This is a genomic window from Nocardioides deserti, assembly GCF_014266025.1.
Lineage (GTDB): Bacteria > Actinomycetota > Actinomycetes > Propionibacteriales > Nocardioidaceae > Nocardioides > Nocardioides deserti.
The window spans coordinates 1-226,010 of sequence record NZ_JACMYC010000001.1 but is presented as its reverse complement, the minus strand read 5'-3'; the positions used below and the strand labels follow the sequence as shown (position 1 = coordinate 226,010).

216 protein-coding genes, 1 tRNA gene, 2 pseudogenes and 1 riboswitch (1 of these 220 running past the window's edge) are annotated in these 226,010 nt (G+C 73.4%); of the genes and pseudogenes, 81 read left to right on the top strand and 138 right to left on the bottom strand.

Annotated elements, in window-relative coordinates; all coding sequences use genetic code 11:
- Positions 1–598, bottom strand: the 5' portion of a protein-coding gene (locus tag H7344_RS01090; RefSeq protein ID WP_222130071.1) for a glycoside hydrolase family 3 protein. It extends 1,097 nt beyond the left edge of the window; the window shows 598 of its 1,695 coding nt (coding positions 1–598); its start codon is at positions 596–598; the stop codon falls past the left edge of the window.
- 57 nt (positions 599–655) lie between these two features.
- Positions 656–1,231, bottom strand: a complete 576-nt coding sequence (locus H7344_RS01085; protein ID WP_186344172.1) for a TetR/AcrR family transcriptional regulator — start codon at positions 1,229–1,231, stop codon at positions 656–658.
- A 78-nt stretch (positions 1,232–1,309) separates the two neighbouring features.
- On the opposite strand from H7344_RS01085, the gene H7344_RS01080 reads away from it, so the two are divergent.
- Entirely contained in the window at positions 1,310–1,951 is a 642-nt protein-coding gene (locus tag H7344_RS01080) for an NAD(P)H-dependent oxidoreductase (protein WP_186344171.1), read from the top strand.
- A gap of 141 nt (positions 1,952–2,092) precedes the next feature.
- On the opposite strand, the gene H7344_RS01075 is transcribed toward H7344_RS01080, so the two are convergent.
- Both H7344_RS01075 and H7344_RS01070 read right to left on the bottom strand, forming a co-directional pair.
- Positions 2,093–2,317 (bottom strand): hypothetical protein, encoded by a 225-nt coding sequence (locus tag H7344_RS01075; protein ID WP_186344170.1) that lies wholly within the window; start codon positions 2,315–2,317, stop codon positions 2,093–2,095.
- Positions 2,318–2,362: 45 nt separating this feature from the next.
- Positions 2,363–4,480, bottom strand: a complete 2,118-nt coding sequence (locus H7344_RS01070; RefSeq protein WP_222130142.1) for a DNA gyrase/topoisomerase IV subunit B — start codon at positions 4,478–4,480, stop codon at positions 2,363–2,365.
- Positions 4,481–4,901: 421 nt separating this feature from the next.
- Here H7344_RS01070 and H7344_RS01065 point away from each other — a divergent pair, with 421 nt between their 5' ends.
- The 3 genes from H7344_RS01065 (at position 4,902) to H7344_RS01055 (ending at position 6,563) form a co-directional block, all read left to right on the top strand.
- Positions 4,902–5,129 carry a DUF7455 domain-containing protein gene (locus H7344_RS01065; RefSeq protein ID WP_166196134.1) on the top strand — a complete coding sequence of 76 codons (228 nt, stop codon included), beginning with the start codon at positions 4,902–4,904 and terminating at the stop codon, positions 5,127–5,129.
- A gap of 112 nt (positions 5,130–5,241) precedes the next feature.
- Positions 5,242–5,718 (top strand): DUF456 domain-containing protein, encoded by a 477-nt coding sequence (locus tag H7344_RS01060; protein ID WP_186344169.1) that lies wholly within the window; start codon positions 5,242–5,244, stop codon positions 5,716–5,718.
- Positions 5,718–6,563: a DMT family transporter gene (locus H7344_RS01055; RefSeq protein ID WP_186344168.1), complete on the top strand. Its 846-nt coding sequence runs from the start codon at positions 5,718–5,720 to the stop codon at positions 6,561–6,563. Before H7344_RS01060 ends, H7344_RS01055 begins: the two co-directional genes overlap by 1 nt.
- A 150-nt stretch (positions 6,564–6,713) precedes the next feature.
- On the opposite strand, the gene H7344_RS01050 is transcribed toward H7344_RS01055, so the two are convergent.
- On the bottom strand, positions 6,714–8,018 hold the full coding sequence (locus H7344_RS01050; RefSeq protein ID WP_373286511.1) for an RNA polymerase sigma factor: 1,305 nt from the start codon (positions 8,016–8,018) through the stop codon (positions 6,714–6,716).
- Between the two features lie 561 nt (positions 8,019–8,579).
- Between H7344_RS01050 and H7344_RS01045 the strand changes: the two genes are divergently transcribed.
- On the top strand, positions 8,580–8,867 hold the full coding sequence (locus H7344_RS01045; RefSeq protein ID WP_186344167.1) for a hypothetical protein: 288 nt from the start codon (positions 8,580–8,582) through the stop codon (positions 8,865–8,867).
- A 512-nt stretch (positions 8,868–9,379) separates the two neighbouring features.
- Entirely contained in the window at positions 9,380–9,643 is a 264-nt protein-coding gene (locus H7344_RS01040; protein ID WP_186344166.1) for a hypothetical protein, read from the top strand.
- On the opposite strand, the gene H7344_RS01035 is transcribed toward H7344_RS01040, so the two are convergent.
- Complete coding sequence (locus H7344_RS01035; protein WP_186344165.1) at positions 9,640–10,236, bottom strand: response regulator transcription factor; 597 nt, start codon at positions 10,234–10,236, stop codon at positions 9,640–9,642. The genes H7344_RS01040 and H7344_RS01035 overlap by 4 nt on opposite strands.
- Before the next feature lie 457 nt (positions 10,237–10,693).
- Complete coding sequence (locus tag H7344_RS01030) at positions 10,694–10,888, bottom strand: hypothetical protein (RefSeq protein ID WP_186344164.1); 195 nt, start codon at positions 10,886–10,888, stop codon at positions 10,694–10,696.
- Positions 10,889–11,693: 805 nt separating this feature from the next.
- On the opposite strand from H7344_RS01030, the gene H7344_RS21000 reads away from it, so the two are divergent.
- Positions 11,694–12,842, top strand: a complete 1,149-nt coding sequence (locus tag H7344_RS21000) for a collagen-like domain-containing protein (RefSeq protein ID WP_186344163.1) — start codon at positions 11,694–11,696, stop codon at positions 12,840–12,842.
- 419 nt (positions 12,843–13,261) lie between these two features.
- On the opposite strand, the gene H7344_RS01020 is transcribed toward H7344_RS21000, so the two are convergent.
- From H7344_RS01020 to H7344_RS01010, 3 genes are read right to left on the bottom strand one after another with little or no spacing between them, the layout of a single operon-like run.
- Positions 13,262–13,843, bottom strand: coding sequence for an HhH-GPD-type base excision DNA repair protein (locus tag H7344_RS01020; protein WP_186344162.1), 582 nt, complete (start codon positions 13,841–13,843; stop codon positions 13,262–13,264).
- A 22-nt stretch (positions 13,844–13,865) separates the two neighbouring features.
- A complete protein-coding gene (locus H7344_RS01015; RefSeq protein WP_229706820.1) occupies positions 13,866–14,219 on the bottom strand; it encodes a cupin domain-containing protein in 354 nt (117 codons plus the stop codon).
- Complete coding sequence (locus tag H7344_RS01010) at positions 14,212–14,616, bottom strand: universal stress protein (RefSeq protein WP_186344161.1); 405 nt, start codon at positions 14,614–14,616, stop codon at positions 14,212–14,214. Before H7344_RS01010 ends, H7344_RS01015 begins: the two co-directional genes overlap by 8 nt.
- 80 nt (positions 14,617–14,696) lie before the next feature.
- On the opposite strand from H7344_RS01010, the gene H7344_RS01005 reads away from it, so the two are divergent.
- The gene (locus tag H7344_RS01005; RefSeq protein WP_229706821.1) at positions 14,697–15,134 is read left to right on the top strand and encodes a hypothetical protein; all 438 of its coding nucleotides are present in this window, start codon (positions 14,697–14,699) and stop codon (positions 15,132–15,134) included.
- 10 nt (positions 15,135–15,144) lie between these two features.
- Here H7344_RS01005 and H7344_RS01000 read toward each other — a convergent pair whose 3' ends face one another.
- A complete protein-coding gene (locus H7344_RS01000) occupies positions 15,145–16,608 on the bottom strand; it encodes a glutamate--cysteine ligase family protein (RefSeq protein WP_186344160.1) in 1,464 nt (487 codons plus the stop codon).
- An 81-nt stretch (positions 16,609–16,689) separates the two neighbouring features.
- A complete protein-coding gene (locus tag H7344_RS00995) occupies positions 16,690–17,652 on the bottom strand; it encodes a DUF4192 domain-containing protein (protein WP_186344159.1) in 963 nt (320 codons plus the stop codon).
- Between the two features lie 141 nt (positions 17,653–17,793).
- On the opposite strand from H7344_RS00995, the gene H7344_RS00990 reads away from it, so the two are divergent.
- Complete coding sequence (locus H7344_RS00990; RefSeq protein WP_186344158.1) at positions 17,794–19,113, top strand: DNA polymerase IV; 1,320 nt, start codon at positions 17,794–17,796, stop codon at positions 19,111–19,113.
- Here the strand turns inward: H7344_RS00990 and H7344_RS00985 are convergent.
- Genes H7344_RS00985 through H7344_RS00970 form a run of 4 tightly spaced genes read right to left on the bottom strand, consistent with a single transcriptional unit; the run spans position 19,070 to position 21,756 of the window.
- Entirely contained in the window at positions 19,070–19,942 is an 873-nt protein-coding gene (locus H7344_RS00985) for a 5-oxoprolinase subunit C family protein (RefSeq protein WP_186344157.1), read from the bottom strand. The genes H7344_RS00990 and H7344_RS00985 overlap by 44 nt on opposite strands.
- Positions 19,939–20,529 (bottom strand): 5-oxoprolinase subunit B family protein, encoded by a 591-nt coding sequence (locus H7344_RS00980; protein ID WP_186344156.1) that lies wholly within the window; start codon positions 20,527–20,529, stop codon positions 19,939–19,941. The genes H7344_RS00985 and H7344_RS00980 overlap by 4 nt, the downstream gene beginning before the upstream one ends.
- 3 nt (positions 20,530–20,532) lie before the next feature.
- The gene (locus tag H7344_RS00975; RefSeq protein WP_186344155.1) at positions 20,533–21,045 is read right to left on the bottom strand and encodes a hypothetical protein; all 513 of its coding nucleotides are present in this window, start codon (positions 21,043–21,045) and stop codon (positions 20,533–20,535) included.
- Positions 21,046–21,063: 18 nt separating this feature from the next.
- On the bottom strand, positions 21,064–21,756 hold the full coding sequence (locus H7344_RS00970) for a 5-oxoprolinase subunit PxpA (RefSeq protein ID WP_186344154.1): 693 nt from the start codon (positions 21,754–21,756) through the stop codon (positions 21,064–21,066).
- Between the two features lie 24 nt (positions 21,757–21,780).
- Between H7344_RS00970 and H7344_RS00965 the strand changes: the two genes are divergently transcribed.
- Entirely contained in the window at positions 21,781–23,928 is a 2,148-nt protein-coding gene (locus tag H7344_RS00965) for a S9 family peptidase (protein WP_186344153.1), read from the top strand.
- Between the two features lie 266 nt (positions 23,929–24,194).
- Positions 24,195–25,151 (top strand): sigma-70 family RNA polymerase sigma factor, encoded by a 957-nt coding sequence (locus tag H7344_RS00960; RefSeq protein ID WP_166196162.1) that lies wholly within the window; start codon positions 24,195–24,197, stop codon positions 25,149–25,151.
- 35 nt (positions 25,152–25,186) lie between these two features.
- On the opposite strand, the gene H7344_RS00955 is transcribed toward H7344_RS00960, so the two are convergent.
- On the bottom strand, positions 25,187–26,479 hold the full coding sequence (locus H7344_RS00955; protein WP_186344152.1) for a glycoside hydrolase family 3 protein: 1,293 nt from the start codon (positions 26,477–26,479) through the stop codon (positions 25,187–25,189).
- Entirely contained in the window at positions 26,476–27,069 is a 594-nt protein-coding gene (gene coaE / locus H7344_RS00950; RefSeq protein ID WP_186344151.1) for a dephospho-CoA kinase, read from the bottom strand. Before coaE ends, H7344_RS00955 begins: the two co-directional genes overlap by 4 nt.
- Positions 27,070–27,156: 87 nt before the next feature.
- Here coaE and H7344_RS00945 point away from each other — a divergent pair, with 87 nt between their 5' ends.
- Positions 27,157–28,287 (top strand): DNA glycosylase AlkZ-like family protein, encoded by a 1,131-nt coding sequence (locus tag H7344_RS00945; protein WP_186344150.1) that lies wholly within the window; start codon positions 27,157–27,159, stop codon positions 28,285–28,287.
- A gap of 24 nt (positions 28,288–28,311) precedes the next feature.
- Here H7344_RS00945 and H7344_RS00940 read toward each other — a convergent pair whose 3' ends face one another.
- Positions 28,312–28,992 (bottom strand): DICT sensory domain-containing protein, encoded by a 681-nt coding sequence (locus H7344_RS00940; protein ID WP_186344149.1) that lies wholly within the window; start codon positions 28,990–28,992, stop codon positions 28,312–28,314.
- 93 nt (positions 28,993–29,085) lie between these two features.
- Here H7344_RS00940 and H7344_RS00935 point away from each other — a divergent pair, with 93 nt between their 5' ends.
- The gene (locus tag H7344_RS00935) at positions 29,086–30,333 is read left to right on the top strand and encodes a class I adenylate-forming enzyme family protein (protein WP_186344148.1); all 1,248 of its coding nucleotides are present in this window, start codon (positions 29,086–29,088) and stop codon (positions 30,331–30,333) included.
- 57 nt (positions 30,334–30,390) lie between these two features.
- On the opposite strand, the gene H7344_RS00930 is transcribed toward H7344_RS00935, so the two are convergent.
- On the bottom strand, positions 30,391–31,335 hold the full coding sequence (locus H7344_RS00930) for a GlxA family transcriptional regulator (RefSeq protein WP_186344147.1): 945 nt from the start codon (positions 31,333–31,335) through the stop codon (positions 30,391–30,393).
- 94 nt (positions 31,336–31,429) lie between these two features.
- Here H7344_RS00930 and H7344_RS00925 point away from each other — a divergent pair, with 94 nt between their 5' ends.
- Positions 31,430–31,576 (top strand): hypothetical protein, encoded by a 147-nt coding sequence (locus H7344_RS00925; protein WP_186344146.1) that lies wholly within the window; start codon positions 31,430–31,432, stop codon positions 31,574–31,576.
- Positions 31,577–31,710: 134 nt separating this feature from the next.
- Here the strand turns inward: H7344_RS00925 and rpsA are convergent, their stop codons facing one another.
- Positions 31,711–33,213, bottom strand: a complete 1,503-nt coding sequence (rpsA, locus tag H7344_RS00920; RefSeq protein ID WP_186344145.1) for a 30S ribosomal protein S1 — start codon at positions 33,211–33,213, stop codon at positions 31,711–31,713.
- Between the two features lie 420 nt (positions 33,214–33,633).
- On the opposite strand from rpsA, the gene H7344_RS00915 reads away from it, so the two are divergent.
- The 3 genes from H7344_RS00915 (at position 33,634) to H7344_RS00905 (ending at position 38,403) form a co-directional block, all read left to right on the top strand.
- On the top strand, positions 33,634–36,618 hold the full coding sequence (locus H7344_RS00915; RefSeq protein WP_186344144.1) for a hypothetical protein: 2,985 nt from the start codon (positions 33,634–33,636) through the stop codon (positions 36,616–36,618).
- 127 nt (positions 36,619–36,745) lie between these two features.
- A complete protein-coding gene (locus H7344_RS00910) occupies positions 36,746–37,495 on the top strand; it encodes an ABC transporter (RefSeq protein ID WP_186344143.1) in 750 nt (249 codons plus the stop codon).
- Positions 37,492–38,403 (top strand): class I SAM-dependent methyltransferase, encoded by a 912-nt coding sequence (locus tag H7344_RS00905; RefSeq protein ID WP_229706822.1) that lies wholly within the window; start codon positions 37,492–37,494, stop codon positions 38,401–38,403. The genes H7344_RS00910 and H7344_RS00905 overlap by 4 nt, the downstream gene beginning before the upstream one ends.
- A gap of 54 nt (positions 38,404–38,457) precedes the next feature.
- Here the strand turns inward: H7344_RS00905 and H7344_RS00900 are convergent, their stop codons facing one another.
- Positions 38,458–39,354, bottom strand: coding sequence for a DUF3068 domain-containing protein (locus tag H7344_RS00900; RefSeq protein WP_186344142.1), 897 nt, complete (start codon positions 39,352–39,354; stop codon positions 38,458–38,460).
- Positions 39,355–39,478: 124 nt separating this feature from the next.
- Between H7344_RS00900 and H7344_RS00895 the strand changes: the two genes are divergently transcribed.
- Positions 39,479–41,326, top strand: coding sequence for a hypothetical protein (locus H7344_RS00895; protein ID WP_186344141.1), 1,848 nt, complete (start codon positions 39,479–39,481; stop codon positions 41,324–41,326).
- Positions 41,323–42,543 carry an acyltransferase family protein gene (locus tag H7344_RS00890; protein WP_186344140.1) on the top strand — a complete coding sequence of 407 codons (1,221 nt, stop codon included), beginning with the start codon at positions 41,323–41,325 and terminating at the stop codon, positions 42,541–42,543. Before H7344_RS00895 ends, H7344_RS00890 begins: the two co-directional genes overlap by 4 nt.
- Here H7344_RS00890 and H7344_RS00885 read toward each other — a convergent pair.
- Together H7344_RS00885 and H7344_RS00880 are read right to left on the bottom strand one after the other, a co-directional pair.
- Positions 42,435–46,568, bottom strand: a complete 4,134-nt coding sequence (locus H7344_RS00885) for an alpha-(1->3)-arabinofuranosyltransferase domain-containing protein (RefSeq protein WP_186344139.1) — start codon at positions 46,566–46,568, stop codon at positions 42,435–42,437. The genes H7344_RS00890 and H7344_RS00885 overlap by 109 nt on opposite strands.
- Complete coding sequence (locus H7344_RS00880; protein WP_229706823.1) at positions 46,565–47,338, bottom strand: class I SAM-dependent methyltransferase; 774 nt, start codon at positions 47,336–47,338, stop codon at positions 46,565–46,567. The genes H7344_RS00885 and H7344_RS00880 overlap by 4 nt, the downstream gene beginning before the upstream one ends.
- Before the next feature lie 33 nt (positions 47,339–47,371).
- Between H7344_RS00880 and H7344_RS00875 the strand changes: the two genes are divergently transcribed.
- Entirely contained in the window at positions 47,372–48,634 is a 1,263-nt protein-coding gene (locus H7344_RS00875; RefSeq protein WP_229706824.1) for a glycosyltransferase family 4 protein, read from the top strand.
- 33 nt (positions 48,635–48,667) lie between these two features.
- Here H7344_RS00875 and H7344_RS00870 read toward each other — a convergent pair whose 3' ends face one another.
- Positions 48,668–48,823: a hypothetical protein gene (locus H7344_RS00870; protein WP_166190635.1), complete on the bottom strand. Its 156-nt coding sequence runs from the start codon at positions 48,821–48,823 to the stop codon at positions 48,668–48,670.
- A gap of 75 nt (positions 48,824–48,898) precedes the next feature.
- Positions 48,899–50,596, bottom strand: coding sequence for a hypothetical protein (locus H7344_RS00865; RefSeq protein ID WP_186344138.1), 1,698 nt, complete (start codon positions 50,594–50,596; stop codon positions 48,899–48,901).
- A 57-nt stretch (positions 50,597–50,653) separates the two neighbouring features.
- On the opposite strand from H7344_RS00865, the gene H7344_RS00860 reads away from it, so the two are divergent.
- Entirely contained in the window at positions 50,654–51,916 is a 1,263-nt protein-coding gene (locus H7344_RS00860) for a lipopolysaccharide biosynthesis protein (RefSeq protein ID WP_186344137.1), read from the top strand.
- A 52-nt stretch (positions 51,917–51,968) separates the two neighbouring features.
- On the opposite strand, the gene H7344_RS00855 is transcribed toward H7344_RS00860, so the two are convergent.
- A complete protein-coding gene (locus H7344_RS00855; protein ID WP_186344136.1) occupies positions 51,969–54,071 on the bottom strand; it encodes a SpoIIE family protein phosphatase in 2,103 nt (700 codons plus the stop codon).
- A gap of 191 nt (positions 54,072–54,262) precedes the next feature.
- Positions 54,263–56,965, bottom strand: a complete 2,703-nt coding sequence (polA, locus tag H7344_RS00850) for a DNA polymerase I (RefSeq protein WP_186344135.1) — start codon at positions 56,963–56,965, stop codon at positions 54,263–54,265.
- 55 nt (positions 56,966–57,020) lie between these two features.
- Here polA and H7344_RS00845 point away from each other — a divergent pair, with 55 nt between their 5' ends.
- Positions 57,021–57,440, top strand: coding sequence for a hotdog fold thioesterase (locus tag H7344_RS00845; protein WP_229706825.1), 420 nt, complete (start codon positions 57,021–57,023; stop codon positions 57,438–57,440).
- Between the two features lie 31 nt (positions 57,441–57,471).
- Here H7344_RS00845 and H7344_RS00840 read toward each other — a convergent pair whose 3' ends face one another.
- The gene (locus tag H7344_RS00840) at positions 57,472–58,038 is read right to left on the bottom strand and encodes a GNAT family N-acetyltransferase (RefSeq protein WP_186344133.1); all 567 of its coding nucleotides are present in this window, start codon (positions 58,036–58,038) and stop codon (positions 57,472–57,474) included.
- Positions 58,039–58,196: 158 nt separating this feature from the next.
- On the opposite strand from H7344_RS00840, the gene H7344_RS00835 reads away from it, so the two are divergent.
- Together H7344_RS00835 and H7344_RS00830 are read left to right on the top strand one after the other, a co-directional pair.
- Positions 58,197–58,943, top strand: coding sequence for a DUF554 domain-containing protein (locus tag H7344_RS00835; protein ID WP_186344132.1), 747 nt, complete (start codon positions 58,197–58,199; stop codon positions 58,941–58,943).
- A 155-nt stretch (positions 58,944–59,098) separates the two neighbouring features.
- Positions 59,099–60,457 carry an ABC transporter substrate-binding protein gene (locus tag H7344_RS00830; protein ID WP_222130069.1) on the top strand — a complete coding sequence of 453 codons (1,359 nt, stop codon included), beginning with the start codon at positions 59,099–59,101 and terminating at the stop codon, positions 60,455–60,457.
- 247 nt (positions 60,458–60,704) lie between these two features.
- Here H7344_RS00830 and H7344_RS00825 read toward each other — a convergent pair whose 3' ends face one another.
- The 5 genes from H7344_RS00825 to H7344_RS00805 form a co-directional block, all read right to left on the bottom strand.
- Positions 60,705–61,496 carry an ABC transporter ATP-binding protein gene (locus H7344_RS00825; RefSeq protein WP_186344131.1) on the bottom strand — a complete coding sequence of 264 codons (792 nt, stop codon included), beginning with the start codon at positions 61,494–61,496 and terminating at the stop codon, positions 60,705–60,707.
- Positions 61,493–62,494, bottom strand: coding sequence for an ABC transporter ATP-binding protein (locus H7344_RS00820; protein WP_186344130.1), 1,002 nt, complete (start codon positions 62,492–62,494; stop codon positions 61,493–61,495). The genes H7344_RS00825 and H7344_RS00820 overlap by 4 nt, the downstream gene beginning before the upstream one ends.
- The gene (locus tag H7344_RS00815; RefSeq protein WP_186344129.1) at positions 62,487–63,698 is read right to left on the bottom strand and encodes a branched-chain amino acid ABC transporter permease; all 1,212 of its coding nucleotides are present in this window, start codon (positions 63,696–63,698) and stop codon (positions 62,487–62,489) included. Before H7344_RS00815 ends, H7344_RS00820 begins: the two co-directional genes overlap by 8 nt.
- A gap of 20 nt (positions 63,699–63,718) precedes the next feature.
- Positions 63,719–65,083, bottom strand: a complete 1,365-nt coding sequence (locus H7344_RS00810) for an ABC transporter permease subunit (RefSeq protein ID WP_222130068.1) — start codon at positions 65,081–65,083, stop codon at positions 63,719–63,721.
- Between the two features lie 171 nt (positions 65,084–65,254).
- Positions 65,255–65,869, bottom strand: a complete 615-nt coding sequence (locus tag H7344_RS00805) for an ANTAR domain-containing response regulator (protein WP_186344128.1) — start codon at positions 65,867–65,869, stop codon at positions 65,255–65,257.
- Positions 65,870–65,908: 39 nt separating this feature from the next.
- On the opposite strand from H7344_RS00805, the gene H7344_RS00800 reads away from it, so the two are divergent.
- The 3 genes and pseudogenes from H7344_RS00800 (at position 65,909) to H7344_RS00795 (ending at position 66,760) form a co-directional block, all read left to right on the top strand.
- Positions 65,909–65,981, top strand: a tRNA-Leu gene (locus H7344_RS00800).
- A 35-nt stretch (positions 65,982–66,016) separates the two neighbouring features.
- Positions 66,017–66,121 (top strand): annotated as a pseudogene (locus H7344_RS21345) (helix-turn-helix domain-containing protein); the annotation flags it as partial.
- A 63-nt stretch (positions 66,122–66,184) separates the two neighbouring features.
- The gene (locus tag H7344_RS00795; RefSeq protein WP_229706826.1) at positions 66,185–66,760 is read left to right on the top strand and encodes a transcriptional regulator; all 576 of its coding nucleotides are present in this window, start codon (positions 66,185–66,187) and stop codon (positions 66,758–66,760) included.
- Between the two features lie 129 nt (positions 66,761–66,889).
- Here the strand turns inward: H7344_RS00795 and pyk are convergent, their stop codons facing one another.
- The 24 genes and pseudogenes from pyk to hisD all read right to left on the bottom strand — a co-directional run bounded on the left by pyk (position 66,890) and on the right by hisD (position 96,943).
- A complete protein-coding gene (gene pyk / locus H7344_RS00790; protein WP_186344126.1) occupies positions 66,890–68,353 on the bottom strand; it encodes a pyruvate kinase in 1,464 nt (487 codons plus the stop codon).
- Positions 68,346–69,411: pseudogene (locus tag H7344_RS00785) on the bottom strand (glycerate kinase). The gene pyk and the pseudogene H7344_RS00785 overlap by 8 nt, the downstream one beginning before the upstream one ends.
- 116 nt (positions 69,412–69,527) lie before the next feature.
- Complete coding sequence (locus H7344_RS00780) at positions 69,528–70,895, bottom strand: GntP family permease (protein ID WP_186344125.1); 1,368 nt, start codon at positions 70,893–70,895, stop codon at positions 69,528–69,530.
- A 122-nt stretch (positions 70,896–71,017) separates the two neighbouring features.
- Entirely contained in the window at positions 71,018–72,487 is a 1,470-nt protein-coding gene (locus H7344_RS00775; protein WP_186344124.1) for a glutamate synthase subunit beta, read from the bottom strand.
- Complete coding sequence (gene gltB, locus H7344_RS00770; RefSeq protein WP_229706827.1) at positions 72,480–77,024, bottom strand: glutamate synthase large subunit; 4,545 nt, start codon at positions 77,022–77,024, stop codon at positions 72,480–72,482. The genes H7344_RS00775 and gltB overlap by 8 nt, the downstream gene beginning before the upstream one ends.
- Before the next feature lie 192 nt (positions 77,025–77,216).
- Positions 77,217–78,110: a prolipoprotein diacylglyceryl transferase gene (gene lgt / locus H7344_RS00765; RefSeq protein ID WP_229706828.1), complete on the bottom strand. Its 894-nt coding sequence runs from the start codon at positions 78,108–78,110 to the stop codon at positions 77,217–77,219.
- Positions 78,107–78,754, bottom strand: coding sequence for an SCO family protein (locus H7344_RS00760; protein ID WP_186344122.1), 648 nt, complete (start codon positions 78,752–78,754; stop codon positions 78,107–78,109). Before H7344_RS00760 ends, lgt begins: the two co-directional genes overlap by 4 nt.
- Positions 78,747–79,565 (bottom strand): tryptophan synthase subunit alpha, encoded by an 819-nt coding sequence (trpA, locus tag H7344_RS00755; protein WP_186344121.1) that lies wholly within the window; start codon positions 79,563–79,565, stop codon positions 78,747–78,749. The genes H7344_RS00760 and trpA overlap by 8 nt, the downstream gene beginning before the upstream one ends.
- A complete protein-coding gene (gene trpB / locus H7344_RS00750; protein WP_186344120.1) occupies positions 79,562–80,845 on the bottom strand; it encodes a tryptophan synthase subunit beta in 1,284 nt (427 codons plus the stop codon). Before trpB ends, trpA begins: the two co-directional genes overlap by 4 nt.
- Positions 80,842–81,624 (bottom strand): indole-3-glycerol phosphate synthase TrpC, encoded by a 783-nt coding sequence (gene trpC, locus H7344_RS00745; protein WP_186344119.1) that lies wholly within the window; start codon positions 81,622–81,624, stop codon positions 80,842–80,844. Before trpC ends, trpB begins: the two co-directional genes overlap by 4 nt.
- Before the next feature lie 91 nt (positions 81,625–81,715).
- A complete protein-coding gene (locus H7344_RS00740) occupies positions 81,716–81,910 on the bottom strand; it encodes an HGxxPAAW family protein (RefSeq protein ID WP_186344118.1) in 195 nt (64 codons plus the stop codon).
- Between the two features lie 62 nt (positions 81,911–81,972).
- A complete protein-coding gene (locus H7344_RS00735) occupies positions 81,973–82,563 on the bottom strand; it encodes a Trp biosynthesis-associated membrane protein (protein ID WP_186344117.1) in 591 nt (196 codons plus the stop codon).
- The gene (gene hisI / locus H7344_RS00730) at positions 82,556–82,903 is read right to left on the bottom strand and encodes a phosphoribosyl-AMP cyclohydrolase (RefSeq protein ID WP_186344116.1); all 348 of its coding nucleotides are present in this window, start codon (positions 82,901–82,903) and stop codon (positions 82,556–82,558) included. Before hisI ends, H7344_RS00735 begins: the two co-directional genes overlap by 8 nt.
- 66 nt (positions 82,904–82,969) lie before the next feature.
- The gene (locus H7344_RS00725) at positions 82,970–86,278 is read right to left on the bottom strand and encodes a carboxypeptidase regulatory-like domain-containing protein (RefSeq protein ID WP_186344115.1); all 3,309 of its coding nucleotides are present in this window, start codon (positions 86,276–86,278) and stop codon (positions 82,970–82,972) included.
- Between the two features lie 154 nt (positions 86,279–86,432).
- On the bottom strand, positions 86,433–88,229 hold the full coding sequence (locus H7344_RS00720) for an ABC transporter ATP-binding protein (protein ID WP_186344114.1): 1,797 nt from the start codon (positions 88,227–88,229) through the stop codon (positions 86,433–86,435).
- Entirely contained in the window at positions 88,226–90,043 is a 1,818-nt protein-coding gene (locus H7344_RS00715; RefSeq protein ID WP_186344113.1) for an ABC transporter ATP-binding protein, read from the bottom strand. The genes H7344_RS00720 and H7344_RS00715 overlap by 4 nt, the downstream gene beginning before the upstream one ends.
- 141 nt (positions 90,044–90,184) lie before the next feature.
- A complete protein-coding gene (locus H7344_RS00710; protein ID WP_186344112.1) occupies positions 90,185–90,829 on the bottom strand; it encodes a TasA family protein in 645 nt (214 codons plus the stop codon).
- A gap of 259 nt (positions 90,830–91,088) precedes the next feature.
- On the bottom strand, positions 91,089–91,526 hold the full coding sequence (locus H7344_RS00705; protein ID WP_186344111.1) for an MOSC domain-containing protein: 438 nt from the start codon (positions 91,524–91,526) through the stop codon (positions 91,089–91,091).
- Positions 91,527–91,729: 203 nt separating this feature from the next.
- Complete coding sequence (gene hisF, locus H7344_RS00700; protein ID WP_186344110.1) at positions 91,730–92,491, bottom strand: imidazole glycerol phosphate synthase subunit HisF; 762 nt, start codon at positions 92,489–92,491, stop codon at positions 91,730–91,732.
- Positions 92,488–93,222, bottom strand: a complete 735-nt coding sequence (gene priA / locus H7344_RS00695) for a bifunctional 1-(5-phosphoribosyl)-5-((5-phosphoribosylamino)methylideneamino)imidazole-4-carboxamide isomerase/phosphoribosylanthranilate isomerase PriA (RefSeq protein WP_186344109.1) — start codon at positions 93,220–93,222, stop codon at positions 92,488–92,490. Before priA ends, hisF begins: the two co-directional genes overlap by 4 nt.
- A gap of 59 nt (positions 93,223–93,281) precedes the next feature.
- On the bottom strand, positions 93,282–93,917 hold the full coding sequence (gene hisH / locus H7344_RS00690) for an imidazole glycerol phosphate synthase subunit HisH (RefSeq protein ID WP_186344108.1): 636 nt from the start codon (positions 93,915–93,917) through the stop codon (positions 93,282–93,284).
- The gene (gene hisB / locus H7344_RS00685; protein WP_166190694.1) at positions 93,914–94,522 is read right to left on the bottom strand and encodes an imidazoleglycerol-phosphate dehydratase HisB; all 609 of its coding nucleotides are present in this window, start codon (positions 94,520–94,522) and stop codon (positions 93,914–93,916) included. The genes hisH and hisB overlap by 4 nt, the downstream gene beginning before the upstream one ends.
- Entirely contained in the window at positions 94,519–95,634 is a 1,116-nt protein-coding gene (locus H7344_RS00680; protein ID WP_186344107.1) for a histidinol-phosphate transaminase, read from the bottom strand. The genes hisB and H7344_RS00680 overlap by 4 nt, the downstream gene beginning before the upstream one ends.
- Positions 95,635–95,644: 10 nt before the next feature.
- On the bottom strand, positions 95,645–96,943 hold the full coding sequence (hisD, locus tag H7344_RS00675) for a histidinol dehydrogenase (protein WP_186344106.1): 1,299 nt from the start codon (positions 96,941–96,943) through the stop codon (positions 95,645–95,647).
- A gap of 88 nt (positions 96,944–97,031) precedes the next feature.
- Between hisD and H7344_RS00670 the strand changes: the two genes are divergently transcribed.
- Together H7344_RS00670 and ybaK are read left to right on the top strand one after the other, a co-directional pair.
- Entirely contained in the window at positions 97,032–97,697 is a 666-nt protein-coding gene (locus tag H7344_RS00670; RefSeq protein WP_186344105.1) for an LON peptidase substrate-binding domain-containing protein, read from the top strand.
- Between the two features lie 23 nt (positions 97,698–97,720).
- Positions 97,721–98,215, top strand: coding sequence for a Cys-tRNA(Pro) deacylase (gene ybaK, locus H7344_RS00665; protein WP_186344104.1), 495 nt, complete (start codon positions 97,721–97,723; stop codon positions 98,213–98,215).
- 42 nt (positions 98,216–98,257) lie between these two features.
- On the opposite strand, the gene H7344_RS00660 is transcribed toward ybaK, so the two are convergent.
- From H7344_RS00660 to mraZ, 27 genes are all read right to left on the bottom strand, one after another.
- Entirely contained in the window at positions 98,258–99,154 is an 897-nt protein-coding gene (locus tag H7344_RS00660) for a hypothetical protein (protein ID WP_186344103.1), read from the bottom strand.
- Positions 99,151–99,780, bottom strand: coding sequence for a SigE family RNA polymerase sigma factor (locus tag H7344_RS00655; RefSeq protein ID WP_229706955.1), 630 nt, complete (start codon positions 99,778–99,780; stop codon positions 99,151–99,153). The genes H7344_RS00660 and H7344_RS00655 overlap by 4 nt, the downstream gene beginning before the upstream one ends.
- A gap of 490 nt (positions 99,781–100,270) precedes the next feature.
- On the bottom strand, positions 100,271–100,834 hold the full coding sequence (locus H7344_RS00650; protein WP_186344102.1) for a hypothetical protein: 564 nt from the start codon (positions 100,832–100,834) through the stop codon (positions 100,271–100,273).
- On the bottom strand, positions 100,819–104,373 hold the full coding sequence (dnaE, locus tag H7344_RS00645) for a DNA polymerase III subunit alpha (protein ID WP_186344101.1): 3,555 nt from the start codon (positions 104,371–104,373) through the stop codon (positions 100,819–100,821). Before dnaE ends, H7344_RS00650 begins: the two co-directional genes overlap by 16 nt.
- A gap of 162 nt (positions 104,374–104,535) precedes the next feature.
- Positions 104,536–105,267 (bottom strand): GNAT family N-acetyltransferase, encoded by a 732-nt coding sequence (locus H7344_RS00640; RefSeq protein WP_186344100.1) that lies wholly within the window; start codon positions 105,265–105,267, stop codon positions 104,536–104,538.
- Entirely contained in the window at positions 105,254–106,189 is a 936-nt protein-coding gene (locus tag H7344_RS00635) for an RluA family pseudouridine synthase (protein WP_186344099.1), read from the bottom strand. Before H7344_RS00635 ends, H7344_RS00640 begins: the two co-directional genes overlap by 14 nt.
- Complete coding sequence (locus tag H7344_RS00630) at positions 106,186–106,746, bottom strand: signal peptidase II (RefSeq protein ID WP_186344098.1); 561 nt, start codon at positions 106,744–106,746, stop codon at positions 106,186–106,188. The genes H7344_RS00635 and H7344_RS00630 overlap by 4 nt, the downstream gene beginning before the upstream one ends.
- Positions 106,719–107,198 carry a TraR/DksA family transcriptional regulator gene (locus H7344_RS00625; RefSeq protein WP_186344097.1) on the bottom strand — a complete coding sequence of 160 codons (480 nt, stop codon included), beginning with the start codon at positions 107,196–107,198 and terminating at the stop codon, positions 106,719–106,721. The genes H7344_RS00630 and H7344_RS00625 overlap by 28 nt, the downstream gene beginning before the upstream one ends.
- A gap of 199 nt (positions 107,199–107,397) precedes the next feature.
- Positions 107,398–108,147, bottom strand: coding sequence for a DivIVA domain-containing protein (locus H7344_RS00620; RefSeq protein WP_229706829.1), 750 nt, complete (start codon positions 108,145–108,147; stop codon positions 107,398–107,400).
- Between the two features lie 160 nt (positions 108,148–108,307).
- Positions 108,308–108,598 (bottom strand): YggT family protein, encoded by a 291-nt coding sequence (locus H7344_RS00615; protein ID WP_186344095.1) that lies wholly within the window; start codon positions 108,596–108,598, stop codon positions 108,308–108,310.
- Positions 108,599–108,605: 7 nt separating this feature from the next.
- A complete protein-coding gene (locus H7344_RS00610) occupies positions 108,606–109,121 on the bottom strand; it encodes a cell division protein SepF (protein WP_186344094.1) in 516 nt (171 codons plus the stop codon).
- A 58-nt stretch (positions 109,122–109,179) separates the two neighbouring features.
- The gene (locus H7344_RS00605; RefSeq protein ID WP_229706830.1) at positions 109,180–109,875 is read right to left on the bottom strand and encodes a YggS family pyridoxal phosphate-dependent enzyme; all 696 of its coding nucleotides are present in this window, start codon (positions 109,873–109,875) and stop codon (positions 109,180–109,182) included.
- Positions 109,872–110,591 (bottom strand): polyphenol oxidase family protein, encoded by a 720-nt coding sequence (locus tag H7344_RS00600; protein ID WP_186344093.1) that lies wholly within the window; start codon positions 110,589–110,591, stop codon positions 109,872–109,874. The genes H7344_RS00605 and H7344_RS00600 overlap by 4 nt, the downstream gene beginning before the upstream one ends.
- A gap of 5 nt (positions 110,592–110,596) precedes the next feature.
- The gene (gene ftsZ, locus H7344_RS00595; RefSeq protein ID WP_186344092.1) at positions 110,597–111,832 is read right to left on the bottom strand and encodes a cell division protein FtsZ; all 1,236 of its coding nucleotides are present in this window, start codon (positions 111,830–111,832) and stop codon (positions 110,597–110,599) included.
- 254 nt (positions 111,833–112,086) lie between these two features.
- Entirely contained in the window at positions 112,087–112,854 is a 768-nt protein-coding gene (locus H7344_RS00590) for a cell division protein FtsQ/DivIB (protein ID WP_186344091.1), read from the bottom strand.
- On the bottom strand, positions 112,847–114,214 hold the full coding sequence (murC, locus tag H7344_RS00585; RefSeq protein WP_186344090.1) for a UDP-N-acetylmuramate--L-alanine ligase: 1,368 nt from the start codon (positions 114,212–114,214) through the stop codon (positions 112,847–112,849). Before murC ends, H7344_RS00590 begins: the two co-directional genes overlap by 8 nt.
- Positions 114,211–115,290 carry an undecaprenyldiphospho-muramoylpentapeptide beta-N-acetylglucosaminyltransferase gene (gene murG / locus H7344_RS00580; RefSeq protein WP_186344089.1) on the bottom strand — a complete coding sequence of 360 codons (1,080 nt, stop codon included), beginning with the start codon at positions 115,288–115,290 and terminating at the stop codon, positions 114,211–114,213. Before murG ends, murC begins: the two co-directional genes overlap by 4 nt.
- 6 nt (positions 115,291–115,296) lie before the next feature.
- Positions 115,297–116,559 (bottom strand): putative lipid II flippase FtsW, encoded by a 1,263-nt coding sequence (ftsW, locus tag H7344_RS00575; protein WP_186344088.1) that lies wholly within the window; start codon positions 116,557–116,559, stop codon positions 115,297–115,299.
- Between the two features lie 26 nt (positions 116,560–116,585).
- Positions 116,586–118,070 (bottom strand): UDP-N-acetylmuramoyl-L-alanine--D-glutamate ligase, encoded by a 1,485-nt coding sequence (gene murD / locus H7344_RS00570; RefSeq protein WP_186344087.1) that lies wholly within the window; start codon positions 118,068–118,070, stop codon positions 116,586–116,588.
- Positions 118,067–119,137, bottom strand: coding sequence for a phospho-N-acetylmuramoyl-pentapeptide-transferase (mraY, locus tag H7344_RS00565; RefSeq protein ID WP_186344086.1), 1,071 nt, complete (start codon positions 119,135–119,137; stop codon positions 118,067–118,069). The genes murD and mraY overlap by 4 nt, the downstream gene beginning before the upstream one ends.
- Positions 119,134–120,504: a UDP-N-acetylmuramoyl-tripeptide--D-alanyl-D-alanine ligase gene (locus H7344_RS00560; RefSeq protein WP_222130121.1), complete on the bottom strand. Its 1,371-nt coding sequence runs from the start codon at positions 120,502–120,504 to the stop codon at positions 119,134–119,136. Before H7344_RS00560 ends, mraY begins: the two co-directional genes overlap by 4 nt.
- Positions 120,505–120,509: 5 nt before the next feature.
- Positions 120,510–122,027, bottom strand: coding sequence for a UDP-N-acetylmuramoyl-L-alanyl-D-glutamate--2,6-diaminopimelate ligase (locus H7344_RS00555; RefSeq protein WP_186344084.1), 1,518 nt, complete (start codon positions 122,025–122,027; stop codon positions 120,510–120,512).
- A 25-nt stretch (positions 122,028–122,052) separates the two neighbouring features.
- Positions 122,053–123,831, bottom strand: a complete 1,779-nt coding sequence (locus tag H7344_RS00550) for a peptidoglycan D,D-transpeptidase FtsI family protein (protein WP_229706831.1) — start codon at positions 123,829–123,831, stop codon at positions 122,053–122,055.
- A 54-nt stretch (positions 123,832–123,885) separates the two neighbouring features.
- Entirely contained in the window at positions 123,886–124,557 is a 672-nt protein-coding gene (locus H7344_RS00545; RefSeq protein ID WP_186344083.1) for a hypothetical protein, read from the bottom strand.
- Positions 124,554–125,519 (bottom strand): 16S rRNA (cytosine(1402)-N(4))-methyltransferase RsmH, encoded by a 966-nt coding sequence (gene rsmH, locus H7344_RS00540; protein WP_186344082.1) that lies wholly within the window; start codon positions 125,517–125,519, stop codon positions 124,554–124,556. Before rsmH ends, H7344_RS00545 begins: the two co-directional genes overlap by 4 nt.
- A gap of 7 nt (positions 125,520–125,526) precedes the next feature.
- Complete coding sequence (locus H7344_RS00535) at positions 125,527–125,685, bottom strand: hypothetical protein (protein ID WP_166196967.1); 159 nt, start codon at positions 125,683–125,685, stop codon at positions 125,527–125,529.
- Between the two features lie 270 nt (positions 125,686–125,955).
- The gene (gene mraZ, locus H7344_RS00530) at positions 125,956–126,372 is read right to left on the bottom strand and encodes a division/cell wall cluster transcriptional repressor MraZ (protein ID WP_308423306.1); all 417 of its coding nucleotides are present in this window, start codon (positions 126,370–126,372) and stop codon (positions 125,956–125,958) included.
- Between the two features lie 395 nt (positions 126,373–126,767).
- Here mraZ and H7344_RS00525 point away from each other — a divergent pair, with 395 nt between their 5' ends.
- From H7344_RS00525 to H7344_RS00515, 3 genes are read left to right on the top strand one after another with little or no spacing between them, the layout of a single operon-like run.
- Entirely contained in the window at positions 126,768–127,745 is a 978-nt protein-coding gene (locus H7344_RS00525) for an AAA family ATPase (RefSeq protein ID WP_186344080.1), read from the top strand.
- Between the two features lie 51 nt (positions 127,746–127,796).
- The gene (locus H7344_RS00520) at positions 127,797–129,059 is read left to right on the top strand and encodes a DUF58 domain-containing protein (protein WP_186344079.1); all 1,263 of its coding nucleotides are present in this window, start codon (positions 127,797–127,799) and stop codon (positions 129,057–129,059) included.
- Positions 129,056–131,422, top strand: a complete 2,367-nt coding sequence (locus tag H7344_RS00515) for a transglutaminaseTgpA domain-containing protein (RefSeq protein ID WP_186344078.1) — start codon at positions 129,056–129,058, stop codon at positions 131,420–131,422. Before H7344_RS00520 ends, H7344_RS00515 begins: the two co-directional genes overlap by 4 nt.
- A gap of 674 nt (positions 131,423–132,096) precedes the next feature.
- Here H7344_RS00515 and H7344_RS00510 read toward each other — a convergent pair.
- From H7344_RS00510 to H7344_RS00485, 6 genes are all read right to left on the bottom strand, one after another.
- Complete coding sequence (locus tag H7344_RS00510; RefSeq protein ID WP_186344077.1) at positions 132,097–132,549, bottom strand: DUF3040 domain-containing protein; 453 nt, start codon at positions 132,547–132,549, stop codon at positions 132,097–132,099.
- Positions 132,550–132,637: 88 nt separating this feature from the next.
- Positions 132,638–134,002, bottom strand: a complete 1,365-nt coding sequence (gene dinB, locus H7344_RS00505; RefSeq protein ID WP_229706832.1) for a DNA polymerase IV — start codon at positions 134,000–134,002, stop codon at positions 132,638–132,640.
- Between the two features lie 51 nt (positions 134,003–134,053).
- Positions 134,054–134,818, bottom strand: a complete 765-nt coding sequence (locus H7344_RS00500; RefSeq protein ID WP_186344076.1) for a methyltransferase domain-containing protein — start codon at positions 134,816–134,818, stop codon at positions 134,054–134,056.
- Positions 134,819–134,860: 42 nt separating this feature from the next.
- Positions 134,861–135,319 carry an SAV_6107 family HEPN domain-containing protein gene (locus tag H7344_RS00495; RefSeq protein WP_186344075.1) on the bottom strand — a complete coding sequence of 153 codons (459 nt, stop codon included), beginning with the start codon at positions 135,317–135,319 and terminating at the stop codon, positions 134,861–134,863.
- Complete coding sequence (locus H7344_RS20995; protein WP_186344074.1) at positions 135,316–135,594, bottom strand: DUF6504 family protein; 279 nt, start codon at positions 135,592–135,594, stop codon at positions 135,316–135,318. Before H7344_RS20995 ends, H7344_RS00495 begins: the two co-directional genes overlap by 4 nt.
- 198 nt (positions 135,595–135,792) lie before the next feature.
- Entirely contained in the window at positions 135,793–136,272 is a 480-nt protein-coding gene (locus H7344_RS00485; RefSeq protein WP_186344073.1) for a hypothetical protein, read from the bottom strand.
- A gap of 81 nt (positions 136,273–136,353) precedes the next feature.
- Between H7344_RS00485 and H7344_RS00480 the strand changes: the two genes are divergently transcribed.
- The 4 genes from H7344_RS00480 to H7344_RS00465 are packed head-to-tail and all read left to right on the top strand — an operon-like array spanning position 136,354 to position 139,128.
- A complete protein-coding gene (locus H7344_RS00480; RefSeq protein ID WP_186344072.1) occupies positions 136,354–136,827 on the top strand; it encodes a YbaK/EbsC family protein in 474 nt (157 codons plus the stop codon).
- 5 nt (positions 136,828–136,832) lie between these two features.
- The gene (locus tag H7344_RS00475) at positions 136,833–137,192 is read left to right on the top strand and encodes an ArsC/Spx/MgsR family protein (protein ID WP_229706833.1); all 360 of its coding nucleotides are present in this window, start codon (positions 136,833–136,835) and stop codon (positions 137,190–137,192) included.
- 13 nt (positions 137,193–137,205) lie between these two features.
- The gene (locus H7344_RS00470) at positions 137,206–137,820 is read left to right on the top strand and encodes a DUF4126 domain-containing protein (protein ID WP_186344071.1); all 615 of its coding nucleotides are present in this window, start codon (positions 137,206–137,208) and stop codon (positions 137,818–137,820) included.
- 9 nt (positions 137,821–137,829) lie between these two features.
- A complete protein-coding gene (locus H7344_RS00465) occupies positions 137,830–139,128 on the top strand; it encodes a phytoene desaturase family protein (RefSeq protein ID WP_186344070.1) in 1,299 nt (432 codons plus the stop codon).
- A 28-nt stretch (positions 139,129–139,156) separates the two neighbouring features.
- On the opposite strand, the gene metF is transcribed toward H7344_RS00465, so the two are convergent.
- Entirely contained in the window at positions 139,157–140,047 is an 891-nt protein-coding gene (gene metF / locus H7344_RS00460) for a methylenetetrahydrofolate reductase [NAD(P)H] (RefSeq protein ID WP_186344069.1), read from the bottom strand.
- Positions 140,048–140,121: 74 nt separating this feature from the next.
- Between metF and H7344_RS00455 the strand changes: the two genes are divergently transcribed.
- On the top strand, positions 140,122–141,198 hold the full coding sequence (locus tag H7344_RS00455; RefSeq protein ID WP_186344068.1) for a polyprenyl synthetase family protein: 1,077 nt from the start codon (positions 140,122–140,124) through the stop codon (positions 141,196–141,198).
- A 4-nt stretch (positions 141,199–141,202) separates the two neighbouring features.
- Here the strand turns inward: H7344_RS00455 and H7344_RS00450 are convergent, their stop codons facing one another.
- The 3 genes from H7344_RS00450 to H7344_RS00440 are packed head-to-tail and all read right to left on the bottom strand — an operon-like array spanning position 141,203 to position 142,408.
- Positions 141,203–141,628, bottom strand: a complete 426-nt coding sequence (locus H7344_RS00450; protein ID WP_186344067.1) for a barstar family protein — start codon at positions 141,626–141,628, stop codon at positions 141,203–141,205.
- A complete protein-coding gene (locus H7344_RS00445; protein ID WP_186344066.1) occupies positions 141,625–142,026 on the bottom strand; it encodes a ribonuclease domain-containing protein in 402 nt (133 codons plus the stop codon). Before H7344_RS00445 ends, H7344_RS00450 begins: the two co-directional genes overlap by 4 nt.
- A gap of 7 nt (positions 142,027–142,033) precedes the next feature.
- Entirely contained in the window at positions 142,034–142,408 is a 375-nt protein-coding gene (locus tag H7344_RS00440) for an Rv2175c family DNA-binding protein (protein ID WP_186344065.1), read from the bottom strand.
- Positions 142,409–142,539: 131 nt separating this feature from the next.
- On the opposite strand from H7344_RS00440, the gene pknB reads away from it, so the two are divergent.
- From pknB to H7344_RS00415, 5 genes are all read left to right on the top strand, one after another.
- A complete protein-coding gene (gene pknB / locus H7344_RS00435; RefSeq protein WP_229706834.1) occupies positions 142,540–144,657 on the top strand; it encodes a Stk1 family PASTA domain-containing Ser/Thr kinase in 2,118 nt (705 codons plus the stop codon).
- A gap of 17 nt (positions 144,658–144,674) precedes the next feature.
- Positions 144,675–145,577 carry a deoxyribonuclease IV gene (locus H7344_RS00430; RefSeq protein WP_186344064.1) on the top strand — a complete coding sequence of 301 codons (903 nt, stop codon included), beginning with the start codon at positions 144,675–144,677 and terminating at the stop codon, positions 145,575–145,577.
- Complete coding sequence (locus H7344_RS00425) at positions 145,574–146,500, top strand: DMT family transporter (RefSeq protein WP_229706835.1); 927 nt, start codon at positions 145,574–145,576, stop codon at positions 146,498–146,500. The genes H7344_RS00430 and H7344_RS00425 overlap by 4 nt, the downstream gene beginning before the upstream one ends.
- 241 nt (positions 146,501–146,741) lie before the next feature.
- On the top strand, positions 146,742–147,779 hold the full coding sequence (gene aroF, locus H7344_RS00420) for a 3-deoxy-7-phosphoheptulonate synthase (protein ID WP_229706836.1): 1,038 nt from the start codon (positions 146,742–146,744) through the stop codon (positions 147,777–147,779).
- A gap of 30 nt (positions 147,780–147,809) precedes the next feature.
- Entirely contained in the window at positions 147,810–148,730 is a 921-nt protein-coding gene (locus H7344_RS00415) for an NADase-type glycan-binding domain-containing protein (RefSeq protein ID WP_186344062.1), read from the top strand.
- Positions 148,731–148,885: 155 nt separating this feature from the next.
- Here H7344_RS00415 and H7344_RS00410 read toward each other — a convergent pair whose 3' ends face one another.
- The 4 genes from H7344_RS00410 to H7344_RS00395 all read right to left on the bottom strand — a co-directional run bounded on the left by H7344_RS00410 (position 148,886) and on the right by H7344_RS00395 (position 153,420).
- On the bottom strand, positions 148,886–149,878 hold the full coding sequence (locus H7344_RS00410) for a threonine aldolase family protein (protein WP_186344061.1): 993 nt from the start codon (positions 149,876–149,878) through the stop codon (positions 148,886–148,888).
- A gap of 8 nt (positions 149,879–149,886) precedes the next feature.
- Positions 149,887–151,221 (bottom strand): class II 3-deoxy-7-phosphoheptulonate synthase, encoded by a 1,335-nt coding sequence (locus H7344_RS00405; protein ID WP_186344060.1) that lies wholly within the window; start codon positions 151,219–151,221, stop codon positions 149,887–149,889.
- An 84-nt stretch (positions 151,222–151,305) separates the two neighbouring features.
- The gene (locus H7344_RS00400) at positions 151,306–152,766 is read right to left on the bottom strand and encodes an APC family permease (protein ID WP_186344059.1); all 1,461 of its coding nucleotides are present in this window, start codon (positions 152,764–152,766) and stop codon (positions 151,306–151,308) included.
- A 75-nt stretch (positions 152,767–152,841) separates the two neighbouring features.
- Positions 152,842–153,420: a nucleotidyltransferase family protein gene (locus H7344_RS00395; protein ID WP_229706837.1), complete on the bottom strand. Its 579-nt coding sequence runs from the start codon at positions 153,418–153,420 to the stop codon at positions 152,842–152,844.
- A 45-nt stretch (positions 153,421–153,465) separates the two neighbouring features.
- Here H7344_RS00395 and H7344_RS00390 point away from each other — a divergent pair, with 45 nt between their 5' ends.
- Positions 153,466–154,227, top strand: coding sequence for an endonuclease/exonuclease/phosphatase family protein (locus H7344_RS00390; RefSeq protein ID WP_186344058.1), 762 nt, complete (start codon positions 153,466–153,468; stop codon positions 154,225–154,227).
- Here the strand turns inward: H7344_RS00390 and H7344_RS00385 are convergent, their stop codons facing one another.
- The gene (locus H7344_RS00385) at positions 154,228–155,256 is read right to left on the bottom strand and encodes a 6-phosphofructokinase (RefSeq protein WP_186344057.1); all 1,029 of its coding nucleotides are present in this window, start codon (positions 155,254–155,256) and stop codon (positions 154,228–154,230) included.
- Between the two features lie 282 nt (positions 155,257–155,538).
- Between H7344_RS00385 and H7344_RS00380 the strand changes: the two genes are divergently transcribed.
- On the top strand, positions 155,539–156,357 hold the full coding sequence (locus H7344_RS00380; RefSeq protein ID WP_186344056.1) for a DUF1028 domain-containing protein: 819 nt from the start codon (positions 155,539–155,541) through the stop codon (positions 156,355–156,357).
- Entirely contained in the window at positions 156,354–157,829 is a 1,476-nt protein-coding gene (gene glpK, locus H7344_RS00375) for a glycerol kinase GlpK (RefSeq protein ID WP_186344055.1), read from the top strand. The genes H7344_RS00380 and glpK overlap by 4 nt, the downstream gene beginning before the upstream one ends.
- A gap of 159 nt (positions 157,830–157,988) precedes the next feature.
- Here the strand turns inward: glpK and H7344_RS00370 are convergent, their stop codons facing one another.
- Both H7344_RS00370 and H7344_RS00365 read right to left on the bottom strand, forming a co-directional pair.
- Positions 157,989–158,900: a hypothetical protein gene (locus tag H7344_RS00370; RefSeq protein ID WP_186344054.1), complete on the bottom strand. Its 912-nt coding sequence runs from the start codon at positions 158,898–158,900 to the stop codon at positions 157,989–157,991.
- A gap of 50 nt (positions 158,901–158,950) precedes the next feature.
- Positions 158,951–159,556 (bottom strand): TetR/AcrR family transcriptional regulator, encoded by a 606-nt coding sequence (locus H7344_RS00365; RefSeq protein WP_186344053.1) that lies wholly within the window; start codon positions 159,554–159,556, stop codon positions 158,951–158,953.
- Between the two features lie 73 nt (positions 159,557–159,629).
- Here H7344_RS00365 and H7344_RS00360 point away from each other — a divergent pair, with 73 nt between their 5' ends.
- Entirely contained in the window at positions 159,630–160,844 is a 1,215-nt protein-coding gene (locus H7344_RS00360; RefSeq protein WP_186344052.1) for an oxygenase MpaB family protein, read from the top strand.
- A 112-nt stretch (positions 160,845–160,956) separates the two neighbouring features.
- Here H7344_RS00360 and H7344_RS00355 read toward each other — a convergent pair whose 3' ends face one another.
- The 4 genes from H7344_RS00355 to H7344_RS00340 are packed head-to-tail and all read right to left on the bottom strand — an operon-like array spanning position 160,957 to position 164,064.
- Positions 160,957–161,628, bottom strand: coding sequence for a response regulator (locus H7344_RS00355; protein ID WP_186344051.1), 672 nt, complete (start codon positions 161,626–161,628; stop codon positions 160,957–160,959).
- Positions 161,625–162,155 (bottom strand): flavin reductase family protein, encoded by a 531-nt coding sequence (locus H7344_RS00350; protein ID WP_186344050.1) that lies wholly within the window; start codon positions 162,153–162,155, stop codon positions 161,625–161,627. Before H7344_RS00350 ends, H7344_RS00355 begins: the two co-directional genes overlap by 4 nt.
- 11 nt (positions 162,156–162,166) lie before the next feature.
- Complete coding sequence (gene macS, locus H7344_RS00345; RefSeq protein WP_186344579.1) at positions 162,167–163,285, bottom strand: MacS family sensor histidine kinase; 1,119 nt, start codon at positions 163,283–163,285, stop codon at positions 162,167–162,169.
- 41 nt (positions 163,286–163,326) lie between these two features.
- Complete coding sequence (locus tag H7344_RS00340) at positions 163,327–164,064, bottom strand: lysophospholipid acyltransferase family protein (protein ID WP_186344049.1); 738 nt, start codon at positions 164,062–164,064, stop codon at positions 163,327–163,329.
- A gap of 58 nt (positions 164,065–164,122) precedes the next feature.
- Between H7344_RS00340 and H7344_RS00335 the strand changes: the two genes are divergently transcribed.
- Together H7344_RS00335 and H7344_RS00330 are read left to right on the top strand one after the other, a co-directional pair.
- Positions 164,123–164,893, top strand: a complete 771-nt coding sequence (locus tag H7344_RS00335; protein WP_186344048.1) for an alpha/beta hydrolase — start codon at positions 164,123–164,125, stop codon at positions 164,891–164,893.
- A 10-nt stretch (positions 164,894–164,903) separates the two neighbouring features.
- Entirely contained in the window at positions 164,904–165,338 is a 435-nt protein-coding gene (locus tag H7344_RS00330) for a hypothetical protein (RefSeq protein WP_186344047.1), read from the top strand.
- A 9-nt stretch (positions 165,339–165,347) separates the two neighbouring features.
- On the opposite strand, the gene H7344_RS00325 is transcribed toward H7344_RS00330, so the two are convergent.
- Genes H7344_RS00325 through H7344_RS00305 form a run of 5 tightly spaced genes read right to left on the bottom strand, consistent with a single transcriptional unit; the run spans position 165,348 to position 169,374 of the window.
- Entirely contained in the window at positions 165,348–166,295 is a 948-nt protein-coding gene (locus tag H7344_RS00325) for an ROK family protein (RefSeq protein WP_186344046.1), read from the bottom strand.
- 16 nt (positions 166,296–166,311) lie between these two features.
- Positions 166,312–167,253: an ROK family glucokinase gene (locus tag H7344_RS00320; RefSeq protein ID WP_186344045.1), complete on the bottom strand. Its 942-nt coding sequence runs from the start codon at positions 167,251–167,253 to the stop codon at positions 166,312–166,314.
- Positions 167,250–167,741: a hypothetical protein gene (locus H7344_RS00315; protein ID WP_186344044.1), complete on the bottom strand. Its 492-nt coding sequence runs from the start codon at positions 167,739–167,741 to the stop codon at positions 167,250–167,252. Before H7344_RS00315 ends, H7344_RS00320 begins: the two co-directional genes overlap by 4 nt.
- Complete coding sequence (locus H7344_RS00310; RefSeq protein WP_186344043.1) at positions 167,738–168,931, bottom strand: ArsA family ATPase; 1,194 nt, start codon at positions 168,929–168,931, stop codon at positions 167,738–167,740. The genes H7344_RS00315 and H7344_RS00310 overlap by 4 nt, the downstream gene beginning before the upstream one ends.
- Before the next feature lie 8 nt (positions 168,932–168,939).
- Positions 168,940–169,374 carry an SRPBCC family protein gene (locus H7344_RS00305; RefSeq protein ID WP_166189816.1) on the bottom strand — a complete coding sequence of 145 codons (435 nt, stop codon included), beginning with the start codon at positions 169,372–169,374 and terminating at the stop codon, positions 168,940–168,942.
- Positions 169,375–169,538: 164 nt separating this feature from the next.
- On the opposite strand from H7344_RS00305, the gene H7344_RS00300 reads away from it, so the two are divergent.
- The 9 genes from H7344_RS00300 to H7344_RS00260 all read left to right on the top strand — a co-directional run bounded on the left by H7344_RS00300 (position 169,539) and on the right by H7344_RS00260 (position 180,525).
- Positions 169,539–171,329 (top strand): AMP-dependent synthetase/ligase, encoded by a 1,791-nt coding sequence (locus tag H7344_RS00300; RefSeq protein WP_186344042.1) that lies wholly within the window; start codon positions 169,539–169,541, stop codon positions 171,327–171,329.
- Positions 171,330–171,630: 301 nt separating this feature from the next.
- Positions 171,631–172,371, top strand: a complete 741-nt coding sequence (gene cpaB, locus H7344_RS00295) for a Flp pilus assembly protein CpaB (protein ID WP_186344041.1) — start codon at positions 171,631–171,633, stop codon at positions 172,369–172,371.
- 4 nt (positions 172,372–172,375) lie between these two features.
- Positions 172,376–173,572, top strand: coding sequence for an AAA family ATPase (locus H7344_RS00290; protein WP_186344040.1), 1,197 nt, complete (start codon positions 172,376–172,378; stop codon positions 173,570–173,572).
- 4 nt (positions 173,573–173,576) lie between these two features.
- Positions 173,577–175,079 carry a CpaF family protein gene (locus H7344_RS00285; protein WP_229706839.1) on the top strand — a complete coding sequence of 501 codons (1,503 nt, stop codon included), beginning with the start codon at positions 173,577–173,579 and terminating at the stop codon, positions 175,077–175,079.
- Complete coding sequence (locus H7344_RS00280) at positions 175,079–176,980, top strand: type II secretion system F family protein (RefSeq protein WP_186344039.1); 1,902 nt, start codon at positions 175,079–175,081, stop codon at positions 176,978–176,980. Before H7344_RS00285 ends, H7344_RS00280 begins: the two co-directional genes overlap by 1 nt.
- Position 176,981: 1 nt before the next feature.
- Positions 176,982–177,908 carry a type II secretion system F family protein gene (locus tag H7344_RS00275; RefSeq protein ID WP_186344038.1) on the top strand — a complete coding sequence of 309 codons (927 nt, stop codon included), beginning with the start codon at positions 176,982–176,984 and terminating at the stop codon, positions 177,906–177,908.
- Complete coding sequence (locus tag H7344_RS00270) at positions 177,905–179,479, top strand: sensor histidine kinase (protein WP_186344037.1); 1,575 nt, start codon at positions 177,905–177,907, stop codon at positions 179,477–179,479. Before H7344_RS00275 ends, H7344_RS00270 begins: the two co-directional genes overlap by 4 nt.
- Positions 179,476–180,129 (top strand): response regulator transcription factor, encoded by a 654-nt coding sequence (locus H7344_RS00265; RefSeq protein ID WP_186344036.1) that lies wholly within the window; start codon positions 179,476–179,478, stop codon positions 180,127–180,129. The genes H7344_RS00270 and H7344_RS00265 overlap by 4 nt, the downstream gene beginning before the upstream one ends.
- A gap of 183 nt (positions 180,130–180,312) precedes the next feature.
- The gene (locus tag H7344_RS00260; RefSeq protein ID WP_186344035.1) at positions 180,313–180,525 is read left to right on the top strand and encodes a Flp family type IVb pilin; all 213 of its coding nucleotides are present in this window, start codon (positions 180,313–180,315) and stop codon (positions 180,523–180,525) included.
- A 26-nt stretch (positions 180,526–180,551) separates the two neighbouring features.
- Here H7344_RS00260 and H7344_RS00255 read toward each other — a convergent pair whose 3' ends face one another.
- From H7344_RS00255 to H7344_RS00240, 4 genes are all read right to left on the bottom strand, one after another.
- A complete protein-coding gene (locus tag H7344_RS00255) occupies positions 180,552–181,787 on the bottom strand; it encodes a M48 family metallopeptidase (RefSeq protein ID WP_186344034.1) in 1,236 nt (411 codons plus the stop codon).
- A gap of 4 nt (positions 181,788–181,791) precedes the next feature.
- Positions 181,792–182,967, bottom strand: coding sequence for a hypothetical protein (locus H7344_RS00250; protein ID WP_186344033.1), 1,176 nt, complete (start codon positions 182,965–182,967; stop codon positions 181,792–181,794).
- 40 nt (positions 182,968–183,007) lie between these two features.
- A complete protein-coding gene (locus H7344_RS20990; protein WP_186344032.1) occupies positions 183,008–183,991 on the bottom strand; it encodes a C40 family peptidase in 984 nt (327 codons plus the stop codon).
- A gap of 11 nt (positions 183,992–184,002) precedes the next feature.
- Positions 184,003–184,173, bottom strand: a riboswitch (cyclic di-AMP (ydaO/yuaA leader).
- Positions 184,174–184,359: 186 nt separating this feature from the next.
- On the bottom strand, positions 184,360–184,566 hold the full coding sequence (locus H7344_RS00240) for a hypothetical protein (RefSeq protein WP_186344031.1): 207 nt from the start codon (positions 184,564–184,566) through the stop codon (positions 184,360–184,362).
- Positions 184,567–184,689: 123 nt separating this feature from the next.
- On the opposite strand from H7344_RS00240, the gene H7344_RS00235 reads away from it, so the two are divergent.
- Positions 184,690–186,066, top strand: a complete 1,377-nt coding sequence (locus H7344_RS00235; protein WP_186344030.1) for a hypothetical protein — start codon at positions 184,690–184,692, stop codon at positions 186,064–186,066.
- On the opposite strand, the gene H7344_RS00230 is transcribed toward H7344_RS00235, so the two are convergent.
- Entirely contained in the window at positions 186,059–187,318 is a 1,260-nt protein-coding gene (locus H7344_RS00230; RefSeq protein WP_186344029.1) for an NYN domain-containing protein, read from the bottom strand. The two genes, H7344_RS00235 and H7344_RS00230, sit on opposite strands and share 8 nt — an antisense overlap.
- Before the next feature lie 91 nt (positions 187,319–187,409).
- Between H7344_RS00230 and H7344_RS00225 the strand changes: the two genes are divergently transcribed.
- The 3 genes from H7344_RS00225 to H7344_RS00215 are packed head-to-tail and all read left to right on the top strand — an operon-like array spanning position 187,410 to position 190,175.
- Entirely contained in the window at positions 187,410–189,215 is a 1,806-nt protein-coding gene (locus H7344_RS00225; RefSeq protein WP_186344028.1) for a DEDD exonuclease domain-containing protein, read from the top strand.
- A gap of 39 nt (positions 189,216–189,254) precedes the next feature.
- Positions 189,255–189,533: an Lrp/AsnC family transcriptional regulator gene (locus H7344_RS00220; RefSeq protein ID WP_166189845.1), complete on the top strand. Its 279-nt coding sequence runs from the start codon at positions 189,255–189,257 to the stop codon at positions 189,531–189,533.
- 9 nt (positions 189,534–189,542) lie between these two features.
- Positions 189,543–190,175: a GNAT family N-acetyltransferase gene (locus H7344_RS00215; RefSeq protein WP_186344027.1), complete on the top strand. Its 633-nt coding sequence runs from the start codon at positions 189,543–189,545 to the stop codon at positions 190,173–190,175.
- A 4-nt stretch (positions 190,176–190,179) separates the two neighbouring features.
- Here H7344_RS00215 and trpD read toward each other — a convergent pair whose 3' ends face one another.
- Together trpD and H7344_RS00205 are read right to left on the bottom strand one after the other, a co-directional pair.
- Complete coding sequence (trpD, locus tag H7344_RS00210; RefSeq protein WP_186344026.1) at positions 190,180–191,205, bottom strand: anthranilate phosphoribosyltransferase; 1,026 nt, start codon at positions 191,203–191,205, stop codon at positions 190,180–190,182.
- 1 nt (position 191,206) lies between these two features.
- Entirely contained in the window at positions 191,207–191,632 is a 426-nt protein-coding gene (locus H7344_RS00205; protein ID WP_229706840.1) for an Rv3143 family two-component system response regulator, read from the bottom strand.
- Between the two features lie 107 nt (positions 191,633–191,739).
- Between H7344_RS00205 and H7344_RS00200 the strand changes: the two genes are divergently transcribed.
- Positions 191,740–192,231, top strand: a complete 492-nt coding sequence (locus H7344_RS00200; RefSeq protein WP_186344025.1) for a hypothetical protein — start codon at positions 191,740–191,742, stop codon at positions 192,229–192,231.
- 10 nt (positions 192,232–192,241) lie between these two features.
- Positions 192,242–193,549 carry a hemolysin family protein gene (locus tag H7344_RS00195; protein WP_186344024.1) on the top strand — a complete coding sequence of 436 codons (1,308 nt, stop codon included), beginning with the start codon at positions 192,242–192,244 and terminating at the stop codon, positions 193,547–193,549.
- Here the strand turns inward: H7344_RS00195 and H7344_RS00190 are convergent.
- Positions 193,533–194,477: a cytochrome c oxidase assembly protein gene (locus H7344_RS00190; RefSeq protein WP_229706841.1), complete on the bottom strand. Its 945-nt coding sequence runs from the start codon at positions 194,475–194,477 to the stop codon at positions 193,533–193,535. The genes H7344_RS00195 and H7344_RS00190 overlap by 17 nt on opposite strands.
- A 74-nt stretch (positions 194,478–194,551) precedes the next feature.
- Here H7344_RS00190 and ctaE point away from each other — a divergent pair, with 74 nt between their 5' ends.
- The 5 genes from ctaE to H7344_RS00165 all read left to right on the top strand — a co-directional run bounded on the left by ctaE (position 194,552) and on the right by H7344_RS00165 (position 200,169).
- A complete protein-coding gene (gene ctaE, locus H7344_RS00185) occupies positions 194,552–195,190 on the top strand; it encodes an aa3-type cytochrome oxidase subunit III (RefSeq protein WP_186344023.1) in 639 nt (212 codons plus the stop codon).
- A 72-nt stretch (positions 195,191–195,262) separates the two neighbouring features.
- Entirely contained in the window at positions 195,263–196,138 is an 876-nt protein-coding gene (gene qcrC, locus H7344_RS00180) for a cytochrome bc1 complex diheme cytochrome c subunit (protein WP_186344022.1), read from the top strand.
- Complete coding sequence (qcrA, locus tag H7344_RS00175; protein WP_308423307.1) at positions 196,135–197,277, top strand: cytochrome bc1 complex Rieske iron-sulfur subunit; 1,143 nt, start codon at positions 196,135–196,137, stop codon at positions 197,275–197,277. The genes qcrC and qcrA overlap by 4 nt, the downstream gene beginning before the upstream one ends.
- Positions 197,278–197,279: 2 nt before the next feature.
- Positions 197,280–199,031, top strand: a complete 1,752-nt coding sequence (gene qcrB, locus H7344_RS00170; RefSeq protein ID WP_186344021.1) for a cytochrome bc1 complex cytochrome b subunit — start codon at positions 197,280–197,282, stop codon at positions 199,029–199,031.
- A gap of 103 nt (positions 199,032–199,134) precedes the next feature.
- Positions 199,135–200,169: an LLM class flavin-dependent oxidoreductase gene (locus H7344_RS00165; protein ID WP_186344020.1), complete on the top strand. Its 1,035-nt coding sequence runs from the start codon at positions 199,135–199,137 to the stop codon at positions 200,167–200,169.
- Positions 200,170–200,179: 10 nt separating this feature from the next.
- Here H7344_RS00165 and H7344_RS00160 read toward each other — a convergent pair whose 3' ends face one another.
- From H7344_RS00160 to ctaC, 4 genes are all read right to left on the bottom strand, one after another.
- On the bottom strand, positions 200,180–201,427 hold the full coding sequence (locus H7344_RS00160) for a L,D-transpeptidase (RefSeq protein ID WP_186344019.1): 1,248 nt from the start codon (positions 201,425–201,427) through the stop codon (positions 200,180–200,182).
- A 152-nt stretch (positions 201,428–201,579) separates the two neighbouring features.
- Positions 201,580–201,996, bottom strand: a complete 417-nt coding sequence (locus tag H7344_RS00155; RefSeq protein WP_186344018.1) for a cytochrome c oxidase subunit 4 — start codon at positions 201,994–201,996, stop codon at positions 201,580–201,582.
- On the bottom strand, positions 201,993–203,747 hold the full coding sequence (gene ctaD / locus H7344_RS00150) for an aa3-type cytochrome oxidase subunit I (protein WP_186344017.1): 1,755 nt from the start codon (positions 203,745–203,747) through the stop codon (positions 201,993–201,995). Before ctaD ends, H7344_RS00155 begins: the two co-directional genes overlap by 4 nt.
- Positions 203,744–204,682, bottom strand: a complete 939-nt coding sequence (gene ctaC, locus H7344_RS00145; RefSeq protein ID WP_229706843.1) for an aa3-type cytochrome oxidase subunit II — start codon at positions 204,680–204,682, stop codon at positions 203,744–203,746. Before ctaC ends, ctaD begins: the two co-directional genes overlap by 4 nt.
- Positions 204,683–204,773: 91 nt before the next feature.
- Here ctaC and H7344_RS00140 point away from each other — a divergent pair, with 91 nt between their 5' ends.
- Both H7344_RS00140 and H7344_RS20985 read left to right on the top strand, forming a co-directional pair.
- Entirely contained in the window at positions 204,774–205,937 is a 1,164-nt protein-coding gene (locus tag H7344_RS00140; RefSeq protein ID WP_186344016.1) for a cysteine desulfurase family protein, read from the top strand.
- Entirely contained in the window at positions 205,934–206,176 is a 243-nt protein-coding gene (locus H7344_RS20985) for a sulfurtransferase TusA family protein (protein ID WP_229706844.1), read from the top strand. Before H7344_RS00140 ends, H7344_RS20985 begins: the two co-directional genes overlap by 4 nt.
- 16 nt (positions 206,177–206,192) lie before the next feature.
- Here the strand turns inward: H7344_RS20985 and H7344_RS00130 are convergent, their stop codons facing one another.
- The gene (locus H7344_RS00130; RefSeq protein ID WP_186344015.1) at positions 206,193–207,179 is read right to left on the bottom strand and encodes a carbohydrate kinase family protein; all 987 of its coding nucleotides are present in this window, start codon (positions 207,177–207,179) and stop codon (positions 206,193–206,195) included.
- 64 nt (positions 207,180–207,243) lie between these two features.
- Between H7344_RS00130 and H7344_RS00125 the strand changes: the two genes are divergently transcribed.
- On the top strand, positions 207,244–207,498 hold the full coding sequence (locus H7344_RS00125) for a hypothetical protein (RefSeq protein ID WP_186344014.1): 255 nt from the start codon (positions 207,244–207,246) through the stop codon (positions 207,496–207,498).
- 428 nt (positions 207,499–207,926) lie between these two features.
- Here the strand turns inward: H7344_RS00125 and erpA are convergent, their stop codons facing one another.
- Together erpA and H7344_RS00115 are read right to left on the bottom strand one after the other, a co-directional pair.
- Positions 207,927–208,289 (bottom strand): iron-sulfur cluster insertion protein ErpA, encoded by a 363-nt coding sequence (gene erpA / locus H7344_RS00120; RefSeq protein ID WP_166189873.1) that lies wholly within the window; start codon positions 208,287–208,289, stop codon positions 207,927–207,929.
- Between the two features lie 69 nt (positions 208,290–208,358).
- Entirely contained in the window at positions 208,359–209,432 is a 1,074-nt protein-coding gene (locus tag H7344_RS00115) for a glycerate kinase family protein (protein WP_186344013.1), read from the bottom strand.
- A gap of 32 nt (positions 209,433–209,464) precedes the next feature.
- On the opposite strand from H7344_RS00115, the gene H7344_RS00110 reads away from it, so the two are divergent.
- Both H7344_RS00110 and nadA read left to right on the top strand, forming a co-directional pair.
- Positions 209,465–210,346, top strand: coding sequence for a GNAT family N-acetyltransferase (locus tag H7344_RS00110; protein WP_229706845.1), 882 nt, complete (start codon positions 209,465–209,467; stop codon positions 210,344–210,346).
- A 34-nt stretch (positions 210,347–210,380) separates the two neighbouring features.
- Positions 210,381–211,541, top strand: coding sequence for a quinolinate synthase NadA (nadA, locus tag H7344_RS00105; protein ID WP_186344012.1), 1,161 nt, complete (start codon positions 210,381–210,383; stop codon positions 211,539–211,541).
- 36 nt (positions 211,542–211,577) lie between these two features.
- Here the strand turns inward: nadA and H7344_RS00100 are convergent, their stop codons facing one another.
- The 5 genes from H7344_RS00100 to H7344_RS00080 form a co-directional block, all read right to left on the bottom strand.
- Positions 211,578–212,795 carry a sensor histidine kinase gene (locus tag H7344_RS00100; protein ID WP_186344011.1) on the bottom strand — a complete coding sequence of 406 codons (1,218 nt, stop codon included), beginning with the start codon at positions 212,793–212,795 and terminating at the stop codon, positions 211,578–211,580.
- 126 nt (positions 212,796–212,921) lie between these two features.
- Positions 212,922–213,500: a PspA-associated protein PspAB gene (gene pspAB / locus H7344_RS00095; RefSeq protein ID WP_186344010.1), complete on the bottom strand. Its 579-nt coding sequence runs from the start codon at positions 213,498–213,500 to the stop codon at positions 212,922–212,924.
- Entirely contained in the window at positions 213,500–214,426 is a 927-nt protein-coding gene (gene htpX, locus H7344_RS00090) for a zinc metalloprotease HtpX (RefSeq protein ID WP_186344009.1), read from the bottom strand. Before htpX ends, pspAB begins: the two co-directional genes overlap by 1 nt.
- Entirely contained in the window at positions 214,426–214,704 is a 279-nt protein-coding gene (gene pspAA, locus H7344_RS00085) for a PspA-associated protein PspAA (RefSeq protein ID WP_186344008.1), read from the bottom strand. The genes htpX and pspAA overlap by 1 nt, the downstream gene beginning before the upstream one ends.
- Positions 214,701–215,489 (bottom strand): PspA/IM30 family protein, encoded by a 789-nt coding sequence (locus H7344_RS00080; RefSeq protein ID WP_186344007.1) that lies wholly within the window; start codon positions 215,487–215,489, stop codon positions 214,701–214,703. Before H7344_RS00080 ends, pspAA begins: the two co-directional genes overlap by 4 nt.
- A 127-nt stretch (positions 215,490–215,616) precedes the next feature.
- On the opposite strand from H7344_RS00080, the gene H7344_RS00075 reads away from it, so the two are divergent.
- Positions 215,617–216,213 carry a DUF3043 domain-containing protein gene (locus H7344_RS00075; RefSeq protein WP_229706846.1) on the top strand — a complete coding sequence of 199 codons (597 nt, stop codon included), beginning with the start codon at positions 215,617–215,619 and terminating at the stop codon, positions 216,211–216,213.
- Positions 216,214–216,242: 29 nt separating this feature from the next.
- A complete protein-coding gene (locus H7344_RS00070) occupies positions 216,243–217,154 on the top strand; it encodes a hypothetical protein (protein WP_186344006.1) in 912 nt (303 codons plus the stop codon).
- Here H7344_RS00070 and H7344_RS00065 read toward each other — a convergent pair.
- Genes H7344_RS00065 through paaA form a run of 6 tightly spaced genes read right to left on the bottom strand, consistent with a single transcriptional unit; the run spans position 217,072 to position 221,639 of the window.
- Complete coding sequence (locus tag H7344_RS00065) at positions 217,072–218,076, bottom strand: aldo/keto reductase family protein (protein ID WP_186344005.1); 1,005 nt, start codon at positions 218,074–218,076, stop codon at positions 217,072–217,074. The two genes, H7344_RS00070 and H7344_RS00065, sit on opposite strands and share 83 nt — an antisense overlap.
- 37 nt (positions 218,077–218,113) lie before the next feature.
- Entirely contained in the window at positions 218,114–219,145 is a 1,032-nt protein-coding gene (locus H7344_RS00060; RefSeq protein WP_186344004.1) for a 2Fe-2S iron-sulfur cluster-binding protein, read from the bottom strand.
- 7 nt (positions 219,146–219,152) lie between these two features.
- Complete coding sequence (gene paaD / locus H7344_RS00055; protein ID WP_229706847.1) at positions 219,153–219,713, bottom strand: 1,2-phenylacetyl-CoA epoxidase subunit PaaD; 561 nt, start codon at positions 219,711–219,713, stop codon at positions 219,153–219,155.
- On the bottom strand, positions 219,710–220,429 hold the full coding sequence (gene paaC / locus H7344_RS00050) for a 1,2-phenylacetyl-CoA epoxidase subunit PaaC (RefSeq protein ID WP_186344003.1): 720 nt from the start codon (positions 220,427–220,429) through the stop codon (positions 219,710–219,712). The genes paaD and paaC overlap by 4 nt, the downstream gene beginning before the upstream one ends.
- Positions 220,426–220,716, bottom strand: coding sequence for a 1,2-phenylacetyl-CoA epoxidase subunit PaaB (paaB, locus tag H7344_RS00045; protein ID WP_186344002.1), 291 nt, complete (start codon positions 220,714–220,716; stop codon positions 220,426–220,428). Before paaB ends, paaC begins: the two co-directional genes overlap by 4 nt.
- Positions 220,713–221,639 (bottom strand): 1,2-phenylacetyl-CoA epoxidase subunit PaaA, encoded by a 927-nt coding sequence (gene paaA / locus H7344_RS00040; RefSeq protein WP_186344001.1) that lies wholly within the window; start codon positions 221,637–221,639, stop codon positions 220,713–220,715. The genes paaB and paaA overlap by 4 nt, the downstream gene beginning before the upstream one ends.
- 87 nt (positions 221,640–221,726) lie before the next feature.
- On the opposite strand from paaA, the gene H7344_RS00035 reads away from it, so the two are divergent.
- The 3 genes from H7344_RS00035 to H7344_RS20975 are packed head-to-tail and all read left to right on the top strand — an operon-like array spanning position 221,727 to position 223,283.
- Positions 221,727–222,275: a GNAT family N-acetyltransferase gene (locus tag H7344_RS00035; protein WP_186344000.1), complete on the top strand. Its 549-nt coding sequence runs from the start codon at positions 221,727–221,729 to the stop codon at positions 222,273–222,275.
- Positions 222,276–222,279: 4 nt separating this feature from the next.
- Positions 222,280–222,981 (top strand): AzlC family ABC transporter permease, encoded by a 702-nt coding sequence (locus H7344_RS20980; RefSeq protein WP_186343999.1) that lies wholly within the window; start codon positions 222,280–222,282, stop codon positions 222,979–222,981.
- Positions 222,978–223,283, top strand: coding sequence for an AzlD domain-containing protein (locus H7344_RS20975; protein ID WP_186343998.1), 306 nt, complete (start codon positions 222,978–222,980; stop codon positions 223,281–223,283). Before H7344_RS20980 ends, H7344_RS20975 begins: the two co-directional genes overlap by 4 nt.
- Before the next feature lie 179 nt (positions 223,284–223,462).
- Here H7344_RS20975 and dapB read toward each other — a convergent pair whose 3' ends face one another.
- A complete protein-coding gene (gene dapB / locus H7344_RS00020) occupies positions 223,463–224,206 on the bottom strand; it encodes a 4-hydroxy-tetrahydrodipicolinate reductase (RefSeq protein WP_229706956.1) in 744 nt (247 codons plus the stop codon).
- 89 nt (positions 224,207–224,295) lie between these two features.
- Here dapB and H7344_RS00015 point away from each other — a divergent pair, with 89 nt between their 5' ends.
- The 3 genes from H7344_RS00015 to H7344_RS00005 form a co-directional block, all read left to right on the top strand.
- Entirely contained in the window at positions 224,296–224,811 is a 516-nt protein-coding gene (locus H7344_RS00015) for a class I SAM-dependent methyltransferase (protein ID WP_186343997.1), read from the top strand.
- Between the two features lie 71 nt (positions 224,812–224,882).
- A complete protein-coding gene (locus tag H7344_RS00010) occupies positions 224,883–225,494 on the top strand; it encodes a sigma factor-like helix-turn-helix DNA-binding protein (RefSeq protein ID WP_186343996.1) in 612 nt (203 codons plus the stop codon).
- Positions 225,491–226,010 (top strand): hypothetical protein (locus tag H7344_RS00005; RefSeq protein ID WP_186343995.1); only part of this gene is annotated, 520 nt, incomplete at its 3' end. The genes H7344_RS00010 and H7344_RS00005, both read left to right, overlap by 4 nt.

Below are 226,010 nucleotides of genomic sequence, written 5' to 3'. Positions count from 1 at the left end.
CGGCCGAGCCGACGGTCACGTCGGCCACCGGCGCCAGGTCGACGTTGAGGCCGATCACGTTCAGCTCGGCGCCGAGGGCACGGTGGGCCCGGCGGGTGAGGGCGCGGTCGCCGGCGGCGCCGGCGCTCATGAGAGCGGGGTACGCCGTGACCGCCCCGCCGACCCGTTGGACCAGCCCGCCCTCCTGGTCGACCGCCGTCATCAACGGCCACCCGCGGCCCGCGCCGCGCTGCAGCCTGCGTAACGCCCCGGCGAGCTCCTCCGGACCGGCGACGTTCTCGTCGAAGACGACCACGCCGCCCAGGTGGAGGCGGCGCACCAGCTCGGTGGGCGCCCGCGTGCCGGCGTACCTCGTCACGATCAGCTGGCCGGCCAGCTCCGGCAGCCGCAGCCGGCCCACCCGGCGCGCGGCGCGGTCGAGCTCGGCGCGGGTCGGCCCCCAGCCGATGCCCAGGCCGAGGCGCTCCGACGGGCTCGGCGGCGCCGCCTGCTCCGTTGCCTCCGGCCCCGCGCCGGCTGGTGGGTTGGCCTCGTCGCCGGTGCATCCCGCGACGAGGGCCAGCACCGCCACGACGGAAACGAGCAGACGGGCAGGCACCCGTCCCATGCTGCCAGCCCGGTCCGACCGCGGGTCGCTCGCGGAGGTGTCCGGGGCCTAGCGGACGAGCGCACGGAGCGCCGGCGCCACCTGCTCCCGCCCGAGCTGGCCCTCGCCGACCAGCGCGGCGAGGCCGTGGACCGCGCCCCAGAACGCCGTCGACAGCGCCTCGAGGTCCTCCAGGCCGCGGCCGCGGGCGGTCAGCCAGGCGGCGACGCACTCGGCGAGGAGATCCTCGTTGCGCGCGATGAGCGGCGCGCGCTCGGGGCTCGGGTCCTGCGGCGGGCACAGCTCGGGGTCGAAGACCAGCGCGAAGGCGTGCGGGCGCTCGGCGGCGAAGGACACGTAGGCCTCCCCCAGGGCCACGAGCCGGTCGGCGGGGTCGCCCTCGGCAGCCGCGGCGTCCTCCTGCCGGGCGAGGAAGTCGCCCATGCAGGCGTCGCCGATGGCCTTGAGCAGACCGCCACGGTCCCCGAAGTGGTGGTACGGCGCCGCGTGGCTCACCCCGGCGCGGCGCGCCACCTCGCGCAGGCTTACGCGGGCGGGCGCCTGCTCCTCCAGCAGCGCCGCCCCGGCCTCGAGGAGGGCGCGACGCAGGTCGCCGTGGTGGTAGCCGGTCGAGGATCTTGACACGAGCAAGATCGTACCCCAGGCTGGCTGTACCGGGATCTTTACACCGTCAAGACCGACGGCCGACAACCAGGAGACGCCATGCCCAGCACCCTCGTGATCGACGCCCACCCCGACAGCGGCTCGCTCTGCGCCGCCCTCGCCGAGCGGTACGCCACCGGCGCCCGCTCCGCCGGCGCGCAGGTGGAGCTGCTCGCCCTGCGCGACCTGGACTTCGACCTCGACCTGCGCCGCGGGCTGCGCGCCGAGCAGCCGCTCGAGCCCGACCTGCTCCGCGCGCAGGCCTCGCTCGTCTCCGCCGACCACGTCGTCGTCGTGGCGCCGGTGTGGTGGGGCTCGGTGCCCGCGGTGCTCAAGGGCTTCCTCGACCGGACCCTCGAGCGTGGCTGGGCCTATCGGTACCGCGACAACGGGCTCCCCCAGGGCTTGCTCGCCGGGCGGTCCGCGCGCGTGGTCATGACGACCGACTCCCCCGGCTGGTGGCTGCGCGGGCTCATGGGCGACTCTGCCGTGCGCCAGCTGCGCCGCAGCACCTTGCGCTTCTGCGGTCTGAAGCCGGTGCGCGCGACCCGGATCGGCCCGGTGCACGGCAGCACGGCCGAGCAGCGCGAGTCGTGGCTCGAGCAGCTCGCCGACCTCGGCCGGACCGACGCCCGTCGTGCCCCTCGCGCCGACAAGCTCACGCCCGTCGTCCGCGTCCCCGCACCCGACCTCGCCGCCTGAGCCGCCCGGGTCCCGGGGCCGTCGAATGCCCCGCGCCCGCCGACGGGGTAGTAACGGTCAGGAACGTCCGTCACGGTCACCGCGACGGTCAGATGCGTCCGTTACTACCCCGGCTCCCCCACTCCTGGGACTCCGTGGGCGTCAGCCGACGCCGGACCCGCGCTCCGACCGGACCTGGGACTCCAGGACCAGCACGACCAGCGAGTTGCCGACCAGCAACAGTCCGAGGGTGGTGAGCACCCACACCGCGCTCACGTGCGCCCCGTCCGGCTCGCCCTCGATGTAGCAGAAGAACGCGACCACGAGCGTGAGGCAACCCGACATCAACAACGAAGCGCCCAGCGCGCGAGCGAGACGGTGGCCCATGGACCCGACCTACCCAGCTGCGGGCGCGCTGACACCCGAGCGGCCTCAGGCGTCGAGTGCCTCGACGTCGACCTCGTAGGCGCCCTGGACGATGAACTCCTTGCGCGGGGCGACGTCGGAGCCCATGAGCAGCTCGAAGACGTTGGCGGCCGCGTCGGCGTCGTCGACGGTGATCCGGCGCAGGGTGCGGCGGCGGGGGTCCATGGTGGTCTCGGCCAGCTGGTCGGCATCCATCTCGCCGAGGCCCTTGTAGCGCTGGACCGGGTCCTTCCACTTGACGTTCTTCTTCTTCAGCTCCGCGAGCTTCCGCTGCAGCTGGTCGTCGGAGTAGGTGTAGATGTACTTGTCCATGCCCTTGCGCGGGTTCGAGATCTCGATCCGGTGCAGCGGCGGGACGGCGGAGTAGACCCGGCCCTCGCGGATCAGGTCGGGCATGTACTTGAAGAACAGCGTCGCCAGCAGGCAGCGGATGTGCGCGCCGTCGGAGTCGGCGTCGGCCATGAAGATGATCCGGCCGTAGCGCCGCGCGTCGAGGTCGAAGGTCCGGCCCGAGCCCGCGCCGACGACCTGGATGATCGAGGCACACTCGGTGTTCTTCAGCATGTCGCCGACCGAGGCCTTCTGGACGTTGAGGATCTTGCCGCGGATCGGCAGCAGCGCCTGGAACTCGGAGTTCCGCGCGAGCTTCGCCGTGCCGAGCGCGGAGTCACCCTCGACGATGAACAGCTCGGTGCGGTCGTTGTCGGTCGCGCGGCAGTCGGCGAGCTTGGCGGGCAGCGCGGAGGACTCAAGCGCGTTCTTCCGCCGCTGGGTCTCCTTGTGCTGACGCGCGGCGATGCGGGTCTTCGCCGCGCCGACCACCTTCTCCATGACCAGCTTGGCCTGCGCCTTCTCCTGGCGCTTGGTCGAGGTCAGGAACGACTTCAGCTCTGCGGCGACCACACGGCGTACGACGGTGCGCGCGGCGGGGGTGCCGAGGATCTCCTTGGTCTGGCCCTCGAACTGCGGCTCGGCCAGCCGCACGGTGACGACCGCGGTCATGCCCTCGAGCACGTCGTCCTTGGTGACGTCGTCGTCGTTGACCTTGAGCACCTTCGCGGCCTTCATCGCGTCGTTGAAGGTGCGGGTGACCGCCTGCTCGAAGCCGGCGACGTGGGTGCCGCCCTTGGGCGTGGCGATGACGTTGACGAAGGAGCGGACCTCGGTGTCGTAGCCGGTCCCCCACCGCACCGCGACGTCGACGGCCAGCTCGCGCTCGACCTCCTGGGGGGTCATGTGCCCCTTGTCGTCGAGCAGCGGCACGGTCTCGGTGAACGTGCCCGAGCCCTGCAGCCGCAGCACGTCGGTGACCGGCTCGTCGTGCGCCAGGAACTCGGTGAACTCGGTGATGCCGCCGTCGTGGCGGAACTTCTCCTCGACCAGCTCAGGCCCCCGCAGGTCGCGGATGACCAGCTCGAGGCCCGGCACGATGAACGACGTCTGGCGGGCGCGCGTGACCAGCTCGTCGTAGACGAAGCCGGCGTCCTTGGTGAAGATCTGCCGGTCCGGCCAGAAGCGGATCCGCGTGCCGCTGCGGCCCTTCGCCACCCGGCCGCCCTTGCGGGTCAGGCCCGAGCGCGGCTCGAAGTCGGCGCCGGGGTCCTCGTCGGTCGCGAAGACGCCGGGGACGCCGCGGCGAAACGAGAGGCCCTGGACCGCCGGCGAGCGCTCGACGTCGATGTCCATCCGCGTGGACAGGGCGTTGACCACCGAGAGGCCGACGCCGTGCAGGCCGCCGGTGGCGACGTACGACCCGCCGCCGAACTTGCCACCCGCGTGCAGCTTGGTCGCCACGACCTCGACGCCGGGCAGCCCGGTCTTGGGCTCCTTGTCGGTCGGGATGCCGCGCCCGTCGTCGTGGACCTCGGCCGAGCCGTCGGGGTGCAGCGTGACCTCGACGCGGGCCGCGTGGCCACCGAGCGCCTCGTCGACGCCGTTGTCGATGATCTCCCACAGGCAGTGCATGAGCCCGCGGGTGTCGGTCGAGCCGATGTACATCCCCGGGCGCTTGCGGACCGCCTCGAGGCCCTCGAGGACCAGGAGGTGCGCTGCGTTGTAGGTGTTGTCGGCGATCGTGGGGCTCCTGCGGTACGGCGGGTCCGGCGGTCCCCGGGCAGCCGTCAGCCGGCTGCGGCGATCCGTCGGTGGGGTGGCTCCGAATCTACCTACGACACGCCGTGACCCCGAGGAGCCACGCCAGGTCCGGCCACCACTACGGTGAGCCGCAGCACAGCCGGCACCATCCAGCAGGACCCCAGCAGCACCCAGCAGCACGCGGGACGTCACGATGCGGACACGATCCGGCTCGGACTGAGCGGAACGGGCACCGTGACGGTCCGCACCCCGTCACAATCCGTAGGACCAGTCGTTGTTCCTCCCGAAGGGTGAACGTGATCCGGACCTCCCGGCCCGGCGCATGGAAACCCCGAGATCGGGCAACACTGATCGTGATGAGATCGAGGTGTCAGGCACCACGTGACCGCGGGAATCCTTCGCCCCGCTCACACGTTGAGCCTGGTACCGAGACTGAAGAAATGAGGCCGATGTGACCACTGCCGTTGCCCCCAGCGCACCGCTGACCGCCGCGGACCGCTGTGACCGCTGCGGAGCCCAGGCCTACCTCCGTGTGGAGCTCCAGACGGGCGGAGAGCTGCTCTTCTGCGCCCACCACGCACGCGAGCACGGCGACAAGCTCAAGGAGATCGCGGCGAACGTCGTCGACGAGACCCACAAGCTGACCGGCACCCCGGCAGCCGCTCCCGACGAGCGCTGACCGACCGACACCCAGACCTAGCGATGGCCCCGGACGATGTCCGGGGCCATCGGCCATTTCCACCCCGGCCACCGCGGCCGGACCAGACCACCCACCGTGACAGGCTGACGCCGTGAGCCTGCTCGAGGTCCTCGTCGCCGTCGCGATCGCGATCGGCATCGTCGGCGTGCTCGTCCCCGTCCTCCCCGGCACCCTGCTCGTCCTCGCCGCAGTTCTGGTCTGGGCCGTCGACGTCGGCGGCAGCACCGCGTGGACGGTGTTCGCGGTGGCCACCGTCGTCCTCGCGCTGGGTGCGGTGGTCAAGTACGCCGTGCCGGGCCGCCGCCTGCAGGACGCCGGCATCCCGAGCTCGACGCTGGTGGTCGGCGGCGTGCTCGGCTTCGTCGGCTTCTTCGTCGTCCCCGTGGCGGGCCTGCTCCTCGGCTTCGTGCTCGGCGTCTACCTCGCCGAGCACCGGCGGCTCGGTGCCCGCGCGGCGTGGCCGTCGACGGTGCACGCGCTCAAGGCCGCCGGGCTCAGCATCCTCATCGAGCTGCTCGCCGCGCTCCTCGCGGCGGCCACCTGGACCGTCGGCGTCGTCGTCACCTGATGGGCGCCCTCCTGGCGCTCGGGGCCGCGCTCACCTACGGCCTCGGCGACTTCGTGGGCGGCTTCGCCTCGCAGCGGGCCACCGCGTGGGCCGTGGCCTTCACCGCCCAGCTCGCCGGCGCGACCGCCGTCCTCGCTCTCGCCACAGTCGTCGACGGCTCCCCCACCGGCGCCGACCTCGGCTGGGCAGTCCTCGGCGGGATCGGCAACGGGCTCGGCACCGCGTTCCTCTACCGCGGGCTCTCGTCCGGACGGATGGGTGTCGTCGCGCCGGTCTCCGGCGTCGGCGCCACCCTCGTGCCGGTCGTCGTCGGGCTCCTGGCCGGTGAGCGCCCGAGCCTGCTGGTCTGGCTCGGCTTCCTCGCCGCCCTGCCAGCGATCTGGCTGGTCGCCCGGCAGCCGGCCGGCGTCGCCGTGGACGGCCGCCCTGCCCCACGGTCGTCCGGACTGGCCGACGGCGTGCTCGCCGGGCTGGGCTTCGGCGCGATGTTCGCCGCGCTCGCGGAGGTCCGAGAGGGCGCCGGACTGCTCCCCCTGGCGGTCAACCAGGGTGTCGCCGGCCTGGCGATCGTCGCCGTGGCGGTCCTGGTGCGTGTTCCGTGGGTCCCGCGTGAGCGCGGCGCCGCGCTGGGAGTGGTCAGCGGCCTGCTGGGCGCCACCGCCACCGGGCTGTTCCTGCTGGCCACTCGCGAGGACCTGCTCGCGGTCGCCGCCGTCCTGACCTCGCTCTACCCCGCCGTGACCGTCCTCCTGGCCGCGCTCGTCCTCCGCGAGACCGTCCACCGCGGCCAGGCCGTCGGCCTGGCCCTCTGCGCAGCCGCCGTCGTGCTGGTCGCCGGCGGCTGACCGCCCACCCCGGACGTCCTGCGGACGGAGCCGCCGGTCGCACCGTCCGCATGACGTCCGCGACCCCTACGCGTCCAGGGACGACCGAGCCCCGCGACCTCGGGCGAGGTACGGGGCTCGGTCGGTTCCGGCGTACGCCGGCTGGGCCGGTCAGTCCAGGTAGTCGCGCAGGACCTGCGAGCGCGACGGGTGGCGCAGCTTGGACATCGTCTTCGACTCGATCTGGCGGATCCGCTCACGGGTCACGCCGTAGACCTTGCCGATCTCGTCGAGGGTCTTGGGCTGGCCGTCGGTGAGGCCGAAGCGCATGCTGACGACGCCCGCCTCGCGCTCGGAGAGCGTGTCGAGGACGGCGTGCAGCTGCTCCTGGAGCAGCGTGAACGACACCGCGTCGGCCGGGACGATCGCCTCGGAGTCCTCGATGAGGTCACCGAACTCGCTGTCCCCGTCCTCGCCGAGGGGGGTGTGCAGCGAGATGGGCTCGCGGCCGTACTTCTGGACCTCGATGACCTTCTCGGGGGTCATGTCGAGCTCCTTGGCCAGCTCCTCCGGGGTGGGCTCGCGGCCCAGGTCCTGGAGCATCTGGCGCTGGACGCGGGCCAGCTTGTTGATGACCTCGACCATGTGCACCGGGATGCGGATGGTGCGGGCCTGGTCGGCCATGGCGCGGGTGATCGCCTGGCGGATCCACCACGTGGCGTACGTCGAGAACTTGTAGCCCTTGGTGTAGTCGAACTTCTCGACCGCACGGATCAGGCCGAGGTTGCCCTCCTGGATCAGGTCCAGGAAGAGCATGCCGCGGCCGGTGTAGCGCTTGGCCAGCGAGACGACGAGGCGGAGGTTGGCCTCGAGCAGGTGGTTCTTGGCGCGGCGGCCGTCCTCGGCGATCCACTCGAGCTCCTCGAGGAGCTTCGGGGTGATCTTGCCGCCCTTGGCGAGCTTCTCCTCCGAGAACAGGCCGGCCTCGATCCGCTTGGCGAGCTCGACCTCCATCTCGGCGTTGAGCAGCGGGACCTTGCCGATCTGCTTGAGGTAGTCCTTGACCGGGTCCGCGGTCGCGCCGGCGACCATGACCTGCTGGGCCGGCTCGTCGGTCTCGTCGGCCGAGGACACCACGAACGACGAGGTGGCCGTGGCCTCCTCCTCGTCCGCCTTGATGGTCGGGTCCTGGGCGACGTCCTTCTCGAACTGCTCGTCCGGGACGTCCGGGAGGATCTTCTTGCCGTCGGGGCCGATGACCGGCGCCGCGACGACGGGCTCGACCGCCTCCGCGGCGGCCTTGGCGGCAGCGGACTTGGCGGTCTTCGCCGCCGTCTTCTTCGCCGGAGCCGGTGCCGCGGCCTCCTCGGCCGGGGCGGCGGCGGCCTTCTTGGCCGGCGCCTTCTTGGCCGTCTTGGCGGTCGTCGTCTTGCGGGCCGTCGTCGCGGCCACGGCGCGCTGGGCGCTGGCGCTCACGTCGACGGAGATGCCCAGCGAGCTGAGGTGCGCCAGGAGCGACTTGAGGTGGCGCGGCTCGACGGCCGCGTCCTCGCTCGCCTGACGAACATCCTCGGGGCTCAGGCTGCCCGACGGCTTACCCCGCTCGATGAGGGCCACAACGGCTGGGTGCGAGAGCACCTCGGCAGGGATCTTGCGCGCGGTCGAGGACACGAACACCTCTCGTCAACAACAGACTGGTGAAACTAACGGCGAGGCGACTCTCGGGCGCAACAAAGCCCGCACATGTCAAGAGCCGCGGTTCTCATTCTGCCACGGGGTCGGTGAGGGTGCGGCATCAGCACCCTCTCCGGCCGCGAACTCGGCCCGGTGGTCCAGAGCGCCGGCCGACGTGCCGCCGCTGGCGGGCCCGGGGTTGTGGGCGGGCGCACACCTGTTCACCCTGATGGGTGGGAGGCCCGGCGCGGAGGGCGGGCACCGAAGGACCAGTCGCTCCGGCGACTTCCCCCGAAGTGCCCAGCCGGTTGCCGAACGTCATGGGGTCAGCAGTCCGGCGGCACACCCTCAAGGAGCACACGCATGTCTGCACACACACACGACGCCACCACCTACCCGACCCGCCGCCGGATCAGCACCGAGACGAAGGCCTCGGTCAAGACGACCGAGCTCATCGCCTACGTCGCGGCCGTCATCGGCGTGCTCATCGCCTCCGCGGTGGTCGACGCCTCGGACTTCGGCGCCCAGGAGGCGTGGTTCTACGTCACCCTGCTGACCATCGGCTACATGGTGAGCCGCGGCCTCGCGAAGTCCGGCAGCCGCGACTTCTACGACGACGACCAGGACGGCCGAGCCAGCCACCAGGCCTGAGCCCGCCCTTGCACCACCAGGACCGCCCTCGACGCACGCGTCGAGGGCGGTCCTGCGTCTTCGGGGTCGGTCAGTCCGCCTTCGCCTTGGTCGCGGCCTTCTTCTCCTTCTTGGCGGCCCGTGTGGTGGCTGCTGATGGCTGCCGAGGGCCGCCGTGCGCTGACCTGAACGAACGCCACGGAGACCGGTGATCGCCGTTGAGGTCGGCGGACGTCTTGCGGACTGTCCGCCGACTCCCATCAAGCAGCCCCCGCCTGCGCGGGAACACCGACGAGGGCCCAGGAACCACGTGCAACGGAGGCACGAAGAACCAAGACCACATCATCCAACGACGCGCGGCGGGGTAGCCAGCGCGTGCTGGGCATCACAGCTAGGCAGGCGGCCGAGCCGAATCGGAGGAAGCTCGAACGCAAGTGGCTCTCCGCCGCGGGGCGTCGCGTCGGAACTGACGAACACCTGGCTCGCCGCTAGCCGTCGCCCTTGTGTCGGCGGCCGGTGGTGCACTCCGCCGCATGGGCGCGAGCAACCGGGACCGGATGGACGTGAGCCGGCCGACGCCGGTGTGGGTGGACGAGTCGACGAAGTTCGCCGGGCCGGTCTCGCCGGGGATCTTGCTCGAGTGGCGTCAGGTCGATGGTCACCCTGAGCCTCGGTGGGAGGGCCTGGTGACGTTCGCTGTCGGCGGCGGGGAGCTGCCGTGGAGCGTGGAGACGAAGTGGGTGCGGGAGGCGTGCCTGCTGCCGATGGCGCCGCTGCTGCCGCCGATCGCCCGCTAGACCGAGGCCTCGGGTTCGACCGTCCTGCTGTGCCGCTGTTGGCCGTAGACCCACGCGACCGCTTGGCTGCGTCGTACCACGCCGATCTTCCGGTAGGCCTGCCGGACGTAGACCTTGACGGTGTTGACGCCGATGAGCATCTCCGTGGCGATCTGGACGTTGGACAGACCCGCAGCGACGAGTCGAAGCGTCCGTTCCTCCTGGCCGCTCAGCCGCAAGGCGGGGTCGAACTGGCTGTGGTTGTCGGCAACGGTCAGGTCCTCCTCACGGGCGGCGCGCAGAATGGCGTCGCGGATCTCGTGGTTCGACGCTGCTGCTGGGATGACGCCGCCGGTCGCGAACGTTTGCGCCAGGGTGGGCGGCCCGCCGGCGCGTTGGTCGTCCAGAAGCGCGAGGCGGACGAGGCCATGGGCGGCGGTCAGTGCGTGGCGCTGGGTAGCGCAGGCGTGTCGGTCGAACACGACCAGGTCGAGATCGGCGGGCCAGGGCGGCGCGTCGAGTTCGACGACGACGTGGTCGTGGAGGAGCGTGGCGAGTGCGGTGCGGATGATCTCGAACCCGCTCAGGACCCCGATGCGGGTGGGTTGGTCCATGTCAGGTCCTTGCCCGTCACCGGGCAGCAGGAATACCGCCCGAACAGGTGAGTCCGACGCGACCTGGTGGCCCGGCGCCTGGGCACTACCTCATGTGGACGATGCGCGCCCAACCGGGACGCCGGGCGCACTCGAGCGGGCACTGCTTGTTCCCAGACTCAAGCCAGGCGCGGCTCCCCGGGATTGGCCTGGGGCCCGCCGATCACGGAGGCGGGTGCAGCTCGGCGGCCGGCAGCAGCCAGGGCTCACCGGATCCGCCGGGCTCACCACGCGCGCTGCGTGGGACGCATGGCCGAGTGCGAGTACGGCAACGACTGCCCGTCAGCGGCGGTCGCGCTCGTGCCTGTGGACCCGGTCGACCTGCTGGCGTGCGCGGAGCACGTCGAGCAGGCGCTGGCGTGGGAGCCGGACCTCAGGCCACCTGGCTCGACGAAGCGACGGGTGAGGCGGCAGCGTCCTAGCCCGCGGCCGGCGCCTGAACGGCCCGCTCCGGGAGCTCGGCCATCACCACCGCGTCCGGAGAGACGCTCGAGTCGATCCATACCCTGCTCGCCCCTGCATCGAGGAGCGCTGCCTCGACCCCGGTGAGCACGGTGTCGACCAGCTCGTGTGGGATCTGGCGGTGCATGGTGAGGACAGGGACGACGCGCACGGCGGACGATCCTAGTAAGGACCGCTTCCAGGTCGGACGGCCGACCTCTCGGTGACGACGTATCACCGAGGGCAACATGGGGGACCATCGCGGGCGGGCCCACGTCGCTTCGGGTCCGCCGGCCCCGGGCCTTGGCAGTGGGACTTGGCAGTGGGACTTGGGCCGGCCTCGCAATCGGTCCGCGCCCCGCTCGCCGGCCGCTCCTCCCAGGCGCGGCCGACAAGCCCGGGATTCCGAGGGCGTACGACCTCGTCCTGTGCCCGTTCGTCAGACGTCCAACGGCTGGGGAGGGATAGGTCACGGAGCCGCTGGGTGACCAGGACGCTCGGCGGCCGGGTCAGCGGCAGTTGATCCCCCCAGAGCCGGTGGCCCGGCCGCCCACCGGTCCGAGTCCGCAGGTGGCGGGTACCTGATGCGTGCCGCCGGCCCGGGTCCCATGCAGATCCGGGTCGGCGGTGTCGGCCCTCACCGCGCGTGGTGTCCGCGAGTAGGTCAAGGGCACCCCGGCTGGGTGGCTGCACCGACAGGGTCGACGGTACGCGCTAGATCGCGTCAGCTGGCGGGCCATCAGGTCCTGCGGGCTCGGACCTGATCCGACCTGGCTGCGGGTCCGGATACTCCCGGTCGGCTTCGGCACGGAGGCATCTGGGGGAGCCCGCGCCACCGACGATTCGCCGGCCGCGGCGAACCTGCCGACGCGGCCGGGCTGTCCGGGGCATTCGGTCGAACGCCTGCGCGCTCGCCCATCGGGGTGGGACGCTCAGCCGTCGTACTCGTCGTACCCGTCGGACCCGAAGGGCCACCTGTGTTCTCTCGCATCAATCGCTCGCGCGCCGCCGGTGTCGCGGTCGCCGCTGTCGCGCTCACCGCAGCTGTCGGCGGCGCCTACGCCGCGACAGGCAAGAAGGCGGAGGCCAAGGTCATCGACGGCTGCTACGCCGTGGCGACCGGCAACCTCCGCATCGAAACCAAGAACGCGCCGTGCCGGGTCAACGCCGCGTGGTCGAAGCGCGAGCGTCGTATCTCGTGGAACCAGGAGGGTGAGCCCGGCGAGGACGGCCTGCCCGGCCTGGACGGCGTCGCAGGTGCGGACGGTAAGGACGGCGTCGACGGCAAGGACGGCGCTGCTGGGGCAGTGGGCCCGGTTGGGTCGGCGGGACCTGCTGGTCCGCACGGCCCGATCGGTCCGCAAGGCGCTGCCGGCAAGGACGGCGAGACGGGCCCGCAGGGCCCCATCGGGCTGCAGGGGTTGTTGGGCGCGATCGGACCCCAGGGACTCCCTGGGCTTGATGGCGTGGACGGCCTGGATGGGGTCGATGGCAAGGACGGGGTCGACGGCAAGGATGGCGCCGCGGGGGCAGTGGGCCCCGTGGGGCCCGCCGGTCCGAAGGGCGACACCGGCGCTACCGGCCCGATTGGCCTGCAGGGTCCGGCCGGCCCGGTTGGCCCTGCCGGTCCGAAGGGCGACACCGGCGCTACGGGTCCGCAAGGCCCTGCCGGCACCGGCGGCTACCAGATCCGCGACGGCAGTGGTGACCTCATCGGGACCTCCGTTGGCATGTATCAGGGCGGCGTCACCGTGCTGACCTCGGCCGGCTACCTTCTCGACCTGGGCTGGGACGGCTCGATGTACCCCGCGCAGGCCTACTACACAGGCGCGTCCTGCACGGGGACTGCTTACCTCAACGCCGGGTCTGACGACCCCTCCACCGTCTTCGCGAAGTCGGTCGTCTACCTCGGCACGCCCAAGACCTTCGCTGTCCCTGACGTCAGCGCCGGTGCCATGACGTCGGCGAACGAGGCGCTCACGGCAGCCACGATCGACAACCCTGGCTGCGGGACGAGCGCCGGAACTCGACACGGCTACAAGCTGCGCAGCGCGACCGCCGCGAGCCTCGGCCTGCCGGCGCTCGCTGGAGCAGGGCAGTTCGAAGCTCCGCTGTCGATCGGCTGACCTCCGCACCGGAGGAGAACAGCGCGACGCCGCCCCCGTCACCTGCGGCTAGGTGACGGTGGCGGTGGCGGCGTAAGGCAGCGACAGCAGGACGGCCCCGTCGGCCCGGTGAAGTCCCGCAAGGCCCGCTGGGTCGTCCCGGTCGGCTCCGTGGTCGTTGACGCGCTGGTGGCCCCCTCGCGGCGTTCCCGAGCGAAGGCACGCTCTTCACCGACGAGGTCGGCGAGCCGCTGCTGTACCGCCGCTGGCGCACCGTCGCCGAGGCAGCGGCTCGGGCGGCCGGCGTCGACCTCACCGCGCACGACCTGCGGCGCTTCTACGCCTCGGCGCTGATCGCCGGGGGGCGCGTCGGTCAAGCAGGTGCAGGAGCGCCTTGGCCCACGCGGACTGCGACGGTCCGCAATGGCTAGACCCGCAGGTCAGTCCGCCTTCGCCTTGGCCGCGGCCTTCTTCTCCTTCTTGAAGTCGCGCACCTTCTGCAGCGAGTCGCCGTCGACGACGTCGGCCACGGAGCGGTAGCCCTCGAGCGCGTAGTCGCCGACCGCCTGCTCCCAGCCCTCGGGGCGGACGCCGAGCTGCTTGGCGAGCAGCGCCACGAAGATCTGCGCCTTCTGCTTCCCGAAGCCCGGCAGCTCCTGGACCCGCTTGAGCAGGTCCTTGCCGGTCGTCGCCTCGGTCCACAGCCGCTCGGTGCGTCCGTCGTACTTCTCCTCGACCAGCGCGGCGAGGGCCTGCAGGCGGGTGGCCATCGAGCCCGGGAAGCGGTGGATCGCCGGCGGGGTCGAGCACAGCGCCGCGAACTCCTCGGGATCGGCGGCGGCGATGCGCGCCGGCTCGAGGGTCCCGAACCGCTCGAGCACCTTCGCGGGACCGCGGAAGGCGTGCTCCATCGGGTACTGCTGGTCGAGCATCATCCCCACGAGCAGGGCGAACGGGTCCTCGGTCAGGACGCGGTCGGCCGTGTCGTCCCCGGTGATGTGGATGGCAGGCGTGCTGGACATGGGCCCATCCTGCCCGAGCCGCTCAGGTGGCCGGGCGGGTGCCGGTGACGACGGTGAGCAGCACGACGGCGTCGGTGAGCGCCTCGAGGTCGTGCCGGTCGGACGGGATGACCAGCAGGTCGCCCTCGGCGCCGTCCCAGGTCTCGGTGCCTGCGTGCAGGCGCACCGACCCGCTCAGGACCTGGAGGGTGGCCTCCCCCGGTGACTCGTGCTCGCCGAGCCGTCGCCCGCCGACCAGCGCGATGAGCGTCTGGCGCAGGCGGTGCTCCTGTCCGCCGTACGTCGTGTGGGCGCTGCGGCCGGCATCCGCGGACCGCGCCTTGTCCAGGTGCTCCTCGACCAGCGAGGTCAGCGACGCGGCGTGCACGTCACTCACCGCCCTTGACAGCGAGCACCGGGCACTTGGCGTCGAGCAGGATCCGCTGGGCGTTGCTGCCGAGGATCAGCTTGCCGACCGGCGACCGGCGGCGCAGGCCGATGACGATCAGCTCGGCGTCGTTGGCCTCCGCGATGCTGATCAGGTCCTCCGCCGGCTCGAAGCCGCGAATGAGGTGCCGCACCTCGTGCTCGACCTCGGCCCCGGCGAGCCGCGCCTGGACGGCCTCCAGCTCGGCCTCGGCGGCCGCGGCGGCCTCGCGGTCCAGGTCCGGCCCACCGCGGTGGGAGTTCACGACGACCAGCCTCGCGCCGCGCAGTCGTGCCTCGTCGATCGCCGTCGCCAGCGCTGCCTCGCCCTCGGGCTTCGGCACGTAGCCGACCACCACGGTTCCCATGCGGCGCACGGTAGCCGATGGGCGGTGAGGCCTGTGGAGAGCGACGAGCGGCCGCGACCGGTCTCGGGAAGGCTGGGCACGTGCCGTCCACCGCTCCGGGGATCCCGGTCCCCGTCCCCGCCGACCTCGACCGGCTGCTGCGGCGGGCGGTGCTCGACCACGCGCGGTCCGAGCGCCGGCGGGTCCACCTGCCGCTGGTCCACGTCGGCGTGCCGGGCGGCCCCGAGCGGGTGCTGGCGGTCCGCGCCGAGGACCGGCTGGACCACGCGCTCCGCGCGGACGCGCTCGCGGCGATGCGGGCGACCGTCCTGCGGCAGGACTCGGCCGAGCCGCTCGTGTGGTTGACCCGGACCGGAGAGCTGGACCTCCAGGACGTCGACGTGGCCTGGCTGGCGGCGGCCCGCACGGCGTACGCCGAGGCCGGGGCGCCGCTGGTCATGGTCGTGGCGAACCGTCGCGGCTGGCGCGACCCGCGCTCGGGAGCGAGCCGGACCTGGCAGCGGCTCCGCCAACGGTGAAGCGGGACCATCAGTCCCAGGTGTGGACCGGGTCGTTGCTGTGCATCCGCTCGCGGTACTCCAGCAGCGTGGCGCGCAGGGCGTCGTACCGCTCCTGGTCGCTCCGCTCGTGCATGCGCCGGGCGAACCACTCCGCACCGTTGACCCCGGTGAGGCAGCGCTGCTCGATGATGCCGAGCAGGCGGTCCGACTCCGCCGCGTCGACGCCCCATGCCTCGAGCCCGGCCCGGGCCATCGGCAGCAGCCGGCGCAGCACCAGCTCGGTCGCGCGGACCTGGCCGACGCCGGGCCAGTAGACGTGGGCGTCGATGCCCTGCTGGGCGGCGACGTGGAAGTTCTCCTCCGCGGCGCTGAAGGACATCTGCGACCACAGCGGCCGCTCGCTCTCGGCCAGGTGGCGGACCAGCCCGAAGTAGAAGGCGGCGTTGGCCATCGTGTCGGCGACGGTCGGGCCGGCGGCCAGCACGCGGTTCTCCACCCGCAGGTGCGGCACTCCCCCGGCGATGTCGTAGACCGGCCGGTTCCAGCGGTAGATCGTGCCGTTGTGCAGCCGCAGCTCGGCGAGGTTCGGCGTGCCGCCGCCCTCGAGCACGGCGAGGGGGTCCTCCTCGTCGGTGATCGGCAGCAGCGCCGGGAAGTAGCGGACGTTCTCCTCGAACAGGTCGAAGACCGAGGTCACCCACCGCTCGCCGAACCACACCCGCGGCCGCACGCCCTGGGCCTTGAGCTCCTCGCCCCGGGTGTCGGTGGCCTGCTCGAAGAGCGGGATCCGGGTCTCGCGCCACAGCTCCCGGCCGAGGAGGTACGGCGAGTTCGCGCCGACCGCGAGCTGGACCGCGGAGATCGCCTGCGAGGCGTTCCAGTACGACGCGAACTGGGCCGGCGAGGTCTGCACGTGGAACTGCGTGCTGGTGCACGCCGCCTCCGGGACGATCGAGTCGGTCGTCGTCACCAGCCGCTCGGGGCCGTCGATGGAGATCGAGATGTCCTCGCCGCGGGCGTCGAGGATCTGCTCGCTGAGCAGCTTGTAGCGCGGGTTGGGGCTGAGGCTGTCCGGGCTCATGTGCTCGCCGGTCAGCGTCGGCAGGATGCCGATCATCACCAGGTGGGCGCCGACGGCGGCCGACTTGGCCTCCGCGTCGTTGAGACTGCGCCGCAGGGTGTCCTCGAAGGTGGTCAGCCCGCCCTCGCGCAACCGCGCCGGCGGCACGTTGATCTCGATGTTGAACTGGCCGAGCTCGGTCTGGAAGTCGGGGTCGGCGATCGCCTCGAGCGCCACGGCGTTGCGCAGGGCGGGGTCGCCGCGCTCGTCGACGAGGTTGAGCTCGACCTCGAGACCGGTCATCGGGTCGTCGGTGTCGAACCGGGAGTCCCGCAGCATCCGCGCGAAGACGTCCAGGCACCGGCGGACCTTCTCCCGGTGCCGCGTGCGGTCGTTCCGCGAGAACTCCTGGGCGTCGACCTCCTCACCCATGTCGGCCGACCTCCGCCGGGATGCGGGCACCCGTCGCTGCGCTGCTCACGCCGGAGCAGGTACCCACTTCGCCCGGACGGGTCAGCCGGTCCCGGCGTCGTCCCAGACCGTGGGCGGGACGGCGTTGGTGAGCACCTGGGCGATGTAGCCGGCCAGCCGGTGACCCGGCGCCACGTCGAGGCAGCGGTCGACCGCGCACCAGGCGAGCGCGCCGTGCCCGGAGAGCCAGGCAGCGAAGGCCAGCAGCGCGGCCGGGCCGGCGAGGAACGCGTCGGGCGTGCGGCGGACGACGTCGGTCCAGAACCGGACGTGCGCGGTCGCGTCGGCACGGCGCATCCGCTCCCACGCCGCGTCCCGGACCGGCACGTCCAGCATGCCGACGACCAGCCGGGCGACCTCGGCGTCGGTCGGGCTGGTGCCGGCCCCCACGCAGCGGACGACGAGGGCGGCCGCCCACCGGCTCTCCTCCGCCGGTGACGACGCGCCGCCCGGCAGCGCGACCACCGCCTCGAGGACGGCGTGCACCGCGGCCGGCGACGCCGCCACGGACGCCTCCAGCTCCTCACGCGAGTCGAGCGTGACCCGGCCCTCGAGGACCGCCTGCGCGGCGAACGGGTGGGCCGAGACGTCGTACGGCACGCCGTGAGCCGGTACGTCGCCGCGCGGGCCGCTCGCGACGTACCACCGGCCCTCGTGGGCGCGGACCGCGTCGACGACGTCGATCCCGGCCCGGGTGAACGCCCGGATGACGGCCCGGCCGGTCCAGGCCGCGGCGCGCTCGTCGCCGGTGAGGACGACGAGCGCGACGGCGCGCACCCGTTGCCGGCGGCACGGCTCGAGCAGCTGCCGGGCGGCCGCCTCGGCCTCGGGCTCGGTCGTCGGCACGTCGATGCGGGCGTGGAGGGAGCGGTCGCCGCCGAAGGTCAGCAGGACGACCGACTCGTGTGGTCGGAAGCCGAGGACGACGGGCACGGCGGCCAGGAGGTCCTCGGTCGTGCGGGCGGTGAAGGGGGAACGGCCGGTGGCCGGGTGCGATGTGGTCATGGTGCGACGCTCCCCGGGGCCACCGGCCGTGGCGGGACTCCGCCGTGGGGGCTGTGGACGGAGCCGCGCGGGGCGGCGTCTGGGGACGGAAGGTGGGCCGCGGGTAGGTTCCGGCGCATGACCGGCCGGACGGGGCGCTGAATGCGCACGCAGGCGTCGGTCATGCACCTCGACCTCGATGCGTTCTTCGCCGCGGTCGAGCAGCGGGACAAGCCGTCGCTGCGCGGCAAGCCGGTGGTCGTCGGCGGGGTCGGCGGCCGCGGGGTGGTGGCGACGGCGTCGTACGAGGCCCGCGTCCACGGCGTCCGGTCGGCCATGTCGACGCGTGAGGCGCGGTCCCGCTGCCCGCACGCGGCGTTCCTCAGCGGGCGCTTCCACGCCTACCGCGAGGCCTCGCACGCGGTGATGTCGCTGCTGCGCTCGGTCTCGCCGCTGGTGGAGCCGCTGTCGCTGGACGAGGCGTTCGTCGACCTCCAGCGCGCCGGGCTGCCGGACCTGGAGGTCGCGACCGTGACCGCCTTCGCCGAGGAGCTGCGCGGGCGCGTCACCGAGGTGACCCGGGGCCTCACCGCGTCGGTCGGGCTCGGCACCAGCAAGTTCATCGCCAAGGTCGCCAGCGACCTGGACAAGCCGGACGGCCTCGTAGTCGTCGCGCCCGGCACCGAGCAGGCGCTGCTGCGCCCGATGAGCGTCACCGTCATCCCCGGCGTCGGGCCGGCCACCACCGAGCGGCTCCGGCGCGCCGGCATCCACACCGTCGCCGAGCTCGAGGCGGTGAGCCTCGACGAGCTCGTGCGGCTGGTGGGCAGGGCGCACGGCACCGGCCTGTGGTCGCTCGCGCGCGCCCAGGACGACCGGCCGGTCGTGGCCGAGCGGGAGGCGAAGTCGGTCAGCGTCGAGGGCACCTACGACACCGACCTCACCGACCGCCGACTGATGGAGGGGTTGCTCACCCGGCAGGCCGGCGAGGTGGCCGCACGGCTGCGCAAGCACGGGATGTCGGGGCGGACGATCACGATCAAGGTGCGCCTGCACGACTTCACCACGCTCAGTCGGTCCAGCACGCTCGTCTCCCCCACCGACAGCGCGGCCACCGTCGCGCGCACGGCGCGTGCCCTGCTGGCCGACCTCGACACCTCGGGCGGCGTGCGTCTGCTCGGCGTCGGCGTCTCCGGGCTGGCCGACTGGGTGCAGGAGGACCTCTTCGGCGAGACCGAGGAGGACGAGGAGGAGCTGCCCGCGGTCGAGGTGCCCCACCACTCCCGGCGCACCTGGTCGCCCGGCATGGACGTCGTGCACGCCGAGATGGGTCGCGGCTGGGTCTGGGGCTCGGGCCGGGGCGTCGTCACGGTCCGCTTCGAGACCGCCGAGACGCCGGCCGGGCCGGTGCGGTCCTACGCCGAGGACGACCCGGCACTCACCGCGTGGGTGCCGCCCCCGCTGCCGGACGAGCAGGACTGAACCGGACCTCGTCCCCCGGCCGCAGCTGGGCGCAGATCCACAGGTCGGCCGGGTCGACCACCGCGACGACCGGGTAGCCCCCGGTCACCGGGTGGTCGGCCAGGAACACCACCGGCTGCCCGCTCGGCGGCACCTGCACCGCACCCAGCACCATCCCCTCGCTGGCCAGCTCGCCGGTGCGCACCCGCTCCAGCGGCGGGCCGGCCAGCCGGAGGCCGACCCGGTTCGACGCCTCCTCCACGGTGTACGCCGCGTGGCACATCGCCGCGATCGGGTCGCCCGCGAACCAGTCCGCGCGCGGGCCGGGGTGCAGCCGCAACGTCCTCGGACGGCCCGGCCGCGGGGTGTCGAGCGGCGCGGGCGGCCCGGCGGGCTCCCCCACCGGCAGCACGGCGCCGGCCTGGACGCGGGGCGGGCCGACCCAGGCGAGCGTGTCGGTCGAGCGGGAGCCGAGCACCGGCTCGACCGCGATGCCGCCCGCGACCGCGACGTAGGAGCGGACCCCGCGCCACGGCGTACCCACCTCGAGCAGGGCGCCGGCCCGCAGCCGCTCGGGGCGGGCGTGGCCGCGGGGGAGGTCGTCGACGGTCACCGGTCCCTCGGCGCCGGTGACCGCGACCCAGCAGTCCCGGTCGGTGCGGACCGCGAGGCCGCCGAGGCTCACCTCGAGCACCGCCGCGTCGGCCGGGTTGCCGACGAGCCGGTTGGCCAGGTCGGCCGCGGGTGCGTCCAGCGCCCCGGCGCGCGGCACGCCGAGGGAGGCCCAGCCGGGTCGGCCCCGGTCCTGGACGGTCGTGAGGTGGCCGGCGGCCAGCACCTGGAGGCTCATGCCGGCACGAACCGCACGCGGGTGCCGGGCGGGAGCAGCGCGGGCGGCTCGCGCCGGGGGTCCCAGAGGCCCACGTCGGTGCGGCCGATGATGCGCCACCCGCCGGGCGAGGACGTCGGGTAGACGCCGCACCAGGTGCCGGCGAGGGCCACCGAGCCCGCGGGCACGCGCGGTCGCGGCGAGTCGAGGCGCGGGACCGCCAGCTCGTCGGGCAGGCCGGCGAGGTAGGCGAAGCCGGGCGCGAAGCCGCAGAAGGCGGAGACGAAGGTCAGCGAGGCGTGCCGCTCGACCACCTCGGCGGTGGTGACGCCCCAGGCCTCGGCGACCGCGTCGAGGTCCTCGCCGTCGTAGGTGACAGGCACTTCGACCAGGTCGCCGTCCGGCGGTTCGGCGCTCGGCACCCAGTCCCGCAGGGCGGCGAGCACCGTGGTGCGGTCGGCGCCGTCGAGGAGCACCGTCTCCGCCGCCGGGACCACGTCGACGACGGGCAGCCCCTGCTCGCGGACCCACGCCGCCAGCGCGAGCGCCTCCGCCGGCCCGGCCACCTCGACGAGGAGGGCCGACGGGCCGACGGGTCGCGTGCGCACGGGTCAGAACTCGTAGCGGACGTTGCCCTGGAGGTCCTGCACGGTGACGGTCGCCTCGCGGGTCTGCCCGCCGAGCGAGAGCCCGCAGGTGAAGCTGGTGTCGGGGTCCTCGACGCGCACGGCGTCAGCGCCGCAGTCCACCTCGACGCCGCTCACGCCCTGGCCCTCGAGCTCGGCCTGGAGGGCGTCGACGACCGCCTGGACGGAGATGATCGCGCGGGCGGGGCTGATCTCGTAGCGCGCGGTCTCGTCCTCCAGCGCGGTCACCGTCACGTCGTAGGGCGCCTCGACGCCGTCGATGAGCACGGTGCAGCCGATGACCTCGTCGACCTCGAGCGGGACGTCCTCCTCGCAGGAGCCCTCGACGACCTCCAGGTCGGGGGTCACCTCCTCCTGCTCGGCGACCACCTTCGCGGCCAGCTCGCCGGCGTCGTAGGTGGGCTCGGTGCTGCAGGCCGCCACCGCGGCGAGCGCGACCAGCGTGAGGGTCGCGCTCGCGGCGCGGGTGAGGGTCATGCGCGCCATCCAAGCAGGTCAGAGCGGGGCAAGGGTCCAGCCCGCGCCGGTGAGGGCGGCGCGGACGGCGCGCGCGTGGGCGACCGCGCCGGGGGTGTCGCCGTGCAGGCACAGCGAGTCGACCTGCGGGGCCAGGCGCAGCGCGGCCGCGGCGATCGCGTCGGCGTCCTCCAGCACGGCGCCGGGCTCGCCGCGCGGCAGCAGGCGGCCGTCGGCGGCGTACCCCCGGTCGGGGAAGCCCTCGTGCCGCACCGCCCGCCCCGCCTCGGCCGCCAGGTCGAGGAACCGGCCCGGCATCCCGAGCACGGGCAGGTCGCCCGAGCCGGCGAGGACGGCGGCCGCCTGCTCCTCGTCGTCGATGACGCGGTGGTAGAGCGCGCCGTGCGGCTTGACGTAACGGACGGCGGTGCCGGCCGCCGCCGCGATCGACGAGAGCGTGCCGACCTGGTCGGCGACCTGCTCGCGGAGCACGTCGGCGGGCACGTCGCGGGCGACGCGGCCGAAGTTCTCCCGGTCGTCGTAGGAGACCTGCGCCCCCACCGCCACCCCGCGCTCGGCGGCCTCGTCGCACACCGCGCGCATGATCGCCACGGTGCCCGCGTGGTAGCCGCACGCGACGTTCGCGCTCGTCACCACCGCGAGCAGGGCGGCGTCGTCGGTGACCTCCTCCCCGAGGTCGGCGTTGAGGTCGACGGCCGTCCGGGTGTCCACGGGCCCGACGCTAGCGTTGCCGGCATGCAACCCCCCGCCGTCCCACCCGTCGCCGACCGCCGTCCGACCAGCCGCGAGATCCACGGGCACACCCGCGTCGACGACTACGAGTGGCTGCGGGAGAAGGACTCCCCCGAGGTCGTCGCCCACCTCGAGGCCGAGAACGCCCACACCCAGGAGCGCACCGCCCACCTGGCCGACCTGCGGCAGTCGATCTTCGAGGAGATCAAGGCCCGCACCCGCGAGACCGACCTGTCGGTCCCGACGCGCAACCGGGGCCACTGGTACTACGGGCGCACCTTCGCCGGCAAGGAGTACGGCGCCACCTGCCGCGTCCCCGTGAGCGACCCCGACGACTGGACGCCCCCGACGCCCGCGGAGGACTGCGCCCCCGACGAGCCGGCGCTCCCCGGCGAGCAGGTGCTGCTCGACCTCGACGCGCTCGCCGAGGGCCACGAGTTCTTCTCCCTCGGCGGCTCGGCGATCAGCCCGGACGGCAACCTGCTGGCGTACTCCACCGACACCGTCGGCGACGAGCGCTACACCGTCCGCGTCAAGGACCTGACCACCGGCGGGTTGCTCGACGACGAGATCACCGGCGTCATCGGCGGCGCCACCTGGGACCGGGCCGGCGAGCACCTCTTCTACACGACCGTCGACGACTCCTGGCGGGCCGACAAGATCTGGCGCCACCGCCTCGGCACCGCCCAAGCCGACGACGAGCTGGTCCACCACGAGACCGACGGCCGCTTCTGGGTCGGCGTCGGCCGCACCCGCACCGACCGGTTCATCGTGGTCGCGGCCGGCTCCAAGGTCACCTCGGAGTACCGCTACCTCGACGCCGACCACCCCGAGCTCGGCCTCCAGGTCTTCGCGGAGCGGCTCGAGGGCGTGGAGTACTCCCTGGACCACGCCGTCATCGGCGGCGAGGACCGGTTCCTGGTGCTGCACAACGCGAGCGGCCCGGACTTCGAGATCGGCACCGCCCCGATCGCGCCGACCCCCATCGCCGACCTCGACCCGCTGGTCCCCCACGACCCCGAGGTCCGGCTCGAGGACGTCGACGCGTTCGCGGGCCATCTCGTCGTCCACCAGCGCAGCAACGGCCTCACCCAGCTGCGGATCATCGAGCTCGGCGCCGACGGTCCCGGCGACGACTACCTGGTCGAGTTCGACAAGCCGCTCTACACGGTCGGCTCCGGCGGCAACCCCGGCTTCTTCCAGCCGACGGTGCGCATCGGGTGGACCACCATGGCCGTGCCGTCCTCGGTCTACGACTACGACGTGCGCACCCGCGAGCTCACCCTGCTCAAGCAGGCGCCGGTGCTCGGCGGCTACGACCCCGCCGACTACCAGGAGCACCGGCTGTGGGCGACCGCCGAGGACGGCGAGCGGATCCCGATCTCCATCGTGTGCCGCCGCGACGCCCGCGAGGACGAGACGATGGGCAGCGCGCCCCTCCCGACGCTGCTCTACGGCTACGGCGCCTACGAGGCCTCGATGGACCCCTACTTCTCCGTCGCCCGGCTCTCGCTGCTCGACCGCGGCGCGGCGTTCGCGATCGCCCACGTGCGCGGCGGCGGCGAGATGGGCCGGCGCTGGTACGACGACGGCAAGCTGATGCGCAAGCAGAACTCCTTCTCCGACTTCGTCGCCTGCGCCCGCCACCTCGTCGACACCGGCTGGACGACGCCCGGGACGCTCGTCGCCGAGGGCGCCAGCGCCGGCGGGCTGCTCATGGGCGCGGTCGCCAACCAGGCGCCGGAGATGTTCGCCGGGATCGTCGCGGGCGTGCCGTTCGTCGACGCGCTCACCACGATGCTGGACGCCACGCTGCCGCTGACCGTGACCGAGTACGACGAGTGGGGCAACCCCGAGGAGGACCCGGCCGTCTACGAGTACATGGCGTCGTACGCGCCGTACGACAACGTCGCCGCGCGCCCCTACCCGCCGATCCTCGCCGAGACCTCGCTCAACGACACCCGGGTGCTCTACGTCGAGCCGGCCAAGTGGGTGGCGCGCATCCGGGCGACCAACCCCGAGGCCGACGTCCTGCTGCGCACGGAGATGTCGGCCGGGCACGGCGGCGTCTCGGGCCGCTACAAGGCCTGGCACGACCGCGCGTTCAGCCTCGCGTGGATGCTCGACCGGATGGGTCTCGCCGACTGCTGACCGCCTGCGTCGGCCACGCTCCGACAGGCGGCCATCCGGGTCGCCCGTCGGCGCCGAACACCTCTCGAGAGGACGGCGTCCTGAGAAGTGGCTGAGAGTCCGGAATCCGCGCAACTCCAGCCGTTTCCCACTCGTCGTCCACGGTGAAGGCACTCGCGACAACCGGGGTCCGGACCAGGGTTTGGTCTGGGAATCGCCGGGACACCGGGTGCGTTGTAGACGGCGTGAGGACCTTGCCAGGTGCTCACAGTGAGGAGGGGCATCGCATGGCCACACGCACCGCACAGTCCGGGGCTCGCGAGATCGAGGGGCGCGACAGCGTCGGTCTCTACCTGGACGAGATCGCCCGCAACGCCCTGCTCGACGCCGCCGCCGAGGTGGAGCTGTCGAAGACGATCGAGGCCGGCCTGTTCGCCGAGCACCTGCTCGCCGAGGGCCGGATCGGGCGCCGCAAGGGCGGGGCGCCGATGTCGGCCAACCAGGAGGAGCTCGAGTGGCTCGCCGAGGAGGGTCGCAAGGCCGTCGACCAGTTCATCACCGCCAACCTCCGTCTCGTCGTCTCCATCGCGCGCAAGTACGGCCGGGCCCAGATGCCCATGCTCGACCTGATCCAGGAGGGCAACACCGGGCTGATCCGCGCCGTCGAGAAGTTCGACTACACCAAGGGCTACAAGTTTTCCACGTACGCCACCTGGTGGGTGCGCCAGGCGATCACGCGTGGCATCGCCCAGCAGGCCCGCGTCGTCCGGCTGCCCGTCCACGTCGTCGAGGAGCTCAACCAGGTCGGCGGCGCCCGCCGCACCCTGGAGCGCCAGCTCGGCCGCGAGCCCGAGCCGCAGGAGATCGCCGCGGAGCTCGGCATGGACCTCGACCGGGTCCTCGACCTGATGTCGTGGGGCCGCGAGCACGTCAGCCTCGACTCCCCCGTCGACGAGGACGGCGACACCTCGCTCGGTGACCTGATGGCGCAGGAGACCGCGCCCGGCCCGGACCTGACCGTGCTGGACACCGAGTCCCGCGACCGGCTCAACAGCCTGGTCGGCCACCTCGACGACCGCGCCGCCGACATCATCCGCTCGCGTTACGGCCTCACCGACGGCCGCCAGCACAAGCTGGCCGACATCGGCGCCAAGCACGGCATCTCCGCCGAGCGGGTCCGCCAGCTCGAGCGGGAGGCGCTGCAGAAGCTGCGCCGGATCGCCGACCCGGACCTCGCCGCCTGATCGGGTCCGCCTGATCGGGTCCGGCGGAGCGCCGGTCAGTACATCGCGTCGAGCTCGCGGGAGGCCTCTCCCGCGAGCTCGCTCGCATTTCCGGGCACCTCGACCTCGCCCGCGACCCGCTCCTGCCACACCTGGAGCGCGACGACCCTGGCGGCGGCCTCCTCGGCGCGCTCGCGGGTCACCTCACCGGACTCGATCGCCGCGGTCACGACCGCGTGGGTGTTGCGGGTGTCCGGCGGCATCAGCAGCAGGTCGGCGCCGGCGTTGAGCGCGGTGACCGCAGGCTTCTCCCGGCCCATGACCGCGCCCATGCCGAGCGAGTCGGTGATGGTGACGCCCTCGAAGCCGACGGCGTCCCGCAGGAAGTCGTAGACCGGCGCGGACAGGCTCGACGGGACGCCCGGGTCGATCGCCTCGACGTCGAGGTGGCCGAGCATCACTGCCGGTGCTCCCGCCTCGACCGCCGCCGCGAACGGCGGCAGGTCGGTCGCCGTCAGCTCCTCGAGCGTCCGGCCGAGGACCGGCAGGGACTCGTGGCTGTCGGCGGTCACCGAGCCGTGACCCGGGAAGTGCTTGGTCGTCGACACGACGCCCGCCGCGTTGTAGCCCTCGACGGCCGCGCGGACGGCGACCGCCGCGAGCTCGGGGTCCGTCGACGGCGAGCGGGTGCCGATCGTCGGGTCGGCGGCACCCACGGTCACGTCCGCCACCGGGGCGAAGACCCAGGTGAAGCCGAGCTCGCGGAGCTCCAGCCCGGTGGTCTCGGCCGCACGGCGTACGACCTCGCGGCCGGCGGGTCCCTGCGCGACGGCCGGCCCGGCGTGGGCGAAGGACGGGAACTCCGTCGCGATCCCGCGCAGGTGGCTGACCACGCCGCCCTCCTGGTCGACCCCGAGCAGGGCCGGGAAGTCACGCCCGTCCGCGGCGACCGCCTCGCTGATCGCGGCGTTGAGCGCGCGGACCTGCTCGGCGTCGACGACGTTGCCCGCCGTGACGCACAGGCCCGACAGGTGGAGCTCGCGGACCATCGCGGCCGCTCCGTCCGGGTCGGCGCCCTGGAACCGGCCGACGATGACCTGGCCGGCCAGCTGCGCGGCGTCCCACCCGGCGACGAGCGCCCGGGCCTGCTCGAGCTCGCCGGCGGTCGGCCCCCAGCCGGTCGGCGCGTCCGGGTCGGCCGCGGCCGAGGCAGAGGTGCTGGCCGACGACGGCGCGTCCGGACTCGTCGCGGGTCCCTGGCCCTGGGGGCCGGGGTCGGCGAAGCAGCCGGTCAGCGTGAGGACGGCCGCCGCCGCGAGCGCGGGCAGCGCCGTCGTACGACGCCTCACGCGACCGGCCCCGTGAGGTCGGCGTGGACCTCCAGCACGCGGCGGCGGAGGTCCTCCAACGTGCCGGTGTTGTCGATGACGTGCGTGGCGATCGCCAGCCGCTGCTCGCGGCTCGCCTGCGCCCGCACCCGCGCCTCGGCGTCCTCGCGGGTCATCCCGCGCTGGGTGAGCATCCGCTCGACCTGCGTCTCGACCGGCACGTCCACCACGACCACCGCGTCGAAGGTCGACGCCCGCCCGGACTCGGCGAGCAGCGGGATGTCGTGGACGACGAGGTCCTCGGGCGTCGCCGACGCCTCGAGCTCGACGATCCGCTCGAAGACCAGCGGGTGCACGATCGCCTCGAGCTCCTTGCGCCGCGCCTCGTCGGCGAAGACGATCGCGCCTAGCGCCGGCCGGTCGAGCTCGCCGTCGGCGGTCAGCACGTCCGGCCCGAACGTCTCGACGACCCGCTGCAGCCCGGGCGTGCCCGGCTCGACCACCTCGCGGGCGAGCGCGTCACCGTCGATCAGGATCGCGCCCAGCTCCACCAGGATCGCCGACACCGTGCTCTTGCCGGAGGCGATCCCGCCGGTGAGTCCCACGCGCATGGGCGTCAACGTACGTCACCGGGCCGGCCCGTCCCGAACCGGCCGGAGCCCTGGTCACGGCCGCCGAGCGGGACCACCATGCCCCCCATGACGACCAGCGATGCGACCGCCTCACCCGACCTCACGGTCACGAGGAGCCAGGCCCTCGGCTGGCGGCTCGAGCGGCACGGGCTCGACCCGGTCGGCGCCGAGCCCGTGCCCGAGGTCGTGCGCCGCCTCGGCGCGGTCCTGGGGATCGACGACACCCTCGCCGAGCTCGCGGTGCGTACCCGGTCCGCGGTGTCCCGCCCCGGCGACCTGCAGCAGGCTCTGGCCGACGGGACGGTGGTCAAGGCGTTCGCGTTCCGCGGTGCGGTGCACTACCTGTCGCCCGAGGACGGCGGTGCCTACCTCGCGCTGCGCGCGGCGGGCCGGCAGTGGGAGCTGCCGAGCTGGGTCGAGCACTACGGACTCCGGCCTGCGGACTGGCCGGACTTCCGGGCCGCCGTGCGGGAGGCGCTGACCGGCGGGCCGCTCACGATCCTCGAGCTCGGCGAGGTGCTGACCACCCAGCGCGCCTACCGACACCTGCGTCAGGTCTTCGCCGAGGGCGCCCACACCCTCGTCAAGCCGTTGAGCTGGCAGGGCGACCTCAGCCTCGGCGCTCAGCGCGAGGGGCGGCTCACCCTCCAGTCCCTCGCGGGAAACCCACGCTGGCAGGGGATCCCCGACCTCGACGAGGCCGGACCGGCGGCCGTCCGCGCCTACCTCCGCACCTACGGCCCCGCGACGCACGACCACGTCCACTACTGGCTCGGTGAGGGCCTCAGCGCCGGTCGCAAGCGGCTCGCCGGGTGGCTCGGCGGGCTGCGCGACGAGCTGGCCACGGTCGACGTCGCGGGCACCACGGCCTACGTCCTGGCCGAGGACGCCGACTCGCTCGCCGCGGCGCAGCCGTCCGACGCCGTACGACTGTTGCCCGGGCACGACCAGTGGGTGATGGGACCGGGCACGAAGGACACCTCCGTCACCCCGCTCGGCGTGCGCGAGGCCGTGACCCGCAAGGCCGGCCTCGTGGTCGTCGGCGGCGTCGTCCGCGGGACCTGGACGCGGAAGGACCCCGAGGTCGACGTCGCCTGGTTCGACGGCGGGCCGACACCGCCCGAGCGGGCCCTCGAGCAGGAGGCCGTCCGGCTCGGCTCGCTGCTCGGCCGCGACCTGCACTGGTCACGCGCCTGAGCGCCCCCGGCGCGGTGGACGGGCTCAGGTGGGCCACGGGTGGCGCAGCGCGGCCCCCTCGCCCGGGGCACCGCCGAGGTAGGCGAGCACCCGGGTCGCCACCTGCCACGTCGTGCGCACGTTCGCCCGGGCGACCGGCTCGGCCGCCAGCTCGTGCACCAGCCGGTCGGCCCCGGGGGTGCCGGCCTGCTGGGCCAGCCGGGCGCAGGTGCGGGCCGCCACCCGGGTGGGTTCGGGCTCCACGCTCCACACCAGGTCGAAGATCCGGTCGCCGTCGTCGTCGAGCTCCAGGCCCGGGATCTCCCAAGCCGAGAGCACGCAGGCGAAGGCGTCGTCGTCGCACACGACCACCCACTCCTCGCGCAGCGGCGCGGCGTGATCGATCGTGACCAGCTCGACGCCGTCGGTGGCGACCGTCCGGCCACCGGGGTCCGCGAAGACCACACAGGCGCGGGCCACCTCCGCGAGCTGCTCCCAGCGCGAGAGGGCGGGGGCCAGGAACCGGTCGGTCTGGAACCCTCCGAACAGCACCGGCTCTCGCACGCGGCCGGCGATCTCCTGCTCCAGGGCGTGCGAGACCGCCGACAGCGCCCGCTTGCGCACGCGCACCGACCCGAGCACGGGGAAGGCCCGCCGCACCGCGATGTAGACCGAGTCCGGGTCGCCGGCCCGCCCCTGGTCGCTCACGGTGTCCTCAGCCGTCACGACGGCCTCCTCGCGCTCTCGACGCCTGCGCCCCAGGTTGCCACGGCGGCGGCGCCAGGTGAACCCTCCAGCCGCGATGACTACGCTGCCGCGGTGACCATCCCAGCCGGCCGCGACCTCCGACGCGGCGACCGGGTCGCCCTCCTGGTCGCGGGCTCGACGACGTACCTCGATGCCGTGGTCTCGCTGCTGGCGCGCGGGGTGTTCCCGATCCCTCTCGACCCGCGGCTGACCAACCACGAGCGCCGGCGCATCCTCGCCGGGCTCGAGCCGACGCTGGTCGTCGAGGACGAGGAGACCCTGGCCGGGCTGGTCGACCCGGACGCGCGGCGCGGGCTGCCGCTGGGGCGACCGATGCACGTGACCAGCGGGACGACCGGCACCCCCAAGGGCGTCTACAGCGGGCTGCTCGACGAGGACTCCGCGCGGGCGCTGGTCGCGGAGGAGCGGGACCTGTGGGGGTTCGCCGCAGACGACACCAACCTCGTGCTCAGCCCGCTCTACCACTCCGCTCCCCTGCGCTTCGCGATGGGGACGGCGCTCGCGAGCGGTCGCGTGGTGGTGCCCGGGCCGTTCGACCCCGAGCGGATCACCGAGGCGATCGTCACCGAGCGGCCGACGACCATGTTCTGCGTGCCGACCCACCTCCAGCGGCTCTTCGCGCACTGGGACGAGCACGGGTGGCCGGACCTGTCGTGCTTCCGGCTCGTCGCCCACGCGGGTGCGCCGTGCCCGGAGAAGGTCAAGCGCCGCCTGGTCGAGGCGTTCCCGGCCGGGTCCACCTGGGAGTTCTACGGCTCGACCGAGGGACAGTTCACCGTCTGCTCCAGCGAGGAGTGGCTGGAGCGGCCCGGCACCGTCGGTCGCGCGCGCCCCGGCCGACGGCTGCGGGTCGCCGAGGACGGCACGATCTGGTGCGCCGTGCCGGAGTTCGCGCGGTTCACCTACTACGGGGCGCCAGGAAAGACCGCGGCCGCCTGGGACGGGGAGGAGTTCACCGTCGGCGACCTCGGCTGGCTCGACGAGGACGGCTACCTCCACCTCGAAGGCCGCCGCGAGGACCTGGTCATCAGCGGCGGCGTCAACGTCTACCCGCTCGAGGTCGAGCAGGTGCTGCGCGAGCACCCCGGCGTCGAGGACGTCGCGGTGTACGGCGTCCCCGACGAGCAGTGGGGCCAGCGGGTCTGCGCGGCGGTCGTCGGCACGGCCGCCGAGACCGACCTGGCGGCGTACGTCCGCGAGCGGCTGGCCCCGCCGAAGCGACCCAAGACCTGGTCGTTCCTCGACGACCTGCCCCGCACGCTGACCGGCAAGGTGCTGCGCGACCAGCTGCCCCGCTGAGTCGTCGCTGGGTCGTCGCTGGGTCGTCGCCGAGCCCTCGCCGTGCCGCGCCCGCGCTCAGCAGGCGAACTGGCGCCGGTACTGCTGCGGGCTGACCCCGCGGACGCGGCTGAAGTGGTGGCGCAGGGTCGCGGCGTTGCCGAAGCCGACCTCGGTCGCGATCCACTCGACCGGCTTGTCGGACCGCTCGAGGAGCTGCTCCGCGCGGAGCACCCGCTGGCGGGTCACCCAGGCGTGCGGCGTGGCACCGGTCTCCGCCCGGAAGCGGCGCGCGAAGGTCCGCGGTGACATCAGCGCCCGCCGCGCGAGCGTCTCGACGTCGAGGTCCTCGCCGAGGTGCTCGACGATCCAGGTGAGCAGGGGGCCGAGGGTCTCGGCGTCGCAGTCCGGCACGGCGTGGGCGATGAACTGCGCCTGCCCGCCGTCGCGGTGCGGGGGCACGACCATCCGCCGCGCGGTCGTCGCGGCGGTCGCCGCGCCGAACGTCTCGCGCAGCAGGTGCAGCGCGGCGTCGAGCCCGGCGGCCGACCCCGCACCCGTGACCACCGGGCCGTCGTGGACGTAGAGCACGTCGGCGTCGACCTTCGCCTCGGGGTAGCGCTCGGCGAGGGCGTCGACGTGGCGCCAGTGCGTGGTGCACCGGCGGCCGTCGAGCAGGCCCGCCTCGCCCAGCACGAACGCGGCGGTGCAGTGGGCGAAGATCGTCGCGCCCCGGTCGTACGCCGCCCGCACCACCGCCGCGACCTCCGGTGACGGATCGAGGTAGTCGCGCTTGGGGCACACGCAGACCAGGTCGGCCTCGGCGACCACGTCCAGCCCGTGCTCGACGTGCAGGTCGAAACCGGACGCGCCGCGCACCCGGCCGGGTCGTGGCGTGGCGACCTTGAAGTCGAAGACCGGGTTGTCGTCGTCGGGGTGGTAGGGCTCGGCCCACACCTCGCACATCGAGCCGAGGCCGAAGGGCTCCGCGCCGTCCTGGACGACCACCACCACATTGCGCACGTCCCGATCATGCCGCAGCACATGGCAGGAAATCAACGCACCCTGTCATCCCTGCCACTCGTGGCAGGATCACAACCGAAGCAGCATTCCTGCCATGACCTTCCTGATCCTGCTCCTACTCGTCGCGACCGCCCTGGCCGTCGAGACCGTCCGCCGCACCTCCCACGACGGCCCCGGGCCGTCCCGTCCGCCGTCCTCACACGTCGACGACCCGCAGTTCCGCTCCCCCGCCCGGGGATGACCGCGACGTCGCTGCCGCCGACGGACGCCCGACAGAACCGCCCAGCAACGCCGAAGGCCCGGCCACCGTGAGGTGGCCGGGCCTTCGTGCGTGGTGCGGGTGCGTTCCCCGCGGTTCAGCTGATCAGGAGGTGATCACTGACCGCCGGTGAGCTTCTCGCGGAGCGCCTGCAGCGCCTCGTCCGAGGCGAGCGAGCCGCCGCCGCCGCCACCGCCCTCGGTGCTGGCGGCCTCGTCGGTGCCACCGCTGGAGTACGAGGTGGCCTCGCCGGCCTCGACCTCGGCCTTGGCGGCCTCCTGCTGCTGCTTGACGTGGGCCTCCCAGCGGGCGTGCGCCTTGGCGTACTGCTCCTCCCAGGTCGCGCGCTGCTCGTCGTAGCCCTCGAGCCACTCGCCGGTCTCCGGGTCGAAGCCCTCGGGGTAGACGTAGTTGCCCTGCTCGTCGTAGGTCGCCGTCATGCCGTACAGCGTCGGGTCGAACTCCTCGACGTCGGCAGCCGTGGCGGTCTCGTTGGCCTGCTTGAGCGACAGCGAGATCCGGCGACGCTCGAGGTCGATGTCGATGATCTTGACCATGACGTCGTCGTTGACCTGGACGACCTGCTCGGGGATCTCCACGTGGCGCTCGGCCAGCTCGGAGATGTGCACCAGGCCCTCGATGCCCTCCTCGACGCGGACGAACGAGCCGAAGGGCACCAGCTTGGTGACCTTGCCCGGCACGATCTGGCCGATCTGGTGGGTGCGGGCGAAGTGCTGCCACGGGTCCTCCTGCGTCGCCTTCAGCGACAGGGAGACACGCTCGCGGTCCATGTCCACGTCGAGGACCTCGACGGTGACCTCGTCGCCCACGGCGACGACCTCGGACGGGTGGTCGATGTGCTTCCAGGACAGCTCGGAGACGTGGACGAGACCGTCGACGCCGCCGAGGTCCACGAACGCACCGAAGTTGACGATCGAGGAGACGACACCCTTGCGGATCTGACCCTTCTGGAGCTGGGTCAGGAAGCCGTGGCGGACCTCGGACTGGGTCTGCTCGAGCCAGGCGCGGCGCGACAGGACCACGTTGTTGCGGTTCTTGTCGAGCTCGATGATCTTGGCCTCGAGGGTCTGGCCGACGTAGGGCTGCAGGTCGCGGACGCGACGCATCTCCACCAGCGAGGCCGGCAGGAAGCCGCGCAGGCCGATGTCGAGGATCAGGCCGCCCTTGACGACCTCGATGACGGTGCCCTCGACGACGCCGTCCTCCTCCTTGACCTGCTCGATGGTGCCCCAGGCGCGCTCGTACTGGGCGCGCTTCTTGGACAGGATCAGGCGGCCTTCCTTGTCCTCCTTCTGGAGGACCAGGGCCTCGACCTCGTCGCCGACCTCGACGACCTCGGAGGGGTCGACGTCGTGCTTGATCGACAGCTCGCGCGAGGGGATGACGCCCTCGGTCTTGTAGCCGATGTCGAGCAGGACCTCGTCGCGGTCCACCTTGACGATGGTGCCGGCGACGATGTCACCGTCGTTGAAGTACTTGATGGTCGCGTCGATCGCGGCGAGGAAGTCCTCTTCGGACCCGATGTCGTTGACCGCCACCTGGGGCGCGTCACCAGCGATATCGAAGTTGGCCGGAAGAGAGGAGAGGGTGCTCGTCATGTAGAGACAGATCCTTGGATGGGCAGAAGTCGTGCGGGCGCGCGCAGGAGGTCGTTTTCACTACCGGTGGTGTCGTGCCCGGGAGCCGCGGAGCGACAGGTGGGGCTGATAGCGAGCGAGGGTCCACTCCGTCCGGGACGCAGGCAGACCTCTGGCGCGACAGCCAGCGTACGCCGCCGCGCTGAGCGGAGCCAACTCCGCCCGACGTCCGGCGCATAGCGGGCACCCCGCCGGGTACGACCCCCCACGAGCGACGTGCTGCCCCGCCCCGCACGCATCCCCTGCCTGCGACGCCGGTCCGCCCCTCGCCCGGTGCTCCCTCGTCCGCCGCCCGGCCTGCCCGGTCTCCCCGGCCCGCCCCGGCACGGCGACTCCTGCGCGGGCGCACGATCCCCGACCCCGCCACCAGGAGACACCCCCATGCTCAAGCGACCCCTCGGGGCCGCCGTCGGACTCTCGACAGCGGCCCTCTCCCTCTCGATCGTCACCGCACCCGCCGCCACGGCCGCTCCCCTCCCCGTCCCGGCCGGCGTCACCTCGGAGGTGACCGCCGAGGTCCTGCACGCCCGCGCCCTGGACTTGGGCGGCATCCTCACGGCTGCCGAGGTGGGCCTCGGCCCCGTCCGCGGCACGGTCGGGACCGGCACCCCCCGCGTCTCCGCGCGAGCAGCGAACCTCGATGCTGCGCTGCTCGGCCAGCAGCTCCCGGGGCTGCTCGCCGAGGCACAGCAGACGGCACCGCCGGACAACCCCGCCCCGCGCACCGCGCGCATCGTGCCTACCAGCTCGCTGCCGGGCGTGCTGACGCTCGGCGTCTCCGAGGCCACCGCGCAGGCGCGGCTCGGCACCGGCGGCGAGTGCCTGCCGGGCGTCCCCGACGTCTCGCGGTCCACGGTCACCACGGCGCAGGCCGCGGTGCTGAACGTCCCGGGGCTCGGCGCCCTCGTCGAGCTCCCAGGCACCGTCAGCGCGACCCAGTCCACCCGGTTCCAGCCGAACGGCAGGCCGAACGGCGGGCGGAACGTCGTCGCCGAGGCGGCCGGCTCAGCAGTCGACCTCCGCCTGCTCGGCGGCAACCTCGTCGTCCGGGTCGCGAGCGCGCCCGTGCTGACGGCGACGGCGACGGGCGACCGCGCCACGGCCCGGGTCAGCTACGAACGCCCGGTCGTCACCGTCGGCGCCGCCGGCCAGACGGCTCAGCCGCTCGCGCCCGGCGTACCGTTCCGCCTGCCCGTGCCGGGCAACCCTCTGCTGCGTCTCGAGCTGTCCCTGGGGCAGCAGACCGAGCAGATCTCGGCCGACGGCTCCGTCGAAGCCGACGCGACCCTGCTCAACCTCGAGCTCGAGCTGCTGCCGATCCTCGGTGAGGGCATCACCGTGGCGGACGTCGACCTCTATCCCATGCACGTCGAGGCCACCGCTCCGGCGGGCGGCTTCGTGTGCGGCACCGAGGTCGGCGCCGAGGACACGGACAAGGACGGCCTGACCGACGCCGAGGAGAACAGCGGGAGCAAGAACCCCTTCCCCGCGCCCGGCGACCCCGACGGCAAGACCGACCCCACCAAGCCCGACACCGACGGTGACGGCCTGACCGACGGTCGGGAGGTGCAGATCGGCACCGACCCCAACGACGTCGACACGGACAACGACGGCCTGACCGACGGCCAGGAGGTCAACACCCACCGCACCGACCCGCTGCGAGGTGACACCGACGGCGACGGGCTGGGCGACGGCCGCGAGGTCAACACCACGAGGACCGACCCGAGGGATCTCGACACCGACGACGGCGGCGTCGATGACGGGACCGAGGTGACCCGCGGGACCGACCCGAACAACCGCGCCGACGACAACCCGACGACCGACACCGACCGCGACGGCCTCACCGACGCCCAGGAGGCCTCGGGCTCCGCGAACGGGCTCTACGGCAACCGGCCGACCAACCCGGCCGTCGCCGACACCGACGGGGACGGGCTGGGCGACGGTCGCGAGGTGCAGCTCGGCACCGACCCGAACGACGCCGACACCGACAACGACGGCCTCACCGACGGCCAGGAGGTCGACACCCACCGCACCGACCCGCGCGACGTCGACACCGACAACGGCGGCGTCAGCGACGGCCAGGAGGTCGTCAACGGCACCAACCCGCGCGACGTGCCGTCCGACGACCTGAGCACCACTCCCCCGGTCGGCACGACCGACCGCGACGGCGACGGGCTGACTGATGCCCAGGAGCTCAACGGCTCGGCCAACGGCGCCTTCGGCGGGCGGCGGACCGATCCCAACGACGCCGACACCGACAACGACGGCCTCGGCGACGGCCAGGAGACCAGCGGCTCGGCCAACGTGCGGTTCAACGGCCAGCCGACCGACCCGAACGACGCCGACACCGACGACGGTGGGGTCATCGACGGCGTGGAGGTCCGCAACGGCACCAACCCCCGCGACCCGAGCGACGACATCGCCCGGGTCGACAGCGACGGGGACGGTCTCAGCGACGGCGAGGAGACATCGGGCTCCGAGAACGACGCCTTCGGCAACGAGCCGACCGACCCCCGCGACGCGGACTCCGACGACGACGGCGTGAGCGACGGGGACGAGACCGACGCCCGCACCGACCCGAACAGCGCCGACACCGACGACGACGGGCTCACCGACGGCCAGGAGGCGGACGCGGGCACCGACCCGAAGGACGCCGACACCGACGACGGCGGCATCGAGGACGGCGCCGAGGTCGACGCAGGCACCGACCCGCTCGACCCGGCCGACGACGCCCCGGTCACCGGCACCGACCCCGACGGTGACGGGCTGGACAACGACGAGGAGGCCGCAGCCGGCACCGACCCGCTCGACCCGGACAGCGACGGCGACGGGCTGCGCGACGGCGCCGAGGTGAACACCCACGACACGGACCCGCTCGACCCCGACACCGACGGCGACGGCCTGCGCGACGGTCGCGAGGCGAACGGCACCCGGACCGACCCGTTGGACAAGGACACGGACAACGACGGCCTCAACGACGGGCGCGAGGTCAAGCAGACCAAGACCAAGCCCCGCCAGAAGGACACCGACAAGGACGGTCTCAACGACGGGCGCGAGGTCAAGCGGCTCAAGACCGACCCGCGGAGGAGGGACACCGACCGGGACGGTCTGACCGACAAGCAGGAGGTCACCGGCTCGGCCAACAAGCGCTACGGCCGGTGCTCGACCAACCCGAAGCGGGCCGACACCGACCGCGACGGCCTCAAGGACGGGGCGGAGGTGCGCAAGCACAAGACCAACCCGTGCGACCGCGACACCGACGACGGTGGCCAGAACGACGGCAAGGAGGTCCGTGCGGGCAGCGACCCGCTCGACCCGGGCTCCTGGCCGAAGAACCCCCGCCAGCCCGCTCGCAGGAGCGGCTGACCGGGACCCGACCGCACCTTGGCGGGGCGGGGGCGGGCGCGGACCTCACGGTCCGCGCCCGCTTCGCCTTGCTGACGACGTCCTTCTGACGACGTCCCGTCCGCGTCCCGCCGATAGATTTCCTCGCATGCCCCTCCTGCCCACCCTCCTCGGCGCCGCGACGCTGCCGGTCCGCCTGGCGACCGCGGCCACGCAGACGACCCTCCAGCTCGGCCGCCTGGCCTCGCCCGACGGGCCCGTGCGGCGGCCCGGTGGCTACGCCGACCTGCTGCTGCGGGTCGTCGGCGAGCAGGGGTACGCCGAGCAGCTCACCCGCCTGCTCATGGACGAGGACGGCCCGTTCCGGCTCGCCGGCGCCCTCGCGGACCTCGTCGCCCCGGACCGTCCTTTGGGGCGGCTCCTGCAGCGCGACGGCGTCCTCGACCGGCTGCTCGCCGAGGACGGGCCCCTGGTGCGGCTGCTCGCCGACGGCGGCGCCCTCGAGCGGCTGCTCGCCGACGGCGGGCCGCTCGACCAGCTCGCCGCCCGCGAAGGCGTGCTCGACCGGCTCGTGGCGGCCGGCGGGGCGCTGGACCGGCTGACCGCCGAGGGCGGCGTGCTCGACCGCGTGCTCGCGCCGGGCGGGCTGGCCGACCGGGTGCTGACCGAGGACGGCTTCGTGGAGAAGCTGGTCGCCGAGGGCGGCACGCTCGACCAGCTCGTCGCCCTCGGCGAGACGCTGGAGTCGATCCAGCCGCGGCTGCAGGAGCTGGCCGCACTCATCCCCTCGCTCGCGGACTCAGCCGACTCCCTCGGCCGGGCCGTCGGCCCGCTCGGCGAGCTGGCCGGCCGGCTGCCGCTCAACCGCCGCCGCGCGCTCGGCGCAGGGCCGGCGTGAGCGGCCCGAGCGGCCCGAGCAGCCCGAGCAGCCCGAGCGGCACCGACGCCCGGCCCGACAACCGCGGCGGCGACCCGGGCGCCCCGGACTCCCGCCACCACCCGCCGTTGCCGCCGGTGCGGGTCGAGCGGCGGGCGGTCGACGAGGCGGAGTCCCGACGGGCCAACGGACCGGACTGGGACCGCTACGCCGACGAGTACCAGGCGACGCACGGCGAGTTCCTCGGCGACGTCGGCTTCGTGTGGGGGCCGGAGGGGTTCACCGAGGCGGAGGCGGGCGTGCTGGGCGCGGTCGCCGGGCGCGACGTGCTCGAGGTCGGCTCAGGCGCCGGGCAGTGCTCGCGCTGGGTGCGCGCCCAGGGCGGCCGGGCCGTCGGGCTCGACCTCTCGATGCGCCAGCTCCAGCACTCGCGCCGCATCGACGACCAGACCGGGGTGGTCGTGCCGTCGGTCCGCGCGACCGCCACGGCGCTGCCGTTCCGCGACGCGTCGTTCGACGTCGTCTTCTCCTCGTTCGGCGCGCTGCAGTTCATCAGTGACCTGGAGGTCGCGGTCGCCGAGACCGCCCGCGTGCTGCGGCCGGGCGGCCGCTACGCCTTCTCCATCACCCACCCGACGCGGTGGATGTTCGCCGACGACCCCGGCGAGGCCGGCCTGGTGGCGAGCCAGTCCTACTGGGACCGCACGCCGTACGTCGAGGTGGACGACGCGACCGGCGAGGTGTCGTACGTCGAGCACCACCGCACCCTGGGCGACTGGATCGCGGTGCTGGCCGGCGCGGGCTTCGTGCTGACCGACCTGCTCGAGCCGGAGTGGCCGGCCGGGCACGACCGCGTCTGGGGCGGCTGGTCGCGGGTCCGGGGACGTCTCACCCCGGGGACCGCGATCTTCGGCGCCAGACGCGCCTGAGCCGGCCGGGCCGAGGCCCGACCGGCTCAGGGGCTGGACGCGTCGTGGCTCAGGTCAGGCGGGCATCGCCGCGGCGCGCGGGCTCGCCGCGTGCCGGGGCCGGCCGACGAGCAGCAGGAGCGCGCCGAGGACCAGCGCGACCGCACCGCCGATGAAGCCGATCCGCGGGACGGTCTCGGTGATCAACGTGAGGTTCGCGGCGTTGTCCTTGGCCTCGCTGATGCTGGTGGCCAGCTGGTCGTCGGTAAAGGCGACGTTGAGGTCGAGGACCTGCGTGCCGTCCTCGAGGTAGCGCTGCTGGGACTGCTCCTGGTTGACGACCGCGCCGGTCAGGGGCTCGACGTAGATGTCGACGGCCTGGCTGTAGGTGCCGGGCGTGCCCTCGGCGACCTCGATCGCCTCGTCGACGACGCTGGAGGCGAAGTGGTAGACGGTCAGCCCGTCCATCTCGGTCTCCTCGAGGAACTCCATGGGGACGGTGCGCCCCAGGGTGCCGTCCCAGTAGGGATAGTCCTTCTTCTCGGTGTCGAAGGGAAACTTGTTGACGATGCCCTCGTACGGCGTGGAGCCGGCGGGCAGGTTCTCGTGGTCGCGACCGAGGGCCGAGACGCGGTCGGTGGCGAAGGTGCCGACCGTCGCGGAGACCAGCCGCTCGTCCTCGCCGTCGACGCAGGCCGGGGCCGCGCCGTCGGAGTTCTCGACCACGCACGAGGTGTTGACCCAGATCGTCGTGTCGTCGGTCGAGGCCTCGCTGTCGGCCTTGGTGATGCTGGTGACGTTGACCGGGAAGGTCTCCCCCAGCTTCGTCGCCGTGCCGTCCAGGCGCGTGGTCTGGTCGACGTCGACCGGCGTCTTCTTCACCACCCCCGGCGCCCACGTCGTGGTGAGCAGCCCCGCCACCACCAGGAAACCGCCGATGGCGATCAGTACGCGTCCAGCAATCTTTCGCACCGCATTCCCTCCCCAGGAAAGTCGTCGACCGCGAACGTAACGCGCATCACAGTGCGCGTGCACCGTTTCGTCGAAAACCCGCCGTACTTCGTCCGGTGTGGGCGGGGACGGGCAGACTTCGCGCGTGCGCGCAGCGATGAGACGACTCGCCCGGACGCCTCGCCCGGGCGACCTGCCACCGCTCGATCCCCGGGCGGTCGTGCTGGGCTCGGCGGCGGCGATGGTGCTGGCGCACGTCGGCTTCCGCACCTGGGCGGTGTGGGGCGGGTTCTTCTACGGCGACGACTACCAGCTGGTCCGCGAGGGTCGGGAGGCCGGACTGTCGGCCGAGGGCCTGGTGGAGCCGTACGCCGCGCAGTTCATGCCGGTCGGGCGGTTCCTGGGCTGGCTCGGGGGCGTGCCCGACCACCTCTCCTGGCCGCTGCTGGCCGCGACGAGCATCGTCATGCAGGCCGTCGCGGCGATCGCGTGCCTGTGGATGCTGGTGACGCTCTTCGGGGTCCGGGGCCGGGTGCTGGTGCCGCTCGCGCTCTACCTGTCGACCGCGATGACGATGCCGGCGTTCATGTGGTGGGCCGCGGCGCTGAACCAGGTGCCGATGCAGGCGGTGTTCTTCGCGGCGGTCGCCGCCTGGGTCAACTACCTGCGCTCGCGCCGCCTGCGGTGGCTGGCGGTGACGCTGCTGGTCCTGGCCTTCGGGCTCTGCTGCTACGTCAAGACCCTCCTGGTCTTCCCGGTGCTCGCCTTCGTCGCCGTCGCCTACTTCGCGGTTGGTGGGCCGGTACGCCGCGTGGTCACGGTCCTGCGCCGCTACTGGCCGGCCGTCCTCGCCGGCATCGCCGGTGGCGTGGCGTTCCTCGTCTACTACGTCGTCGCCGTCCCGCAGATCTCCTCCGACGAGCGGCCGGTCGGCGCGGCGGAGCTGGCCGGGCGCCTGGTCGGCGACTCCTTCACGACCGCGCTCTTCGGCGGCCCGTGGCACTGGGACACCGACATCGCGCCGGTCTCCCGGGCGGTGCCGCCGACCTGGGCGGTCCACCTGTGCTGGACCGGCATCGCCCTGGTGGTCATCGGCGTCGCGCTGCGCCGCGACCGCACGCTGCGCGCCTGGGTCCTGCTCGCGGCGTACGTCGCCGCCGACTACGTCCTGCTGCTCACCACCCGCGCCCAGGTGGTCGGGGCGGTCGTCGGCACGGAGTACCGCTACCTCACCGACGCCGCGTGCGCGGTCACGCTCTGCCTGGGCCTGGCCACAATGGAGCTGCGCGGGGCCGACCAGTCGAGCCGCACGCGGGCCGAGCCGCTCCTGGCCCGCGCCCCGGGTCCGCGCTGGATCGCCGCGGCCACCGTGCTCGTCGCCGTCTCCGGCACGCTCAGCTCCTGGGCCTACGCCCGCGTCTGGCACGTCGAGAACCCCGGCAAGGACGTGCTCGCGGCGGCCCGGGACGAGCTCGACGGCTTCGGCGCCCTCGACCTCGCCGACCAGCCGCTGCCCTCGAACGTCAGCGGCGCCTTCGGCGCGCCGTACAACCTGACCTCGACGCTGCTGCCGATGCTCACCCCGGCCGCGCGGTTCCCCGACAGCACCGACCGGCTCCACCTGCTCACCGACGACGGGCGGGTCCTGCCGGCCGAGGTCGACGAGGCCACGGCGGCGCTGCGGGGGCCGGTGGCGGGCTGCGGCTGGCGCGTGCGTAGCGACTCCCGGGTGCTGCCGCTCGAGACCCGGGCGGTCGGCGTGCCGTGGTGGCTGCGGATCGAGTACCTCAGCTCCGGCGACACCGGCCTGCGGGTGACGGCCGGCGGCGACACGACCACGGCCGACCTGACCGGAGGCCTGGGGACGGTGCTGGTGCGGATCGACGCGGAGCACTCGTTCGGGGCGATCACTCTCGACGGCCTGGACCCCGGTGTCACCCTGTGCGTGGACGAGCTCGTGGTGGGCCAGCCCGAGACCGAGGAGGACCGATGACGACCGTGGCGGCGGCTCCTGTCGAGCTAGACACCGACGTCAGGCCCCGGTTCCCGGCGCTGGACGCGATGCGCGCGGTCGGCGCACTCGCCGTGGTCACCACGCACGTGGCGTTCTGGTCCGGCGACTACGGGCGGCACGGCTTCTGGGGCGTGACGCTGGCCCGGCTCGACGTCGGGGTGGCGGTGTTCTTCGTGCTCTCCGGCTTCCTGCTCTCCCGGCCCTACCTCGCCCGCGCCGCGGCGGGGCTGCGGCGTCCGGCGACCCGGACCTACCTGTGGCACCGGTTCCTGCGGATCACCCCGGTGTACGTCGTCGCGGTCGTGCTCGCGCTGTCGTTCATCCACGACAACCGCGACCGCAGCCCCGGCGGGTGGGCCACGACGCTGCTCATGCTCGACACCTTCGTCGCGCCCCGGCCGCCGGACGGCCTGACCCAGATGTGGAGCCTCGCGGTCGAGGTCTGCTTCTACCTGCTGCTGCCGCTCCTGATGCTGCTCGCGACGGGCCGCCGCGCGCTGCGGCCCCTGCGCGTCGCGCTCGTCCTGGCCGCGATGACCGCGGTGACCGTGTGGTGGCACCTCGACGGCGCCGACCGGGCCGACGGCCTCTCCGGCGGTAGCCCGGAGCAGTGGCTCCCGGGCTACCTCACCTGGTTCGCCGCCGGCATCGGGCTGGCGCTCGTGCACGTGCTGGCCACCCGCGGCGCGCCCGCCGCGCGGCGGTTCCTCGCCGTGGGCCGCCAGCCCGGGGCGTGCTGGACCCTGGCCGGAGCGCTGCTGCTCGTCTCCTCCACGCCCCTGGCCGGCCCGGCGCTCCTCATCGCGCCGACGACCACGGAGTCGCTGACCAAGAACCTGCTCTACACGGTGATCGGCCTGCTGCTCGTCCTCCCCGCCGTCGTCGCCGACGAGCGCAGCGGCTTCGGGCGGTTCATGGGGCACCGCCTCGTCCGCCGCCTCGGCCTGACGTCGTACAGCCTCTTCGCGCTGCACCTGCCCGTGCTGCACCTGGTGATGTGGCTGACCGGGTGGCAGATCTTCGGCGGCCACGGTCTGCAGCTGTGGCTGCTGACGATGGCCGGCAGCCTGGTCGCCGCGGAGCTGGGCTACCGGCTGCTCGAGGTCCCGGCGATGCGCCTCAAGCGCCTCGTCCCGCCGCCCCGCGAGGAGCCGACGGCGGCCACGACGGCGACGAACGGCACCAGCGCGAGGTAGCCGACCCACGCGTCGTTCCCGGCCCAGCCGGCGCTGCTCCCCCACGGCGTGACGGCGTACGCCGCCGCCGCGAGCAGCACGGGCAGGGCCAGCGCCCAGGGGCGCACCTCGGGAGCGCGCCGCCCGAGCAGCACCAGCGCGCCGGTGGTGACCGCGCCGACCACGAGGCCGATGGTCCCGCCGACCAGCCCGGCACCGGCCAGCGCGAGGACGACGGCGACGGCTGGCGGCACGCGCCGGTCGGTCAGCGGCGCGGGCGTCGGGCCGCTCCACCGGCGGCGGGTCAGCACGACGACGGCGAGCAGCGCCAGCAGGGCGACCGCGCCGCCGGCCAAGCCCGCCCGGTAGGTCCGGTCGGGGGCGAAGCGGACCTCCACCGGATCCTCGCCGGAGACCCGGAAGCCCTGCTGCCAGCCGTCGAGGACGACCGGCTCGAGCTCCTCGCCGGCCTGGGTGGCGACCCAGCCCGGGTTGGCGTTCTCGCGCAGCGCGACCACCGTGTCGTCCGCGGCCGGCTGGAGCACGCGACGGACCGGTCCGGACAGGTCCTCGTCCGCGGCGGTCGCGGCGGCGGCCGGTCCCGGGTCGTCGGTCGAGGTGAGCACGACCGAGGCCGTCTCGAAGGCGTCGCTGCGGGCGGCCGTCACCTCGACCGTCCCGGCCGGCAGCAGGACCGGCGCGTCGCCGGTGAGGACGCCGCACGGCTCGGCCGAGACCTCGACCCCGCGCAGCAGCTGGAGCGGGGACGCCGTCACCGCGGTGCGGAGCCGGCGGGGGCCGACCTGGACGTCCGGGCCGGACCCGCACGGCTGCCGGACCTCCTCCGCCGAGGGGCGCAGCGGGAAGTAGGGCACGCCGGTGAGCGTCACCTCGCCGACCCCGATCGGCACCTCGCTCGAGGAGCCGTCGAAGGTCAGGTCGGTCGCGCGCTCGGCGGACAGCACCCGGATGCGCACGCCGTCCGCGCGCACGCCCGGGAACGCCGACCGGCCGTCGCGGCCGAGCTCGACGTCCCGCTCGGCGACGATCCGTCCTCGGCGGGTGAAGGTCAGCACGACGTGGTCGGGCAGCCGCGCGGCGGTGTCGAGGTCGACGTCGAGGTCGATGCCGGTCACCAGGCGCGGGTCGAGCCAGGACAGGACGAGCTCGACCTGCTCGTCGTCGGGGCCGGCGAGCCAGGCGCTGGCGGGGTCGCCGTCGATCGCGGCGACCGCCCCGGCCCGCGGGTCCGGCAGCGCCAGCGAGGACGCCGCGGCCGCGCCGGCCCGGTCCGCCAGGACCAGCGCGTCCAGCGCGCCGCCGGCGCGGGGGCGCGCCGTCAGGGACACGTCGTACGCGCCGGCCTCCGGGAGGTCGAAGGAGCGGCGCACGACGGGGCCGTCCTCGGACGCCCGGTCGCGCCCGACGGCGCAGCGGTCCTCGAAGCCGATGACCACGCAGCCGGTGCGGGCGTCGAGGTCGGCGTTCATGACGACGACGTCGGGTCGGCCCCAGGCCTCGGGCAGGGTCGGCAGCTCCAGGACCCGGCGCACCGAGAGCCCGGGCACGTCGACCTCGGCGAGCGCCAGGCGGCCGGCCGAGGGGCCCTCGACGGCCTCGACCCGCAGCCAGGTGATCTCCGTGCCGCCGTCCTCGGCGGGCGGGAGCAGCAGGCGGCGGGTGCCGCCCCGGCTGATCGTCACGGGCTCGGAGGCGCCGTGCTCGGTGACGGCACGCAGGCGCTGCCGTCCCTCCCGCGCGGACGCGGTGACGGTGAGCGACTCGACCTCGAGCGGCTCCTCGAGGTCGACCCGCCACCAGGGCGTGCCGTCGGCACTGAAGCCGGAGTCCCATGCCGTGTCGACCGCGCCGTCGAGCGCGGCGACCGGCAGCGCGCCGCGGTGACTGCCCCCGGCGGCGTCGGCGTCGGAGAGCGAGGAGGACGCGGAGACCGAGCGCGCGCCCTCGAGGCGGCCGGTGGTCGTCCAGCGGTCCATGTCCGCGAGCGGGTAGTCGCGGACCGGGCGGTCGGCCTGCGCGTCGTCACCAGGTGTCGAGACCGGCGAGGTCCCGTCGTGGATGCGGGCGAACGAGCGCTCGCGGTCGCGCAGGCCGTCGGTGAGCACGACCCGGCCGGGCGCCGCCCCGTCGGTCGCCGCCGGGGCGTCGGGCGCCAGCACCACCGGCGCGTCGCCCAGCACGTCGAGGTCGAGCAGGTCGGGCAGGTCCTCCGGCCCGGCGGCGAGCACGGTCGGGTCGTCGGCGGAGACCGCGGCCGGCGGCGTCGGGGACACGGCGTACACCTCGACCGCGGCGTGCTCGGTCTGCCGACCGCCGTTGACGAGCACCCGCTCCTGGCCGTCGCGCAGGTGCGCCTCGCCGCCGATCAGCGGACCGAACTCGGCGACCCGCTCGATGCCGGGCGACGCGTCGAGGGCCTGGTGCACCAGCACCGGGTCCGGCACGTCGCCGGAGCGCTCGAGGTCGTTGCGGACCACGAGGTGCTGGACGCCGGCGCGGCGCAGGGCCGCGGTGAGGCCCGGCGAGCCGTCGCCCTGGGTCAGGCGCCGCTCGATGCCGTCGAACATGCGGATGGTGGCGGGCGGGGTCAACGGGATCACGTTGCGGACCGCCCAGCGCGAGTCCGCGAGCCACTGCATCGGTTCGTCGGCGGTGTCGCCCCAGAGGTACTCGCCGAACGGCGACCCCGGCACGAGCAGGGCCGTGCCGCCGCTGGACTCCGCGGCGACGTAGTCGGCGGCCTCGTGCCAGTACTCCGGCACACCGAGCGTCGCCCCGGCCGGCTGGACCCGACCCTGCACGGCGGGGGCCGCGCACCCGACCACGGCGACGACCGCGGCAGCCACCAGCACCCGCCGGTTGACGCGGTCCGCGCGGGGGGCGTCGGGCTGCTCGCGCAGCGCGGTCAGCATGCGCTCGACGACGAAGGCGAGGCCGAGCACGAGCGGCAGCCGGATGATGGGGTCGAACTTGTGCACGTTGCGCAGAGGGGCCAGCACGCCGTCGAGCAGGTCGGCCACCGGCGCGGCGAGCCAGCCCTCGACGGCGCCGCGGTGCCCGGCGGTGACCATGAGGACGCCGACCAGCAGCGACAGGCCGAGGAACGCGCGGTGCGGGGTCCGGCGGTCCAGCAGCCCGGCGACGCCGAGGAGCAGCAGCACACCGCTGAGCACGATGACCCAGGAGGTGCGGAGCAGGTCGTTGCCGGCGCGCGAGCCGGCGTCGGCGTACGGCACCCAGTTGGAGGTCCCGCGCAAGGCGTCGAAGACCGTCGTGGGGAACGTCGTGACCGTCGTGGTCTCGATGAAGTCGAGGAAGGGCGGGCTGTAGGCGCCCATGACGAACAGCGGGACCAGCCACCACAGCGTGCCGAGCGCGGTGAACAGCGGCCACCACAGCATCAGCGCCCGGCGGCGCGGCCCGGGGGTGCGGGTGAGCAGCCACACGATCCCCAGCGGCAGCACCGCGAAGGTGGCCGCGGCGTTCACGCCGCCGACCATCGCGACCGCCAGGGCGGAGAGCGCGGCCGCGCGGCGCGGCGAGCCCTGCGTCGCGCGGCGCACCAGCGGGAGCAGCACCCAGGGCGCCAGCGCGCTCGGCCACGCCTCGATCGAGATCGGGCCCAGCGTGGTGAGCAGCCGCGGCGAGAGCGCGAAGGCGAAGCCCGCGAGCAGGCAGGCCAGGTCGGAGCGGACGCCGAGCGCGCGGGCGACCTTCGCGGTGCCCGCGAAGGCGACCGACATGACCAGCCCCTGCCACAGCCGTTGCACGACCCACCCCGGCAGGTCGACGAGCCAGCCGAGCAGGAAGAACGGCCCCATCGGCCAGAGGTAGCCGTAGGCCTGGTTCTGCAGCTGGCCGAACGCGCCCTCGGCGTCCCACAGGTGGAGCGCACGGGAGAGCCAGTCGGCCGGGGCCAGGACGAGGTCGAGCTTGGTGTCCGCGGCCAGCAGGCCCGGGTCCTGCACGAACGCCAGGCCGACGAGGACCGCGCAGGAGGCCAGCAGCCGGAACCGGAAGGTCACCGCTTGCGCAGGACGATCACGAGGTTCCACGTCACCACCTCACGCACGAGCGGCACCCGCAGGAGGAACTGCGACCAGCGCGGGTTGTAGCGCGGGGTGAGGTCGACGACCTCGGCCACCCCGAGCTGCTCCTGGGCCCGGGCCCAGCGCAGCCCCGCGCCGGCGGTGACGGCGAAGAGCGACTCGCCGTACTTGTTCTTCGGCTCGTGGCCGTGCTTCGCGGCGTACCTCCGCCGCGCCCGCCGCCCGCCGAGGTAGTGCCACGGCGCGGTCTCGTGACCGCCCCACGGGCCGAACCACAGCGTGTAGGAGATGAAGACCGTGCCGCCGGGGGCCGTCACGCGCACCATCTCGTCGGCCATCCGCCACGGGTCGCGCACGTGCTCGAGGACGTTGGAGGAGTAGCAGACGTCGACCGAGCCGGTGCGGAACGGCAGCTCCATCCCGCTGCCGACGACCGTCCCCGAGGCGATGCCGCCGAGGCCGGCGAGCTCGCCGACGTCGGCGTCGAGGGCCCAGTACGTCGCACCCGCGGCGCGGAAGGCGTCGCGGAAGTAGCCCGGTCCCCCGCCGACGTCCAGCAGCACGGCGCCGTCCAGCGGGACGTAGGTCGACAGCTGGTCCGCGGAGTCCTCGGCCAGCGCGGTGTAGAAGCGCGCCGGGTCGTCCTGCTCGTGGCCGAACTCCCGGAAGAGGCGGACCGAGCGGCGCATGGTGGCCTTCCAGGGCCCCCGCTGACGGGTCGTCGGGGACGGGGTCTGGCTCGGCACGCCGGAACCTTACCCACTGGTACCTTCGCGCGGGTGGGAGATCTGGGCGACGAGGCGGCCGACGGAGCGGTGGACACCCTCGAGCCGTTGCGCGGCAAGCACGTCGCCTTCCTGAGCTGGCGCGACACGCGCAACCCGGAGGGCGGCGGCGCGGAGCGCTACCTGGAGAAGATGGCCGCAGGGCTCGTCGCCCGCGGCTGCCGGGTCACAATCTTCTGCGCCGCGCACGCGGCCGCGCCACCGGAGGAGGTCGTCGACGGGATCCGGTTCGTGCGCCGCGGCTCGAAGCTCTCGGTCTACCCCGCGGGCATGCGGGCGCTGGCTTCCGGCGAGCTGGCCGGCGGCGGCCAGGGCGAGGTGGACCTCGTCGTCGACGTGCAGAACGGGCTGCCGTTCTTCAGCCGGCTGGTCACCCGCAAGCCGGTCGTCGTGCTCGTCCACCACGTCCACCGCGAGCAGTGGCCGGTCGTCTACAGCGGCCTCACCGCGCGCGTCGGGTGGTGGATCGAGCGACGGCTGGCGCCGTGGCTCTACCGCCGCAACCAGTACGTCGCCGTCTCCCGCGCCACGCGGTCGGAGCTGCGCGAGCTGGGCGTGCGCGGTCCGCGGGTCGCCGTCGTCCACAACGGCACCGACCCGGTCGTGCCCGTCGACCCGGGCAAGGCGCCCACGCCGACGATCGCCGTCGTCGGCCGGCTGGTGCCGCACAAGCAGGTCGAGCACGCCATCGACGCGGCGCTCACGCTGCGCGCCGAGCACCCCGACCTGCGCCTGCACGTGGTCGGCGGCGGCTGGTGGGAGGCGCAGCTCCAGGAGTACGCCCGCTCCCACGGGGCCGGCGACACCGTGGTCTTCGAGGGCCATGTCGACGAGGCGCGCAAGCACGAGGTCTACGAGCGGGCCTGGCTTCTGGTCCTGCCGTCGCTGAAGGAGGGTTGGGGGCTCGTCATCGGCGAGGCCGGCATGCACGCCACGCCGACCGTGGCCTACCGCTCGGCCGGGGGCACCCAGGAGTCGGTCGCCGACCACCGGTCGGGACTGCTCGTGGACGCGCCCGAGGAGCTCACCGCGGCGATCGGGCTGCTGCTGCGCGACCGCGAGGAGCGCGAGCGGCTCGGGAAGGGCGCGCGCGAGATGAGCCACGCCTACACGTGGCAGCACGCCCAGCACTCGTTCGCGCTGGTGGTCCTGGCCGCGCTCGAGGGCACGCCCGTCGACAGCCAGGACCCAGAAGATCCCGACGAGGTGCTCGCCCCGCGCCGACGCCGCCGGGGACCGGGACGCAAGCGCGGCTGAGGAGCTCCGCAGCCGGGATCTGAGGGGCTGTGGTCAGCCCTCGGTGCCGTACTGGATGACCGGCTGGTTGACGTTCGCCGGCGACTCGCCACTCGAGCTCGTCTGCGACGACACGACACCGACGATCGTGGCCGACGCGACGATGCCGCCGATGGCCAGGCTGCCGAAGGTGCTCAGGATGCTTCCCACGTGAAAACCCCTCCCTAGGTTCGGCCAGAACCGTAACAGCGGGAAACCCCGCGCGCCGCATTTCGGAGAGTTCCGTCACGTCGGCCGAGGGGACCGCCCATCCGGCGTCCCGCGACCCCTTCGCCGGCGCGTCACCGCGAGCCCGATCGCCGCGAAGGACGACGCAGCCCACAGCGCCCACGCGACGGCCGTCGCCACCACCCATGACGTCGGGACCGGACGCTCGCGCGCTCCGTCGAGCTCCACCACGAGCAGCTCCTCGCTGTCGAGCAGCACCCGGCCCTCGATGGACAGCGATGGGCCGGGCGCGAGCCGGTCGACCGCGATGACGCCGATGCCGAGGTCGGCCAGCCGCGCGGCGCGCTCCACCAGCGTGCCCGCGTCGAGCGCCGCGGCCGCCTCGCGCACGCGGGGGTCCTCCCCCGCGACCGTCACGTCGGAGACCACCAGCTCGTCGCTGGCGACCACGTCCCGCGGCAGGTGCCGCGGGAGCGGGTCGAGCACCTTGCGGTCGTGGTTCCACGACGGCTGGCGGTAGCTGGACAGCGGCAGCGCGAGCACGTCGCCCGGCCCCGCGTCGTCCACGGCGTCGCGCGCCGCGGCGTACGACGCCGGGTAGGTGGTGGGGTCGAGGCGGCCGGAGAGGCCGAGCGCCGCGTCGGGCAGGAGCGTGACCGGCGAGACCACGAGCGCGCCGGCGAGCACCAGGCGGGGGCCGAGGTCACGGACGCGGCGGAGCAGGGCGGCCGCGCCGCAGCCGGCGAGCACCGCGACGAGCGGGGCGCACAGCACGAGCAGGCGGGAGCCGTCGCGGACGACGCCGACGCCCGGGACGTTCTCGGCCAGCCAGCCGACCGCGCCCGGGGCCGCCCAGGTGAGCAGGGCGAGCGAGAGGCCGACCGTCCAGCAGACGAGGAGCGCGACCGCGTCGCGGCGGGGCGTGGCGCGCAGCCAGGTCCGCGTCCCGACCGCGGCGAGCGCGACGAGGAGCAGCAGCCCGAGCCAGGCCAGCACGCCGTCGCGGGAGGGCAGGACGACCTCGCCGTTCCAGACCCCGCCGAGCACCAGCGCGGCGAGTGGGGGCGGGAGGGCGCCGTCGGGTCCCAGCGCGAAGAGCTCCGCCCCGGCGGCGTCGGTCCGCGCGTCCGCCGCGTGCAGCGCGCCGGTGACCAGCCACGGGAGGTTCGCCACGAGCACGATCCCGAGCGCGGGGAGGGTGCGCCGGCCGCCGGCCGCGGCCGCGAGCACCGCCACTGCCGTCGCGAGACCGGCGCTCACGCTCAGGCAGCCGAGCGGCGCGAGCACCAGCAGGGACGCGGGCAGCGTGCCGGTCTCCCGCCAGCGGCGACCCGCGAGCAGCACCCACGGGAGGACGGCGTACCCCACCAGCACGGGCCAGTGCCCCAGCAGCAGACGCTCGGTGACGTAGGGGTTCCACTGGTAGACCGACACCGCCACCAGCTGGGAGGCGAGCGACTCCCCCGGCACCAGGCGCCGCGCACCGAGGCCGCCGCCGACGAGGGCGGCGAGCAGCACGACCTTCTGCAGCAGCGCGCCGGGCACGACCTCGTCGAGGACCGCCACGACCGCGTCGGAGGGCACCGCGCGCGGCAGGCCGGAGCCGACGCCCCACACGTCGGGTCGCACGGCGAGGTCCGGCACCCAGACCATGTCGTAGGTCAGCAGGAACCCCGGACCGAGGGCGGGACCGAGCAGCAGCAGCGCCAGGGCGAGGGACCACGCACGCGGCACCCACGCACGCCAGTCGGACACGCGGCGATCCAACCATCCCGCGTCGGGCGCGGCGGGCCGCCCCTTAGGCTGCCCCGCGTGTCCGAGACCGCCGGCGGCTTCCGCGCGCTGCTGAGGAGCGGCGCCGCGCTCGCGGTCGCCATGGCCGTCATGAACGTCGCGACCTACGGCTACACCGTGCTGGTCGCCCACCTCGTCGGCCCCAGCGACTTCGGCGCGTTCTCGGCGATCATGGGCGTGCTGCTCGTCGTCAACGTGCTCTCCCTCGGCCTGCAGGCCACCGGCGCCCGCCGGATCTCGGCCTCGCCGGAGTCCGTCGTCGCGGTCGAGCGGGTCGTGCTGGGCGTGTCCTACCGCAGCGCCCTCGTCCTCGCGCTCGTCCTGCTCGCCCTCGCGCCGGTGATGAACGCCGTGCTGCGCCTCGAGAGCCTCCCGACCGCCGCGCTGGTCGCCCTCACCGCGGCCCCGCTCACCATCATGGGCGGCCAGGCCGGCGTGCTCCAGGGCGAGCGACGGTGGGCGCCGCTCTCGCTGGTCTACCTCGCCCAGGGCGTCGGCCGGGTCGCGGCGGGTGTCGGCTTCCTGCTCGTCTGGCGCACGGAGTTCGCCGCCGTCCTCGGCGTCGCGATCGGCGCCTGGCTGCCGGTCGTGATCGGGTACGTCGCCCTGCGCCGTCCCCGGAGCACCACCACCGCCACCCAGGTCTCCGCGGGCGAGCTGATCCGCGAGGTGGCCGGCAGCAGCCAGGCCCTGCTCGCGTTCTTCGCGCTCTCCAACGCCGACATCCTGCTCGCCCGCGCGGTCCTCGACGACCACACCGCCGGCCTCTACGCGGGCGGGCTGATCCTGGTCAAGGCGATCCTCTTCCTGCCGCAGTTCGTCGCGGTCATCGCCTTCCCCTCGATGGCCACCCGCGGCGCCGACAGCAGCACGCTGGTCAAGGCGCTCGTCGTCGCGCTTGCCCTCGGGCTGTGTGGCATGGGCGGCACCCTGCTCCTCCCCGACCTCGCGCTGGTCTTCGTCGGCGGCGAGGACTTCGAGGAGGTCAAGGACCTGCTCTGGCTCTTCGCCCTCGTCGGCACCCTGCTCTCGATGGTCCAGCTGCTCCTCTACTCCGCCCTGGCCCGGCAGCAGTGGCGCGCGATCCTCGCGATCTGGGCGACCCTGGTCGCGCTGCTGTGCAGCGCCCCGTTCGTCCACTCCGTCGAGGCGCTCGTCAGCCTGGTCCTCGGCCTCGACGCCGCCCTCTTCACCGTCCTCATCGCGGTCGCGATCTTCGGCCGCCCCGCCGCTCCGCCGGTCGAGGAGCGAGCCCCGGAGAGCGTCGACGAGACCCGGTGACCGCGGTCGCCGCCCTGTCGGCCGGCCTCCGCTGCTCGACCAGCGGGGGCGGTCAGGGCAGGAGGTGGATGGCGACGACCACGACGTCGTCGGTGCCGCTGTCGCCGGCGGACGGCTCGACGAGCGTGTCGACGAGGTGGTCGGCGTGCACGGCGTCGCCGGCCGCGACGGCCCGGCGCAGGCGCTCGAGGCCGACGTCGAGCGGTTCGCCGCGACGCTCGACCAGCCCGTCGGTGTAGGCGACCAGCGTCGTGCCCGGCTCGAGGACGCGGCTGGTCTCCCCGCGGTCGGCCGTGCCGAAGCCGAGGATCGTCCCACGGGCCTCCCCCGGGTCGACGACCTCGACGCGGCCGTCGGGGTGCCGCAGCAGCAGCGGTGGGTGGCCGGCGCTCGAGAACGTCAGCCGCCAGCGTCCCCCGGGCAGCGGCTCGACATGGGCGAAGAGCATGGTTGCCATGGGTGAGACGACGTTGAGCGCCGGGAGCAGCAGGTCGACCTGCTCCAGGACCGCCGCCGGTCTCAGCCCCTGCGACGTGGCGGTCGCCCGGAGGATGCCCTTGAGCTGGCCCATCGCCGCGGCGGCGTACACGTCGTGCCCGGTCACGTCGCCGACGGCCAACCCGAACGGTCGGCGTCCGTCCTCGGAGCCGCCCGCACCGTCCGCAGCGCCCGCGGGCAGCTCCAGCACCTCGTAGAAGTCGCCGCCGACCTCGGCCCCGTCCGCGCCGGCCAGGTACCGCGCCTCGACCCGGACGCCGTCGAGGTCGGGCAGCCGCGGCAGCAGGCTGCGCTGCAGCGTCTGGGCGATGAGCGTCTGGGAGGCGTAGAGCCGCAGGTTGTCGAGGATGAGCCCTGCCCGCCGACCGAGGTCCACGGCGACGTCCACGTCGGCATCGGTGAACGAGCCGCCCCGGACCCGGCTCAGCACGACCACGTCGCGCACGCCGAGGCGGCCCGGGAGCGCCACCACCAGCGTGGAGCCGATGGCGAGGAGGTCGGTGGCGTCCTGATCGAGCACGGCGTCGCCGACGTACGCCGCGTGGCTGCCGTCGAGCAACCGGTGCGACCGTCCGTCGAGGACCGTGCGCACCAGCCCGCCGGGCGGGAGCTCGCCGGTCAGCCGCTCGGCGAGCGCCTCGAGCACCGGCACCGCGGCCGGGTCCCGGTGGGCGACGCGGTGCTCGGTGACCGTGCCCTGCTCGTCGGTGTGGAGGAAGACGGCCATGTCCGCCAGCGCCGGCACCAGCAGCTGGAGCAACCGGGCACGCGCCTCGTCGATGTCCAGCTCGCCGCTCAGCTGCTGGCTGGCCTCGGCCATCAGCCGGAGCCTGCCCTCGGCGGCGTCGCGCTGCCGGTCGGCCTCGATCCGGCCGCTGACGTCGCTCTGCACACCGACGTAGTGGGACAGCTCGCCGGCCTCGTCGAGGATCGGCGACATCGTCACCTGGTTCCAGAAGGCGAGCCCGTCCTTGCGGTAGTTCAGCAGCGTCGCGGTGACCGGCTCGCCCGCCCGCAGGGCGTCCCGCACGCGCCCGACCTCGGCGCGGTCGGTCCCGGGCCCCTGGAGGAAGCGGCAGTTGTGGCCGACGGCCTCCTCGAAGGAGTAGCCGGAGGTGACGCTGAAAGCCGGGTTGACCCAGATGAGCGGCATGTCGGGCTGCCGGGCGTCGGCCACCGTGAACGACAGGCCGGTCGCCAGCACGGCCCGGTCGCGCACCCTGGCCTCCTGGTCGGCGAAGGCCTCGACCGCGGCGGCTGCGTGACGCTCGCGGACCGCGAGGAAGACGACGAGCGCGTGGTCGTCGAGCATCGGCGCCCCGGACATCGGCAGGCCGATCATCCACAGCGGCTCGCGCGACGCGCCCATCCCGCTGGTGCGCTGCGCGGAGACCCGCTGGCCCGGCACCGCCTCGGCACGCAGCAGCCTGCTCAGCGGGTGCGCCGAGTCCGACAGCTCCTGACCGGCGGCGTCCCGCAGCTGGGCGGCGACCGACCACCGCTCCAGCGGCACCGGCAGCGCGACGCCCGGTGCGAGCTGCTGGGCGACGTCGTTGGCGTGCACCACCGCGCCCGCTCCGAGGTCGACGACGAGCACCGCGGCCGGTGCCTCGCCGATGACCGCGTGCAGCTCCGACGCCGTCTCGGCACTGCTCATCCGTGGACCACCCTCCCGGGGTCGCCGTGCTTGCTCGACCTGCCTGGCTCGACCTGCCGGACCGACTGTCGGCCGCCGTGCAGGTGGCGTCCGCGCGCGACTCCCCGCGAGTCGCGTCGCGGACACCGGACGGGGTTCGGAGCCGGTCGCCCGCCCGGATGGGTGGTTTCTTCCGGGACGTCAGTGACTGATCAGTGGGCGGCCTCGTGCCAGCTGCGGCCGGTGCCCACCGACACGTCGAGCGGCACGGCGAGCTGGGCGGCGCCGGCCATCTCCCGGCGTACGAGCTCCTCGAGCGCCTCCCGCTCCCCCTCGGCGACCTCGAGCACGAGCTCGTCGTGGACCTGGAGCAGCATCCGCGAGCGCAGCCCGGCCTCGCACACCGCCCGGTCGACGTTGAGCATGGCGATCTTGATCAGGTCCGCGGCCGAGCCCTGGATCGGGGCGTTGAGCGCCATCCGCTCCGCCATCTCCCGGCGCTGACGGTTGTCGCTGGTGAGGTCCGGCAGGTAGCGGCGACGGCCGTAGATCGTCTCGGTGTAGCCGGTGCGTCGGGCCTCGTCGACCACCCCGCCGAGGTAGTCGCGGATGCCGCCGAAGGTCTCGAAGTACTCATCCATCAGCACCCGCGCCTCGGACGGCTCGATGGCCAGCTGCTGGCCCAGGCCGTAGGCCGAGAGCCCGTAGGCCAGGCCGTAGTTCATCGCCTTGATCTTCGCCCGCTGCTCCGGGCCGACCTCCTCGGCCGGCACGTCGAAGACCCGCGCGGCCGTGACGGAGTGGAAGTCGTGGCCCGAGCGGAACGCCTCGATCAGGAGCTCGTCCTCGGAGAGGTGGGCCATGATCCGCATCTCGATCTGGCTGTAGTCGGCCGTCATCAGCGACTCGTGGCCGGGGCCGACCACGAACGCCTCGCGGATCCGCCGGCCCTCCTCGGTGCGGATGGGGATGTTCTGCAGGTTCGGGTCGGTGCTGGAGAGCCGACCGGTGGCGGCGATGGTCTGGTTGAACGTCGTGTGGATCCGCCCGTCGGGCGCCACCGTCTTCAGCAGCCCCTCGATCGTCTGCCGCAGCCGCGCGACGTCGCGGTGCCGCAGCAGGTGCAGCAGGAACGGGTGCTCGGTCTTGACGTAGAGCGCCTGCAGCGCGTCCGCGTCGGTCGTGTAGCCGGTCTTGGTGCGCTTGGTCTTCGGCATGTCCAGCTCGTCGAAGAGCACCACCTGCAGCTGCTTGGGCGAGCCGAGGTTGATCTCCTTGCCGATCACCGCGAAGGCGTCCTCGGCCGCGAGCTTCACCTCGCCGGCGAAGTGCCGCTCGAGCTCCTCGAGGTGCTCGGTGTCGACCGCGATGCCGGTGCGCTCCATCGTGGCCAGCAGGTCCACCAGCGGCAGCTCGATGTCCTCGAGCAGGCGGGTGCCGCCACGGTCGGCGAGCTCCTCGTCCAGCGCGGCGGCCAGGTCCAGCACCGCGCGCGCGTGCAGCATCTCGACCTGTCCGGCGGCCTCGTCGGTGAGGCCGTCGAGGCTGAGCTGCCCGTCGTCGGCGGCACCGGTGCGCAGCTCGCGCTTGAGGTAGCGCACGGTGAGGTCGGCCAGGTCGTAGGAGCGCTGGTCGGGCCGGGCGAGGTACGCCGACAGCGCGGTGTCGCGGGAGAGCCCGGCGAGCGGCATCCCCCAGGCGTCGAGCGCGAGGATCGGCCCCTTGGCGTCGTGCAGCACCTTCGGGCGCGCCGGGTCGCTGAGCCAGACACGCAGGGCCTCCTCGTCGGCGGGGTCCATCGTCTCGGCGGTGACGTACGCCGCCGCGCCCTCGACCGTGGCCAGGGCGAGCGCGTCGACGTCGCCGGTGCCGGCGCCCCACCGGCCCGCGACGTGCACGCCGACCCGGTCGGAGCCGGCGGCGTGCTCGGCGAGCCACGCGGTCAGCTCGCCGGCGCCCAGGACGCTCATCTCGACGTCGAAGCCGGAGTCGTCGATCTCCTCCTCGGAGCTGAGCGTCTCGAAGAGCCGGTCGCGCAGCACCCGGAACTCCAGGCCGTCGAAGAGCGTGTGCACCTCCTGCCGGTCCCAGGGCCGGATCGCCATGTCGGCGGGGGCGAGGTCGAGGTCGAGGTCACGCACCAGCGCGTTGAGCCGGCGGTTGCGGATCACGTCGCCCAGGTGCGCGCGGAGCGCCTCGCCCTTCTTGCCGGTGATCTTGTCGGCGTGGGTGATGACGTTGTCGAGGCCGTCGTAGGTGTTGATCCACTTCGCGGCGAACCCGACGCCGACGCCCGGCACGCCCGGCAGGTTGTCGGAGGTCTCGCCGACGATCGCGGCGATCTCGGGATAGCGGTGCGGCGGAACGCCGTACTTCGCCTCGACCGCCTCGGGGGTCATCCGCGCCAGGTCGGAGACGCCGCGCATCGGGTAGAGCACGGTCGACCGGTCGGTGACCAGCTGCAGGGAGTCGCGGTCGCCGGTGAGGATCAGCACCTCCATGCCGTCCGCGAGGGCCTGGGTCGTGAGCGTGGCGATGATGTCGTCGGCCTCGTAGCCGTCCTTCTTCAGGAACGGGATCCGCAGCGCGTCGAGCACCTCCTCGATCAGCGGCAGCTGGCTGCTGAACTCCCCCGGCGTCTTGGCCCGCTTGGCCTTGTACTCGGCGTACTCCTCCATCCGGAAGGTCTGCCGGGACACGTCGAAGGCGACCGCGAGGTGCGTCGGCTGCTCGTCGCGCAGCACGTTGATGAGCATCGAGGTGAAGCCGTAGACCGCGTTGGTGTGCTGGCCGGTGGTGGTGGAGAAGTTCTCCACCGGCAGGGCGAAGAAGGCGCGGTAGGCCAACGAGTGGCCGTCGAGCAGGAGCAGGCGCGGCGTCGCGGACGTCGGGGCCGAGGTGGGAGCGTCGGTCACCCGTCGACTCTATCCGCCGTCACCGACGGTCGAGGGGTCGGCGAGAATGCCTCGCATGGACGTCGAGGAGTACCTGGCGCAGATGCCGCAGGGCATGGGCACGCTGAACGAGAAGATGGGCATCGAGCTGGTCGAGCTCTCCGCCGAGCGGGTCGTCGCGACGATGCCGGTCGAGGGCAACGGGCAGCCCTACGGGCTGCTCCACGGCGGCGCGTCGGTCGTGCTCGCTGAGAGCCTCGGCTCGATCGGCTCGGGCATCCACGCCCACCCCGACCGGGTCCCGGTCGGCGTCGACATCAACGCCACCCACCACCGCTCCGCGACCTCCGGTCTCGTCACCGGCGTCGCGACGCCGATCCACCTCGGGCGCACGTCGGCGTCCTACGAGGTCGTCATCACCGACGAGCGCGGCAAGCGGGTGTGCACCTCGCGGATCACCTGCGCCCTGATCCCCAAGGAGCGGGTCGGCCTCTGAGTCGCTCGCGCCCCTCGGGGCCGGGCCGACGCTAGCTCGTCGCCTGCGAGCGGCGCTGCGAGCGCCGGGCGGCGAGCACCTGGGTGAGCTGGCGCCCGCCCCGCTCGTGCGCCGGGCGCAGCGCCGTCAGCCGCGCCCGCAGCGCGTGCGTGCTGGCGACGCGGAGCACCGCCTGCGGGCCCAGGCCGAGGCGGGCCATGAAGCGGTTCGCATCGCGTGAGCCGGACGTCGCCGCGGTCGCGACGTGGCCGACCCCCTGCTCCTCGGCGAAGGTCACGGCCGCCTCCATGAGCGCGCGGCCCACGCCGTGGCGGCGGTACTTGGGCAGCACGTGCGGCGAGAGCGCCTGCACGGTCTGGTCGAGGTTGAGCGGGCTCAACGTCGTGACCCGCAGGAAGACCGCGGCGGCCGGGTTCCCGTCGTACTCCGCGACGACGATGCGCTCCTCGGGCGACTGCGCGGCGGCCTTGATGATCAGCTCGAGGTCCGCCACCTGCTCGTGACGGTCCGCCCGGCGCAGGTCGTCGACCCACAGGTCCGCCAGCAGCGCCGCGTCCGTGAGCTCGGCGCACCTCAACGTCACCACTGAGCGGTGCATGCGCCCTGCCTTCCCCCTGCCCTGACGGGCACCACGGATCCAACTGGTCGGCGTCCGGTCCCCGAGGACCCGACCTGCTCCGGCGAGACTACGCTCCCTGCGCCGGTCTTGTCAGACCCGAGCTCAGAGCCCGAGCTCAGAGCCGAGTGAGGAGAAGCGTGGTCCCCGGAGTCGGAACCCTCGTCAACGTCCTCGCCGTCCTCGCCGGCGGCCTGGTCGGCCTGCTGCTCGGCAACCGCCTGCCGGTGCGCACCCGGGAGGTCGTCACGGACGGGCTGGGCCTGGTCACACTGCTCATCGCGGGTACGTCGGCGATGGCCGTGCTCGACGCCGGCCTCGCCGAGACGATCGGCGACAGCGCCCCGGTGCTGGTCGTGCTCGGCGCCCTCCTCGTCGGCGGGATCACCGGGTCGCTGCTGCGCCTCGAGCAGCGGGTCGAGGCGCTCGGCGGGTGGCTGCAGCAGCGGCTGGCCGGCGGCCACGGGTCGGTCGACCGCCAGCGGTTCGTCGAGGGCTTCGTGGTCTCCTCCCTGATCTTCTGCACCGGACCGCTGACGATCCTCGGCTCGATCAACGACGGGCTCGGCAACGGCGCGGAGCAGCTGTTGCTCAAGTCGGCGCTGGACGGCTTCGCCGCGATCGCCTTCGCCGCGTCGTTCGGTTGGGGCGTGCTCGCCGCCTGCCTGACGGTGGTGGTCGTCCAGGGCTCGCTGACGCTCGTCGGGGTGGCGCTCGGCGACGTCCTGCCCGACGCCCACCTCGCGGCCGTCACGGCCACCGGGGGCCTGCTGCTGGTCGGGGTGGCGCTGCGCCTGCTGCGCATCCGCGACGTGCCCGTCGCCGACCTGCTGCCCGCGCTGGTGGTCGCGCCGCTGCTGGTCCAGGTGGTCGCCGCGGTCCGGTGACCCGGCGAGCGGTGTCGCTGACGTAACGGTTTGGTGACGAGAGGGTGCCGTTCGCCACACCGCTCCGTGACCGGTCCTACGGTGACCGAGCCATGACCGGCCTCCCGGGGGTCGGGAACCTGCGGTTGCACCAACCTGACAGAAAGGTTCACCACGTGAATCGAACCACCACCGCGTCCTGGGTGAAGCTGATGGCCGGCACCGCCGCGCTGTCCCTCACCCTGGCGGCCTGCGGGTCCGAGGACGACAGCGAGCCCGCGGCCGAGGACACCTCGTCCGCGTCGGCGTCCGAGTCGTCGAGCGGCGCTCCCTCGGGCGAGTTCACGAACGACAAGTGCGGCGGCGGCACCACCAGCGCCGACACCTACAAGGTCGGCGGCATCCTGCCGCTGACCGGCAACCTGGCCTACCTCGGCCCGCCGGAGATCGCCGGCGTCGGCCTGGCCGTCTCCGACATCAACGCCGCGGGCGGCGTGAACGGCGCCGACGCCTGCCACCAGATCCTCGACTCCGGCGACACCACCGACCTCGCGGTCAGCACGTCGTCGGCCGGCAACCTGGTCAACGCCAAGCCCTCGATCGTGGTCGGCGCCGCCTCGTCCAGCGTCACGCTGAACGTGGTCGACACCTTCACCGACGCCAAGATCGTCCAGATCTCCCCGGCCAACACCGCGGTCGACCTGTCCGGCTACTCGCCGTACTACTTCCGCACCGCCCCGCCGGACGGCATCCAGGGTTCCGCCCTCGGCACGCTGATCTCCAGCGACGGCTACTCGCGCGTCGGCTTCCTGGTCTTCAGCGACACCTACGGCACCGGTCTGCGCAACGCGGTCCAGGAGACCGTCGAGGCCTCCGGCGGCGAGTGCACCTACGGCTGCAAGGGCGACGGCAACGAGTTCCCCGCCGGTCAGACGACCTTCTCGTCCGACGTCAGCGCGGTCCTCGCGACCAACCCCGACGCGATCGTGATCCTCGCGTTCGACGAGACCAAGGCGATCGTGCCCGAGCTCGTCTCGCAGGGCTGGGACATGTCGAAGACCTACCTCACCGACGGCAACACCGCGGACTACTCCAAGGACTTCCCGGAGGGCACGCTCGAGGGCGCCCAGGGCACCATCCCGGGTGCTGACGCCTCTGAGGACTTCAAGGAGCTGCTCCAGGGCTGGAACCAGCAGGTCAACGGCGAGGAGCTGACCGACTACGCCTACGCGGCCGAGTCCTACGACGCCACCATCCTGGGCGCCCTCGCGGCGGTCAAGGGCGGCGCCACGGACCCGACCACCATCCAGGAGAACCTCGCGGCCGTCTCCGGCGCCAGCGACGGCGAGGAGTGCTCCTCGTTCGCCGACTGCGTCGCGCTTCTCGACGAGGGCTCCGAGATCCGCTACACCGGCCCGTCGGGCATCGGTCCGATCGACGAGGAGAACGACCCGTCCTCCGCGTTCGTCGGCATCTACACCTACGACGCCAGCAACAAGAACGTCTTCGCCTCCACCGTCGAGGGCACCAAGTGACCTCATGACCATCATGGTCGACGGCTGAGCGATCGGCTGTTCTGCACGCATCACGGCGAGACCCCGGACCACTCGGTCCGGGGTCTCGTCGTTTCTGGTTCTCCCCCGGGCCGGCCGCCGCGGAGGGGCAGCCACCTGTGACCAATCCGGTACGACGAGACCGGTACGACGAAGCCGCCCGCCCCCACGAGGGGGACGGGCGGCTCGGTGTCCGTGCGGCGTACGCCGGGTGGTCGGCGTACCTGCCTCAGGCCTGGCCGGAGTCGCGCTGCTCGTCGACGTCCTTGGCGAGCGTGCCGAGGTACAGCTCGATCACCTTCGGGTCGTTGGCGAGCTCGCGGCCGGTGCCGGTGTAGGCGTCCCGGCCCTGGTCGAGGACGTAGCCGCGGTCGCAGATCTGCAGGCAGCGGCGGGCGTTCTGCTCGACCATGACCACGCAGACGCCGGTCTTGTTGATCTGGCGGGTGCGGATGAACGTCTCGTCCTGGCGCACCGGCGACAGGCCGGCGGACGGCTCGTCGAGGAGCAGCACCTTCGGCTCCATCATCAGCGCCCGGGCCATGGCGAGCGACTGGCGCTCACCGCCGGAGAGCGCGCCGGCGCTGCGGTCGCGGCGCTCGTGCAGCGTCGGGAACAGGTCCCACATCGCGCCGAGGCGCTCCTGCAGCTTCTTGGGCCGCAGGAAGAGGCCCATCCGCAGGTTCTCCTCGATGGTGAGCGAGGGGAAGACGTTGTTGGTCTGCGGCACGAAGCCGACGCCCATCTGCACCAGGCGGTTGGCCCGGTTGTTGGTGATGTCCTCGCCGTGCAGCGTGACGCTGCCGGAGTGGACCTTCACCAGGCCGAACATCGCCTTGAGCAGCGTGGACTTGCCGGCGCCGTTCGGTCCGATGATCCCGATCATCTCGCCGGGGTGGGCGACCAGGCTGCAACCGTTGAGGATGTTCACCCCGGGCAGGTAGCCCGCCACGAGGTCCTTGGCCTCGATGACGGCCTGCTGGGACCCCGCCGCCGGCGAGGTGGTCTGGGTCTGGGTCACGACTTGTCTCCCTGCTGGTCGTGCTTGGCGTCCTCGGCCGCCTCGTGGGCGGCCTCGTCGGCACGGACCTCGGACTCGATCTCGTCGAGCGCGCCCTCGGTGAGGACCTGGTCGTCGCCGAGGTCGGTGTCGTGGTGGGCGCCGAGGTAGGCGTCGATGACGGCCTGGTTCGACATCACGGTGTCGGCCGGGCCCTCGGCGACGACGCGGCCCTCGGCCATGACGACGACCCAGTCGGAGATGTGGCGGACGACGTGCATGTCGTGCTCGACGAACAGCACGGTCATGCCCTCGTCGCGCAGCGACTGGATGTGCCCGAGCAGCGACTGGGTCAGCGCGGGGTTCACGCCGGCCATCGGCTCGTCGAGCATGATCATCTTCGGGTCGCTCATCAGCGCCCGCGCCATCTCGAGCAGCTTGCGCTGGCCGCCCGAGAGGCTGCCGGCGTAGTCGTCCTTCTTCTCCAAGAGCTTGAACCGGGCGAGCAGCTCCTCGGCCTTCTCCTCCACGGCCTTCTCCTGGCCGCTCCACAGCGGCTTGAAGACCGACTTGAGGAGGTTCTCCCCGGACTGCTCCTGCGCCCCCAGCATCATGTTGTCCAGCACCGTCATCCGGTTGAGGGACTTGGTCAGCTGGAAGGTGCGGACCATGCCGGCCTTGGCGACGCTCGACGCGGAGGTCTTGTTCAGCGCCCGGCCGTCGAACTCCCAGTGCGCGCCGGACCCGGCCGAGCTGGGCTTGTCGAAGCCGGTGATGAGGTTGAAGAACGTCGTCTTGCCGGCACCGTTGGGCCCGATCAGCGCGGTGATGATGCCGCGCTGGACCTCGAGGTGGTCGACGTCGACGGCGGTGATGCCGCCGAAGCGACGCTCGATCTTGTCGACCTTGAGGATCGGGTCCTGCTTGGCCGCGCCGGGCTCCGGCGTGACGCCGGCCATGAGGGCGCGGCGGGCGGCCGGGTCGGCGAGCGACGGCGTACCGATGGTGGTCTCAGACATTGAACCGGAGCTCCCTCTTGTTGCCCAGGATTCCCTGTGGACGGAAGATCACGAGCAGGACCAGCGCGACGCCGACGACGACGAACGAGAACTGCTCGGTCTGCTGGGCGTTCATGATGCTGTCGGGCACCCAGGCACGGGCCGACTCCCGGATGAGGATGCGCGCCGAGAAGAACAGCACGGTGCCGAGCACCGGGCCGAGGATGGTCGCGGCGCCACCCAGCAGCAGGGCGGTGTAGGAGAAGAACGTGATCTGGCGGCCGAGGGCGTCGGGCTGCACGGTCGAGGCGAGCACGTAGACCATGCCGCCCAGTGCGCCGAAGAGGCCACCGATGACCAGCGACTGCATCTTCACGGCGAACACGTTGCGGCCGAGGCTGCGCATGGCGTCCTCGTCCTCGCGGACACCGCGCAGGAGGCGGCCCCACGGGCTGCGGACCAGCAGGTAGACCACCAGCGTGCTGAGCGCCACGAGCGTCCAGGCCACGGCGCGGACCCACCAGCCGTTCACGCCGGAGCGTCCGTAGGTGACCGGCATCGCGAAGAACAGCGCGTAGAGGCCGACCAGCACGAGCACCGCGGCGAGGACCTTGCCGAGCGTGCCGTCCAGGCCCGTGCGGGGCGCGGTGCGCGTCGGGTCGGCGGCCCGCTTCAGGCGCCGGCCGACGAGCACGGTCGCGACCACGCAGAGGGCGAACACGAGCCCGCCGAGCGCCCGGACCCACCCGGCGCCGTCGGCGACGTCGGTGTAGTTGAACGGCGCGAGCGTCCAGGCGCCGTCACCGAAGAACGAGAGGTTCACGAAGGCCGGCTGGTAGGTGCGGCCCTGGATGCCCTGCGCGCCGCCCGTGAGCTCCTTGAGGGTCGAGAGCCGTCCGACGAAGCGGATGATCTCCGCTGCCGAGATGGTCACGATCGCCAGGTAGTCACCGCGTAGCTGGAGCGTCGGGATGCCGAGCACCAGCGCGAACACGAAGGCGAGACCGAGCCCGATCAGCACCGCGATCGGCAGCGGGATGTCGTGCACCAGCGAGATGGCGAAGCCGTAGGCACCGAGCAGCATGAAGCCGGACTGGCCGAAGTTCAGCAGGCCGGTGTAGCCGAAGTGCAGGTTGAGACCGATGACCGCGATGGCCACCGCGGCCGTGCCGGGGCTGATCGCCTCGCGGATGACCGCGGCGAGGATGTCGAGGATGGTGTCCATGATGTGAGTCCCTCTCCCCTTCAGCCGACCCGCTCGGCGCGGCCGAGGATGCCCTGGGGCCTCACCAGCAGCAGCACGATCAGGATGGCCAGGGCAACGGCGTACTTGAGGTCACCGGGCGCGCCCAGCGGTCCGGCCAGCTCCACGACGAGCCCGATGATGATCGAGCCGACGAAGGCGCCGAAGGCCGTCCCGAGGCCGCCCAGGGTGACCGCGGCGAACAGCAGCAGCAGGATCTGCATGCCGGTGTCCCAACGGATGCCGTTGCTGATGACCAGGGCGTAGAGCACGCCGGCGAGGCCGGCGAGGCCCGCGGCCGCGGTCCAGACGAGGCGGATGATCTTGTCCACGTCGATGCCCGAGGCCGCGGCGAGCGCCGGGTTGTCGGAGACCGCGCGAGTGGCCTGGCCGACCCGGGTCTTGACCAGCACGAAGCCGACGAGCCCGATCGCGATGATCGCGACGCCCATCGCCAGGAACGAGAGGTTGGTCAGCGTCACCGGGCCGAGGGAGGTGGTGCCGAAGTCGCGGACGACGACCTTCTGCAGCGAGGCGCCCACGAAGTACTGGTAGGCGTACTGCGCGGCCAGCGCGAGGCCGATCGTCACGATCATCAGCTGGGTGATGCCCAGCCCTCGCCGCCGCAGCGGTTGCCAGAGCAAGCGGTCCTGGAGGTATCCGACCCCTGCGCACACGGCGGTCGTGGCGACGATGCCGAGCCAGAGGTTCATCCCGGCGACGTTGACCAGCCCGTAGGCGACCATGCCGCCGAGGGTGACCAGCTCCGCGTGGGAGAAGTTCGACAGCCCGGTGGTGCCGTAGATCAGCGACAGGCCGAGCGAGGCGAGCGCGAGCAGGAGGCCCAGGCGCAGGCCGTTGACCACCGACTGCGCGATCTGGTCCACGAAGGACTCACCGCCCGCGTCGTAGTCCTCGTCGCGGACCTCGACGATCGGCGAGACCGCCGCGCCGAGGTTCGCGGTGACTTTGACCGAGCCGTCCGGGCCGGCGATCGCCGCGCGCGGCGGCTGCTGCTCGAGGCCGTCGGGCAGGGTCTCCTCGTCGAGGACGACGAAGTAGTCGCCCGCCTCGGTGACGGTGAAGCTGAACTTGCCGTCGTCCTCGGTGGTGACGGTCTCGACGTCGGTGCCCTCCGCGTCACGCAGGATGACGTCGACGCCGGCCACCGGGTCGGACCGGGAGCCGACGGTGCCGCTGATGCAGCCCGTCTCGTCCGGCTTGGGGAGGCAGAGGGTGGCTGCACTCGCGCTCGAGCCACCGACCAGCAGGAGCAGCGGGAGCAGCAGGCCCAGCAGCATCGTGCCGACCAGGCCCTTCCTCACCGCCCTCGCACCGGCCGTGCGGACGTGGTGACGAGACTTCAAACCGGTCCTCCTCACTCGGGCACCCGGCGGGCACCGCGCGGAGGAGTCTAGGGGGACGGAACGTGGTCTGCGGCACATCGGCGCCACCGCGCCCGGCCTTTACCGGACCGTGACGTTCCGGTGACCTGCCGGTGCGCGTACGCCGGGCGACGCGGGCCGGCGCGGAGGGGCTCAGCCGGCGAGCCCGGGCCCGTGCTCGACGACCCCGTCGGCGACCTGGCGCATCGAGAGGCGCAGGTCCATCGCCGTCTTCTGGATCCACCGGAAGGCGTCGGGCTCCGAGAGCCCCAGCTGCTGCTGCAGCACGCCCTTCGCCCGGTCGACCGACTTGCGGGTCTCGAGCCGGTCGCTGAGGTCGGCGACCTCGGCCTCGAGCAGGCTGAGCTCGGCGAACCGGCTCACCGCCATCTCGATCGCCGGCACCAGGTCGGACTTCGAGAACGGCTTGACGAGGTACGCCATCGCGCCGGCGTCGCGCGCCCGCTCGACCAGCTCGCGCTGGGAGAACGCGGTCAGGATGACCACCGGCGCGATCCGGTCGCGCGCGATCGCCTCCGCCGCCGCGATCCCGTCGAGCACCGGCATCTTCACGTCGAGGATCACCAGGTCCGGCCGCAGCTCCTGGGCCAGCTCGATCGCCCGGGCCCCGTCGCCGGCCTGGCCCACGACGTCGTACCCCTCCTCGCCGAGCATCTCGGCGAGGTCCATCCGGATCAGCACCTCGTCCTCGGCGATCACGACGGTGCGCGTGGTCGTCGTGGGCACGGTCGGCAGGGGCTCGGTCACTGCGACAGGGTAGCGACGACTAGGCTTGCGGCCCGCCGCGCCCCGGTAGTCCAACGGCAGAGACACGGTGCTCAAACCACCGCCAGTGTCGGTTCGAATCCGACCCGGGGCACACACGATGTCGGTGGGTCCCGCCAGGGTGAGGACATGTACGGCTCGCACACCAGGTCAGAAGCTCACCGGCTCCTGTCGGCGGGCGGCCCGGTGTCGGACGTTGCCCGCAGGCTCGGCGTTAGTCGCTCGACGATCCGGGCGTGGCGAGACTCTCCTGGCACCCGCATCGCGGCAGGCTGTCCGGTCTGCGACAGCCACCCCTTGCCTCACAACGCCTACGCCGCGCTGCTCGGCTACTACCTGGGCGACGGCTGCATCAGCCGGGCCGAGCGACAGCACGTGCTGCGCGTGGCCTGCGACGCGAGCCTCCCGACGATCGTCTCGGACGTGGAGCGCGCCATCTCGACCGTGCACCCGACCAGGCCCGTCTTCCTCGTCCGCGGCCCGGGCGTCGTCGTCGTGAGCTCGGGATGGAAGCACTGGCCCTGCCTCTTCCCACAGCACGGACCCGGGCGGAAGCACGAGCGCCCGATCGTCCTCGAGCCGTGGCAGCGCGACGTCGTCGCGGACCACCCCGGGCCGTTCCTCCGCGGCCTGTTCCACTCCGACGGGTGCCGGGTGCGCAACTGGGCGACGCGGACCGTGGCCGGCGAGCGGAAGCGCTACGACTACCCGCGGTGGCAGTTCAGCAACCGCTCCGACGACATCCACGACCTCTGCACCTGGGCGCTCGACCTCGTCGGCATCGCCTGGCGGCGGTCGGGTCGCTGGACGACGTCGGTCTCGCGGCGGGAGGCCGTCGCCGAGCTCGACCGGCTCATCGGCATGAAGTCCTGACGATCCTCGGCACGGCCGTCACGGGTGCACGGCCGGCGCCACCTCGCTGTAGTCCGCCTGAGGCCCCGAGCCCGTGGAGAAACCCTGGCGGGGGACGCGGTGGAGCTGCAGACAGGAAGCCGGGCGGGGTCAGGTGGCCCGGCGGTAGGCGGGGGCGACGCCCTTGATCGCGTCGCCCATCCGGTGGATGCGCAGGGCGTTGGTGGAGCCGGGGATGCCGGGAGGGGCGCCGGCGATGATGACGACGAGGTCGCCCTCCTCGACGCGGCCGATCCTGAGCAGCTGCTCGTCGACCTGGCGGACCATCTCGTCGGTGTGCTCGACCGAGGCGGTCTTGAAGGTCTCCACGCCCCAGGAGAGGGACAGCTGGGAGCGGACGGCGGCCTCGGGGGTGAAAGCGAGGATCGGCACGAAGCCGCGGAGGCGGGACATGCGGCGGGCGGAGTCGCCGGACTGGGTGAAGGCGACGACGTACTTCGCCTCGACCCGCTCGGCGACCTCGAGGGCGGCCTTCGCGATCACGCCGCCCTTGGTGTGCGGGTCCCAGTCGATGGCCGAGACGTGGTCGACGGCCTCGGCGGACAGCGCGTGCCGCTCGGTGGCCTCCACGATGCGGGCCATGGTCTCGACGGTGTGCACGGGGTACTCCCCCACGCTCGTCTCGCCCGACAGCATCACCGCGTCGGCGCCGTCGAGGACGGCGTTGGCGACGTCGGAGGCCTCGGCGCGGGTCGGCGCGGGGTTGCCGATCATCGACTCCAGCATCTGCGTGGCGACGATGACGGGCTTGGCGTTGAGGCGGGCCTTCTCGATGATCCGCTTCTGCAGGAACGGCACGTCCTCGAGCGGGCACTCCACGCCGAGGTCGCCGCGGGCGACCATGAACCCGTCGAAGGCCGCGATGATCTCGTCGAGGTTCTCGATGGCCTGCGGCTTCTCGATCTTGGCGATGACCGGCACCGAGACCCCGACCTCGCGCATGATCCGGCGCACGTCCTCGGCGTCGGCCGCGCTGCGCACGAAGCTGAGCGCCACGAAGTCGACGCACAGGCGGAGCGCGAAGCGGAGGTCGCGCTCGTCCTTGTCCGACAGCGCGGGGACGGACACCGCGACGCCGGGCAGGTTGATGCCCTTGTTGTCGCTGACCCGGCCGCCGACGAGCACCTCGGTGCGCACGTCGGAGCCCTCGACGCCGGTGACCCGCAGGCGGACCTTGCCGTCGTCGATGAGGATCGGGTCGCCGACGTTCACGTCGCCGGGCAGGCCCTTGTACGTCGTGCCCGCGACCTCGGCGTCGCCGGGGACGTCGCGGGTGGTGATCGTCCACTCCTGGCCGCGCCGGAGCTCGACCGGCCCGCCGGCGAACTTCTCCAGGCGGATCTTCGGGCCCTGGAGGTCGGCGAAGATGCCCACGCCGTGGCCGCTGGCGTCGGCCGCCTCGCGCACCAGCCGGTAGGCCTCGGCGTGGTCCTCGTGCGACCCGTGGCTCATGTTCAGCCGGGCGACGTCCATGCCGGCGTACACCAGCTCCCGGATGCGCCGGGGCGACGAGGTCGCGGGGCCGAGGGTGCAGACGATCTTGGCTCTACGCACCTGCCCAGCCTAGCGAGGTCTTGGATCGATCAAACAACCTGCGTGCCTCCGAGCCGACGAGCGACGGCCGCCCTCCCACGTCGCGGCGACCTGGGAGGCGGTCCGCTCGAGGTTGCCGACGGCATCCGCGAGCACGGCGGCCAGGTCGCCCGGCGCCGCCGATGACGACGACGGGCACCGACAGCGAGCCGCACATGGCGACCACGCCCGCGGGTGCCTTGCCGCGAACGGTCTGGGCATCGACGCGACCCTCACCCGTCACCACCAGGTCGGCGCCGGCCAGCAGGTCGCGGAGACCGACCGCCTCGGCGACGACCTCGAAGCCGGGGCGCAACGACCCCCGGAGCGCGGAGACCACGGCCAGTCCGACGCCGCCGGCCGCCCCGGTGCCCGGCTCGTCGCGCCGGTCCTCGCCGGATGCCCGGGCCAGCACGTCCGCCCAGCGCGCGAGCGCGTCGTCGAGCACCTGCACGTCCGACGCGGGCACCCCCTTCTGCGGCCCGAAGACCGCCGTCGCGCCCTCCCGTCCGAGGAGGGGGTTGTCCACGTCGCAGGCCGCCTCCACCACGACCTCGGACAATCCCGGGTGCAGGCCGGCGAGGTCGAGGTGCGCCGCGCGCGCCAGCGCAGCCCCACCCGGGGGCAGCGGGTCCCCGGCCACGTCGAGGACACGGGCACCGAGCGCGGAGAGGAGACCGGCGCCGCCGTCGTTGGTCGCGCTGCCGCCCGGGCCGAGGACGACGCGCCGTGCCCCGCGGTCCAGCGCGTCGACGACCAGCTCACCGGTGCCGTACGTCGTTGCGCGCGCCGGGTCGCGGCGCTCGGGTGGCACCAGGTGCAGGCCTGACGCCGCGGCGATCTCGACCACCGCGGTCCTGCCGTCGTCGAGCAGGGTAGGTCGCGTCGACCGATCGTCCCGACGGGCCGCGCACCCGCCGCGTCACCAGCTCTCCGCCCGTGGCCCGCGCCAGCGCCTCGACCGTGCCCTCGCCGCCGTCGGCGAGCGGCACCTCGACGACGCCGGCCGCCGGCCAGACCCGCGCCACGCCTCGCCTCATCGCCGCGGCCACCACCGGCGCGGTGAGGCTCTCCTTGAACGAGTCCGGACACAGCACGACCCGCAACCCGCTCCCTCCCGGAGCGTCCACACCGGGAGCGTCCACACCGGCACCGCTCACACCAGCACCAGGGACAGCACCCAGGTGACGGCGGCCGCGCTGAGCCCCATCACCAAGGTGGCCGCGGTCTGGGCCCGGTAGGCCTGGGCGACGCTCATCCTCGAGAACTGGGTGACGACCCAGAAGTAGCTGTCGTTGGCGTGCGAGACCGTCATGGCGCCGGCGCCGATGGCCATCACGACCAGCACCCGACCCAGGTCGGAGTCCATCCCGATGTCCCCCAGCAGCGGCGCCACCAGGGCTGAGGTCGTGACCAGCGCGACCGTCGAGGAGCCCTGCGCGCTCTTGAGCGCCGCCGCGACCAGGAACGGCATCAGCACGCCGATGCCCAGCTCGGAGAGGTTGGACCCGAGGTAGTCCCCGATCTCGGTGGCCTGGATGACCGCACCGAAGGCGCCGCCCGCGCCGGTGATCAACAGGATCGGCGCAGCGGCGGTCACGCCGTCGGTGACCGCGTCGCGGAAGCTCTCCCGCCGGGTGCCGTCAGCACCGGGGCGCACCAGCAGCAGGGCGAGCGCCAGGCCCACGAGCAGGGCGACCACGGGCTCGCCGAAGAAGCGCACCAGGTCGGCCGGCGTGCCGTCCCCGAGCGGCGCGGCCGGCAGCGCCGCCACCGAGCCGAGACAGATGAGCAGGATGGGCACGAGGATCGGCGCGAGCGCCGCGACCGGACCGGGCAGCGTGCCGTACCGCTCCTTGAAGGACTCGAACTCCTCCGCGGCAGCGGTCAGCTCTTCAGCACCTTCGCCCTCGGGCTCCGCCTCGGTGAAGCGGTTGGCCCACAGGAGACCCACGCCTGCGGCGACCACGGCCACCAGGAGGCCGACCAGGATGACGAGGCCCAGCTGATCGGTGAGACCGAGGTTCCCGGCCGCCGCGATCGGGCCTGGTGTCGGCGGCACGAGCGTGTGCGTGGCGAAGAGGCCGGTCGCCAGGGCGACCGACATCGCGACCATGGAGGTGCTGGTCCGGCGGGCGATCGACTCCTTCAGCGAGTTGAGGATGACGTAGCCCGAGTCGCAGAAGACCGGGATGGAGACGATGAAGCCGATCACCGAGATGGTCAGCGTCGGGAACCGCTGGCCGAGCACCCTGATCACGACCTCGGCCATCGTGACCGCCGCCCCGCTGCGCTCGAGGACGACCCCGATGACCGTCCCGAGGACGATCACGATGCCGATCCCCCCGAGGATGCCTCCGAACCCGCCGGTGATCGTGGCGACGATGTCGCCGAGGGGCATCCGGAAGCCGAAGGCGGCGAGGAAGGCGCCGAGCAGCAGCGCCAGGAACGGATGGGTCTTGAGGACGGTCGTGGCCACCACGATGAGGGCGACGACGGCCACCAGGACGAGGACGAGGTCCATGGTGCGCTCCCGGGACGAGGACGGGTGAGGCCCGTCACGCTAAGCCCCGCGCCCGGCGCGGTCGAGCACAGGACCGGCCTGCACCCGAGTAGGGCGCAGGCCGGTCGCTGGTCAGAGCTCGGTCAGACCATCAGGGGGCGGTCGGTCGGCTTGACCGGTGCCGGCAGGGCCGTCTTCCCGGTCAGGTAGGTGTCGACCGAGGCGGCCGCGGCGCGACCCTCGGCGATCGCCCACACGATGAGCGACTGCCCGCGGCCCGCGTCGCCGGCGACGAAGACGCCGGGCACCGACGACTGGTAGCCGGAGTCGCGAGCGACGTTGCCGCGCTCGTCGAGGTCGACGCCGAGCTGCTCGACCAGGCCGGGCCGCTCCGGACCGGTGAAGCCCATCGCGAAGAGCACCAGCTCGGCCGGGATCTCCCGCTCGGTGCCCTCGATCTCGACCAGCTTGCCGCCCTCGAACTTCACGTCGACCAGCTTCAGCGCGCGGACGTTGCCGCCCTCGTCGCCGAGGAACTCCTTCGTCGACACGGCGTACACCCGCTCGCCGCCCTCCTCGTGGGCCGAGGAGACGCGGAAGGTCATCGGGTACGTCGGCCACGGCTGTCCCGCGGGCCGGGTCTCCGGCGGCTCGGGCATGATCTCCAGCTGCGTGACCGAGGCCGCGCCCTGGCGGGTGGAGGTCCCGAGGCAGTCCGCGCCCGTGTCGCCGCCGCCGATGATGACGACGTGCTTGCCGGTCGCGGTGATCTGGCCCTCGACGGTCTCCCCCAGCGCAGCCCGGTTGGCCTGCGGGAGGAACTCCATCGCCTGGTGGATCCCGCCGAGCTCGCGGCCGGTGGCCTGGAGGTCGCGCGGGACGGTCGAGCCGATGGCGATGACGACGGCGTCGTACCGCTCCCGCAGCATCTCTGCGGTCAGCTGCTCGCTGCCGACCTCGACGCCGGCCCGGAAGACGGTGCCCTCGCGGCGCATCTGGTCGAGGCGCCGGTCGAGGTACTTCTTCTCCATCTTGAACTCGGGGATGCCGTAGCGCATCAGCCCGCCGATCTTGTCGGCCCGCTCGTAGACCGCGACGGTGTGCCCGGCGCGGGTGAGCTGCTGCGCGGCGGCGAGACCCGCCGGGCCCGAGCCGATGACCGCGACGGTGCGGCCCGAGAGCCACTCCGGCGGCTGCGGCCGGACGTACCCGGAGTCGAACGCGCGGTCGGCGATCGTGACCTCGATGTTCTTGATCGTCACCGGGTCCTGGTTGATGCCCAGGACGCAGGCCGTCTCGCACGGGGCGGGGCAGAGCCGGCCGGTGAACTCCGGGAAGTTGTTGGTCGCGTGCAGCCGGTCGATCGCGTCGTCCCAGTCGTCGCGCCAGACCAGGTCGTTCCACTCCGGGATCAGGTTGCCCAGCGGGCAGCCCTGGTGGCAGAACGGGATGCCGCAGTCCATGCACCGGCTCGCCTGCGGCCCGATGATCGGCAGCAGCGCGCGACCCGCCGAACCCGGGTAGACCTCGTTCCAGTCCTGGACGCGCTCCTCGACGGGGCGCCGGGTCGCGACCTCGCGACCCTCCTTCAGGAATCCCTTGGGGTCAGCCATGGAGGGCTCCCATCATCGCGTTGGCGGTCTCGTTCTCGTCCAGTCCCTCGGCCTCGGCCTTCGCCTTCGCCTCGAGGACCTTGCGGTAGTCGCTCGGCATGACCTCGGTGAAGCGCTCGAGCGCGGCGGGCCAGTCGGCCAGCAGCGCGGCGGCGACCTCCGAGCCGGTCTCCTCCTGGTGCTCGCGCACCAGCTGCTCCAGCTCGGCCGCGGCCTCGCCGGTGACCGGCGACAGCTCGACGAGCTCGGCGTTGACCCGCTTCGGGTCGAGGTCGAGGACCCAGGCCACGCCCCCGGACATGCCGGCGGCGAAGTTGCGGCCGGTGGCACCGAGGACGACGACGCGCCCGCCGGTCATGTACTCGCAGGCGTGGTCGCCCACGCCCTCGGTGACCGCCCAGGCGCCGGAGTTGCGGACGCAGAAGCGCTCGCCGACCCCACCGCGCAGGAAGATCCGGCCCGACGTGGCGCCGTAGCCGATCGTGTTGCCGGCGATGACCTGCTCCTCGGAGCGGAACGGCGCCGACCGGTCGGGACGCACGACGATGCGGCCACCGGAGAGGCCCTTGCCGACGTAGTCGTTGGCGTCGCCCTCCAGCCGCAGCGTCATCCCCTTCGGCACGAACGCGCCGAAGGACTGGCCGGCCGAGCCGGTGAAGGTGAGGTCGATCGTGCCCTCGGGCAGCCCGGCGCCGCCGTACCGCTTGGTGACCTCGTGACCGAGGATGGTGCCGACGGTGCGGTTGACGTTGCGGATCTCGACCTGCGCGCGCACCGGCTCGCCGCGCTCGAGCGCGGCCTCGGCCAGCGGGACGAGCGTGGTGACGTCGAGCGCCTTCTCCAGCCCGTGGTCCTGGCCGGTGGTGTTGCGCAGCGCGGCGCCCTCGGGCAGCTCCGGCACGTGCAGGACCGGGGTGAGGTCCAGGCCGGCGGCCTTCCAGTGGTTGACCGCCGCGGCGACGTCGAGGGTGTCGACGCGGCCGACGGCCTCGTCAATGCTGCGGAAGCCGAGCTCGGCGAGGTACTCGCGCACCTCCTGGGCGATGAACTCGAAGAAGTTCACGACGTACTCGGCCTTGCCGTTGAAGCGCTCTCGCAGCACCGGGTTCTGCGTCGCGACGCCGACCGGGCAGGTGTCGAGGTGGCAGACGCGCATCATGATGCAGCCCGAGACCACCAGCGGCGCGGTGGCGAAGCCGAACTCCTCGGCGCCCAGCAGCGCGGCCACGACGACGTCGCGACCGGTCTTGAGCTGGCCGTCGGCCTGCACGACGATCCGGTCGCGCAGGTTGTTGAGCAGCAGCGTCTGCTGGGTCTCGGCCAGGCCGAGCTCCCACGGACCACCCGCGTGCTTGAGGGAGGTGAGCGGCGAGGCGCCGGTGCCGCCGTCGTTGCCGGAGATCAGCACGACGTCGGCGTGCGCCTTGGAGACACCGGTCGCGACCGTGCCAACGCCCATCTCCGAGACCAGCTTCACGTGGACGCGGGCCGCGGGGTTGGCGTTCTTGAGGTCGTGGATCAGCTGCGCCAGGTCCTCGATCGAGTAGATGTCGTGGTGCGGCGGCGGGCTGATCAGGCCCACGCCCGGCGTGGAGTGCCGGGTCTTGGCCACCCACGGGTAGACCTTGTGGCCGGGCAGCTGGCCGCCCTCGCCGGGCTTCGCGCCCTGCGCCATCTTGATCTGGATGTCGTCGGCGTTCGTGAGGTACTCCGCGGTCACGCCGAAGCGGCCGGAGGCGACCTGCTTGATCGCGCTGCGCCGCTCGGGGTCGTAGAGCCGCTCGGGGTCCTCGCCGCCCTCACCGGTGTTCGACTTGCCGCCGAGCCGGTTCATGGCGATCGCGAGGGTCTCGTGCGCCTCCTGGCTGATCGAGCCGTACGACATCGCGCCGGTGGAGAACCGCTTGACGATCGACTCGACCGGCTCGACCTCCTCGACCGGGATCGGGTCGCGGCCGGTGATCTCCGCGCCCTTGAACCGGAAGAGCCCGCGCAGCGTCATCAGGCGTGCCGACTGCTCGTCGACGCGCTCGGTGTACTGCTTGAACACGTCGTAGCGGCCCGCGCGCGTGGAGTGCTGCAGGCGGAAGACGGTCTCGGGGTCGAACAGGTGCGGCTCGCCGTCACGGCGCCACTGGTACTCGCCGCCCGTCTCCAGCTCGCGGTGCGTGGGCGAGATCCCGCCGCGGGGGTACGCCGTGGCGTGGCGCCGGGCGACCTCCTCGGCGATGGTCTCGAGCTCGATGCCGCCGAGCTTGGAGGTCGTGCCGGTGAAGTACTGGTCCACGACCGCCGAGGAGAGCCCGACCGCCTCGAAGATCTGCGCGCCGGTGTAGGAGGCCACGGTGGAGACGCCCATCTTGGACATCACCTTGAGCACGCCCTTGCCGAGCGCCTTGACCAGGTTCTTGACCGCGACCTCGGGGTCGGCCTTGACGTAGTAGCCGTCGCGGGCGAGGTCCTCGACCGACTCCATGGCGAGGTAGGGGTTGACCGCGGCTGCGCCGTACCCGACGAGCAGGGCGACGTGGTGGACCTCGCGGACGTCACCGGCCTCGACGAGCAGGCCGACCTGGGTGCGGGTCTTCTCGCGCACCAGGTGGTGGTGGACGGCGCCGGTGAGCAGCAGCGACGGGATCGGTGCGAGCTCGGCGGTCGAGTGCCGGTCGGAGAGCACGATGATCCGCGCGCCCTCGGCGATGGCCTTGCTGACCTCGCCGCAGATCTCGTCGATCCGGCGGGCGAGCGCCGCGCCGCCGCCCTCGACCTCGTAGAGGCCGCGGGAGACGTGGGTGACGAAGCCCGGCATGTCGCCGTCGCGGTTGATGTGGCGGATCTTGGCCAGGTCGTCGTTGGAGATGACCGGGAACGGCAGCACGACCTGCCGGCACGAGGCCGGCTGCGGCTCGAGCAGGTTCGACTCCGGGCCGATGGTGCCGTTGAGCGAGGTGACGAGCTCCTCGCGGATGGCGTCCAGCGGCGGGTTCGTGACCTGCGCGAAGAGCTGGTTGAAGTAGTCGAACAACAGCCGCGGCTTCTCGCTGAGCGCCGCGATCGGGGTGTCGGTGCCCATCGAGCCGATCGGCTCGGCACCGGTGTTCGCCATCGGCGACAGGATGACCCGCAGCTCCTCCTGGGAGTAGCCGAAGACCTGCTGGCGACGGGTCACCGAGGCGTGCGTGTGCACGATGTGCTCGCGCTCGGGGATGTCGTCGAGGTGGACGAGCCCGGCGTGCAGCCACTCCTCGTAGGGGTGCTCCGCGGCCAGCTCGGCCTTGATCTCCTCGTCCTCGATGATGCGGTGCTCGTCGGTGTCGACGAGGAACATCCGGCCCGGCTGGAGCCGGCCCTTGCGGACGACCTTCGCGGGGTCGATGTCGAGCACGCCGACCTCGGAGGCCAGCACGACGAGGCCGTCGTCGGTGACCCAGTAGCGCGAGGGGCGCAGGCCGTTGCGGTCGAGCACGGCGCCGATCTGCGAGCCGTCGGTGAAGACGACGCAGGCGGGGCCGTCCCAGGGCTCCATCATCGCGGAGTGGAACTCGTAGAACGCCCGGCGCTGGGGGTCCATCTCGCCGTGGTTCTCCCACGCCTCGGGGATCATCATCAGCACCGAGTGCGGCAGCGACCGGCCGCCCATGTGCAGCAGCTCGAGCACCTCGTCGAAGGACGCGGAGTCCGAGGCGCCCGGGGTGCAGATCGGGTAGAGCCGCTCGAGGTCGCCGGGGATCAGGTCGGACTGCAGCAGCGCCTCGCGGGCGCGCATCCAGTTCCGGTTGCCCATGACGGTGTTGATCTCGCCGTTGTGCGCGATGTAGCGGAACGGGTGCGAGAGCGGCCAGCTCGGGAACGTGTTGGTCGAGAACCGCGAGTGGACCACGGCCATCGCCGAGGTCACGCGCTCGTCGCGCAGGTCGGGGAAGACCTCGTCGAGCTGGGCCGGCGTGAGCATGCCCTTGTAGACGAGGGTCCGCGAGGACAGCGAGGGGAAGTAGACGTCGGTCTCCCGCTCGGCGCGCTTGCGCAGGCAGAAGGCCATCCGCTCCAGGCCGAGACCGGTCAGGCGCGAGCCCTTGCCGGCGACGAAGAGCTGCGCGAAGGACGGCATGACGCCGAGCGCGGTCTGGCCCAGCGGCGAGGGGTCGACCGGCACCTCGCGCCAGCCGAGGACCTCCAGGCCCTCCTCGTCGGCGAGCTCCTCGACGCGGCGGCGCGTGGCGGCCACGGCCTCCTCGTCGCCGGGCAGGAACGCCGTGCCCACGGCGTACGCACCCCGCCCGGGGAGCTCGAAGTCCACGACCTCGCGCAGGAACGCGTCGGGGACCTGGATGAGAATGCCGGCGCCGTCGCCGGAGTTGGTCTCGGCGCCCGCGGCTCCGCGGTGGTCGAGGTTGAGGAGCGCGGTCACGCCCTGGCGGACGATCTCGTGGCTGGCGACGCCTGAGAGGTTCGCGACGAAGGCCACACCGCACGCGTCGTGCTCGTGGCTGGGGTCGTAGAGCCCTTGGGGCGGCGGGAACGCGTGCGAGTAGGGCACTGGGTTCTCCCGTCGTCGAGCCGGTCCCCGCACGGAGGCTCGGTGAGGAGGCTCCGGGACGAGGCGGCCGGCTGGTCGGCACATGCAGGGTTCAGCGGGTCGGACCGGATCGGCCCGAGGAGCTGAGAAAGGTGCAGGGACGACGTTGGCCCACGCGGAGCCGTCAGGTTACCACCGTGTTGCGACCCGAAGTCACGACTCGACGGCGTCGCGGACGTCGCGGACCTCACGTCCGTCGGTGTGGACGCTGGTCTCCCGGCCCGGGTGCCGGCGCGTGGCCCAGGCGAAGTACGCCGCCGCGAGCACGAACAGCACGATCGAGGTCCACACGTTGAAGCGCAGGCCGCCGACGTCGGAGAGCTCGACGTCGTCGATGCGCAGCATCTCGATCCAGCCGCGGCCGAGCGTGTAGGCCATCACATAAAGCGCGGCGACCCGGCCGTGGCCCAGCCGCAGCCGACGGTCGAGCCAGATGACGACGGCGAACGCCGCGAGGTTCCACAGGCACTCGTAGAGGAACGTCGGGTGGAAGGTCGCCTGATCGAGGTAGCCCGGGGGCCGGTGCGCGGGGTCGATCTCCAGCGCCCACGGCAGGTCGGTCGGCCCGCCGAACAGCTCCTGGTTGAACCAGTTGCCCCAGCGGCCGATCGCCTGCGCGACCAGCACGGTCGGGGCGATCGCGTCCAGGACCGGCAACAGCTTGATGCCCTTGAGCCGGGCGCCGATGTAGACGCCGAGGGCGCCGAGCGCGATCGCGCCCCAGACCCCCAGGCCGCCGCGCCAGATGTAGAGCGCGGTGACGGGGTTGTTGCCCTCGCCGAAGTAGCGGCCGCTGTCGGTGGCGACGTGGTAGAGCCGGCCGCCGACCAGGCCGAAGGGCACTCCCCAGATCGCGAGGTCCTGGATGTCGCCGGGCGTGCCGCCACGGGCGACCCAGCGGCGCTCGGAGAGCCAGACCGCCACGACGATGCCGAGGATGATCGCGAGCGCGTAGCCGCGCAGCGGCACGGGACCGAGGTACCACGTGCCCTCGCTGGGGCTCGGGATGCTCAGCGCGACCAGGCCGGCGACCAGGTCCGCGCTCACGCGTCCCCCAGCAGGGCCGAGATGTCGGAGCTGAACTGCGCGGCGGAGGTGTCCTGCCGCCAGAACATCGGCGCCTCGTCGTTGCCGTCGACGGCGATCACGTAGGTGCCGTGGCTGCCGAGGTCGTAGCCCCCGGACTCCAGCTCCTCGCCGTCGGCGACGAACACGCCGACCGACTCCGCGACGGTCGCGGTCGTGTCGAGGTCGCTGCGCACGCCGACGTACGCCGGGTCGAACCGGTCGAGGTAGTCGCGCAGCACCCCGGCGGAGTCGGTCGCGGGGTCGGTCGTCACGAAGACGACCTCGACCTGCTCGCGCTCCTCGTCGCTGAGCCGGTTGAGCCCGGAGGTCAGCGTCTGCATCACCATCGGGCAGATGTCGGGGCACTGGGTGTAGCCGAAGAAGACGAGCGTCAGCCGCGCGTCGGTGTCGTCGGCCAGGGAGAACGGCTCGCCCTCGGTGTCGGTCAGCGGCGTCGCTGCCACCTCGAACGGCGGCTCGACGACGCTGCCGGTGAAGTCGTCGTCGTCCCCGCCGCCGCTGCTCCCGGTGGTCCCGCTGCCACACCCGGCGAGCAGGACCGCGGCGAGCGCGGCGGCCACCGAGGCGCGGACGGTGGACCGTCGCCGGTCCGACCTAGCCACGCCGGACCCCCGATGCGAGCTCCTCGGCCAGGGCTGCCAGTGCCCGCAGACCCGCCGGGCGGTCGTCGGCGTGGTCGAGCAGGCGGCGCACGAACGCCGAGCCGACGATGACGCCGTCGACGTGCTCGGCGAGGTCGGCGGCCTGGTCGCCGGTGCTGACCCCCACGCCCACGCCGACCGGGAGGTCGGAGCCCTCAGGGCTGAGCGCGCGGGTGCGGGCGACCAGCGGCGCGACGCCGGCGGCGGTGGTCTGGGTGGTGCCCGTGACGCCCATGATCCCGGTGGCGTAGACGAACCCGCGGCAGGCCGCGGTGGTCATCGCGATCCGCTCGTCGGTCGACGACGGCGCGACCAGGAAGACCTTGTCCAGGCCGTGCTCGTCGGCGGCGGCGATCCACTCCGGGGCGCTGTCGGGCGTGAGGTCGGGGGTGATCAGCCCCGCTCCCCCGGCGCTCGCGAGGTCCGCGGCGAACCGCGGCACCCCGTAGCGCTCGACCGGGTTCCAGTAGGTCATCACCAGCGTTGGCGTGCCGGTGGCGGCGACGGCCTCGACGGTGCGCAGCACGTCGGCGGTGCGGACACCCCCCTCGAGCGCGGCCTGCGCCGCGGCCTGGATGGTCGGGCCGTCCATGACCGGGTCGCTGTAGGGCAGGCCGATCTCGATGACGTCGCAGCCGGCGTCGACCAGCGTGCGCAGCGCGTCGATGCCGCCGGCCACGTCGGGGTAGCCGGCGGGGAGGTAGCCGACCAGCGCCGCCCGGCCCTCGGCACGCGCCGTCGCGAACGCGGTCGCCGTCGTCGTGCCGCTCATCCCACGGGCTCCTCGGTCACGTCGTCGGAGATCTCCGCCTCGGTGCGGCCCAGGCCGAACCACTCGATCGCGGTCCCCATGTCCTTGTCGCCCCGGCCGGAGAGGTTGACCAGCACGGTCGCGTCCGGACCCTTCTCCTCGGCCAGCTCGCGCGCGACGCGCATCGCGCCCGCGATCGCGTGGGCCGACTCGATCGCCGGGATGATCCCCTCGGTGCGGCTGAGCAGGGCCATCGCCTCCATGGCCTCGGCGTCGGTGACCGGGGTGTACGTCGCCCGGCCGGTCGCCGCGAGGTGGGCGTGCTGCGGCCCGACGCCCGGGTAGTCCAGGCCCGCCGAGATCGAGTGCGACTCGATGGTCTGGCCGTCGGCGTCCTGCAGGACGTAGGTGCGCGCGCCGTGGAGCACGCCCTTCTCGCCCGCGTGGATCGTAGCCGCGTGGCGGGGGGTGTCGACGCCCTCGCCGCCGGGCTCGAAGCCGTGGATCGCGACGCCCTCGTCGTCGAGGAAGGCGGTGAACAGCCCGATCGCGTTCGACCCGCCACCGACGCACGCGGCGACGGCGTCCGGCAGCACGCCGTACTTCTCCAGGCACTGGGCGCGCGCCTCGTCGCCGATGCCGCGGGTGAAGTCGCGGACCAGGCTCGGGAACGGGTGCGGGCCGGCGGCGGTCCCGAAGAGGTACGCCGTGTGGTCGACGCTGGCGACCCAGTCGCGCAGCGCCTCGTTGATGGCGTCCTTGAGGGTGGCGCTGCCGGACTCGACGGGCACCACCGTGGCGCCGAGCAGGTGCATCCGCGCGACGTTGAGCGCCTGGCGCCTGGTGTCGACCGCGCCCATGTAGACGGTGCAGTCCAGGCCGAAGTAGGCAGCCGCGGTCGCGCTGGCGACGCCGTGCTGGCCGGCACCGGTCTCGGCGATGACGCGGGTCTTGCCCATCCGCTTGGTCAGCAGCGCCTGGCCGAGCACGTTGCGGATCTTGTGGGCGCCGGTGTGGTTGAGGTCCTCGCGCTTGAGCAGGATCCGGGCGCCGACCTGCCGGCTGAGCCGCTCGGCGTGGTAGAGCGGGCTGGGCATGCCGGCGTAGTCACGCAGGATCGCGTCGAACTCCGCGACGAAGGACGAGTCGGCCATCGCGTCGTGCCAGGCCTCGGTGAGCTCGTCGAGCGCGGCGACCAGGGCCTCGGGCATGAAGCGTCCGCCCCAGCCGTGCTCGGGACCGCCGAACCAGCCGCGGTCGTCGGCGTCGTAGCTCGTCGTGCGGTCCACCTCGGTCGTCATGCGCCCACTCCTGTCATCGCGCGCACCGCGGCCTGCGGGTCGCCGTCCTTGACCAGCGCCTCGCCGACCAGCACCGCGCGGGCGCCCTCGCCCACGAACCGCTCGACGTCGGCCGGGGAGAAGATCCCCGACTCGGCCACCTTGACCCGATCCTCCGGCACCAGCGGCGCGAGCCGTCCGAAGGTGTCGGCGTGGATCTCCAGCGTCTTGAGGTTGCGCGCGTTGACGCCGATCAGCTCGGCGCCGAGCTCGACCGCGCGCTCGGTCTCGAGCTCGTCGTGCACCTCGACGAGCACGGTCAACCCCAGCTCGCGGGCCTCGTCGTGGAGGCGACGCAGCTCGTCGCCCGGCAGCGCGGCCACGATCAGCAGCGCCAGGTCGGCGCCGGCGGCGCGGGCCTCGACGAGCTGGTAGGTCGAGACGATGAAGTCCTTGCGCAGGAGCGGTACGTCGACGGCGGCCCGGACCGCGCGCAGGTCGGCCAGGCTGCCGCCGAAGCGGCGCTGCTCGGTCAGCACGCTGATCGCGGCGGCCCCGCCGGCGGCGTACTCCCCCGCCAGCACGGCGGGGTCCGGGATGTCGGCGAGGTCGCCCTTGCTGGGGCTGCGCCGCTTGACCTCGGCGATGACGCTCGAGCCGGGCGCACGGAAGTGCGGCATCGGGTCGCGCGGCGGGTCCACGTCGGCGAGGCTCGCCCGCACGTCGGCGAGGGGCAGGGCCGCCTCGCGCTCGGCGAGGTCGGCACGGACCCCGTCGACGATGTCGTCGAGCACGGACACGGCTGCTCCTCAGGAGGTGGTTCGGGTGGCGGCGGTGCCGCCGACGGTGACCCCGGGCGCCGGGCGGCGCCACGGTCGGGTCACCGCGAGGTCACTCGTTGAAGCCCATCTTGTCCATGGCGACGAAGAGGACCAGAGCGCCCACGACCATCGCGACGCCGATCCAGAACACCACGAAGCTGACCGGGTCGAGCATCAGCCCGACGCCGCCGACCACGAAGCCGAGCAGGGCGACCACGACGGCGGTCCAGGCCGCGGGGGTGTTGCCGTGGTTGGCACTAGACATGCTTGGACTCCTCGATGGTGGGTCGTGGTGACGCCCCGATCCTAGCGACACGGGGCGCACGCTCAGGCCGTCGGGTCGCGCCCCTCGTCCATCGCCTTCCACAGGTCGATGTTGGTGGCGTCCTCCGGCGCGACCGGCCCCGGAGCGGCCGCCGGCCCGCCGGCCGGCGCGTCGTAGCGGCTGCCCATCTCGGGCCAAGCAGGGACGAACCGCACGGCGGCGACCGAGGCGGCGAGCGTGACGAGCGAGCCGAGCGCGGTGGCCCAGGACCACGCGGTGCGGCCGATCTCGGGGGCGGGTTCCGCGGCGGCGTACGCCGCGCGCGCGTCGTCGACGGTGGAGGACCAGCCGACGACGACCGCCACGACGAGCCCGACCGCGGCGACCGCCCCGAGCAGGGCGACCGCGCGGCGCACGCGGCGCCGGGTCACCAGCACCACGCCCCAGCAGGCCAGCACCACGAGCGCGAGCGCGGTGGCGGCCGGCATCTCGCCGGTGTCGCCGGCCGCGTAGCCGGCGACGGAGGCGGCGACCCCGCCACCCGCCTCGGCCTCGGCCCAGGAGCGGCTCCCGCCGACGGCGGCCAGGGTCGCGCCGGCCAGCCCGGCGAGGACGACGGGGCCGAAGGTACGGCGCGGGCGCTGGTCAGCCACGGGTCCGCAGCTCCACCGCGTCGAAGCAGGTGCGGTCGCCGGTGTGGCAGGCGGCGCCCTCCTGGTCGACCTTCACCAGCAGGGTGTCGCCGTCGCAGTCGAGGCGGACCTCCTTGACCCACTGCACGTGGCCGGAGGTCTCGCCCTTGAGCCAGTACTCCTGGCGCGAGCGCGACCAGTACGTCGCGCGCCCGGTGGTCAGCGTGCGGTGCAGCGCCTCGTCGTCCATCCAGCCCAGCATCAGCACCTCACCGGTGTCGTGCTGCTGCACCACCGCCGGCACCAGCCCGTCGGCGGTGCGCTTGAGGCGGTCGGCGATGTCGGGGGCCAGGGAGCTCACCTGCTCAGTATCCCCGGTCCGTCCCCGGCCTCCGACATCGCGCGGGCCTGCGACCCAGCCTCCGCCTCAGCCGGGGATGCTCACCCGGACCTTTCTCTGGCCGGACGCCGTCAGCCGGTCACCGGCGTACTTGACGGTGAAGGCGTGCATCCCGTCGGTCAGCTTCTTGACGACCAGGCGGACCCGGCCGTCCTGGAGCCGCCCGGTGGCGACCACGCGGCCCCGCTCGAGCACCCGGACGCGACCGGTCGGGTCGGCCCCGGTGGCGGTGACGACGAGCCGCAGCACCGCCTTGCGGCCGTTCGCGTTCTTCGCCAGCCGCAGCCGCGGCGTCGCCTTGACCAGCGCGCCGAGGGAGGCGGTGCGCTGGGTCGTCGCGCGGGTCGGGTGGGTGTAGGTCACCCGGACGCCGATCCGCCGGCCGAGGTCGTCGGTGGTGACCCGGTAGGTCCCGCCGGTCGCGCCGGCGATGGCGCGGCCGTCGCGGAGCCACTGGTACGTCGCGGTCGCGTCGCCCGGGACCGAGGACCCGGCGTCGGCGACCAGCAGGGCGCCCACCCGTGCCTTGCCCCTGACCGTCGGGCCGCCGACGACGGTGACCGGCCTGTCCGCCACGGCGGCGGTGGGCAGCGAGGTGGCGGTGGCGTCCTGGTGGCCGACGCGGCGGGCGGTCACGACGACGGTGAGCTGCCGGCCGAGGACCGCGCTCGTCGGGGAGTACGACGCGCCGGTCGCGCCCGCGATCGGGGTGCCGTCGGCCCGCCACTGGTAGGTCACCGATGCCGGCGCCGGCGTCCAGGTGCCGGCCGAGGCGACGAGCGTGCCGCCGACGACCGGCGTACCCGTGATCGTCGGCCGTGCCGTGTTGACGAGCTCGTCAAGGTCGGCGACCACCGCGGCGGTCCGGGCGGACTCCGCGCTGCCCGCGGTGAGGCCGGTCTTGGTGGCGGTGACCCGCACCGAGACCTGCTTGCCGACCTGGGCGGCGCCGAGCAGCAGCTCGCCGGTGGTCGCGCCGGCGATCGGCGTGCCGTCGGCGAGCCACTGGTAGGCCAGCGTCGGGCCGTCGACCGACCACGTGCCACCGGTGGTGGTGAGCTTCTCGCCCTCGCGGGGGGTGCCCGTGACGGTGGGCAGCACGCGGTTGGTGATCGCGGCGCGCGTGACGGGCGGGGTGGCGGCCGAGGTGGCCGTCGCCGTGCCGCCGCCGGTCGCCGTGACCTCGACCGCGATCCGGCGGCCGACCTGCGCCTCGGTCGGGTCGAACGTCTTCGCCGTCGCGCCGGCGATGTCGGTCCCGTCGGCGGTCCACTGGTAGGCGAACGCGGTCGGCGTGGTGCTCCACTCGCCGTTGCTCGCGGTGAGCGTCGAGCCGGTCGCCGGGGTGCCGAGCACGACCGGCACGAGCCGGTTCTCGAACGCCGCAGAGCTCAGGAAGCCGGCGCTCGGACCGGTCTCCTGCGAGGTGAGCGTCAACGGCTCGAGGCCTGCCTGGGTGGCAGTGACCCGGATCGCGTAACGCACACCCGAGGTGAACATGGAGGGCGTGTAGGTGTCGCCGGTCGCGCCGCTGATCGGCGAGCCGTTGGCCAGCCACTGCACCGCAAGCGTCGTGCCCGGCGTCCAGCTGCCCTTGCGGGCGGTCAGCGTGGAGCCGCCCTTGGCGCCGCCGGCGATCCACGGCGGCACGAGGTTCTGCACCTGGGAGCGGCTGACGACGAAGTTGATGTCGCGGGTCGCGCCGGTGACGGGCACGTCGGTCGCAGCCTCTCGGGTCCCGGCGCTCGGCCAGTAGACGGTGTAGTCCTGGCCGTTGACGCGCCCGGAGGCGGCGACCCGGTAGGACCGGTGCGCAACGCGCATGGCGTACGTGCCGTCGGCCGCCGTCGTCGCCCGCGCGACGGGGTTGGCGACGTCGGTGGTGATGGCGACGCCGTCGCGGATGTCGGTGACGAGCCGGTAGTATGCGGCGATGTCCACGCCGCTCACGCCTGTGCCCTGCTGGTTGCGGACCGCACCGGAGAGCGTGCTGACCGCGATCGTGCGGGCCGGCACGGCGGTGACCTTCTCGGCCGTCACGACGACGTCGGCGGCCCGGTCCAGGCCGACCAGGCCCGGCAGGAAGCCCTCGCCCAGGCCGGGCAGGGTGACCTTGGCGCGGTAGGTGCCGGCCGGCAGGGCGAGCTCGTAGTAGCCGTTCGTGTCGGTGGTCGCAGAGCCGGCTCCGATCCAGGCGGTACGGATCACGTTCGTCTCGGGCTCGCGGGTCCGGAGCTCGCGCAGGAACGTCACCGTGGTGGGCTGGGCGGCGTGCGGCGTGCCGTCGCTGTTGACCAGGCGGCCGGTCACCCGACCGGGCAGGGCGAGCGTGGCGTCGACGCCGGTGCGCTGCTCGCCGTCGGCGAGCTTGAGGTCCGAGCCCTCGTCCACCTGTCGGCCGCCGCCGTGGACCAGGTCGGTGTGGCCGGCCTTGGAGAACTTCACCCGATAGGTCCCGGGGGTCAGCCCGTCGAGGGAGTAGGTGCCGTCGGGCGCCGTGGAGGCCTCTGCGACCTCCGCCCAGATCTGCTGGCCGTCACCGTCCACCCGGAAGGAGAAGACCTCGACCGTTGCGTCGTCGATCGGTCGGCCCGCGGACGTGGCGACCGTGCCTGCGATGCCCGCCTCCCGGTTGGCCCGGTCGAGGTCGATGGTGCCCAGGGATCGGCCCGTGCGGGCCGCGACGGTCAGCGACGTGGCGGCGTCCTTCGAGGACTTGCCGTCGTACCACTCGTCCTGGAACGCCGTCGCCCCGGTGAAGCCGACGACATAGCCGTCGCCCCACCGCACCGGAACGGAGAAGGAACCGTTCGCCTTCGTGGTGTCCGTGCCGACGACGGCGTACTCGGGACCGTCGGCCGTCACGCTCCGGCGCTGGACGGTCACCGTGACGCCCTCGATCGGCGGCGTGCCGGCCTGGGACGAGCGCACCGTGCCGGTGATCGGCGCGGTGCTGCGGTCGAGCGACACGTCCGCGGCGGTGTCCTGCCCGGTGACGGCGGTCGCGGTCGCAGCGGACGGCTTGTCCGCCCACCACTCGGTGACGTAGTCGGTCTTCGCGTAGCTGACCTGGTAGCTGCCCTCCGGCAAGGTGAGCCGGTAGCGGCCGTCCTGGCCGCTGGTCGCCGTCACCGGCGTCGTGGAGCCGGTGCGAGTCGCGGTCACGGTCACCCCGCTCAGCGGACCGCTGAGAGGGTCGGTGACGATTCCGGAGAACTCGAACTCGGTCGCCGCGGCGGCCGGTCCGGCGCTCAGCGCGCCGAGCACGAGGGCCAGCGCGGTCAGCAGGACCGCGAGCGGCCCGCCGCGCAGGCGGGTGGACGGGGTGGAGGGCATGGGTCACCTCTCGTGGCGGGAGTGATACCCCAGGGGGCAGGGGCAGCGACCCTCCAACGACGCCGTCGGGGGCCTGTCACGGGCCCGGGGACGGCGAAGGTAAAACCACCCGGAGGCACTAGTCCGACCGGGCCATGTCGTCCTGGGGTGCCCGTCAGCGGCCCTGCTGGGCGACCCAGGACGAGTGCAGGCCGGCGTACACGCCGCCCTCCTCCGCGACCAGCGCGGCGTGCGGACCGCGCTGGACGACCTGACCACGGTCGACGACGACGACCTCGTCGGCGTTCTCGGCGGTGGAGAGCCGGTGGGCGATGGTGACGGAGGTGCGGCCGTTCATCAGCCGCTCCAGCGCGCGGCCGATGCGCATCTCGAGGGCCGGGTCGACGGCGCTCGTCGCCTCGTCGAGCACCAGCAGGTCCGGGTCGGCCAGGTGCGCGCGCAGCAGCGCCACGAGCTGGCGCTCCCCCGCCGAGAGCGACTCGCCGCGCTGGCCGACCTGCGTCTCGATGCCGCGCGGCAGGCCGCCGAGCCAGTCGCCCAGGCCGAGCTCCTCCGCGCTCGCACGGATGTCGTCGTCGGTGGCGTCGAGGCGCCCGTAGCGGACGTTCGCGGCCAGGGTGTCGTCGAAGAGGAAGCCCTCCTGCGGCACGAGCACCACGCTGCGCCGCAGGGACGCCGAGCCGATGTCGCGCACGTCGATGCCGTCGAGCAGCACGCGCCCCTCGGAGGGGTCCATCAACCGGGTCAGCAGCTTGGCGACCGTCGACTTGCCGGAGCCGGTCTCGCCGACGACCGCGACCCGGGTGCCGGAGCTGATCGCGAGGTCGACGTCGCGCAGCACCAGCGGACCGCCGGGGTAGGCGAAGGACACGTGCTCGAACCGCACGTCGATCGGCCCCCGCGGCAGCACGGCGCCCGCCTCCCCGGGGTCGACCAGGTCGGCCGGGGTCTCGAGGATGCCGATGACGCGGCGCCAGCCGGCGATCGCGTTCTGGGCGTCGGTGAGGATCTGCGTGCCCATCTGCACCGGACCGACGAACAGCGTCACGAGGAACGCGAACGCGAGCACCTGGCCGGCGGTGATGTCACCGCCCCACAGCCGCCCCTGGCCGAGCCAGATGCCGACGATCAGCACGCCCGCGTTGGCCAGGCCGGCGGAGACGCCCCCGAGGGAGAAGGAGAACGCCGTGAAGCCCTGCGCCCGGGTGCTGGCCGCCTTGTGCGCGTCGATCGCCTCGTCGATGCGCCGCTGGGTCCGGTGCTCGACGGCGTAGGACCGCACGACGGCCGCCCCGACGACCGGCTCGGACACGGCCGAGAGCATCAGGCCGACCTGGCGACGTACGGTGCCGTAGGCGTCGGAGAGCTTGCGCTGGAAGTAGCGCAACGACAGGAACAGCGGCGCGAAGCACAGCCACACGACCAGCGCGAGCTGCCAGCTGTAGACGACCATCACGACGGTCGCGACGAGCACCTGCCCCACGCTGACCACGAACAGCAGGCCGCCGAAGACGAGGAACTGGCTGACCTGGTCGACGTCGCTGGTGACGCGGGAGACCAGCGCCCCACGGCGCTCGGTGTTCTGGGTGAGCAGCGGCAGGTCGTGGACGTGGCGGAACGCCTTGGTCCGCAGCGTGGCCAGGCCGCGCTCGGCGGAGGTGAAGAGCCGGGTGGTCATGCGGTACGACGCGAAGCTGGTCACCACGATCGCGAGCGCGGCGATGACGCCGGCCCACACCGTGAACGACACGTCCGGCCCGCCGGGACCGTTGACGCCGCGATCGAGCACCTGCTGCACCGCGATGGGTACGACGACCTGGCCGGCCGAGGCGAGCACGGCCAGCGCGAGCGTGCCGCCGATGCCCTCCTTGAGCTCGGGTGAGAAGTGCACGCCGCGGCGCAGGGTCCGGATCGCGCCGATCTCCTCGCCGGAGTCCATCGCCGTGCTCATGCGTTCACCCCCTGGTCGTCGTGCGTCTCGTCGTGCTCGGTCTCGTAGGCGTTGACCAGGTGGGCGTAGGACGGGCTGCGCCGCAGCAGCTCCGCGTGGGTGCCGCGGTCGACGATCCGGCCGCCCTGGAGGTGGACGACCTGGTCGGCCAGCGCGATCGTCGCCTTGCGGTAGGCCACGACGACCAGCGTCGGTCCCGCGCCGGTCTCGTCGCGCAGCGCGGCGAGGATCCGCGCCTCGACCTCCGGGTCCACCGCCGAGGTTGCGTCGTCGAGGACGAGCAGCCGCGGCCGGCGCACGAGCGCGCGGGCCAGCGAGATCCGCTGGCGCTGGCCGCCCGAGAGCGACGTGCCGCGCTCCCCCAGCCGGGTGTCGAGCCCGTGCGCCAGGGCGGCGACGAAGCCGTCGGCCTGCGCGGCCCTCAATGCGGCCCAGACCTCGTCGTCGGTGACGTCGGCGCCGAGGGTGACGTTGCCGCGGACGGTGTCGTCGAAGAGGAACGGCGTCTGCGGGACGCTCGCGACCGCCTCGGCCAGCTCGCCGCGGGCCAGGTCGCGCAGGTCGGTGCCGTCGAGGAGGATCCGCCCGGCGTCGGGGTCGACGAGGCGGCTGAGCAGCATGGTCAGCGTGCTCTTGCCCGACGCGGTCGCGCCGACGACCGCCACCGTGCGGCCGGGGGCGACGGCCAGGTCGACCCCGTCGAGCAGCCGGCGGCCGGGCTCGTAGGAGTAGGCCAGCCCCTCGACCGCCAGGGACGCGCCGCGCGCGCCGGCCGGGGCGGCCGCGGTGCGGTCGCCGTACGGCATCTCCCCGGTGGCGTCGAGCACGCCCCGCACCCGGCGGTAGCCCACGACGCTGCGCGGGAACTCGCCGAGCAGCCAGCCGATCGAGCGGATCGGGAAGGAGACGATGGTGAGCAGGTAGGCGACGGTCACGACGGCGCCGGCGTCGGTGGCGCCGCTGAGGACGCGCGAGACGCCGACCGCGAGGACCACCAGCACGCCGATGTTCGGCAGCGCCGCCAGGGTCGGGTCGAAGGCCGCGCGGATCCGGCCGGCCTTGATGTTGACGTCGCGCAGCTCGCGGGCGCGGGAGCCGAAGCGCTCGGTCTCCTCCGGCTCGCGGCCGAGGGTCTTGACGACCATCGCCCCGTCGAAGGACTCGTGCGCGATCTCGCTGACCTCGGCGCGCAGCTGCTGGGCGCGGGTCATCCAGCCTTGCGCGAGGCGCTGGTAGGCGACGTTGACCGCGATGACGACCGGGAAGATCGTGAGGCCCACCAGGGCCAGGACGACGTCGGCGAGGAGCATCTGCACGATCGCGATGACCATCATCGCCACGGTGCCGACGGCCATCGGCAGCGGCGCGATCGGGCCCCAGGCGGCCTCGACGTCGGAGTTGGCGTTGGAGAGCAGCTGGCCGGTCGGGTGTCGCTGGTGCCACTCCATGGGGAGGGTGAGGTACTGCCGGGTGACGGCGCGGCGGGTGTGGGCCTGCATCCGGTACTGCATCACGCCGGCGCCGAGGCGCCGCGCGACGATGCCGACCGCCCGGAGGATCGCGACGCCGAGGAAGAGGCCGAGGACGGCCAGCAGCATGTCGGCGCCGACCTCACCGGTCTCGAAGGCCGGCAGGACGACGTGGTCGGTCGACCAGCCGAGGACCCAGGCGTCGGCGACGGTCAGCGCCCCGAAGAGGACGCTGCCGAGGGTGGAGACGGTGAAGATCCAGGGCTCGCGCTTGATCGCCACCCACAGCACGCGGAACCCCGCGCTGGTCGACCCTCGGCCCTGCTGTCCGTGCTCGTCCGCCACCCGCTCCTGCTTCCCTCGACCACGGGCTCAGCGCCCGGACGCGCCACGATATTCCGGCCGCCGGAGACGGCCGGAATCGGTGGCGCGCGGGTGGGAGCAGGTCAGCGGCTGTCAGCGGCTGTCAGCGGCTCTAGGCGGTGGTCAGCGGCTCTCGGCGGCGCGCTGGGTGGCGTCGAAGGTCAGCTTGATCGAGTTGGCCAGGCTCTTGAAGTCGTTGTCGGCGGCCTCGGGGAACGTGAGTGTCACGCGGAGGTTGGAGACCTTGGCGTCGTTCAGCGTCACGGTCGCCTGGTCCAGCGGGAGGTTCGCGCCGACGACCGGGCGGGAGGCGAGGACCGAGGTGGTGGTGCCGGCGCACTGGAGCTTGCCGTTGTCGCGCTTGGTGTCGACCTTGGTCCACGCGGTCGAGCACTCGTCGATTTTGATCTGCAGGCCGTTGGTGACGTCGGTGGCGAGCAGGTTGCTGGTCGCGGCGGTCGTCGTGAGCGACACGGTGCCGAACTTCTCGTCGTTCTCACCGCGGGTCAGGACGATGTCGCGCTCGACGGTGTCGCCGGGGACCAGGCCGGCGGCAGCGATCGAGGGGCCCTGGGTGGAGGTGCCCTCTCCGAGCTTGATGGTGCCGGCCGCGACCGACTCCGAGGCGGAGGTGGTGGAGGTGAAGGCACCGAAGGTGCCGAGGCCGGCAACGGAGGCGGCGCCCGCGACGAGCGCGACCGAGGCGACGAGCTTGACGGCGGTCTTGCGGTTCTTGCGGGAGGTGCGGGCGGCGGTGGTGTTCGTCATCGGGAGGAGCCTTTCGGGGAGGGGCCGCCGGTCTCTCCGACGGGGTTTTCCTTGATGACCCGAACTCTGCCGAGCGCAGATCAAGGCACCCCCGGGCTCATCCCCGACGTTCCCTCAAGAGGTCTGCAAGACCTACGGGCCGGCCTCCCGCGGGCTCACTTCTCGGCCTTCTTAGCCGCTCCCCGGCCATCGCGACGCCCGAGAAGCGTCAGCATCCCAAGTGAACGTGGGATGCCGCCGATCCCGTCCGCCTCACCAGTCACACAAGCACCACAGGATCACCGACGCGGATCGTGCCGGAGGAGAGCGCGCGGAGGATCGAGCCGCCGCGACGACGCAGGGCCGCCGCTCCCCCGGGTCCCATCGAGGTTTCCATGATCCGGCAGGGCGCGGCGACGCGGACCACCTCGAGCAGCACGCCGCCCTCCCCGCCGACCAGCAGGCGGGCGCCGGGCTCGGTGGGGACGTCGAGCCCCGACACCGTGACCGTACGCCGCGTGGCGCTCGGCGGGACGGGCCGGCCGAGGTCGGCAGCGGCCTCGGCGAGCGCCTCGGCGGACTGCACCGAGACGTGCCGGTGCCTGGTGCCGAACCACCGGTCGCCCACGACCCCGCGGCCGGCGACGACCTCGATCGCGGCCCGCTCCTCCATCGGGGCGTGCCGCTCCGGCGCGACGTGCAGCGCGACGACCCTCATCGCTCGTCCGTCACCCGGTCAGCCGGTCCGCGGACCACGGTCCGCGGTCCGCGGGCCGCGGGCCGCGGGCCGCGGGCCGCGAACCCCGGGGCCGCGGGCCACAAACCGCGGGCCGGCCACAATCGCGCAATTGCCGACGCCCGAGACCCGGCGGCGTACCCCGGCACGACCCCGGCACAGACCGAGGACTGCGGACGGGATCGTCACCGGACCGGGTGGCCGGCCTCGGTGAGCGCGTGCTTGACGTCGCCGACGCGCAGCGTGCCGAAGTGGAAGACCGTGGCGGCGAGGACCGCGTCGGCGCCGGCCTCGACCGCGGGCGGGAAGTGCTCGACACGGCCGGCGCCGCCGGAGGCGATGACGGGGATGGAGACCTCGCGGCGCACCGCCTCGATCAGCTCGAGGTCGAAGCCGTCCTGGGTGCCGTCGGCGTCCATGGCGTTGAGGAGGATCTCGCCCGCCCCGAGCTCGGCGGCACGGACGGCCCACTCGACGGCGTCGAGGCCGGCGGACTGGCGACCACCGTGGGTGGTGACCTCGAAGCCCGAGTCCGTGCCGGCGGCGCGTCGGGCGTCGACGGAGAGCACCAGCACCTGGTTGCCGAACCGGTCGGCGATCTCGGCGACCAGCTCGGGGCGGCGGATGGCGGCGGTGTTGACCGCGACCTTGTCCGCGCCCGCACGGAGCAGGCGGTCGACGTCGGCGGTCGAGGCGACGCCGCCGCCGACGGTCAGCGGGATGAAGACCTGCTCGGCGGTCGCCGACACGATCTCCATCGTGGTCGAGCGGCCCTCGTGGGAGGCGGAGATGTCGAGGAAGGTCAGCTCGTCGGCACCCTCGGCGTCGTACACCTTCGCCAGCTCGACCGGGTCGCCCGCGTCGCGGAGGTCCTGGAAGTTGATGCCCTTGACGACGCGGCCGGCGTCGACGTCCAGGCAGGGAATCACCCGGACGGCGAGCGTCACGACGCGCCGCCGCGGGTGAGCGCGATCGCGTCCTCGAGGGCGAACCGGCCCTCGTAGAGCGCGGTGCCGGCGATCGCGCCCTCGACGCCCTCGGGCACCAGGTCCATGAGCGCGCGGATGTCGTCGAGCGTCGAGACGCCGCCGGAGGCGATGACCGGGCGGTCGGTGACGGCGCAGACGTCGCGCAGCAGCTGGAGGTTCGGGCCGGCGAGCATGCCGTCCTTGTTGACGTCGGTGACGACGTACCGCGCGCAGCCCTCGGCGTCCAGGCGGGCGAGCGTCTCGTAGAGGTCGCCGCCGTCCTTGGTCCACCCACGGGCGGCGAGCGTCGTGCCCCGCACGTCGAGGCCGATCGCGATCCGGTCGCCGTGCTCGGCGATGATCCGCGCGCACCACTCGGGGTTCTCCAGCGCGGCGGTGCCGATGTTGACCCGGCGGCAGCCGGTCGCGAGCGCCGCCTCGAGCGACTCGTCGTCGCGGATGCCGCCGCTCATCTCCACGTCGATGTCGAGCGCGCCGACGATCTCGGCCTGCAGCTCGCGGTTCGAGCCGCGCCCGAACGCCGCGTCGAGGTCCACCAGGTGCAGCCACTCCGACCCGGCGTCCTGCCACCGGCGCGCGGCGGCGACCGGGTCGCCGTACACCCGCTCGGACCCGGCGACGCCCTGGGCGAGCTGGACCGCGCGGCCCTCGGTGATGTCGACGGCGGGCAGGAGCTGGAGGTAGGACATGGACTTCTTCCTGGCAGGGCGGGGACGGAGGACGGGGTACGACGGGGTCGGGCCGCGGCTCAGAGCGAGGCGACCCAGTTGCGGAACAGCGCCGCGCCGGCGTCGCCGGACTTCTCGGGGTGGAACTGGGTTGCCGCGAGCGGGCCGTTCTCGACGGCAGCGACGAAGCGGTCGCCACCGTGCTCGGCCCAGGTCACCAGCGGCGCCCGGGTCCGGTCGTTGGTGACCAGCGTCCAGTCGCGCACGCCGTAGGAGTGCACGAAGTAGAAGCGCTCGTCCTCGATGCCGGAGAAGAGCGTCGACCCCTCCGCCACGTCGACGGTGTTCCAACCCATGTGCGGCACGACCGGCGCCTGGAGCCGCTCCACCACGCCGGGCCACTCGTCGCAGCCGTCGGTCTCGATGCCGTGCTCGACGCCGCGGCCGAACAGGATCTGCATGCCCACGCAGATGCCGAGCACCGGGCGGCCGCCCGCGAGCCGGCGCCCGATGAGCCGGTCGCCCTTGACCGCGCGCAGGCCCTCCATGCAGGCGGCGAACGCGCCGACACCGGGGACCAGCAGGCCGTCGGCGGCCAGGCAGGTGTCGAAGTCGGAGGTCAGCTCGACGTCGGCGCCGGCGCGCTCGACCGCGCGCACGGCCGAGCGGAGGTTGCCCGACCCGTAGTCGAGGACAGCGACCTTCGGACCCGTCACAGGGCACCCTTGGTCGACGGGATGCCCGTCTCCCGCGGGTCGAGCGCGACGGCGTCGCGGAAGGCACGCGCGAACGCCTTGAACTGCGTCTCGACGATGTGGTGCGGCTCGCGGCCGGCCAGCACGCGCACGTGCAGGGCGAAGTGGCCGTGGAAGGCGATCGACTCGAAGACGTGCTGGGTCAGCGAGCCGAGGTACGCCGGCGTCGACCCGCCGAGCTGCACGTACTGCTGCCCCTCCGGCTCACCGGTGTGCACGCAGTACGGCCGCCCGGAGACGTCGACGACCGCGTGGACGAGCGCCTCGTCGAGCGGCACGGTGGCGTCGCCGAACCGGCGGATGCCGACCTTGTCGCCGAGCGCCTGGCGCAGCGCCTGCCCGAGCGCGATCGCGGTGTCCTCGGTGGTGTGGTGGGCGTCGATCCAGTGGTCGCCCTCGGACTGGACCGTCAGGTCGACCAGGCTGTGCCGCGCGAACGCGGTGAGCATGTGGTCGTAGAAGCCGATGCCGGTGGAGACGTCGTGCCGGCCCGAGCCGTCGAGGTCGACCTCGACGAGCACCTTGGACTCGCTGGTCTGGCGCTCGATCCGTGCGGTCCGGCTCATCGCTTCTCCTCCATCGGCTGGATCAGTACGTCGGTCATCGCGTGCTTGAACGCATCCATCTCGTCGGGTGTTCCGACCGAGACGCGGAGCCAGCCGTCCGGACCCACCTCGCGGACCAGCACGCCCCGGTCGAGCAGGCCCTGCCACACAGCATGGCGGTCCACGAAGGTCCCGAACAGCACGAAGTTCGCGTCGCTGTCGGCGACCTGCAGGCCCTGCTCGCGCAGCCAGGTGACGGTGCGGTCCCGCTCGGCGCGCAGCTCGTCGACCTTCCCGAGCAGCTCGGGTGCGTGCCGCAGCGCCGCGAGGGCGGCGGCCTGGGTGACGGCGGAGAGGTGGTACGGCAGGCGCACCACGCGGATCGCGTCGCAGATCGCCGGGTCCGCGGCGAGGTAGCCCAGCCGCAGCCCGGCGGCGGCGAACGCCTTGCTCATCGTGCGGGTGACGACCAGGTTGCGGTGGGTGGGCAGCAGCTCGAGCGCGCTCGGGACGCCGGCGCGACGGAACTCGCCGTACGCCTCGTCCACCACGACCAGGCCCTGCGGCTCGTAGGACGCCGCCGCCTCGCACAGCACCGTGACCGCCTCGGGCGGCAGCGCGGTGCCGGTCGGGTTGTTCGGCGAGGGCAGCAGCACGACGCTCGGCCGGTGCTCGCGCACCAGCGCTGCGGCCGCGTCGAGGTCGAGGGAGAAGTCGTCGGCGCGGCGTCCCTGCACCCAGGCGGTGGAGGTGTCGCGGGCGTACTCGGGATACATCGAGTACGTCGGCGCGAAGCTCAGCGCCGAGCGGCCCGGACCGCCGAAGGCCTGCAGCAGCTGCAGCATCACCTCGTTGGAGCCGTTGGCCGCCCACACCTGCTCGACCGCGACCCCGTGCGGGGTGTCCTGCGACAGGTAGTCCGCCAGCGCGGTGCGCAGCGCGACGTGCTCGCGGTCGGGGTAGCGGTGCAGCCCCCGGGCGGCCTCCGCGACCGACGCCGCGATGTCGGCGACGCAGGCCTCGGAGGGGCCGTAGGGGTTCTCGTTGGTGTTGAGCTGGACCGGCACGTCCAGCTGGGGGGCGCCGTAGGGCTCGAGGCCGCGCAGCTCCTCCCGGATCGGGGGGAAGGTCATGGCGGTCCCGTCAGTCCTGGAACCGGACGCGCACCGCGGCCCCGTGGCCCGGCAGGTCCTCGGCCTCGGCCAGCGTCACGACGTGGTCGGCCACCTCGGCCAGCGCGTCGCGGCTGTAGTCCACGACGTGCACCGACTTGGTGAACGCGCGCACCGAGAGCCCCGAGGAGTGGCAGGCGCAGCCGCCGGTCGGCAGCACGTGGTTGGAGCCGGCGCAGTAGTCGCCCAGGCTCACCGGCGCGTGCGGCCCGACGAAGATCGCGCCGGCGTTGCGCACGCGCGCGGCCCACCCGGCCGCGTCCTCGGTGTGGATCTCGAGGTGCTCGGCAGCGTAGGCGTTCACCACGTCGAGCCCCTGCTCGAGGTCCTCGACGAGCACGACGCCCGACTGCGGGCCGGTCAGCGCGGTGCGGATGCGCTCGCTGTGCTTGGCGGCGAGGACCTGGCCGTCCAGCTCGGCCTCGACCGCGGCGGCGAGCCGCTCGGACGGCGTGACCAGCACGGCGCCGGCCAGCGGGTCGTGCTCGGCCTGGCTGACCAGGTCGGCGGCGACGTACGCCGCGTCGGCGGTGTCGTCGGCGAGGATCGCGATCTCCGTCGGGCCGGCCTCGGAGTCGATGCCCACCTGGCCCTTGAGCAGTCGCTTGGCGGTGACGGTGTAGATGTTGCCCGGACCGGTGACCAGGTCGACCCGCTCGCACGGGCCGGTGCCGTAGGCGAACATCGCGATCGCCTGGGCGCCGCCGACGGCGTACACCTCGTCGACGCCGAGCAGGGCGCACGCCGCCAGGATCGTCGGGTGGACCTGCCCGCCGAAGTCCTTCTGCGGCGGGGAGGCCAGCGCGATCGACTCGACGCCGGCGACCTGGGCGGGCACGACGTTCATCAGCACGCTGGAGACCAACGGCGCGAGGCCGCCGGGGACGTAGAGGCCGACGCGGCGGATCGGCACCTTGCGGTGGGTCACCCGCGCGCCGGGGCCGAGGTCGGTGACGGCGTCGCGCTCCAGCTCGGCCTCGCAGGTCGCGCGGAGCCGGCGGACGGACTCCTCCAGCGCCGCGCGGATGGCGGGGTCGAGGCGCTCGAGCGCCTCGGTGGTGGCTCCGGCCGGCACGCGCAGCTCGTCGAGCTCGACGCCGTCGAACTGGCGCGCGTACTCCTTGATCGCGTCGACGCCGCGGGTGCGCACCGCCTCGCAGATCGCATGCACCGCGGGCACCGCTGCCTCGACGTCGAAGTCGGCCCTCGGGACGACGTCGCGGTAGTCGACGGGACCCTCGGTCCCGCGCAGGTCGATGCGGCGGATCATGGGGCCGATCCTACGTTCGCGGCCGGTGCCGCCTCGAACCGGCGACGCCCGCCGGACCACCCACCCTCGTCGCACTAGGTTGGGTCCCGTGACCGACACGCTGCCGATGTTCCCGCTCAACGCGGTGCTCTTCCCCGGCGTCAGCGTGCCGCTGACCGTCTTCGAGGACCGCTACCGCGCGATGGTCCACCACCTGCTGCGCGTCGAGGACCCTGCCGAGCGCGTCTTCGGGTCGGTCGCCATCCGGGAGGGCTACGAGGTCGGCGACCACGGCGCGCAGTCGCTCTACCGGATCGGCGTGCGCGTGCAGCTCACCGAGGTCGAGCCCCACCCCGACGGCTCCTTCGACGTCGTCGCGGTCGGGCTGGACCGCATCGAGCTCGACCACCTCGATTCCACCGGGCTGTTCCCGGTCGGCCACGTCGTCGACCGGCCCGAGCCGACCAAGCCGGTGCCCGACGAGCTGCTGGAGCAGGCGCGGGCGACGTTCGTGGCCTACCGGGCGGCGCTCACCGAGATCCGCGCCGACCCCTACGACGGCACGCTGCCGCGCGACCCGTCGTACCTCTCCTGGACGCTGGCTGCCTGCGCTCCCCTGCCCATGCCCGAGCGGCAGATGCTGCTGGAGGCCGAGGACGCCGAGGAGCGGCTCGTGCTCGTCACCGACCTCCTCCGCACCGAGCTGCGCGCGATGAACGTCATCCCGTCCCTGCCGGCCACCGACGTCGCGCGGACCCGCTGGTCCCCGAACTAGCAGGCCCCGACACTCGAGGAACCATGGCGAAGAAGAAGGCCGCCCGCGCCGGCGGAACCCCCGCGACCGTCGCGCTCACCGCGGCGGGGATCGCGTTCACGACCCACGAGTACGACCACGACCCCCGCGCGGCCTCCTTCGGGCTCGAGGCGGCCGAGGCGCTCGGGCTCGACCCGGCCTGCGTGTTCAAGACGCTGATGGCGAACGTCGACGGCAGGCTCGCCGTGGGCATCGTGCCGGTCGACCGCCAGCTCGACCTCAAGGCCCTCGCGCGCGCCCTCGGCGGGAGCAAGGCGGCGATGGCCGACGTGTCCGCGGCCGAGCGCGCGACGGGGTACGTCGCCGGCGGGATCTCCCCGGTCGGCCAGAAGCGCCCACACCCGACCGTCGTCGACGCGACCGCGCTCGAGCACCCGACCGTCTACGTCTCCGGCGGTCGGCGTGGGCTCGACCTCGGCCTCTCCCCCGCCGACCTGGTCGGGACCACCGCGGCCGTCGTCGCACCGATCGCCCGCTGAGCGCCGGCGGTCGCGCGGGTCGGAGCACGAACCTGCCGGGGCTCAGTAACAGACGAAGTCGGGGTCCGGCTCGCCCGCCGGTCGGAAGACCACGGGCTCGTCGAGGCCGGCATAGGTGAAGACGGCCCGGTCAGCAGAAGTTCGGCTGGCGGTGCCGCGGAGCAGGTCACCGCCCGTCGGGGACGAGCCGTTGCCGACCGGCTCGGTCTCCCAGAGCGCCCCGTCGATCCTGGCAAAGCGCAGGCCGCAGTGGGCGTACACGACCACCTCTGCCGTCGCTCCGAACGGGAGCCGCTCGTTCCCGGCGCCGTCGAGCAGTGGGCTCGGACCGTCGTCGCCGGCCGCGTCCGGGCCCCCCGCCGCCGTCCGCGGGGAGACCGCGACGTCGGACTGGACGTGGAACACCTCCGCCCCGGACGGCAGGCACGGGTGCGGGTCGCCGGTGCCGGACCCGAAGCCGCCTCCCATCCGGACGCGCTGGCCCTGGCGGGCGACCTCGTCCCCCGCGGCGTCGTGGAGGCGGACCGCGCCGTCCGCATCGACCATGGCGGTGTACCCCGCTGGCCAGGTGGCGTAGGTGGGTGGGCCGTCGCCGGCGTGGTCGAGGACGACGCAACCCTCGTCGTCCAGCCCGAGCACGCCGGACATCAGCGCCAGCTCCGAGATGTCTCCCGGCTCCCAGCCGTTGGTCGGCAGGTTCACCGGTCTCGTGCTCGACGGCGCGGCCGGGCCGTCGACAACGTGGTCGGCGGGACCTCCGAGGCCGATCGTCATCCCCGCGACCACCAACGCGGTCGCGGCGGCGGCCCCCGCCACGGCGACGGTGCGGCGGCGATGCCGCGCCCTCTGACCGGCGCGCAGCAAGCCGTCCACGGGAGCTGGACGGACCGGCAGGTCGGCGAGCATCCGGTCGAGCAGGTCGGGGGTCTGATCGTTCACGGCTGGCGTCCTTCGGCGAGGTGCGGTGAGCGGGCGAGCTGGTCGAGCGCGCGCGCGAGGCGACTCTTGACCGTGCCGGGCGCCACGCCCAGGACCGTGGCGGTCTGCTGCTCGCTCAGCTGAGCGAGATGGCGCAGGACGACGACCTCGCGGTGGGCCGGTGACAGGTCGGCCAGTGCGCGGCGGACCGCGTCCGCCGCGTCGACGTCCCCGGTCGGGTCGGCCGTGACCTGCTCCGGCAGGGTGTCGGTAGGCCGCTCGCCCCACCAGTGCCGGCGGCGGCTGTCGCGGTGGCAGTTCAGCAGGATGCGATACACGTAGGCGTCGCGGTCGTCCGCACGGCGTACTCGCGACCACGACGTGTAGCACCGCAGCAGCGTCGTCTGAGCGAGGTCATGGGCTTCGTCGAGGGTGCAGCCGAGCACGACCGCGGAGCGCACGAGGTTGCTCCAACGCGCGTCGGCGTAGGCGGAGAAGTCCTCGTCGTCGTCCATCAGTACTCCTGTCGGTGCTCGCTCCTCGTCCGACGAGGTGGCGCCGTCATCCGGTTCCATCGAAGCCGGCCGGATCTCTGCTCGGAAGATCGCGGCGGAACCGTCGACCATGCCCACCCGTCCCAGCGGCATGAACACGCGCCGTCTCCTCGCGTCCGCAGCCGGCCTGCTCGCCGTCCTCTCCTGGACGCCCGGCGCCGCCGCCGTGCCCCTCGACGTCGAGCACGCACCGCCCGTGCTCGCTCGGCTTGCGCCCGTCCACGACCGACCGGTGGGCATGCCCCTGATGCTCCCGGGCCGTCCTCCGGTGCCGATGCCGCGGTGGCGCACCGAGCACCTTCCGCGTCCCGTGCCGATGCCCGAGCTGGTGCCCGAGCTGGTGCCCGAACTGGTGCCTGACCTCCGCGTCGGACCGCCGCGGACCCTCGGTCCCTGCCTCGACTCGCCCGTCGGATCGCCTCGGCTGCGCGTGAGCTGCGTCCCCGGGCCGGCGCCGGACGTCGCCGCACCGCGACTCCGCTGAGCGCCGCCTCGGCGAGCCGGTCACGGAGGACTCAGGCTGGGCGACCGCGCGCACCGTGCGGTACGGCACGGCCACGGCTGACCGCGGCGTACCGCACCGTCAGTGCGGGTCGGTCCCGGCGACGGCGCGCTTGGTGGTGACGAGGAAGACGACCGCCATGCCGACGAGCGCCCCGCCCGGGAGGGCGAGCCAGGCGTGAGGCAGGTCGACGACGAGCGCGGACTCGAGCTCGGTGCCGTCGGGGGCGGTGCGCGCGAGCACCTGGGGGTCGGCCGGGCTCCACTCGAGGCCCAGGCGGAGCATCAGCCACCCGCCGAGCCCCGCACCCACGAGGGTCGCGACCAGGGTGAGCAGCTCGGAGCGGTCGAAGAGGAACGCGGTGACCGCACCGACCAGGAAGCCGGTCAGCACCGCGACGAGCACGAACAGGCCGGTGCCGGAGAACGCGGCGCGCAGACCGTCCTCGTCCGGGAACCAGCGGCCGTCCTGGACCACGCCGGTCGACGGCGACCACAGCTGGAACCACACCACGGCCGCGACCAGCCCGGCGACCACCAGGGTCGCCACCACGGCGAGCGCCTGCGCGACGAGCGCCAGCACCGGCGAGCGCCGGGGCGACGACCCGACCCCGGTGCGGGCCGGCGCGGTCAGCTGGTCAGGCACCCGGGCCCCAGCAGCTGCTTGAGGTCGGCGAAGAGCGCAGGGCTCGGCGTGACCCGGTGGTGGTCGCCGATGCGCATGACCAGGGTCTTGTCGCGCATGAGGACGCGCAGGTGCACCTCGGTCATGCCGGGATGGGTGGAGAGCACGTCCTTGAGGTGAGCCACCACGTCGGTGTTGACACGGGTCTGCGGCACCTTGATCACCACCGGGCCGGACGGACCCTCGGAGATGTCGGGGACCGTGACCTCCTGCCCGTGGATCTCCGGCTGGTCCTTGCTGCGCGAGAGCCGGCCCTTGACGGTGAGGATCGCGTCCTCGGTGAGGTAGGTGCTGGCCAGCTGGTAGGCGCTGGGGAACAGCAGCACGTCGATCGCGCCGTCGAGGTCCTCGAGCGTGATCAGCGCCCAGGCGTCGCCGCGCTTGGTGATCTTGCGCTGCACCGAGGTGACCAGGCCGCTGACGGTGATCGGCGAGCCGTCGGAGCGGTCCTCGTCGAGCATCAGCTGGCCGATGGTGCAGTCGGTGCCGTCGGAGAGCACGTGCTCCAGCCCGAGCAGCGGGTGGTCGGAGACGTAGAGCCCGAGCATCTCCCGCTCGTGGCCCAGCAGGGTCATCTTGTCCCAGTCGTCGATGTCGGGGATCGCGACCGAGACGCCGAAGCCGGAGGTGTCGTCGAGGCCGCCGAACAGCGAGTCCTGGCCGATCGCCTCGTTGCGCTTGATGTCGACGTACTGGTCCACGGCCGTCTCGTGGATCGCCACCAGGGCACGGCGCCGGTGCTTGAGGTCGTCGAACGCACCGGCCTTGATCAGCGACTCGATGACCCGCTTGTTGCAGACCTGCGCCGGCACCTTGTCGAGGAAGTCGTTGAAGTCGGTGTAGCGACCCTTCTCCTCGCGGGCGGCCACGATGCCGTCGACGACGTTCGCCCCGACGTTGCGGATCGCGGTGAGACCGAAGCGGATGTCGGAGCCGACCGGCGTGAAGTCGTGCGCGGAGGAGTTCACGTCCGGCGGGAGCACCTGGATCTTCATCCGGCGGCACTCGTTGAGGTAGATCGCCAGCTTGTCCTTGTCGTCCTTGGCCGACGTCAGCAGGGCCGCCATGTACTCGGCCGGGTAGTTCGCCTTGAGGTAGGCGGTCCAGTAGGTGATGACGCCGTACGCCGCGGAGTGGGACTTGTTGAAGGCGTAGTCGGAGAACGGGAGCAGGATCGCCCAGAGCGTGTCGATCGCGTCCTGGGGATAGCCGCGCTCGAGCATGCCGGCCTGGAAGCCGGCGTACTGCTTGTCCAGCTCCTCCTTCTTCTTCTTGCCCATCGCGCGACGCAGGTTGTCCGCGGCGCCCAGGGTGAAGCCGGCGAGCACCTGCGCGATCGCCATGACCTGCTCCTGGTAGACGATCAGGCCGTAGGTCTCCCCCAGGACCGGCTCGAGCGCCTCGGCCAGCGCGGGGTGGATCGGGTCGATCGGCTCGCGGCCGTTCTTGCGCCGGGCGTACTTGTTGTGCGAGTCCGCGCCCATCGGGCCGGGGCGGTAGAGCGCGCTGACCGCGGTGATGTCGGCGAACTGGTCGGGCTGCATCGAGCGCAGCAGCGCCCGCATGCCGCCACCGTCGAGCTGGAAGACGCCGAGCGTGTCGCCGCGGCCCATCAGCTCGTAGGTCGGCCGGTCGTCGAACGGCAGCTCCTCCAGGACGACCTTCTCGCCGCGGTTGGCCTCGATGTTGACCAGCGCGTTCTCCAGGATGTGGAGGTTGCTCAGGCCGAGGAAGTCCATCTTGACCAGCCCGAGCGCCTCGCACATCGGGTAGTCGAACTGGGTGATGATCGCGCCGTCCTGCGGCCGCGACATGATCGGCACGATGTCGATCAGGGGGTCGCTGGACATGATCACGCCGGCGGCGTGGACGCCCCAGTTGCGGATCTGCCCCTCGAGGCCGACTGCGGTCTCGTAGATCGTGCGGACATCGACGTCGGAGTCGTGCAGCGCGCGGAACTCCCCGCCCTCGCCGTACCGCTTGTGCTCGGTGTTGAACAGCTCCTTGAGCGGGACGCCCTTGCCCATCACGTCGGCGGGCAGCGCCTTGGTGATGCGGTCGGAGATAGCGAAGCCGTAGTCGAGCACGCGGGCGGCGTCCTTGATCGCGGCCTTGGCCTTGAGCCGGCCGAAGGTGGCGATCTGCGCGACCCGGTCGGCGCCGTACTTCTGGGTGACGTAGGCGATGACCTCGCCGCGGCGGTGGTCGTCGAAGTCGATGTCGAAGTCGGGCATCGAGGGGCGCTCGGGGTTGAGGAACCGCTCGAAGAACAGCCCGTGCTCCAGCGGGCACAGGTCGGTGATGCGCAGGGCGTACGCCGCGATCGAGCCCGCACCGGAGCCTCGACCCGGTCCGACGCGGATGCCGTTGTCCTTGGCCCACTGGATGAAGTCGGCGACCACGAGGTAGTAGCCGCAGTAGCCCTTGGCCGAGATGACGCCGAGCTCCATCTCGACGCGCTCGCGGACCTCCTCGGTCACCCGGTCGCCGGGGTAGCGGGACTCGATGCCGCGCCAGACCTCCTTGCGGAACCAGCTCTCCTCGGTCTCGCCGGCGGGGATGTCGGCGCGCGCCATGTAGCCGCCGGTGGACTCGACGAACTCGACCTCGCAGCGCTCGGCGATCGCGAGCGTGTTGTCGCACGCCTCGCGCATGCCGTGCTTGCCGGCCCAGAGCTCGCGCATCTCCGCGGCGGACTTGATGTAGTAGCCGCCCCCGTCGAACTTCAGCCGGTTGGTGTCGGAGAGCCGCTTGCCCGACGCGACACAGATGAGCGCGTCGTGCGCCGCGGCGTCCTCAGGGTTGTTGTAGTGCGAGTCGTTGGTGGCCAGCGGCGGGATGCCGAGCTCGCGGCCGAGCCGCAGCAGGTCGTCGCGGACCCGCTTCTCCACCGAGATGTCGTGGTCCATCAGCTCGAGGAACACGTTGTCGCGGCCGAACATGTCCTGCAGCTCGCCGGCCTCGCGGACCGCCTCGTCCCACTGGCCCAGCCGCAGCCGGGTCTGGATCGCGCCGCTGGGGCAGCCGGTGCTGACGATGATCCCCTCGCTGTGCTCGGCGAGGATCTCCTTGTCCATCCGGGGCTTGTAGAAGTAGCCCTCGAGGCTGGAGCGCGAGGACAGCCGGAAGAGGTTGTGCATGCCGGCGGTGTTCTCCGCCCACATCGTCATGTGGGTGTAGGCGCCGCCACCGGCGACGTCGTCGCCGCCCTCCTCCCGGCCGTCACCCTTGCCCCACCGCACCCGCTTGCGCTCCCCGCGCGGCGTGCCCGGGGTGAGGTACGCCTCGATGCCGATGATCGGCTTCACGCCGTGCTTGCGGGCCTTGGACCAGAAGTCGAAGGCGCCGTGCAGGTTGCCGTGGTCGGTCATCGCGATGGCCGGCATCTCGAGGTCCGCGGTCCGCGCGAACAGCCCGTCGAGCAGCGAGGCCCCGTCGAGCATGGAGTACTCGGTGTGGACGTGCAGGTGGACGAAGGAGTCCTTGGTGCCGGTCGACATCGGCGGTATCGAGCTCCTCTGGGTCGAAGCGGCAGGCGGGCAGCATCAGCCACCGGGTGGATGGCCCGGCGTCGATCCTTGGGGAAGGACGTCAGGCTACTTCACGGCCGCGGCCCATGCTGGCACTCGCCGCCGACAGCGCGGTCGGACGTGATGCAGCCGTCAGCGACCGGTGCGGAGGTCCTCGGCGGCGGCGTCGAGGGAGGCGGTGATGATCGCGTCCATGACCGGGACGAGCCGGTCGGTGCCGAGCCGCGGGGCCCGGCGGGCGACCCGCTCCGCGACCTCCCGCTCGCGGGCGGGGTCGCGGGTGGGGTCGGTCTTGAGCGGCTGGATCGCGCGGGTGAGGGCGGCGCGGCGGGCGAGCAGGTCGCCCAGCTCCTCGTCGACCTCGTCGACCAGCCCGCGGAGGAACCGCAGCGGGTCGCGGCCGGGCCAGGCCATGCGTACGTCGGGGGCGCGCTCCTCGTTCGCGGAGCCGTCGGTCTCCTCGAGCTCGACCAGCCCGTGGCGGGCGTAGAACGCGCGGGCGGGGGCGTTCGAGGCGAAGACCCACAGGCAGAAGCCGTCCGCGAGCCGGTCCTTGACGACGTCGAGCAGCAGCGACCCGACGCCCTGGCGGGCGGCCGACGGGTCGACGTACAGGTCGTCGAGCCAGGTCGAGGTGTGCCGGGCGTAGCCCAGGACCCGCTCCCCCGCCTCGGCGACCCAGACCTGGTCGGCGCCGATCCGGGTGGCGAGGAACGGCGCGAGCGTGCTGTCGGGGTGCGCGGGCTCGGGCATCGGCGCCGCCCGCCGCGCGCGCAGGTGCACGGCGGCCAGCGCGCCCGCGTCACCCGGCACGGCCGGGCGGACCGTCACGTCGGGACCGGTGGAGGCGTCAGTGGGCGTCACGGATGACCTCGAGCGCGTGCGCCAGGTCGGCGGGGTACGTCGACTCGTAGCTCACCTGCTCGCCGGTCTCGGGGTGCTCGAAGCCGAGCCGCACCGCGTGCAGCCACTGCCGCTCCAGGCCCACCCGGCGGGCGAGCGTCGGGTCGGCGCCGTAGGTGATGTCGCCGACGCACGGGTGCTTGAGGGCCGCCATGTGCACGCGGATCTGGTGGGTGCGGCCGGTCTCCAGGTGCACCTCGAGCAGGCTGGCGAACCGGTGCGCCTCGAGGGTGTTGTAGTGCGTGACGCTGGCCCGGCCGTCGGCCATGACCGCGAACTTGTAGTCCGCCTTGGGGTGCCGGCCGATCGGGGCGTCGACGGTGCCCTCGAGCGGGTCCGGGTGCCCCTGGACGAGCGCGTGGTAGGTCTTGTCGACCGTGCGGTTGCGAAAGGCGTTCTTCAGCACCGAGTAGGCGTGCTCGGACTTGGCGATCACCATGACGCCCGAGGTGCCGACGTCGAGGCGCTGGACGATGCCCTGTCGCTCGGAGGCGCCGCTGGTGGCGATCCGGAAGCCGGCGCCGGCGAGGTGGCCGACGACCGTCGGGCCGGACCACCCGGGCGAGGGGTGGACGGCGACGCCGACGGGCTTGTCGATGACGACGATCGCGTCGTCGTCGTGGATGATCCCGATCCCCTCGACGATCTCCGGCACGATCTCGAGCGGGTCGGCCATGCTCGGGATGGTCACGTCGAGCACGGCGCCGGGGAGCACACGGTCGCTCTTGCCGACGTCGGCGCCGTCGAGCTGCACGTGGCCCGCGGCGATCAGGTCGGCCGCGCGGGTGCGGGACAGCCCGAACATCCGCGCGATGGCGGCGTCGACCCGCTCGCCGGCGAGGCCGTCGGGCACGGACAGGCTGCGGTGGTCGACCTGCGTCACGCGTCCTCACCCTCCCGGGTGCCGTCGATCCGGATCCCGCGGAACGCCTGCAGCAGGATCAGCCCCGCCGCGACGTTGATGCAGATGTCGGCCACGTTGAAGACCGGCCAGCTCGGCAGCATGAACATGTCGATCACGTGCCCGCGCAGCGGCCCGGGCGAACGCAGCAGCCGGTCGGTGAGGTTGCCGACGATCCCGGCGAGCAGCACGCCCAGGGCCACGGCCCACAGGACGCTCCCGACGCGACGGGCCAGCCACAGGACGACACCGGTGGCGACGATCGCGACGCAGGAGAGCACCACGGTGTACTCCGTGCCGGTGCTGAACGCCGCGCCCGGGTTGCGCACCAGGTGCAGCACGAGCAGGTCGCCGACGACCTCGACGTCCGGGCGGCCGGTGAGGTGCTCGACCGCGAGGACCTTCGAGACCACGTCCGTGGCGTACAGCGCCGCGAAGATGCCGGCGAGCAGCAGCCGGAGGCGTGCCCGGCGAGGCGGAGAGGGTACGGCGGGACGGTCGGTGTCGTCGCTCAGCGACGTTCCTCGCGCTGCTTGCATGGCATGCAGAGTGTCGCACGCGGGAAAGCCATCAGCCGCATCTTGCCGATGGGTTCGCCGCACGACTCGCACACGCCGTACGTGCCGTCGTCGATGCGCCCCAGGGCCCGGTCGATCTGGGCCACCTTGTCGCGCTCGTTGCTCAGCACGGTGAGCTCGTGGTCGCGCTCGAACGACGACGAGCCGATGTCGGCCTGGTCCTGCCCGGCGCCGTCGCCGGAGTCACGCATCAGGCCCGAGATCTCCTCGTCGAGGTTCTCGACGATGGACGCGCTGTGCTTGCGCTGCTCGTGCAGCTCGTCGATGACCTCGGCGAGCTCCTCGCTCGTCCAGGCCTCCTCGCCCTCCTTGACGACCAGGCTCGCCAGCGGCGCCTGGGTCGCCGCCGCCTCGGTGCTGCCTGCTCCCTTGCCCGCCGCCTTCGCGGTGGTCCTCCCAGCGCTGCCTGCCATCGGTCCTCCTCGGGCCGGTCGCCCGGCGACCTGCGGTCACCGTGTGGGCGGAGGGTAGCCGAGCGCGGGGGCCGGGCCAACCGCGGACCGCGGGAGATCACCGAGATCCGGGCCCGGCGGCCGGTCCGGGACGACGGACGGCCGGCCCCCTGGTGAGGGGGCCGGCCGTCCGGGAGTCGTGCGTGGTGCGGTGCTGCCGTCAGCTCTCGTCCTCGCCGAGGATCGAGCGGAGCCGCTTCGGCGCGGGCTGCTCGTCGTTCGGCGCGGCGCTCTCGGTGGAGCCGAGGGCCTCGAGCTGCTGGGTGAAGTAGGTCTTGAGGCGGGAGCGGTACTCGCGCTCGAACGAGCGAAGGGTCTCCACCTCGCTGCTGAGGCGGTCCCGCTCGCGCTCGAGCTCGCCGAACATCTGCTGGCGGCGCTCGGCGGTCTCGGAGTCGAGCATCTGCGCGCGGGTGCGGGCGTCGGACTCGAGGCGGTCGGCCTTCGACTTCGACTCCGCCTCCAGGCGCTCGGCCTTGGTGCGCGCCTCGCCGACGATCTTGTCGGCGTCGTTCTTCGCCTCCTCGACCAGCTCGTCGGCGTTGCGGGTGGCGATCTCGAGCAAGCGGGCCGCAGCGTTCGAGGCCTGCGGGACCGTCTCGACGCGGATCGTCTCGACCGGGCCGCCGACGTTCGCGGCGACGGGCTGCGCGACGGGGGCCGGCTCCGGCTCGGGCGCCTTCTCGGCCACCGGCTCGGGGGTGGGCTCCGGCTGGGCGACCGGCACCGGCTGGGTGCCCGACTGCACGGAGGACAGCTTGGCCCGGAGGTCGTCGTTCTCCTTCGTCAGCCGCGCGAGCTCGGCCTCCACCTCGTCGAGGAACTGGTCGACCTCCCCCATGTCGTACCCCTCGCGGAGCCGGACGGGAGTGAATCGCTTGTTGCTCACGTCCTCAGGCGTCAGCGGCATGACCTCACCCATTCGTTGTCGTGTCGGTTGTGGCAGAGCGTTCGCAGAGCGGTGGCCGAGCGGTGACAGAGCGTCGCGCAGCTGCTCCGTCGAACAATAGCGCTTGGCCTGGGACCGGTGTGACCCGGCGGACGCGCTGGTCGGGAGCGGGACGCAGTGGCTAGAAGGCCAGCCCGCGGAAGATGTTGAGCAGGATCCAGGCGACGATCATCACCAGGATGAAGCTCAGGTCGAGCGCCACGCTGCCCAGCCGCAACGGCGGCACGACGCGGCGCAGAGCCTTGATCGGCGGGTCGGTGATCGAGTAGACGACCTCGAGCACCACCAGCAGCGGGCCCGACGGCGACCAGGACCGGGCGAAGACCTGCACCCAGTCGACGATGAACCGCACCCACAGCAGCGCGACGAAGGCCCAGGTGAGGCCGTAAGCGATCTGCCAGACGGCGTTCAATGACTCCTCAGCTCTGGTTGAAGAAACCGCCCTCGGCGATCCGCTGCTTGTCCTCCGCAGCCACCGAGACGTTGGGCGGCGACAGCAGGAACACCTTGTTGGTGACCCGCTCGATCGTGCCACGGGTGGCGAAGACCAGGCCGGCGGCGAAGTCGACGAGACGCTTGGCGTCGGCGTCGTCCATCTCCGAGAGGTTCATGATCACCGGGACGCCCTCGCGGAAGTTCTCCCCGACCGTGCGCGCCTCGTTGTAGGTGCTCGGATGCAGGGTGGTGATCCGGCTGAGCTCCGCGACCACGCCCGGCGACGGCACGGGGGCCACGGGCGCCACCGGACGGCGGCGCTCGGCGAGGTCGGCCACGGGGGCCGGGCCGGCGGCGCGGGGCCGCTGGGCGCGCGCCGCCGCGGCGACCGGCGTCGTCTCCTGGGTGTGGTAGTCGTCGCCGTCGTACTCGTCGTCGTACCGGCCGGTGTCCTCGAGCAGGCCGAGGTACTCGCCGATCCTGCGCATCGCGCCGCTCATGGGTGTGACCTTTCGGGACTCAGCGCCCGCAGGGGGCACTCCTTGGATGTTCCGGACACTACTTCCCCGCAGGCCTCGAACCGAGGACCGCGGAGCCAATCCGCACGTGTGTCGCGCCGAGGCGCACCGCGTGCTCGAGGTCGCCGGACATGCCGGCGGACAACCAGGTCGCCGCCGGGTGCTCGGCGACGAACGCCGCGCGCACCTCGGCCAGCCGGGCGAACGCCGTCGCCGGGTCCTCCCCCAGCGGCGCGACGGCCATCAGGCCGCGCAGCCGCAGGTCCTGCTCCTGACCCACCCGCTCGGCCAGGGCCGGCAGGGCATCGGGGTCGACACCCGCCCGTCCCTCGCGCCCGGGCGGGTCCAGGCTGACCTGGAGCAGCACGTCGAGGGGCTCGTCGCGGGCTGCGGCCCCGCGGGCCAGCGGACCGACGAGCTTGGCGCGGTCGACGGACTCCACGACCGAGGAGTACGCCGCGACCGCGGCCGCCTTGTTCGACTGCAGGCCGCCGATGAAGTGCCAGCGCAGACCGAGGTCGGCACACTCCTGGGCCTTGGCCTCGGCCTCCTGGTGGCGGTTCTCCCCGACGTCGGTGACGCCGAGGTCGGCCAGCAGCCGCACGTCGGAGGCGGGGAAGAACTTGGTGACCACCACGAGGGTGACCTCGTCGGGGTCGCGGCCGGCCTCGTCGCACGCGGCAGCGATCCGCTCGCGCACCGCTGCCAGGCCGGCGGCCAGCTCCTGGCGCCTCACGACAGCCTCCTGACCAGCCCGGCGTGGCGACCGGCACCCCGGCCGTCGCGCCGGTGGGAGTAGAGGTCGGGCGACTCCACCGTGCAGCGGGAGACGTCGACGACCTCCACGTCGAGCCGCTCCAGCTGCGCACGGACACCGGCGCCGAGGGCGAGGGACGGCGTGCCCCACGTTGTCGTCGCGACCGTCGTCGGCTCCACCGACCCCACCTCCTCCTGCATCTCCTGCGGCACCTCGTAGCAACTCCCGCACACGTGCGGGCCGATCCACGCGACCACGTCGGTCGCACCCAGCTCGCGCATCCGCTCCACCGTCGCCGGGACGACCCCGGCGGTGACGCCCACCCGCCCGGCGTGAGCGGCGCCCACGACCGTGCCGCCCGAGAGCAGCACCGGCACGCAGTCGGCCGCGCGGACCATGAGGACGACGTCGGTCCGGGTGGTGACGAGCCCGTCCCCGGGCACGCGCTCGACCGGCCCGTCCGCGGTCACGACCTCGCGGCCGTGTACCTGGCGCAGGTCGGCGAGCGCCGCGTCCGGGGCGAAGTCCGCGAGCACCCGGCGGAGGTTCTCCGTGCGGGCCTCCTCCGGGTCGTCGCCCTCGATGGCCAGGTCCAGCTCGTCCCACGGCGCCGCGCTGACCCCGCCGAGGCGGTCGGTGAAGGCGAGCTCCACGGACCGGCCGGCGGGGCCGTGCGTCGTGCGGAAGGCGTACAACCCGACTACTTCAGGAAGTCCGGCACGTCCAGGTCGTCGTCGTCGAACTGGACCTGGCGCGGCGCCGGGCGGGCCGCCGGCTGGGCCGGCTGCGACTGCTGGGCGGGCGCGGCCTGCTGGAACGGGGCGGCCTGCGGGCGGCTCGCCGCCGCGACCGGCTCGCGCTGCTCCGAGCGGGCGGGCGCGTCGCCGCGGCCGGCCGCGAGCGCCTGGGCCGCGTTGCGGGTCTCCTCCTGGCTCTGCTGCGGCTTCGGCTCGCGGCGCAGGACCGTGCCCTCGTCGCGTCGCTTCGGCGTACCCCCGTCGAAGCCGGCGGCGATGACCGTGACCCGGACCTCGTCACCGAGGGCGTCGTCGATGGTCGCGCCGAAGATGATGTTGGCCTCGGGGTGCACGGCCTGCGCGACCAGGGCGGCCGCCTCGTTGATCTCGAACAGGCCGAGGTCGGAGCCGCCGGCGATCGAGAGCAGGACGCCGTGCGCGCCGTCGATGGACGCCTCGAGCAGCGGGCTGGAGACCGCCATCTCCGCGGCGGCGACCGAGCGGTCCTCGCCGCGGGCCGAGCCGATGCCCATGAGAGCCGAGCCGGCGTTGGCCATGACCGACTTGACGTCGGCGAAGTCGAGGTTGATCAGGCCGGGGGTGGTGATCAGGTCGGTGATGCCCGAGACGCCCTGGAGCAGGACCTGGTCGGCCTGCTTGAACGCGTCGAGCACCGAGACGTTGCGGTCGCTGATCGAGAGCAGCCGGTCGTTCGGGATGACGATGAGGGTGTCGACCTCCTCGCGCAGCGCGGCGATGCCCTCCTCGGCGGAGTTGGCGCGGCGGCGGCCCTCGAAGGCGAACGGTCGGGTCACGACGCCGATGGTCAGCGCACCGAGCGAGCGGGCGATGCGCGCGACGACCGGCGCGCCGCCGGTCCCGGTGCCGCCACCCTCGCCGGCGGTCACGAAGACCATGTCCGCGCCCTTGATGACCTCCTCGATCTCGTCGGCGTGGTCCTCGGCGGCGCGGCCACCGACGTCGGGGTTCGCGCCGGCGCCGAGGCCGCGGGTGAGCTCGCGACCGATGTCGAGCTTGACGTCGGCGTCGCTCATGAGCAGGGCCTGGGCGTCGGTGTTGATCGCGATGAACTCGACACCCTTGAGCCCCACCTCGATCATCCGGTTGACGGCATTGACGCCGCCACCGCCGATGCCCACGACCTTGATGATGGCCAGGTAGTTCTGTGCAGCTGCCACGGCGGCTTCGCCTTTCGATGGAGGTCGGTTCAGGTCTGGGTGCGATGCGTGCGGACGGTGGCCCGCGCGGGGAAGTCGTCCGACTCGGTGTGTCCGCAACTCTGACCCTCAGGTGGAGGGTTATAGTTATGTCAACCTCGTCGTGCGGACGACACTAGGCAGCACATCCCGCCCGATCCGGGAGGACACGCCGCGTGTCGTGGGTGTCGTGCGTGTCGTGTGCCGCCGGTGCGGCGGTGCTGCCCCGCGAGGAGTCAGTCGTCGCCGCAGACGGCGGGCTGGGTGCAGACGGTGGGCTGGCCGGGGACGGAGACGTCGTAGATCGGCGCCTGCTGGGCGGCGAGCAGGCCGGCGAGCACCTGGGCCTTCTGCTCGGAGGCATCCGCGCTCCCCCACCGGACGGTGCGGCCGTCGCGCAGGGCGAGCGACACCTGGTCGACCGTGCGGACCTCGACGTGGTCGACCTTGGCCGCGAGGTCCCCCGGCAGCACGGCGACGATCGCGGCGGCCTCGACCAAGGCGTCGTCGGCCACGTCGGCGGAGACCTCGACCCGGGGCAGACCGGGCGGGGCCTTGCGGAAGCGGTCGAACACGACGCCCTCGGCGTCCAGGCCGCGGAACTCCCCGCCGATGGAGACGACCGCGACCGGCGTGCGCTCCTCGACCTCCACCAGCACCGCGTCGGGCCACTGGCGCGAGACGTCGACGCTGCGCACCGGGGCGAGGGTCTCGATCCGGGCCTCGATGGCCGCCAGGTCGAGCGTCGCGAGCGGCTCGCCGGTGGGCACGGCCGCCGCGCTGCGCACCTCCCCCGTGCTCAGGGTCTCGGTGCCGCGCACCTCGACCCCCTGGACCGCGAGCCGGTCGGAGAGGAACACCAGCCACAGCCCGCCGACCACCAGGGCGAGCAGCAGGACCACGAGGAGCAGCAGCCGCCACCGGCGTCGCCGGCCGGCCCGCTGCCGGCGGACGAACCGGCGGCGGGTCCGCTCGAAGGTGTCGGTGCTCGACCGGTCAGCCATGGTCGCGCAGCAGCTCCAGCACGCGGGGGCCGACGGTGGTGATCGTGCCGGCGCCGAGGGTCAGCACGAGGTCGCCGGGACGCGCGCGGCGGGCCAGCTCGGCGGCCAGGTCGTCGAGGTCGGGCACCACGGCGACGCGGTCGGCGGGCAGCGGCACTGAGCGGGCGACGTACGCGCCGGTGACCTCGGGATCGGCCTCCTCGCGAGCGAGGTAGACGTCGGTGAGGACGACCTCGTCGGCGGCGCCGAGGGCCCGGCCCATCGCCTCGCCGAAGATCCGCGTCCGCGAGACCAGGTGCGGCTGGAAGGCGACGACGAGCCGCCCCTCCCCCGCCAGCGCCCGCCCGGACTGGAGGTCCCCGACGATCTCGACGGGGTGGTGGGCGTAGCTGTCGTAGACGCGGACGCCGCCGGCCTCGCCCTTGGGCTCCATCCGCCGCTTCGTCCCGGTGTACGCCGCCAGGCCGGCCACCAGCGCAGCGCGGTCGAGCCCGAGGGTGAGACCGGTGGCCAGCGCGGCCAGCGCGTCGGCGAGGTAGTGGTCCCCGGGCGACCAGAGCGTGACCCCGGCGAGCGTGTCCGGCCCGACGTCGACGCCGGCGTCGGCGCGGGTGGAGACGGTGACGACGCGGCGGCCGAGGGCCCGGTGCCGCTCGGCCAGCGCCGCCGCACCCGGGTCGTCGACCACGCAGACGAGGAAGCCGTCGGACGAGACGGTGTCGGCGAACTCGTCGAACGCGGCGGCGTACGCCTCCGGCGTCCCCCACTGGTCGAGGTGGTCGGCGTCGACGTTGGTGACGATCGCGGCGTACGGGCTGTAGTGCAGGAACGCGCCGTCGCTCTCGTCGGCCTCGGCGACGAAGAGGTCGCCGGTGCCCTCGGCGGCGTTGGTGCCTGTCGCGGCGAGCTCGCCGCCGACGGCGTAGGTCGGGTCGGCACCGGCGGCCTGGAGGGCGACGGTCAGCAGCGAGGTGGTCGTGGTCTTGCCGTGGGTGCCGGCGACGGCGACGACGCGACGGCCGGCCATGACCGAGGCGAGTGCCGAGGAGCGCGGCAGCAGGCGGAGCCCGCGGCGGACGGCGTCGACGTACTCGGGGTTGTCCTCGCGGACGGCGGTGGAGACCACGAGGGTGTCGGCGTCGCCCACCTGGGCGGCGTCGTGGCCGACGAAGACGGTCGCGCCCGCGTCGCGCAGCGATGCCAGGGTGGGGCTGTCGACGCCGTCGCTGCCGCTGACGGCGATGCCGCGGGCGAGCATGATCCGGGCGATGGCCGAGAGGCCGGCGCCGCCGATGCCGACGAAGTGGACGCGGCCGAGCTCCTCGGCGGGCGGGACGACGTCGGGGACGGGGACCCTCACGCGCCGGCCCCGCCGACCTCGAGCACGATGCGCGCGAGCTTCTCGTCGGCGTCGCGCGGGATGAGGTCGCTGGCGGCGGCGCCCATCGTGGCGAGCCGCTCGCGGTCGTTGGCCAGCCCGGGAACGGTCGCGGCGACCCACTCGGGAGTGAACGCCGCGTCGGAGACCAGCAGCGCTCCCCCGGCGTCGACGACCGGCCGCGCGTTGTGCTCCTGCTCGCCGTTGCCGATGGGCAGCGGCACGAAGACCGCCGGCACGCCGGTCGCGGCGGCCTCGGTCACGCTCGACGCGCCGGCACGGCAGACCATGAGGTCGGCGGCGGCCAGCGCCAGGTCCATCCGGTCGACGAAGTCGACGACGACGTACGGCGTGCCGGTGGCGGCGGGCGCGGCCTCGCCCTTCGGGCCGACGACGTGCAGCACCTGCACGCCGGCCTCGCCGAGCGCGGCGGCCGCACCGGAGACCGACTGGTTGAGCCGGCGCGCGCCCTGCGAGCCGCCGGTGACGACGAGCGTGGGCAGGTCGGGGTCGAGGCCGAAGAACGCGCGGGCCTCCGCGCGCAGCGCCGGGCGGTCGAGCGTGGCGATCATCCGGCGGATCGGCAGGCCGACGTGCTCGGCCTTCGGCAGCGGGGTGTCCGGGAACGACACCGCGACCCGGCGGGCCACCCGGGCGCCGACCTTGTTGCCGATGCCGGGCAGCGCGTTCTGCTCGTGGACGACGACCGGCAGGCCCCGGCGGCGGGCGGCGAGGTAGGCCGGGACCGAGACGTAGCCGCCGTACCCGACGACCACGTCGGGCCGGACGCGGTCGAGCACGTCGTTGGTCGCGCGGACGGCGGCGCGCAGCCGGCCGGGGACGCGGAGCAGGTCGGCGCCGGGCCGGCGCGGCAGCGGAACCGGCGGGACGAGCTCGAGGGGGTAGCCGGCCTCGGGCACGACGCGGTTCTCCAGCCCGCGGGGCGTGCCGAGGCAGGTGACCTCGACGTCGGGCCGCAGCCGCCCCAGGGCGTCGGCGGTGGCGAGCAGGGGCGAGGTGTGGCCGGCGGTTCCACCACCGGCGAGCAGGACGCGCATCGCGGGTCAGCCTACGAGCGACCGGGCGCGGTCGCGCTTGCGGTGGGCCAGCGCGCGCGCCGCCTCCGGCTCGCGACGGGCGAACCCGATGAGGAGGCCGAGGGCGACCAGGGACGGGAGCAGGGCGGAGCCGCCGTAGGAGACCAGTGGCAGCGGGATGCCGATCACCGGCAGCAGGGCGAGCACCATGCCGACGTTGATGATCATCTGGCCGACCAGCCACACCACGATGCCGAAGGTGCAGTAGCGCACGAACGGGTCGGCGGTCTCGCGAGCGACGCGCAGGGCGGCGTACGCGATGGTCAGGAACAGGCCGACGACGAGCAGCGTGCCGAGCAGGCCGAGCTCCTCGCCGAGCACCGCGAAGATGAAGTCGGTGTGGGCCTCGGGCAGGTCGCCCCACTTCTGCTGGCTGGCGCCGATGCCCTGTCCGAAGACGCCGCCGGTCGACAGCGCGTAGAGGCCGTGGGCCGGCTGCCAGCCCGCGTCGTGGTAGTCCTGGAAGGGGTCTACGAAGTTCGTGATGCGGCCGAGCCGCTCGGAGCTGGTCGAGGCGATGAAGATCGCGAGCACGCTGAGGACCGACAGGCTGAAGGTGAAGAACCGGGCCGGCGCGCCGACCACCCACAGCAGCCCGAGCAGGATCGCCACGAAGACCAGCGCCGTGCCGAGGTCGCGGCCGACGACGACGAGCCCGGTGGCCAGCAGCAGGCCGGGGACGACCGGCACCATGATCTGGTGCAGCTGGCCGAGCCGGCGCTCCTTGTTGGCGTAGGTCGCCGCCGCCCAGATGACGAGCGCGAGCTTGGCGATCTCCGAGGGCTGGATCTGCACAGGTCCCAGGGCCAGCCAGTTCTGGTTGCCGTTGACGGTGACGCCGAGGAAGGCGGTCATCAGCAGCAGCACGAGCGCGACGAGGTACGCCGGGAACGCGAGCCGCTTGAGCCACCGCGTGCTCATCCGGCTGGCGACGTACGCCGCCGGCAGGCCCAGCGCCACCCAGATCAGCTGGCGGGTGACGATCGCGTAGGAGTTGTCGAAGATCCGGAACGAGTAGACGCTCGAGGCGCTGAGCACCATGACCAGGCCGATGGTCAGCAGCAGTCCTGAGGCGCCGAGCAGCAGGTAGTACGCCGTCAGCGGCTTGTCGAGCGCCTCGCGCGCGGCCGCGAACCAGGCGAACCGGCCGGGCCGGCGCTCGTCGGACCCGGTCGAGGAGCCGGTCGAGGAGTCGGGCTGGGTGGCGGGCGGCTCGACGGTGGTGGCCACGGCCCGCCTCCTCGCATCCGCTCGACTCAGTCCTGCCCGGTCCTCCTGCGCACGGCGGCCGCGAACTGCTCCCCGCGGTCGGCGTAGCTGGCGAACAGGTCCATGGAGGCGCAACCAGGAGCCAGCAGGACCGTGTCGCCGGGTCGGGCCAACGTGGCCGCCGCCTCCACGACGCGCTCCATGGGAGCCTGTTCGGGACCAGTCTCACCGGCACCGACGTCGATCACGGGCACATCCGGCGCGTGTCGCGCGAGCGCCTCGGCGACGACCCCGCGGTCTCGGCCGAGCAGCACGACGCCGCGCAGCCGGTCGCGCACCGAGCGGACCAGGTCGTCGAAGCGCGCGCCCTTGGCCAGCCCGCCGGCGACCCACACCACCGGGTCGTAGGCCTGGAGCGAGGACTGGGCGGCGTGCGGGTTGGTGGCCTTGGAGTCGTCGACCCAGGTCACGCCCTCGTGCTCGACGACCACCGCGATCCGGTGGGCGTCGGGGCGGAAGGCGCGCAGGCCGTCGCGCACCGCCTGCTGCGAGACGCCGTGAGCACGTGCGAGCGCGGCGGCCGCCAGCGCGTCGGCCACGAAGTGCGGCGCCGGGCTGGCGAGGTCGGCGACGGTGCACAGCTCGGCGGCGCTGGTGCCTCGCTCCTCGATGAACGCGCGGTCGACCAGGATGTCCTCGACCAGGCCGAGCATGCCGACGCCGGGCATCCCGAGGGTGAACCCGATCGCGCGAGCACCCTCCTGCACGTCGGCCTCGCGGACCAGCCGCTCGGTCTCGGGGTCGGCGACGTTGTAGACGCAGGCGCGCTCGACGCCTTCGTAGATCCGGCCCTTGTCGGCGGCGTACGCACGCATCGGGTCCGAGCTGCTCGCACCGGGGGCGGCGTACCAGTCGAGGTGGTCCTCGGCGAGGTTGAGCACCGCGGCGGACTCGGCGGCCATCGACCGCGTGTAGTGCAGCTGGAAGCTGGAGAGCTCGACCGCCATCACGTCGTACGGCGTGGGGTCCATGACCGCCTCGACCAGCGGCAGGCCGACGTTGCCGGCAGCGGTGCTCCGCAGCCCGGCGGCGCGCAGGATCGAGTCGAGCATCTGCACGGTCGTGGTCTTGCCGTTGGTGCCGGTCACCGCCAGCCACGGCGCGGCGTGCTCGGGGTGGCGCAGGCGCCAGGCGAGCTCGACCTCGCCCCAGACGGGTACGCCGCGTGCGTGCGCCTGGGCGAGGAGCGGCGCGTCGGGGCGCCAGCCGGGGCTGGTGACGAGCACGTCGACGTCGTCGGGCAGGACGGCGGTCGCACCCTCCTCGAGCCGGATCGAGGCGCCGAGCACCTCGAGCAGCTCGGCCTTCTCCTCCTTGCCCGCGGCCGACTCGTCGAGCGCGGTGACGCTCGCGCCGAGGTGGAGCAGGTTGTCGGCGGCGGCGAAGCCGGAGACGCCGAAGCCGGCGACGACCGCGCGCACGCCTTCCCAGGAATCGGTCTGGCTCAGCGCGTCGAGGTCGGAGCGGGTCATATGCCTGCGACCCACTCGGCGTAGAAGATGCCGAGTCCGGCGGCGACGCAGAGGCCGGTGACGATCCAGAACCGGATGACGACGGTGACCTGCTCCCACCCGAGCATCTCGAAGTGGTGGTGGATGGGCGCCATCCGGAAGATCCGCTTGCCGCCGCTGATCCGGAACCAGCCGACCTGGAGCATCACCGAGAGGGTCTCGACGACGAAGACGCCGCCGAGCACGACGAGCAGCAGCTCGGTCCGGGTGAGGATCGCGAAGCCGGCCAGCGCCGAGCCCAGCGCGAGGGAGCCGGTGTCGCCCATGAAGATCTGCGCGGGCGAGGCGTTCCACCACAGGAAGCCGAAGCAGGCGCCGGTGATGGCCGCGGCGATGACCGCGAGGTCGAGCGGGTCGCGCACCTCGTAGCAGGTCGCGCCGGGCGAGATCTCGCAGGACTGGTTGTTCTGCCAGATGTTCACCAGCGTGTACGCGCCGAAGACCATCACGCTCGCGCCGGTGGCGAGCCCGTCGAGGCCGTCGGTGAGGTTCACGGCGTTCGAGGTGGCGGTGACGATGAGCCAGATCAGCGCCATCACCACGACGGTCGGCAGCGCGAACGCGGTGAAGTCGCGGATGAAGGAGATGTGGTCCGAGGCGGGCGTGCGGCCGCGGTCGTCCTCCAGCCACGGCGAGAGCGCCAGGAAGCCGAAGATCAGCGCGATGACGGTCTGGCCGACCATCTTCGCCTTGCTGCGCAGGCCGAGGCTGCGCTGCTTGGAGATCTTGATGAAGTCGTCGAGGAAGCCGACCAGGCCCATGCCGACGAAGAGGAAGAGCAGCAGCAGCGCGGACGCCGACGGCTCGCTCATCGTGATCAGCTTCGCCGCGAAGTAGCCGATCACGGTCGCGGCGATGATGACGACGCCGCCCATGGTGGGCGTGCCCCGCTTGGTGTGGTGGCTGGTCGGTCCGTCGTCGCGGATCTCCTGGCCGTAGCCCAGCCGGGTGAACTGCGAGATCGCGACCCGGGTGCCGAGCAGGGAGATGAGCAGGGCCAACCCACCCCCGAGCAGTACGGCTCTCACGTCACGTCCTCCAGCAGTCCCTCCGCGAGGACCTCGAGCGCGACGCCGCGCGAGGCCTTGACGAGGACGGCGTCCCCGGCTGCAGCATTCTCCCGCACCCAGGCGAGCGCTTCGTCCCGCCCCGCCGTGAGCATCGCCTCACCGCGCCAGCCCGCGACCGACCGGGCGCCCTCGGCGATGCCGGCGGCCGGCTCGCCGACGGCGACGACGACGTCGATGCCGGCCTCGGCCGCGGCCCGACCGACGGCGACGTGGTCGTCGTGGCTGGTGGGGCCGAGCTCGCGCATCTCCCCCAGCACCGCGACGGTACGCCGCGTGCCGCGCCGGCCGAGCGCGGCGAGCGCGTCGACGGCGGCGACGGTCGAGGCGGGGTTGGCGTTGTAGGCGTCGTTGAGCACCACCAGGCCGTCGGCGCGCTCGCGCAGCTCCATCCGCCAGCGCGAGGCGCTCTCGGCGGTCGACAGCGCGGCCGCGACGTCGGCGGCGTCGCACCCGACGGCCAGCGCCATCGCGGCGGCCGCAGCGGCGTTGGCGACCTGGTGCGCACCGACCTGGCGGAGCGCGACCGGGTGCCACTGCCCGGCGTGGCCGAGCTCGAAGGTGGGGCGGCCGACGTCGTCGAGCTCCAGGCCGCGCCAGGTGACGTCGCCGGCCTGCCCGAAGGTGAGCACGCGGGCCTCGGTGCGCGGCGCCATCGCGGCGACGAGCGGGTCGTCGGCGTTCAGCACAGCGGTGCCGGTGACGGGGAGCGCCTCGACGATCTCGCCCTTGGCCTGGGCGATCGCCTCGCGGGAGCCGAACTCCCCGAGGTGGGCGGTGCCGACGTTGAGCACGGCGGCGACCGCCGGCGGTGCGACCTCGCACAGGTAGCCGATGTGCCCGATGCCACGGGCCCCCATCTCGACGACGAGGTGGGTGGAGTCGGAGGTCGCGCGCAGCACGGTGAGTGGGACGCCGATCTCGTTGTTGAAGTTGCCCCGCGTCGCGACGACGCCGTCGGGCACGCCGCTGCCCGCGACCGTGGCCAGCACGTGGGCGAGGTAGTCCTTGGTGCCGGTCTTGCCCTGGGAGCCGGTGAGCGCGAGCACGGTCGCGCCGGTCGCGTCGACGACGTGGCGGCCGAGCCGACCCAGCGCGGCGACCGGGTCGTCGACCAGGACCGACGGGCGCCCGGTCGGTCGGGTGCCGAGCACGGCGTGCGCGTGCGCGGCGTACTCGTGGCCGTCGACGCGTTCTCCCGCGATCGCCACGAACAGCCCGCCGACGACGGGCTCGCGGCTGTCGAGGTACGCCGGTCCGGTCACCCGCGTGGTGCCGTCGCCGGCGACGGTGCCGCCGACGACCGCGGCCACCTCGTCGAGCGTCATGGGGATCACGACCGCACCGCCTCCAGCTCCTCGCGCACGACCTGACGGTCGTCGAACGGGTGGACCACGCCGGCCACCTCCTGACCGGTCTCGTGCCCCTTTCCGGCCACCAGCACCACGTCGCCGGCGCGGGCCCGGCCCAGCGCCTCGCGGATGGCGGCCCGGCGGTCGCCGACCTCGAGCACCTCGGCTCCCCCGGTCGCCCCGGCGAGCACGGCGGCACGGATCGCCGCGGGGTCCTCGGTGCGGGGGTTGTCGTCGGTCACGACCAGCACGTCCGCCAGGCGGGAGGCGATCTCGCCCATGATCGGCCGCTTGCCGGGGTCGCGGTCGCCGCCGGCCCCGAGCACGACGACCACCTTGCCGGCGGTGACCGGGCGGAGCGCCGCGACGGCGGCCTCGACCGCGTCGGGCTTGTGGGCGTAGTCGACGACCACGACGAAGTCCTGGCCGGCCTCGACCCGCTCCAGGCGGCCGGGGACGCCGGCGCCGGTGGCGATGCCGTCCGCGACGGTCGCGGCGTCCAGCCCGGCCTCGGCGCACGCGGCGACGGCGGCCAGGGTGTTGGCGACGTTGAACCCACCGGGGATCGGGCAGGCCGCGGGGACGTCGACGCCGCCCGGGCCGAGCACGCGGAAGCGCGAGCCCTGCGGGTGCAGCTCGACGTCGACGGCGCGCCAGTCCGCGCCCTCCGCGCCGTCGGCGGAGAAGGTGCGGACCGGCAGCGTCGTCTCGGTGGCCAGCCGCCGGCCGCGCTCGTCGTCGAGGTTGACCAGCGCGAGCCGGGCGCGCTCGGGGGTGAAGAGCGAGGCCTTGGCGCGGTAGTAGTCCTCGACGTCGGCGTGGAAGTCGAGGTGGTCGCGGCCGAGGTTGAGGAAGACGGCGACGTCGAAGACGATCCCGTCGACGCGACCCATCACCAACGCGTGGCTGGAGACCTCCATCAGGCAGGTGTCGACCTCCTGCTCGACCATCGCGGCGAAGAGGCCGTGCAGGTCCGGCGCCTCGGGGGTGGTCAGCGTCGTCTCGACGTCGGTGCCCCGGACGCGGGTGCCGACGGTGCCGATCACCGCCGACGGCACGCCCGCCGCGGTGAGCCCGCTCTCCGCCAGGCGGGTCGTCGTCGTCTTGCCCTGGGTGCCGGTCACGCCGACCATCCGCATCCGCGTCGCGGGGTCGCCGTAGACGCGGGCGGCCAGGCGTCCGAGGAGGCTGCGCGGGTCGTCCGCCACCACGAGGGGTACGCCGGCGGGCGCGCGGTCGGCGCCGGCCGGGTCGGTCAGCACCGCGACCGCCCCCGCCTCGACGGCACCCGCCGCGTAGTCGACGCCGTGCACGCGCGCGCCCGGCAGGGCGGCGTACAGGTCACCGGGGCGGACCCGTTGGGAGCTCAGCGAGACGCCGGTGACCACGGTGTCGTCGGCGCCGTCTCCGCCCTGGGTGCTCAGGCCGCCCACGGTCGACGCGAGGTCGGCGAGGGTCGTGCGGCGGGGGTGGCGGGGGCGGCTCGTGGGGGCGTTCATGACCCGGCGAGGGTATCGCCGCGGCTCACCACTCGACCGGCAGGCGCGAGGGCCGCGTGCCGGTCGGCGGCACGCCGTAGCGGCGCAGGGCGTAGCCCATGATCTTGCTGAACGCCGGGCCCGCGACCGAGCCACCGCCGCCGCCGTTGCCGGGGTCCTGGACCACCACGTAGACCGTGAAGCGCGGGTCGTCGGCCGGGGCGAAGCCGGCGAAGGAGACGGTGAAGCCGTGGTAGCCGCCGTCGACCGCACGCTGGGCGGTGCCGGTCTTGCCGGCCACCCGATAACCGGGGACGGCCGCGCCCGGCGCCACGCCGGCGTCGGGGTCGATGACCCGCTCCATCATCTTCATCGTCTGGCGGGCGGCGTCCTCGCTGACCACACGACGACGGGTCGCGGTGTCGGTGCCGACCTCCGTGCCGTCGGCGAGCTCGGCGGTGCCCTTGATCAGGTTCGGGTCGACCCGGACCCCGCCGTTGGCGATCGTGTTGACCGCCGCCGCCATCTGCACGGCGTTGACCGAGAGCGCCTGGCCGAACGCGATGCGGTCCTCGGTCTGGTCGGTCCACATGGCGCCGCTCGGCAGGATGCCGCCGGACTCGCCGGGCGCCCCGATCCCGGTCTTGGCGCCGAGCCCGAAGTCGACGAGGTAGTCGCGCAGCTGACCGGGCTCGAAGTTGTCCGCGGCCAGCACGGTGCCGATGTTGGAGGACTTGGCGATGACGCCGGCCAGGGTCAGCTTGATCTCGCCGTGGTCGAACCAGTCGCCGATCGGGCTGTCCTGGCGCTGCAGCAGCGGCGGGACGGTGATGCGGGTGCGGGCCGTCACCTTGCCGGCGTCGATGAGCGCCGCCGCGGTCAGCACCTTCTCGACCGACCCGGGCTCGTAGACGTCGCCCAGGGCGCGGGAGACGCGGTCCTCCTTCTTCGCCAGCTCCGGTGCGTTCGCGTCGAACGTCGGGTGGTCGGCGAGCGTGAGGATGTCGCCGGTCCGGGAGTCCAGGACCACGGCGAAGCCCGACTCGGCCCGCGAGGACTGGACGGTCTGCCGCAGCACGCGCTGGGCGTACCACTGCAGCTCGCGGTCGAGGGTGGTCACGAGGTCCTTGCCGTCGACCGGCGCGACCTCCACGTTGTCGCCGAGGGGCAGCTTGTTGCCGCCGCCGACCGCGTACCGCGCCGAGCCGTCCTTGCCGGCCAGCCAGTGGTGGAACGCCAGCTCCAGGCCGACCAGCGGCTGGTCGCCCTCCTCGGGGTCCGGGGTGCCGAGCGCGCCGACGAGGTTGGCGGCGACGTCGCCCGCGGGGTACTCCCGCACCGGGTCGCGGCGCGTCAGGATCCCGTCGTAGCCGCGTTCGCGGGCCTCGCTCACCACGTCGTCGGCGAGCGTCGAGGGGACCTGGCGGGCGAGGTACTCGAACCGGCTGCCCGGCTCGCGGAGCCGCTCGAGCGTCCGCGCGTAGTCCACGTCCAGCCGGCGCGCCAGGAACGTCGCGATCTCGGGCGCCTTGTCGGCGGTCAGCTTCGGGTCGGCGACGACCATGAGGCCGTCGACGGAGTTGGCGAGCGGTTCGCCGTTGCGGTCCAGGATGTCGCCGCGGCGGGCCGGCAGCAGCACCTCGGTGGTGCCCTCGGCGGCCGCCATCGCGGCGTACGACCCCGGGTCGACGCCCTGCAGCTGCACCAGCCGGCCGCCGAACACCGACAGCACCATCGCGATGAGGACGAACCCGACCCGCAGCCGCGCCTGCGGGGAGCCGCGGAGGCTGCCGCGGCGGCCGCGGGTGGGGCGGGTACGGCGCACGGGGTCTCCCTGACGTCCTGCTCGGGTGCTGCTCGGGGTCCTGGTCGGACTCGGCTAGCGGCGGGCCTGCTGCTGGTTCTGCTGGTTCTGCTGGTTCTGGCGGGAGTCCTGTGACTGCTGGGACTCCTGAGCGTTTCTACCCCCGCCGTCGCCTCCGCGGCCGTCACCGCGGGCCGTGTCGCCGGAGTTTCGGCCGCCGTTGCCGCGGTCCTCGGCCAGGACACCCTCGGGCGGGGCCTCCACCGTGACGACCTCCGGTGCCGGGTTCAGCGCCGCGGGCAGGGCGGGCGGGCCGGGGTTGATCGGGAGACGCCCCTCGGGGCCGGCGGGAAGCGGGTCGCCCTCGACCGCGCCGGTGTCGAGGTCGAGGAACGCCGGGGCGGCCGGCACGACCATGCCGAGCCGGGTCGCCCGCTGGGCGATCGTCTGCGGGTCGCGCAGCCGCTCGATCTCCATGGTCAGCGTCTGCTGGCGGGCGGCGAGGTCGCCGGCCTGCTTCTCCAGGGCGGTGGCGGCGAACGACGCCTGCTGCATCTGGGTGTTGAACAGCAGCAGCCCCACGACCCCGCCCAGCAGCAGCACGGTCACCAGCGTCACGAACGGCACGCGCGCCGCACGCACCCGGCGGGCCGGGACGACGGTGAGCCGCGCGCGCTCGACGGCGGCCTCGGCGAGCCGCGGGACGCGGGAGCGGATCTGCGCCGCTGCGCTGGAGGTGGTGCTCATGAGGCTGCTCCCTGGGATGCGCGGGTCCGTTCGATGGCACGCAGGCGGACCGACGCCGCACGCGGGTTCTGGGCGATCTCCTGCTCGTCGGCCTGCTCGGCGCCGCGGGTGACCAGGCGCAGCGCCGGCTCGCTCCCCTCGGGGACGAACGGCAGGTCGACCGGGACCGTGCTGCGGGTCGCGGCGACGAACGCCTGCTTCACCAGCCGGTCCTCGAGCGAGTGGTAGGACTCCACGACCACGCGGCCGCCGACCCCGATGGCGTCGATCGCCGCCGGCATCGCGCGGCGCAGCACGGCCAGCTCGTCGTTGACCTCCATGCGCAGCGCCTGGAAGGTCCGCTTGGCCGGGTGCCCGCCGGTCCGGCGCGCCGGCGCCGGGATCTCGGCGTACAACAGCTCGACCAGGGGGCCGGAGGTCGTGAACGGCTGGGTCTCGCGGCGACGGACGATCGCGTGCGCGATCTTCTTGGCGAACTTCTCCTCGCCGTAGTCGCGCAGCACGCGGGTCAGCTCACCGGCGGAGTAGGTGTTGAGCACGTCGGCCGCGGTCGGGCCGGCGGTGCCGTCCATCCGCATGTCGAGCGGGGCGTCCTCGGCGTAGGCGAATCCGCGCTCGCGGACGTCGAGCTGCATCGAGGAGACGCCGAGGTCGAAGAGGACGGCGTCGACCGAGTCCAGGCCGAGGTCGTCGAGGACGTCGGGGAGCTCGTCGTAGACAGCGTGGACGCCGGTGAACCGGTCGCCGTACGGCGCCAGCCGGTCGCCCGCGCGGCGCAGCGCCTCCGGGTCGCGGTCGATGCCGACCACCCGGGCGCTGCCGATCCGCTCCAGGACCGCCTCGCTGTGCCCGCCGAGGCCGAGCGTGCAGTCGACGAGGACGGCTCCCTCGCGCTCGAGCGCCGGCTGCAGGAGCGCGACGACCCGGTCGAGCAGCACCGGGACGTGTCGGGGCTGGCTCATCGCCGGCTCAGCCCCCGAGCCGGGCGAGCAGCAGGAAGGTGACCGCCAGCACGACCGAGCTGGCGGCGGAGAACGCCATCAGGGCGGCGGCGTCGCGGGCCTGGTGGCGGACGCGCGGGACGGCACCGTCGGTCGTCCTCGCGGACGTCACGTGCGTGGTGCTCATCGGCTCGACCCCTGATGTCGTGGTGCTGGGTGGTGCGGAGTGGTGGTGCAGCGTGGGTGGTGCTGCGTGGGTGCTGGGTGGTGCGTGCTTCTGCGGCGCCGCAGGGCCAGGTCTCCTGCCCGCTCCCCCGACGGGGAAGTGCCGCCACCTGGCACCGGGGAAGGTGCGCCAGCTGGCGGGGAGAGCGGGCCAGAGACCTGGCCCTGCGGTTCCGCTGTTCGGTTGTGGTGCTCGCTCTGGGGTGTTGCTGGTGCTGCTGGGTCCTGCTGGTCAGTCCTCGCCGGCCTCGTCGAGCTCGGCGAACTTGCGCTGCGCCTCGCTGGAGAACGCCTCCCAACGGGCCGGGTCCCAGATCTCGATCCGGTCCATGACGCCGATCACGACCACGTCCTTCTCCAGCGACGCGTACTCGCGGAGGTTGGCCGGGATCGAGATGCGGCCCTGCTTGTCCAGCGACCCCTCGTCCGCGCCGGCGAAGAGCACGCGGGCGTACTCACGGGCGGACTTGTTGGTCATCGGCGCCGCCCGGGCCCGCTGCGCCTCCTGCATGAAGACGTCGCTCGGCCACACGACCAGGCAGTTCTCCTGACCCTGCGTCACGACGAGCCCCTCTGCGAGTCGGTCCCTGAACTTCGCCGGGAGGAACAGCCGCCCCTTCTCGTCGAGTCGGGGGGTGTAGGTGCCCATGAAGAACATCGGGCACCTCCGTCAGCCACGTTCCTCCACTTCGCACCACTTTAACCCACTTCTCCCCACCGTCAACTCCATCGGGCGTGTCCGCGCGCCCTTTTCGCGGGGTTTCCGCCCTCGCCCCTCCCCCGCGGCCGCCCCTGGGCCGAATCGGGCCGCCCGTTGTTCGCGCAGGTCAGCCGCGGTGCGACCCGGTCCGGTTGGTCGGCATGCGGCCCAGGTGGGGCGTGGGTGGGGCGCGCGGTGGGGTGAAGTGGGGTGGATGGTGGGGCGAGGTGGGTCGTCGGGAGCCCCGGGGCGGCGGCCGGCATGCGGCTGGCCGGAGGAGCGGCGCAGGTTGCCGTCACCGAATACGGTTGGTCGCACGTGTCAGAGGGACGGAAGGGCTCGACGTGGTTGCTCCGGCAGCGGGAGGTGCTGACCTCGAGACGCTCGCGCGCGTGGTCGGGCGGATCCGGTCCAACATCGAGCGGGTGATCGAGGGCAAGCCCGACGTCGTCTCGGCCTCGCTGGTCGTGCTGATGGCCGAGGGCCACCTCCTGATCGAGGACGTGCCCGGCGTCGGCAAGACGATGCTGAGCAAGGCCCTGGCCCGCAGCATCGACTCGACGGTCCGGCGCATCCAGTTCACCCCGGACCTGCTGCCCTCGGACGTCACGGGCGTCTCGGTCTTCAACCAGGACACCCGCGAGTTCGAGTTCCGCCCCGGCGGGATCTTCGCCAACATCGTCGTCGGCGACGAGATCAACCGCGCCTCCCCCAAGACGCAGTCCGCGCTGCTGGAGTGCATGGAGGAGCGGCAGGTCACCGTCGACGGCACGACCTACCAGCTCGACACGCCGTTCATGGTCATCGCGACCCAGAACCCGATCGAGATGGAGGGCACCTACGCCCTCCCCGAGGCGCAGCGCGACCGGTTCATGGCGCGGGTCTCGGTGGGCTACCCGGTCGAGGCGGCCGAGATCGCGATGATCGGCTCGCACGCGGGCGCGAGCCCGCTGGACGACCTCGAGCCGGTCACCGACGCCGCCGAGATCCGCAAGCTCACCAGCATCGTCGGCCAGGTCCACGTCTCGGAGGCGGTCCAGCGGTACGTCGTCGCGCTGACCGGCGCCACCCGGCGCACCGACGACCTGAACCTGGGCGCCTCGCCCCGCGCGACGCTCCACCTGGTCCGCGCGGCCAAGGCGTACGCCGCGATGGCCGGCCGCGACTACGTGCTTCCCGACGACGTGCTCGCGCTGGCCCGGCCGGTGCTCGCCCACCGGCTGCTGCCCAGCGTCGAGGCGTCGATGAGCGGCCGCTCGACCACAGCGATCCTCGACGGCCTGCTGGCCTCCGTGCCGGTGCCCGACGGCCCCCGCTCGTGACCACGTCCGTGCCTCGCCTGTCCCGTTGTCCCCGCCCGCCGGGGGCCTGTCGTGCGTGAGGCGCTCGCCGGTCTGACCGTCCGCGGCCGGGCGTTCGTCGCGGCCGGCGTGACCGCCGTCGTGTGCGCGATCGTGCTGGGCCAGCCGGCGCTGACCCGGGTCGGCGTGCTGGTGCTGGCGCTCCCCCTGGTGACCGCGGCCGTGCTCGCGCGCGGCCGCTACAAGCTCGCCCTGGTCCGCACGGTCAGCCCGCAGCTGGTCACCGCGGGCCAGTCGGCGCGGGTCGACCTGACCCTGACCAACGAGGGACGCACCCCCAGCGGCGTGCTGCTGCTGGAGGACCACGTCCCCTACGTCCTCGGGTCCCGGCCGCGGTTCGTCCTCGAGGGCATCGGCCACGGGTGGCGCCGCCACGCGGCGTACCAGGTGCGCTCGGACGTGCGTGGCCGGTTCGAGGTCGGACCGATGTCCGTGCGGGTCGCGGACCCGTTCGGGCTCGTCGAGCTCGGCCGGTCGTTCCGGACGACGGCGTCGCTGACCGTCACGCCGCGCACGGTGCCGCTGCCCTCCATCCCCCTCGGTGGTGGCTGGACCGGCGCCGGGGACAACCGACCGCGCGCCTTCGCGACCGGGTCCGCCGAGGACGTGACGGTGCGGGAGTACCGCCGCGGCGACGACCTGCGCCGCGTCCACTGGCGCAGCTCCGCGCGCACCGGCGAGCTCATGGTGCGCCGCGAGGAGCAGCCCTGGCAGTCGCGCGCGACCCTGTTCCTCGACAACCGCGCGCGCGCCCACCGCGGGCAGGGCGTCGCCTCGTCGCTCGAGGCCGCGGTCTCCGCGGCGGCCTCCATCGCAGCCCACCTGGTGCAGCGCGGGTTCGCCGTCCGGCTCGTGACCGCCTCCGGCGAGGAACCGGGCAGCGCCTGGCACCAGCGTGAGTCCGACGTCGGCACCGGTCCCCTGCTCGAGGCGCTCGCCGTCCTGGAGCCGGTCGACTCGCCGCGGCTGGACGGCTCGTGGCTCGGCGAGCAGGGCCACGGCGGGCTCACCGTCGCGGTGCTGGGCGCGGTCGAGGCGCTCGACGTCCCGGTCCTGCGCCGGATGCGGCACCACGCCGGCTCGGGGCTCGCGGTCTCGCTGGACGTCGACGCCTGGGTCGACGCGCACGACGCCCCCGGCGGCGCCGTGCCCGTGCTGGTCCAGCAGGGCTGGCGCGCGGTGTCGCTGACGCCGGGCGACCGGCTCGACGCCGTCTGGCAGGACCTGTCCTCGACCGCCGCCCAGAGCGCCCGCAGCGCGGAGGTGGCCCGATGACCGCCCGCCACACGAACCTGCGCACCACGCTCGCCGTCTCGGCGGCCGCCGCGGGCACCACCTGGCTGGCGATGCTGTCCTGGCGGCCGTTCGTCGAGGCGCCCGGCAGCTACCTCGGCCCGCTGTTGCTCGTGGGTGCGGTCGTCGTCGCGACCGGCGCCCTCGCCCGCTGGGCCCGCGTGCCCGGCGGCTTCGTCGTCCTCGCCCAGCTCCTCACCGGCGGGGTCGCCACCTGCCTCGCGCTCACCGGCTACCCGCTCCCGGTCGGCCCCGGGCTCCTCGAGCTCGAGCTGGTCGTGCGCTCGGCCGTCGACAACGCCAACCAGTACGCCCCACCGGTGCCGGCCTCCGCTCCCGTGCACCCGCTGCTCGTCCTCGGCGGCCTCGGCTGCTTCCTGCTCGTCGACGCGCTGGTGGCGACGCTGCGGCGCGTCTCGTGGGCGGGCGTGCCGCTGCTGACCATCTACAGCGTCCCGGTCAGCGTGCTCGGCGGCGGCCTGTCGTGGTGGGTCTTCGCGCTCACCGCGATCGGGTTCCTCTTCGTGCTGTACCTCCACGAGGGCGACCGGGTCACCCGCTGGGGACGCACCGTCGAGGACGACCCGTCCGGCTTCGGCGTCCGCACCGGCCGGGTCCGCACGACCGCCGCAGCGATCGGAGGCGTCGCGACGGCCCTCGCGGTCGCGGTGCCGCTGGCCGTCCCGACCCTCGACGTGCGGCTCGTCGACTTCGGCCACGGGCCCGGCGGGGGCGACGAGATCGAGCTGACCAACCCGCTCGCCGACCTCAAGCAGGACCTCGTCCGCGGCCCGGACAACCCCGTGCTGCGGCTGACCACCGACGACCCCGATCCGTCGTACCTCCGCACCACCGCGCTCACCTGGTTCAACGGCAACACCTGGAGCGCCGGCGACCGCGAGGTCCCCGTCACCAACGTGCCCACCGGCGAGCTGCCGCCGTTCCTCGGGGTGGATCCGGAGCTCGGCCGCACCCCGTACGACTACCGGGTCAGCGTCTACGACACCTTCGAGTCCTCCTGGCTGCCCGCATGGGCGACCAGCACCCGCGTCGTGGCGGACGGCGACTGGCGCTACGACGTCCAGACCCGGGACTTCCTCGCGGCCGACAAGGAGATGGACACCGCCGGCCTCGAGTACGAGATGACCGGCGTCAAGCTGGCCTACGACGCGGTCGACATGGCGCGAGCGCGGTCGACCCTCGGGCTGGTCCCGACGACGTACACCGAGCTCCCCGACGACATCCCCGGCGAGGTGCGCGACCTGGCGGTCCAGGTCACCCGCGAGGCGCCCACCCGCTACGAGAAGGCCGTGGCGCTGCAGCGGTGGTTCCGCGAGACCGGTGGCTTCGAGTACAGCACCGCCGGCGTCGAGGGCAACGCCACCGAGGACCTCGTGTCCTTCCTGCGTCCCGACGGCCGCAGCGGCTACTGCGAGCAGTACGCCGCCTCCATGGCCGTCATGGCCCGGATGCTCGGGATCCCCGCCCGGGTCGCGGTCGGCTTCCTGCGGCCCGACCGGGTCGGGTCGAACACCTGGGAGTACAGCGCCCACGACCTCCACGCCTGGCCCGAGCTGTTCTTCCCCGGGAGCGGCTGGGTCCGGTTCGAGCCCACCCCCGCCGCCCGCGCCCGCAGCGCACCGGCATGGACCCGCGGTGACGTCCCCGCGCCCGACCCGATCTCCCCCGACCGCACCGACCCGGCCACCCCACAGCAGCCCGACCGCCCCGAGGACGCCCCGGCTGCCCCCGTCGAGGAGGAGGACGACGTCGCCGCGAACGCGTCGGACGACCCCGCTTGGCTGCTCCCCGTGCTCGGCGGCCTGCTCGGCGGCGGGCTTGTCATCGCCCTGGCGCTCCTCCCCCGCACCCTCCGTGCCCGGCGCCGCGCCGGGCGCCTCTCGGGCGGCCCCGAACCGGCCTGGGCCGAGCTCCGCGACAGCGCGGTCGACCTCCGCCTGCCCTGGCCCGAAGCCCGCTCACCCCGCCAGACCGCCGCCTGGCTGGCCGACCACTTCGGCGCCCCCGACGACGACCGGGCCGAGCGACGCCCCCGCCGCGGGGCCCACCTCGCCCCCGACGCCGTCCGGGCCCTCGACCGCGTGGTCGCCGCCGTCGAGCTCCGGCGCTACTCCCCCCGCGCCGAAGCCGCCACCACGACCCTGCGGGCCGAGGTCGAGACGATCACCGCGGCCCTGCACGACGGCGCCCCCCGCCGCGCCCGCCGCCTCGCCGACTGGTGGCCCCGCTCGCTGCTCACCCGCGCCAGCCGCCCCCAGGCCGGCCTCCGCACCGAACCGTCCTCGACCAGGTACGGCGGCGTCGTCGACCACGTCGGCGGCTGAGGGCTCGCGGGCGCGCCGCCCGTGGGCACGTCCTCGAGTCCCTCCGGCCACCGCCGCGCCGGCGGGCGGGTCGCCCCGGCACGAGCGTTCGGGTGGCGCGTCCGGGCGTCGGAGGCGGACGCCGGAGGGCCGGGGGCGCCCCGGTGAACGTCAAGGCGACCCCGACGGCCTGGAGGAGCGAAGCGGGGGAAGGCCGCCTCGGGAGCAAGTGTGAGCCGGGCACCCCCGGACCGCAGGCGGACGCCGCAGGCGCCTTCACGAGCCGCCCGACCCCACCACCCCGCGACGGCCGGGCCGCACAGCGACGCTGGAGCCAACACCTTGCCCGCCGCGCGCCCGGTACGCCGCGCGGGTCGGCGCCGGAGGCGGCCGCCGGAGGGCCGGGGCGTCCCGGCGAACGTCAAGGCGACCCCGACGGCCTGGAGGAGCGAAGCCCGGGGGGAAGGCCTCCTCGGGAGCAAGTGAGCCGGGCGGCCCCGGGCCGCAAGCGGACGCCGCAGGCCTCGACACCACCCCCGGCGCACCGCACCCGCGGACCGCCCGCAGAGCGACGCGGGAGCCAATACCAGGCCCGCCGCAGGCGGACACGCGTCCTCGAGGCCGCAGCTCACCGGCTCTCGTCAACGCTCAGGCCTAGCGGCCCTCGCTGCTCAACCAGCGGGGACCGGGGTGGCTCAGAAGCCGCCGTTCTGCTCGCGCCGGCGGCGCCAGCGCTCCTCCATCCGCTCCATGAAGGAGCCGGAGGAGCCGGAGGGGCGGCGGGTGCGACGGGGGCGGCTCTTGCGGCCGCCGTCGATGACGGTGAAGCGCGAGGGGTGCTCGGCCTGGCGCGGGTCGGCCGGAGCCGCCGCAGCTGCGGCCTGCCCGCGGAGCGAGGTGAGGGCCACGGTGCCGGCGCCGAGCATGACGAGGAACCCGACGATCCCCACGACCGGCAGCTGCGTCACGACGCCGGTCATCAGCAGCGCGACACCGGCGACGAAGCAGGCGCCGGCGGCGATGGCGCGACGACGGGCGGAGCGGCGCAACGACGTGCCGCGCAGGGTGGAGGCGAACTTCGGATCCTCCTCCGAGAGCGCGCGCTCCATCTGCTCGAGCAGTCGCAGCTCCTCTTCGGAGAGTGGCACCGTTCCTCCACTGGTCGTACGGCCGGAACACGCCCCACGCGGGTCGTGTCCCAAGTCTAGGCAGGCGTTTCGGAACGCGGTAGCCGCGTCAGTGAAATTGGTCGCTCGGCGGCTCGCCGGCGCCACCGCCAGCACCTGCCCCGGCACCCTCCCCGGCACCCTCCCCGGCACCTTCGCCTGCCTCGCCGGCGGTCCGACCGGTGAGCGCCGGCGGGGTCGGCACGACACCCAGGAGGGTCGCCGGGCGAACCGCCCCGGAGCCGAACCGACCGGTGGCCCGGTCGACGGCGCGGTCGGCCTCGGGCCAGCCGCGCTCGCGCTCGCCCAGGACCCGTTGCCGGTGGACGCGGGTGCGCGGGACGAGCCCCTCGACCCGCACCCCGACCAGCCGCAGGGCGGCGGACCGGCCGCGCCGACCGCCTCGGGAAGCCCGGTTGCGGGCGACCTCCGCGTCGTGCAGCGCGACCGCCGCGGCGTACACCTCCTGGGTCACGTCGGTCGGCTCCGGCAGCGTCTGGGAGCGGGTGAGGGTGGTGAAGTCGGCGTACCGCACCGTCAGGACGACCGTCCGGCCCGCCACCTCGCCGGCCCGGAGCCGGCGGGTCACCTTGGCCGCCAGGCCGAGCACCTCGCGCAGCACCTCGTCGCGGTCGGTCAGGTCGCGGGCGAAGGTCCGCTGCGCGCCCATCGAGCGGTCCGGCTCCTGTGGTCCGCGCCGCTCGTGCAGCTCTGCTCGGTCTCGCCCCCAGGCGAGGAGGTGGAGCTGGCGAGCCGCGCCGGGACCGACCGCGGCACGCACCTCCTCGGCCGGCGCGTGCGCGAGCTGCCGGACGGTGCGCAACCCGGCTCGCCGGAGCTTGGCAGCGGTCGCCTCCCCGACGCCGTACAGCTCCTCGACGTCGAGGGCGTGCAGGAAGCCGACCACCTCCCCGGGCGGGACGACGACCACCCCGTCGGGCTTCGCGCGTCGGCTCGCGATCTTGGCGACCGACACGGTCGGCGCGACGCCCGCCGAGCAGGTGATGCGCTGCTCCTCGTGGACGGTCGCGCGGACCATCTCCGCGATCGTGAGCGGGGACCCCAGCAGCCGGGTCGCGCCACGCACGTCGAGGAACGCCTCGTCCAGCGAGGCCATCTCCACCACCGGCGTGAACCGCCGGAAGATGTCGCGCAGCGCCGAGGACACGGCTGAGAACGTCGCGTGGTCACCCGGCAGCGAGACCAGGTCCGGGCACAGCCGGCGTGCCCGCACGCCCGACATGCCGCCCCGGACGCCATGCGCGCGCGCCACGTAGTTGGCCGAGAGCACCACCCCGCGGTGCCCGCCGCCCACCGCGACCGGCTGGTCGTGGAGGTCGGGCCGGTCGCGCAGGGCGACGGAGGCGAAGAACGCGTCCATGTCGACGTGCAGCACCGGGCAGTCCCACGACCGGTCGACCCGGCCGTCGCTCACGACTTCGCGCCTCGGGAACCACGGCCACGGCAGCGGACCGCAGCGGCGGGGTCAGCGGGCGAGCAGGTGCAGCTGGGTCGCGAGCGGGAGGTACTCCGGCCGGTCGGCGACGGCGCGCTCCAGCTCGACCAGGGCCGCGGCAGCGCCCGGCTCGGCGTCGAGGAGGGACCCGGGCACCAGGTCGGCGAAGACGCGGACCGCGTGGACGCCGTCGACGGTGAAGCCGGCGTCCTGCAGCAGGCCCTCGACCTCGTCCCGCGTGAACCGCCGACCCGAGCGGCCCGGGGCCGGCGCCGCGGGGTCGCCGTCGAGCAGGGCGATCGCCTGCTGGAAGTGACCGGCCATCGCCCGGGCCACCACGGCCGCGTGCCGCTGGGCGACCAGCAGGCTGAGCGTGCCGCCGGGGCGCACGGCCGAGCGGAGCGCACCGAGCGCGGCCGCCGGGTCCTCCACGACCTCGAGCACCCCGTGGCACAGCACCACGTCGGCGGCGTCCGCGCCGACGACGTCGACGAGGCCGGAGAGGTCGCCCTGGTGCGCGGCCACCTCGACGCCCCGCTCCCGCGCGCGGCGGTCGAGGGAGGCCAAGGCGTCCGGGCTCGGGTCGACGACGGTGACCCGGTGGCCGGCCTGGGCGACCCGGACCGCGAAGCCGCCGGTGCCGCCGCCGATGTCGAGGACGTCGAGCGGACCTCGATCCAGTACGTCGCCGAGGGCGCTCCAGACGACCGCGGTCCGTGCCGCCGTGCGGCGCTCGCTCGGACGGTCGCTCGTTCGGTCGCCGGGTCGGTCGCCGGGCCGCTCGGGAACTGGCATGCCGCCCAGCCTAGGGCTCGGGGGCCGCCGGGCACGCCCGGCTCACCCGACCCGGCGCACGACGTGGACCTGCACCGGCGCGTGGGGCACGAGCCCGAGCGCCTGCTCGACCACGCCGAGGAACCGGTCGGCGTCCCGCACGAGGTCGTCGGCCTCGCGCTCGGTCACCGCCCGCCGCGAGCCCGCCTCGGCCGCGGCCCGCTTGCCGGCACCCGCGGCGAAGAACCGCGCCCACTCCTCGAGCTCGGGAGCGACCTCCACCAGGAGGACCCACGCGTTCTTCTGCGGCCGCCGCCGCGCGGGGGTCGGCCGGGCCCGCGCCGCGAGCAGCGCCGCGGCCGCCCGGAGCGCCGCGACGTGCGCGTGGGCGTAGCGCTCGGTCACCTCGGCCGCGGCGATCGCCTCGCTCAGCGACTCGGCCGACCGGGCCAGGTAAGCGTGCGTCGTGGCGGGCAGGGCGTAGGGGTTCGGCTGCTCCGGGACGCTCCGCACGGCGCTCACTCCCCCGCTCCCGCTCCCGCGCCGGCCGCCAGCAGCCAGCGCCCGGCCGGCACGTCGTGGACGAGCTCGAAGACCCCGCCGCCCGCCGGACCGTCCTGGTCCAGCCGGCCGCGACCGGCCGCCACGCGCCACACCTCGCGCGGCGGCAGCTCCTGGCTGCGCCGCTCGAGCACCGTCCGCACCTTCCACAACCGCCCGCGCCACAGGAACTGGGCCGGGCCCTCGAGCCCGCCCGCACCGGTCCGCACCTCGACGGGGTCGTCGTACCGCACCACGTCCGCCTCGCTCCTCGGGCTCCCGCCCGGATCCGTCGACCCCACCGACCCCGGACCGTTCGACCCGGCGGGGACGGGGGTCGAGGTCGTCCCCGCCGGGTTGCTCGAACACTTGTTCGAACGAGACGAAGGTACACCTCGGCACCGACAGGTCGTCAAGACCTGCCGGTGGTGGCCGGGGAGGAGCCGGCCGGGCCCTCAGCCCTGGTCGCCGGGCGCGGCCCCCGGGCCGCGCACGAAGGCGCTGGTGGAGCGGCTCCACAGCAGCACGAGGATCGCCACGTCGACGACGAGGGAGACGACGGCGGCGACCACGAACTGTGCCGGCGGCTCGGTGCGCAGGCCGGCCACGGTCGCGATCGCGGCCATCAGGACCACGGCCGCGAGCGAGTGCCTCGCCCAGTTCGCACCGACGACCAGGAACGGCACCAACGTGCCGATGAGCCCGATGAAGGTGACGAGCAGGACGATCGCAACCGGGACGAACGCGGGCTGCTTGATGTCGGCGTCGACCGGATGCCCGACCGACCACGAGTCGAGCAGGTCCGCGCGCAGGAGGACGGTGAGCACCGCGGTGAGCGCGGCGAGGCCGACCAGCACCCACAGCAGCCGGACCGCGCGCTGGACCGACGCGGGCCGGGCCGTCGTCATGGGGTCCGTCGTGGGCTGGGTCGTCATGCGGGCTCCTCGTGCGGGTGGTCGCGGGGGTCGGGCCGGATGTCGGGCCCGGTGTCAGCCCGGTGCCCTAGGGTCGCGCTCATGGCGACCGAGCACCCTTCGATCACGCACTTCCGCGAGGAGCACGCACGACGCGGCGGCACCGGCGACGTCGTCATTCTGCCCGACTCCGTGCACACCGCGGCACTGGCTGCCGAGGCGCTGGGCTGCGAGGTCGGCGCGATCGCCAACAGCCTGCTCTTCGAGGCCGACGGCAACCCGGTGCTGGTGCTGACCTCCGGCGCGCACCGCGTCGACACCGGCAAGGTCGCGGCGACCGTCGGCGTCCCCCGTCTGCGCCGGGCGAGCGCCGAGCTGGTCCGGGCGGCGACCGGCCAGGTGATCGGCGGGGTCTCCCCGATCGGGCACCCGACCCCGGTGCCGACGTACCTCGACCGCTGGCTGCAGCAGCACCCCGTCGTGTGGGCAGCGGCCGGTCATCCCGCGGCCGTGTTCTCGACGACGTACGACGAGCTGCGGGCGCTGACCGGCGCCACCGAGATCGACGTGGAGTGAGACCGGTGAGCATCGAGATCTGGCTGAACCCCGCCTGCACCAAGTGCCGCACCGCCGTCGCGGAGCTCGACGCCGCAGGGGCGGACTACACCGTCCGGCGCTACCTCGACGACCCGCCGACCGCGGCGGAGCTCGGCGAGGTGGTGGCCCGCCTCGGGCTGGAGCCCTGGGACGTCGCCCGCCCGAAGGAGGCGCGCGAGGCCGGCATCGACCTGCCCCGCGAGCCGTCCGCGCGGCAGGCGTGGCTCGAGGCGCTCGCCGCCGCGCCGCGCGCGATCCAACGCCCGATCCTCACCGCCTCCGACGGCACCACGGTCGTCGGGCGGGACCCCGAGTCGCTGGACCGCGTCATCCGCCAGGGCTGACGAGGAGGCTGCGGTGGAGTCGCTCGCGCTCGCGTTCTCCAGCGGCTGGGCCAGCGGCATCAACGCCTACCTGGTGGTGCTGGTCCTCGGCGTCGCCGACCGGGTCGGCGACCTCGACCAGGTGCCCGACGCCCTCGGCCGGTGGGACGTGCTGGCCGTGGCGTCGCTGTTCTTCGTGGTCGAGCTGGTCGCCGACAAGATCCCGTACGTCGACTCCACGTGGGACGCCGTCTCGACCGCGATCCGCCCGACGGTCGGCGCGGTGGTCGGCGTCCTGCTCGCCGGCGACGCGCAGACGCTGGACCAGGCCGTGCTCGGCACGGTCGGCGGCGGCACCGCCCTGCTGTCCCACCTGGCCAAGGCCGGCGGTCGGCTGGCGATCAACACCTCCCCCGAGCCGGTCAGCAACGTGCTGGCCAGCGTCACCGAGGACGTCGCGGTCCTGGCGGTGGTGTGGTTCGCGCTCGAGCACCCGCGGGCCGCGGCGGCCGTGGCGGCGGTGCTGCTGGTCGGCGGCCTGGTCGTGCTGTACCTCGTCGCCCGGCTGGTCCGGCGCGGCTGGCGCCGGTGGCGCTCCCGCCCGGCCCCGCCGGGCGGCGGTGCCGGCGGTGTCGGCGCGGCCCCCTAGGGTCGAGCCGTGGCGCGGGTCGTGGTCGTGGGTGGCGGGTTCGCCGGGCTCGCGTCCGCCGCGCGGTTGGCGAAGCTCGGTCACGAGGTCACCCTGCTCGAGCGCTCCGGCGTGCTCGGCGGCGCGCTGAGCACGGTCGAGGCCGACGGCTTCGCCTGGGACGCCGGCCCGACGTGGACCACGCTGCCGGCCGTCGTGCGCGACCTGTTCCGCAAGAGCGGCCGGCCCGTCGAGCGCGAGCTCGAGCTGGTCCCGCTGGACGTGGTGCGCGAGCACCGGTTCGCCGACGGCACCGGGGTGACCGTCCCCGCTTCACGCGGCGCGCAGGTCGCCGCCTTCGACGCGCTCGGGCCGGGACTCGGGCAGCGCTGGGTCGACCACGTCGCGTCCTACACCGAGGTGTGGGAGACGCTGCGCCGCGAGTACCTCGAGGTGCCCTGGGACCCCACCGCTCTCTCCCGCCCGCTGGCCGCGCTCCTCGACGGGCGCGAGACGCTGCACCGGCGGCTGCGCAAGACGTTCAAGGACGAGCGGCTCGCGCTCGTGGCCGGCCACCCGGCCGTCGCCGAGGGCCACGACCTGCGCAACGTGCCCGCCTGGGCCGGCGTCACGGCGTACGTCGAGCAGCGGTTCGGCGCGTGGACGGTCGAGGGCGGCATGGCCCGGCTCACCGAGGCCCTGGCTGCGCGGATGGCGACCCGCGGCGTGACGGTCCGCACCGGCACGACCGCGCGCGACCTCGTGGTCCGGGCCGGTCGCGTGGCCGCGGTCGACCTCGGCGGCGAGCAGGTCGACGCCGACGTGGTCGTGGTGGCCGTCGACCCGCGCCTGCTGCCCACGCTGGCACCGCTCGTCGCGCGCACGATGCCGGCGATCCCTCCCGTCGTCACCCACCTCGGGCTCGACGGCGACGTGCCCGAGCTCCCCCACGAGGTGGTCCTGCACGGCGACCCGCTGCTGGTCGTCCGGCCCGGCGGCCGGGCTCCGGACGGGGCCACCGCGTGGACCGTCCACGGCCGCGGCCGGCTCGCCGAGGACGTCCTCCGAGCGCTGGCCCGCCACGGCATCGACGTGCGCCCCCACGTCGTCGCCCGCGTCGACCGCACGCCGCGCGACCTCGTCGAGGCCTGGGGCGGCTCGCCGATGGGCGTCCTGTGGCAGGGCCGGTCGACCGTGCGGCAGCGGCTGGGGCCGACGACGCCCGTGGCGGGGGTGTACGCCGCCGGCGCGCACGCGACGCCCGGCGCCGGCCTGCCGTACGTCGGCCTGTCGGCCGCCCTCGTCGCCCAGGCCGTCGGCCCCGCCTGAGCGAGGGCGGCCGGACCGGTCGGACCGGTCAGGCGGAGACGTTGAGCCGGTCGAAGATCTCGAGCGTCGCCCGGGACCGGTTGAGCGTGTAGAAGTGCAGCCCCGGCGCGCCGCCGGCGAGCAGCTCCTCGCACAGCTCGGCCGCCACCGCGATGCCCTCGTTGCGCACCGCGGCCGGGTCGCCGTCGTGAGCAGCGATCCGGCGGACGACCTCGTCGGGCACGTCCGCGCCGATCAGCTCGCCCTGGCGACGGATGGCGGCGAGGTTCAGGATCGGCATGATCCCCGGGAGGATCGGCATGTCGACGCCGCGGTCACGAACGCGGGCGACGAGGCCGAAGTAGTCGGCCGCCCGGAAGAACATCTGCGTCACGGCGAACTCCGCGCCGGCCCGCGCCTTGGCGACCAGCACGTCGGCGTCGTGGTCGAGCGACTCCGCCGTCGGGTGGCCCTCGGGGAAGGCTGCGACGCCGACCCGGAAGTCACCGCGCGAGCGCGCCAGCTCGACCAGCTCGGTCGCGTAGGTCAGCCCGCCGTCGGTCGGCGTCCACGCGGCCCGCGGGCCGTCGGTGGGGTCGCCCCGCAGCGCCATCACGTGGTGCACGCCGGCCTCGTGGTAGGCGTCGAGGATGGCCTCGAGCTCCGCGCGGGTGTGCCCGACGCAGGTGAGGTGGGCCATCGGGATGAGGGACGTCTCGCGCGCGATCCGGCCCGTGACCCGGACGGTCGAGTCGCGGGTCGAGCCCCCGGCGCCGTACGTCACGGACACGAAGGTGGGCCGGTAGGGCTCGAGGGCGCGGATCGCGTCCCACAGCTGCTGCTCGCCGGCCTCGTCCTTCGGGGGGAAGAACTCGAACGAGAACGACTTCCCGCCCGCGCGGATCATCTCCGCGAGCGAGCGTCCAGGTCCGGTCACCATGCCCGAAGCGTACGGTCGGCGCCGCCGCGGACCGGCATCCGTCCACGCAGCAGCCACTGGCTAGTCTCGACGGCGTGACGGCCAGCGGGTGGGACAGCGACGACTTCCGCGACCGGGTCCAGCGGGCGCTCGACGCGTTCCTCGACCAGCAGCTGGCGCGCCTGGCGCCGCTCGGTCCCGATGCGGAGCGGCTCATCACCGAGGCCCGCACCACCGTCCGGGGCGGGAAGCGGTTCCGCGCATCGTTCTGCTGGTGGGGCCACCTGGCGGTCACCGCTCCGTCCTCCGCCGCCGACGCGGAGGCCCTCGTCCGCGCCTGCGCCGCGCTCGAGCTGCTGCACGCGAGCGCGCTGGTGCACGACGACCTGATGGACGCCTCCGACACCCGACGCGGCCGCCCCGCCACGCACCGGCAGCTGGAGTCCGAGCACCGCGCGTCGGGCTGGACCGGCGACCCGGAGCAGTACGGCGCGGCCGCGGCCATCCTGCTCGGCGACATGCTGCTGAGCTGGGCCGACGAGCTGCTGCGGCGCTGCGGCCTGCCGCTGGCGCAGGTCGCCCCCGCGCTCGAGGTCTTCGACCTGTGCCGCTCCGAGGTCGTGGCCGGCCAGTTCCTCGACGTGTCCGTCCAGGCGCGGGGCCGCGCCGACGTCGAGACCGCGATGACCGTGCTGCGCTACAAGTCCGCGAAGTACTCCATCGAGCGCCCGCTCCACATCGGCGCCGCGCTCGCGGGGGCCGACGACGGGATGCTCGACGCGCTGTCGACCTTCGGCCTGCCGCTCGGCGAGGCGTTCCAGCTGCGCGACGACCTGCTCGGCGTCTTCGGCGACCCCGCCACGACCGGCAAGCCCGCCGGTGACGACCTGGTCGAGGGCAAGCGCACCGTGCTCGTCGCCCTCGCGCTCGACGCCGCTCCCGACGCCGACGCGGCCCTCCTCGACCGCTCGCTCGGCACCCCGCTCGACGAGGCGGCGGTCGAGCAGCTGCGCGGGATCATCGACTCCTCCGGCGCCCGCGCCCAGGTCGAGGCGGTCATCGAGCAGCTCTCCGAGCTCGCCGTCGCCGCCCTCGACCGCGCCCCCGTCGACCCCGCCGCCCGCGACGCCCTCCGCGCCCTCGCCGACGCCGCCACCCAGCGCACCGTCTGACGGACTACCGATCCGTCGCGTCCGGACCTGTGGACGACGGCCCGCGGAGGAGGACGGTGAGACCGGCGCCGGCGAGCAGGCGCAGGACGACGTCGACCGTGCGGGGGTCCTGGTCGTGGAGGACGCCCCAGCCGTCCCAGAGCAGGGCGGTCCGGCCGGTGCCGGGCTCGGCCGCGAGGTCGCGCAGGCAGTCGGCCAGCGCGTCGAGGTTGCGGCCCCACCAGGACGGGAGGGCGAGCGCCTCGCCGAGCGCCTCGAGCGTCTCGGCGCGGGACGGGTGGGCCCGGCCGTCGAGGTGGAACAGCCGCCAGCCGGCGCGCTCGAGGGTCGCCCGGACGTCCGCGACGGCGTACGCCACCTCCCAGCGGTGGACGCCGGGCGGCACGCGCCCGGCGAGCAGGTCGGCCAGGAAGTCGTCGGGTGCGCTCACGGCAGCACCTCGGCGAAGGAGGCGTAGTGGTCGTCGGTCCAGTACCACTCGCGCGGCTCGCCGGCGACGATCCGCCGCGGCCCGCGGTGGTCGAGGCCGGGCGTGGGGACGGTGTACTCGCGGTAGTAGCCGTCCTCCTGCTCGGGCAGCAGGCCCTCGTAGTTGTGGAAGACGGTGCCGTCGTGCTCCGGCTCCGGGAACGGGCCTCCGTCCCGGATCCGATCGATCGTCTCCTGCGCCTCGCGCGGCAGGGCGGCCAGCTCGACCGTCGGCAGGCCCGAGGAGCCGGACCGGTCGGGCGCCGGATCCCCGCCGCCGGCCAGCAGCGCGCCGAGGACGACCAGCAGGACGACGACGACCAGCGAGCCGACCGCCCGGAGCCGCGGGCTCAGTCGCACGGGACGGTCAGAACGCCATCGCCTGGGCGCGGCGCTTGACCTCCGAGCCGCGGTTCTCCCGCAGCGCGTCGATCGGGCGACCCGGCAGGTCCTGGTCGAGGTAGAGCCAGGCGATGCACTCGCGGTCGTCGTACCCGCCGTCGTGCAGCACCGTCAGCAGCCCGGGCAGGCCCTTGACGGGGAACCCGTCCTGGATGAAGTCGGCCGGCACCTGCTGGCCCGCGCCCGGCGAGGGCACGGCGGCGGCGAGCTCGTGGTCGCGGATCATCGTGCGGACCTTGGCGACGGTGACGTCGAGCCGGCGGGCGGCCTCGGCCCAGTCGATCCACTCGGGCACCAGGGCCGCGAGGTCGTGGTCGGCGAGCGGGATGTCGTCGGTCATGGGCCCATCCTCCCATCCGTGCCGGTGGGTCCGCGCCACGCCGGGCGCCGGGCTCAGCCCGCCGGGAAGGGCCTGCTTTCGTACGATGTCCCCGCCGGAGACTTCCCCCTTCGGCATGCAGGAGGGTCGCCGTGACGCCAGATCGTCATGCCCGGTCGGGCGCGGACGCGTCCTCGACCGACCCCTCCTCCGGTCCACCCTCCCCTCGCTGGGACGGTCAGCGGCTCGAGGGGCGCCTCCTCGACGGCCGCTACCGCGTCGGTCCGCGGATCGCCCGCGGCGGCATGGCCAGCGTGCACGAGGCCACCGACATCCGGCTGGACCGGACCGTCGCGATCAAGGTGATGCACCCCGGGCTGGGCGACGACGAGGAGTTCGCGGCCCGGTTCGTCCGGGAGGCCCGTGCGGCCGCCCGCCTCTCGCACCCGAACGTCGTCGCGGTCCACGACCAGGGCGACGACGACGGCGTGGTGTTCCTGGCGATGGAGCTGGTCGCCGGTCACACGATGCGCGACGTCATCGCCAAGGAGAGCCCGATGCCGCCGGCCCGCGCGCTGGCGCTGCTCGAGCCGGTGCTCTCCGCGCTCGCGGCCGCCCACCGCGCCGGGCTCATCCACCGCGACGTCAAGCCCGAGAACGTCCTGATCTCCGACGAGGGTCAGGTCAAGGTCGCCGACTTCGGCCTCGCCAAGGCCGTCAGTGCCGACACCCAGCACACTGCGACCGGCGGCGTGCTCATCGGCACGGTCTCCTACCTCGCGCCGGAGCTGGTGGTCGACGGCCGCGCCGACGCCCGCGCGGACGTGTACGCCGCGGGCGTGCTGCTCTTCGAGCTGCTCACCGGTCGCAAGCCGCACGAGGGCGAGTCGCCGATCCAGGTGGCCTACAAGCACGTGCACGAGGACGTCCCGCTGCCCTCGACCCTCGTCCCCGGCCTGCCGGCGTACGTCGACGCGCTGGTCGCCCGCGCGACCGCCCGCGACCGGGGCCAGCGGCCTGCTGACGCCGGCGTGCTCCTCCACCAGCTGCGCCGCGTGAGCACCGCCGTGGTGACCGGCGTTCGCGAGGACCCCGACCTGGTGGCCGACCTGATGCCGCGCCCGCCCGCGCCCGAAGCGGTCGGCGGCGACACCGGCGAGCTGACCCAGCTGCTGCGCCCGACCGACGTCCCGCCCGCCGTCGAGCGGGACGAGCGGAGCCGGCGCACCGACACCGCCGCCGACCCGTGGGACGAGGAGGAGATGGCCGCGCTGCTCGCCCCGTCGAGCACCGGCACCCCGGTCTCCCCGACCGCGCCGCCGCCGACCGAGCACACGCGGACCGTGCAGGTCCCGGTCGCGCCGGCGCCGCGGCGTACCCGCCGGTCCCGCAAGGGCCTGCTCGCCCTCGTCCTCGCCGTGCTGCTGGCGGCGGGGTTGGGGACGGGCGCGTGGTGGTTCGGGTTCGCGCGCTGGACGACCACCCCCGGCGTCATCGGGCTGGACCGCCAGGCCGCGGTCGAGCGGCTCGAGGCCGCCGGGCTCGAGGCGGAGATCGGGCCCCGCGCCTTCTCCCGCACCGTGCCGGCCGGCGAGGTGATGTCGACCGACCCGAGCGCCGGCGACCGCGTGCTCGACGGCGGCACCGTGACGGTGACGATCAGCAAGGGTGAGGAGCTCTACGACGTCCCGAAGCTGCGCGGGATGACCGAGGACGAGGCGCAGGACGCGCTCGCCGAGCTGAAGCTGGAGTTCGGCGGGTCGACCCAGCGGTGGTCCGAGGACGTGCCCGAGGGCGTCGTCATGGCCAGCGACCCGAAGCCCGGCACGACCCTGCGGCCCGGCTCGGTGGTCGACCTCGTGGTCTCCAAGGGCCGCAAGCCGATCAAGGTCAAGGACTGGACCGGCGAGGACGCCGACACCGCGCGCCAGCGGATGGAGGCCCAGGGCCTGGTGGTCGAGGTCACCGACGAGCAGTACTCCGACGACGTCGCCGAGGGCGATGTCATCAGCCAGGACCCGGTCGGCGCGACGCTCTTCAAGGGCGACTCCATCGAGCTCGTCGTCTCCCTCGGACCCGAGCTCGTCGAGGTCCCCAACGTCCGCGCGTCCGGGGTCGACGCCGCGCGCGAGGAGCTCGAGGCGCTCGGCTTCGACGTCGAGACGAGGGAGGCGGCCGGCTACCTAGGGCTGGGCTACGTCTTCTCCCAGAGCCCCGGCTCCGGCGAGCGAGTCCCGAAGGGCTCCACGATCACGCTGACCCTCATCTGAGCGGGTAATCTCCGCGGGTGCTCGACCCCGCCCAGCTCGCCGCCCGCAACCCCGTCGGCACCCACGTCACGGTCGGCAAGGGTCTCGTGTCCGGGGCCCTCGCCTCGGCGGACGAGCTCGGCTGCGAGGCGTTCCAGGTCTTCTGCGGCAACCCGCGCGGGTGGGCGCTCAGCGCCGGGAAGCCGGCCGAGGACGCGGCGTTCCGGGCCGCCACCGCCGAGCGCGGCACGCGGGTGTTCGTCCACGCGCCGTACCTCGTCAACCTCGGCTCCCCCACCCCGCTGACCTACGAGCGCTCGGTCGCCAGCGTCGCGCACAACCTGCGCCGCGCGGCCGAGATCGGGGCGGAGGGCGTCGTCGTGCACACCGGGTCGTACGTCGCCGCGGACGACACCAGCGAGCGGTACGACGCCGCGCTGCGCCAGGTCCGCGAGGGCCTGCTGCCGCTGCTGGAGACCCTCGACGCGGCCGGCGAGGACGCGCCCTGGCTGCTGCTCGAGCCGACCGCCGGCCAGGGCCGCTCGCTCTGCGCCGGCGTGGACGACCTGGCGGCGTACCTCGACGCGCTCGACCACCACCCGCGCGTCGGCATCTGCCTCGACACCTGCCACGTCTTCGCCGCCGGCGCGCCGCTGGACGAGCCAGGTGGCGCGGCCGCCACGCTCGACCACCTCGTCGAGGTCGCCGGGCCCGGGCGGCTGCGGCTGGTGCACGCCAACGACTCGATGGACGTCCGCGGCGCGTTCAAGGACCGCCACCAGAGCATCGGGAACGGCCACATCGGCATCGAGCCGTTCCTCGAGCTGTTCGCCCACCCCGCGACCGAGGGCGTGCCGTTCGTCGCCGAGACGCCCGGCTCGCGGGAGGTCGGCGGGGACGTGCAGGTGCTGCAGGAGCTCCGCGCCAAGGCGCTGGCTTGAGCGCTGACACGAGCGCCGGCTCGAACGGTGGGGTGACCGACCGGCGCACCTCCCTCCTCGCCGCCGGCGCGCTGCTGGCGATGACGGCGACGTGGGGCAGCACGTTCTTCCTCATCAAGGACCTGCTCGACCGGGTCCCGACGCTGGACTTCCTGGCGGTCCGCTTCGCCATCGCCGGTGCGGTCATGCTGCTCGTCGCGCCGCGGGCGGTGCTGCGGCTGTCGGCGGCGTCGCGGCGGCGGGCGGTCGTGCTGGGCGGGGTGTACGGCGTCGCGCAGATCCTCCAGACCGCCGGCCTGGCCCACACGGCCGCGTCGGTCTCGGGGTTCATCACCGGCATGTACGTCGTGCTGACCCCCGTGCTCGCCGCCCTGCTGCTGCGCACGCGGACGACGCCGCTCACCTGGGCGGCGGTCGCGCTGGCGACGGGCGGGCTGGCCGTCCTGACACTGGACGGGGTGGCCATCGGCTACGGCGAGGCGATCACGCTGGTCAGCGCCGTTCTCTACGCGCTGCACATCGTCGGGCTCGGCGCCTGGTCGAACGCCCGCGAGGCGCTCGGCATCTCGATCGTGCAGCTGCTGGTCATCGCGGTCATCTGCCTGGTGGCGACCGCACCGGACGGGATCGTGCTGCCGCCGACGCCCGCGGACTGGCTGTCGGTGGTCTACATGGCGCTCGTCGCCGGCGCGCTCGCGCTGATCGGGCAGACCTGGGCGCAGGCCCACCTGCCGCCCACCCGCACCGCGATCATCATGAGCATGGAGCCGGTGTTCGCGGCGTTCTTCGCCGTGCTCCTCGGCGGGGAGTCGGTGACCCTGCGGATGGTGTCGGGCGGGCTGATGGTGCTCGCCGCGATGCTGGTCGTCGAGGCGCTCCCCCGCCGGAAGGTCGAGGGCGAGGTCCAGCACCTGGTCGTGTGAGCCGGGTCGTCGGAGTCCACCTGGCGGGACGGGACGGTCCGGTCCTGGTCGGCGGGCTAGGTTGTTCCTCGTGACGCGCACCTATGTCTTTGGACGCCAGCCGGGAGCACCCGGGCCGGCCGTCCTCTCGTAGGCACGCCGCACCCCATCCAACGCCCCCGGCTCCGGCCGTGGGGCGTTCGTCGTTCTCGGGGCCGTAGTCGGGAGCCGCTCGAGAAAGAGGAACCCCATGGTCGTCGTCATGTCCCCGGAAGCCACCGACGAGGACGTCGCCGCCGTCGTCGCCCGAGTGGAGGGCGTCGGAGGCGAGGCCTTCGTCAGCAAGGGCGTCGTGCGCACCATCATCGGCCTGGTCGGTGACATCGAGTCCTTCCACCACCTCAACCTGCGCACGCTGCGCGGCGTCGCGGACGTGCACCGGATCTCCGACCCCTACAAGCTGGTCAGCCGCCAGCACCACCCCGACCGCAGCACGGTCTGGGTGGGGGCGGCCGGCCGCCAGGTGCCGATCGGGCCGGACTCGTTCACGTTCATGGCCGGCCCCTGCGCCGTCGAGACGCCGGAGCAGACGCTCGCCGCCGCGCAGATGGCCAAGGGCGCCGGCGCCACGATCCTGCGGGGAGGGGCTTACAAGCCGCGCACCTCGCCGTACGCCTTCCAGGGCCTCGGCGTCCGCGGCCTGGAGATCCTCGCCGACGCCGGCCGGGCGACCGGGCTGCCGGTCGTCACCGAGGTCGTCGACGCCCGCGACGTCGAGGTCGTCGCCGAGCACGCCGACATGCTCCAGGTCGGCACTCGCAACATGGCCAACTTCGGGCTCCTCCAGGCCGTCGGCGAGGCCGGCAAGCCGGTCCTCCTCAAGCGCGGGATGACCGCGACGATCGAGGAGTGGCTGATGGCGGCGGAGTACATCGCCCAGCGCGGCAACCTCGACGTCGTGCTGTGCGAGCGCGGCATCCGCACCTTCGAGCCGGCCACCCGCAACACGCTCGACATCTCCGCGGTGCCGGTCGTGCAGGCCACCAGCCACCTGCCGGTCATCGTCGACCCCTCGCACGCCGCGGGCCGCAAGGACCTGGTCGTGCCGCTGTCGCGGGCCGCGATCGCGGTCGGCGCCGACGGGATCATCGTCGACGTCCACCCCGACCCCGAGACCGCGCTGTGCGACGGCCCGCAGGCGCTGCTCGGTGCCGAGCTGCGCGAGCTCGCCCAGGCGGTGCGCCGGCTGCCGTCCGCGGTCGGCCGCGTCGACGCTGGGGAGCTCTCCCGGACGGCCTGAGCCAGGGGCTGCTCGCTACCCTCGACCCCCGTGGAGAACTGCACCGCCTGCGGCGCGCGCCTCGGCACCGGCCGGTCGTGCCCCGCGTGCGGCCACCCGGCCGAGGCGCCGGACCTCTCGGACTGGCGCACCGACACCGCCGAGCGGCCCGCGATCAAGGACGTCCCGCTCGCGCCGCGCTACCCGCTGTACGCCGACGAGGCGCCGGCCCCCACCCCTCCCGGGTCGGGCGGCCGGCGCCGCGGGTGGCTGCCCTGGGTCGCCGGGTCCGCGGCGTTGCTCCTCGTGGCGGCGCTCGGCACCGCCCTGCTCGTCGGCGGGGCGGACGACGAGCAGGACCCGGCGCCGGTCGCGGAGTCCGCGGCTCCTTCCTCGCCCGCCCCGTCCTCGTCGGCTCCCCCGCCGGCCCAGCCGACCCGCACCGCGCGGGACGACATCAGCCGCGAGCCCGAGCCCCGGGAGCCGGAGGACGTGGCCGCGTCGGCCAGCGTGCAGGTCCCTGCCACCGCCCCGCCGAGCCGTGGGCTCGACGGCGCCCGCACGTCGTACGACGCCGCCAACCTCGTCGACGGCGACCGCTCCACCACCTGGCGGATGCGCGGGGACGCCAGCGGCCGGCAGCTCGTCCTCCGCCTCGACCGGCCGACGACGATCACCCGGGTCGGCCTGGTCAACGGCTACGCCAAGCGCGCCCGCGGGCCGCGGGGCGGCGTGCTCGACTGGTACACCGGCAACCGTCGCGTGCTCGCCGTCGAGTGGGTCCTCGACGACGGCACGGTCGTGCGCCAGCGGCTCGACGAGGTACGCCGCGTGCAGACCGTCGACGTCGGCGCCATCACCACCCGCCGCGTGCGGCTGCGGCTCGTCGAGGTCAGCGCACCCGGCTCCGGGCGCGCAGGTCGCGACTACACCGCCGTCAGCGAGGTCTCGGTCGTCGGGCTGCCCGGCTGAGCGCTCGGGACTGGTTCGCGGGGCGCGTGTCGTGTCGGTTCACCAAGGCATGCAGGTCAACCGTCACTCCCCTGGGTGAGCTGACCGTGGGAAGTGTCGGTCCGGCTGCATACCTGGATGAACCGACGACCGGCAGCCGGGCAGCCGGCGGCCGGTTACAGCGCGGCGAGCGCGGCGGCGGCCTTCTCGGCGTCCTCGCGGCTGACGTCGAGGTGGGTGACCAGCCGGACGGTGGTCGGGCCGACCATCGAGACGCGGACGCCGGCCTCGGCGGCCCGGGCGACGAAGTCCGCCGCGTCGGTGCGCGGGACGACCACGATGTTGGTGTCGACACCCTCGGGGTCGACCCCGCAGGCCTCGGCGAGCAGCCGGGCGTGGGCGTGGTCGTCGGCAAGCCGCTCGAGGTGGTGGTCGAGGGCGTGCAGGCCGGCCGCGGCGAGGATGCCGACCTGGCGCATGCCGCCGCCCATCCGCTTGCGCCAGACCCGCGCCTCGGCGATGACGTCGGCGGAGCCCAGGGTCAGCGAGCCGACCGGCGCGCCGAGCCCCTTGGAGAGGCAGACGGCCATGACGTCCGCGACCGCGCCGTACTCCGCCAGCGGCGTGCCGGTCGCGACGTGGGCGTTCCAGATCCGCGCACCGTCCATGTGCACCGACGAGCCGGCGGCGGTGGCCAGCTCCCTCAGGTCGCGCAGGTCCTCGATCGGCAGCACCGCACCGCCGGCGAAGTTGTGGGTGCACTCCACCGAGATCGCGGCGGTGCGCACGAAGAACGGCCCCAGGTCAGGGGCGTGCATCTGCCGCAGCATCGCCAGGTCGACCTGCCCGCGCGGGTGGAACCAGGTCCGCATGGTGATCCCGCTGTACGCCGCGTGGGCGCCGAGCTCGGCGCGCGTGATGTGCGCGGAGGCCTCGCAGATGACCTCCTGGCCCGGCTGCACGAGCGCGCGGACCGCCAGCACGTTGGCCATCGAGCCGGTCGGCATGAACAGCGCGGCCTCGTGGCCGAACAGCTCCGCGACCCGCTCCTCGAGCGCGAGGACGGTCGGGTCCTCGCCGTACACGTCGTCGCCCACCTCGGCGCGCGCCATCGCCCGGCGCATCGCCTCGGTCGGACGGGTCAGCGTGTCCGAGCGGAGATCGATCATCGAGCCGATCAGGCCTTCCGCAGCATCTCGGCAACCAGGAACGCGAGCTCGAGGGACTGCACGCGGTTGAGGCGCGGGTCGCAGACGGACTCGTAGCGGTTGCCGAGGTCGACCTCGAGCAGGTCCTCGCCGCCGCCGACGCACTCGGTGACGTCGTCACCGGTGAGCTCGACGTGCAGGCCGCCGGGCCAGGTGCCGAGCGAGCGGTGGACGTCGAAGAAGCCCTGGACCTCGTCGATGACGTCGTCGAAGCGGCGGGTCTTGTAGCCCGAGCTCGCCTCGAAGGTGTTGCCGTGCATCGGGTCGCAGACCCACGCGACCTGGAGGCCCTCGGCGGTGACCTTCTCGACCAGGTCCGGCAGCCCGTCGCGGATGCGGCCGGCGCCGAAGCGGGTGATGAACGTCAGCCGGCCGGCCTCGTTGAGCGGGTTGAGCCGCGCGGCGAGCGCGAGCGCGTCGTCGGGGGTGGTGGTCGGGCCGAGCTTGACGCCGATCGGGTTGCGGATGTGGCTGAGCAGCTCCACGTGGGCCTGGTCGAGCTGGCGGGTGCGCTCGCCGATCCAGACCATGTGGCCGGAGACGTCGTACGGCATCTGGGTGCGCGAGTCGATGCGGGTCATCGCGTGCTCGTACTCCAGCACCAGCGCCTCGTGGCTGGAGTGGAAGTCGACGCGGTGGAACTCCACCGGGTCTGCACCGATGGCCTGCATGAACGTCAACGCGCGCTCGATCTCGCTGGCGACGGCCTCGTAGCGCTGGCCGACGGGCGACTCCTTGACGAAGTCGGTGTTCCAGGTGTGCACCTGGCGCAGGTCGGCGTAGCCGCCGGTGACGAATGCGCGGATGAGGTTCAGCGTCGCGGCCGAGGAGTTGTAGACGTCGACGAGCCGCTGCGGGTCGGGCACGCGGGACTCGGGGGTGAAGTCGAAGCCGTTGACGGCGTCGCCGCGGTACGCCGGCAGCGTGACGCCGTCGCGCGTCTCCATGTCGGAGGAGCGCGGCTTGGCATACTGCCCCGCGAGCCGACCGACCTTCACGACCGGGACGGAGGCGGCGTACGTCAGCACGACCGCCATCTGCAGCAGCACGCGCAGCTTGTTGCGCACGTTGTCGGCGGTGACGCCGGCGAACGTCTCGGCGCAGTCGCCGCCCTGGAGCAGGAACGCCTCGCCGCGCGAGACGGCCGCGATCTTGTCCTTGAGCTCGTCGCACTCGCCGGCGAAGACCAGCGGCGGGAGCGTGCGCAGCTTGGAGACCGCGGCGTCGACCGCCTCGGAGTCCGGGTACGTCGGCTGCTGGGCCGCGCCCAGGGCGTGCAGGGTCGCGAGGTCGGGGATGCTCACCGTTCCAGGGTACGTCCGGGGGCGGGCCCCGCCTGAATCAGCGGACCGGACCGAGACGCCCGCCCGCCGCCGTCCGGGTCCCGCTCACTCGTCGAGGTGCTCGATCTCCCGGAAGCCGGTCTTCTTCGCGCGGACACCGCGGTTGGTCATCCAGGTCAGCGCCCACAGCGCGACGCCGATGGCGAGGAGCACGGCGGCGATGGAGTACTGCACGTAGTCGTCCTCGTTGCGCGCCCACGGACCGATGAGGAACGCCGAGGTCAGCGCCCCGGCCCACGGGACCCAGCCCGGCGCCCGGAAGACCGGCTCGGTGGTCCGGTCGCGACGCAGGACGAGGCAGGAGATGTTGACGACGGTGAAGACGCACAGCAGCAGGAGCGCCGTGGTGCCGGCCAGCGCGACGACCACGTCGCTCTCCGAGCGGAGCCGGACGTAGGTGATCAGGCCGAGCGCCATCACCGTGGTGAACAGGATCGCCGCCCACGGCGAGCGGCGCTCGGGCAGCACGGCGGCCAGCGAGCGCGGCAGCACGTCCTGCTTGGCCATCCCGTAGACCAGCCGGCTCGCCATCAGCATGTTGATCAGGGCGGTGTTGGCGACCGCGAAGACCGTGAGGAACGGGTAGATCGTGTCGATCGGCAGGCCCGGCGCCCCGACGCGCACGACGTCGAGCAGGATCCCGGCGTCGGGGTTGACCGGGTCGGCGATGTCGCCCGGCGGGATCACCACGACCACCGAGATCGCCACCAGCATGTAGACCAGCGCGCAGATCCCGAGGCCGGTGAGCATGATCCGCGGGAACGTCTTGCCCGGGTCCTTGGTCTCCTCGACCATGTTGACCGAGTCCTCGAAGCCGACCATGGCGAAGAACGCGACGGTGGTCGCGATCGTGATCGACACGAAGACGTTCTTGTCGCCGGCGGTCTCGAAGACGACGATCCGGCCGAGGTCGCCGTCGGTGGCCATCGCCCAAAACCCGATCGCGATGATGATCCCGAGCGCGACGACGACCACCATCGTGAGGGCGACGTTGAACTTCACGCTCTCGCCGACACCCCGCAGGTTGATCCCCGCCAGGACCAGCATGAACCCCAGGGCGGCGAACAGGGTCGCGGTCGTCCCGGTGGGCACTCCCCCGAAGACGTCGTCCAGACCCGCGAGCAGGTTGGACGCCACCAGGCTCGAGGACGTCGACGCGCTGGTGATGCCCGAGCACACGACCGCGAAGGCGACGAGGAACGTCACGAAGTGCAGGCCGAACGCCTTGTGCACGAACAGCGCGGCCCCGGCGGCCTGCGGGTGCTTGGTGACCAGCTCCAGGTAGGACAGCGCGGTCAGCGCCGCCACCGCGAACGCCACCAGGAACGGCAGCCACGCCACCCCGCCGACCTCGGACGCGACGTCGCCGGTGATCGCGAAGATGCCCGCGCCGATGATGTCGCCGACGATGAAGAACAGCAGCAGCTTGGGGCCGATGACCCGTTTGAGCTCCGACTCGGAGCCGGTGCCGGTGGTGGGCGCCTCGGAGGCGCCGGAGGCGGTCATAGGGACACGGTTGCCCCCACCCGTTCGGCGGAAACCTCGCGGCTCCCGCCGGACCGGACCGCCGCGCAGCCGGGGCTAGGCGGCGGCGGTGTCGGCGGGGTCGATGACGCCGAGGCGCTCGAGGAGGACGAGGAAGGCGACGGCGAAGTCGTTGTCGGCGGTCTCGGCGCGGACCTCGTCCCAGTCGACCTGCTCGCGGACGGCGCGCGCGACGGGCAGGGACTTGCCGAAGTCGCAGGCGTGCTCCTCCATCGCGTTGAGCTTCTGGCCCATGAGCACGGTCGCGGAGAGCACCGGCATCTGGACGGACTCAACCTCGATCTGGTCGACCTCCGCGAGCACGGACCGCTCGACCGGGATGCCGTTGGTGCGGAAGAGGATGTCGACCATCGCGCCGTCGACGAAGACCTTGAACAGCCAGTCCTCCGGCGGCTGCACGACGTCGAGCCCCTCCTCGGCGAGCAGCTCCGACGCGCGGCCGGCGTCGGGCTCGGCGACGACGAAGTCGACGTCGTGCTCCGGCTCGGGTCCGCCACGGGCCCACAACGCGTAGCCGCCGGCCAGCGCGAACGGCACGTCGCCCTGCTTCAGGGTCACCGCCACCCGCTTCAGCGCCTCGCGCAGGGGGTGCAGGTCGGGGATGCCGTGGCTCACGCGGTGCGGTGTACCCGTGGCGCGGCACGGGTACACGGCCGACCGATGCGCCTGGTCACCTTCAACATCCTCAACGGACGCCACCCCGCCGACGACCACGTCGACGTGGACGCCTTCGCCGCAGCGGTCCGCTCGCTCGACGCCGACGTGCTGGCGCTCCAGGAGGTCGACCGCAACCAGGCCCGCTCGGGGCACGCCGACCTCACCGCGGTCGCGGCCGAGGCTATGGGCGCCGCGGACAGCCGGTTCGTCGCCGCGCTGAGCGGCAGCCCGGGGGCCACCTGGGTCGCGGCGACCGGCGAGGAGCAGCCCGACGCCGCGGCGTACGGCATCGCCCTGCTGAGCAGGCGGCCGGTGCGGTCCTGGCAGATCATCCGGCTGCCCGTGCTGCGCACGCGCGTGCCGATGACGTTCAAGGACAGCCGGCTCCCGACGCTGGTGCAGGACGAGCCGCGGGTGGCGGTGGCCGCGGACGTCGAGTGCGGCGACGCGACGCTGACCGTCGCCAACACCCACCTGTCGTTCGTGCCGTGGTGGAACGGCCGCCAGCTGCGCTCCCTGGTCGCCTCGCTCGACGTCTCGCAGCGGCCGCTGGTCGTCACCGGCGACCTCAACATGGACGCCGACCGGGCAGCGCGTACGACGCGCATGCGCGGCCTCGCGCGGCACGCGACGTTCCCGGCGCACGCGCCGGTCGAGCAGCTCGACCACGTGCTGGCCGACGGCCCGGTCACCGCGACGGCGACCGAGGCGCGGGAGATGCCGCTCTCGGACCACCGCGCCCTCGTGGTCGACCTGCAGGTGTGATCAGCCGAAGAAGACCTGCGCCTCGGCGTACTCCTCGCGGCTGACGACCTTCAGCTGGCCGGTGCCCTCGGCAAGCGGCACGCGGGCGATCTTGGTGCCGCGCAGCGCCATCATCGTGCCGAAGTCGCCGTCGGCGACCGCGTCGATCGCCTGCAGGCCGAACCGGGTGGCGAGCCACCGGTCGAACGCGGTGGGCGTGCCACCGCGCTGGACGTGGCCGAGGACGACCGCGCGGGCCTCCTTGCCGGTGCGCGCCTCGATCTCCGAGGCGAGCCGGTCACCGATGCCGCCGAGGCGGACGTGGCCGAAGGCGTCCTTCTCCCCCGACACCAGCGTCATGTCGCCGCCCTCGACGGGGACCGCGCCCTCGGAGACGACGACGATCGGGGCGTACTCGCTCTCGAAACGGGTCTCGACGTGCGCGCAGACCTTCTCGATGTCGAAGGGCTGCTCGGGGATGAGCACGGCGCTGGCGCCGCCGGCGATGCCGGCGTGCAGGGCGATCCAGCCGGCGTGGCGGCCCATGACCTCGACGACGAGCACGCGGTGGTGGGACTCGGCGGTGGTGTGGAGCCGGTCGATCGCCTCGGTGGCGATGTTGACGGCCGTGTCGAAGCCGAAGGTGAAGTCGGTGCCGGAGAGGTCGTTGTCGATGGTCTTCGGCACGCCGACGACCTGCACGTCGAGCTCGGCGAGCTTGGTCGCGACGCCGAGGGTGTCCTCGCCGCCGATCGCGACGAGGGCGTCGACGCCGTGCGCGGCGAGGTTGTCCTTGATCCGCTCCACGCCGCCCTCGATGCCGAACGGGTTGGTGCGGGAGGAGCCGAGGATGGTGCCGCCGCGCGGGAGGATGCCCCGGCACTGCTCGATGCCGAGCTCCATCGTCAGGCCCTCGAGCGGGCCCTTCCAGCCGTCGCGGAAGCCGACCAGCTCGAAGCCGTGGTCGCGCACTCCCTTGCGGACGACGGCGCGGATGACCGCGTTCAGACCGGGGCAGTCGCCCCCACCGGTGAGCACTCCGACGCGCACGGGACCTCCAGGGTTCGGGACCTTCGTTGGAACGTTCCAGACGCTGCCGACCCTAGTGGTCCGCCGGTCAGGTCGGTAGCGCGTCGGCGGACCGGTTCGTGACCCGCTCCGCCGCGGTCGGCAGGACCCGGCCGAGCGGGCCGCCGGCGTCGATGCCGATCGCGGTGACGAACCTGCGGGGGGTCCGATCGAGGGGAAGCCGAGACGCTCGGGCGCCGGAGGATCCTGCCCCGGCGTCCGGCCTCGGCGTCGTGCGAGGGTGCCGCTCGCTAGGGTCCGCCCATGACCTTCTCGATCGTGGCCCGCTCCGCCGACGGAGAGTCCTGGGGCGTCGCCGTCGCCTCGAAGTTCCTCGCGGTCGGGGCGGTCGTCCCGGCCGCCGTCGCCGAGGTCGGCGCGATCGCGACCCAGGCCGACGCCAACGTGGCGTACAAGGGAATCGCGCTCTCCCACCTCGACGAGGGCGCGACCGCCCAGGTGGCGCTGGACCGGATGCTCGAGGAGGACGACGGCAGCGCGGACCGCCAGGTCGGCATCGTCGACGTCGACGGCAACGCCGCGACGCACACCGGCGGGGACTGCCTCGACTGGGCCGGCGGGGCGACCGGCGAGGGGTACGCCGTGCAGGGCAACGTGCTGACCGGGCCCGAGGTGGTCGAGGCGATGCAGCGCGCCTTCGAGTCCTCCGACCCCGCCGCTCCCCTGGCGCGGCGGCTGCTCGCGGCGCTGGCCGCCGGCGACGAGGCGGGCGGCGACAAGCGCGGTCGGCAGTCGGCGGCGCTGCTGGTGGTCAGCGAGGGGGCGGGGTACGCCGGCGGCGACGACATCGCCGTGGACCTCCGCGTCGACGACCACGCCGCGCCGGTGGTCGAGCTCGAGCGGCTCCTCGACCTCAACGACCTCTACCTCACCGCCTCGACCGAGGAGGAGAAGGTGCCGGTCGACGACGAGCTGCGTCGCGAGCTCGAGACCTGGGCGACCGAGCGCGGGCACCGCGACTTCGCCGCCTGGGTCGGCACCGAGAACTACGAGATGCGGGTCGACCCCGAGCTGGGGTGGATCGACCGGAAGGTGCTGGCGATCGTGCGGGGCACGGCGTGAGCATCCTCGCGATCGACGCCGGCACCACCGGCGTCACCGCGGTCGTGGTCACCCCGGACGGGCGGATCGCGGCGAAGGGCTACCAGGAGTTCGCCCAGCACTTCCCCCAGCCGGGCTGGGTGGAGCACTCGCCGGAGGAGATCTGGCAGGCGACCATCGAGGCGTGCCGCGAGGTGCTCGGCCAGGTCGACCGCTCCGAGCTGAAGGGCGTCGGGATCACCAACCAGCGCGAGACCGTGCTGCTGTGGGACCGCGAGACCCTCGGCTCGCCGCGCCGCGCGATCGTCTGGCAGGACCGCCGCACCGCCGACATCTGCACCCGGCTGCGCGACGAGGGCCACGAGGAGCGGGTCGCCGAGCTGACCGGGCTGCGGCTCGACCCGTACTTCTCCGGCACCAAGCTCGCCTGGATCGCCGAGCACGAGCCGCACACCTGGGCGCTGGTCGAGGAGGGGCGGTACGCCGTCGGGACGGTCGACTCCTACCTCGTCGCGCGGATGACCCGCGGCCTCCACCACGTCACCGACGTCTCGAACGCCTGCCGCACGCTGCTGATGGATCTCTCCACCGGCGACTGGAGCGACGAGCTGTGCTCGCTCTTCGGGGTCCCCCGCGACGCGCTCCCCGAGCTGGTGCCCAACTGGGGCGAGCTCGCCGTCACCGACCCGCGCGTCTTCCTCGACCTCTCGCTGCCCATCGCCGGGATCGCCGGCGACCAGCAGTCGGCGCTCTTCGGCCAGACCTGCTTCGACGTCGGCGACTCCAAGTGCACCTACGGCACCGGTTCGTTCGTCCTCACCAACTGCGGCACTGAGCTGCCGCGCTCCGAGGCCGGCCTGCTCTCCACGGCCGCCTGGCGCTCTCCCGATGGCGAGCTGACTTACGCGCTCGAGGGCTCGATCTTCGTCACCGGCGCGGCTGTGCAGTGGCTGCGCGACGGGCTGCAGATCGTCGGGTCGGCCGCCGAGACCGCCGCGATCGCCTCGACCGTCCCCTCGGCCGACGGCGTGGTGTTCGTCCCCGCGCTCACGGGCCTCGGCGCCCCGCACTGGGACCCCCACGCCCGCGGCCTCATCATCGGCGTCACCCGCGGCACGACCCGCGCCCACCTCGTGCGCGCCACCCTCGAGGCGATCGCCTTCGAGGTCCGCGACGTGCTCGAGACCATGCCAGCCTCGCTCTCCTCGCTGCGCGTCGACGGAGGCGCCTCCGCCAACGACCTGCTCTGCCAGGTCCAGGCCGACCAGGTCGGCGTCCCCGTCGAACGCCCCCAGCTGGTCGAGACGACCGCCCTCGGCGCGGCCTTCCTCGCCGGGCTGGGCACCGGCGTGTGGTCCTCCACCGACGAGCTGCGCGAGACCTGGGCCCTCGACCGCTCCTTCACCCCCGGCCGCGACCGCACGGCGTACGACGCCTCCCACGCGCGGTGGCGCGAGGCCGTCGAGCGGTCCAAGGGCTGGGCGCTCGTCTGAGTCCTCGCCTCGCCTTGGCTGTCCACAGGTTGGCGCCCACCGCCGGCATAGTCCGTGACGTTTGGCAGGTGATTTCGGCCGATCCCCCTGCCGAACGTCACGGACTACCCCGCCAGTGACGTCGGGTTGTGGAGCACAGTCGCTCCCGCCGGACCGTTACTACCCCGACAGCTTGTCGAGGGCGGCCCGGGCGGCGTCGCGGGCGCGAGTGAGGTCGGCGACGGAGGACTGCGCCTCGTCGCGGGCGTCCTCGGCCTCGGCGAGCTCCTCGTCGAGGGCGTCGTGCTCCTCCTCGAGCGCGGCGATCCGGGCACGGAGCTCCTCGATCTCCGCCTGGAGCTGGAGCCCGCGGGCCTCGAGCCGGGAGACCTCCTCGCCGGCCGCGTCGAGCTCCCCCTGCGCGTCCTCGAGCTCGGACTCGGCCGCGGAGAGCTTCTCCTCGGCGGCGCGGCGCACCTTCGCATCGGCCTCCGGGTCGGGGACGACCTCGAGCTTCGGCCGCTTCGGGAGCTCTGCCACGGGCTCGCGCGGAGCTGCGGAGAAGCCGAGCGCCTCGGGCAGGGCCACGGCCGCGCCTGCGTCGACGTCGTCCACGCCGGTCGCCTCGATCGATGCGACGAGCAGCCCGCTGCGCACGGCCTTCGCGCAACCCTCGTCGACCATCGCCGCGGTGAGCGTCGCCTCGACCTGGTCGGCGACCGCGTCGGTGACGCGCAGTCCGCGCTCCTTCGCGACCGCGCGGGCCTGGCTGGTGACCGCCGCGGTGAGCTGGCGGCGCTGCCGGGTGAGCGCCCGGAGCTCCTCGCCGGACATCGAGGCCTGCGCTTCCCTGAGCGCCGCGCCCACGGCCAGCACCTGCTCGACCTGCTCGGTCTCGTGGCGCACCAGCAGGTTGACCACCCAGGCCGCCGTCGACGGCTTGCGCAGCGCCTTGACCGGCTTGACCAGCTCGGCGAGGTCGGTGCCCTTGAGCTCCTTCGCCCGGGCGTCGCGGGCCGGGGTGAAGTCGGCGAGGTCCAGCGCGTAGAGCTCGTCGGCGATCGCGAGCAGCTCCCCCGTCGCGTCGGCCATGACGGGAACCTACCCACCCGGCCGGGCCGACCGCCGGCCAGGAGCGCCGGTCAGGAGCGCAGCCCGGCCACCAGCATCGACGTCGCGACGTCCACCAGCGCCGCCCGGTCCGAGCCCGGCGGGCGGAAGAGCGCGATGCGCAGCGCGGTTGCGACGACGACGCCCATGGTCATGAAGACGAGCGCCTCGAGCCGTTCGGGAGGTACGTCGGGCAGGTGGCGGCGCGGGATCACCGCGGCGAGCTGGAAGAGGTCGCGCTCGATCTCGGGCAGGACGTTGGCGTGGCTGCCGCCGGGCTGGGCGTCCACCATCGCGAGCACCACGGGCCCGTGCCGCTCGAAGCCGTCGACCAACGTGGTGACGATCTCGCGGACGGCGTCCTCGAGGTCGAGGTCCAGCGCGCGGACCACCGCCTCCCGCAGGTCACGGTCGACGGCGGCGACGGCCTCGTCGCGCAGCGCGGTGATGATCTCGGCCTTGTCGTTGAAGTACCGGTAGAACGTGCCGGTCGACACGTGCGCCCGCTCGACGATCGCCGTGGTGGTCAGCCGCTCCGCGCCGCGCTCCTCGAGAAGGTGAAGCGCGGCGTCGAGCAGGGTCCGCCGCATCGCGACGGCTCGCTGCTGCGTCGGACGGATCCGCTGCTTCTGCGCCATGCGGCGTACTCCTGACCGGACGTCCCGAGAAGTGAATAGAAGGTGAGACATCCTCACTTCTAGGCTCGGTCGCATGCAAGCGACGGACACCGAGCGGCCGATCCCCACCACCCTGCGCCACGCCGAGCTCGCGGAGCAGCGCTACCCCGGGCTGGCGCCGACGTACGTCGCCGCGATGTGGGACGGCGACCCGCTGGCCGACGCCTTCGTCGCCGACCTCGACCGGGTCGGCCACGGCAAGGGGATGCGGATGCTGCGGACCGCGTGCCGGCAGGGCATCGACGCCGTGCCGGACGCGCCCGAGTCGCTGCGGGCGCTCTTCGTCCAGCTCGACGCGACGCCCGACTGGGTGGACCTCGACGCCCTCGACCGGGACACCGTCCACCTCGGCCGCTACACCCGGCAGGCGGGGATCGTGCTCGGAGCGGCGTCCCTGGTGAGCGGCTACGCCAACTCCGCCGCCTCCCGCCCGTTGGAGATGACCGGCCGCTACATCGAGAACGCCGGCATGCGCACCATCGAGGTCGCCTCCTGGCTGGTCGCGGCCAACAAGCAGGGCGGCCTGGGGCGGTTCGAGGAGGGCTTCGAGCTGACCGTGCGGGTGCGGATCATCCACGCGCTGGTGCGGCAGGCGCTGCTGCGCGACGACCGATGGGACCTCGCCGCCTGGGGCGTGCCGATCTGCCAGTCCTACCTCGCCTACACGCTCATCGAGTTCTGCCTCATCCCGCTGCGCGGCATGCGCGCGATCGGAGCGCCGTACCGGTCGCACGAGCAGGCGGCGTACTACGCCCGCTGGCGCTACATCGGCCACCTGCTCGGCATCGACGAGCGGCTGCTGCCGACCGACGAGGACGAGCAGGAGGCGCTCGAGGGGATCTACCTGCTGACCCGGCCGCCAGTCGACGAGTACTGCCGGGAGCTGGTCGGCGCGATCAACAGCGAGTTCCTCGTGCCGGAGATCGAGCAGCTGGTGCCGGCCCGGCTCCACCCGGTCGCGCCGAAGGTCGTCGCCGCGCTCGAGCGGGTCTTCATCGGCGACGGGATCGCCGACGAGCTCGGGGTGGCCCGCACGCGCCTCAAGCACGTCGTCCGCGCCGCCGGGCCGGTCATCGGCGCCGTCAACGCCACCCTCGACCGGGTCCCGCTCACGCTGGGGCCGCGCACGCGGATGGGCGAGCGCTACCGGGAGGCGCAGGACGCGCGGCTGCGGGCTCGGTACGGCGTGCAGCACGACCTTGTCGATGCCTCCCCCGGTGGCGGCAGGCCGCACCCGGCCCGCGGCTGAGCCGGACATCCCACGGAAGTCCTGCACATCTCGGGGCAGATCTGCCCCGATATGTGCAGGGGTCACCGGTTAACCGGTGACTCCTGCACCCCGCAGCCGGCCGGCGCCCAGGTCAGTCCTCGTCAAGACCTTGCTCGATCGCCCAGCGGGTGAGCTCGACGCGGTTGTGCATCTGCAGCTTGCGCAGGGTGTTCTGCACGTGGTTCTGGACGGTGCGGTGGGAGAGGACGAGCCGCTCGGCGACCTGCTTGTACGACATCCCCTTCGCCACCATCTTGAGCACCTCGGTCTCGCGCTCGGTCAGCTGCGGCTGCATCGGGTCGGTCGAGGCCGCAGGGTCCGCGAGGCGCCGGAACTCGCCGAGCACCAGGCCGGCCAGTCCGGGGGTGAAGACCGTGTCGCCGCGCGCCACGCGACGTACGGCGTCGAGCAGCTCCTCGCGGGACGCGGACTTCACCAGGTAGCCGGTCGCGCCGGCCTTGACCGCCTCGAGCACGTCGGCCTGCTCGCCGGACGCGCTGAGCACGAGCACCCGGGCCGACGGGTCGTGGGCGAGCGCCTCGCGGGTGACGCCGACCCCGTCGGGCTCGGGGATCTGCAGGTCGAGCACCACCACCTGCGGCCGCGCGGCCTTGAACCGCGCCAGCGCCTCCGTGCCGGTCGCCGCGACCGCGACCACGTCGAAGCCGGCCTGCTGGAGGTCGCGCTCGACGGCGTCGCGCCACATCGGGTGGTCGTCGACGACCATCACCCGGATCGCCTGCTCGGCGGTGTCCGCGCTCATCCGGTCCCCCTCTCCTGGGCCAGCCGCAGCCAGCGGCCGCGTCGGTGGCCGAGCGGGTCGACGTCCTCGCCGGCCTCGGCCGTCACCAGCCGGCACGTCACCAGCGCGGACCACCCGACCTCGCGCTCCTCCTCGAGCTCGACACCGGCCCAGGAGGTCGCCGAGGCGAGCCGCGGGCCGTACGCCGTGTCGACGAACGGCGCCTGCCGGAACATCCCGCCCGGCGCCGGAGCGGTGCCGGCGAACATCTCGGCCAGCCCGCGGTCGGCCCAGGCGAGCACCTGCACGACGGCGCGCCCGGTCCGGCGCAGCTCCTCGACCAGGTCGGAGTCGGGGTCGAGCAGCGCGAGCACCCGCGGCGTCTCGCCGTTGGCGACCATCAGCGAGGTGACCGTCAGCCCGGCCCGGCTGCCGTCGTCGCCGGGGTCGCCGCTGGTCCACAGCGTGACGGTGCCGCCGAGGCGACCGCGGAAGCGGCGTACCGGGTCGTCCTCGCCGGCGAACGGATGGGTGTCGTGGATGGTCATCGCGCCCGAGGCTAGCGACGACCGAGGGGGACGACGATCTCCCACTCGGTGCCGAACGAGCCGGTGGACAGGGTGGCCGTGCCCCCGAGGTCGGCGACCCGGCCGCGGATCGACTCGCTGACCCCCAGCCGGCCCTCCGCCGCCGCCTGCTCCAACCGGCCGGCCGGGATGCCGGGGCCCTCGTCGCGCACCGACAGCTCGACCCGGTCCGCGAACGCCTCGAGCAGCACCCAGGCCGGCGCCTGCGGCCCGACGTGGACCGCGACGTTGTCCAGGCACGCGCCGACGACGGCGCACAGCTCGCGCACGACGTCGGCCGGCAGCTCGACCGGGGTGGCCGGTGCGGCGACGGTGACCGCCGCCCGCGACTCCAGCCGGCCCAGCTCGGCGGCGAGATCGAGCACGGCGTCGCCACCGACCTCGCCAGGACGCTCGGCCGTCCGCTCCTGGGTGCGGATCAGCGTCCGCAGCCGCGACTCCTGCTCGCCGGCGAGGCGCCCCAGCTCGGCGGCCTCCCCGCCGAGCTCCGCCCCGCGCCGCTGCACCAGGGACAGCACCTGGAGCACGCCGTCGTGGACGGCTCGCGCCAGCCGGGCCCGCTCGGCGGCCGCTGCGGCGGTGCGCTCGGCGCGGTCGCGCTCGGCGGCCATCTCCTGGAGCGACCCGCACATGAAGCCGACGATCGGCCCGCCGATCACGATGAGGAAGACGTTGCCGTAGTTGGCCTGGGTGATCTCCTCGCGGACCAGCAGGTCGGTCGCCGAGAGCACCACCGCGGCCAGCAACCCGCCCACCCAGCGGTAGCGGACCGCCCAGGCCAGCAACGCACCCGCGACCCAGAAACCGGGCACGGTCGCGTTGAACCCGTCGCCCTTGACCAGCGGCGTCACAGCGAGCAGCGCGACCGCGACGGCGAGGTCCGCCACCAGCAGGCCCACCGTGCGGCGCCGGGGCGCGGCGTACGCCCACACGGCCACGGCGGTCCACGCCACCATCACCACGACGCAGACCACGCCGGCGACCGGGCGCTGGAAGTTGTCGGCGCGGTAGAGGTTGAGCACCACCGCGTTCGCGAGGGTCACCCCGCGCAGGACGGCCAGCGCGCGGAACAGCCGGTCCTCGACGGCCAGGCCGGGGGCCGACGCTCCGCCCGCCGGGTCGGACCGTCGGCTCAGGACGCCTTCTTCTGCTCGCCGGCCTCGCCGCGCTCGGCCCGCTCGGCGCGCTTCGCCTCGGCGTCGGCCTTCTTGGCCTGGGCCGCGTAGGTGTCGACGTACTCCTGGCCGGAGAGCCGCATGATCTCGTACATGATCTCGTCGGTCACCGAGCGCAGGATGTAGCGGTCGTTGCTCATCCCCTCGTAGCGGGAGAAGTCCAAGGGCTTGCCGAAGCGGACCACCGGCCGGGTGAAGGTGCCGAAGGTCTTGCCCGGGGGCGCCACCACGTCGGTGCCGACGACGGCGACCGGGATGACCGGGACGCCGGTCTCCAGGGCCAGGCGCGCGACGCCGGTCTTGCCGCGGTAGAGGCGGCCGTCGTGGCTGCGCGTGCCCTCGGGGTAGATGCCGAACAGCCCGCCCTCGCCGAGGATCCGCTTCGCCGCGGTCAGCGCGCCCTCGGCGGCGCTCGCGCCGCCGCGGTCGATCGGCACCTGGCCGGCGCCGGAGAAGAACTGCTTCTGGAACCAGCCCTTGACGCCGGGCGTCGTGAAGTACTCCGCCTTCGCCACGAACGTCACCCGCCGCGGCAGCGTCAGCGGCATGAACAGCCAGTCGGCGTACGACAGGTGGTTGCTGGCGAGGATCGCCGGCCCCTCCTCGGGGATGTTCTCCGCACCGGTCACCTGCGGGCGGAAGATGACCCGCAGGAACGGACCGAGGGCCACCCACTTGAGGAACCAATAGAACACGCGGCGCACCTTCCACGACCCGGCCCGGACGGGGCAACCCTAGACCTACAGTGCCGCCATGACGATCCACCCGCTGGCCGGCCCGCTCTCCGTCCCCGCCCGCCCCGAGCTGACCGGCGGGCGCCGGATCGCGGTGCTGCTCAGCCACGGCTTCACCGGCCAGCCGGCGTCGATCAAGCCGTGGGGCGAGGCGGTCGCCGAGCAGGGGTACGCCGTCGAGGTGCCGCGGCTGCCCGGGCACGGCACGAGCTGGCAGGACTGCAACACCACCACGTGGGACGACTGGTACGCCGAGCTGTCGCGCGTCTTCGCCGACCTGCGACGCGACCACGACGCGGTGGTCGTCGGCGGGCTGTCGATGGGCGGGGCGCTGACCCTGCGGCTCGGCGCCGACCACGGGGACGCCGTGGCCGGGGTCGTGGTCGTCAACCCGGCGCTGGCCACCGCCCGCAAGGACGTCAAGCTGCTGCCGGTGCTCAAGCACCTGGTCGGGTCCTTCCCGGGCATCGCCAACGACATCAAGAAGGCCGGCGTGGAGGAGCACGGCTACACCCGCACCCCGCTCAAGGCGGCCCACTCGATGTTCCGCGCATGGCCGCTGCTGGCCGCCGACCTGCCGCGGGTCACCGCGCCGCTGCTGTACCTCCGCTCGACCGTCGACCATGTCGTCGACGAGCTCACCCAGCCGCTGGTCGTGTCCCGGGTCGGCTCGCGCGACGTCACCGAGGTGTCGCTGCCCGAGAGCTATCACGTCGCCACGCTCGACAACGACCTCCCGACCATCGTCGAGGAGACCGTGGCGTTCGTGAAGCGTGTGACCGCCGCGTAGCCTCGTCCTCGTGCAGCGCGACGACGAGGACGACGTCTGGCGCGCGATCGTCGAGAACTACGGCGAGCGGCCCACGCTCGACGACGACCCGCCCGCCGAGCCGGTCGCCGAGCCCGTCGTCGAGCCGGTCGCAGGGCCCGCGCCGCCGGCGTACGCCGTGCCGTTGCCGGAGGAGCCCGACAGCGACCTCGCCCGCTCCGACGAGGAGCGGTTCGTCCCGCCGTCCCCGCCCCCGGTGCCTCGCCCGCGGGGTCTCCGCGGTGCCGCCTGGGTCGGCGTCTTCGGCGGCCCGGCCGCCCTGCTGGTGGCGCTGGTGCTCGGCGTCGGCCTGCCGCGCTTCGTCAGCCTGGTGCTCGTCGCGGCGTTCGTCGTCGGCTTCCTGTACCTCGTCCTCCAGATGCCCCGCGGCCCGCGCGACCCCTGGGACGACGGCGCCCAGGTCTGACCCCGCGGGTCAGGCGGTGGCGCCGCGCACGAGGAGCGCTCCGCCGACGATGCCGGCGTGGGGGCCGAAGCGGGCGGGGACGATGGCCGGGACGGCGCGGTGGGCGGCGCCGACGAGCGACCGCCCGAGAGCGCGGCGGGCGGGCTCGAGGAGGAGGTCGGCGGCGGCGGAGACGCCGCCGCCGATGACGACGAGGTCGGGATCGAGCGCGGCGACGAGGTTGGCGACGCCGACGCCCAACCAGTCCCCGACCGACGCGAACGCCTCGAGCGCGACGGGGTCGCCCTGCTCGGCGGCCGCGGTGACCATCGGCCCGGTCAGCGCCGAGGGGTCCCCGTCGCAGAGCGCCTCGAGCAGCGTCGGCTCGAGGCCGACCCGGGCGCGGGCGTGGCGGACGAGGGCGTTCCCGCTGGCGTACTGCTCCCAGCACCCGGCGCCGCCGCACTCGCACGAGCGCCCGTCGGGGACGACCTGGGCGTGGCCGAACTCGCCGGCCATCCCGTTCCGCCCGCGGCGGACCCGACCGTCCAGCACGACCGCGCCGCCGATGCCCGTACCCATGGTGACGAGCAGGAAGTCCGGGACACCTCGGCCGGCGCCCAGCGTGGCCTCCGCCAGCGCGGCGCAGTTGGCGTCGTTGTCGAGCGCGACCCGCGCGCCCCACCGGTCCTCGAGGCGGGCGCGGACGTCCTCGCCCTGCCAGGGCAGGTGCGGCGCGAACATCACCCGCTCCCCCGCGGCGTCCACGAAGCCCGCCGCCGCCAGTCCGACGCCGTCGACCCGACGACCGTCGGCGACCTCGGCGACGGCCTCGGTCAGCGCCTGCTCGACCAGCGCGGCGTCGACCCGTCGGCCGGGCGTGGAGCGTCGGGCGGTACGCCGCACGGTGCCGTCGGCGTCGACCTCGCCGGCGAGCACCTTGGTGCCGCCGACGTCCACGCCGATGTGCAGGGTCACCGCGGGAGACGCCGGCTCAGCGGCGGGCGAGGTCGGCGGCGCCGATGAGGCCCGCGCGGTTGCCCAGCGTGGCGCGACGGATCTCGAGCGTCGGCCGGTGGCCCCGCGCGGGCAGCTCGGCGACGAAAGCGGTCCGGATCGGGCCGAGGAGCAGCTCGCCGGCCTCGCTGACGCCGCCGCCGATGACGACCACGGCCGGGTCGAGCACGGCCGTGAGCGAGGCGATGCCCTCGCCGAGCCAGCGGCCGAGCTCCGCGAGCCGGCCGACCGAGAACGGGTCGCCCGCCCGGGCGGACTCGGTGATGAGCGGCCCGGTGATGCCCAGCGGGTCACCGCCGGCGCGGGCGAGCAGCGCGCGGGCCTCCGGGGTGCCCCGGACCGCCTCGGCGCGCGCGTCGCGGACGAGCGCCGACCCGCTGGCGTACTGCTCGAAGCACCCCCGGTTGCCGCACCCGCAGCGGATGCCGTCGGGCACGACCCGCATGTGGCCGATCTCCGCGCCGGCGCCGAACGCACCGCGGTGCAGGAGCCCGTCGAGGACGATGCCACCGCCGATCCCGGTGCCGACGGTGACCAGCAGCAGGTCGTCGACGTCGTGGCCGGCGCCGAAGGCGAACTCGCCCCACGCCGCGGCGTTCGCGTCGTTCTCCACCACGACCGGGAGCTGGACGCGCTGCTCGAGCTCGGCCTTGAGGGGTACGTCCCGCCAGGCGATGTTCGGCGCGAACATGACGACTGCGCGGGCCTTGTCGACGTAGCCCGCCGCCCCGACACCGACGGCCGTGATCTCGTGGCGGGTGCGCAGCTCGGTGACGAGCCCGGCGATCGCGTCCTCGATCGCCTCGGCGTCGGTCGCGGGCGACTCGACCTTCAGCTCCTCCAGGACCGTGCCCTGCTCGTCCACCACGCCGCCGGCGATCTTCGTCCCGCCGACGTCCACCCCACACGTGAGCGTCATCCCTCGTCCTCCGGCCAGTCGTCGACCCCGTCGTCGGGGTCCAGGTCGATCCGTTCCACACCGGGACCGTCCGGCTGCTGCCGGTCCTGCGGCACCGCGGTCGCCATCGCCTCCGCGGCCGCCTGCAGCAGCGAGGACGCCGCCGCGGTCAGGTGCGCGCGCACCTCCGGGCTGGTCCGGCGCACGGCGTGCACCGCGCGGCAGACGGGGCACCAGGTGCACTCGGGTGCACCGGTCGCGGGGTGCTCCTCCGCGCCCTGGGCGGCCGCGGCGGCATGCGCCGCGAAGCCCCCGAGCCCGGCGCCGAGCCCTCCGAGGCCGCTGCCCTGGTCCTGCGCCCAGTCGCCCAGGGCGCCGAAGAGCTTCGCGGCCTCCTCGGCGACGCTGCCCACCTCGTCATGATGCTCGTGCGGCTCGTGCGGCTCGTGCGGCTCGTGCGGCTCGTGCTGACCGGGCCGCTCGCTCGGGTGCTCGTGCTCGTCGCTCATGCGCTCTCCCCCTGGGCCCGGCTGGGCCGCGCCTCGCGGAAGCGGACCTGCAGCTCCCCGTCCTCGACCCGGGCGCCGGCGACCTCGAGCCGCACCAGGCCGGCGGGCAGGGTCACCACGCGGCGGTAGGCGCCGACGGTGACGACCAGCTCGTCGTGCTTGCGGGCCAGGTCGACGTCGGACCGGCCCACCAGCGGCAGCCGCAGCCGCAGCACCGTGGCGTCGCCGGAGCGCGTCACGCGGAAGGGGCCGTCGCCGGCCGGCACCGCGAGCGGGTCGTCGGCGGCGTACACGTCCGAGGCGAGGTCGCGCAGGGCGGCGACCCCGACCGGCTCGGCCGGGCGGTACTCCGAGCGCCACACCGGCAGCCCGACGAACGACTCCTCGACCTCGGCCAGCACCTGCTGCTGCGCGTCGACCCAGCCGGCGCGCCAGTCGTCGGCATCGGCGTGCGGGAAGACGCGGTTGGCGACGACGCCGTCCACGCGGTAGCCGTAGAGCGAGAGGGTGGTCCAGCTGCGGCGGGCCTCGGCGACGACGACGTTCTCCGGGGTGAGCACCAGCCGGACGCTCGCGTCGGGTCCCTGCAGCAGCGCGCAGACCTCGTCGAGCTCCGCGTGCAGCCGCTCGACCGCCTCGAAGACCGAGCCGCCGGGCATCGGCACGCCGGCCGCGCGGCTGAGCACCGGCTTGAACGCCTTGACGACGCGGGCCTGGACGGGGAAGACGCGTTGCATGTACCAGCCGAGCGCCTCGGGCAGCGCGAGCAGCCGCAGGGTCTCCGCGGTCGGCGCGCAGTCGACCACGACGACGTCCCAGGCACCGGAAAGGACCTGGAGCCGCAGCTCGAGCAGCGCCAGGACCTCCTCGGCGCCGGGCAGGACGGTCAGCTCCTCGGCGGCGAGCCGGTCGACGCCGGCGCTGTCGAGGACGGAGAGCAGGTAGCCCTGGACCTCGGCCCAGGACTGCTGGAAGCGCAGCTGCGCGTCGACCTGCTGCACGAAGAGCCGGTCGGCCACCTCGGTCGGTTCAGGGCCGACCTCGACCCCGAACGCGTCGCCCAGCGAGTGGGCCGCGTCGGTCGAGAGCAGCAGCGTGCGGTGGCCTGCGGCGGCCGCGAGCGCCGCCGTACCGGAGGCGACCGTGGACTTGCCGACGCCGCCCTTGCCGGTCAGGAGGAGGATGCGCATCCGTCGCGTCAGAGCGACTCGACGCGCTTCTTCAAGCCCTTCAGCGCCGTGTCGATGAGGATCTTCTCGCCCTTGCGCTTGAGCATGCCGATGAGCGGGATGGAGACGTCGAGGGCCAGCCGGTAGGTCACCTCGGTCGAGCCGCCGAGGTCGCGCAGGACGTAGGCGCCGTCGAGGGCGCGCAGCATCTTGCCCTCCACCAGGGTCCAGGTGACCTGACGGTCGCCGTCCCAGGTGTACTCCAGCGTGTACTCGTCCTTGATCGGCGCGACGTCGAGCACGAAGAAGACCCGCTCGGCGCGCCCGTCGTCGTAGGTCGAGAGGACGTCGGCGGTCTGCATGCCCTTGGCCCAGGCGGGGTACGCCGGGAAGTCCGCGATCACCGCCATCACCTCGGCCGGGGCGGCGTCGACGGTGATCGACGACGTGGTCTGTTCGGCCATGGCGGGGACTCCTGGGAGACAGCGGGAGACACGGACGGGAGGCAGGGTCGTGCGGGTGGACCGGTGCCGGAGCCTACCGGATGGGAACGGCCCGAGAAGGCGGCGGTAACCTGCGACGCGGCGTCCGACCGGGCGTCCGTGCCGACGTGTCCGGAGGAGCAAGCGTGCGGGAGTTCTCCACGCCCCTGACGATCGAGGTCCCGGCCACGGGCAACCTCACCGACGACGTGGTGAGGAACGCCCAGGAGGCGCCCGACGCGGTCGTGTTCAGCCGGCCCAGCGGGGACGGCGGCTGGGGCGACGTCACCGCGGCGGAGTTCCTCGCGGAGGTGACCGCGGTCGCCAAGGGCCTGGTCGCGGCGGGGATCGAGACCGGCGACCGCGTCGCGCTGATCTCCAAGACGCGCTACGAGTGGACGCTGCTCGACTACGCCATCTGGTTCGCCGGCGCCGTGACGGTGCCGATCTACGAGACCTCCTCGGCCGAGCAGATCGGGTGGATCCTGCGCGACAGCGGCGCCCGCGCGGTCGTCGCCGAGACCACCGACCACGTCGCCCGGGTCACCGAGGTCCGCGCCGGCCTCGACTCGCTCAACCACGTGTGGTCGCTGACCGACAACGCGGTCGACGTGCTCGGCCGGCTCGGCGCCGACATCGCCGACGCGGACCTCGAGGCGCGGCGTACGACGGCGACGCCGCTCGACCTCGCCACGCTGATCTACACCTCCGGCACGACGGGGCGGCCCAAGGGCTGCATGCTCACGCACGGCAACTTCATGTTCGAGCTGGGCGTGGCCGTCGACGAGCTCGAGCGGCTCTTCGAGGCCGAGGGCGCCTCGACGCTGCTGTTCCTGCCACTGGCGCACGTGTTCGCGCGGATCATCCAGGTCGGCTGCGTGAAGTCGCGGACCCGCCTGGGCCACTCCCCCGACATCAAGAACCTCCTGCCGGACCTGCAGACCTTCCGCCCGACGTTCATCCTCGCGGTGCCGCGGGTCTTCGAGAAGGTCTTCAACACCGCCTCGCAGAAGGCGACCGCCGACGGCCGCGGCAAGATCTTCGACCGCGCCGCCGACGTCGCCATCGCCTGGTCCCGCGGGCTCGACAAGGGCCGTCCGTCGCTGGCCGTGCGGGCCCAGCACGCGCTGTTCTCCAAGCTGGTCTACGGCAAGCTGCTCGACGCGCTCGGCGGGAACTGCCAGTTCGCGGTCTCCGGCGGCGCGCCGCTCGGCGAGCGCCTGGGCCACTTCTACCGGGGCATCGGCCTGACCGTGCTCGAGGGCTACGGCCTCACCGAGACCACCGCCGCGCTGACCGTCAACCTCCCGGACGCGCAGAAGGTCGGCTCTGTCGGCCGGCCGCTGCCGGGCACCGCCGTCCGCGTCGCCGACGACGGCGAGCTGCTCTTCCGCGGCGGCCAGGTCTTCGCCGGCTACTGGGAGAACGAGGACGCCAGCCGCGAGGCGCTCGAGGCCGACGGCTGGTTCCACACCGGCGACGTCGGCGAGGTCGACGACGAGGGCTTTGTCAAGATCACCGGTCGCAAGAAGGAGATCATCGTGACCGCCGGCGGCAAGAACGTCGCCCCGGCCGTGCTCGAGGACCGGCTTCGCGCGCACGCCTTGGTCGACCAGTGCATCGTCGTCGGCGACGGGCAGCCGTTCATCGCCGCGCTCGTCACCCTCGACCGCGAGTCGCTGCCGACCTGGGCCGAGGCGCACGGCAAGCCCACCGACCTCTACCGCCTCGTCGACGACCCCGACCTGCGCGCCGAGATCGAGGCGGCCGTCGGGGACGCCAACAAGGCGGTCTCCAAGGCCGAGTCGATCCGCAAGTTCCGCATCCTCGCCGACGAGTGGACCGAGGAGGGCGGCCAGCTCACCCCGAGCCTCAAGCTCAAGCGGAACGTCGTCATGCGCGAGGCCCGCGCCGAGGTGGACGCGCTCTACTCCTGACCCGGCGCTTCCCGCCGGTCGAGCAGCGGTGCGGGCTGGCGCACCCTCCTCCTGGTCGGCCGGGATGGCCCGTCCGGGCCATGCGCGAGACGCTCCCGGACACACCTGCGGCGGAGCGCCACACCCCGGCGGGTGACCAGGCCGCCGATTGACCGGTTTCGCCGCGCCGAGGTGGTCGGGACGCCTAGCATCGTGCTCCGGTGCAGCCGACTCGGGAGGGAGCCGGCTGTGCCCGCATGGGACAACGCTGGACCGTCGGAGGGAGCCCCGACGTTCCTCACAGGACGGAAAGGTTCTGTCGATGGATCGACGAAGAATCCTCCTCATCGCCGCGGCGTTCGTCGCTGCGCTGGGTGCGGTGCTGGTGTTCCTCTACGTGCGAGGAGCCGACGAGCGGGCCGAGGACCGGTTCGCCACCGTCGAGGTGCTGCGCGCGACCGCGCCGATCGCCAAGGGCGAGAAGATCGAGGACGCGCTGGCCGCGGGCAAGGTCGCGCTCGAGCCGGTCGTCCAGGACCAGCTGCTCGAGGGGGCCCAGAGCGACACCGCCGCCTTCAACGGGCTGCTCGCGCTGGTGCCGATCTACCCCGGTGAGCAGCTGATCCCCGCCAAGTTCGGCGGTGCCGCGCAGGTCTCCGCCGACACCGGCCTGCAGCTGCAGAAGGGCCAGGTCACCGCCACGGTGAACCTCACCGACACCGCCCGCGTCGCCGGCTTCGTCAACCCCGGCTCGCAGGTCGCCGTCTTCTTCAACGGCTCCGACCCGGGCACGGGCCAGCCGTTCACGCGGCTCCTGCTCCCGAAGGCGACCGTGCTCGCGGTCGGCTCGACCACCCCGGTCTCCACCACGGTCACCGACCAGACCGGCCAGCAGGTCGTCGAGCAGCTCCCCCGCACGCTGATCACCCTGGCGCTCAGCCAGGAGGAGGCCGAACGGGTGATGTTCGCGCAGGGCAACGGCGAGCTCGCGTTCGCCCTCGTCGGCGACGGCACCAACGTCCGCCCCGGCCCTGGCGTGACCAACCAGAACCTGTTCGGGTAGTCCCGTGCCCGTCGCCGTCGATCCCGAGAACGCCGCTCTCACCTCGCTGCTGGCCGGTCTGCCGACCGGTGCCCAGGGGGTGCTGACCGTCGACCGGATGCAGGCGTGGCTCACCCAGCACGGCGACGAGTACGTCGTCGTGCTGGGCCCCCACCTGGCGCTGGCCGACACCGTCGCGGTCTGCGAGACGCTCCGGACGAGCCGGCCCACCCTCAGCGTCGTGCTCGTGCGCGACGAGCTCGACGCGACGACCCTGGCGAGCGCGATGAAGGCCGGTGCCCGCGACGTCGTGGAGACCGGCGACCTGGTCGCGCTCGAGGCCGCGGTCGACCGGGCCTACCAGCTGCACGTCGCCCTGCGCGGCCCCTCGGGCGCCGCGCACGTCGGGCGCGTGGTCACCGTCTTCTCCCCCAAGGGCGGCGTCGGCAAGACCACGATGGCGGTCAACCTCGCCCTCGCGCTGACCGACCAGGGCGCCCGTAAGGTCTGCCTGGTCGACCTCGACCTGGGCTTCGGCGACGTGGCGATCACCATGCAGCTGTTCCCCACGCACTCCATCGAGCAGGCCGTGGGTGCCGAGGACAGCCTCGACGTCGCGATGCTCGACGGCCTCCTGACCCGCCACCAGGAGTCGCTCATGGTGCTGGCGGCGCCCGCGCACCCCGACGTGCGCGAGCGGGTCACGGCGGCGCTCGTCACCCGGATCCTGCGCACGCTGCGCGAGACCTTCGACTACGTCGTCGTCGACACCGCACCCGCCTTCGACGAGCAGACGCTGACCGCGCTCGACGAGACCGACGAGTGCGTCATCGTCGCGACGCTGGACGTGCCGACGCTCAAGAACGTCAAGGTGGCCCTCGAGACGCTCGAGATGCTCGACATCGCCCGCGGCCACCGCCACCTGCTGCTCAACCGTGCCGACGACGCCGTCGGCATCGGGCCCGACAAGGTCGAGGCCATCCTCGGCATGGGGGTCGCCGCGCAGGTCGAGAGCTCGATCGACATCGCCGCCGCCACCAACGCCGGCACCCCGATCCTGCTGGAGAACCCCGCGCACCAGTCGAGCACCGCCATCCGCGACCTCGCGACCCGCCTCGCGGGCGACACGGTCGCCGCCCCCCGGTCCACCGCCGGCCCCGACGAGGGTGCCGAGCCGGGCACGACCGAGAAGTCCGCCCGCCGGTTCCGCATCCGGAGATGACCAGATGAGCTCCCTGTCCGAACGCCTCGCCGCCGCCCGGCGGACCGAGACCCCCGACATCGGCGCCGCCGACGCCGGCGACCCGACCGGCGCGGCTGCCGCCATCGGCACCCTCGACGCGCCCGCCGACCAGCCGGCCGGCGCCGCTGCGGCCGCAGCCGCCGTGAACGCCGCCGCGGCCGCGAGGCGCAAGGCCGACGCCGCGCCACGGCGTACCCTCGGCGCGTCGCAGGTCGACCGCATCGAGGAAATCAAGGGCAACGTGCACGCCGAGCTGCTTCAGCAGCTGGGCCCGCACCTCTACGACGCCGACATGGACCAGGAGGAGCTGGACCAGCGCGTCCGCACCGTCCTCGCCAACGTGCTGTCCTCCCAGGACCGACCGCTCAGCAGCGGCGACCGGGCGCGGGTGACGCAGGAGATCAGCGACGACATCCTCGGCTACGGGCCGATCGAGCCGTTCCTGCGCGACCCGGACGTCTCCGAGGTCATGGTCAACGGGCACAGCTCGATCTGGCTGGAAAAGAACGGCAAGCTCCAGCCGGCCGACGCCCACTTCGTCGACGAGTCGCACCTGCGGCGCACGATCGACAAGATCGTCTCCCGCATCGGCCGCCGGGTCGACGAGTCCAGCCCGATGGTCGACGCCCGCCTCCCCGACGGCAGCCGCGTGAACGCCGTCGTGCCGCCGCTGTCGGTGGACGGCTCGGCGCTGACGATCCGCAAGTTCGCCACCGACCCGCTGACGGCGACCGACCTGGTGTCGTTCGGGTCGCTGACGCCGCAGACGACCGACTTCCTCGAGGCGTGCGTGCGCGGCCGGCTCAACATCATCGTCTCCGGCAGCACCGGCGCCGGCAAGACGACCACGCTCAACGTGCTGTCCTCCTTCATCCCCTCCGATGAGCGGATCGTCACCATCGAGGACGCCGCCGAGCTGCAGCTGAAGCAGGACCACGTCGTCCGGCTGGAGTCGCGGCCGGCCAACATCGAGGGCAAGGGCGCGGTCCACATCCGCGACCTCGTGCGCAACAGCCTGCGCATGCGGCCCGACCGGATCATCGTCGGCGAGGTCCGCGACGCCTCCGCGCTCGACATGCTCCAGGCGATGAACACCGGTCACGACGGCTCGATCTGCACCCTGCACTCCAACGGTCCGCGCGACACGCTCTCGCGCATGGAGACGATGGTCCTCATGGCCGGCATGGACCTGCCCGTGCGCGCGATCCGCGAGCAGGTCGCCTCCGCGGTCGACCTGATCGTCCACCAGACCCGCTTCAAGGACGGCACCCGCCGGATCACCCACCTCACCGAGGTGGAGCGGATGGAGGGCGACGTCATCACGCTGCAGGACATCTTCGTGTTCGACACCTCCGCCGGGTTCGACGCGCAGGGCCGGACGCTCGGCCGGCTGCGCCCGACCGGGCTCCGGCCGAAGTTCCTCGACAAGATGGCCTACGCCAACGTCACCGTCGACCCGATGCTGTTCGCGACGGACCGGATCTGATGCGACGCCTGGTTCTCTCCCTGGTCGCGGTGCTCGCGGTCCTGGTCCCCTCGGCCGCCTTCGGCGCCGACGGGTCGATCACGCACGTCGAGCCGACCGCCGACGGCCTGCAGGTGCTCGTCGCGGTGCCGGAGGGCGCCGAGGTCGACCTCGACGCGGTCACGGTCACCGTCGACGGCGTCGAGACCACCGCGACCGCCGCACCCGCCGAGGCGGCCGCAGCCGTACGGCGTACTGCTGTGCTGGCGATCGACACCAGCAACTCGATGCGCGGCGACCGCTTCGGGTCGGCCAAGGCGGCCGCCCTGACGTTCATCCGCACCGCGCCGACGGACGTCGAGATCGGCATCGTCAGCTTCGCCGGCACCGTCGACGAGGTGCTCGCCCCCACCACCGACCGCGACGCGGCCCGCGAGGTGGTCCGGTCGCTGACCCTGAGCCGGCAGACGTTGCTCCACGACGGCGTGCTCGCCGCGGTCGACCTGGCCGGCGAGGACGGCCAGCGCTCGCTGCTGGTGCTCTCGGACGGCGCGGACACCTCCGACACCCCGTTCGAGGACGTCACCGCCGCCGTCGAGGACTCCGGCGTCATCCTCGACGTCGTCGCGCTCGACCAGGGCGAGGCCGCGCTCGCCGCGCTCCAGGACCTCGCCACGGCCGGCAGCGGCCGGCTGGTCGAGTCGAGCCGGACCGCGCTCGAGGAGGCCTTCTCGCAGGAGGCCGATGCCCTCGCGCGGCAGGTGCTCGTCACCGCCCCGGTCCCGTCCGGCGTCACCGCGTCCGAGGCGACCGTCGAGGTCACGCTGGGCACCCAGGGGGGCAGCGGCGTCGAGCCGGTGGTCGCGGAAGCGTTCACCACCGTGCAGGCCGCGACCGCCGCGCCGGCGTCCACGCCCCCGGTCGTGGAGCAGGACGGCTGGGTGCCCTCGTCCTGGGTGATGTACGCCGGCGTCGGCACGCTCGGCCTCGGCCTGGTCGCGCTCGTCGTGCTGCTCGTGCCGCGCGGCCCCAAGCCGCTGACCGCCGAGGAGCGGCTGTCGCGCTACACCGAGGCCACGACGCCCGGCTCGCCCGGCGGCCCACGCGTCGACGCCGACCAGGCGCTCGCATCGGCGAAGGACGCGGCCGCGGGCGTGCTGCGGCGCAACAAGTCCCTCGACGCCCGGATCACCCACCGGCTCGAGGGCGCCGGCAGCGAGCTGAAGTCGTCGGAGTGGCTGCTCGTCCACGCCGCGATCTTCGTCGTCGCCGGGCTCGTCGGCCTGCTGCTCGGCCGCGGCAACCTCGTGCTCGGGCTGCTGTTCCTCGCGCTCGGCGGGCTCGGCCCCTGGGTCTACCTCGGCATCCGGACCTCGCGGCGGCGCAAGGCGTTCAACTCGTTGCTGCCCGACACCCTGCAGCTGATGTCCGGGTCGCTCGCGGCGGGTCTCTCGCTCGCGCAGTCGGTCGACACGATCGTGCGCGAGGGGGCCGACCCGGTCTCCACCGAGTTCAAGCGGGTCCTGGTCGAGACCCGCCTCGGCGTACCGCTCGAGGACGCGCTGGAGGGGGTCGCCGAGCGCTTCGAGTCGAAGGACTTCGAGTGGGTCGTCATGGCGATCAAGATCCAGCGCCAGGTCGGTGGCAACCTGGCTGAGCTGCTCGACACCGTCGCCGCGACCATGCGCGAGCGGGAGTACCTCCGTCGTCAGGTCGCCGCCCTCGCCGCCGAGGGGAAGCTCTCGGCGTGGGTGCTCGGCTGCCTACCGCCGCTGTTCATGCTGTACCTGTTCTTCTCGCAGCGCGACTACGTCATCGTGATGTTCACCGAGCCGCTCGGCATCCTCATGCTCGTGGGTGCCGCGGTGATCCTGTCCGTCGGTGTGTTCTGGATGAGCAAGCTCGTCAAGGTGGAGGTGTGAGATGACGCTGCTCTTCGTCCTCGGCGTCGTGCTCGTGCTCGTCGCCCTGCTGCTGGTCGGCATGGCGCTGACTCCTGACGCCGGCCAGACCTCCGGCGTGACCCGCTCGCTCGCCGCGATCCAGGCGATCACCTCCGCTCCGAAGGCGCTGCGCGACGAGCTGGACCGGCCCTTCGCGGAGCGGGTGCTCGAGCCGCTCCAGGCCCGGGCGCTGCGGCTGGGCCGGCGGTTGTCCGGCGCGGACTCCGCCGAGCGGATCCGCAAGAAGCTCGACTTCGCGGGCAACCCGCGCGACTGGTCCGTCGACCGGGTCGTCTCCGGCAAGGTCATCGGCGCGGTCTCGCTGACCCTGGTCGCCGGCGCCTTCGCTCTCATGATGGGCGTCACGGTGCCCGTCGCCATCGTCATGCTGCTCGGTGGACTGGTGGTCGGGTTCTTCGTGCCGGACCTGTACCTCTACCAGAAGACCTACGAGCGCACCGAGCGGATGCAGCGCGAGCTCGCCGACGCGATCGACCTGATGACGATCAGCGTGGAGTCCGGGCTCGGCTTCGACGCCGCCGTCCAGCAGGTGGCCCGCAACACCGAGGGCCCGCTCGCCGACGAGTTCTCCCGCGTGCTGCGCGAGATGCAGATCGGGCAGGGCCGGGCGGGTGCACTGCGCGCCCTGGGGGACCGGACCAACGTGCCCGACCTCAAGGCGTTCGTCGGCGCGATGGTGCAGGCCGACTCCTTCGGCATCCCCATCTCGCAGGTCCTGCGCGTGCAATCCGCGGAGATGCGGGTCAAACGTCGTCAGCGCGCCGAGCACAAGGCGCAACAGGTACCTGTCAAGATCACCGTGCCCCTCATCTTCTGCATCCTGCCTTGCTTGTTCATCGCGGTCATGGGGCCCGCGGTGATCAGCATCATGGAGAACATGGGATGACCAACCCGGACCTGCCGTTCGCGCGACTCACCCTCGCCGCACGCGGGTTCGTGCTGCTCTTCCTCTCGATCGCGGCGATCGTCGACCGCAGGGACATGGTCCTGGCCCTGATCGCCATCGGTGCGGTCTGGGCCGTCGTGCAGCTCGCGGAGTTCCGGCCCGGCGTGTCCACCGGCTTCGCCACGACGTTCGACGCCGTGGTGGTCGGGCTGGTCTGCGGGGTCACGGTCGGCGACGCCCTGCCCATCCTGGCTGCGCTGGCCGTCCCTCCGTTCACCGCCGGCCTCCACCGCGGCGCGGTCGGCGTCGCCCTGGCCATGTCGGCCCAGCTGGTCGCCCTCTTCGGCGTCATCACCCTGGCGTCGGACGGTCTCGATCGGGAGCTCTGGATCGGCGTCTTCACCTGGACCGTCACCGGTCTCGGCCTCGGCCTGATCGCCACCTTCCTGCACTCGGCCATCGAGCGGTCCGCCGACCCGCTGGCGCCGTACCACTACGCGCAGACCCTGCTGCGCCAGCTGATCGACCTCTCCGGGGGCCTGAAGTCCGGGCTCGACCCGACTGCGTTGGGCGGCGCCATCGTCAGCTCGGTCCGCGACGAGCTCCCGATCGCTGCCCTGGTCCTCTACGTCCCTCGCGGCGACTCGCTGACCCCGCTAGTCGAGGAGAGCCTGGACGGCGCTCCGTGCAACCAGGACGACGTCGCCTTCGAGGCCTGGGCGCGCGGCGAGGTCGTCGTGCACGACCGGTGCTTCGCGATCCCGCTCGACGACGCGGCAGTCGTCGCCGGCGTGCTGTCGGATCGGCTCGACCCCGGCCGGCTCGACCTGGCGGGCCGGATCCGGCAGCTGCAGCGCCGGCTGGCGCCGAGCGCCGTCCACCTCGACACGGCGCTGTTGTTCTCGTCGTTCCGCGACGCGGCCACGGCCGAGGAGCGCCGTCGGCTCGCCCGCGAGATGCACGACGGCGTCGCCCAGGAGATCGCCTCGCTCGGCTACCTCGTCGACGCCCTCGCGGCGCAGCCCGGTTCGCCCGAGCAGGCCGACCGGATCGCCCTGCTCCGCGACCGCGTGAGCCACGTGGTCGGCGAGGTCCGGCAGTCGGTGCTCACCCTGCGCACCAGCGTGGGCGAGAACGAGAGCCTGGGGGCTGCCATCAGCTCGATCGCGCGGCACCTCAGCGAGGTGTCCGGCGTACCGATCCAGGTCACGCTCGAGGAGCACACCACGCGCCTGCGCCCGGAGGTCGAGGCGGAGCTGTTCCGCATCACCCAGGAGGCGATGAACAACGCGATCAAGCACGCGCACGCCTCGGTCATCGACGTGCACTGCCGGGTGCACGCGCCCCGCGCGATCATCACCGTCTCCGACGACGGCCGGGGCATGCAGCAGGCCCGGTCCGACTCCCACGGTCTCGAGATCATGCGGGAGCGCGCGACGCTCATCGGCGGCCGCCTCAGCATCGACCCCGCGCCCGGCGGTGGTCTGATGGTCACGGTGGCGGTGGGTACCGACCTCGAGCCTTCGTCCGCCGGCGACCAGGCCCTAGATGAGAAGAGAGTGAAGGCATGAGCGACCGACACATCCGCGTGCTCCTCGTCGACGACCACCAGCTGATCCGGGACGGCCTCTCCGGCGTCCTCGACCTCGAGGCCGACATGAGCATCGTCGGAGTGGCGGCCACGGTCGCCGAGGCGCTGGCCAAGTACGACGAGCTCTCCCCCGACGTCGTCGTCACCGACCTGCAGCTGCAGGACGGCACCGGGCTCGACGTCGTCCGGGCCGTGCGGAAGAAGAGCAACGACACCGGCCTGATCATCCTCACGATGCACTCCGGCGACGAGCAGATCTTCGCCGCGATGCAGGCCGGCGCGTCCGGCTTCGTCGGCAAGGACGCTCCGTCGACGGAGGTCGTCAAGGCCGCCCGGCACGCGGCCGTCTCCCCTCGCTCCTTCATCGCCACCGGACTCGTCGGTGCGATGATGCGCCGCCAGTCCGGCGAGTCGACCAAGCTCTCCGACCGTGAGCACGAGGTGCTCCTGCTGCTCGCCGACGGTCTCGGCGCGGCGCAGATCGGCGACAAGCTCTACCTGAGCGAGTCGACCGCCAAGTCGCACATCGCGAAGATCTACCAGAAGCTCGGCGCCGCCAACCGGGCGCAGGCCCTGGTCACCGCCATGCGGATCGGTCTGCTCTCCAGCGTCAAGCCGGCCGACTCCTGAGGGCGTCCTGGCCCGTCTGACCGTGACGGCCGCCGACCGGTGGTAGTCCGTTCGGACTATCGAGCTCGACACGCGATCGGGATTCGCTGACCTGCGGTTTCGGCGAGGATTTCTGTCGTGAGGTTCTTCGGCCTCACGCCGAAGATCCACTCCCCGTCACAGCACTCTTAGGAGAACCCGGTCATGGTCGACTACTTCCGCATCCTTCTCAACGCCCGCCTCGCCAAGATGGAGGAGCGCGGCGCCTCGGCCGTCGAGTACGGCCTGCTCATCGCGGGCATCGCGGCCCTCATCGTCGTCGCCGTCTTCGCGCTCGGCCCTGTGGTCAAGGGCGCCTTCGAGGAGACCTGCACGTCGATCACAAACGAAGGCAAGACCGGCACCGCGACCTGCTGATCGCGGCACTCTGAGTGGCTCGCAGCTCAAGGCTGCGAGCCACTCACGCATTTCTGTCCCAGTGCGAGACGCCGAGGCGTGTTCGGGTGACTTGAGAACAGCCACTCCGTCAGCCGAGGTGGGGTCATGTCGCTGAGGGACCGCTCCGACAGCCGGACCTGCATCGCGACAAACGCACCCGCATCACCGGTCGCGCGCAGTGCCTCGACGTCAGCTCGGGTCTCCACCTGGCGACTGATCCCGTTCTGCACCGGGCTGGCGAGCAGGCCGCCCACGGCGACCAGAGCCAGCGCCAGGGGCACGACCGCGGCCGAGCCGACTCCGCGCCGGGCGCCCCAGCCGAGGCAGAGCGCCAGCAGCCCGACGCCCACCACCGAGCCGGCCGCGCCCAGGGTCGTACCGACCAGCACATCGTCGTTCTTCGCGTGCGCCAGCTCGTGGGCGACGACCGACAGAGCCTGGTCGACCGGCAGGTCCTCGACCAGCGTGTCGTAGAGGACGACTCGCCGGCTCGCGCCGAAGCCGGAGACGTAGGCGTTCAACGTCGACGTCCGCCGGGACGCGTCCGCGACGAGCACGTCGCCGATCTCGACGTCCTCCTTCGCAGCCAGCTCCACGATCCCCTGACGCAGCGGGCCGTCCTCGAGCGGCTCGAAGGAGTTGAACGCCGGCTCCACGACGACCGGGTAGACGAACGAGCCGAGCACCACCATCGCCGCGACGAGCAGTCCGGCCACGGCCGGCCAGGCCCGCGGCAGCCGTCGGGCCAGCCCGATGACGACCAGCAGCGCCAACGACGCGACGACGATGCCGAGCACCTCGTTGCGGACGACGTCGGCGGCGTATCCGCCCCACGACCGCGTGGACAGCCCGTAGTCCCGCCGGTGCTCCTCGAAGGCGATCCCGAACGGCAGCGTCACGACGCGCCGAGTGAGCTCGACGAACGCCACCAGGACGACCACTTGCACCCACCACGGGCCGGGCGCCCGCTGGGCCCAGGCTCGGCCGCGCCTGCTGAACCCGAGGTAGCACGCCACCAGGATCGAGACGGCGAGCGACGAGTAGCTCCAGGTGCGCGCCCACTGGGAGTACTGCTCGGCGCGGGCGATGTGCTCGGCGCTGAAGTAGTCCTCGGCCCGCACCGGTTCGACCGGACCACCTGGGACGGGGTCCCACGGCACCAGCCACCAGGCCAGCAGGACGAAGGCGGTGCCGCCCACGCCGACGAGGACCCACGAGAGTCGGCGGGCGGTCGGCGTCACGCGCTCAGTCTGGCAGGCCGGCCAGCTCGGTCAGGCGAGCCCACCATGCCTGCGTCAGCTCCGTCTCGGTCCACCCGGCGACCTCCTGCAGCGCGGCGTCGAGCCCGTCGGACCCGGCGGTGCGGTACAGGTCGACGACGCCCCGCTCCCCCACCCGGTCCGCCAGCACGACGCACGCCAGCCACGCCGCTTCGTACGCCGCACCCAGGTGGGTGGTGCCCGTTTCGAACTCGACCGGCCCGGGCAGGGCGGGCGGCGGCCCGTCCGCGCGCACCTGCTCGATGACCTGGCCGGCGGTCGTGCTGAGCGGCAGGTCGACGTCCCGCAGCGCCACGTAGTCGGCGAAGCCTTCGAGCAGCCAGAGAGGCTGGGTGCTCACCGGCGCGCGGGTCGCGACGTGCGTCGCCTCGTGGCTGAGCACGACCTGCGCACCCCGCGACCGCAGCGTCCCGAGCACCTCGGGGTTCACGAAGACGTGCAGCGGCGCGTCGGGAGCCGTCGAGCCGTCCGGTGCGGCGGTGACCGCGGCGACGCCGTCGTACTGCCCGTCCTCCGCTCCGAGCACGTCGCCGAGCCCGGCGGCCGACTCCGGCACCTCGACGACGAGGCGCGGGCGCCACGCCTCGATCACCCGTCGCACCACCGGCACGGCGGCCTCGGCGCGGGCGGCCACGGGCCTCAGGTCCGTGCCCTCGGCGCCGAGGACCAGCACGTGGTCGGTGCGCCGCACCTCGACCGGCCCGGTCAGCCACAGTGGGCTTCGTCCGTCGCCTCCGCCGACTGCGGCCAGCGCCGCTCCGTCCTCGTCGGGCCGGAAGGTCATCGCGACCTCCGTCCGCGCGGGCTCGGCGTCGAAGCCGGCGAAGCGCCACGTCACGTCGACGGTGGCGCGCACCGCGTCGGCGGTGCGGCCGGTCTGCTCGACGTACCGGAGATCGAGGTCCCGCACCCGGAGCCGCTCGGCATTGGTCACGAGGTAGCCCACCTCGGTGTCCGCGAGCGCTGCGGCGTCGCCGGCGCGGACGGCCCCCTCGACCCGGTCGAGCGCCTCGTCGAGCGCGGCTGGGCCGATCGCCGTGTCCGCCGTGCGGTCGGGCGTGGCGACGTACGCGTCGTCGCGCAGGACGAGCCACACGACCGCCGCTCCGATGACGAGCACCGAGACGACGAGGCCGGCCACCCACCGTCGTGGGCGACCGGCCTCGGTCGGGAGACCCGGCTCAGCCAGGGCGCACCGCGCCGACGTACGGCATCGAGTGCAGCGCCGCGGTGGTGACACCCGAGCCGGGGTTGGCGGCGTGGACGATCATGCCGTTGCCGATGTACATGCCGACGTGGCTGATCGGGCTGTAGTAGAAGACGAGGTCGCCGGGCTGGAGGTCGCCCTCGGCGACGCGCGGCCCGGAGGAGTACTGCGCGCTCGAGGAGTGCGGCAGGGCGACGCCGGCGGCACCCCAGGCCATCATCGTGAGTCCGGAGCAGTCGAAGGCGCTCGGTCCGGCTGCGCCGTAGACGTAGGCGTCGCCGACCTGGGCCATGGCGTAGGAGATGGCGGCCGCGGCACGGCCGGAGGCCGGGACGGACGCCGGCGCGCGGGTGCTGTCGCGGGAGAGCAGCGACTCGCGCTCCTTCTCCTCGAGGCGGTCGAGGAGGCTCTCGGCCTCGGCCAGCTTCTCGTCGATCTCGGCCTTCTCGTCGGCGAGCTGGTCCTTGACCTCGGCGACCTGCTCGGCGCGGTCCGCTGTGGCCTCGCGCCGGATGTCGAGCGCCTTGAGCTCGGCGGTGTAGTCGCCGTACATCTGGTCCTGCAGGTCGTCGAAGGCCGACATCGTCGACAGCTCCGACAGGAAGCCCTGCGGGTCGTCGGCGACGATGACCTGGCCGACCGCGGAGAGGCCCTGGCCCTGGTACTGCCGCACGACAGAGCGTTCGACCTGCTCCCGGACGCCCTCGAGCCGGTCACCCTGGCGGTCCTCGTCGGCCTTCAGCGAGCGCAGGTCGCGGCTGAGCTCGCGCAGCTCGATCCGGGCGTCGTTGAACCGCTCGGAGGCCTGCTCGGCCTCGTGGAAGAGTCGGTCGACACGGGTCTGGACGTCCTCGATGTCCGGCTCGGCCTGAGCCGGGACCGAGGGTCCGATGCCGATGGCGCCGATCACGGCGAGCCCGGTGAGGGCGGGGATGATGCGCTTCCGGCCGTTGAGCACGAGCGGACGGTCTCCTCGGTGTCGTACGCCTACCGGGTGAGCTGACGGGTTCGGGCACGACAGGCCCTACGCCCGCTCCTCACCGCTGTGCGGTGCCTTGCGGGCGATTCACCCCAGTGACGCTGCGGGCAGCGCCGGTGGTTCCCCGGTTCCCGGTCCGCCGGAGCGGGCCGAGACTCGACGCGGTGCCCGCGCAGACCGGTTGGTCCACTGCCACGGGCACCTGAGCACGACAGGTTAGTCGCGCGTCCGTGCTCCCGCGAAACTTCCGCGGTATGTCGTCGGCGATTCTGGGGACGACAGACGCAGTCTTTACCGAAAGCCGTCCCAGCAGCCACACCAGTCACAGGAGGCGCTCCCCGGACGGTTCAGGCCGACTCGACGTCGAACCCGTCCACGGGGCGCACCAGCCGCAGCGGTGGCACCAGTCCTCCCTCGGCGAGCAGCTCCAGGGCGCGCCGCTCGTCGTCGTCGAAGGTCAGCTCCGGCGGCGGCCCGAGCAGCACCGTCACCACGCAGTCGTGGCAGGCCAGACCTCGCACCACGCAGGTGTCGCAGTCGATCCGTGTCGTCATGGGGCACACCGTGGCAGCGGCCACCGACAACGGGTGTCCACCCGGGTGGTCGAGGTCGTCCGTTCGGCCACTCGGGGGCCGTTCGCCTGCCGTCGCCCCGCACTGCGAACTACGGTGCCGCGCGTGCCCCCCACCGCACTCGCCCGCTTCGTGCCGCCGGCCCTCGCCGGCCTCGCGGCCGTCGTCTACGCCGCGACGGCGGACCGGTCGATCGGGATGAACGACGTCACCTCGGCCGCGGTCGGCGCCTGGAGGATCGCCTCCGGCGGAACGCCCTGGCTCGACGGCGTCGACCTGTCGGCGCTGGATCTCAAGGACGAGTACCTCTGGGTCGGCGAGGCGGAGAACGGCCACACCGCCGTGTTCCGCTCCCCCGGCGCCGTCGCGATGGGAGTCCCGGCGTACCTGCTGGCCCGCACCGGCGCGCAGCCCGAGGACTTCGTCCGTTGGCCCGGCGCCGTCTGGGCGGCCCTGCTGACGGCGTTCATGCTCACGCTCTTCTGGCGCGCGCTGCGGGCGCACCTGCCCGCGGCGTGGGCGACCGCTGCCGTCGGCGTGCTCGGCTTCGCGACACCCGTGTGGACCATCAACGCCAACGGCCTGTGGACCCACACGCTCACCGTGCTCGGCATCGCCGGCATGGCCTGGGGCGCCGCGACGGGACGGTGGTGGCTCGTCGGTCTCTTCGGCGGCGTCGGCCTGTGGGGCCGCCTCCACGTCGCTCTCGTCGTCGCCCTCCTGGGCCTCGGCCTGGCGATCTGGCGCCGCAAGCCGGCCATCGCGCTGGTGGTCGGCGCCGTCAGCGGGACGTTCCTGGTGCTCGCCGGGACCTGGAGCAGCTGGATGTACGGCGGCGGCTGGAGGCCGCAAGGTCCCTACGCCTCGCCGACCGAGTACGTCGCCCGGACGGCCGGCACCGTCGAGTCGAGTCCCTGGGACGGACTGGTGAACCAGCTCGGCCTGTGGGTCTCGGCGGACCGCGGGCTGCTGGTCTGGAGCCCGGTGCTCCTCCTCCTGCTCCCAGCGCTCGTGCGCTCGTGGCGCGACCTGCCCGACTGGACCCGCGTCCTCGCCGTCGCCGGGCTCGCCTACAGCCTGGTGCAGGGCCAGCTCAACGAGTTCGACGGCGGCTCCGGCTACTACGGCTACCGGCTGACCCTCGAGACCGCGGCGTGCCTGTTCCCGGCGTACGCCCTCGCCGCCCGCCGAGCCGGCCGGGTGGCGGCTGCGCTCATCGGACCCGTGCTCGGGGTGTCCGTCGCCGCCATGACGATCGGGGCGACGTCCGAGGGCTTCCTGGTGCTCGAGGAGCACGCCTGGACCGACAACTCGCTCGCCCTCGCCCTGCGCACCTTCCCGCTGCTCTGGCTCTGGCTCGCCCTCATGGCGCTCGTCGGCCACCTCGCCGTCCGCGTCTGGCACGACCGCGGCCTGGACCGTGCGGCCACCCCGGCCTACGCGACGGCCGCCGGGTCTGCGACCCGGGAGCCCGTCAGCTGATCAGCGCCGCCAGCGCGTCGACAGAAGCGCCTCGAGCGCCGGCACGGGTGACGTCGGCGAGGACGGCTTGGTCGGCGGTCACGACGACGACCACGCGGCCGGGCGGCTCCGCAGCGACGAGGTCGCGGATGACGTCGTCGGCGATCGTGCCCTCGGGACTGAAGTAGACGCGGACACCGCGGGGGGCGGCGACGACCGGTCGGGCGCCGAGGCCTGCCTGAGCCGCGTCGAAGACGACAGTCGTGTCGACCCCGGTCCGGGCCACGAGCGGCGCGAGGCCGTTGACGAGCCGGATCCGCTGCGCCTCGAGCGGCGAGGACGGCCAGACGTTCTTGCTGACGTTGTAGCCGTCGACGATGAGCCGGGCCCGCGGCATCGCGAGGTACTGCTCGAGCAGCCCGGCCGACGCGCCGGTCAGCAGCCGTGCCCCGTCGGCGACGCCGGCGGACAGGCCGGACTCGACCCGGTCGGCGGGCGCGCCCGAGGCCGAGGGCAGGCCGAGCTCGCGGCGGAGCCCCGCGGCGGACTCGATGACGGTCTCCAGCAGCACGCGGGCGCGCACGGTCGCCTCGTCCCGCTCCGCACGTACGGCGCGCCGACCGGCCGCTGCGTCCGCCTCGAGCTCGGCGACGCGGGCGCGGAGCCGGCGTACCTCCCGGTCCTGGGTCGACGCCAGCGCCTCCACCTCACGACGCAGGCCGTCGACCTCGGCAGCGGCCTGCTCCCCCGCGGCCCGAGCGGCCTTCTCGGCCGTGCGTGCCTCGCCGAGCCGGCGACGCAGCGTGGCGTTCTCGGACTTGAGCTCGTCGAGCTGCGCCCGGTGCAGGGCCCGCAGCTCACGGGTGGCCCGGTCGGCCGCGTCGAGCTTGCCGCGCAACCGGGCGGCCTCGGTCTCCTCCCGGGTGGGGCCCGCCGGAGCGACCTCGGCGAGCGCTGCGGCCAGCTCCTCCTCCCACGCACCCGTCCGCAGCAGCCACGCGACGGCGGCCCGGTCGGCCGGTGCGGAGACGGTCAGGGGCTCGACGGCGAGGTGAGCGGCGACCCGACCGCGCAGGTCGTCGTCCCGCAGCGCCGTGGTGATGGCGGTGGTCCCCAGCCTCGCCCGTCGGGCCGGTGCGAACGTCGCCACCCGACGCAGGGCCGGCGGCAGCTGCCCGAGCGACGGCAGCACGTCGGCCGTCATCGCCACGACCCGGGCCCGCACCGGCTCGGGCAGCTGCGCCAGCGACGGCGGCGAGGACGAGGTGGACAACGCGGCTCCCAGCGGAGGTGTGAGGGACGTCGAGGAGCCTATTCCGCGAGCCGTCACGGGATTGTCGGCGCCCGCGCCTACCGTCCCCCGCATGAGCAGCACCCTCCACGCCGAGCACGCCGGGAGCACCCCGCAGCGTCCGGGCCGGTGGGAGTCCCAGCGCAGCTTCGACGAGCTCGGCCGGCCGCTGCGCGACATCACCTTCACCGTCGTCGACCTCGAGACGACCGGCGGCTCGGCCGAGGGCGGCTCGATGATCACCGAGATCGGGGCGGTCAAGGTGCGCGGCGGCGAGGTGCTCGGCGAGTTCCAGACGCTGGTCAACCCGCACCAGCCGATCCCGCCGTTCATCGCTGTCCTGACCGGCATCAGCAACGCGATGGTGGCGACGGCGCCGCCCGTGGAGTCCGCCCTGCCGGCGTTCCTGGAGTTCGCCGCCGGCACCGTCCTGGTCGCCCACAACGCGCCGTTCGACGTCGGCTTCCTGAAGTACTTCTGCGAGCAGCAGGGCCGGCCCTGGCCGGCCTTCGAGGTGCTCGACACCGCTCGTCTGGCCCGCCGCGTCATCACCAAGGACGACGCACCCAACTGCAAGCTCTCCTCGCTGGCCCGCGCGTTCGGCTCCACGACCACCCCCAACCACCGCGCCCTCTCCGACGCCCGCGCGACCGTCGACGTGCTGCACGGGCTGATGGAGCGGCTCGGCGGTCTCGGCGTGCACACGCTCGAGGAGCTGCAGACCTTCTCCGGGCGGGTCAGCACGGCCCAGCGCCGCAAGCGCCACCTGGCCGAGGGGCTCCCCCACGCGCCCGGCGTCTATCTCTTCCGCGACCACGAGCGGCGGGTGCTGTACGTCGGCACGTCCAAGGACCTCCGCACCCGGGTCCGCACCTACTTCACCGCCTCGGAGACCCGGTCGCGGATGGGCGAGATGGTCGGCATCGCCGACAGCGTCACCGGCATCGAGTGCGCCACCCCGCTGGAGGCCGAGGTCCGCGAGCTGCGTTTGATCGCCGAGCACAAGCCGCGCTACAACCGCCGCTCCCGCTTCCCGGAGAAGACCACCTTCGTCAAGCTGACCCGTGAGCCCTGGCCCCGGCTGTCGCTGGTCAAGCGGGTGCTCGACGACGACGCCGACTACCTCGGCCCGTTCTCCTCCCGCAAGGTCGCCGAGAAGTGCCTCGCCGCCCTGCACGACACCTTCCCGCTGCGCCAGTGCTCGGACCGCTTCGGCAAGGCGCCGTCGCGCACGCCGTGCGTGCTGGCCGAGCTCGGCCGCTGCCTCTCCCCCTGCGACGGCACCGTGGACCACGACACGTACGCCGCGGTGGTGCGGCAGCTGCGCGACTCCCTGCTGCGTCGTCCCGACCGGGTGGTCGAGCAGATCAACGCCCGGATGGAGGCGCTCGCCGCCGACGAGCGGTTCGAGGAGGCCGGCGTGCACCGCGACCGGCTGGCGGCGTTCATCCGCGCCGCCAGCCGCACGCAGCGCCTCAGCGCGCTCACCCGCTGCCCCGAGGTCGTGGCCGCCCGCCGCGGCGACGACGGCCGGTGGGCGGTCCACGTGGTGCGCCACGGACGCCTCGCCGCCGCCGGCGTGATCCCGCCCGGCGCCGCCGCCCACGCCTACGTCGAGTCGCTGCGCGCCTCCGCCGAGACGGTCACCGGAGGTCCGGGGCCGGTGCCGGTGGCGACCGCCGAGGAGACCGAGAAGATCCTGCGCTGGCTCGAGTCCCCCGGCATCCGCCTCGTCGACGTCCAGGGCGAGTGGACCTGCCCGATCGAGGGCGCGACGCGGCACCTCGCCATCCACGACGCGGTGAGCAGGTCGCGCGAGGAGCTCGTCCCGTTCGCCGACCGCCGCGACCTCGCGCCCGTCCACCAGCCGGCGCGGTGACCGGCCCGGCCCGGGCGGCGGCCCGGCTAGGGTCTGGCCATGATCACCGCCATCGTCTTCGTCAAGGCTGACGTCGCCCGCATCCCCGAGGTGGCCGAGGCGATCGCCGCACTCGACGGGGTCAGCGAGGTCTACTCGGTGACCGGCCAGATCGACCTCATCGCGCTCGTCCGCGTGCGAAACCACGAGGACGTCGCCAACGTCGTCGCCGACCGGCTCAACAAGGTCGAGGGCGTGACCGCGACCGAGACGCACATCGCGTTCCGCGCGTACTCCCAGCACGACCTCGAGTCGGCGTTCTCGCTCGGCCTCGACTGACGCGCTCGCATGACCTGGCTCGCCGACCACTGGCTCGACGTCGTCGGCTGGGGCGGCAGCGCGCTGCTGGTCTACTCGCTGCTCCAGGCGCGGGTGCTGCGCTTCCGCACGCTCAACCTGCTCGGCTGCCTGGTGCTGCTGACGTTCAACGCGCTCATCGGGGTGTGGCCGATGGTCGGCATGAACGTCGTGCTCGCGGTCATCAACGTCTACTGGATCCTCCGGCTGACCCGGGAGCGGCACGACGAGGCCGTGTTCGAGGTCGTCGAGGTCCGCCCGGAGGACGCCTACCTGCGGCACGTCCTGCGCACCCACGCCGACGACATCCGCCGGTTCCAGCCGGACTTCGACCCGGCGCCGGCGGGCAGCCAGCACGCCTTCGTCGTGCTCAAGGGCGACGAGACGGTGGGCGTGGTGGTGCTGCGCAAGGAGGGCGACGTCGCGCACGTGCAGCTGGACTACGTCACGCCGCGCTACCGCGACTTCTCCCCCGGCGAGTTCCTGTGGCGCCGCAGCGGCGTGCTGCGCGACCTGGGCCTGCGCCGGGTGCTGACCCCGCCGGGCATGGTCGGCGCCTACTACGAGCACCTCGGCTTCCGCGCCGACGGGCCGCGGTTCGTCCTCGACCTCGCCGAGCGGTAGCGGCTCAGGCCGAGGAGGCGGCCACCCAGCGATCGAGCGTGGCGGCCGCTGCCCCGGAGTCGATGGCCTCGGCGGCGCGGCGGATGCCCTCGGGCAGGGCGTCGGCGGCGGGCAGGTCGGGCGCGCCGTGGACGGCCAGGGCGGCGCCGGCGTTCAGCAGCACCGCGTCGCGGACGGGTCCGCGCTCGCCGCCGAGCAGGCGGCGTACCACCTCGGCGTTGTGCTCGGCGTCCCCGCCGCGCAGGTCCTCGGCCGTCGCCGGCGCCAGGTCGTACGCCGCCGGGTCGACGGTCTCGGGGACCACCTCGCCCGCGTGGACCCGCCACAGCCTCGACGTGCTCGTGGTCGTGAGCTCGTCGAGCCCGTCCTCGCCGCGGAAGACCCAGGCGTCGACGCCTCGCGCGGCGTACACCCCGGCCATCACCGGCGCGACCCGCGCGTCCGCGCAGCCGATCGCCTGCGCCGCAGGGCGGGCGGGGTTGGTGAGCGGGCCGAGCAGGTTGAAGGAGGTGCCGATCCCGAGCTCGCGGCGCGGCACGGCCGCGTGGCGCATCGCGGGGTGGAACGCGGCCGAGAAGCAGAACGTGATCCCGGCCTCGACGGCGACCTCGGCGACCCGGGCGACCGGGAGGTCGAGCCGGATGCCGAGCGCCTCGAGCACGTCGGCGGAGCCGGACTTCGAGGAGGCCGAGCGGTTGCCGTGCTTGACGACCGGCGCGCCGGCGCCCGCGGCGACGATCGCCGACATGGTCGAGATGTTGACCGAGAACGACCGGTCCCCGCCGGTGCCGACGACGTCGAGCAGTCGACCGGGCACGGAGATCGGGTTGGCCTCGGCGAGCATCGCCTCGGCGAGCCCGCGCAGCTCGTCGGTGGTCTCCCCCTTGGCGCGCAACGCGACAGCGAAGCCGGCGACCTGGGCGGACGTGGCCTCCCCGGCGAGCACCTCGCCCATCGCCCACGCGGTCTGGTCGGCGCTCAGGTCCTCCCCGGCGACCAGCGCGCCGAGGACGTCAGGCCAGGTCGACACCTCAGGCGGAGGAGGACGTGGGGGCGGGGACCCGCGAGCGCAGCAGCCCGACGACGGTCTCCGCGAGCTGGATCGGGTCGAGCGGGTGCGGCACCGCCGCCTCGGCCCGCGACCAGGTGGCGAGCCACGCGTCCTGCGGGCGGCCGGTCAGCACGATTACCGGCGGGCACTGGTAGATCTCGTCCTTGAGCTGCTTGGCGATGCCCATGCCGCCGGCGGGCACGGCCTCGCCGTCGAGGATGACCAGGTCGACGTGGCCGGCGTCCATGTTGGAGATCACGACGGGCTCGGTCGCGACCTCGACGTACTCCACCTCGGGCAGGTCCGGGTGCGGCCGACGCCCGAGCGCCAGGATCACCTGCTGGCGGGTGTTCACGTCGTCGCTGTAGACGAGCACCTTGAGCGGAGCGGTCTTCGAGTCGGTCACGTCGGGGATCGTACGACGCCGGGCGGGCCGCTGCCCATGACCCTCCACACGTCGGCGCCTCCGCCGCCGACCCGCACCAGGGACCAGTGGCTCCCTACGATCCCTGCATGCCGCCGCCCAGGACCCTCACCCGCACGTCGACGGTGCCGCTCCCGGCACCGGAGGTCTGGACGCGGGTCACCAGCCCCGCCGGCATCCGCCACGAGCTGCGGCCCTGGCTGTCGATGACGATGCCGCCCCGGCTCCGGGGCCGGACGATCGAGGACGCCGCGCCGCTCCTCGGTCGACCGCTCGGGAAGGCCTGGCTGCTCGCGGGCGGCGTCGTCCCGGTGGACTTCGACGACATGGTGCTGGTGGCACTCGAGCCCGGTCGCCGCTTCCACGAGCGGTCACGGATGCTGCTGTTCCCACGGTGGGAGCACGAGCGGACCGTCGCCCCCGTGCGCGGCGGGACCTGCACCGTGACCGACCGGCTGACCTTCGTCCCCCGCCTGCCCGCGTCCCATCACGTCGTCGCGCTGCTGTTCGCCCACCGGCATCGGCGACTCCGCGCCTGGGCCCGAGGACGACCCGCACAGCGCTCAGGAGCCGATCGCTAGGTTCGCGGTCGTGGACTCCCAGACCTTCGTCAACCTCGGCCTGGTGCTGCTGTTCGTCCTCGGGGGCGGCGTGTTCGCGGCCACCGAGATCGCGCTGGTCTCGCTGCGCGACAGCCAGGTGTCCCGGATGGAGCGCGAGAGCGCGCGCGGCGCCCGGGTCGCCGCCATCGCGCGCGACCCCAACCGCTTCCTGGCCGCCGTGCAGATCGGCGTCACCGTCGCGGGCTTCTTCTCCGCCGCGTACGGAGGGTCGACCCTCGCGCCCGACATCGCGCCGTACTTCGTCGACCTGGGCCTCCCCGAGGGCGCCGCCGACACGGTCGCGCTGGCGAGCATGACCCTGCTCATCGCCTACTTCTCGCTCGTGCTCGGCGAGCTGGTCCCCAAGCGGCTCGCCCTCCAGCGCTCCGCGCAGCTGTCCCTGCTCGTCGGCCCCCCGCTGGACCGCTTCGCCACCGTCATGCGGCCGGTCATCTGGCTCCTGTCGCGCTCGACCGACGCCCTGGTCCGGCTGGTCGGCGGCGACCCGTCGGCCACCAGCGACGAGCTCTCCGAGGAGGAGCTGCGCGACATCGTCGCGACCCACGAAGGGCTCGACGAGCAGGAGCGCCGGATCCTCGCCGACGTGTTCGCCGCCGGCCGCACGACGGTCAAGGAGGTCATGCGGCCGCGGCCCGAGGTGGCGTTCCTCGCGGGCGACCTGCCGCTCGGCGAGGCGGTCGCCGAGGTCCGGGAGCGGCCCTTCTCGCGCTACCCGGTGACCGGCCCGGGCGGCTTCGACGACATCACCGGGTTCCTCCACATCCGCGACCTGCTCGAGCTCGAGAACGCCGGCGAGCGGCTCGTCCGCGACGTCCAGCGCGACGTGCTGGTCGTGCCGGAGACCAACCACGTGCTCCCGACCGTGACGCAGATGCGCCGCGAGGGCGTCCACCTGGCCGTCGTCGTCGACGAGTACGGCGGCACCGACGGCATCGTCACCCTCGAGGACCTGGTCGAGGAGATCGTCGGGGAGATCCGCGACGAGCACGACGCGCCCGAGCCGGAGCTGCGCACCGCCGACGGGACGCTGCTGCTCGAGGGCGGCCTGAGCATCGAGGACTTCGCCGAGCGCACCGGCGTCGAGCTCGAGGACGGCGACTACGAGACCGTCGCCGGGTACGTCGTCGCGCGGCTCGGCCGCATCGCCGAGCCCGGCGACGCGGTGGGCGTCGGCGACGCGCTGCTGCGGGTGGCGGAGACCGACGGCGCCCGGATCACCCGCCTCGCCGTCGAGGTCCCACCCGAGGAGCCCGCGGGCGCTACGGACGCGGGCTGAGCTCGCGGGTCCGCGCCCGGTCCTCCTCGCGGTCGAGCCGACGGTCCTCCCGCCGGGCCTCCTGCATCGACGACCGCACCCACTGCGCGAAGAGCACGCCGAAGAAGACCAGCCCGATCAGGTCGCCAGAAGCCCACAGGATCCCGCCGGCGACGTGCTGGTCGTCGAGCGCGTCGGGCAGCCACGAGGCCATCGGACCCTCGCGCAGCGCGAGGTAGTGCTCCTCGCCGATCAGATCCGACTGGCCCATGATCGTGACGCCGAGGAACGCGTGGAACGGCAGCGTCAGCACGGTCAGGAGCACGCGGAACGGGTAGCCCACCCGGCCCGGCACGGGGTCGATGCCCATGAGCGGCCAGAAGAAGAGCGCGCCGACCAGCACGAGGTGGAGGTGCATGACCTCGTGCACGTAGGTCGACGACAGCGACGCGTCGTACCAGCCGGTGAAGTAGAGCGCCCACGGCGAGAGGATGTAGAGCGCGAAGGCCAGCGGCGCGAACGACAGCACCGCGGCGATCCGTGAGTGCAGCACCGCCAGCAACCACCGGCGCGGCGTGGCCGGCAGCGTCCGCAGCGCGAGCGTCACGGGGGCGCCCAGCGCGAGCGAGAGCGGCACCAGCATCGACAGCACCATGTGCTGGACCATGTGCGCGCTCACCAGCGTCGTGTCGTACGCCGCCAGGCCGGACGCCGTCGCGAGGTAGAACGACCCCATCCCGACCCCGACGAACGCGATCGTCCGCCCCACGGGCCAGTGGTCGCCCCGGGCGCGGAGCCTCCCGACGCCGAGCAGGTAGAGACCTGCGACCCAGACCGTCAGCACGGTGGGGACGGGGGCCAGCGACCACTGCGTGAAGAACGCCGCGAACGAGGGCTCGGGGAGATCCTGGACAGCGGTCAGGGCCACCAGGAGAGGAGCACCGGACACGCTGTGAACTTTATGACCCGCACCCAGGAGGGGGTCGGGGTGCCCTTGTCGTCGGCGCGAGACATAATGGCGCCGTGGCGACCACAGCAACCATCCCGGCCTCCCGCCTCCACGGGCATCACGACCGTCCCAGCATGGTCAGCGTGGGGACCATCATCTGGCTCTCCAGCGAGCTGATGTTCTTCGCGGCCCTGTTCGCGGCGTACTTCACGATCCGCTCGGTGAGCCCGGAGCTGTGGGACCAGAACACCGCGATCCTCGACGTGCCGTTCGCGTCGGTGAACACCACGATCCTGGTGCTCAGCTCCCTGACCTGCCAGCTGGGCGTCTTCGCCGCCGAGCGTGGCCAGGCCGGGCGCACCGGGTCGCTGCTGAACTTCCGCCTCTGGGGCCTGCGCGAGTGGTTCATCCTCACGTTCGTGATGGGCGCGGTCTTCGTCGCCGGCCAGGCGGTGGAGTACGCGAACCTCGTCCAGGAGGACGTCACCATCCAGCAGTCCGCCTACGGCACGGTGTTCTACCTGACCACCGGCTTCCACGGCATCCACGTGGTCGGCGGCCTGATCGCCTTCCTGTTGGTCCTCGCCCGCACCTACATGGCGCGCAAGTTCACCCACGAGCAGGCCGTCAGCGCGATCGTCGTCTCCTACTACTGGCACTTCGTCGACGTGGTGTGGATCGCCCTGTTCGCGACGATCTACCTCGTCCAGTAGTCCGCAGCCTCACCGGCACCACCTGGCACCACCAGCAGCCCGCCCACCCGCAAGGACCCCGAGGATCACAACGTGCGTCTCCTGAACCGTTCCGCAGGTCGACTCTCCCGGCACCGCCGGGGCCCGCTCGCGGGCGTCGTGCTGCTGCTGCTCGGCCTGGTGCTCACCGGGAGCCTGTACGCCGCGTTCGCGCCGGCGCAGGCCACCTCCGCCGAGAGCGACACCGCGCAGGTCGAGAAGGGCCGTGAGCTCTTCCTGGTCGGCTGCGCCTTCTGCCACGGGCAGAACGGCGAGGGCATCCTGACCCAGCGCGGCGACACCCAGCTCGGCCCGCCGCTGGCCGGCGTAGGCGCCGCTGCGGTCGACTTCCAGGTCGGCACCGGCCGGATGCCGATGGTGCAGCCGGGCCAGCAGGCCCCCGACAAGGCGCCGGTCTACTCCCAGGAGGAGATCGACGCCCTGGGTGCCTACGTCGCGTCGCTCGGCCCCGGCCCCGCCGTCCCTGACGAGGAGCAGTACTCCCTCGAGGGCCTCTCCGAGGAGGAGCGCGAGGAGGCGATCGTCCGCGGTGGCCAGATCTTCCTCACCAACTGCACCGCCTGCCACAACTTCAACGGCAGCGGCGGCGCCATGCCGCGCGGCGGCTACGCCCCCGCGCTCCACGACATCGAGCCCAAGTACATCTACGAGGCCATGCTCACCGGCCCCCAGCAGATGCCGAACTTCTCCAACGGCAACCTGCCGCCGGAGGAGAAGCGCGACGTCATCGCCTACCTCGAGTCGCTTCGGGAGACCCCCGAGTACGGCGGCTTCGGCCTCGGCGGCCTCGGCCCCGTGAGCGAGGGCCTGTTCGCCTGGCTCGTCGGCATCGGCGGCCTCGTCGGGTTCGCGGTCTGGATCGCGGCCCACACCACGCGCTCCACGAAGAAGAAGGGACAGGCGGCGTGACCGACGCCCGCGACCACGAGTCGCACGAGAACGACCCGCACGAGGGCGGATCGTCGCAGAACCTCCCCGACAGCCCCGCCGGCTCGGCCGGCGCCGTGCCGGAGTCGGCCGAGCCGATCCCGGACCCGGGCCTGCCGGCCCACGTCTGGCGTCCCACCGACGTCGACGAGGCCCAGGAGAAGCGGGCCGAGCGCCAGGTCGCCGGTCTCTTCGGGCTGTCCGCGGTCTGCGTGGTGCTGTTCCTCGTCGCCTACTTCACCCTCGACATCGGCGACAACCACGACACCGTCGCCGGCTTGGGCGCCTCGACGGTCGCGCTCGGCACGACCTTCGGCCTCGCGCTGCTGCTCATCGGCGTCGGCATCATCCAGTGGGCCCGCAAGCTCATGGGTGACCACGAGATCAGCGAGCTGCGCCACCCGGCCCGCTCCTCCGACGAGGACCGCGAGGCCACCCTGGCCGCGCTGAACGCCGGTCTCGAGGAGTCCGGCATCGGCCGCCGCCCGCTGGTCCGCAACTCGCTGCTCGGCGCGGTCGGCCTCCTCGGCCTGCCCGCGATCGTGCTGCTGCGCGACCTCGGTCCCCTGCCCGGCGACGTGCAGGAGGACCAGGAGTACCCCGGCGCCGGCCTCGAGCGCACCGTGTGGACCAAGGGCATGCGCGTGGTCCGCGACGTCGTCGGCACCCCGATCCGCGCCGCCGACCTCGAGATCGGTGACCTGGTCAACGCCGTCCCGGAGGCCTTCTTCGAGGTCGACGGGGAGGGCGAGCACCTGATCGAGGGCATCGAGCTCCAGATCGCGAAGTCCAAGGCGGCCGTCATCATCGTGCGGATGGAGCCCGACGAGATCATCGTCGGCGAGGGCCGCGACAACTGGGCCGTCGACGGCGTCCTGTGCTACTCCAAGATCTGCACCCACGTCGGGTGCCCGATCTCCCTGTACGAGCGCACCACGCACCACGTGCTGTGCCCGTGCCACCAGTCCACCTTCGACCTCGCGGACTCCGCGCGGGTCGTGTTCGGCCCGGCTGCCCGCGCCCTCCCCCAGCTCCCGCTGGCGGTGGACGACGAGGGCTACCTGGTCGCACAGAGCGACTTCACCGAGCCGGTGGGCCCGAGCTACTGGGAGCGTGGCTGACAATGAGCATCGACACGAGCAAGGTCGCCACGAGCAACTCCTCGGCGGCCGTCGCGAAGAAGCCGGGTCGCGCCGGCGTCGTCGCCAACTGGGCCGACGAGCGCCTCGGCCTCGGCACGGCGATGAAGAAGAACCTGCGCAAGGTCTTCCCGGACCACTGGTCCTTCATGCTGGGCGAGATCGCCCTGTGGAGCTTCGTGGTCCTGCTGCTCTCGGGTGTCTTCCTGACGCTGTGGTTCAACCCGAGCATGGGCGAGATCCACTACGAGGGCTCCTACGACCAGCTGCGCGGCGTGGCGATGTCGGAGTCGATGGCCTCGACGCTGGACATCTCCTTCGACGTCCGCGGTGGTCTGCTGATGCGGCAGATGCACCACTGGGCCGCGATGCTCTTCATCGCCTCGATGATGATCCACCTGCTGCGCGTGTTCTTCACCGGCGCGCACCGCAAGCCGCGTGAGATGAACTGGGTCATCGGCTGCCTGCTGCTGATCCTGGGCACGCTCGAGGGCTTCACCGGCTACTCGCTCCCCGACGACCTGCTCTCCGGCACCGGCGTCCGCGCCGCGGACGGCTTCATGAAGTCGATCCCGGTGGTCGGCACCTACCTGTCGTTCTTCCTCTTCGGCGGCGAGTTCCCCGGCGACGCGATCATCCCGCGTCTCTACATGATCCACATCCTGCTGATCCCGGGCCTGCTGCTGGCGCTGATCGCCGCGCACATGCTGCTGCTCGTCTACCACAAGCACACCCAGTGGCCTGGTCCCGGCCGCACCGAGCAGAACGTCGTGGGCTTCCCGATGCTGCCGGTGTACGCCGCGAAGGCGGGCGGCTTCTTCTTCATCGTGTTCGGCGTCTGCGCCCTCATGGGTGGCCTGCTGACGATCAACCCGGTGTGGAAGTACGGCCCCTACGACCCGACCAAGGTCACCGCCGGCTCGCAGCCGGACTGGTACATGGGCTGGCCCGACGGTGCGCTGCGGATCATGCCGGGCTGGGAGTCGGAGTTCTGGGGCACGACGTGGTCCTGGAACGTCTTCCTGCCGATCATCGTGCTCCCGGGCCTGATGTTCACGATCCTGCTCCTCCTGCCGTTCCTGGAGGCCTGGGTCACCGGCGACAAGCGGGAGCACCACCTGCTCCAGCGCCCGCGCAACGCTCCGACCCGCACCGCGCTGATGGTCGCGCTGATGACCTTCTACGGCCTGATGTGGGCCGCGGGCGGCAACGACATCATCGCGATCAAGCTGCACCTGAGCATCAACCAGATCACGTACTTCATGCGGGCCGCGGTCTTCATCGGACCGGTCATCGCCTTCATGATCACGCGTCGTTGGTGCATCTCGCTGCAGCGCCAGGACAACGAGAAGCTCCTGCACGGCTACGAGACGGGCGTGATCATGCGCTCGCCCGAGGGCGGCTACAGCGAGCGGCACCTGCCGCTCGACACCGCCAAGGCGTACGCCGTCACCGCTCGCGACCGCGACGAGGCCTCCTACGTGCCGGTCGGCACCGACGGGGTCGACCCGAACGGCGTCCCGGCGCCGACCGGTCGCGGCAGCAAGCTGCGCGGACGGCTCCAGACGCTGTGGTTCGCCGACAACATCCAGAAGCCCACCGCGGCGGAGCTGGAGGAGGCGCACCACCACGCCGAGCACGAGGCGCACGGCGAGCTCGAGGGCGTCTCGGCGGACGGTCACCAGTTCGACGGCCACCACGCCGTCGAGGGTGAGACGCTCCGCGGCGACCACTGAGTCCGGCACCAGCACAGCAGCACCAGCACGGACAGCCCGAGGGCCCCGGACCGCGACGCGGCCGGGGCCCTCGGCCCATTCCTCTCCCGACCAGGAGCACCCGATGGACCTGCAGCTCGGCCTCGACACCTTCGGCGACGTCACCGTCGGTCCGGACGGCACACTCCTCCCCCATGCCCAGGTCGTGCGGGACGTCGTCGCGCAGGGCCGGCTGGCCGACGAGGTGGGGGTGGACGCCTTCGGCATCGGCGAGCACCACCGCGACGACTACGCGGTCTCCGCACCCGACGTCGTGCTCGCCGGCCTGGCGACCACGACCGAGCGGATCCTGCTCGGCTCGGCCGTCACCGTGCTGAGCTCCGACGACCCCGTGCGGGTGATGGAGCGCTTCGGCACCATCGACGCGCTCTCGGGCGGCCGCGCCGAGGTCACGCTGGGGCGCGGCTCGTTCACCGAGTCCTTCCCGCTCTTCGGCTTCGACCTCTCCGACTACGAGGTGCTCTTCAGCGAGAAGCTCGACCTCTTCGCGCGGCTCCGCCTCGCGACGGCGCAGGACCAGCCACTCAGCTGGGAGGGCGCGACCCGACGTCCGCTGGTGGAGGCACAGGTGTGGCCGCGGCCCGAGCAGCCGCTGCGCTCGTGGGTGGCGGTCGGCGGCTCGCCGGAGTCGGTGGTCCGGGCCGCCCGTTACGGCCTGCCGCTCATGCTCGCGATCATCGGCGGCGAGCCGGCCCGCTTCGCGCCGTACGTCGATCTCTACGCCCGCGCGCTCGACGAGCTGGGCCAGCCGCGGCTGCCCGTCGGCGTGCACTCCCCCGGCTTCGTCGCGCGCACCGACGAGGAGGCCCGCGAGCGGCTGTTCCCGCACTTCAAGGCCAACCGCGACCGCATCGGCCGCGAGCGCGGCTGGCCGCCGGCGACGCGCGCGCAGCTGGACTCCGAGGCCGACCACGGCGCGCTCTTCGTCGGCTCGCCGGAGACGGTCGCCCGCAAGATCGCCGACACCGTGCAGGCGCTCGGCATCGACCGCTTCGACCTGAAGTACTCCCACGGGCCGCTGCCGCACGAGCACCTCATGGAGTGCATCGAGCTCTACGGCACCCAGGTGGCGCCGATGGTGCGCGACCTGCTCGCCTGACGGCGGGCGCTCAGCCCAGGGCCGAGCCCTTGCGGTAGTCGGCCCACGAGGCGTTCCAGTCGCCGAAGCCGTTGTCGAGGGTCATCTGACGGTCCGTGCCGACGTACTCCACGACGTCACCGCGCCGGCTCATCGCGTAGAGCCAGCCGGCGTCGGCCGTGCTGAGCCCGGTGCAGCCGTGGCTGACGTTGGCGTACCCCTGCGAGCCCACCGACCACGGGGCGGCGTGGATGAACTCCCCCGAGTACGTCAGCCGCATCGCCCACTGCACGTCGTGGATGTCGTAGGCCTCGGCGCTGCCGGCGGCGATGCCGACGGTCTCGCTGTTCATCCGCTTGACGTCGAACTTCTCGATGATCACCTTCGTGCCGGAGCGCGTGGTGAAGCCAGGCTTGCCGGTGGTGACCGGGAGGGTGCGCAGCAGCTTGCCGTTGCTGAACACCTTCATCTGGTGCGAGCGGGCGTCGACGCGGTAGACGTGGGCGTCGCCGACCGTGAAGTCGATCCTCCGGCTCAGCTGCCCGTAGACGCCGTCACCCGCCGGCACGCTGTTGACGTCGACGTCCACGCTGACCTCGGTGCCCGGCTTCCAGTAGGTCTTCGGCCGGTAGTGGACCTCGGTGCTGCTGAGCCAGTGCCACGTGCCGGGCTGCTCCGGACGGGCGTCGACGGAGAGGTGCTCCTCGATCGAGGCGCGGTCGGTCACGGGCACGTCGAAGGTGACGACGACCGGCATGCCGACGCCGACGGTCTCCCCGTCCAGCGGCGCCAGCGACGGGTAGGTCTGCTGGTCCAGGGTCAGGTCGACGGTCCGGAACCTCGTGGCCTGCCTGACCCGGTCGCCGTCAGCGTCCTCCGCCCGGGCCTGGAGGACGTACGCCGTGCCCGGCTCGAGGCGGTCCTCCGCCTGCCAGGCGCTCCCGTCCTCGGCGATCGTCCCGCGCACGCGCCCCGCCTCCTCGGTCGGGCCACCGACGGGGGTGAGCCTCACCGAGCGCAGGACGGCGTCGGACGCCGTGACCTCGACGAGCCGGTCGACCGGCACGGGTCGGCCGCTGCGGACGTTCGTGGCGATCCGGGCGTCGGGCGTGGACTCCCCCGCCACGGCCGTCGTCCCGGCGTCCCCGGGCCCCACTGCGCCCGGACCACCGGCGGCGCCGTCGCAGGCCGCCAGCAGCGGCAGCGAGACGGCCAGGACGGCGAGGGCGGCTCCGCGGCGGGCGTGCGGACGAGGGGTTCGGGCGGGACGCTCGGACATGCAGGCTCCACGGCGGTTCGGGTCGAGGGCTCCGGCGAGCAGCCGGCGCCTCGAGGTTAAAGGCTTCCACGGAGGAGACGCGAAACCCCGCGCCCGGGTTGCGTCCGGGTCGCGGGGTCTCGTCAGGAGTGCTGCGGGCTGCGCTGGCGCCCTCAGTGGGCGTGCTCACCCCGGTAGTACTCGAAGACCAGGCCGCACAGCGCGATCGCGCCGAGCGCCATGCCGATGATGAACAGCCACCACGCTCCGGCGGCGATGCCGACCATGCACACGGCGAGGGTCGAGGCGCACCACAGCGGCCACCAGGAGTAGGGCGGGAAGAAACCGAGCTCGCCGGCTCCGTCCGCGATCTCCGCGTCCTTGCGGTCCTCGGGGCGGGCCTCCATCTTCCGGGCGTGGAAGCCCAGGTAGAGGGTAACCATGGCGACCAGCAGCGTGGTCATCACCAGCGCCGAGGTGCCGGTCCAGTCACCGCCCTCGTCACCGGCCGCGGTCACGAACCAGTACGCCGGCGCGACCAGCACCAGGAAGGCGGTGCAGATCGCGAAGATCCAGGCCTCGGACTTCATCGGTCGTTCCCCTCGTCGTTCGGCGTGCGGTCGTCGATCATGCCCGCACGACCCTCCATGTCCGGCGCGTCGGCGAAGCCGCCGTCACGAGCCGACTGGTTCTGCTCCATCTCGATGGCCGCGACCTCCGGGTGGTGCAGGTCGAAGGCCGGCGACTCCGAGCGGATCCGCGGGATCGAGACGAAGTTGTGGCGGGGCGGCGGGCAGCTCGTGGCCCACTCCAGCGACCGTCCCCAGCCCCACGGGTCGTCGACGAGCACCTTGGGACCGCGTGCGGACACGTAGACGTTGTAGAGGAACGGCAGCGTGGAGGCGGCCAGCAGGAACGACCCGATCGTCGAGACCTGGTTGAGCACCGTGAAGCCGTCCTCGGGCAGGTAGTCGGCGTACCGGCGCGGCATGCCCTCGACACCCAGCCAGTGCTGGACGAGGAAGGTCGTGTGGAAGCCGACGAACAGCAGCCAGAAGTGCACCTTGCCGAGGCGCTCGTCGAGCATCCGACCGGTGAACTTCGGCCACCAGAAGTAGAAGCCGGCGAACATCGCGAACACCACGGTGCCGAAGACGACGTAGTGGAAGTGCGCGACCACGAAGTAGGAGTCGGTCACGTGGAAGTCCAGCGGCGGGCTGGCCAGGATGACGCCGGTGAGACCACCGAAGAGGAAGGTGATGAGGAAGCCGAAGCTCCACAGCATCGGGGTGTCCAGGGACACCGACCCGCCCCACATGGTGCCGATCCAGTTGAAGAACTTCACGCCTGTCGGCACCGCGATCAGGAACGTCATGCCGGAGAAGAACGGCAGGTCGACGGCTCCGGTCACGAACATGTGGTGGGCCCACACCGCCACCGAGAGCACCGCGATCGCCAGCGTCGCGCCGACCAGGCCGACGTAGCCGAAGATCGGCTTGCGGCTGAACACCGGCAGGATCTCGGTCACGATGCCGAAGAACGGCAGCGCGATGATGTACACCTCTGGGTGCCCGAAGAACCAGAACAGGTGCTGCCACAGGATCGATCCGCCGTGCGAGGTGTCGAAGACGTGCGCACCGAGCTGTCGATCCGCCTCCAGCATCAGCAGAGCGCCGGCGAGGATCGGGAACGCGATCAGGACCAGCAGGCTGGTGATCAGCGTGTTCCAGGTGAACAGCGGCATCCGGAACATGGTCATGCCCGGCGCGCGCATCGAGATGATCGTGGTGATGAAGTTGACCGCACCGAGGATCGTGCCCAGACCGGCGAGGTAGAGACCCATGATCCACAGGTCGCCACCGACGCTGGGCGAGCGGACCGCGTCGCTGAGCGGGGTGTAGGCGTACCAGCCGAAGTCGGCCGCACCCTGCGGGGTGAGGAAGCCCGAGGCGGCGATGAGGCCGCCGAACAGGAACAGCCAGTAGCTGAACATGTTCATCCGCGGGAACGCCACGTCGGGCGAGCCGATCTGGATCGGCATGATCACGTTGGCGAACCCGAAGAACAGCGGCGTCGCGAACAGCAGCAGCATGATCGTGCCGTGCATCGTGAACAGCTGGTTGTACAGCTCGTCGTTGACGACCTGCTGACCCGGGAAGGCGAGCTCGGAGCGGATCAGCAGCGCCATCAGGCCGCCGAGGATGAACCACATGAAGGACGTGCCGAGGTACAGCTTGCCGATCAGCTTGTGGTCGGTGGTCGTCATGATCCGGACCAGCTGCTGCCCCAGGGGCTTGCGCGCGGCCGTGACGTCGGCCGAGCGTGCTGCTGTTGCGGTCATTCTGCGTCTCCCTCGGCGTACTCGTCCGCCTCGTCGGTGAGGCCGACCTGGGTGTCGGCGTTCTCGCCGCCGATCAGCGGACCGTCACTGGTGTTCTCGGTCTGGGCGAGCTCGTCCACGTAGGCGGCGTACTCCTCCTGGCTCACGACCTCCACGTTGAAGAGCATCCGCGAGTGGTAGACGCCGCAGAGCTCGTAGCACTTGCCCGAGTAGGTGCCGATCTCGGTGGGGGTGACCTGGTAGTGGTTCACCCGGCCCGGGATGACGTCCATCTTGATGAGGAACGCGGGCACGCCGAAGTCGTGGATGACGTCGGGCGAGTAGAGGTTGAAGCGCGTCGTCTGGTCGACGGGGAGCACGAGCGTCGGGATGTCCGAGGCGGTGCCGACGGTGTACGCGTACTGGTCGTAGGCGTACTCGTCGTCGTCCAGGACGTCGTTGGCCGACGGGTCCTGCTCGCCGACGCCGTAGTTGAACGTCCAGGACCACTGCTGGCCCACGACCTCGATCGTGTTGTCCGGGGTCGGGTCGTCGAGCACGATGTTCTGCACCCGCACGGTGTGCGAGAAGAACACGATCACCATGATGATCGGCGCGACCGTGTAGAAGATCTCGAGCGGCAGGTTGTAGCGCGTCTGGATCGGGATCTCGTCGTCGCTGCGACGGCGGTAGCGCCACACGACCCAGAAGATCAGCGCCCAGACCAGGACGCCGGTCAGCAGCGCGGCGAGCCAGGCGCCCTGCCACAGCGCGAGGGTGGACTCACCCTGCTCCGTGGCGGGCGAGGGCATCGCCAGGTTCTTCCAGTCGTCGCGGTTCTCCGAGGAGCACCCGGCGAGCAGCACGACGGCGACGCCGAGAACGGCGGCGAGCAGGGGCGCCCGGCGGCCGCGCCTGGCCTTCCCGACCCCTCGCGGGGGGAGTTGCAGACCCACGAACGAGCCTTCCTCTTGGGTGGTCACGAGTAGGTCGAACACTACTTCAACCAGTGGCGGGACGCGCTCCGGGGTCGTCTATCTTCGGCCTGTGACCTCTGCCTCCGGGACCGCCGCGCCCGGCGGGCGCGCCACGCACGGCTACCTCGACGCCGCCTCGTCCGAGCCCCTGCACCCCGCCGCCCGGCAGACGCTGCTCGCGGCGCTCGACCAGGGGTACGCCGACCCTCGCCGCCGGCACCGCTCGGCGCGGTCGGCGCGGCTCCTGCTGGACAACGCGCGCGAGGTCGTCGCGGACTGCCTGGGCGTGCGTCCCGACGAGGTCACCTTCACCTCGTCCGGCACCGACGCGGTGCACCGCGGGCTGCTCGGCCTGCGTGCCGGACGCGCCCGGCACGGCGACGCGGTGGTGCACTCAGCCGTCGAGCACTCCGCGGTCGTGCACGCCGCCGCGTGGGTGCCCGGGGACCACGTCGCCGTCGAGGTCGACCGGTCCGGACGCGTCCCGCCCGAGGCCGTCGCGCGGGCCGCGACGGTCCCCGGCGTCGCGGTCGCGGCCGTGCAGGCGGCCAACCACGAGGTCGGCACGGTGCAGCCGGTCGGCGAGGTGGCCGCGGCGCTGGCCGGGACCGGCGTACCCCTCTTCGTCGACGCCTGCGCCTCCGCCGGTCGGTTGCCGCTGCCGACCGGCTGGGACGCCGCGGCCGCCTCCGCCCACAAGTGGGGCGGACCCGCCGGCGTCGGGGTGCTGCTGGTGCGCAAGGGCGCGCGGTGGCGCAACCCGTTCCCCGGCGACGACCGCGTGGACGAACGCACGACCGGCTTCGAGAACGTCCCGGCCGCGCTCGCTGCGGCCGCCGCCCTCCAGGCGGTGGTCACCGAGCGCGAGCAGGTCGGGCGGCGCCAGGCCGCGCTGATGGACCGGGTCCGCGCGGCCGCGGCCGCTGTGCCCGACACCGAGGTGGTCGGCGACCCGGTCGACCGGCTCCCCCACCTCGTGACGTTCTCCTGCCTCTACGTCGACGGGGAGGCGCTCGTCGACGGGCTGGACCGCCGCGGCTTCGGCGTCGCCAGCGGGTCCGCCTGCACCGCCTCGACGCTCGAGCCGAGCCACGTGCTCGCCGCGATGGGCGTCCTCACCCATGGCAACGTCCGGGTCTCCCTCACCCGGGACACCACCGAGGCGGAGGTGGAGGGCTTCCTGGCCGCCCTGCCCGAGGTGGTCGCCGGCATCCGCGCCGAGGTGGGCCTGTGAGCGCCGCGGACGTCGCCCTCGAGCTCGACTGCCGCGGCATGCTCTGCCCGCTGCCGGTCATCCATCTCGGCCGGCGGATCGGCGAGGTCGCCGTCGGGGAGGTGCTGGCGGTCGTCGCGACGGACGTCGCGGCGCGCACGGACGTGCCGGCGTGGTGCCGCATGCGCGGCCAGGAGTACGTCGGCGAGGACACCGCCCTCGACGGCTCGCCGCGCTACCTGGTGCGCCGCAGCAGCTGACGTCAGGACGGCTGGCTCAGGACAGGTGTGCCCGCACGTCGGCCGCGGCCTCGGGACCGTAGGAGTGCTCGAGCCGGCCGAGGAACTGCTCGGCGGTGAAGGAGTACTCCTGCGTGCCGACCGTCTCCACGACGTACGCCGCGAGCACGCAGCCGACCTGGGCGGCCCGCTCCAGCCCGACGTCCCAGGCGAGCGCCGCGAGGAAGCCCGCGCGGAACGCGTCGCCGACGCCGGTGGGCTCGACGGCGCGGACGTCCTTGGCCGCGGGCAGCACGATGTCGTCCTTACCCCGGCGGCGCACCCGCACGCCGTCGGCGCCGAGCGTCGTGACCTGGACACCCACGCGCGAGAGCACCTCGTCGGCCGACCAGCCGGTCTTCTGCTCGATCAGGTGCGACTCGTACTCGTTGGAGAACAGCAGCGCGGCACCGTCGACGAGCCGGCGGATCAGGTCGCCCTCGCCGAAGGCGAGCTGCTGGCTCGGGTCGGCGATGAAGGCGTAGCCGCGCTGGCGGCACTCGTCGGTGTGGCGGAGCATGCCGTCGGGGTCGTCGGCGCCGATGAGGACGTACTCCGGCTCGCCCACCGCCTGGACGATCGGCGCCAGCTCGATGTGCCGCGCCTCGGCCATCGCGCCGGGGTAGAACGACGCGAACTGCGCCATCGTGGAGTCGGTGGTGCACACGAAGCGCGCGGTGTGCTTGGTCTCGGAGATCCGCACGTGCGAGCAGTCCACGCCGTGCCGCTCCAGCCAGGAGCGGTAGTCACCGAAGTCCTCGCCGGCCGCCCCCACCAGCACCGGGTGCAGCCCGAGCCGGCCCAGCCCGAAGCACATGTTCGGCGCGACGCCGCCGCGGCGGATCTCGAGGTCGTCGACCAGGAACGAGACCGAGAGCTTGTGCAGCTGCTCGACGACCAGGGAGTCCTCGAACTTGCCCTGGAAGGTCATCAGGTGGTCGGTGGCGATCGAGCCGGCGATGAGCAGCGGCCGCGGTGAAGGCATGACACGGAACACTACCGATCGGTACTCGTGGGACTACCCCGCGGTAGCCCCTAGCGTCGATCGCATGACGACCTCCAGCCCCGCCCCCGGCTCGCCCTCGCGCCGGGCGTACGACGACGCCGCCACGCTCGCGGAGATGCGCGACGACTGCCTCGCCGTGGGCCGCAACCTCCCCCTTGACCGGGTGTGCCGCGCGGCCACCTCGCCCGTCCCCAGCCTGCACTTCGACGAGTTCCCCCGCGAGGTCCCCAAGCGCGACATCCGCATCGACAAGGCCGCCCAGCGGCTCGCCAACGCGCTCCACCTGCACCTGGACTGAGCGGGGCCGGGCCCGGCCGCACCACCGAGTCCCCGGCCGCCGCGTCACCGGAGGCCGAGCCGCAGGACGGGTACGCCGCGCGGGTCGGGGCCGGAGGCGGACGACGGGCGGGCGGGCCCGGTCGTGGTTGGGTCTGGCGGGCCGGAGCGAGGAACGAGCGAAGGCTGGTAGACCGGGCCTGCCCGTCCGGCGGGAGCCGCAGGCTCCGACCCCCCACACCCGGCGTACCCCACCCGCGACCAAGGCCGCGAGGCGCGCGGGAGCCAACACCATGCCCGCCGCACGCTGACACGAGTGGCACAGGCCGCGGTCGGCTCACGGGGCCTCGTCGACGCTCACCAGGGCTCGTTGCTCGACCAGGCGGTTCCCGACACGCAGAACGGCCCCCGAGGACAGTGTCCTTCGGGGGCCGTTCCGTGTCCGGTGCGTCAGTGGAAGGAGTCTCCACACGCGCAGGAGCCGGTGGCGTTCGGGTTGTCGATCGTGAAGCCCTGCTTCTCGATGCTGTCGACGAAGTCGATCATCGCGCCGTTGAGGTAGGGGACGCTCATCCGGTCGACGACGACGGTGACGCCGTCGAAGTCGGTGGTGACGTCGCCGTCGAGGGTGCGCTCGTCGAAGAAGAGCTGGTAGCGCAGGCCCGAGCAGCCACCAGGCTGCACGGAGATGCGCAGCGCGAGGTCGTCGCGGCCCTCCTGCTCGAGGAGGCTCTTCACCTTCGACGCCGCGACCGGGCTCAGGTTGATCTGGTCGGTGCGGCGCTCAGTGGGGGTGTCCACCTGCTCGGTCATGTCAATGCTCCCAGGGATAGCGGGGACGGTGCTGCTCAGTCGAACTCCTCAATCGTCGCACACCGTCGGTTATTCCCGGGACCACGTCCGGGCGACGCGGGCGGCGAGGTCGGCGAGCGACCCGGCGGGGTCGGCGAAGGCCCGTTCCTCCCCCACGAGGTCCACGAGGGAGTACGCCGACTCCACGCCGAGGGCGCGCATCTCACGGGAGCCGACGAGCACCTGGCCGGCCAGCGCCACGCACGGCCGCAGCGCCTCGGCGGCGGTGGCGGCGACGCCGTACGGCACCTTCCCCGAGCGGCTGGAGAAGTCGAAGGCGCCCTCGCCGGTGAGCACCAGGTCGGCGGCGCGGGCTCGACGGGCCAGGCCGACGGCCTCGGCGACCAGCTCGATCCCGGGCTCGCGCCGCGCGCCGAGCGCCAGCAGCGCGAAGCCGAGGCCACCGGCGGCGCCGGCGCCCTTCTCCAGCGACGTGCGTCGGTCGACGGCGGTCGCGAGCTCCTCGAGCAGCCCGTCGAGGCCCGGCAGCCGCTCCTCCGGCACGCCCTTCTGCGGGCCGAACGTCTTGGTCGCGCCGAAGAGCCCGGTCAGCGGGTTGTCGACGTCGCTGGCCGCCACCAGCCGGACCGGCACCGACGGCAGGTCCACCCGGGTGACCCCGGCGAGGCCGGCCGCACCGGCGTCGAGCGGCCGGTCGGCGGTCGCGCCGAGGGCGGCCAGCAGCCCGGCTCCTCCGTCGTTGGTGCCGCTGCCGCCGAGGCCGACCACGACCTCCTCGGCACCGGCCGCGACGGCCGCGGCGACGAGCTCGCCGACGCCGTACGTCGTCGCCTCCTCGGCCCGCTCCCCACCGGTGAGGTGGATGCCGCACGCCTGCGCGCTCTCGACGTACGCCGTCGGGCCCGCCAGGAGCAGCGTCGCCGGCACCGGCTCGCCGAACGGCCCGCGCACCGTGACGGCGAGCAGCTCCCCTCCGAGCGCCGCGTGGAGCACGTCGACGAACCCGGGCCCGCCGTCGGCCATCGGGCACAGGTCGAGCTCGTCGAGCGGCGCCTGCCGCCGCCAGCCGGCCGCGACGGCGTCGGCCGCCTCGACCGCGGTGAGCGTGCCCGCGAACTTGTCCGGGGCCACGAGGATGCGCATGCGCCCATCCTCCCCGACCTAGGGTCGGCAGCGTGGAGGACCTGATCATCCGGCCGATGACCGAGGACGACGCCGAGGCGGCCGAGCGCGTGAGCGACGCGGCGTTCCTCGGGGTGGACCGTCGTTCCCGCAGGGTCGGCGACCCCGAGCCCACCGGCCGCACGCCCGAGCACCGCGCGGGCTGGCTCGAGACCACGCGGCACCTCGTGCGCACCGACCCGGGCGGCTGCTGGGTCGCCGAGGACCACACCGGCGTCGTCGGCGTCGCCACCTCGCTGCGCCGCGAGACGCTGTGGTGCCTGGCGACGTACGCCGTCCTGCCGGACCGCCAGGGGCAGGGCATCGGCAAGCCGCTCCTCGCCGCTGCGCTCGACCACGGTCGCGCGTGCCTGCGCGGCATGCTCTCCGCCTCGACCGACCCACGGGCGGTGCGGACCTACCACCGGGCGGGCTTCGAGCTGCACCCGCAGATGCGGATGACCGGAACCGTCGACCGCAGCGCCATCCCCGTGGTCGAGAAGGTCCGCGACGGCTCCGCCGGCGACGTCGACCTGATGGACAGCCTCGACCGCCTGGCGCGCGGCGCCGGCCACGGACCCGACCACCACCTGTTGCTGCGCACCTCGCAGCTGCTGGTCTCCGACACCTCGACCGGTCGGGGGTACGTCTACGTGGCCGCGGACGGGCGGCCCGTGCTGCTCGCGGCCTCCGACCGGCGCACCGCGACCCGGCTGCTGTGGGCAGCCCTCGCCGACACGACCGACAGCGTCACCGTCGCGCACCTCACCGGCGCCAACCAGTGGGCGATCGACGTCGGGATGGCCGCCGGCCTCGAGCTGCACCAGGAGGACTACCTCGCCCTGCGCGGGATGAAGCCGCCGGCGCCGTACGTCCACTCCGGCACGCTCCTGTGAGCGCAGGTCGGCGGCCGCGAATAGGATCCGAGCCATGACGACCGTCGACCTCCCCCTCCTCCCCCTCGGCCGTGGCGTGGACCGCACCTCCGAGCGGGGCGTCGAGTGCCCGGGCGACCTGCCCGCGCCCTCCGACCCGGACCTGGTGGCGCGCGCCCGCGCCGCGAAGGAGGCGCTCGGCGACCGGGTGTTCGTGCTCGGCCACCACTACCAGCGCGACGAGGTCATCGCCTTCGCCGACGTCACCGGCGACTCCTTCAAGCTCGCGCGCGACGCGGCGGCCCGCCCGGAGGCGGAGTTCATCGTCTTCTGCGGCGTGCACTTCATGGCCGAGTCCGCCGACATCCTCACCGGCGCGGACCAGAAGGTGATCCTGCCCGACCTCGCCGCCGGCTGCTCGATGGCCGACATGGCGCGGCTCGCCCAGGTGGAGGACGCCTGGGACGCGCTGGCCGACGCCGGCGTGGTCGACTCGGTCGTCCCGGTGACGTACATGAACTCCAGCGCCGACATCAAGGCCTTCTGCGGCCGCAACGGCGGCGTGGTGTGCACCTCCAGCAACGCCGAGGTCGCGCTGGGCTGGGCGTTCGACCAGAAGCCGGACGCCAAGATCCTCTTCTTCCCCGACCAGCACCTCGGCCGCAACACCGCCGTGCAGAAGATGGGGCTGACCCTCGACGACTGCGTCGTGTGGAACCCGCTGCGCCCGAACGGCGGCCTCGCCCCCGAGCAGCTGCGCGACGCGAAGATGATCCTGTGGAAGGGTCACTGCTCCGTGCACGGCCGCTTCTCCCCCGCCGTCGTCGACGAGCTGCGCGCGACCATCCCCGGCATCAACATCCTGGTCCACCCCGAGTGCCAGCACGAGGTCGTGCTCAAGGCCGACCTGGTCGGGTCGACCGAGTTCATCATCAAGACCATCCAGGCCGCCCCCGCCGGCTCGAGCTGGGCGATCGGCACCGAGCTCAACCTGGTCAAGCGGCTCGCCAACGCGCACCCGGACAAGAACATCGTCTTCCTCGACAAGACGGTCTGCTACTGCTCGACGATGAACCGGATCGACCTGCCCCACTTCGTCTGGGCGATGGAGTCCCTCGTCGCCGGCACGGTCCCCAACCAGATCACCGTCGACCCCGAGACCGAGAAGTGGGCGCTCGTCGCCCTCGAGCGGATGCTCGCCCTCCCCGCCCGCTGACCGAGCCTGCCGCTGGTCGGGCCGGCGCTCGCCTGCTCAACCAGCGGCCGGGAGCTCGAACCACGCGGTGGTGCCGCCGTACGGCGACTCGTCGAGGCCGATCCGGCCGCCGTGCGCCTCGACGATGCGGCGGCAGGTCGTCAGGCCGATGCCGGAGCCCTCGACCGACTCGTCGACCCGGGCCAGCGGCTGGAAGACCCGGCTGCGCTGCTCGGCCGGGACGCCGATGCCGCGGTCGACGACCTCGATCCGCCACGTGCGGGCGCGCTGGTGCGCGCAGACGGTGATGTGCGCCTTCTCCCCCGGCCGGGCGAACTTCGCGGCGTTGGCGACGAGGTTCTGCAGCACCGCCCGCAGCTGCACGGGGTCGCCGGTGACCACGGGCAGCGGGTCGACGACCAGCGTCGCGCCCGCCAGCGCGGTCATCAGGTCCTCGGCCACGTCGCGCATGGTGGCGCCGAGGTCGACCGGGCGCCGCTGGAGCTCGCCGCCGAGCCGGGCGAAGGCGAGCAGGTCGTCGATGAGCGACTGCATCCGGCCGGCGCCGCTGATGGCGCGGGCGAGGAGGTACTGCAACCCGGGCTCGCGCTCCTCCTCGCCGTCGGCGATCTCGTCGGAGAGCATCCGCAGCGCCATCGTGACCGCAGTGAGCGGGTTGCGCAGGTCGTGGCTGACCTGGCCGGCGAAGGCGCCCAGCTGCTCGTTGGAGCGGCGCAGCTCGGTCTGGACCTCCTCGAGCCGCTGCACCGAGGCGCTGAGCTCACGGGTGCGCAGCTCGAGCTCGAGCAGGTCGACAACGCGCTCGGCGAGCGACTGGAGCGCGTGCTCCTGCTCGTCGGTGATGGTCCGCGGCACGGTGTCGAAGACGCACAGGGTGCCGATGACGACGCCCTGGGGGGTGCGCAGCTGGTGGGTCGCGTAGAACCGCACCTTCCCGATCTCGCCGGTGACGAACGGGTTGTCGGCGAACCGGGGGTCCTTGCTGGCGTCCTCCAGGATCACCGGCGCCGGCTCGTGCAGCACCACGTTGCACATCGAGTCCTCACGGGTGCAGACCGCGGCCTCGAACCCCGCGGCGGCGATCTGGTGCTGGTGGGTGTCGGTGATCAGGTTGATGGTCGCGAGGGGCACCTGCGCGACCTGCGCGGCGATCTCGACGAGCGCCACCAGGTCGCTGCGGGGTGGCCGGGTGATGACCTGGTACTCGCCGATCTGGGCGACGCGGACCTCGTCGGTCTCGTGGGTGACGCTCACCGCGCGGCTCTCCGTTCGTGGGTGTGGGGGGATCGTACGGCGCTGCTCCCGGACCGGCCGTCGCCGGGGCAACGACCGACCACGGGCCGAGGTGACGGCGTACGCCGTGTCTCCCCGGTCAGGGGGTCACAGGCCGGGGGCGCCCCAGATCGCCAGCCAGCGCGACATCTCGCGCTCGACCGGGAGCTCGGCGGCCAGCGCGTCGCGGACCTGGATCTCCAGCAGGTTGTCGCGCTGTTGCGCGCCGCCGGGCTGGGGCGCGAACGGGTAGAACGTGCCCTGCTTGTAGAGGTAGACCAGCCCGACGCGGCGGCCGCTCGGATCGGTGAAGGGCACGAGCGAGCACAGCAGCGCCGGCCCGAACCCCTCGGCCTCGAGGCCGGTGTTGACCGCGTGCAGGTCGGTGCAGAGCCCGCTCGTGTCGGTCGCGTCGCGGTGGACCTGGAGCCAGGTGAAGCCGAAGGAGTCGCTGCTGACCTCGACCTCCGGCGCGTCGGCGGCGTCCCGCAGCAGCTCGAGCACGTCGCCCTGCGTCTGGGAGAACCCGGCTCCGGCGGCGGCGCGGTAGCAGACCGAGCCGTCGCCGGTCGGCGTCAGGCCCATCGTCGTCTGCAGCGTGATCGCGGCGCTCGGCACGAGGAACAGCGCGTCGAGGTTGGCCTGCTTCGGCTTGGAGCGACCGAGGATCGAGTCGAGGAACCCCATCAGGCGCCCGGTCGGCCGAGCTCGGCCTGGATCCGCGCGAGCTGTTCGAGGCGCTGCTCCAGGGACGGGTGGGTCGAGGTCAGCGTGCGCAGCGAGACGCCCTTGATCGCCGGGGCGATGAAGAAGGCGTTCATCGACTTCGAGGCGCGCAGGTCGCGGTCCGGGATCGCGTTCATCTCGCCGGTGATCTTCTGCAGCGCGGAGGCGAGCGCCTGGGGCTGCATGGTCAGGTAGGCACCGGCCCGGTCGGCCGCCAGCTCGCGGTAGCGCGAGAGCACCTTCAGCAGCACGAAGCTGATCGCGTAGGTGACCAGGCTGACCAGCATCACGACCAGCCAGAGCGGCAGCGCGTTGTTGTTGTCGCGCCGGTTGCCGCCGAGGAACGCGCCGTACCGCGAGCCCGAGGCGAGCATGCCCGCCACGATGCCGGCGGAGGAGGCCACTGTCATCACCAGCACGTCGCGGTGCGCGACGTGGGAGAGCTCGTGGGCGAGGACGCCCTCGAGCTCCTCGGCAGTGAGGGTGCCGAGGATGCCGGTGGTCACGCAGACGACCGAGCGGTCCGGCGAGCGGCCGGTGGCGAACGCGTTCGGGATCGCCATGTCGGCGACGCCCACGCGCGGCTTGGGCATGTCGGCGAGGGCGCAGAGCCGGTCGATCATGCCGTGCAGCTCGGGCGCCTCCTCCGGCGTCACCTCGCGGGCTCGCATCGCGCGCATCGCGACCTTGTCGGAGGACCACCACTGGTACCAGACGACGCCGAGGCCGCCGATCCCGATGAGCACCGCGAATCCGGGCCCGCCGTACTGGGCGAAGATGCCCATCAGGGCGCCGATGAGTGCGACGAAGAGCGCCCCCAGCAGGAGCATGACCAGCGTCATCCGCGTGGTCAGCCCGCGGTCCGGGACGAACCGAGTGCGTGCCATCAGCCGGGGATCAGCCCGTCGTCGCCGAGCATGGCCCGCACCTCGTCGATGGTGGCGTCCGCGGGCGGCAGGATCATGTCCGACTCGTCCAGCGCGTCGGCGGGGTGCGCGGCGCCGACCTCACGGACCCCCTCGAGCAGCGCGGTCAGCGCGGTCGCGAAGGCGGCCTCGTCGGAGGACTCGACCGCCGCCTCGACGGCCGCGTCGAGCTCGTTGAGCCGGTCCAGGGCGCTGTCGGGGACGTCGAGCTGGCCCTCGCCGAGGATGCGAACGATCATCGGGTGCCCTCGCTGCCGGGCTCGGCGGTCTTCTCCGGCTCGGCGGCGAGGATGTCGCCGCCCTCGAGCGCCTGCGGCTGCGACGGCGCGGAGAGCCCCTTGAGCTTGGCGAGCTCGGCCTCGACGTCGGACTGCGAGCTCATCGCCTCGAGCTCGCGGCTGATGTCGTCGCCGCGGTTCAGCGAGCTGGCGTCGTCGAGCGCACCCGAGGCGATGAGTTCGTCGATGGCGCCGGCGCGGGCCTGCATGTTCGCGGTCTTGTCCTCGGCGCGCTGGATCGCCAGGCCGACGTCACCCATCTCCTCGCCGATGCCCGACATCGCCTCGCCGATGCGCGTCTGGGCCTCGGCGGCGGTGTACGTCGCCTTGATCGTCTCCTTGCGGGTGCGGAAGGACTCCACCTTCGCCTGGAGCCGCTGCTGGGCGAGGGTCAGCTTCTCCTCCTCGCCCTGGAGCTGGGCGTGCTGCGCCTTGAGGTCGTTGATCTGGCCGGACAGCGCGGACTTGCGGGTCAGCGCCTCGCGGGCGAGGTCCTCGCGGCCCATGTCGAGGGCCTTCTGCGCCTGGCCCTGGAGCTTCGCGGCCTGCTGCTCGAGCTGGTTGACCTGGAGCTCGACCCGCTTGCGGCTCGTGGCGACGTCGGCCACGCCGCGGCGGACCTTGGACAGCAGGTCGAGCTGGCGCTGGTAGCTGTAGTCCAGGGTCTCGCGGGGGTCCTCGGCGCGGTCGAGGGCGGTGTTCGCCTTCGAGCGGAAGATCATGCTCAGGCGCTTCATCAAGCTCATCGGGTTCGGCCTTTCGGGGACGACCTGCAGTGTGTCCCTCACCCTACGGCTCGACGGCAACCGGCCGCGAGGCCAGGCGGGACGCCGGTAGGCTGGGCCTGCCCGTCCGTCGTACGCAAAGGCCCCCGTGTCCACCGTGTTCCGTCGCAGCAAGCCCGAGACCGTCGTCTCCCCCGAGCCCGTGCCGACCAAGGTCGGCGGCAAGGGCCGCCCCACGCCCACCCGCAAGGAGGCGGAGGCTGCCGCGCGTGCCCGGGCGAAGGTCCCACGCACCCGCAAGGAGATGGCCCGCGCCCAGCGCAAGGCGCGGGCGGAGTCCAGCCAGCAGGTCCGCGCGGCGATGAAGGCCGGCGACGAGCGCTACTACCTCCCGCGCGACCGCGGCCCGGTGCGGCGCTTCGTCCGCGACTTCGTCGACACCCGCTTCTCGATCATCGAGCTGATGATCCCGCTGCTGATCGTGACGATGGTGCTCGGCTACTCCGGCAACCAGCGCCTCGCCGGCATCGGCAACTCGATCCTCTTCGGCACGGTGCTGCTGGTCGTGCTCGACATGGTGTTCCTGCGGTTCCGGCTGCGCCGCGAGCTCGCGCGCCGCTTCCCCGAGGAGAGCACCAAGGGCACGACGTACTACGCCGTGACCCGCGCGATGCAGATGAAGTTCATGCGGCTGCCCAAGGCCCAGGTGAAGATCGGCCAGGAGCTCCCCGAGCAGTACCGATGAGTCCCCGGTGACCCACCGGTGACCCCCGGATGAGCTGGCTCGGGCTGGTCGCCGGCCTGGCCGGGGCGCTGCTGTTCGGCCTCGGCGCGGTCGCCCAGGCCTCCGGCGTACGTCGCCGGGCGGAGCGCCCCGACGACCTGCTCGACTTCGTCCGGTTCGCCGTGCGCGACCCGTGGACGATGGGGGTCGTGGCGGCGTACCTCGTCGGCTTTGTGCTGCACGCGGTGGCGATCTGGCTGCTGCCGCTCTACCTCGCGCAGGCCGTCACCGCGATGTCGTTCCCGGTGACCGCGGTGGCGTCGACGCTGGTCGGCGAGCGGCTGGGCCCCGCCGGCTGGGGCGCGGTGACCGTGGTGACCGCCGGCCTGGTGCTGCTCGGCGTCGGCTCGGGCGAGCCCGGCGGCCTGGTCACCTCCGGGGCCTTCGTCGCCCTGGTCTGGTCCGGCGTCGTCGCGCTGGCCCTGCTGGCGCTGGTCGGCCGCCGGCTCGGTCGTGGCGCGCTGGCCGGCGGCGTCCTGGGCACCCTGGCCGGGCTGGGGTACGCCGGGTCCGCGGTCACGGTGCGCGGGATCGGCACCCCGCTCGACCTCGCGGTGCTGGCGGCGGCGCTGGCCGTGCCGGCGTACAGCCTGGTCGCGTTCTGGCTCTACAGCCTCGGCCTGCACTCCGACCAGGTGGCGGCCACGACCGCGCCGATGATCGTGGGCCAGACGTTCGTGCCGGCGCTCGTCGGCGTGCTCCTGCTCGGCGACGGGGTCCGCGACGGCTGGGGCGCTGCGGTCGTCGCCGGGCTGGTGCTCGCGACGGCGGGGGCCGCGTGGCTCGCGGCGCCCCGCCGTGCGGAGCGTGGTGCGGTGGTCAGGACGGGCGGCGCGGAGGCGACTGGGTCTTCGCCGGGTCCCGCTCCACGACCGGGTCCAGCACCTCGTCGATCGCCTTGAGGACGGCGTCGTCGAGGGACACCCCGGCGGCCTTGACGTTCTCGGTGACCTGCTCGGGCCGGCTGGCGCCGATGATCGCGGAGGAGACGTTGTCGTTCTGGAGCACCCAGGCGATCGCGAGCTGCGACATCGACAGCCCGGCGTCCTCGGCGATCGGGCGCAGCTGCTGGACGCGGGTGAGCACGTCGTCCTGCATCCAGCGGCCGATCATGTCGGCCCCGCCCTTGGTGTCGGTCGCGCGGGAGCCCTCCGGCGGGGCCTGGCCGGGCTGGTACTTCCCGGTGAGCACGCCCTGCGCGATCGGCGACCAGACGATCTGCCCGATGCCGAGCTCCTCGCAGGTCGGGACGACCTCGGCCTCGATGACGCGCCAGAGCATGGAGTACTGCGGCTGGCTGGAGACCAGCGGGATCCGCAGCTCGCGGGCCAGCGCGTGGGCAGCGCGGATCTCCTCGGCGCGCCACTCCGAGACGCCGATGTAGAGCGCCTTGCCCGAGCGGACGACGTCGGCGAAGGCCTCCATCGTCTCCTCGAGCGGGGTCTCGTAGTCGTAGCGGTGGGCCTGGTAGAGGTCGACGTAGTCGGTGCCTAGCCGCTTCAGCGACCCGTCGATCGACTCCATGATGTGCTTGCGGGACAGGCCGTGGTCGTTGTGCTTGCCGGGGCCGGTGGGCCAGTAGACCTTGGTGAAGATCTCCAGGCCCTCGCGCCGCTCGCCGGCCAGCGCCTTGCCGAGGACCGTCTCGGCCGCGGTGTTGGCGTAGACGTCGGCGGTGTCGAAGGTGGTGATGCCCTCGTCGAGGGCCTGCCGCACGCAGGCGAGCGCGGCGTCCTCCTCGACCTGGGAGCCGTGGGTGAGCCAGTTGCCGTACGAGATGGCCGAGATCTTCAGGCCGCTCGCTCCGAGGTTGCGAATCTCCATGGCGCGAAGGTACCCATCGCTCCGCCGGACGACCGGGTCACCCGTCGAAGTCGAGCACCACCCGGTCCGAGGTCGGGTGCGCCTGGCAGGTGAGCACGTGCCCGGCGGCGACCTCGTCGGGCTCGAGCGCCCAGGCGGCGTCCATCGCGACCGTGCCCTCGACCAGCCGGGCGCGGCAGGTCCCGCACACTCCCCCGCGGCACGCCCAGGGCAGGTCGCCGCGGACCGCCAGCGCCGCCTCGAGCACCGGTGGTCCGTCGGGCCGCAGGTCGAGCGGGGTGCTGCGCCCGTCCCGTCGTACGACGACGCGTGCCGCACCCGCGACGGTCGGTGCGGCGACGGGCGCCCGCGGTGGCGCGTCGGCGTGGAACAGCTCGGCGTGCACCCGCCCCGGCAGCACCGCCCGCAGGTCGGCGACCAGCGGCTGCGGCCCGCACACGAACCACTCCTCGACCTCGTGCAGCCCGAACGCGTCGACCAGCCGCCTCGTCCGGCCTGCGTCGAGGCGGCCGCTGAGCAGCTCGACGTCCTGCTCCTCCCGGGTCAGCACGTGCAGCAGCTGGAGCCGGTCGGGGAAGCGGTCCTTGAGGTCGTGCACCTCGTCGAGGAACATCACCGACCGCTGCGTGCGGTCGACGCGCACCAGCGTCACCCGGGACCGCGGCTCCCCCTGGAGCAGCGCGGCGACGATCGGGAGCACCGGCGTGATGCCGGAGCCGGCCGCGACAGCGCCGTACCACCGCTGCGCGGTCGGGTCCGGCGTGACCGTGAAGCGCCCGGTCGGCGTCATCACCTCCAGCCGGTCGCCCGGCCGCAGGCTCCGGACGACGCCGTCGCTGAACACCCCGCCGGGCAGCCGCTTGACCCCGATCCGCAGCAGGTCGGGCGCCGGGGCCGTGCAGAGCGAGTAGGACCGGCGGTCGGCGTCGCCGGGCGTGCGGACCGAGACGTGCTGGCCGGGGGTGGCGGCGTAGGCACCGGCCAGGTCGGGCGGCACCCGGAGGCTGATCGCGACGGCCTCGTCGGTCAGCTCCTCGACCTCGGCGACCTCCAGCGCATGGAACGGCACTGGCGCCTCAGATCGGCTTGACGTGGTCGAACGGCTCGCGGCAGGACCGGCACACCCGCAGCGCCTTGCAGGCGGTCGAGCCGAACCGGTTCGCCTCGTGGGTGTCCGGGCTGCCGCACCGGGGGCAGCGCACGGCGATCTCGACGTCGACGGGACCGCCCGACGCCCCCGCGGCGGCGCGCACGGGTGCCGGCGGCGCGATGCCGTGCGCCTCCAGGCGGGACCGGCCCTGCTCGGTGATCCAGTCGGTCGTCCATGCCGGCCACAGCACCTGCTCGACGTCGACCCGGCGGAAGCCGGCACAGGTCAGCTGCTCGACCAGGTCCGCGCGGATCGTCTCCACCGCCGGGCAGCCGGAGTAGGTCGGGGTGATCTGCACGTGCACGCAGCCGGTGTCGTTCTCGGTGACGTCGCGGAGGATGCCGAGGTCGCCGATGGTGACCACCGGCAGCTCGGGGTCGGGCACGGCTGCGGCGATGTCCCACGCGCTGCGCGCGCGGCCCGTGCCCGTGCCCGTGCTGCGGCTCGGGCTCGGGCTCGGGCTCGGGTGGAGGGTCAGGTCGTTCACCAGGTCGCTCCCGGGTGGGCTCGGGCCACCTGCTGCATCTCGGCGAGCAGGGCGGCCAGGTGCTCGGTGTGGCGGCCCGCGCGGCCGCCGGTGGGCGGGTCGGCGGGCAGCTCGGGGACGACGAGGGTCGCCTCGTGGAGGACCGGCCGGACGCGCCCGAGGACGGCGTCGCGGAGCGAGGCCGGGTCGACCGGTGCGGCCGGGGCGGGCTCGAGCAGCTCGGGCAGGTACGGCCACTCCGCGTCGAGCGCGGCCTGGGTCCGCTCGTGGGAGAGCTCGGTGCCGTCGCCGAGCCGCAGCACCCACTGCGCGGCGTGGTCGAGGTGGTAGGCCACCTCCTTGACCGCCTTCGCCGCGACGCCCCGTGCCGGGCCCTCGCGCGCCGCCAGCACGGCGTACACCTCGGACTGCCAGGCGGCCAGGAGCAGCATCCGCACGACGCACACCGCGAAGTCGGTCTGCGGCCGCTCGACGAGGAGGACATTGCGGAAGTCGGGGGCGTCGCGGAGGTACGCCAGGTCGTCCTCGGTGCGGCCGAGCCCCTCGAGGTCGGTGACGACCGCGTAGAGCCCGCGAGCCTGGCCGAGCTGGTCGAGGCCGATGTTGGCGAGCGCGACGTCCTCCTCGAGCTCCGGCGCGCGGCTGACCCACCACCCGAGCCGCTGGGCGGTCACGAGGGCGTCGTCGGCAAGGCCGAGCAGGAAGTCGGCGGTCACAGGTGGTCGACTCCTTCAGGCACGGAGTAGTGCGTGGGGTGGCGGTAGTCCTTGTCGCCGGCCGGCTCGAAGAACGCGCCCTGCAGGTCCGGGGTCGAGGCGACCACGGCAGCCGCGGGGACGACCCAGAGCGAGACGCCTTCCTGACGGCGGGTGTAGACGTCGCGGGCGTTGCGCAGCGCCATCTCGGCGTCGGGCGCGTGCAGCGACCCGACGTGCACGTGCGCCATCCCGCGCCGGGCGCGCACGAAGACCTCCCACAGCGGCCACTCCGCGCGCGTGGTCATGCCGCCGGCTCCTGGGTCGAGGTGCGGGCGGCCCGCTTGGCTGCGTACGCCGCGGCGGCCTCGCGCACCCACGCGCCGTCCTCGTGGGCCCGGACGCGGTGCGCCAGCCGCTCGGCGTTGCACGGGCCCCGGCCGGCGACGACCTCGGCCAGCTCGGCGAAGTCCGGCGTCCCGAAGTCCCAGTGGCCGCGCTCCTCGTTCCACCGCAGCTCGGGGTCCGGCAGCGTCAGGCCGAGCGCCGCGGCCTGCGGCACGGCGATGTCGACGAACCGCTGGCGCAGCTCGTCGTTGGTGAACCGCTTGATCCCCCACGCCATCGACTGCGCGGTGTTGGGCGAGTCGGCGTCCGGCGGGCCGAACATCATCAGCGAGGGCCACCAGAACCGGTCGACGGCGTCCTGCGCCATCGCCCGCTGCGCGGGCGTGCCGTGGCTGAGCGTGTGCAGGATCTCGAAGCCCTGCCGCTGGTGGAACGACTCCTCCTTGCAGATCCGCACCATGGCGCGGGCGTACGGCCCGTAGGAGCAGCGGCACAGCGGCACCTGGTTGACGATCGCGGCGCCGTCGACGAGCCAGCCGATCGCGCCGACGTCGGCCCAGGTGAGCGTCGGGTAGTTGAAGATGGAGGAGTACTTCTGCCGGCCGGTGTGCAGCGCGTCGAGGAGCTCCTCGCGCGGCGTCCCGAGCGTCTCGGCGGCGGCGTACAGGTAGAGGCCGTGGCCCGCCTCGTCCTGCACCTTCGCCATGAGGATCGCCTTGCGCCGCAGGCTCGGCGCGCGAGCGATCCACTCCCCCTCCGGCTGCATGCCGATGATCTCGGAGTGCGCGTGCTGCGCGATCTGGCGCACCAGCGTGCGGCGGTAGCCGTCCGGCATCGGGTCGCGCGGCTCCACGGTCGCGCTGCGCTCGGTGGCCGGCTCCATGCCAGCACGCTAGCACCGATGTGTGACAGGTCACAGCACCACGACGTCCGCGGTGTCACACGACAGGCGGGCTGCGAGGATGCGCCCATGAGCACGGCCGACGTCAGCGTCCGGGTCGCCTGGGCGGACGACGCCGCGGCGATCGCGGCGCTGCAGCTGCGCACCTGGCCCGAGATGTACACCGCCGTTCTGCCGCCCGACGCGTTCCCGTCCGGTCCGGAGGCGGTCGAGCAGGCGGCCGCGGCCTGGCACGCCTCGCTCACCCGCCCGGCCGACGCCCGCCACCGGGCGCTCGTCGCGCTCGAGCACAACCGGGTGGTCGGCTTCGCGGTGACCGGCCCCGCGAGCGACCCGGACTGCGATCCCGTCGCCGACGCCGAGCTGGCCGAGCTGACCGTCGACCCGGCCGAGCGCGGCCGCGGCCACGGGTCCCGGCTGCTGCAGGCGGCGGCCGACACGATGCGCGCGGACCGGTTCGGCCGCGCCGTGCTGTGGGCGGTCGCCTCCGACGACCGGCTGCGCGCGTTCCTGACCTCGGCCGGGTGGGCGGCCGACGGCGCGCACCGCGAGCTGGACCTCGACGGCGACGGCACGACCACGGTCAAGCAGGTCCGCCTGCACACCCGGCTCGGCTGAGACCGTGACCGAGCAGCTCGACCCGGCCGCACGGACCGGGATCGTCCGCGACGGCCTCGGGGTGGGGATCGCGACCGGGGCGTACGGCACGTCCTTCGGCGCCGTGTCCGTCGCGGCCGGTCTGGATGTGTGGCAGACCTGCGTGCTGTCGCTGCTGATGTTCACCGGCGCCTCGCAGTTCGCGCTCGTCGGCGTGGTCGCCTCCGGCGGCGCCCCGATGTCCGGCGCCCTGACCGCCCTGCTGCTCGGCACCCGCAACACGCTGTACGGGTTGCGGCTCGCGCCGCTGCTGGGGTACGTCGGGTGGCGCCGCGCGGCCGCGGCGCACCTGGTCATCGACGAGTCGACGGCGATGTCGGTGACCCGCGAGAGCCGGCCGGCCGCGCGGCTGGGGTTCCTCGTGACCGGCGGCGCGGTGTTCCTGCTGTGGAACCTCGCCACCCTCGTCGGCGCGCTCGCCGGCACCGTGATCGGCGACCCGCGCGACTACGGGCTGGACGCGGCCGTCGGCGCGGCGTTCCTCGCGCTGCTCTGGCCCCGGCTCGACACGACGCGCAACCGCGTCGTCGCCGTCGCGGCGGCCGCGGTCGCCATCGGCGCCGTCCCGCTCACCGCCGCCGGCGTGCCGGTGCTCGTCGCGGCCGGTGTCGCCCTGCTGGCCGGCGTGCTCCGCCCTCGCGTCCAGCGTCCGGAGGTCGGCCCGTGACCGTCTGGACCGCCGTCCTCGTGGCGGGCGTCGGCTGCTACCTGCTCAAGCTCGCCGGCCTGTCCGTGCCGGCGAGCGTCCTCGACCGGCCCGTCGTCGCCCGGGTCGCCGACCTCATCCCGGTCGCCCTGCTCGCCGCCCTCGTCGCCGTCCAGGTCGTCGGCGACGGCCGGTCGCTGGTCGCCGACGCCCGGCTCGTCGGCCTCGGCGCGGCCGTGGTCCTGCTGGTCCTCCGCGCGCCGTTCCTGCTCGTCGTCTTCGGCTCGGCACTCGTCGCCGCCCTCGCCCGCCTGCTCACCTGACCGCGCGCCGCCAGGTCACCCGCCGGCCCTACCCATCCACAGCCGGCGGGACGGTCACGGGACGGTCCGTGACGTTCCGCGTGAACCCAGGCCGCATGCACCCGAACGTCACGGACTACAGCGCCACCGGCACCCGAGCCGAGACCCGAGCCCCAGGACCCAGGGAACCAGCCGCGCGGTCAGTCCAGGTCGAGGACGTGCTCGAGGCCGACGGTGAGGCCGGGGTGGTCGGCGACGGCGCGGACGCCGGCAAGGACGCCGGGGGTGAAGGACGAGCGGTCGAGCGAGTCGTGGCGGATGGTGAGGGTCTCCCCCACCCCGCCGAGCACGACCTCCTGGTGGGCGACGAGCCCGCGGATCCGCAGCCCGTGCACCCGGATGCCGTCGACGTCGGCCCCACGGGCGCCGTCGAGGGAGGTGCTGGTGGCGTCCGGGACCGGTCCGAGGCCGGCCTCGCGGCGGGCGGCCGCGACGAGCTGCGCCGTGCGCCGCGCGGTGCCGGACGGCGCGTCGGCCTTGTCCGGGTGGTGGAGCTCGACGATCTCGACCGACTCGTAGAACGGGGCGGCGGCCGCGGCGAACCGCATCATCAGGATCGCGCCGATCGAGAAGTTCGGCGCGATGAGCACGCCCACGCCGGGCGCGTCGGCGAGCCAGCCGCGCAGCGTCTCGAGGCGCTCCTCGTCGAAGCCGGTCGTGCCGACCACGGCGTGGATCCCGTGCTCGACGCAGAACCGGAGGTTGTCCATGACCACGTCGGGGTGGGTGAAGTCGACGACCACCTCGGCGCCGGCGTCGACCAGTGCGCGGATGTCGTCACCCGCGTCGACCTGCGCGACGAGGTCGGTCCCGGGCGCCTCCTCGACGGCCCGGCAGACCTCCGCGCCGACCTTGCCGCGTGCCCCGAGCACACCTACCTGCACGCCCACCTGGATGTCCTTGCTCACGCGTCCACGCTAGTGGGGCCGACCGGCGCACCCACGGGTCGGTCCGTTCTGGCAAGGTTGGGCCCATGGCTGTGCAGGCGATCCCGGCGCGTATCCGCTGGGCTGTGGACTTCATGGACGTCCAGCCCTCCGACCACGTGCTGGAGATCGGGTGCGGACCCGGCGCCGGCGTCGAGGCGATCTGCGGCAAGCTCGAGTCCGGCAAGATGTTCGCGATCGACCGCTCGGAGTCTGGCGTCGACCGCACCAAGCGGCGCAACCAGAAGCACGTCGACGCCGGCCGGCTCACGGTGCGGCAGATCGACCTCGCCACGCTCCGCGTGCCGGTCAAGCGGCTGAACAAGGTCTTCGCGTTCAACGTGAACCTCTTCTGGGTCCGCGCCTGCCACGACGAGGTCGCGCTGCTGCACGAGCGGCTGCTGCCCGGTGGCGCGGTCTTCCTCTTCTACGAGGTCCGTTTCCCCGAGCAGGTCCCGGAGATGATCGAGAAGGCGTCCGCGTCGCTGGCCGAGGTCGGCTTCCGCGTCTCGGTCGTCGAGCAGAAGCAGCCGGCCGTCGTGGGGATCATCGGCCGCCGCTGAACGACCACAACTGAAGGCTGTGGCCTGATGACCGGTCGACATTAGGCAATTCCCTAATGTAATCTCGGACCATGGCGCAGACGGTCGCGGTCCTCACGATCGACCAGCAGCGCAGCCGCGCCGGCGTCGACCGGGTCCCCGAGCTGCTCGCCGCGGTCGAGGCGCTCGACGACGCGCCGCTGCTGCGACCGTTCGAGCGCACGGCCGGCGACGAGCTCCAGGGCGTCGTCGACCGCCCCGCCACCCTCGCCGCGCTCGCCGGCGCGCTCCTCCGCCAGGACGGCTGGTACGTCGGCATCGGGCTCGGCTCCGTGGAGGAACCCCTGCCCGCGAGCGCCCGGGCCGGTCGCGGGCCGGCGTACCTCTGCGCCCGGGAGGCCGTCACAGCGGCGAAGAGCAGTCCCTGGGGGCTCCGCGTCGTGGGCGACCACGCCGACGCCCGGTCGCTCGAGACCACGCTGTGGCTGTGGGCGGCGGTCCTCGCCCGGCGTACCCAGCGGGGCTGGGAGGTGGCCGACCTCGTGGCGGAGGGGCTGACCTACGAGCAGGTCGGCCGCCGCCTCGGCATCAGCCAGTCCGCGGTGAGCCAGCGCGCCCAGGCCGCCGGCATCGTCGAGTCGCGGCGCGCCCAGGAGCTGGTCGCGACCCTCGCCGACCGCGTCCTCGGGACGGAGGGCCCATGAGCGCCGAGAACATCGGGCAGCTCGTCGTCGTGCTGGTCGCCTTCGGCGCCGCGACGGCGCTGCCGGCCTGGACCCGGGCCGGCGAGCGGGTCTTCGTGCCCGTCACGACCGGGCTGCTCGTGCTGGCCGGCCTGCTGGCCGCTGTGCCGACCTCGGTCGTGGTCGACGGCCGGCCGCTGACCGCGGTGCTGGTCGTGCTGGGCGGGCTGCTGGCGGTCGCCGGCGGCGGCCCGGTCACCGCGCGCGTCTTCGCGCTGGTGGACCGGGAGGACACCGGGTCCTCGCTCGACCGCGCCGGTCGGGTGCTGCGGGGCGGCGCCTGGATCGGTGCCCTGGAGCGCGCCGCCATCTACGCCACCCTGGTCGCGTCCTGGCCCGAGGGGCTGGCGGTCGTGCTGGCCCTCAAGGGGCTGGGCCGCTACCCCGAGTTGCGGGCCGAGGGCGAGGGCACCGCGGAGCGCTTCATCATCGGCACCTTCACCTCGGTGCTGTGGGCGGCCGCCTGTGCTGCCGTCG

Excerpts from the sequence above, each read along its gene's own strand:
- H7344_RS01080 (WP_186344171.1), top strand. The coding sequence starts at position 1,310 with ATGCCCAGCACCCTCGTGATCGACGCCCACCCCGACAGCGGCTCGCTC.
- H7344_RS01075 (WP_186344170.1), bottom strand. The coding sequence starts at position 2,317 with ATGGGCCACCGTCTCGCTCGCGCGCTGGGCGCTTCGTTGTTGATGTCG.
- H7344_RS01055 (WP_186344168.1), top strand. The coding sequence starts at position 5,718 with ATGGGCGCCCTCCTGGCGCTCGGGGCCGCGCTCACCTACGGCCTCGGC.
- H7344_RS01045 (WP_186344167.1), top strand. The coding sequence starts at position 8,580 with ATGTCTGCACACACACACGACGCCACCACCTACCCGACCCGCCGCCGG.
- H7344_RS01040 (WP_186344166.1), top strand. The coding sequence starts at position 9,380 with ATGGGCGCGAGCAACCGGGACCGGATGGACGTGAGCCGGCCGACGCCG.
- H7344_RS01035 (WP_186344165.1), bottom strand. The coding sequence starts at position 10,236 with ATGGACCAACCCACCCGCATCGGGGTCCTGAGCGGGTTCGAGATCATC.
- H7344_RS01020 (WP_186344162.1), bottom strand. The coding sequence starts at position 13,843 with ATGTCCAGCACGCCTGCCATCCACATCACCGGGGACGACACGGCCGAC.
- H7344_RS01010 (WP_186344161.1), bottom strand. The coding sequence starts at position 14,616 with ATGGGAACCGTGGTGGTCGGCTACGTGCCGAAGCCCGAGGGCGAGGCA.
- H7344_RS01000 (WP_186344160.1), bottom strand. The coding sequence starts at position 16,608 with ATGGGTGAGGAGGTCGACGCCCAGGAGTTCTCGCGGAACGACCGCACG.
- H7344_RS00995 (WP_186344159.1), bottom strand. The coding sequence starts at position 17,652 with ATGACCACATCGCACCCGGCCACCGGCCGTTCCCCCTTCACCGCCCGC.
- H7344_RS00990 (WP_186344158.1), top strand. The coding sequence starts at position 17,794 with ATGCGCACGCAGGCGTCGGTCATGCACCTCGACCTCGATGCGTTCTTC.
- H7344_RS00985 (WP_186344157.1), bottom strand. The coding sequence starts at position 19,942 with ATGAGCCTCCAGGTGCTGGCCGCCGGCCACCTCACGACCGTCCAGGAC.
- H7344_RS00975 (WP_186344155.1), bottom strand. The coding sequence starts at position 21,045 with ATGACCCTCACCCGCGCCGCGAGCGCGACCCTCACGCTGGTCGCGCTC.
- H7344_RS00965 (WP_186344153.1), top strand. The coding sequence starts at position 21,781 with ATGCAACCCCCCGCCGTCCCACCCGTCGCCGACCGCCGTCCGACCAGC.
- H7344_RS00960 (WP_166196162.1), top strand. The coding sequence starts at position 24,195 with ATGGCCACACGCACCGCACAGTCCGGGGCTCGCGAGATCGAGGGGCGC.
- coaE (WP_186344151.1), bottom strand. The coding sequence starts at position 27,069 with ATGCGCGTGGGACTCACCGGCGGGATCGCCTCCGGCAAGAGCACGGTG.
- H7344_RS00945 (WP_186344150.1), top strand. The coding sequence starts at position 27,157 with ATGACGACCAGCGATGCGACCGCCTCACCCGACCTCACGGTCACGAGG.
- H7344_RS00925 (WP_186344146.1), top strand. The coding sequence starts at position 31,430 with ATGACCTTCCTGATCCTGCTCCTACTCGTCGCGACCGCCCTGGCCGTC.
- rpsA (WP_186344145.1), bottom strand. The coding sequence starts at position 33,213 with ATGACGAGCACCCTCTCCTCTCTTCCGGCCAACTTCGATATCGCTGGT.
- H7344_RS00915 (WP_186344144.1), top strand. The coding sequence starts at position 33,634 with ATGCTCAAGCGACCCCTCGGGGCCGCCGTCGGACTCTCGACAGCGGCC.
- H7344_RS00910 (WP_186344143.1), top strand. The coding sequence starts at position 36,746 with ATGCCCCTCCTGCCCACCCTCCTCGGCGCCGCGACGCTGCCGGTCCGC.
- H7344_RS00890 (WP_186344140.1), top strand. The coding sequence starts at position 41,323 with ATGACGACCGTGGCGGCGGCTCCTGTCGAGCTAGACACCGACGTCAGG.
- H7344_RS00855 (WP_186344136.1), bottom strand. The coding sequence starts at position 54,071 with ATGAGCAGTGCCGAGACGGCGTCGGAGCTGCACGCGGTCATCGGCGAG.
- H7344_RS00845 (WP_229706825.1), top strand. The coding sequence starts at position 57,021 with ATGGACGTCGAGGAGTACCTGGCGCAGATGCCGCAGGGCATGGGCACG.
- H7344_RS00840 (WP_186344133.1), bottom strand. The coding sequence starts at position 58,038 with ATGCACCGCTCAGTGGTGACGTTGAGGTGCGCCGAGCTCACGGACGCG.
- H7344_RS00820 (WP_186344130.1), bottom strand. The coding sequence starts at position 62,494 with ATGTCTGAGACCACCATCGGTACGCCGTCGCTCGCCGACCCGGCCGCC.
- H7344_RS00815 (WP_186344129.1), bottom strand. The coding sequence starts at position 63,698 with ATGGACACCATCCTCGACATCCTCGCCGCGGTCATCCGCGAGGCGATC.
- H7344_RS00780 (WP_186344125.1), bottom strand. The coding sequence starts at position 70,895 with ATGGACCTCGTCCTCGTCCTGGTGGCCGTCGTCGCCCTCATCGTGGTG.
- H7344_RS00775 (WP_186344124.1), bottom strand. The coding sequence starts at position 72,487 with ATGGCTGACCCCAAGGGATTCCTGAAGGAGGGTCGCGAGGTCGCGACC.
- trpA (WP_186344121.1), bottom strand. The coding sequence starts at position 79,565 with ATGAGCGGCACGACGACGGCGACCGCGTTCGCGACGGCGCGTGCCGAG.
- trpB (WP_186344120.1), bottom strand. The coding sequence starts at position 80,845 with ATGACGACCGAGGTGGACCGCACGACGAGCTACGACGCCGACGACCGC.
- H7344_RS00740 (WP_186344118.1), bottom strand. The coding sequence starts at position 81,910 with ATGTCTAGTGCCAACCACGGCAACACCCCCGCGGCCTGGACCGCCGTC.
- H7344_RS00725 (WP_186344115.1), bottom strand. The coding sequence starts at position 86,278 with ATGCCCTCCACCCCGTCCACCCGCCTGCGCGGCGGGCCGCTCGCGGTC.
- H7344_RS00720 (WP_186344114.1), bottom strand. The coding sequence starts at position 88,229 with ATGAGCACGGCGATGGACTCCGGCGAGGAGATCGGCGCGATCCGGACC.
- H7344_RS00710 (WP_186344112.1), bottom strand. The coding sequence starts at position 90,829 with ATGACGAACACCACCGCCGCCCGCACCTCCCGCAAGAACCGCAAGACC.
- H7344_RS00705 (WP_186344111.1), bottom strand. The coding sequence starts at position 91,526 with ATGAGGGTCGTCGCGCTGCACGTCGCGCCGGAGCGGCACGCCCCGATG.
- priA (WP_186344109.1), bottom strand. The coding sequence starts at position 93,222 with ATGTCCTACCTCCAGCTCCTGCCCGCCGTCGACATCACCGAGGGCCGC.
- hisB (WP_166190694.1), bottom strand. The coding sequence starts at position 94,522 with ATGAGCCGGACCGCACGGATCGAGCGCCAGACCAGCGAGTCCAAGGTG.
- H7344_RS00680 (WP_186344107.1), bottom strand. The coding sequence starts at position 95,634 with ATGACCTTCCCCCCGATCCGGGAGGAGCTGCGCGGCCTCGAGCCCTAC.
- hisD (WP_186344106.1), bottom strand. The coding sequence starts at position 96,943 with ATGATCCGCCGCATCGACCTGCGCGGGACCGAGGGTCCCGTCGACTAC.
- ybaK (WP_186344104.1), top strand. The coding sequence starts at position 97,721 with ATGGCGAAGAAGAAGGCCGCCCGCGCCGGCGGAACCCCCGCGACCGTC.
- H7344_RS00655 (WP_229706955.1), bottom strand. The coding sequence starts at position 99,780 with ATGCCGCTGGGACGGGTGGGCATGGTCGACGGTTCCGCCGCGATCTTC.
- dnaE (WP_186344101.1), bottom strand. The coding sequence starts at position 104,373 with ATGTCGACCGGCACCAAGGACTCCTTCGTCCACCTGCACGTCCACACC.
- H7344_RS00630 (WP_186344098.1), bottom strand. The coding sequence starts at position 106,746 with ATGCAAGCAGCGCGAGGAACGTCGCTGAGCGACGACACCGACCGTCCC.
- H7344_RS00625 (WP_186344097.1), bottom strand. The coding sequence starts at position 107,198 with ATGGCAGGCAGCGCTGGGAGGACCACCGCGAAGGCGGCGGGCAAGGGA.
- H7344_RS00620 (WP_229706829.1), bottom strand. The coding sequence starts at position 108,147 with ATGCCGCTGACGCCTGAGGACGTGAGCAACAAGCGATTCACTCCCGTC.
- H7344_RS00610 (WP_186344094.1), bottom strand. The coding sequence starts at position 109,121 with ATGAGCGGCGCGATGCGCAGGATCGGCGAGTACCTCGGCCTGCTCGAG.
- H7344_RS00590 (WP_186344091.1), bottom strand. The coding sequence starts at position 112,854 with ATGGCTGACCGGTCGAGCACCGACACCTTCGAGCGGACCCGCCGCCGG.
- murG (WP_186344089.1), bottom strand. The coding sequence starts at position 115,290 with ATGCGCGTCCTGCTCGCCGGTGGTGGAACCGCCGGCCACACCTCGCCC.
- murD (WP_186344087.1), bottom strand. The coding sequence starts at position 118,070 with ATGACCCGCTCCGACCTCGACGCGCTGAGCCAGACCGATTCCTGGGAA.
- H7344_RS00560 (WP_222130121.1), bottom strand. The coding sequence starts at position 120,504 with ATGACGCTCGACGAGGTGGCCGCGGTCGTCGGCGGCACCGTCGCCGGC.
- H7344_RS00555 (WP_186344084.1), bottom strand. The coding sequence starts at position 122,027 with ATGAACGCCCCCACGAGCCGCCCCCGCCACCCCCGCCGCACGACCCTC.
- H7344_RS00545 (WP_186344083.1), bottom strand. The coding sequence starts at position 124,557 with ATGAGCACCACCTCCAGCGCAGCGGCGCAGATCCGCTCCCGCGTCCCG.
- rsmH (WP_186344082.1), bottom strand. The coding sequence starts at position 125,519 with ATGAGCCAGCCCCGACACGTCCCGGTGCTGCTCGACCGGGTCGTCGCG.
- H7344_RS00535 (WP_166196967.1), bottom strand. The coding sequence starts at position 125,685 with ATGAGCACCACGCACGTGACGTCCGCGAGGACGACCGACGGTGCCGTC.
- mraZ (WP_308423306.1), bottom strand. The coding sequence starts at position 126,372 with ATGGGCACCTACACCCCCCGACTCGACGAGAAGGGGCGGCTGTTCCTC.
- H7344_RS00515 (WP_186344078.1), top strand. The coding sequence starts at position 129,056 with ATGACCGCCCGCCACACGAACCTGCGCACCACGCTCGCCGTCTCGGCG.
- H7344_RS00500 (WP_186344076.1), bottom strand. The coding sequence starts at position 134,818 with ATGCCAGTTCCCGAGCGGCCCGGCGACCGACCCGGCGACCGAACGAGC.
- H7344_RS00485 (WP_186344073.1), bottom strand. The coding sequence starts at position 136,272 with ATGACGACCCAGCCCACGACGGACCCCATGACGACGGCCCGGCCCGCG.
- H7344_RS00480 (WP_186344072.1), top strand. The coding sequence starts at position 136,354 with ATGGCGACCGAGCACCCTTCGATCACGCACTTCCGCGAGGAGCACGCA.
- metF (WP_186344069.1), bottom strand. The coding sequence starts at position 140,047 with ATGGTGACCGGACCTGGACGCTCGCTCGCGGAGATGATCCGCGCGGGC.
- H7344_RS00440 (WP_186344065.1), bottom strand. The coding sequence starts at position 142,408 with ATGACCGACGACATCCCGCTCGCCGACCACGACCTCGCGGCCCTGGTG.
- aroF (WP_229706836.1), top strand. The coding sequence starts at position 146,742 with ATGTCCCCGGAAGCCACCGACGAGGACGTCGCCGCCGTCGTCGCCCGA.
- H7344_RS00410 (WP_186344061.1), bottom strand. The coding sequence starts at position 149,878 with ATGATCGATCTCCGCTCGGACACGCTGACCCGTCCGACCGAGGCGATG.
- H7344_RS00400 (WP_186344059.1), bottom strand. The coding sequence starts at position 152,766 with ATGACCGCCTCCGGCGCCTCCGAGGCGCCCACCACCGGCACCGGCTCC.
- H7344_RS00390 (WP_186344058.1), top strand. The coding sequence starts at position 153,466 with ATGCGCCTGGTCACCTTCAACATCCTCAACGGACGCCACCCCGCCGAC.
- H7344_RS00380 (WP_186344056.1), top strand. The coding sequence starts at position 155,539 with ATGACCTTCTCGATCGTGGCCCGCTCCGCCGACGGAGAGTCCTGGGGC.
- H7344_RS00370 (WP_186344054.1), bottom strand. The coding sequence starts at position 158,900 with ATGGCCGACGCGACGGGGGAGCTGCTCGCGATCGCCGACGAGCTCTAC.
- H7344_RS00365 (WP_186344053.1), bottom strand. The coding sequence starts at position 159,556 with ATGGCGCAGAAGCAGCGGATCCGTCCGACGCAGCAGCGAGCCGTCGCG.
- H7344_RS00360 (WP_186344052.1), top strand. The coding sequence starts at position 159,630 with ATGCAAGCGACGGACACCGAGCGGCCGATCCCCACCACCCTGCGCCAC.
- H7344_RS00355 (WP_186344051.1), bottom strand. The coding sequence starts at position 161,628 with ATGAGCGCGGACACCGCCGAGCAGGCGATCCGGGTGATGGTCGTCGAC.
- H7344_RS00350 (WP_186344050.1), bottom strand. The coding sequence starts at position 162,155 with ATGACCATCCACGACACCCATCCGTTCGCCGGCGAGGACGACCCGGTA.
- H7344_RS00335 (WP_186344048.1), top strand. The coding sequence starts at position 164,123 with ATGACGATCCACCCGCTGGCCGGCCCGCTCTCCGTCCCCGCCCGCCCC.
- H7344_RS00320 (WP_186344045.1), bottom strand. The coding sequence starts at position 167,253 with ATGACGCTCACGTGTGGGGTGGACGTCGGCGGGACGAAGATCGCCGGC.
- H7344_RS00315 (WP_186344044.1), bottom strand. The coding sequence starts at position 167,741 with ATGAGCGACGAGCACGAGCACCCGAGCGAGCGGCCCGGTCAGCACGAG.
- H7344_RS00310 (WP_186344043.1), bottom strand. The coding sequence starts at position 168,931 with ATGCGCATCCTCCTCCTGACCGGCAAGGGCGGCGTCGGCAAGTCCACG.
- H7344_RS00305 (WP_166189816.1), bottom strand. The coding sequence starts at position 169,374 with ATGGCCGAACAGACCACGTCGTCGATCACCGTCGACGCCGCCCCGGCC.
- cpaB (WP_186344041.1), top strand. The coding sequence starts at position 171,631 with ATGGATCGACGAAGAATCCTCCTCATCGCCGCGGCGTTCGTCGCTGCG.
- H7344_RS00285 (WP_229706839.1), top strand. The coding sequence starts at position 173,577 with ATGAGCTCCCTGTCCGAACGCCTCGCCGCCGCCCGGCGGACCGAGACC.
- H7344_RS00280 (WP_186344039.1), top strand. The coding sequence starts at position 175,079 with ATGCGACGCCTGGTTCTCTCCCTGGTCGCGGTGCTCGCGGTCCTGGTC.
- H7344_RS00275 (WP_186344038.1), top strand. The coding sequence starts at position 176,982 with ATGACGCTGCTCTTCGTCCTCGGCGTCGTGCTCGTGCTCGTCGCCCTG.
- H7344_RS00270 (WP_186344037.1), top strand. The coding sequence starts at position 177,905 with ATGACCAACCCGGACCTGCCGTTCGCGCGACTCACCCTCGCCGCACGC.
- H7344_RS00265 (WP_186344036.1), top strand. The coding sequence starts at position 179,476 with ATGAGCGACCGACACATCCGCGTGCTCCTCGTCGACGACCACCAGCTG.
- H7344_RS00260 (WP_186344035.1), top strand. The coding sequence starts at position 180,313 with ATGGTCGACTACTTCCGCATCCTTCTCAACGCCCGCCTCGCCAAGATG.
- H7344_RS00240 (WP_186344031.1), bottom strand. The coding sequence starts at position 184,566 with ATGACGACACGGATCGACTGCGACACCTGCGTGGTGCGAGGTCTGGCC.
- H7344_RS00225 (WP_186344028.1), top strand. The coding sequence starts at position 187,410 with ATGAGCAGCACCCTCCACGCCGAGCACGCCGGGAGCACCCCGCAGCGT.
- H7344_RS00220 (WP_166189845.1), top strand. The coding sequence starts at position 189,255 with ATGATCACCGCCATCGTCTTCGTCAAGGCTGACGTCGCCCGCATCCCC.
- H7344_RS00215 (WP_186344027.1), top strand. The coding sequence starts at position 189,543 with ATGACCTGGCTCGCCGACCACTGGCTCGACGTCGTCGGCTGGGGCGGC.
- H7344_RS00200 (WP_186344025.1), top strand. The coding sequence starts at position 191,740 with ATGCCGCCGCCCAGGACCCTCACCCGCACGTCGACGGTGCCGCTCCCG.
- qcrB (WP_186344021.1), top strand. The coding sequence starts at position 197,280 with ATGAGCATCGACACGAGCAAGGTCGCCACGAGCAACTCCTCGGCGGCC.
- H7344_RS00165 (WP_186344020.1), top strand. The coding sequence starts at position 199,135 with ATGGACCTGCAGCTCGGCCTCGACACCTTCGGCGACGTCACCGTCGGT.
- H7344_RS00160 (WP_186344019.1), bottom strand. The coding sequence starts at position 201,427 with ATGTCCGAGCGTCCCGCCCGAACCCCTCGTCCGCACGCCCGCCGCGGA.
- H7344_RS00155 (WP_186344018.1), bottom strand. The coding sequence starts at position 201,996 with ATGAAGTCCGAGGCCTGGATCTTCGCGATCTGCACCGCCTTCCTGGTG.
- ctaD (WP_186344017.1), bottom strand. The coding sequence starts at position 203,747 with ATGACCGCAACAGCAGCACGCTCGGCCGACGTCACGGCCGCGCGCAAG.
- H7344_RS00130 (WP_186344015.1), bottom strand. The coding sequence starts at position 207,179 with ATGCCTTCACCGCGGCCGCTGCTCATCGCCGGCTCGATCGCCACCGAC.
- H7344_RS00125 (WP_186344014.1), top strand. The coding sequence starts at position 207,244 with ATGACGACCTCCAGCCCCGCCCCCGGCTCGCCCTCGCGCCGGGCGTAC.
- erpA (WP_166189873.1), bottom strand. The coding sequence starts at position 208,289 with ATGACCGAGCAGGTGGACACCCCCACTGAGCGCCGCACCGACCAGATC.
- H7344_RS00115 (WP_186344013.1), bottom strand. The coding sequence starts at position 209,432 with ATGCGCATCCTCGTGGCCCCGGACAAGTTCGCGGGCACGCTCACCGCG.
- nadA (WP_186344012.1), top strand. The coding sequence starts at position 210,381 with ATGACGACCGTCGACCTCCCCCTCCTCCCCCTCGGCCGTGGCGTGGAC.
- pspAB (WP_186344010.1), bottom strand. The coding sequence starts at position 213,500 with ATGGGGTTCCTCGACTCGATCCTCGGTCGCTCCAAGCCGAAGCAGGCC.
- htpX (WP_186344009.1), bottom strand. The coding sequence starts at position 214,426 with ATGGCACGCACTCGGTTCGTCCCGGACCGCGGGCTGACCACGCGGATG.
- pspAA (WP_186344008.1), bottom strand. The coding sequence starts at position 214,704 with ATGATCGTTCGCATCCTCGGCGAGGGCCAGCTCGACGTCCCCGACAGC.
- H7344_RS00080 (WP_186344007.1), bottom strand. The coding sequence starts at position 215,489 with ATGAGCTTGATGAAGCGCCTGAGCATGATCTTCCGCTCGAAGGCGAAC.
- H7344_RS00070 (WP_186344006.1), top strand. The coding sequence starts at position 216,243 with ATGAGCTGGCTCGGGCTGGTCGCCGGCCTGGCCGGGGCGCTGCTGTTC.
- H7344_RS00065 (WP_186344005.1), bottom strand. The coding sequence starts at position 218,076 with ATGGAGATTCGCAACCTCGGAGCGAGCGGCCTGAAGATCTCGGCCATC.
- paaB (WP_186344002.1), bottom strand. The coding sequence starts at position 220,716 with ATGACCACGCGCGCGGAGTGGCCGCTGTGGGAGGTCTTCGTGCGCGCC.
- paaA (WP_186344001.1), bottom strand. The coding sequence starts at position 221,639 with ATGGAGCCGGCCACCGAGCGCAGCGCGACCGTGGAGCCGCGCGACCCG.
- H7344_RS00035 (WP_186344000.1), top strand. The coding sequence starts at position 221,727 with ATGAGCACGGCCGACGTCAGCGTCCGGGTCGCCTGGGCGGACGACGCC.
- H7344_RS00015 (WP_186343997.1), top strand. The coding sequence starts at position 224,296 with ATGGCTGTGCAGGCGATCCCGGCGCGTATCCGCTGGGCTGTGGACTTC.
- H7344_RS00010 (WP_186343996.1), top strand. The coding sequence starts at position 224,883 with ATGGCGCAGACGGTCGCGGTCCTCACGATCGACCAGCAGCGCAGCCGC.